201 protein-coding genes, 1 other RNA gene, 1 pseudogene and 1 riboswitch (2 of these 204 only partly in view) are annotated in these 228,281 nt (G+C 68.3%); of the genes and pseudogenes, 101 read left to right on the plus strand and 102 right to left on the minus strand.

Translation table 11 applies throughout. The features are described 5' to 3' along the window. The 5 genes in view from GDJ08_RS08805 to GDJ08_RS08825 are tightly spaced (at most 20 nt apart) and all read right to left on the minus strand, a layout consistent with a single transcriptional unit that may run on beyond the window. A protein-coding gene (locus GDJ08_RS08805) for a type IV pilus secretin PilQ (protein WP_017357630.1) crosses the window boundary here: on the minus strand, positions 1-97 show its 5' end (the start). 1,886 nt of this gene lie to the left of the window's left edge; 97 of the gene's 1,983 nt are visible here — the first part of the coding sequence; the start codon lies at positions 95-97; its stop codon lies off the left edge, out of view. Between the two features lie 20 nt (positions 98-117). After that, complete coding sequence (locus GDJ08_RS08810; protein WP_037591971.1) at positions 118-651, minus strand: pilus assembly protein PilP; 534 nt, start codon at positions 649-651, stop codon at positions 118-120. Next, entirely contained in the window at positions 648-1,325 is a 678-nt protein-coding gene (locus GDJ08_RS08815; protein ID WP_136002982.1) for a type IV pilus inner membrane component PilO, read from the minus strand. Before GDJ08_RS08815 ends, GDJ08_RS08810 begins: the two co-directional genes overlap by 4 nt. Beyond that, positions 1,322-2,146 carry a PilN domain-containing protein gene (locus GDJ08_RS08820; RefSeq protein ID WP_153164716.1) on the minus strand — a complete coding sequence of 275 codons (825 nt, stop codon included), beginning with the start codon at positions 2,144-2,146 and terminating at the stop codon, positions 1,322-1,324. Before GDJ08_RS08820 ends, GDJ08_RS08815 begins: the two co-directional genes overlap by 4 nt. Beyond that, entirely contained in the window at positions 2,146-3,204 is a 1,059-nt protein-coding gene (locus tag GDJ08_RS08825; RefSeq protein ID WP_017356727.1) for a pilus assembly protein PilM, read from the minus strand. The genes GDJ08_RS08820 and GDJ08_RS08825 overlap by 1 nt, the downstream gene beginning before the upstream one ends. 223 nt (positions 3,205-3,427) lie before the next feature. On the opposite strand from GDJ08_RS08825, the gene GDJ08_RS08830 reads away from it, so the two are divergent. Both GDJ08_RS08830 and GDJ08_RS08835 read left to right on the plus strand, forming a co-directional pair. Then, positions 3,428-5,848: a penicillin-binding protein 1A gene (locus GDJ08_RS08830; RefSeq protein WP_153164717.1), complete on the plus strand. Its 2,421-nt coding sequence runs from the start codon at positions 3,428-3,430 to the stop codon at positions 5,846-5,848. A gap of 113 nt (positions 5,849-5,961) precedes the next feature. Continuing rightward, positions 5,962-6,609 (plus strand): hypothetical protein, encoded by a 648-nt coding sequence (locus GDJ08_RS08835; protein WP_017356725.1) that lies wholly within the window; start codon positions 5,962-5,964, stop codon positions 6,607-6,609. A gap of 106 nt (positions 6,610-6,715) precedes the next feature. On the opposite strand, the gene GDJ08_RS20195 is transcribed toward GDJ08_RS08835, so the two are convergent. The 12 genes and pseudogenes from GDJ08_RS20195 to GDJ08_RS08890 form a co-directional block, all read right to left on the minus strand. Further along, entirely contained in the window at positions 6,716-9,877 is a 3,162-nt protein-coding gene (locus GDJ08_RS20195) for a YadA-like family protein (RefSeq protein ID WP_229296482.1), read from the minus strand. A 133-nt stretch (positions 9,878-10,010) separates the two neighbouring features. Beyond that, a pseudogene (locus GDJ08_RS08845) lies at positions 10,011-12,353 on the minus strand (ESPR-type extended signal peptide-containing protein); the annotation flags it as partial. Between the two features lie 57 nt (positions 12,354-12,410). After that, a complete protein-coding gene (locus tag GDJ08_RS08850) occupies positions 12,411-13,118 on the minus strand; it encodes a fimbria/pilus periplasmic chaperone (protein WP_153164719.1) in 708 nt (235 codons plus the stop codon). Positions 13,119-13,140: 22 nt separating this feature from the next. Beyond that, positions 13,141-14,271, minus strand: a complete 1,131-nt coding sequence (locus GDJ08_RS20360) for a CfaE/CblD family pilus tip adhesin (RefSeq protein ID WP_026070871.1) — start codon at positions 14,269-14,271, stop codon at positions 13,141-13,143. Continuing rightward, positions 14,268-14,669: a CS1-pili formation C-terminal domain-containing protein gene (locus GDJ08_RS20365; protein ID WP_324616677.1), complete on the minus strand. Its 402-nt coding sequence runs from the start codon at positions 14,667-14,669 to the stop codon at positions 14,268-14,270. Before GDJ08_RS20365 ends, GDJ08_RS20360 begins: the two co-directional genes overlap by 4 nt. Before the next feature lie 9 nt (positions 14,670-14,678). After that, a complete protein-coding gene (locus GDJ08_RS08860) occupies positions 14,679-17,018 on the minus strand; it encodes a TcfC E-set like domain-containing protein (RefSeq protein WP_324616667.1) in 2,340 nt (779 codons plus the stop codon). A gap of 53 nt (positions 17,019-17,071) precedes the next feature. After that, on the minus strand, positions 17,072-17,590 hold the full coding sequence (locus tag GDJ08_RS08865) for a CS1 type fimbrial major subunit (RefSeq protein ID WP_017356720.1): 519 nt from the start codon (positions 17,588-17,590) through the stop codon (positions 17,072-17,074). A gap of 614 nt (positions 17,591-18,204) precedes the next feature. Beyond that, entirely contained in the window at positions 18,205-19,482 is a 1,278-nt protein-coding gene (locus GDJ08_RS08870) for a citrate synthase (RefSeq protein ID WP_017356719.1), read from the minus strand. A gap of 319 nt (positions 19,483-19,801) precedes the next feature. After that, positions 19,802-20,068 carry a type B 50S ribosomal protein L31 gene (locus tag GDJ08_RS08875; RefSeq protein ID WP_017356718.1) on the minus strand — a complete coding sequence of 89 codons (267 nt, stop codon included), beginning with the start codon at positions 20,066-20,068 and terminating at the stop codon, positions 19,802-19,804. Positions 20,069-20,176: 108 nt separating this feature from the next. Then, entirely contained in the window at positions 20,177-21,115 is a 939-nt protein-coding gene (locus tag GDJ08_RS08880; protein WP_017356717.1) for a nucleoside hydrolase, read from the minus strand. Between the two features lie 75 nt (positions 21,116-21,190). After that, the gene (gene recG, locus GDJ08_RS08885; RefSeq protein ID WP_136002974.1) at positions 21,191-23,302 is read right to left on the minus strand and encodes an ATP-dependent DNA helicase RecG; all 2,112 of its coding nucleotides are present in this window, start codon (positions 23,300-23,302) and stop codon (positions 21,191-21,193) included. A 7-nt stretch (positions 23,303-23,309) separates the two neighbouring features. Further along, positions 23,310-23,696: a RidA family protein gene (locus tag GDJ08_RS08890; protein ID WP_017357262.1), complete on the minus strand. Its 387-nt coding sequence runs from the start codon at positions 23,694-23,696 to the stop codon at positions 23,310-23,312. Between the two features lie 196 nt (positions 23,697-23,892). On the opposite strand from GDJ08_RS08890, the gene catB reads away from it, so the two are divergent. After that, on the plus strand, positions 23,893-24,525 hold the full coding sequence (catB, locus tag GDJ08_RS08895) for a type B chloramphenicol O-acetyltransferase (RefSeq protein WP_136002972.1): 633 nt from the start codon (positions 23,893-23,895) through the stop codon (positions 24,523-24,525). Positions 24,526-24,580: 55 nt separating this feature from the next. On the opposite strand, the gene GDJ08_RS08900 is transcribed toward catB, so the two are convergent. From GDJ08_RS08900 to GDJ08_RS08915, 4 genes are all read right to left on the minus strand, one after another. Beyond that, on the minus strand, positions 24,581-26,740 hold the full coding sequence (locus GDJ08_RS08900) for a RelA/SpoT family protein (RefSeq protein ID WP_017357260.1): 2,160 nt from the start codon (positions 26,738-26,740) through the stop codon (positions 24,581-24,583). A gap of 129 nt (positions 26,741-26,869) precedes the next feature. Then, positions 26,870-27,169: a DNA-directed RNA polymerase subunit omega gene (gene rpoZ, locus GDJ08_RS08905; RefSeq protein ID WP_017357259.1), complete on the minus strand. Its 300-nt coding sequence runs from the start codon at positions 27,167-27,169 to the stop codon at positions 26,870-26,872. Positions 27,170-27,281: 112 nt separating this feature from the next. Then, positions 27,282-27,947, minus strand: a complete 666-nt coding sequence (gmk, locus tag GDJ08_RS08910; RefSeq protein WP_153164720.1) for a guanylate kinase — start codon at positions 27,945-27,947, stop codon at positions 27,282-27,284. Further along, positions 27,944-28,804 carry a YicC/YloC family endoribonuclease gene (locus GDJ08_RS08915; protein WP_153164721.1) on the minus strand — a complete coding sequence of 287 codons (861 nt, stop codon included), beginning with the start codon at positions 28,802-28,804 and terminating at the stop codon, positions 27,944-27,946. The genes gmk and GDJ08_RS08915 overlap by 4 nt, the downstream gene beginning before the upstream one ends. A 121-nt stretch (positions 28,805-28,925) precedes the next feature. On the opposite strand from GDJ08_RS08915, the gene rph reads away from it, so the two are divergent. From rph to pepQ, 8 genes are all read left to right on the plus strand, one after another. Beyond that, a complete protein-coding gene (gene rph / locus GDJ08_RS08920) occupies positions 28,926-29,654 on the plus strand; it encodes a ribonuclease PH (protein WP_017357240.1) in 729 nt (242 codons plus the stop codon). Beyond that, positions 29,651-30,037: a VOC family protein gene (locus tag GDJ08_RS08925; protein WP_017357241.1), complete on the plus strand. Its 387-nt coding sequence runs from the start codon at positions 29,651-29,653 to the stop codon at positions 30,035-30,037. Before rph ends, GDJ08_RS08925 begins: the two co-directional genes overlap by 4 nt. Next, complete coding sequence (rdgB, locus tag GDJ08_RS08930) at positions 30,034-30,627, plus strand: RdgB/HAM1 family non-canonical purine NTP pyrophosphatase (protein WP_165699781.1); 594 nt, start codon at positions 30,034-30,036, stop codon at positions 30,625-30,627. Before GDJ08_RS08925 ends, rdgB begins: the two co-directional genes overlap by 4 nt. Beyond that, positions 30,624-31,196 (plus strand): hypothetical protein, encoded by a 573-nt coding sequence (locus GDJ08_RS08935; protein WP_153164722.1) that lies wholly within the window; start codon positions 30,624-30,626, stop codon positions 31,194-31,196. The genes rdgB and GDJ08_RS08935 overlap by 4 nt, the downstream gene beginning before the upstream one ends. After that, on the plus strand, positions 31,193-32,416 hold the full coding sequence (gene hemW, locus GDJ08_RS08940) for a radical SAM family heme chaperone HemW (protein WP_229296483.1): 1,224 nt from the start codon (positions 31,193-31,195) through the stop codon (positions 32,414-32,416). The genes GDJ08_RS08935 and hemW overlap by 4 nt, the downstream gene beginning before the upstream one ends. Positions 32,417-32,585: 169 nt before the next feature. Next, positions 32,586-35,048: a DUF1631 domain-containing protein gene (locus tag GDJ08_RS08945; RefSeq protein WP_136002969.1), complete on the plus strand. Its 2,463-nt coding sequence runs from the start codon at positions 32,586-32,588 to the stop codon at positions 35,046-35,048. Further along, on the plus strand, positions 35,045-35,395 hold the full coding sequence (locus GDJ08_RS08950; protein WP_153164723.1) for a PilZ domain-containing protein: 351 nt from the start codon (positions 35,045-35,047) through the stop codon (positions 35,393-35,395). Before GDJ08_RS08945 ends, GDJ08_RS08950 begins: the two co-directional genes overlap by 4 nt. Positions 35,396-35,477: 82 nt before the next feature. Then, positions 35,478-36,806 (plus strand): Xaa-Pro dipeptidase, encoded by a 1,329-nt coding sequence (gene pepQ, locus GDJ08_RS08955; protein ID WP_153164724.1) that lies wholly within the window; start codon positions 35,478-35,480, stop codon positions 36,804-36,806. A gap of 142 nt (positions 36,807-36,948) precedes the next feature. On the opposite strand, the gene GDJ08_RS08960 is transcribed toward pepQ, so the two are convergent. Next, positions 36,949-38,274 carry an aminopeptidase P N-terminal domain-containing protein gene (locus tag GDJ08_RS08960; protein WP_165699792.1) on the minus strand — a complete coding sequence of 442 codons (1,326 nt, stop codon included), beginning with the start codon at positions 38,272-38,274 and terminating at the stop codon, positions 36,949-36,951. Between the two features lie 7 nt (positions 38,275-38,281). After that, entirely contained in the window at positions 38,282-38,830 is a 549-nt protein-coding gene (locus GDJ08_RS08965) for a UPF0149 family protein (protein ID WP_017355836.1), read from the minus strand. A 199-nt stretch (positions 38,831-39,029) separates the two neighbouring features. On the opposite strand from GDJ08_RS08965, the gene GDJ08_RS08970 reads away from it, so the two are divergent. The 8 genes from GDJ08_RS08970 (at position 39,030) to GDJ08_RS09005 (ending at position 43,132) form a co-directional block, all read left to right on the plus strand. Continuing rightward, positions 39,030-39,251 (plus strand): TIGR02449 family protein, encoded by a 222-nt coding sequence (locus GDJ08_RS08970; RefSeq protein ID WP_017355837.1) that lies wholly within the window; start codon positions 39,030-39,032, stop codon positions 39,249-39,251. Further along, positions 39,248-39,544 carry a cell division protein ZapA gene (locus GDJ08_RS08975; RefSeq protein WP_017355838.1) on the plus strand — a complete coding sequence of 99 codons (297 nt, stop codon included), beginning with the start codon at positions 39,248-39,250 and terminating at the stop codon, positions 39,542-39,544. Before GDJ08_RS08970 ends, GDJ08_RS08975 begins: the two co-directional genes overlap by 4 nt. Before the next feature lie 123 nt (positions 39,545-39,667). After that, positions 39,668-39,852: non-coding RNA, 6S RNA (ssrS, locus tag GDJ08_RS08980), on the plus strand. A gap of 82 nt (positions 39,853-39,934) precedes the next feature. Next, complete coding sequence (locus GDJ08_RS08985) at positions 39,935-40,537, plus strand: 5-formyltetrahydrofolate cyclo-ligase (RefSeq protein WP_136003180.1); 603 nt, start codon at positions 39,935-39,937, stop codon at positions 40,535-40,537. A 7-nt stretch (positions 40,538-40,544) separates the two neighbouring features. Continuing rightward, positions 40,545-41,021, plus strand: a complete 477-nt coding sequence (locus GDJ08_RS08990) for an EVE domain-containing protein (RefSeq protein WP_017355840.1) — start codon at positions 40,545-40,547, stop codon at positions 41,019-41,021. Positions 41,022-41,059: 38 nt separating this feature from the next. Then, positions 41,060-41,707: a ribose-5-phosphate isomerase RpiA gene (gene rpiA, locus GDJ08_RS08995; RefSeq protein ID WP_017355841.1), complete on the plus strand. Its 648-nt coding sequence runs from the start codon at positions 41,060-41,062 to the stop codon at positions 41,705-41,707. A 45-nt stretch (positions 41,708-41,752) separates the two neighbouring features. Further along, positions 41,753-42,205: a DUF192 domain-containing protein gene (locus GDJ08_RS09000; RefSeq protein ID WP_136002966.1), complete on the plus strand. Its 453-nt coding sequence runs from the start codon at positions 41,753-41,755 to the stop codon at positions 42,203-42,205. Positions 42,206-42,286: 81 nt separating this feature from the next. Further along, the gene (locus GDJ08_RS09005) at positions 42,287-43,132 is read left to right on the plus strand and encodes a SirB1 family protein (protein WP_136002965.1); all 846 of its coding nucleotides are present in this window, start codon (positions 42,287-42,289) and stop codon (positions 43,130-43,132) included. A 33-nt stretch (positions 43,133-43,165) separates the two neighbouring features. On the opposite strand, the gene GDJ08_RS09010 is transcribed toward GDJ08_RS09005, so the two are convergent. Then, complete coding sequence (locus GDJ08_RS09010) at positions 43,166-43,357, minus strand: rubredoxin (RefSeq protein ID WP_136002964.1); 192 nt, start codon at positions 43,355-43,357, stop codon at positions 43,166-43,168. 72 nt (positions 43,358-43,429) lie between these two features. Here GDJ08_RS09010 and thiE point away from each other — a divergent pair, with 72 nt between their 5' ends. Together thiE and hemL are read left to right on the plus strand one after the other, a co-directional pair. Continuing rightward, complete coding sequence (gene thiE / locus GDJ08_RS09015; RefSeq protein WP_153164726.1) at positions 43,430-44,083, plus strand: thiamine phosphate synthase; 654 nt, start codon at positions 43,430-43,432, stop codon at positions 44,081-44,083. After that, complete coding sequence (gene hemL / locus GDJ08_RS09020) at positions 44,080-45,369, plus strand: glutamate-1-semialdehyde 2,1-aminomutase (protein ID WP_017356525.1); 1,290 nt, start codon at positions 44,080-44,082, stop codon at positions 45,367-45,369. Before thiE ends, hemL begins: the two co-directional genes overlap by 4 nt. Before the next feature lie 67 nt (positions 45,370-45,436). On the opposite strand, the gene azu is transcribed toward hemL, so the two are convergent. Further along, positions 45,437-45,883 (minus strand): azurin, encoded by a 447-nt coding sequence (azu, locus tag GDJ08_RS09025; protein WP_136002962.1) that lies wholly within the window; start codon positions 45,881-45,883, stop codon positions 45,437-45,439. A 131-nt stretch (positions 45,884-46,014) separates the two neighbouring features. Between azu and GDJ08_RS09030 the strand changes: the two genes are divergently transcribed. Beyond that, positions 46,015-46,623: an HAD-IA family hydrolase gene (locus tag GDJ08_RS09030; protein WP_153164865.1), complete on the plus strand. Its 609-nt coding sequence runs from the start codon at positions 46,015-46,017 to the stop codon at positions 46,621-46,623. Between the two features lie 60 nt (positions 46,624-46,683). Here the strand turns inward: GDJ08_RS09030 and GDJ08_RS09035 are convergent, their stop codons facing one another. Continuing rightward, positions 46,684-47,913 carry an acetylornithine transaminase gene (locus GDJ08_RS09035; RefSeq protein ID WP_153164866.1) on the minus strand — a complete coding sequence of 410 codons (1,230 nt, stop codon included), beginning with the start codon at positions 47,911-47,913 and terminating at the stop codon, positions 46,684-46,686. 65 nt (positions 47,914-47,978) lie between these two features. On the opposite strand from GDJ08_RS09035, the gene GDJ08_RS09040 reads away from it, so the two are divergent. After that, the gene (locus GDJ08_RS09040; RefSeq protein ID WP_017356529.1) at positions 47,979-48,851 is read left to right on the plus strand and encodes an ion transporter; all 873 of its coding nucleotides are present in this window, start codon (positions 47,979-47,981) and stop codon (positions 48,849-48,851) included. Between the two features lie 3 nt (positions 48,852-48,854). Here the strand turns inward: GDJ08_RS09040 and GDJ08_RS09045 are convergent, their stop codons facing one another. Then, the gene (locus GDJ08_RS09045) at positions 48,855-49,673 is read right to left on the minus strand and encodes an SDR family oxidoreductase (protein WP_017356530.1); all 819 of its coding nucleotides are present in this window, start codon (positions 49,671-49,673) and stop codon (positions 48,855-48,857) included. A gap of 75 nt (positions 49,674-49,748) precedes the next feature. Next, positions 49,749-50,405, minus strand: coding sequence for a phosphotransferase (locus GDJ08_RS09050; protein WP_153164727.1), 657 nt, complete (start codon positions 50,403-50,405; stop codon positions 49,749-49,751). Positions 50,406-50,516: 111 nt separating this feature from the next. On the opposite strand from GDJ08_RS09050, the gene GDJ08_RS09055 reads away from it, so the two are divergent. Next, positions 50,517-52,511, plus strand: a complete 1,995-nt coding sequence (locus tag GDJ08_RS09055; protein ID WP_136002960.1) for a bifunctional DedA family/phosphatase PAP2 family protein — start codon at positions 50,517-50,519, stop codon at positions 52,509-52,511. Positions 52,512-52,543: 32 nt separating this feature from the next. Here the strand turns inward: GDJ08_RS09055 and GDJ08_RS09060 are convergent, their stop codons facing one another. The 3 genes from GDJ08_RS09060 to GDJ08_RS09070 all read right to left on the minus strand — a co-directional run bounded on the left by GDJ08_RS09060 (position 52,544) and on the right by GDJ08_RS09070 (position 55,398). After that, positions 52,544-53,125 (minus strand): LON peptidase substrate-binding domain-containing protein, encoded by a 582-nt coding sequence (locus GDJ08_RS09060; protein WP_017357030.1) that lies wholly within the window; start codon positions 53,123-53,125, stop codon positions 52,544-52,546. A gap of 5 nt (positions 53,126-53,130) precedes the next feature. Further along, entirely contained in the window at positions 53,131-54,495 is a 1,365-nt protein-coding gene (mpl, locus tag GDJ08_RS09065) for a UDP-N-acetylmuramate:L-alanyl-gamma-D-glutamyl-meso-diaminopimelate ligase (protein WP_017357029.1), read from the minus strand. 339 nt (positions 54,496-54,834) lie between these two features. Further along, a complete protein-coding gene (locus tag GDJ08_RS09070) occupies positions 54,835-55,398 on the minus strand; it encodes an adenylate kinase (RefSeq protein ID WP_136002959.1) in 564 nt (187 codons plus the stop codon). A 141-nt stretch (positions 55,399-55,539) separates the two neighbouring features. Here GDJ08_RS09070 and GDJ08_RS09075 point away from each other — a divergent pair, with 141 nt between their 5' ends. Then, the gene (locus tag GDJ08_RS09075) at positions 55,540-56,799 is read left to right on the plus strand and encodes a 6-phosphofructokinase (protein ID WP_153164728.1); all 1,260 of its coding nucleotides are present in this window, start codon (positions 55,540-55,542) and stop codon (positions 56,797-56,799) included. Between the two features lie 139 nt (positions 56,800-56,938). Next, on the plus strand, positions 56,939-57,736 hold the full coding sequence (locus GDJ08_RS09080) for an OB-fold protein (protein WP_017357026.1): 798 nt from the start codon (positions 56,939-56,941) through the stop codon (positions 57,734-57,736). Positions 57,737-57,830: 94 nt separating this feature from the next. Here the strand turns inward: GDJ08_RS09080 and GDJ08_RS09085 are convergent, their stop codons facing one another. Beyond that, positions 57,831-58,334: a hypothetical protein gene (locus tag GDJ08_RS09085; protein ID WP_136002957.1), complete on the minus strand. Its 504-nt coding sequence runs from the start codon at positions 58,332-58,334 to the stop codon at positions 57,831-57,833. A 328-nt stretch (positions 58,335-58,662) separates the two neighbouring features. Here GDJ08_RS09085 and GDJ08_RS09090 point away from each other — a divergent pair, with 328 nt between their 5' ends. Then, positions 58,663-60,690, plus strand: a complete 2,028-nt coding sequence (locus tag GDJ08_RS09090) for a sodium-translocating pyrophosphatase (protein WP_136002956.1) — start codon at positions 58,663-58,665, stop codon at positions 60,688-60,690. Here the strand turns inward: GDJ08_RS09090 and GDJ08_RS09095 are convergent, their stop codons facing one another. Genes GDJ08_RS09095 through GDJ08_RS09115 form a run of 5 tightly spaced genes read right to left on the minus strand, consistent with a single transcriptional unit; the run spans position 60,691 to position 63,665 of the window. Next, on the minus strand, positions 60,691-61,428 hold the full coding sequence (locus tag GDJ08_RS09095; protein ID WP_153164729.1) for an energy transducer TonB: 738 nt from the start codon (positions 61,426-61,428) through the stop codon (positions 60,691-60,693). Beyond that, positions 61,425-61,850, minus strand: a complete 426-nt coding sequence (gene exbD / locus GDJ08_RS09100; protein ID WP_153164730.1) for a TonB system transport protein ExbD — start codon at positions 61,848-61,850, stop codon at positions 61,425-61,427. Before exbD ends, GDJ08_RS09095 begins: the two co-directional genes overlap by 4 nt. A 10-nt stretch (positions 61,851-61,860) precedes the next feature. Continuing rightward, on the minus strand, positions 61,861-62,589 hold the full coding sequence (gene exbB / locus GDJ08_RS09105) for a tonB-system energizer ExbB (protein ID WP_229296484.1): 729 nt from the start codon (positions 62,587-62,589) through the stop codon (positions 61,861-61,863). Then, positions 62,573-63,037, minus strand: a complete 465-nt coding sequence (locus GDJ08_RS09110; protein ID WP_017354296.1) for a YbaN family protein — start codon at positions 63,035-63,037, stop codon at positions 62,573-62,575. The genes exbB and GDJ08_RS09110 overlap by 17 nt, the downstream gene beginning before the upstream one ends. 40 nt (positions 63,038-63,077) lie before the next feature. Next, complete coding sequence (locus tag GDJ08_RS09115) at positions 63,078-63,665, minus strand: biliverdin-producing heme oxygenase (RefSeq protein ID WP_017354295.1); 588 nt, start codon at positions 63,663-63,665, stop codon at positions 63,078-63,080. Positions 63,666-63,804: 139 nt separating this feature from the next. Between GDJ08_RS09115 and GDJ08_RS09120 the strand changes: the two genes are divergently transcribed. Then, positions 63,805-64,062 (plus strand): DUF2789 domain-containing protein, encoded by a 258-nt coding sequence (locus GDJ08_RS09120; RefSeq protein ID WP_153164731.1) that lies wholly within the window; start codon positions 63,805-63,807, stop codon positions 64,060-64,062. A 50-nt stretch (positions 64,063-64,112) separates the two neighbouring features. Here the strand turns inward: GDJ08_RS09120 and GDJ08_RS09125 are convergent, their stop codons facing one another. From GDJ08_RS09125 to GDJ08_RS09155, 7 genes are all read right to left on the minus strand, one after another. Beyond that, complete coding sequence (locus GDJ08_RS09125) at positions 64,113-67,031, minus strand: TonB-dependent receptor (protein ID WP_153164732.1); 2,919 nt, start codon at positions 67,029-67,031, stop codon at positions 64,113-64,115. 171 nt (positions 67,032-67,202) lie between these two features. Then, positions 67,203-68,177: a FecR family protein gene (locus tag GDJ08_RS09130; RefSeq protein WP_153164733.1), complete on the minus strand. Its 975-nt coding sequence runs from the start codon at positions 68,175-68,177 to the stop codon at positions 67,203-67,205. 112 nt (positions 68,178-68,289) lie between these two features. Continuing rightward, entirely contained in the window at positions 68,290-68,790 is a 501-nt protein-coding gene (locus tag GDJ08_RS09135; RefSeq protein WP_017354291.1) for an RNA polymerase sigma factor, read from the minus strand. Between the two features lie 136 nt (positions 68,791-68,926). Continuing rightward, positions 68,927-69,598 carry a Vgb family protein gene (locus GDJ08_RS09140; RefSeq protein WP_153164734.1) on the minus strand — a complete coding sequence of 224 codons (672 nt, stop codon included), beginning with the start codon at positions 69,596-69,598 and terminating at the stop codon, positions 68,927-68,929. Between the two features lie 43 nt (positions 69,599-69,641). Further along, positions 69,642-70,862 (minus strand): helix-turn-helix domain-containing protein, encoded by a 1,221-nt coding sequence (locus GDJ08_RS09145; protein ID WP_153164735.1) that lies wholly within the window; start codon positions 70,860-70,862, stop codon positions 69,642-69,644. 56 nt (positions 70,863-70,918) lie between these two features. Further along, positions 70,919-71,401 (minus strand): hypothetical protein, encoded by a 483-nt coding sequence (locus tag GDJ08_RS09150; RefSeq protein ID WP_153164736.1) that lies wholly within the window; start codon positions 71,399-71,401, stop codon positions 70,919-70,921. A 52-nt stretch (positions 71,402-71,453) separates the two neighbouring features. Then, positions 71,454-71,972, minus strand: a complete 519-nt coding sequence (locus tag GDJ08_RS09155; RefSeq protein WP_136002947.1) for a hypothetical protein — start codon at positions 71,970-71,972, stop codon at positions 71,454-71,456. 187 nt (positions 71,973-72,159) lie between these two features. Here GDJ08_RS09155 and ppa point away from each other — a divergent pair, with 187 nt between their 5' ends. Continuing rightward, on the plus strand, positions 72,160-72,696 hold the full coding sequence (gene ppa, locus GDJ08_RS09160; protein WP_017355116.1) for an inorganic diphosphatase: 537 nt from the start codon (positions 72,160-72,162) through the stop codon (positions 72,694-72,696). Positions 72,697-72,849: 153 nt separating this feature from the next. Next, complete coding sequence (locus GDJ08_RS09165) at positions 72,850-73,968, plus strand: HDOD domain-containing protein (protein ID WP_153164737.1); 1,119 nt, start codon at positions 72,850-72,852, stop codon at positions 73,966-73,968. Positions 73,969-74,130: 162 nt separating this feature from the next. Here the strand turns inward: GDJ08_RS09165 and GDJ08_RS09170 are convergent, their stop codons facing one another. From GDJ08_RS09170 to thiC, 5 genes are all read right to left on the minus strand, one after another. Then, positions 74,131-76,989, minus strand: coding sequence for a TonB-dependent receptor domain-containing protein (locus tag GDJ08_RS09170; protein WP_026070634.1), 2,859 nt, complete (start codon positions 76,987-76,989; stop codon positions 74,131-74,133). A 47-nt stretch (positions 76,990-77,036) separates the two neighbouring features. Beyond that, positions 77,037-77,939 carry a helix-turn-helix transcriptional regulator gene (locus GDJ08_RS09175; protein ID WP_136002945.1) on the minus strand — a complete coding sequence of 301 codons (903 nt, stop codon included), beginning with the start codon at positions 77,937-77,939 and terminating at the stop codon, positions 77,037-77,039. A 112-nt stretch (positions 77,940-78,051) separates the two neighbouring features. Further along, positions 78,052-80,388, minus strand: a complete 2,337-nt coding sequence (locus GDJ08_RS09180) for a winged helix-turn-helix domain-containing protein (RefSeq protein WP_017355112.1) — start codon at positions 80,386-80,388, stop codon at positions 78,052-78,054. 251 nt (positions 80,389-80,639) lie between these two features. Further along, positions 80,640-81,317 (minus strand): ion channel, encoded by a 678-nt coding sequence (locus GDJ08_RS09185; protein WP_017355111.1) that lies wholly within the window; start codon positions 81,315-81,317, stop codon positions 80,640-80,642. Positions 81,318-81,417: 100 nt separating this feature from the next. Continuing rightward, on the minus strand, positions 81,418-83,295 hold the full coding sequence (gene thiC / locus GDJ08_RS09190) for a phosphomethylpyrimidine synthase ThiC (RefSeq protein WP_153164738.1): 1,878 nt from the start codon (positions 83,293-83,295) through the stop codon (positions 81,418-81,420). A 138-nt stretch (positions 83,296-83,433) separates the two neighbouring features. Then, positions 83,434-83,535: riboswitch (TPP riboswitch) on the minus strand. A 279-nt stretch (positions 83,536-83,814) separates the two neighbouring features. Between thiC and GDJ08_RS09195 the strand changes: the two genes are divergently transcribed. Next, positions 83,815-85,383: a BCCT family transporter gene (locus GDJ08_RS09195; protein WP_153164739.1), complete on the plus strand. Its 1,569-nt coding sequence runs from the start codon at positions 83,815-83,817 to the stop codon at positions 85,381-85,383. Between the two features lie 121 nt (positions 85,384-85,504). Here the strand turns inward: GDJ08_RS09195 and ggt are convergent, their stop codons facing one another. Further along, complete coding sequence (gene ggt / locus GDJ08_RS09200; protein ID WP_017356278.1) at positions 85,505-87,223, minus strand: gamma-glutamyltransferase; 1,719 nt, start codon at positions 87,221-87,223, stop codon at positions 85,505-85,507. A 671-nt stretch (positions 87,224-87,894) separates the two neighbouring features. Between ggt and ilvC the strand changes: the two genes are divergently transcribed. From ilvC to leuB, 9 genes are all read left to right on the plus strand, one after another. Further along, the gene (ilvC, locus tag GDJ08_RS09205) at positions 87,895-88,869 is read left to right on the plus strand and encodes a ketol-acid reductoisomerase (protein ID WP_017356279.1); all 975 of its coding nucleotides are present in this window, start codon (positions 87,895-87,897) and stop codon (positions 88,867-88,869) included. 38 nt (positions 88,870-88,907) lie between these two features. After that, a complete protein-coding gene (gene ilvG, locus GDJ08_RS09210) occupies positions 88,908-90,644 on the plus strand; it encodes an acetolactate synthase 2 catalytic subunit (protein WP_136002940.1) in 1,737 nt (578 codons plus the stop codon). Then, positions 90,628-90,888, plus strand: coding sequence for an ACT domain-containing protein (locus GDJ08_RS09215; RefSeq protein ID WP_153164740.1), 261 nt, complete (start codon positions 90,628-90,630; stop codon positions 90,886-90,888). The genes ilvG and GDJ08_RS09215 overlap by 17 nt, the downstream gene beginning before the upstream one ends. Before the next feature lie 171 nt (positions 90,889-91,059). After that, positions 91,060-92,157, plus strand: a complete 1,098-nt coding sequence (locus tag GDJ08_RS09220) for a threonine dehydratase (protein WP_153164741.1) — start codon at positions 91,060-91,062, stop codon at positions 92,155-92,157. After that, a complete protein-coding gene (locus GDJ08_RS09225; RefSeq protein WP_017355388.1) occupies positions 92,154-93,707 on the plus strand; it encodes a 2-isopropylmalate synthase in 1,554 nt (517 codons plus the stop codon). Before GDJ08_RS09220 ends, GDJ08_RS09225 begins: the two co-directional genes overlap by 4 nt. A 10-nt stretch (positions 93,708-93,717) precedes the next feature. Beyond that, the gene (locus GDJ08_RS09230) at positions 93,718-94,500 is read left to right on the plus strand and encodes a class I SAM-dependent methyltransferase (protein ID WP_017355389.1); all 783 of its coding nucleotides are present in this window, start codon (positions 93,718-93,720) and stop codon (positions 94,498-94,500) included. A 34-nt stretch (positions 94,501-94,534) separates the two neighbouring features. Beyond that, positions 94,535-95,956, plus strand: coding sequence for a 3-isopropylmalate dehydratase large subunit (gene leuC, locus GDJ08_RS09235; RefSeq protein WP_017355390.1), 1,422 nt, complete (start codon positions 94,535-94,537; stop codon positions 95,954-95,956). Further along, positions 95,956-96,534, plus strand: coding sequence for a 3-isopropylmalate dehydratase small subunit (gene leuD / locus GDJ08_RS09240; protein ID WP_136002936.1), 579 nt, complete (start codon positions 95,956-95,958; stop codon positions 96,532-96,534). The genes leuC and leuD overlap by 1 nt, the downstream gene beginning before the upstream one ends. Beyond that, positions 96,524-97,588, plus strand: a complete 1,065-nt coding sequence (gene leuB / locus GDJ08_RS09245; protein ID WP_017355392.1) for a 3-isopropylmalate dehydrogenase — start codon at positions 96,524-96,526, stop codon at positions 97,586-97,588. The genes leuD and leuB overlap by 11 nt, the downstream gene beginning before the upstream one ends. 133 nt (positions 97,589-97,721) lie before the next feature. Here leuB and GDJ08_RS09250 read toward each other — a convergent pair whose 3' ends face one another. Then, a complete protein-coding gene (locus GDJ08_RS09250; RefSeq protein ID WP_136002935.1) occupies positions 97,722-100,892 on the minus strand; it encodes an efflux RND transporter permease subunit in 3,171 nt (1,056 codons plus the stop codon). Positions 100,893-100,896: 4 nt separating this feature from the next. Beyond that, on the minus strand, positions 100,897-102,033 hold the full coding sequence (locus GDJ08_RS09255) for an efflux RND transporter periplasmic adaptor subunit (protein WP_153164742.1): 1,137 nt from the start codon (positions 102,031-102,033) through the stop codon (positions 100,897-100,899). A 121-nt stretch (positions 102,034-102,154) separates the two neighbouring features. On the opposite strand from GDJ08_RS09255, the gene GDJ08_RS09260 reads away from it, so the two are divergent. The 6 genes from GDJ08_RS09260 to GDJ08_RS20325 all read left to right on the plus strand — a co-directional run bounded on the left by GDJ08_RS09260 (position 102,155) and on the right by GDJ08_RS20325 (position 108,596). Continuing rightward, positions 102,155-102,826, plus strand: a complete 672-nt coding sequence (locus tag GDJ08_RS09260; protein WP_017355395.1) for a TetR/AcrR family transcriptional regulator — start codon at positions 102,155-102,157, stop codon at positions 102,824-102,826. A 136-nt stretch (positions 102,827-102,962) separates the two neighbouring features. Continuing rightward, complete coding sequence (locus GDJ08_RS09265) at positions 102,963-103,610, plus strand: protein-L-isoaspartate O-methyltransferase family protein (RefSeq protein ID WP_017355396.1); 648 nt, start codon at positions 102,963-102,965, stop codon at positions 103,608-103,610. Positions 103,611-103,626: 16 nt separating this feature from the next. Then, the gene (locus GDJ08_RS09270; protein WP_017355397.1) at positions 103,627-104,988 is read left to right on the plus strand and encodes a TolC family outer membrane protein; all 1,362 of its coding nucleotides are present in this window, start codon (positions 103,627-103,629) and stop codon (positions 104,986-104,988) included. A gap of 211 nt (positions 104,989-105,199) precedes the next feature. Next, positions 105,200-107,335 (plus strand): TonB-dependent siderophore receptor, encoded by a 2,136-nt coding sequence (locus GDJ08_RS09275; RefSeq protein ID WP_017355398.1) that lies wholly within the window; start codon positions 105,200-105,202, stop codon positions 107,333-107,335. Between the two features lie 8 nt (positions 107,336-107,343). Then, positions 107,344-108,474: a PepSY-associated TM helix domain-containing protein gene (locus GDJ08_RS09280; RefSeq protein ID WP_153164743.1), complete on the plus strand. Its 1,131-nt coding sequence runs from the start codon at positions 107,344-107,346 to the stop codon at positions 108,472-108,474. Further along, positions 108,471-108,596, plus strand: coding sequence for a hypothetical protein (locus tag GDJ08_RS20325; protein ID WP_262071234.1), 126 nt, complete (start codon positions 108,471-108,473; stop codon positions 108,594-108,596). The genes GDJ08_RS09280 and GDJ08_RS20325 overlap by 4 nt, the downstream gene beginning before the upstream one ends. Before the next feature lie 40 nt (positions 108,597-108,636). Here GDJ08_RS20325 and waaA read toward each other — a convergent pair whose 3' ends face one another. Continuing rightward, entirely contained in the window at positions 108,637-109,935 is a 1,299-nt protein-coding gene (gene waaA, locus GDJ08_RS09285; RefSeq protein WP_017355401.1) for a lipid IV(A) 3-deoxy-D-manno-octulosonic acid transferase, read from the minus strand. Between the two features lie 88 nt (positions 109,936-110,023). Between waaA and GDJ08_RS09290 the strand changes: the two genes are divergently transcribed. Continuing rightward, positions 110,024-110,944, plus strand: a complete 921-nt coding sequence (locus GDJ08_RS09290; RefSeq protein WP_017355402.1) for an LpxL/LpxP family Kdo(2)-lipid IV(A) lauroyl/palmitoleoyl acyltransferase — start codon at positions 110,024-110,026, stop codon at positions 110,942-110,944. Between the two features lie 19 nt (positions 110,945-110,963). On the opposite strand, the gene GDJ08_RS09295 is transcribed toward GDJ08_RS09290, so the two are convergent. Genes GDJ08_RS09295 through GDJ08_RS09305 form a run of 3 tightly spaced genes read right to left on the minus strand, consistent with a single transcriptional unit; the run spans position 110,964 to position 113,607 of the window. Continuing rightward, a complete protein-coding gene (locus GDJ08_RS09295) occupies positions 110,964-112,301 on the minus strand; it encodes an O-antigen ligase family protein (RefSeq protein ID WP_153164868.1) in 1,338 nt (445 codons plus the stop codon). Beyond that, complete coding sequence (locus GDJ08_RS09300) at positions 112,282-113,385, minus strand: glycosyltransferase (protein WP_423666444.1); 1,104 nt, start codon at positions 113,383-113,385, stop codon at positions 112,282-112,284. Before GDJ08_RS09300 ends, GDJ08_RS09295 begins: the two co-directional genes overlap by 20 nt. A 24-nt stretch (positions 113,386-113,409) precedes the next feature. Then, entirely contained in the window at positions 113,410-113,607 is a 198-nt protein-coding gene (locus GDJ08_RS09305; protein WP_136002930.1) for a zinc-finger domain-containing protein, read from the minus strand. Positions 113,608-113,982: 375 nt separating this feature from the next. Here GDJ08_RS09305 and GDJ08_RS09310 point away from each other — a divergent pair, with 375 nt between their 5' ends. After that, positions 113,983-117,330 (plus strand): GH92 family glycosyl hydrolase, encoded by a 3,348-nt coding sequence (locus GDJ08_RS09310; protein WP_153164745.1) that lies wholly within the window; start codon positions 113,983-113,985, stop codon positions 117,328-117,330. Positions 117,331-117,332: 2 nt separating this feature from the next. Then, positions 117,333-118,037 carry a basic secretory protein-like protein gene (locus GDJ08_RS09315; protein WP_017357307.1) on the plus strand — a complete coding sequence of 235 codons (705 nt, stop codon included), beginning with the start codon at positions 117,333-117,335 and terminating at the stop codon, positions 118,035-118,037. Between the two features lie 396 nt (positions 118,038-118,433). On the opposite strand, the gene GDJ08_RS09320 is transcribed toward GDJ08_RS09315, so the two are convergent. Both GDJ08_RS09320 and GDJ08_RS09325 read right to left on the minus strand, forming a co-directional pair. Next, positions 118,434-120,725 carry an NADP-dependent malic enzyme gene (locus tag GDJ08_RS09320; RefSeq protein ID WP_136002927.1) on the minus strand — a complete coding sequence of 764 codons (2,292 nt, stop codon included), beginning with the start codon at positions 120,723-120,725 and terminating at the stop codon, positions 118,434-118,436. 255 nt (positions 120,726-120,980) lie between these two features. Next, positions 120,981-122,330, minus strand: a complete 1,350-nt coding sequence (locus tag GDJ08_RS09325) for a dicarboxylate/amino acid:cation symporter (RefSeq protein ID WP_017357310.1) — start codon at positions 122,328-122,330, stop codon at positions 120,981-120,983. 257 nt (positions 122,331-122,587) lie between these two features. Here GDJ08_RS09325 and GDJ08_RS09330 point away from each other — a divergent pair, with 257 nt between their 5' ends. Then, positions 122,588-123,757, plus strand: a complete 1,170-nt coding sequence (locus GDJ08_RS09330; RefSeq protein WP_017357311.1) for an OprO/OprP family phosphate-selective porin — start codon at positions 122,588-122,590, stop codon at positions 123,755-123,757. A gap of 59 nt (positions 123,758-123,816) precedes the next feature. Continuing rightward, positions 123,817-126,468, plus strand: coding sequence for a hybrid sensor histidine kinase/response regulator (locus GDJ08_RS09335; RefSeq protein ID WP_153164747.1), 2,652 nt, complete (start codon positions 123,817-123,819; stop codon positions 126,466-126,468). Positions 126,469-126,795: 327 nt separating this feature from the next. Here GDJ08_RS09335 and GDJ08_RS09340 read toward each other — a convergent pair whose 3' ends face one another. From GDJ08_RS09340 to GDJ08_RS09355, 4 genes are all read right to left on the minus strand, one after another. Next, the gene (locus GDJ08_RS09340) at positions 126,796-127,443 is read right to left on the minus strand and encodes a LuxR C-terminal-related transcriptional regulator (protein WP_153164748.1); all 648 of its coding nucleotides are present in this window, start codon (positions 127,441-127,443) and stop codon (positions 126,796-126,798) included. A gap of 75 nt (positions 127,444-127,518) precedes the next feature. Continuing rightward, on the minus strand, positions 127,519-128,577 hold the full coding sequence (locus GDJ08_RS09345) for an ABC transporter substrate-binding protein (protein ID WP_017357357.1): 1,059 nt from the start codon (positions 128,575-128,577) through the stop codon (positions 127,519-127,521). Then, positions 128,574-129,962 (minus strand): sensor histidine kinase, encoded by a 1,389-nt coding sequence (locus tag GDJ08_RS09350; RefSeq protein ID WP_017357356.1) that lies wholly within the window; start codon positions 129,960-129,962, stop codon positions 128,574-128,576. The genes GDJ08_RS09345 and GDJ08_RS09350 overlap by 4 nt, the downstream gene beginning before the upstream one ends. Further along, a complete protein-coding gene (locus GDJ08_RS09355) occupies positions 129,952-130,650 on the minus strand; it encodes a response regulator transcription factor (protein WP_017357355.1) in 699 nt (232 codons plus the stop codon). Before GDJ08_RS09355 ends, GDJ08_RS09350 begins: the two co-directional genes overlap by 11 nt. 182 nt (positions 130,651-130,832) lie before the next feature. Here GDJ08_RS09355 and GDJ08_RS09360 point away from each other — a divergent pair, with 182 nt between their 5' ends. The 11 genes from GDJ08_RS09360 (at position 130,833) to GDJ08_RS09410 (ending at position 144,048) form a co-directional block, all read left to right on the plus strand. Continuing rightward, complete coding sequence (locus tag GDJ08_RS09360) at positions 130,833-132,014, plus strand: OprO/OprP family phosphate-selective porin (protein ID WP_153164749.1); 1,182 nt, start codon at positions 130,833-130,835, stop codon at positions 132,012-132,014. Positions 132,015-132,047: 33 nt separating this feature from the next. Further along, entirely contained in the window at positions 132,048-133,373 is a 1,326-nt protein-coding gene (locus GDJ08_RS09365) for a CitMHS family transporter (RefSeq protein WP_026070985.1), read from the plus strand. A 21-nt stretch (positions 133,374-133,394) separates the two neighbouring features. Then, entirely contained in the window at positions 133,395-134,135 is a 741-nt protein-coding gene (gene phbB / locus GDJ08_RS09370; protein WP_017357352.1) for an acetoacetyl-CoA reductase, read from the plus strand. Between the two features lie 249 nt (positions 134,136-134,384). Continuing rightward, positions 134,385-136,916 (plus strand): type VI secretion system Vgr family protein, encoded by a 2,532-nt coding sequence (locus tag GDJ08_RS09375; protein ID WP_153164750.1) that lies wholly within the window; start codon positions 134,385-134,387, stop codon positions 136,914-136,916. Further along, positions 136,913-137,803 (plus strand): DUF4123 domain-containing protein, encoded by an 891-nt coding sequence (locus GDJ08_RS09380; RefSeq protein ID WP_165699782.1) that lies wholly within the window; start codon positions 136,913-136,915, stop codon positions 137,801-137,803. The genes GDJ08_RS09375 and GDJ08_RS09380 overlap by 4 nt, the downstream gene beginning before the upstream one ends. Next, a complete protein-coding gene (locus GDJ08_RS09385) occupies positions 137,793-139,010 on the plus strand; it encodes a DUF3304 domain-containing protein (protein ID WP_165699783.1) in 1,218 nt (405 codons plus the stop codon). The genes GDJ08_RS09380 and GDJ08_RS09385 overlap by 11 nt, the downstream gene beginning before the upstream one ends. 126 nt (positions 139,011-139,136) lie before the next feature. Then, the gene (locus GDJ08_RS09390) at positions 139,137-139,721 is read left to right on the plus strand and encodes a DUF3304 domain-containing protein (protein WP_153164753.1); all 585 of its coding nucleotides are present in this window, start codon (positions 139,137-139,139) and stop codon (positions 139,719-139,721) included. Further along, positions 139,714-141,714 (plus strand): T6SS phospholipase effector Tle1-like catalytic domain-containing protein, encoded by a 2,001-nt coding sequence (locus GDJ08_RS09395; protein ID WP_165699784.1) that lies wholly within the window; start codon positions 139,714-139,716, stop codon positions 141,712-141,714. The genes GDJ08_RS09390 and GDJ08_RS09395 overlap by 8 nt, the downstream gene beginning before the upstream one ends. Next, positions 141,711-143,270: a DUF2875 family protein gene (locus tag GDJ08_RS09400; protein ID WP_153164754.1), complete on the plus strand. Its 1,560-nt coding sequence runs from the start codon at positions 141,711-141,713 to the stop codon at positions 143,268-143,270. Before GDJ08_RS09395 ends, GDJ08_RS09400 begins: the two co-directional genes overlap by 4 nt. Continuing rightward, positions 143,267-143,770: an META domain-containing protein gene (locus tag GDJ08_RS09405; RefSeq protein ID WP_153164755.1), complete on the plus strand. Its 504-nt coding sequence runs from the start codon at positions 143,267-143,269 to the stop codon at positions 143,768-143,770. The genes GDJ08_RS09400 and GDJ08_RS09405 overlap by 4 nt, the downstream gene beginning before the upstream one ends. 17 nt (positions 143,771-143,787) lie before the next feature. Next, entirely contained in the window at positions 143,788-144,048 is a 261-nt protein-coding gene (locus GDJ08_RS09410; RefSeq protein ID WP_136007175.1) for a PAAR domain-containing protein, read from the plus strand. Positions 144,049-144,139: 91 nt separating this feature from the next. Here GDJ08_RS09410 and GDJ08_RS09415 read toward each other — a convergent pair whose 3' ends face one another. The 3 genes from GDJ08_RS09415 to rsgA all read right to left on the minus strand — a co-directional run bounded on the left by GDJ08_RS09415 (position 144,140) and on the right by rsgA (position 149,695). Further along, complete coding sequence (locus GDJ08_RS09415; RefSeq protein WP_136007177.1) at positions 144,140-146,431, minus strand: TonB-dependent receptor; 2,292 nt, start codon at positions 146,429-146,431, stop codon at positions 144,140-144,142. Positions 146,432-146,568: 137 nt separating this feature from the next. After that, positions 146,569-147,810, minus strand: a complete 1,242-nt coding sequence (locus tag GDJ08_RS09420; RefSeq protein WP_136007179.1) for a flavohemoglobin expression-modulating QEGLA motif protein — start codon at positions 147,808-147,810, stop codon at positions 146,569-146,571. Between the two features lie 793 nt (positions 147,811-148,603). Then, positions 148,604-149,695: a ribosome small subunit-dependent GTPase A gene (rsgA, locus tag GDJ08_RS09425; RefSeq protein ID WP_017356955.1), complete on the minus strand. Its 1,092-nt coding sequence runs from the start codon at positions 149,693-149,695 to the stop codon at positions 148,604-148,606. A gap of 183 nt (positions 149,696-149,878) precedes the next feature. On the opposite strand from rsgA, the gene GDJ08_RS09430 reads away from it, so the two are divergent. The 5 genes from GDJ08_RS09430 (at position 149,879) to grxD (ending at position 153,761) form a co-directional block, all read left to right on the plus strand. After that, positions 149,879-151,153, plus strand: coding sequence for a pyridoxal phosphate-dependent aminotransferase (locus GDJ08_RS09430; RefSeq protein WP_017356954.1), 1,275 nt, complete (start codon positions 149,879-149,881; stop codon positions 151,151-151,153). A 3-nt stretch (positions 151,154-151,156) separates the two neighbouring features. After that, on the plus strand, positions 151,157-151,780 hold the full coding sequence (locus GDJ08_RS09435; RefSeq protein ID WP_136005015.1) for an SGNH/GDSL hydrolase family protein: 624 nt from the start codon (positions 151,157-151,159) through the stop codon (positions 151,778-151,780). A gap of 193 nt (positions 151,781-151,973) precedes the next feature. After that, the gene (locus GDJ08_RS09440; protein WP_136005017.1) at positions 151,974-152,354 is read left to right on the plus strand and encodes a hypothetical protein; all 381 of its coding nucleotides are present in this window, start codon (positions 151,974-151,976) and stop codon (positions 152,352-152,354) included. 27 nt (positions 152,355-152,381) lie between these two features. Beyond that, positions 152,382-152,705: a hypothetical protein gene (locus tag GDJ08_RS09445; RefSeq protein ID WP_017355291.1), complete on the plus strand. Its 324-nt coding sequence runs from the start codon at positions 152,382-152,384 to the stop codon at positions 152,703-152,705. A gap of 129 nt (positions 152,706-152,834) precedes the next feature. Next, entirely contained in the window at positions 152,835-153,761 is a 927-nt protein-coding gene (gene grxD, locus GDJ08_RS09450; protein ID WP_017355290.1) for a Grx4 family monothiol glutaredoxin, read from the plus strand. A 91-nt stretch (positions 153,762-153,852) separates the two neighbouring features. On the opposite strand, the gene GDJ08_RS09455 is transcribed toward grxD, so the two are convergent. Then, a complete protein-coding gene (locus tag GDJ08_RS09455; RefSeq protein WP_017355289.1) occupies positions 153,853-154,392 on the minus strand; it encodes a DUF924 family protein in 540 nt (179 codons plus the stop codon). A 53-nt stretch (positions 154,393-154,445) separates the two neighbouring features. Then, positions 154,446-155,189, minus strand: a complete 744-nt coding sequence (locus GDJ08_RS09460) for an AMP nucleosidase (RefSeq protein ID WP_229296501.1) — start codon at positions 155,187-155,189, stop codon at positions 154,446-154,448. Positions 155,190-155,367: 178 nt separating this feature from the next. Here GDJ08_RS09460 and GDJ08_RS09465 point away from each other — a divergent pair, with 178 nt between their 5' ends. The 5 genes from GDJ08_RS09465 to GDJ08_RS09485 all read left to right on the plus strand — a co-directional run bounded on the left by GDJ08_RS09465 (position 155,368) and on the right by GDJ08_RS09485 (position 160,158). Then, complete coding sequence (locus GDJ08_RS09465) at positions 155,368-156,777, plus strand: amidohydrolase (RefSeq protein WP_026070653.1); 1,410 nt, start codon at positions 155,368-155,370, stop codon at positions 156,775-156,777. A 5-nt stretch (positions 156,778-156,782) separates the two neighbouring features. Beyond that, on the plus strand, positions 156,783-158,075 hold the full coding sequence (locus GDJ08_RS09470) for an amidohydrolase family protein (RefSeq protein WP_136005310.1): 1,293 nt from the start codon (positions 156,783-156,785) through the stop codon (positions 158,073-158,075). Between the two features lie 18 nt (positions 158,076-158,093). Continuing rightward, positions 158,094-158,723 (plus strand): 2-hydroxychromene-2-carboxylate isomerase, encoded by a 630-nt coding sequence (locus GDJ08_RS09475; RefSeq protein WP_136005023.1) that lies wholly within the window; start codon positions 158,094-158,096, stop codon positions 158,721-158,723. Positions 158,724-158,814: 91 nt separating this feature from the next. Next, entirely contained in the window at positions 158,815-159,759 is a 945-nt protein-coding gene (locus GDJ08_RS09480; RefSeq protein WP_136005026.1) for a DegV family protein, read from the plus strand. A gap of 60 nt (positions 159,760-159,819) precedes the next feature. Next, positions 159,820-160,158 (plus strand): hypothetical protein, encoded by a 339-nt coding sequence (locus tag GDJ08_RS09485; RefSeq protein WP_136005029.1) that lies wholly within the window; start codon positions 159,820-159,822, stop codon positions 160,156-160,158. A gap of 57 nt (positions 160,159-160,215) precedes the next feature. Here the strand turns inward: GDJ08_RS09485 and GDJ08_RS09490 are convergent, their stop codons facing one another. Continuing rightward, positions 160,216-161,667, minus strand: coding sequence for a GGDEF domain-containing protein (locus GDJ08_RS09490; RefSeq protein ID WP_153164756.1), 1,452 nt, complete (start codon positions 161,665-161,667; stop codon positions 160,216-160,218). Positions 161,668-161,824: 157 nt separating this feature from the next. Further along, on the minus strand, positions 161,825-163,168 hold the full coding sequence (locus GDJ08_RS09495; RefSeq protein WP_153164757.1) for an OmpA family protein: 1,344 nt from the start codon (positions 163,166-163,168) through the stop codon (positions 161,825-161,827). A 347-nt stretch (positions 163,169-163,515) separates the two neighbouring features. Between GDJ08_RS09495 and GDJ08_RS09500 the strand changes: the two genes are divergently transcribed. Further along, a complete protein-coding gene (locus GDJ08_RS09500; RefSeq protein ID WP_026070784.1) occupies positions 163,516-164,376 on the plus strand; it encodes a PA4780 family RIO1-like protein kinase in 861 nt (286 codons plus the stop codon). A gap of 15 nt (positions 164,377-164,391) precedes the next feature. Here GDJ08_RS09500 and fghA read toward each other — a convergent pair whose 3' ends face one another. The 4 genes from fghA to GDJ08_RS09520 are packed head-to-tail and all read right to left on the minus strand — an operon-like array spanning position 164,392 to position 167,296. Further along, entirely contained in the window at positions 164,392-165,222 is an 831-nt protein-coding gene (fghA, locus tag GDJ08_RS09505; protein WP_017356131.1) for an S-formylglutathione hydrolase, read from the minus strand. Positions 165,223-165,270: 48 nt separating this feature from the next. Further along, on the minus strand, positions 165,271-166,380 hold the full coding sequence (locus tag GDJ08_RS09510; protein WP_153164758.1) for an S-(hydroxymethyl)glutathione dehydrogenase/class III alcohol dehydrogenase: 1,110 nt from the start codon (positions 166,378-166,380) through the stop codon (positions 165,271-165,273). 53 nt (positions 166,381-166,433) lie between these two features. Continuing rightward, positions 166,434-166,709 (minus strand): metal/formaldehyde-sensitive transcriptional repressor, encoded by a 276-nt coding sequence (locus GDJ08_RS09515; RefSeq protein ID WP_017356129.1) that lies wholly within the window; start codon positions 166,707-166,709, stop codon positions 166,434-166,436. 50 nt (positions 166,710-166,759) lie between these two features. Then, positions 166,760-167,296, minus strand: a complete 537-nt coding sequence (locus GDJ08_RS09520; RefSeq protein WP_206147319.1) for a DUF411 domain-containing protein — start codon at positions 167,294-167,296, stop codon at positions 166,760-166,762. Positions 167,297-167,490: 194 nt separating this feature from the next. On the opposite strand from GDJ08_RS09520, the gene GDJ08_RS09525 reads away from it, so the two are divergent. The 3 genes from GDJ08_RS09525 to GDJ08_RS09535 all read left to right on the plus strand — a co-directional run bounded on the left by GDJ08_RS09525 (position 167,491) and on the right by GDJ08_RS09535 (position 170,002). Then, positions 167,491-168,183 carry a heavy metal response regulator transcription factor gene (locus GDJ08_RS09525; protein WP_153164759.1) on the plus strand — a complete coding sequence of 231 codons (693 nt, stop codon included), beginning with the start codon at positions 167,491-167,493 and terminating at the stop codon, positions 168,181-168,183. Next, on the plus strand, positions 168,180-169,526 hold the full coding sequence (locus GDJ08_RS09530; protein WP_153164760.1) for a heavy metal sensor histidine kinase: 1,347 nt from the start codon (positions 168,180-168,182) through the stop codon (positions 169,524-169,526). The genes GDJ08_RS09525 and GDJ08_RS09530 overlap by 4 nt, the downstream gene beginning before the upstream one ends. 68 nt (positions 169,527-169,594) lie before the next feature. Beyond that, positions 169,595-170,002, plus strand: a complete 408-nt coding sequence (locus GDJ08_RS09535) for a VOC family protein (protein ID WP_153164761.1) — start codon at positions 169,595-169,597, stop codon at positions 170,000-170,002. A gap of 16 nt (positions 170,003-170,018) precedes the next feature. Here GDJ08_RS09535 and GDJ08_RS09540 read toward each other — a convergent pair whose 3' ends face one another. From GDJ08_RS09540 to GDJ08_RS09560, 5 genes are all read right to left on the minus strand, one after another. Further along, the gene (locus tag GDJ08_RS09540; protein ID WP_153164762.1) at positions 170,019-170,459 is read right to left on the minus strand and encodes a hypothetical protein; all 441 of its coding nucleotides are present in this window, start codon (positions 170,457-170,459) and stop codon (positions 170,019-170,021) included. A 152-nt stretch (positions 170,460-170,611) separates the two neighbouring features. Next, positions 170,612-171,961, minus strand: coding sequence for a PQQ-dependent sugar dehydrogenase (locus tag GDJ08_RS09545; RefSeq protein WP_153164763.1), 1,350 nt, complete (start codon positions 171,959-171,961; stop codon positions 170,612-170,614). Then, positions 171,958-172,374 (minus strand): DUF2231 domain-containing protein, encoded by a 417-nt coding sequence (locus tag GDJ08_RS09550; protein WP_136005048.1) that lies wholly within the window; start codon positions 172,372-172,374, stop codon positions 171,958-171,960. Before GDJ08_RS09550 ends, GDJ08_RS09545 begins: the two co-directional genes overlap by 4 nt. Before the next feature lie 78 nt (positions 172,375-172,452). After that, positions 172,453-173,034: a hypothetical protein gene (locus tag GDJ08_RS09555; RefSeq protein ID WP_153164764.1), complete on the minus strand. Its 582-nt coding sequence runs from the start codon at positions 173,032-173,034 to the stop codon at positions 172,453-172,455. A 157-nt stretch (positions 173,035-173,191) separates the two neighbouring features. Beyond that, complete coding sequence (locus tag GDJ08_RS09560) at positions 173,192-174,082, minus strand: LysR family transcriptional regulator (RefSeq protein ID WP_153164765.1); 891 nt, start codon at positions 174,080-174,082, stop codon at positions 173,192-173,194. Between the two features lie 106 nt (positions 174,083-174,188). On the opposite strand from GDJ08_RS09560, the gene GDJ08_RS09565 reads away from it, so the two are divergent. Further along, positions 174,189-175,250, plus strand: coding sequence for an NAD(P)-dependent alcohol dehydrogenase (locus GDJ08_RS09565; protein ID WP_017356680.1), 1,062 nt, complete (start codon positions 174,189-174,191; stop codon positions 175,248-175,250). Between the two features lie 89 nt (positions 175,251-175,339). Next, positions 175,340-175,672 (plus strand): EmrE family multidrug efflux SMR transporter, encoded by a 333-nt coding sequence (locus GDJ08_RS09570; RefSeq protein ID WP_017356679.1) that lies wholly within the window; start codon positions 175,340-175,342, stop codon positions 175,670-175,672. A gap of 45 nt (positions 175,673-175,717) precedes the next feature. Here the strand turns inward: GDJ08_RS09570 and GDJ08_RS09575 are convergent, their stop codons facing one another. Further along, positions 175,718-177,082, minus strand: coding sequence for a glutamate--cysteine ligase (locus GDJ08_RS09575; RefSeq protein ID WP_136005054.1), 1,365 nt, complete (start codon positions 177,080-177,082; stop codon positions 175,718-175,720). A 190-nt stretch (positions 177,083-177,272) separates the two neighbouring features. On the opposite strand from GDJ08_RS09575, the gene GDJ08_RS09580 reads away from it, so the two are divergent. The 3 genes from GDJ08_RS09580 (at position 177,273) to GDJ08_RS09590 (ending at position 179,888) form a co-directional block, all read left to right on the plus strand. Further along, positions 177,273-177,971, plus strand: a complete 699-nt coding sequence (locus GDJ08_RS09580) for a VIT1/CCC1 transporter family protein (RefSeq protein ID WP_153164766.1) — start codon at positions 177,273-177,275, stop codon at positions 177,969-177,971. Next, on the plus strand, positions 177,971-178,801 hold the full coding sequence (locus GDJ08_RS09585; protein WP_153164767.1) for a helix-turn-helix transcriptional regulator: 831 nt from the start codon (positions 177,971-177,973) through the stop codon (positions 178,799-178,801). Before GDJ08_RS09580 ends, GDJ08_RS09585 begins: the two co-directional genes overlap by 1 nt. A 100-nt stretch (positions 178,802-178,901) precedes the next feature. Then, positions 178,902-179,888: an MBL fold metallo-hydrolase gene (locus GDJ08_RS09590; protein WP_136005064.1), complete on the plus strand. Its 987-nt coding sequence runs from the start codon at positions 178,902-178,904 to the stop codon at positions 179,886-179,888. 46 nt (positions 179,889-179,934) lie between these two features. On the opposite strand, the gene yihA is transcribed toward GDJ08_RS09590, so the two are convergent. Then, complete coding sequence (yihA, locus tag GDJ08_RS09595) at positions 179,935-180,558, minus strand: ribosome biogenesis GTP-binding protein YihA/YsxC (protein WP_017354770.1); 624 nt, start codon at positions 180,556-180,558, stop codon at positions 179,935-179,937. 155 nt (positions 180,559-180,713) lie between these two features. On the opposite strand from yihA, the gene GDJ08_RS09600 reads away from it, so the two are divergent. From GDJ08_RS09600 to betA, 7 genes are all read left to right on the plus strand, one after another. Then, on the plus strand, positions 180,714-181,511 hold the full coding sequence (locus tag GDJ08_RS09600) for a c-type cytochrome (protein WP_017354771.1): 798 nt from the start codon (positions 180,714-180,716) through the stop codon (positions 181,509-181,511). Between the two features lie 150 nt (positions 181,512-181,661). Further along, entirely contained in the window at positions 181,662-182,306 is a 645-nt protein-coding gene (locus GDJ08_RS09605; RefSeq protein ID WP_136005070.1) for a thiol:disulfide interchange protein DsbA/DsbL, read from the plus strand. Between the two features lie 121 nt (positions 182,307-182,427). After that, positions 182,428-183,246, plus strand: a complete 819-nt coding sequence (locus GDJ08_RS09610; RefSeq protein WP_153164768.1) for a thiol:disulfide interchange protein DsbA/DsbL — start codon at positions 182,428-182,430, stop codon at positions 183,244-183,246. 23 nt (positions 183,247-183,269) lie between these two features. After that, on the plus strand, positions 183,270-184,037 hold the full coding sequence (locus tag GDJ08_RS09615) for an endonuclease/exonuclease/phosphatase family protein (RefSeq protein WP_017354773.1): 768 nt from the start codon (positions 183,270-183,272) through the stop codon (positions 184,035-184,037). Positions 184,038-184,144: 107 nt separating this feature from the next. After that, positions 184,145-186,124: a choline BCCT transporter BetT gene (gene betT, locus GDJ08_RS09620; RefSeq protein ID WP_153164769.1), complete on the plus strand. Its 1,980-nt coding sequence runs from the start codon at positions 184,145-184,147 to the stop codon at positions 186,122-186,124. Positions 186,125-186,160: 36 nt separating this feature from the next. Further along, on the plus strand, positions 186,161-187,633 hold the full coding sequence (gene betB / locus GDJ08_RS09625; RefSeq protein WP_153164770.1) for a betaine-aldehyde dehydrogenase: 1,473 nt from the start codon (positions 186,161-186,163) through the stop codon (positions 187,631-187,633). 25 nt (positions 187,634-187,658) lie between these two features. Next, entirely contained in the window at positions 187,659-189,332 is a 1,674-nt protein-coding gene (gene betA / locus GDJ08_RS09630; RefSeq protein WP_017354776.1) for a choline dehydrogenase, read from the plus strand. A gap of 10 nt (positions 189,333-189,342) precedes the next feature. On the opposite strand, the gene GDJ08_RS09635 is transcribed toward betA, so the two are convergent. Continuing rightward, positions 189,343-190,221, minus strand: a complete 879-nt coding sequence (locus tag GDJ08_RS09635) for an EamA family transporter (protein WP_017354777.1) — start codon at positions 190,219-190,221, stop codon at positions 189,343-189,345. Positions 190,222-190,294: 73 nt separating this feature from the next. Here GDJ08_RS09635 and GDJ08_RS20440 point away from each other — a divergent pair, with 73 nt between their 5' ends. Beyond that, the gene (locus tag GDJ08_RS20440; RefSeq protein WP_153164771.1) at positions 190,295-190,600 is read left to right on the plus strand and encodes an AsnC family transcriptional regulator; all 306 of its coding nucleotides are present in this window, start codon (positions 190,295-190,297) and stop codon (positions 190,598-190,600) included. Here GDJ08_RS20440 and GDJ08_RS09645 read toward each other — a convergent pair. Further along, positions 190,495-190,983, minus strand: a complete 489-nt coding sequence (locus GDJ08_RS09645; protein ID WP_136005081.1) for a LuxR family transcriptional regulator — start codon at positions 190,981-190,983, stop codon at positions 190,495-190,497. The two genes, GDJ08_RS20440 and GDJ08_RS09645, sit on opposite strands and share 106 nt — an antisense overlap. A gap of 57 nt (positions 190,984-191,040) precedes the next feature. After that, positions 191,041-191,520, minus strand: coding sequence for a VOC family protein (locus tag GDJ08_RS09650; RefSeq protein ID WP_026070565.1), 480 nt, complete (start codon positions 191,518-191,520; stop codon positions 191,041-191,043). 276 nt (positions 191,521-191,796) lie between these two features. Here GDJ08_RS09650 and fhuE point away from each other — a divergent pair, with 276 nt between their 5' ends. Beyond that, on the plus strand, positions 191,797-193,968 hold the full coding sequence (gene fhuE, locus GDJ08_RS09655) for a ferric-rhodotorulic acid/ferric-coprogen receptor FhuE (protein ID WP_017354780.1): 2,172 nt from the start codon (positions 191,797-191,799) through the stop codon (positions 193,966-193,968). 135 nt (positions 193,969-194,103) lie between these two features. Then, positions 194,104-194,721: a M23 family metallopeptidase gene (locus GDJ08_RS09660; protein ID WP_153164772.1), complete on the plus strand. Its 618-nt coding sequence runs from the start codon at positions 194,104-194,106 to the stop codon at positions 194,719-194,721. Positions 194,722-194,767: 46 nt separating this feature from the next. Here the strand turns inward: GDJ08_RS09660 and GDJ08_RS09665 are convergent, their stop codons facing one another. The 3 genes from GDJ08_RS09665 to GDJ08_RS20030 all read right to left on the minus strand — a co-directional run bounded on the left by GDJ08_RS09665 (position 194,768) and on the right by GDJ08_RS20030 (position 198,708). Next, positions 194,768-195,394 (minus strand): LysE family translocator, encoded by a 627-nt coding sequence (locus GDJ08_RS09665; protein ID WP_136005085.1) that lies wholly within the window; start codon positions 195,392-195,394, stop codon positions 194,768-194,770. Between the two features lie 177 nt (positions 195,395-195,571). Next, positions 195,572-198,445 (minus strand): TonB-dependent receptor, encoded by a 2,874-nt coding sequence (locus GDJ08_RS09670; RefSeq protein WP_153164773.1) that lies wholly within the window; start codon positions 198,443-198,445, stop codon positions 195,572-195,574. Then, positions 198,442-198,708 carry a hypothetical protein gene (locus tag GDJ08_RS20030; protein WP_165699785.1) on the minus strand — a complete coding sequence of 89 codons (267 nt, stop codon included), beginning with the start codon at positions 198,706-198,708 and terminating at the stop codon, positions 198,442-198,444. Before GDJ08_RS20030 ends, GDJ08_RS09670 begins: the two co-directional genes overlap by 4 nt. Positions 198,709-198,762: 54 nt before the next feature. On the opposite strand from GDJ08_RS20030, the gene GDJ08_RS09675 reads away from it, so the two are divergent. The 4 genes from GDJ08_RS09675 (at position 198,763) to GDJ08_RS09690 (ending at position 203,761) form a co-directional block, all read left to right on the plus strand. Next, positions 198,763-200,727 carry a transglycosylase SLT domain-containing protein gene (locus GDJ08_RS09675; RefSeq protein WP_153164774.1) on the plus strand — a complete coding sequence of 655 codons (1,965 nt, stop codon included), beginning with the start codon at positions 198,763-198,765 and terminating at the stop codon, positions 200,725-200,727. A gap of 100 nt (positions 200,728-200,827) precedes the next feature. Then, a complete protein-coding gene (locus tag GDJ08_RS09680) occupies positions 200,828-202,048 on the plus strand; it encodes a multifunctional CCA addition/repair protein (RefSeq protein ID WP_136005093.1) in 1,221 nt (406 codons plus the stop codon). A gap of 84 nt (positions 202,049-202,132) precedes the next feature. Beyond that, positions 202,133-203,098, plus strand: coding sequence for a L,D-transpeptidase family protein (locus tag GDJ08_RS09685; protein WP_153164775.1), 966 nt, complete (start codon positions 202,133-202,135; stop codon positions 203,096-203,098). 3 nt (positions 203,099-203,101) lie between these two features. Beyond that, a complete protein-coding gene (locus GDJ08_RS09690) occupies positions 203,102-203,761 on the plus strand; it encodes a M23 family metallopeptidase (protein WP_153164776.1) in 660 nt (219 codons plus the stop codon). 9 nt (positions 203,762-203,770) lie between these two features. Here GDJ08_RS09690 and GDJ08_RS09695 read toward each other — a convergent pair whose 3' ends face one another. The 6 genes from GDJ08_RS09695 to GDJ08_RS09720 are packed head-to-tail and all read right to left on the minus strand — an operon-like array spanning position 203,771 to position 209,861. Beyond that, positions 203,771-204,154 (minus strand): hypothetical protein, encoded by a 384-nt coding sequence (locus GDJ08_RS09695; RefSeq protein ID WP_153164777.1) that lies wholly within the window; start codon positions 204,152-204,154, stop codon positions 203,771-203,773. Between the two features lie 60 nt (positions 204,155-204,214). Further along, complete coding sequence (locus GDJ08_RS09700) at positions 204,215-205,279, minus strand: acyltransferase family protein (RefSeq protein WP_153164778.1); 1,065 nt, start codon at positions 205,277-205,279, stop codon at positions 204,215-204,217. After that, the gene (nagA, locus tag GDJ08_RS09705) at positions 205,276-206,424 is read right to left on the minus strand and encodes an N-acetylglucosamine-6-phosphate deacetylase (protein WP_017354396.1); all 1,149 of its coding nucleotides are present in this window, start codon (positions 206,422-206,424) and stop codon (positions 205,276-205,278) included. Before nagA ends, GDJ08_RS09700 begins: the two co-directional genes overlap by 4 nt. Next, on the minus strand, positions 206,424-207,452 hold the full coding sequence (locus tag GDJ08_RS09710; protein WP_153164779.1) for an SIS domain-containing protein: 1,029 nt from the start codon (positions 207,450-207,452) through the stop codon (positions 206,424-206,426). The genes nagA and GDJ08_RS09710 overlap by 1 nt, the downstream gene beginning before the upstream one ends. A gap of 6 nt (positions 207,453-207,458) precedes the next feature. Beyond that, positions 207,459-208,526: a LacI family DNA-binding transcriptional regulator gene (locus GDJ08_RS09715; protein WP_026070492.1), complete on the minus strand. Its 1,068-nt coding sequence runs from the start codon at positions 208,524-208,526 to the stop codon at positions 207,459-207,461. A gap of 42 nt (positions 208,527-208,568) precedes the next feature. Next, positions 208,569-209,861 (minus strand): sugar MFS transporter, encoded by a 1,293-nt coding sequence (locus tag GDJ08_RS09720; protein ID WP_017354399.1) that lies wholly within the window; start codon positions 209,859-209,861, stop codon positions 208,569-208,571. A gap of 369 nt (positions 209,862-210,230) precedes the next feature. Here GDJ08_RS09720 and GDJ08_RS09725 point away from each other — a divergent pair, with 369 nt between their 5' ends. The 3 genes from GDJ08_RS09725 to GDJ08_RS09735 all read left to right on the plus strand — a co-directional run bounded on the left by GDJ08_RS09725 (position 210,231) and on the right by GDJ08_RS09735 (position 216,436). Continuing rightward, positions 210,231-211,250: a glucokinase family protein gene (locus GDJ08_RS09725; protein WP_026070493.1), complete on the plus strand. Its 1,020-nt coding sequence runs from the start codon at positions 210,231-210,233 to the stop codon at positions 211,248-211,250. A gap of 131 nt (positions 211,251-211,381) precedes the next feature. Then, complete coding sequence (locus GDJ08_RS09730; RefSeq protein WP_017354401.1) at positions 211,382-214,003, plus strand: TonB-dependent receptor; 2,622 nt, start codon at positions 211,382-211,384, stop codon at positions 214,001-214,003. A gap of 96 nt (positions 214,004-214,099) precedes the next feature. After that, complete coding sequence (locus GDJ08_RS09735) at positions 214,100-216,436, plus strand: beta-N-acetylhexosaminidase (protein WP_153164780.1); 2,337 nt, start codon at positions 214,100-214,102, stop codon at positions 216,434-216,436. Positions 216,437-216,498: 62 nt separating this feature from the next. On the opposite strand, the gene GDJ08_RS09740 is transcribed toward GDJ08_RS09735, so the two are convergent. Continuing rightward, complete coding sequence (locus GDJ08_RS09740; protein ID WP_229296503.1) at positions 216,499-216,879, minus strand: VanZ family protein; 381 nt, start codon at positions 216,877-216,879, stop codon at positions 216,499-216,501. A 10-nt stretch (positions 216,880-216,889) separates the two neighbouring features. After that, positions 216,890-218,074 (minus strand): class I SAM-dependent methyltransferase, encoded by a 1,185-nt coding sequence (locus GDJ08_RS09745; RefSeq protein ID WP_153164782.1) that lies wholly within the window; start codon positions 218,072-218,074, stop codon positions 216,890-216,892. Positions 218,075-218,130: 56 nt separating this feature from the next. Here GDJ08_RS09745 and GDJ08_RS09750 point away from each other — a divergent pair, with 56 nt between their 5' ends. After that, on the plus strand, positions 218,131-218,868 hold the full coding sequence (locus tag GDJ08_RS09750; protein ID WP_017354405.1) for a pteridine reductase: 738 nt from the start codon (positions 218,131-218,133) through the stop codon (positions 218,866-218,868). Between the two features lie 25 nt (positions 218,869-218,893). Here the strand turns inward: GDJ08_RS09750 and folK are convergent, their stop codons facing one another. Further along, on the minus strand, positions 218,894-219,376 hold the full coding sequence (gene folK / locus GDJ08_RS09755; protein WP_153164783.1) for a 2-amino-4-hydroxy-6-hydroxymethyldihydropteridine diphosphokinase: 483 nt from the start codon (positions 219,374-219,376) through the stop codon (positions 218,894-218,896). Positions 219,377-219,460: 84 nt separating this feature from the next. Between folK and GDJ08_RS09760 the strand changes: the two genes are divergently transcribed. Continuing rightward, the gene (locus GDJ08_RS09760; protein ID WP_017354407.1) at positions 219,461-220,195 is read left to right on the plus strand and encodes a proteasome-type protease; all 735 of its coding nucleotides are present in this window, start codon (positions 219,461-219,463) and stop codon (positions 220,193-220,195) included. 42 nt (positions 220,196-220,237) lie between these two features. Here the strand turns inward: GDJ08_RS09760 and GDJ08_RS09765 are convergent, their stop codons facing one another. From GDJ08_RS09765 to GDJ08_RS09780, 4 genes are all read right to left on the minus strand, one after another. After that, entirely contained in the window at positions 220,238-221,755 is a 1,518-nt protein-coding gene (locus GDJ08_RS09765; RefSeq protein WP_017354408.1) for an ATP-binding response regulator, read from the minus strand. A 4-nt stretch (positions 221,756-221,759) separates the two neighbouring features. Further along, positions 221,760-222,200, minus strand: coding sequence for a response regulator (locus GDJ08_RS09770; protein WP_153164784.1), 441 nt, complete (start codon positions 222,198-222,200; stop codon positions 221,760-221,762). Further along, positions 222,197-224,017 carry a sensor histidine kinase gene (locus GDJ08_RS09775; protein WP_017354410.1) on the minus strand — a complete coding sequence of 607 codons (1,821 nt, stop codon included), beginning with the start codon at positions 224,015-224,017 and terminating at the stop codon, positions 222,197-222,199. The genes GDJ08_RS09770 and GDJ08_RS09775 overlap by 4 nt, the downstream gene beginning before the upstream one ends. A 198-nt stretch (positions 224,018-224,215) precedes the next feature. After that, positions 224,216-224,584 carry a BON domain-containing protein gene (locus GDJ08_RS09780; RefSeq protein WP_017354411.1) on the minus strand — a complete coding sequence of 123 codons (369 nt, stop codon included), beginning with the start codon at positions 224,582-224,584 and terminating at the stop codon, positions 224,216-224,218. Between the two features lie 174 nt (positions 224,585-224,758). Between GDJ08_RS09780 and GDJ08_RS09785 the strand changes: the two genes are divergently transcribed. After that, positions 224,759-225,802 carry an oxidoreductase gene (locus GDJ08_RS09785; RefSeq protein ID WP_017354412.1) on the plus strand — a complete coding sequence of 348 codons (1,044 nt, stop codon included), beginning with the start codon at positions 224,759-224,761 and terminating at the stop codon, positions 225,800-225,802. 9 nt (positions 225,803-225,811) lie between these two features. On the opposite strand, the gene gnd is transcribed toward GDJ08_RS09785, so the two are convergent. The 3 genes in view from gnd to GDJ08_RS09800 are tightly spaced (at most 25 nt apart) and all read right to left on the minus strand, a layout consistent with a single transcriptional unit that may run on beyond the window. Next, positions 225,812-226,720 (minus strand): phosphogluconate dehydrogenase (NAD(+)-dependent, decarboxylating), encoded by a 909-nt coding sequence (gene gnd / locus GDJ08_RS09790; RefSeq protein ID WP_153164785.1) that lies wholly within the window; start codon positions 226,718-226,720, stop codon positions 225,812-225,814. A 3-nt stretch (positions 226,721-226,723) separates the two neighbouring features. Beyond that, entirely contained in the window at positions 226,724-227,992 is a 1,269-nt protein-coding gene (locus GDJ08_RS09795; protein WP_229296504.1) for a hypothetical protein, read from the minus strand. A gap of 25 nt (positions 227,993-228,017) precedes the next feature. Continuing rightward, positions 228,018-228,281, minus strand: the 3' portion of a protein-coding gene (locus GDJ08_RS09800) for a DUF2242 domain-containing protein (RefSeq protein WP_136005120.1). 375 nt of this gene lie beyond the right edge of the window; the window shows 264 of its 639 coding nt (coding positions 376-639); the start codon falls outside the window, past its right edge — the gene reads right to left on this strand; it ends in the stop codon at positions 228,018-228,020.

Genomic DNA, 228,281 nt, shown 5'->3' on the forward strand with positions numbered 1-228,281 from the left:
TGCCATTGGCCACCATGAGCGCGACTCCCAGCGCGCACAGGTGGATACGCTTCTGGCGCCGGACCGGACGCAGCCGCATGGCATTGGAAAAGGTCATCGTGCTATCCCCGTAAGCAATCATTGATCTTCAAGTGCGAGCGTTGCCGGCCGTTCCAGCCAGCCGCCTGCACCATCGGGCACAAGTTCAATCAGTTCGATCCGGTCCTCGTAGACCCCGGTCACCCGTCCGTCGCTCTGCCCCAGATACACGCCCGGACGCACCCGATAGGTGACCTTGTCCGGGGCCATCACCAGCGCGACGAGCCCGCCATCGCGACCGATCGAACCGACCATGTCCAGGCTGTCCAGCGGGAACGCTTCCAGCGGCTCCTTGCGGCGGTTCGGATCCGGACGCAGGCCCGATCCGCCCTGTGGATTGGTCCAGGCATCGGTGAACGGATCGCGCATCCCCTGCGCGGAGTACTCGAACGTTTCAAACTGCTGCATCACCGGCAGCGGCTCCAGCGGCGGTGCCGGCCGGGCGCGCACATCGGCCACCCACTTTTCCAGGTTCGGCGCATCGCCCGGCGTGCTGGTCACGCCGCGTGCGCAGCCCCCCAGCAACACCGCCAGCAATACCACGCAGACCCGTGCGGTCGTCCCCAGGCTCATCGCTTGCCTCCGGCCTTGGCTGCCTTGTCTTTTTCGGTGGCGGCCTTTTCCTGGGCTTCCATCTCCACGTCATCCAGGTAACGGTAAGTCTTGACCGTACCGGACAGTTCCAGCGCACCGCTGCGGGCGGTGATGCCGGTCTTGGGGTCCTTGGGCTTCAGGTTGATGTCGTGCATGGTCAGGATGACCACGCGCGGCAACGAGGCCACGCCGCTGACGAAGGCGCCGAACTGGTGGTAGCTGCCCACCATGCGCAGTGCGATCGGCTTCTCGGCGTAGAACTCCTTGGGTGCCTCCGCTCCGGGCTGGAACAGCTCGTTGGACAGGCCGCTGGACAGCGCGGTCTGCGAGATGTCGATGATCAGGTCCGGCATCTCGGTCTTGCTCGGCAACTGGCGCAGCATCTGCTGCAGCACCTGCTCCATCTGGGTCAGCTGCTGCTTGAGCGGCTCCAGGTTCACCGCGCGGCCCTGCTCCTTCTCGAACTCGGCACGCAGCTCGGACTCGCGCTGCTCCAGCGTTCCCAGTTCCTCGCGCTTGCCGCTGATCAGGACGAACCACGCCATGATCACGATGAACAGCGCCAGCAGCGCGCAGAACACCACCTTGGCCTTCTGCGGCCAATTGCCGATGTTGTTGAAGTCCAGCTCTTTCAGATTGACTTTCTGGCTCATGCGGCCCCCTTCTGTGCCGGGGACGGCGCAGCCGGTTGTGCGTGTGGGGCGGGCGGCGCGATGCGGCTGCCGGACGGCTTGGCCGGGGGGGCGGCATCGGCCGGGGTCGATGCAGGCGCTGCCGGCGCGGCAGCAGGCGTCGGTGCCGGCGACAGCGGCGCAACCGGCGGCGCGGCCGGATCGACCGCCGGGTCAGGGGCGCCCGGGACCGCAGGCACCGCCGCGTTCGGATCGGTCTGCGCTGGCAGCGTGACCTTGACCACGAACATGTAGGGCAATGCCTTGATGTCCGCAACCGGGCCGACCGACGGTGCGCCTTCCTTTTCCTTGTCCGGCGCCTTGGCCTCGATGATCGACAGCTCCGGATTGGTCATCCAGCCCGAGCTTTCCAGATTGCGCATGTAGGCGCTGACACGCGCATTGGACTGCGTGCGGCCTTCCAGGGTGAGGATGTCGCCTTCCTGCTTCAGCGCGGTGAGCACCACGCCGTCGGGGATGGTCCGGACCAGCGCATCGAACAGGTGCACCATCTGCGAGCGCTTGGCCTGCAGCTCCTCGATCACCTTCTTCCGCGCCAGCAGGCGGTCCTTCTGGCGATCCAGGCGCTCGATCTCCTTGTTCTGTTCCTTGACCTTCTCGATCTCGGCCTGCAGGAAAGTATTGCGATCCCCCTGCCCGCTGACCTGACGGTCGTAGTAGAACCAGATCAGCAACGACAGCAGCATGCCGCCAATGGCGGCAAAACCCAGCATGGTGTAGAAGTCGCGCTGGCGTTGCTTGCGCCGTTCGGCGCGCCAGGGCAATAGATTGATGCGTGCCATCAGTCGAAGCTCCTCAGGGCCAGACCCGTGGCGATCATCAGCGCCGGGGCATCCTGGGCAAGCGCGTGCGCCTGCACCTTCGGGCCCAGCGTCATCTGTGCCAGCGGGTTGGCCACGATGGTGGCCACGCCCAGCTGTTCTTCCACCATCTCCGGCAGACCGGCCAGCGCCGCGCATCCGCCGGCCAGCACGATGTGGTCGACGCGGTTGAACTCGCTGCCGGCATAGAAGAACTGCAGCAGGCGGCTGATCTGCTGGACCGTGGCTTCCTTGAACGGCTCCAGCACTTCCATCTCGTAGCTTTCCGGCAACCCGCCCTGACGCTTGGCCAGGCCGGCTTCCTCGTAGGTGAGGCCGTAGCGGCGCATCACTTCGTCGGTGAGCTGCTTGCCGCCGAACACCTGTTCGCGGCTGTACAGGCTGCGCCCGCCGCGCAGGACATTGAGCGTGGTCATGGTGGCACCGATGTCCACCAGCGCCACGACGCCGTCACTGGCCACCGGCAGCTCGCTGGCGACCAGGGCGAAGGCGTTCTCGACCGCGAAGGCCTCCACGTCCATCACCCGCGCGGTCAGCCCGCCCAGCTCCAGCGCCGACTGGCGCAGCTCGACGTTCTCCGACCGCGACGCCGCCAACAGCACCTGGACCATTTCCGGGTTGTTGGGAATCGGGCCCAGCACTTCGAAATCGAGGTTCACTTCCTCGATCGGGTACGGGATGTAGTTGACCGCCTCGAGCTCGACCTGGGCTTCCATGTCGTTCTCATCCAGGTCGGCCGGCATCGGAATCAGCTTGGTGATCACCGCCGAGCCCGCCACGGCGGCGGCGGCATGCCGGGCCTTGGTCCCCGATCGGTTCACCGCGCGTCGAATGGCCTCCCCGACCGCTTCGACCTCGACGATGTTCTTTTCCACCACCGCATTCGGCGGAAGTGGTTCCACGGCGTAATGTTCCACGCGAAAACGATTGCCACTGCGTGAAAGCTGCAACAGCTTTACCGCAGTCGAACTGATGTCGACGCCAATAAGCGGCGACTGGCTCTTTGGGATAAGCCCCACGGTTTCTCCCCTGCCGACGGGCACTTGGACGCATAACCTGCGCCCGCGCATTAATAACGTTTTTTTTGCAAACCGCAACCGCCACGCTGTGAAACGAGCACTACGGCACGTTTCACGCATCCCCAGACGGTGAACGAATTGCGCTCCCCGGGAACAACCCCAGCCGTTCCCTTGCGTAATCTATACTCTGCGACCACGAAATTCGCAATCGGAATCTGTCCTGATGACACGCTTACGCCGTTGGCTGCGCTGGATGCTGGTGGCGTTCCTGGTTCTGGCATTGATTGGCGCGGCGGTTGCCGGCGGCCTCTACTACGCCGTGTCCTCCAAGCTCCCCGACGTGCAGACCCTGCGCGACATCGAGCTCCAGGAACCCATGTATGTGTATGCCAGCGATGGCAAATTGATGGCCGTGTTCGGCGAGACCCGCCGCCGCCCCGTCGAGATGAAGGACGTCCCGCTACGCTTGAAGCAGGCCTTCCTGGCCACCGAGGACGCCCGCTTCTACGAGCATGGCGGCGTGGACTACAAGGGCATCGCCCGCGCGGTGTGGCTGCTGGCCACCACCAACGACAAGCGCGTGCCCGGCGGGTCCACCATCACCCAGCAGGTCGCCCGCCAGTTCTTCCTCAGCTCGGAGTACAGCTACACCCGCAAGATCTCGGAGATCCTGCTGGCGCGCAAGATCGAGCAGGAGCTGAGCAAGGACGAGATCTTCGAGCTGTACCTGAACAAGAGTTTCTTCGGCAACCGCGCCTACGGCGTGGCCGCTGCGGCCGAGTTCTATTACGGCAAGACGCTGGCCGAGCTGGACCTGGATGAAATGGCCTCGCTGGCCGGCATCCCCAAGTTCCCCTCCAGCGGCAACCCGCTGAGCAACCCCGAGCGCGCCCGTGAGCGTCGCGACTATTACGTGCTGCAGCGCATGGCCACGCTGGGCTTCATCACCCAGGCCGAGGCCGATGCCGCCAAGGCGGTGCCGATGCACGCCAGCGCGCACGAGCCGCCGGTGCAGGTCGAGGCCCCCTATGTCGCCGAACTGGTGCGCCAGGAAATGATCGCCCGCTTCGGCGGCGACGCGGTCAACAAGGGCTACCACGTCACCACCACGATCAATTCCGACCTGCAGACCGCCGCCAACATCTCGGTGCGCGATGGGCTGTTCGCCTACGACCACCGTCACGGCTGGCGTGCGCCGGAGAAGCATATCGAGCTCGGTGCCGGCGACGATGCCGCAGCCCTGGCCGAACACGTGCGCAGGATCCCGGTGCAGTCGGTCCTGCTGCCGGCCATCGTGGCCGGCACGGCCGCCGATGGCAGCGCCACGGTGGTGCTGGCCAACCGCCGCGAGATCGTGCTGCCGGCCTCGGCCGCCAAGTGGACCGGCAAAACGCCGGCCAAGCTGGTCCAGCGCGGCGACATCGTGCGCGTGCGGCCTGGGGCGAAGGACGGCGAGTGGCTGCTGGACCAGGTCCCCCGCGGCCAGTCCGCGCTGGTCTCGCTGGATGCCGAAAGTGGTGCGCTGAAGGCACTGGTCGGCGGATTCAGCTTCTCCGGCAACAGCTTCAACCGCGCCACCCAGGCCCGTCGCCAGCCCGGGTCCAGCTTCAAGCCCTTCATCTATGCCGCCGCGTTCGACAAGGGCTTCAACCCGGCCTCGATCGTGCTCGACGCGCCGGTCGTGTTCCGTGACCGCCGCGGCAAGACCTGGTCGCCGCAGAACGACGGCGGCGGCTTCCGTGGCCCGATGCGCCTGCGCGAAGCGCTGGTGCAGTCGCGCAACCTGGTCTCGGTACGCCTGCTCGACGGCATGGGGGTGGATTACGCGCGCAAGTACATCAGCGAGTTCGGCTTTGCCGAAGCCGAGCTGCCGCCGAACCTGTCGATGTCGCTGGGTACCGCCTCGCTGACCCCGCTGTCGGTGGCCCGCGGCTATGCCGTGTTCGCCAACGGCGGCTCGCGCGTGGACACCTGGCTGATCGACCAGGTCACCGACCGCGACGGCAACGTGGTGTTCAAGGAAAACCCCGCCCTGGCCTGCCGCGACTGCGCCGGCACCAGCGGCGGTGCGCCGGCCAGCCAGATCGTGGACGGCTTCAACTTCGGCGCCGCGCCGGCCCCGAACGCCGCCCCGGCCAAGCCGCAGCAGGCCGTGGCCGAGGCACCGCGCCCGGCCAACCCGGATGCCAAGGTTGCCCCGCGCGCCATCGATGCGCGGACCGCTTACCAGCTGGTCTCGATGATGCGTGACGTGGTCCAGCGCGGCACCGGCACGGCGGCCAAGGTACTGGGCCGGGAGGATGTCGGTGGCAAGACCGGATCCACCAATGATCACCGCGATGCGTGGTTCTCCGGTTTCGGCGGCCCGTATGCGACCACCGTGTGGGTGGGCCGCGATGACTTCCGCTCGCTGGGCTACCGCGAGTACGGTGGCCGCGCCGCCCTGCCGATCTGGATCGAGTACATGCGCGCCGCGCTGAAGGACACCCCGATCGCACAGAACGAGCCGCCGTCCGGCATGGTCCAGGCCACGCTCAACGGCGCCACCGAGTGGGTCAAGGTCGAGGACATGGACAAGATCGAGGAATACAGCTTCGACACCCATGCACCGCAGGCCGACGACGCCGCGTTCGACATCTTCTGATCCACCGCGATGCCCGGGGCCGCAGCAGGCCCCGGGAGTCCCTGTTGCCGCTGCCTACCCCGTTGTCACATCGCGGGTGTACAGTCGCGTGCAGGTCGCCCAGGAGCACGGTCATGCATCGAGCCCGTCAGCATGCAGCCACCCAGACCCGCGAGCGCCGCCACCGGCTTGCCCATGAAGCCGCCCGCCTGATGGCCGAGGGCGGCATCCGCGACTACCATCAGGCCAAGCTCAAGGCCGCCGCACGGCTGGACATCCACGACGACGCGTCGTTGCCACGCAACGCCGAGATCGAGGATGCGCTGCGCCAATACCAGCGCCTGTTCGCCGGGGCCGACCACGGCACCCAGCTGCGCCAGCGCCGCGAAGCCGCGTTGCGCGCGATGGACTTCCTGCACGCGTTCGCGCCGCGTCTGTGCGGCCCGGTGTTGGATGGCACCGCCGACACCAACAGCCCCGTGCAGGTGCAGGTCCACAGCGACGATGCCGACGCGGTGCAACGCTTTCTGGAGGAACACGGCATCCCGGCCGAATCGCGCATGCGACGGCTGCGGCTGGACCGCGAGCGCAGCCTCGACGTGCCGGTGTGGGTGTTCAGCGCCGAAGACCTGACCTTCGACATCGCGGTGCTGCCCTACGACGCGCTGCGGCAGCCGCCGCTGTCGGCCATCGACGAGAAGCCGATGCGCCGCGCCTCGCAGGCCCAGCTGCGCGATCTGCTCAGCCAGGACGAGATCGACAGTTACCTCGGCGGCGCCTGAGCGCCCGCCGAGACCGGTGACGCGCAAACGAAAACGCCCCGTGCGGCGAACCGCACGGGGCGTTGATCAACCGGGCGGCCGGACGGCGCCGCCCCTGCTGCAGGACTTACCAACCCACGCCGAAGCCCACGCCCAGTGTGCGTTCACCGCTGTTGGTGAACGCACCGTTGAGGCTGAAGGTGGCCGAGCCGCGCTCGTTGAGCACGCGCTGGTAACCCACTGCCAGCGCCGACTCGCCTTCGGCATGGCCCACACCTGCACCCAGGCGGTTGTAGGTCTGCAGGCCGGCGGTGTTCATCGCCATCGCCGCCTGCGCGCTGCCCATCGCGGCCATCCGGTTCAGGCGCTTGTCCATCCGGTCCAGCCGGCGGTCCACGCTGGCCATCGCCTGATCGGTATACGCGTTGGCCTGGTTGACTGCCTCATCCACCGCACGCGAGTCCACCGCCGGCAGCGGATCATCGGCCTTCGGGCCCGGCTTGGGCACGTCGGCCGAGGCCACGGCCGGCGCATCCTTGGCCGGCGTCTGCGGTACCTGCGGATCGGCCGGTGCCTCGCCCGTCGCCGTGTCGTCCACCGATGCCTGCCGGTTGTCGGCCGCCGTCGGACCGTCGATCTGCGACTGCAGGCCGTCGATGCGGCCGTTGATCTGCTCCTGCACCGCATGCAGCTGCCCGCCGTTGACCGCATCACGGCTGCCCGGCGCGATCATGCCGTTGGCCACGTTGCCGAGCACCATGCCGTACTCGCCGCCCAGGCGCAGTTGGCCGGCGCCATCGTCACGCATGCCGGTGTCGTCGAACAGGCGATTGAAGCGCGCGTCGATGCTGGCCAGATCGCGGCGATTGTCGATGACCGCGCCGTCGAGCGACTTCAGCGCATCGCCCACCGTTGCCAGACGCTGGCCCTGGACATGGAACTCTGGCGCGATGATGTTGCCGTTGGCATCCATCGCCATGTTGCCACCGAGCGCGGCGAAGGCGCTGCGGAGCTGGGAGACGGTGGTGAGGTCGCTGGCATCGCGGCCGTTGGCGGCATTGGTTACGCGACGCTTGAGGTTGACATGGCCAAGTGAGACTTCGTACGCGCCGCTGGCAAGCGAACCATGTCCAAGTGCGACGCTGTTTTCGGCGTCCGGCAGAACCTGGCTGGCGCCGCCGAGCGCGACACCATTGCGAACATGTACTTGCGAACGCGCGCCTAGTGCAAATCCGTCCTCAGCCCCCACGTGCACCAACGCAGCGCGGCCCAACGAGACAGAGTTCTTTCCCCTCGCTTGCGCATAACTACCAATCGCAGTTGCCCCCTCCGCCAACGCCTTGGTGTCACTACCCAAAGCAGTGCCCAGGAGCGCCGCTTCCGCTGGCTTGCTCAGCTCGTCATAGCCCACGACCGCATACAGGTGCTTCTCCTCCAGACCAGCGATCCGCTGGTTGCTGGCATGAAGCTGGCCGCCCGTGACTACTTCGCGGCTGCCCGCATGGCTGATATCGCCTTCGCCGACGTTGATGAGGCGCGCGCCACCGAAATCGACGGCGGAACGGTCGGCGCCGAAACGCACGGCACTGGCATCCGCCATCGCCCGCGCCTGATCCAGCGTATCGAGGCGCGCGTCCATCGCATCCAATCCGCCGCGATTGCTGTCCACGCCCGCATCCAGCGCGGCCAGTGCATCGGCTACCGTGCGGTGTACAGCGCCCTGCACGCCATAGGAGGGAGCAATCACGCTATCATCCGTGGCAAAGCCCGCGCCGCCGCCGAGAGCGTTCACCACCCCGGAAAGCTGGTCGACGGTGGTGAGGTCATAAGCGTGGATACCGTTCATCGCATTGGTGACTCGCCTCCTGAGACCTTGACCGCCTAGCGATACCTCACCCGCCTCAGTAGCGACAGATCCGTAGCCTAGTGCGACACTGTTGGTTGCTCCTTCCCAAACCTGGGTAGAGCCACCGATCGCCAACCCGTTTTCGGCACTGACACGTGAACGTGCGCCCAGTGCGAATCCATCATCGGCACCCGCCAATACCTGAGCCGCACGTCCCAGCGCAACTGAATTGGTTGCTTGCGCATCGGCGAAGCTGCCAATTGCGGTAGATCCGGAGCCAAGAGCCTTTGTATCACTGCCCATCGAGGTAGCCAGATGGCCGGCGCGCGCCGCGAGGCTCTCTCCATCGGCACCAACGACCGCATACTTCTGCGCGTCCTCCAGCACCGATACCCGCTCATTCGTCACGAACAGCTGCCCGCCCGTGACCGCCTCCCGGCTGCCTGCCGCGATCTCGCCATCAGCCAGAGCGACCAGACGCGCAGCCTTCAGGTCCACCGTGCCGTCCTCGCCGAACTGCACGACGCTGCCCAGGTCAGGCGCGTAGTTGTCGAAGTCAACGCGCAACGCGTCCAGGTCTTCCCGGGCGGATGCGATCTGTGCGCCCTGCTCGGCCACCTTCGTGTTGGTGGCGAACAACTGTGCGCCATTGACCGCCTCGCGGCTGTCGGCACTGAGTTGCCCCTCGCCCACGGCGAGCAGGCGGCCACCCTCGAGATCGACATTGCCGTCGGCGTCGAAACGCACCACATCGGACAGGTCCGGATCGAAGTCCTGGAAGTCCTCGCGCAGGCGGTCGATGTCCGTGCGGTTGCGTGCGATCTGCGTGTTGCTGTCGAACAGCTGGCGACCGCTGACTGCATCGTCGCTGGTGGCCGACAGTTGACCGGCGGCAACGCCCTGCACACGACGTGCCTGGTTGCCCTGGTTGCGCACATCCAGCACGCCGCCGCTGTTGGCGGCACCCAGACGCATATCGCCATCGGCGGCTGCCTGGCTGAGCAGGCCGCCCAGCACAGTGGCCTTGGTCTGTGCTTCATTGGCCGTGGTCTGCGCGCTGTTGGCGACGGTGTGCGCGGTATTGGCCAGCGTGGTTGCCGCCGTGACATTCTGGTTGGTGGTGTTGAGCTGACGCCCGCTTACCGCGTCGGCACTGCTGGCACTCACCACACCATCGGCCACACCACTGATGCGCCGGTTGGCGTTGGCCTGGTTGCGCACGTCCAGCGTGGTGCCGGTGTTCTGCGCGCCCAGGCGTACATTGCCGTTGGCCGCGGCCTGGCCGACCAGCCCACCGAGCGTGGCGGCGGTGGCCGTCACTGTGGCGACATTCTGGTTGGTGGCATGCAGCTGCCGGCCGCTGACGGCATCGGTGCTGCCGGTGCCGAGTGCCGCATCGGCCACGCCGGTCACCCGCCGACTGGCGTTGGATTGGTTGCGCATGTCCACCGCACCGCCGGTGTTGCTGGCACCCACGCGGACATCGCCATTGCCGGCGCTCTGGCTGAGCAGCCCCCCCCAGCGCGTTGGCCTTGGTCTGTGCGTCGTTGGCGATGCTGTGCGCAGTGTTGGCCAGGGTCGTCACCGCGCTCACACTCTGATTGGTGGCATGCAGCTGCCGGCCGGTGACCGCTTCGCTGCTGGTGGTGCTCAAGGTACCGTCGCCCACGTTGACGATGCGGCGCTGGAGCGACGCGTTGCCGACCGACACCTGATTCGCGTCCTGGGTGGTTGAACCGTTGCCGAGCGCCACCGACCCTTCATGATTGGCGGCAGCGCGGTCGCCGATCGCGGTTGCGCTTCTGGCCGATGCGGTCGAGAGATTGCCAACGGCCGTTGTCAATTGCGCGCTGGCGACGCTCCCCCGCCCGAGTGCCGTCGATTGGGCTGCCGTTGCCTGTGCACCAAAGCCCAGTGCCGACGCGTGGGTGCTGTCCGCCACGGCGTCATTGCCGATCGCGATCGCGCGGTCGCCGACCGCTGCGGCGCGCAGACCGCTGGCGACGGCGCCGTTGCCACTGCGCGCCTTCGAGCCGATGGCCACGCCACCATTGAAGGTGGACACGCGTGCGCCGTTGGCGTCGACCCCGGCACGTGCATCGTCACCCAGTGCCACGCTGCCGGTGTTGAAGCTCTGCGCGCCGTTGCCGACAGCGAGGTTGCCGACGCCGCCTTCGGATCGCGCCTGCCTGCCCAGCGCCACGGCCCCATCGCCACTGGCAGCCGCATCGATGCCGAGCTTGAGGGTCGCCGCTGCCAGGCTGACCGCGAGCGCATCGGCCTGGGTCTTGGCAGCGTTGGCCGTGGTGGCAACACCGGCCACACTCTGGTTGGTGGCGTGCAGCTGCCTGCCCGTTACCGCTTCGGTACTGCTGGTGCTCAGAGCGCCATCGGCCACGCCGGTGATGCGGCGGTTGGCATTGGACTGGTTGCGCACATCGAGTGCGCTGCCGGTGTTGTTGCCGCCGAGGCGGACGTTGCCGTTGGCAGCGGTCTGGCTGATCAGGCCGCTGGCCGCATTGGCCTTGGCCAGTGCGTCGTTGGCGGTGGTACGCGCGCTGTTGGCGGTGTTGGTGGCCGTGGTGACGTTCTGGTTGGTGGCGTGCAGCTGCCTGCCCGTTACCGCTTCGGTACTGCCGGTGCTCAAGGCGCCATCGGCTACGCCGGTGATGCGCCGGTTGGCATTGGACTGGTTGCGCACGTCCAGCGCGGTGCCGGTGTTGCTGCCACCGAGGCGGAGGTTGCCGTTGGCGGCGGTCTGGCTGATCAGGCCGCTGGCCGCATTGGCCTTGGCCAGTGCATCGTTGGCGGTGGTACGCGCGCTGTTGGCGGTGTTGGTCGCCGTGGTGACGTTCTGGTTGGTGGCGTGCAGCTGCTTGCCCGTCACCGCGTCGGTACTGGTGGAGCCCAATGTGGCATCGGCCACGTTGACGATCTTTCGCTGGGTGGTGGCATCGCCCACCGAGATCTGGTGATTTGCGGTGGTGACCGATCCCGCACCCAACGCCACCGAATTGCTGTGACTGGCATTGGCGTTGGCGCCCAGTGCAACGGCCTTGCCGTGGCCGTCGGTCACTGCATTCTGGCCGATGGCGATGCCCGCATCGTAGCCGCCGGAGCGCGCACCGCTGCCGATCACGATGGCGTGGTGTGCGTTGGCGTTGGCGAGCTTGCTGCCGTCGCCGATGACGATGGACCCCTGCGCCTGTGCCTGTGCGTTGTTGCCCAGTGCCAGAGCCCGGACACCACTGGCCTGCGCGCCTGAGCCCACGGCGATCGCATGGGTACCGCCGGCCTGGGCACTCGCACCCACTGCCATGCCGTTGCTGCCATCCACACGTGCATTGGCACCAATAGCCACGGCGGTATTACCGGTCGTGGCAATGTAGCTGTTGTGACCGATCACCACCGCGCCGGACCCACCCAGGGCGTCGGAGCGTGCGTTCTTGCCGAGCGCCGTACCACCTGCCGCAATGCTGGTGGAAGCGCCGATGCCCAGCGCGACGCCTCCTGCATAGGCCTTGGCATTGTTGCCGATACCGATGCCGTCGAACGCCGTGACCGAACCCACGCCGATGGCCACGCCCTTGGTGCTGTTGCTGGTGGAACCGCCGCCGATGAGCACGTTCTGGTAGCTGGTGAGACCCGCGCCGCGCATGCTGGCATCAGGTGCGCTGAAGGCCCGCATCAACGCCTCGGGGTGATTCCAGACCGCTTCGCCCTCGACGGTGGATTCGGGTCCGGCCGGTGGATCAACCTGCGTGTCGTTGGCCAGCGCCGGACCGGCCAGCAGCACGCACAGTGCGGCCGCCAGTGGTCGGGCCGCCGAGGACGGCTTGCCGCGCGAGCGGGTGTGCTCGCTGGCCACCGCCCAGCATCGCAGCGTTGTGTTCCAGATCAAACGGTAGATACGGTTCATCAAAGACTCCGTGGTTGGAAAACGGGATGCAGGCGGCGCGGCGCGATGCCGCGGCGCTCAGGGCAACAGGGTCTGGTGGTGGTCGCGGTAGCCGGCATGGCTGAGCCGGTAGTCGATCTCCACGCGCCCACCGGGGCGCGGCACGAACGGCAGGGTCATTGCCGCGCCCGGGTAGAGGCTGCGTTTGACCTCGTGGGACGTGCAGACGCCGCTGGCATCGCAGTCCTGGACATGATTGACGCCCAGTCGCAACGTGCCGCGGTTGACCAGGCGGTCGCCTTCCAGCTGCATCTCCACGCGCCCATCTGCAGGCAGCACGTTGACCAGCACTCCCCAGACCAGGCTCACACCCAAGGTGGCGCCAGTGCCCTGGACCTGCACTGCCGGCTCGCTGTCGTCGGGACCGAGCACGCCTTCGAAATACACGCGGAACGCGGTTTCCTCCTGGACCGGCTGCAGCGGAATGATCCGCACCAGGCGGTTGCCGCCGCCGGCGAGGCCGAACTTGCCCGGGGTGACCGCCATCACCGTGGCGCTGCCGATGGCTTCGTCGACTTCCTGCTCGTCTTCGGTCGCCGGATGCAGGATGCGTTTCACCGTGGCCTGCACGTACTGCGGCTGCGGCGATTGCGAATGCACGCGCACGGTGGCGGTCTTGCCGGCTTCGGCATGCACGCGCATGGGATGGACGTTGAGATTGGCCAGCACCGGTGCCGCTGGCAGGAGGGCCAGCAGCAGCGCGCCGGCCAGGGGAATCTTGCTCATGGGATCGGGTTCCAGGGGAAGGTCAGAGGCGGTCGGTCGGCAGGCGCATTTCGAGCTTGAGACGGCCGTCGTAGTAGCCCTCGCGTTTCTCGGACGCCGGCACACGGGGGGTTTCCAGGGTCAGCGGCGTGGGCACGCAGTACACCCACTGGTTCATGTCGGGCAGCATCACCAGCCGCAGCTCGGCGGTATCGATGCCGCGCAGCAGCACTTCCTCGTTGTTGCGCAGGGCGATCTTCTGGCCGCTGTGGTCCAGGGTGAGCTGGTAGTCCAAGCGGTCCTGCGCCTCGCGCCCACCGTCGCGGTGCCAGACCGAGTACTGCGATGCCGGCCGCCCGGGCGCGGAGGGCCCCATGTCGCGCGCGGTGATGGCCAGATACTCGCTCTGCGAGCCCATGCCGTCGTACAGGCACATGTCCAGCACGGCGGTACCACCGATCGTGCCGGGTGAGGGAATCGGCCGGTAGTCCAGCTGCAGGCCCACCAGCGGCTCGGCCATGCCGAACTCGGGCAGGTAGATCATGGTGCGGTCGCGATCGGTGATGGTCAGATCGAACCGGAACACATGGGTGGCGATGATCGGGCCGTCAGGATCGACGCGCAGGTTGAGGCGGAGTTCTGCAGTCCAGCGGCCGGCAACGAGGTTCCCGACGTCTTCACTCTGAATGATGAGCCGCGCAGCTGTACCACCTGGAGGTATCTGGCAATCGCGAGTCGTGGAACTCCAGAGCGGATATCTGTTCTTATCCCAGAAATCATCGCTGCAAGTGCGCTGCCACTCGGCCCGCTCTACCCACCCTACAACGTCGATGCCGATGTCCTGACCGCTTCTCAGTTCGCGAAACTGAAGTGGGAAGGATGCGTGGGACACAGGCCCCTCCTGCGTATCACGCGTCGGACAACGCCCATACGCAGGGTCTTCATCACACGTCAGATGGATCCTCCCGTACCCCAGCTCCACCTCCCCATACCCGAGCACGGTCCTTGGCGCCCACAGCTCCAGCGCTTCGGGCGCGGAACGGTCGAAGGTGCGGACGATGTCCGTGGTGATCACGCCGGTTGCCGGGGTCGTCGCCGGTGGGCGCTGTGCCAGTGCCTGTGCACTGCCGAGCAGGCAGACCCCCGCCAGTACCAGCCGCCATGCGGTCCTCATCGCGCACCTCCACGCATCACGTTGCGTTCGTTGCGCCCCGCCACCGGGGCCAGTTCGTTCAACAGCCGCTGCACGCGGGCCTGGTAGCGGATCGGGGCCGGCAGGCGGTCCAGCGCCAGCGGTTCGCACCGCACCTGGCCGACCAGCAGCACCACGCTGCGGCGCTCACGCACGGTCAGCGGGCACTGCAGCAGGTCGCCCGCGCGCAGCAGGTAGAGCATCGGCTCGCGCTGCGGGAACTCGGCGATGAAGCCGCCATCGCGGCCCAGCGATGGCACCGGCGCATTGAGGATGCGGGCGCCTTCGAGCGGGGTACCGGCGATGTCGCGCGCGTTGCCGATGAAGGTGTAGGTCACGTCCAGCGTGATCGGCAGCGCGATCACCTTGCCGGGCAGCAGGAAGGCATGCTAGGCCGCACCCAGGCGCGCGACGCGCACCGCGGCGTCGCTGTCGTGCGCGCTGGCGTCCTGCACGTCCACGCGATGGCGCTGGTAGCCGCCCAGCGGCAGCAGGCGCCGCTCGCCGAAGTGCAGGATCCGGCGGCGGTTGCTCCCGGCGCGGATGTCCGCCGCGGCCCCGTCCAGTTCCAGATCGCGGGCGTCGTCCACGCTGACCACCACACCGGCATCGGCGCCGTGCGCGCCGCCCCAGTGCAGCCCTCCTGCGGACAGCGACAACCCCGAGGTGTGGCTGCCGCTGTAGGAAACCTCACCACCGCCGTCGTGCCGGTAGTACGACAGGGCCACGCCGCTCTGGCCGATCCGGTTGTCGATGCGGGCGCTGGCCAGCGCGCTGTAGCGGTCGTCGTTGTACGCGCCCAGCTCGGCGCCCAGGTCGCGTGCGTCGCCATCATGCTCCTGGCGCAGCGAGTGCGACAGCCCCAGGCGGGTATCGGGGCGGCGGTGCTGCGGCTGACGCATGTCCAGCGCTACACGCTGCTGCACGCTGCCGTGCTCGACGCGCCGCAGCCGCGATACCGCAATGTTGAGAGAGACACCGCGATCACGGACATGCGCCTGGCCGGTGCCGCTGTCGGTGTTCTGCTGCCACACGCCCAGCCGGCTGCCGATGCTCACGCCACGCCATTGCCGGGTGAAGCTGTAACTTGCCTGCAGGCTGCGCGCGGTCTGCGCCGGGCGCAACGTCGGCACATGCGATGGCGGCAGGCCCGGTGGCAGGCCAGTCCAGGCGCCGTCGTCATCGCCAGGCAGGCGCCATTCCGGGGTGAAGCTGCGCCGGCGCGTGTATCCCAGGTACAGGCTGCCGCCGAACAGCGGCGCCGACACCGAGGCGCTGAGCGCATCCACGCAGCCGAAGCGGTCGTGCCGGACCGGCGTGCCGGCCTGGCACGCGCCGCCACGCAGACGTTGCCGATAGACGTTCCAGGACGCGTAGTGGCGGTAGCTCAGCTGCTGTTGCAGACCGTGGCTGCCATCGCCGCCGCTCAGCACGCCGACCATTGCCTGCAGGTCATGACCGCCAACCTGCTGCCGGCCTTCCAGCCGCAGCTCGCCGTAGCCGGTGTCGGCGACCCGGGCCACGCCTGCCGTCAAGCCGTAATTGCGGGCAAACGGCACGCGCAACCCTGCCTGCACCGCGGTGCCGGAGACGTCACGGCTATCGCCGGTACGTGCGCCGTAGGCGCGGCGGCGACCGCCCTGCACGAACCACTGCAGGCTGCGGTCGGACCAGTCGCCACCGCGGCTGAAGGGGGCCTCCTCGCTGCGCACGAAGCGGCCATCCTCGTAGATGCGCAGGGTGACGGCGTAGCTGCCGAGCGGAAAGCGGCGGGTATCCAGCTCGTTGACGCCGGCCTGCAGATAGAAGGTCTGCAGCAGGCGCTCGCCGTCGAAGGCATCCACGCGCGCGTCGCGCCCCAGCAGCACGGTCAGCGGGGTGGAGGCGATGCTCGCCTCCGTATCGACGTAGGCCTGGGTGGTGCCCAGGCGCAGGCCCTCGAAGCGGTCCAGCGGCAGCATGCCGAAGCTGAAGGTGCCCCCCTGCTGGCTGGACAGGTTGCGCCGGTCCATACGGCCCAGCTGCAGGTAATGTCGCTGGGCGAAATCGTGGCGGTAGTAGAGATCGTCCAGCTGGAATCGATCGTGCGCGCGGTAGCCCTGCCGCGCCTGCCGGCTGTAGTTCCAGCCGCTGGCAACGTGGCCGTTGCGCAGCACGCCGAGCACGCTGCTGCCCTGCACGCTCAGCGCCTGGTAGCCGTCCCCACCGCTGACGTTGACGGTCTGCTGCTGCAGCAGCGCGTTCTGCGCCTGCTCGGATACCTGGTGGAAGGGGGAGCGCTCGGCGCTCTGCCGCGGCAGCCATTGGCGCGCCGGAAACAGCAGCAGTACGCCTTCGCTTTCATCGAAAATGGCATGCACCTGCGTGGGATCGTCGGGACTGTCGATCCAGCCGCACCCCGGATTGGGCTGGCCATAGGGACAGGCCAGATGACTGTTGCGCGGCAGTGGCGCGGCCAGTGCCGCCTGCAGCGCGTCGCGCGCATCGGCGGCCAGCCCCAGTGCATCCAGAATCCGCGCAGGCTGGTCCAGCTGCACCGTGTCCAGCGTGACCCACGCCGACCAGAGACCGGCGGAGTGCCCGAACAGGCGTACATCGACCCGTTCGGACTGCCCGCTGGCGAGATCTTCGAATCCGGCCGGCACCGGCCGTGCGTGAACGACCGGAACAGCCAATGTCAGGGCGAGCGCCATCGCCAGCCGGGTGAGGGCAGGTGCAGGTATCAACATAGGGGAGACAACCGATAGCCGGCCGGCCCGCGAACGGGCCGGCACGGTGGGGATTACGGCGCGGCGGTGTTCTGCGCGACGACCAGCGCGACGGTGCCGCTGTACAGGCCCGCGAAGTTGATTTCGCCGGACACGGTCTGCTGCACACGCAGCGGCATGGCGATCGAGGCCCCCGGGATCGCGCTGTCGAACAGATCATCCGCAGCGAAGTCGATCGCGGTGGTGTCCAGCTCGCGGCCGTTGAGGCTGACGGTCAGCGGCACGTTGATGGCACCCGGTGCAGCCAGGTCCGGACGCAGCACGGCCTCGGCGGCGAGGCGCACGCTGACGTCCTTCTCGATGTCATTGGTGAAGATGCGCACGTCTTCGCTCCACGACGACAGGCCAGCACCACCGGCGCGGTAGACCAGCTGCACCGCGTCGGGCAGCGCGGTGCCGTCGGCCTTGAGCAGGGACAGCGTCGGATCGACGTTGGCCCACACGGTGATGTTGGCTTCCACTGCAGCGTTTGCCGACAGCGAAGCGCCGACGAGTGCCACGGCCAGCGCGGCCTTCTTGAAGATATGCGACATGGTTTCTCTCTCTGATGGTTTAAGGAGCCTCCGTAGTGGAAGCACTGCGGTACGAACGGGGCGTACCAGCAGCGCGGTCACGTTAGTCAATGAAATGTGATTTGGACATGCAACGATTCTTAAAACGAATGGATAATCCGTGCATCTGCGACAGCGCGCACGCGACGCGCGAATCACGCCAATTCCTACGCGGGGTTTTCACCACAGCGTCGTCATGCATGACTATCATTCCTACGCAAAAAAGCCTGTTTTTCCAGACTGTCGAACACGACATCGCGCAGGCGCGATTGCCCCACCTGCGCAGGCGGAATCCGCCATGACCTGGGCGTTCGATGTTCTCTGCCATGACGCACGGCGATAATGTCGGGACGCATGCGACCCTTGGCGACGCGAATGCACGTCGACACCCGACATCAACGGGACGGAGCGGTGAAACGCCAGGGGTCTCGACACGTAAATCGCGATGCCCGTGTGGATGGAAACGAAGGCGGAGGTGACGGCCGCAGGCCGACGCGCGGAGCATGCGTCGGCACGGGCATCGCAGCCCAGCGCGTGACGCGCAAAAAAAAACGCCTCCTTGCGGAGGCGTTTTCTGCGTTGCAACGTCGGGGCGATCAGCCCTGGTAGTCGCGCACGTCGTGGCCGGTGTAGACCTGGCGCGGACGGCCGATCTTCATTTCCGGATCGACCTGCTGCTCCAGCCAATGTGCAACCCAGCCGGACGTGCGGCCGAGGGCGAACATGACGGTGAACATTTCGGTCGGGATCTGCAGCGCCTTGTAGATGATGCCGCTGTAGAAGTCGACGTTCGGGTACAGCTTGCGGGCGACAAAGTAGTCGTCCTGCAGCGCGGCCTGCTCCAGCTTGACGGCCACGTCGAGCAGCGGGTCCTGCACGCCAAGCTGCTTGAGCACCTTGCCGGTCATTTCACCGATGACCTTGGCGCGCGGGTCGAAGTTCTTGTAAACGCGGTGGCCGAAGCCCATCAGGCGGAAGCCGGAGGTCTTGTCCTTGGCCTTGAGCACAGCGCTTTCGACGTTGTCGGCCGAGCCGATCTCTTCCAGCATCTTCAGCACGGCTTCGTTGGCACCGCCGTGGGCCGGACCCCACAGCGCGGTGACGCCGGCAGCTACCGAAGCGTACGGGTTGGCACCGGTCGAACCGACCAGGCGCACGGTCGAGGTCGAGGCGTTCTGCTCGTGGTCGGCATGCAGGATGAACAGCAGGTCCAGCGCCTTGACCACGTCCGGGTTCAGGTCGTACTGGCCATCGGCGGACTCGAAGGTCTGCTTCAGGAAGCGGCTGACGTAATCCAGCGAGGTGTCCGGCGTGTTGGCCGGCAGGCCCTTGCCGTGGCGGTAGATCAGCGCGGACAGCGTCGGCACCTTGGCGATCAGGCGCACGGCGGCCTGGCGGCGCTGTGCTGCGTCGGACAGGTCCAGCGACGCGTGGTAGATGCCCGACAGCTGCGCGATCGCGGCCGCCAGGATGGCCATCGGGTGGGCATCCTTGGCGAAGCTGGCGATCAGCGTGTTGATCGACGCATCGACGTTGGCCTCGGCGGCCAGCTCATCGGTGAAGGCCTTCAGCTGCGCGGCGTCCGGACGCTCGCCGTTGATCAGCAGGTAGACCACTTCGACGTAGCTGGACTTTTCCGAGAGCTGCTCGATGGGGTAGCCGCGATACAGCAGCACGCCCTTGTCGCCGTCAATGTAGGTGATGGCGGACTTGCAGCTGGCGGTGGCGGTGTAGCCGGAGTCGTAGGTGAAGAGACCGGTTTCCTTGGTCAGCTTGGAGATATCGACGCAATCGTTGCCAAGCGTGGGTTTGATGACCGGCAGAACAACCGACGTATCGCCGGCGTTGAGCGTGACCTGATCAAGATCGGACACTGTGTGCGCTCCTCAGGGGAAGGCGCCCACCCAAGCGCATGGGGCAGGCACGTGAAGGAAGTCCACAGCCTCTGCTGTGGATCACGTCATTATCGCACAGCACCATTTGCCACGCCCTAGGACGGAAGTCGTAGACGCAGGGCGTGCGCGCCCCGCTCCAGCAGGCATTGGCGGCTGCCGGGCCGACCGGCATGGACACTGCGTTGCTGCTGCGGCAACAATTTATGAACTGCCGTTCATTCGCCAGCAGGGTTCAAACAGGCAAAAAAAAACAACGGCCGCCTGGCGACCGTTGTTTTCATGCAGCAGCGTGGACCGCTTATTCGGCAGCAGCAGCCGGAGCCGGCTTGCCGAAACGCTTCTGGAACTTGTCGATACGGCCGCTGGTGTCGATCACCTTGTGCTTGCCCGTGTAGAACGGGTGCGAAGCGGACGAGATTTCGATCTTGACGAGCGGGTACTCCTTGCCGTCTTCCCACTGCACGGTTTCTTTCGTCGCCATGGTGGAGCGGGTCAGGATCTTGAAATCAGAGGTAACGTCCTGAAAAACGACGTCACGGTAGTTCGGATGGATATCGGCCTTCATGGACACACCGTAGAGAATATGAAAAACGTAAGCGCGGCATTATAGTCCCGGCGCCCTTCCAGGGCAAGCCGGGACCTCCGCTACATGAACAGGCCCGCCGTGGCGGCCTTACCGGACCCCGAGGGCGGCCCGGACCTGGGCTTCAAAGCGCCCCTGGTCGTAGGCCATCAGCAGCTGGGTATTGTCCGGCTGCCCCGTCTGGCGGTTCCAGTCGACAATGGTAGCACCCCGACTGTGGACACCGGCCAGTTCCACGTTCAACGGACGCGATTCAACCCGGATCGCCCCCTCCGGCTGCAGCGCCCAGGCCATCGCCAGGGCGTCGGCCGCAAACCAGCGCTCGCCGCGGCTGTCTTCGGACCACAGGCGGGTCTGGCGCGAGATCAGTTCGTAGAAGCGCGCCTTGTCGCTGTCGGCGGCCAGCCATTGCTCGACGTCCTTGTGCAGCAGGCCGTGGGCCACGGTGGCTTCCCAGTCCGCCACTTCGATCTGCGGGAAGCCGGTGAACACCACGTGCGCCGCTTCCGGATCGAAGGCGATGTTGAACTCGGCAGCCGGGGTGATGTTGCCGTGGCAGGTCACCGCCCCGCCCATCACCAGGAAGCGCTTCACGCGCTGCGGCAAGGTGGGGTCGAGCTTCAGCGCCAGCGCCACGTTGGTCAGCGGGCCCAGCGCGACCAGGAACAGCTCACCGGCGTACTGGTGCGACAGACGCAGGATCGCCAGCGCGGCATGCTCGGCCTCGGCGGTGCGGGCAGCGGGCGGAAGGTTGACGTCGCCGAAGCCATCGGCGCCATGCACGTGGGCGGCATCCACCGAGGGGTGCAGCAGCGGGTCGGCGCAACCGGCGAACACCGGCACATCGTCGCGGCCAGCCACTTCGCACAGTTTCAGGGCGTTGCGGACCGTGTGGTCCAGGCCGACATTGCCGGCGGCGATGGTCAGGCCAACGATCGCGTGGCGTTCATCGGCGAAGGCCATCAACAGGGCGAGGGCGTCGTCGACACCCGGATCGGTGTCGATCAGCAGCGGAATCTTCTTGGTCATCTTTGCCGTCTTGATAATCGGCAAGGGACTTTCGCACCCTGTCATGACAAATACAAGGCGGGGGCTGACGCCCTGTCAGGCCGCCGCGTAGCGCACCGCCGAGCCGATCCAGCGCCGCACCACGGTGTCGGCCACCGCAGGCGCTTCGGCGAGCAGGCGCTCGGCCAGTGCGTGCACGCCGGGCAGCAGGTCGGCGTCTCGCGCCAGGTCGGCCATGCGGAATGCGGCCAGACCGGTCTGCCGGGTGCCGAGCAGTTCACCGGGACCGCGCAGCTCCAGGTCCTTCTCGGCGATCAGGAAGCCATCGTTGGTCTGGCGCATGGTCTCCAGCCGCGCACGCGCCATGTTCGACAGCGGCGCCTGGTACAGCAGCACGCAACGCGACACCGCCGATCCGCGCCCGACCCGCCCGCGCAGCTGGTGCAGCTGCGCCAGGCCGAGCCGCTCGGCGTTTTCGATGATCATCAACGATGCATTGGGAACGTCCACGCCGACCTCGATGACCGTGGTGGCCACCAGCAGGTCGATCTCACCGGCCTTGAACGCAACCATCGTGGCCAGTTTTTCGCTGGCCTTCAGCCGCCCGTGCACCAGCCCCACGCGCACGCCCGGCAGCAGCGCCTGCAGCGATTCGAACGTGGCCTGTGCAGGCGTGGCATCGAGCTCCTCGCTCTCTTCGATCAGCGTGCACACCCAGTACACCTGCTGCCCTTCGGCACAGGCCACCGCGATGCGCTGGATCAGGTCCGGGCGCCGGTCGTTGTTGAGCGCGACGGTCTGCACCGGCGTTCGCCCCGGCGGCAGCTCGTCGATCGCCGAGACATCCAGGTCCGCGTACTCGGACATCGCCAGCGTCCGCGGAATCGGCGTGGCGGTCATCACCAGCTGATGCGGCACGCTGCGCCCGTCGGCGCCCTTGTCGCGCAGTGCCAGCCGCTGATGCACGCCGAAGCGGTGCTGCTCGTCGACGATGGCCAGCGCCAGATCCTTGAACACCACGCTGTCCTGCATCAGCGCATGGGTGCCGACCACGACCTGCGCCTCGCCCGAGGCCACTTCGGCCAGCACCTTGGCGCGCGCCTTGCCCGTGACCTTGCCGGCCAGCCAGGCCGTGCGCACGCCCAGGGGGTCGAGCCAGCCGCGCAGGTTGTTCAGATGCTGCTCGGCGAGCAGTTCGGTCGGCGCAGCCAGCGCCACCTGCTTGCCCCGCTCCACCGCCAGCATCGCCGCCATCGCCGCGACCACGGTCTTGCCCGAGCCGACGTCGCCCTGCACCAGCCGCAGCATCGGATGCGCCTTGGCCAGGTCCTTGCGGATCTGCTCGTACACGCGCTGCTGCGCACCGGTCAGCCGGAACGGCAGGCTCTCGCGCAGCCGCTCGACCAGGGCACCCTGCCCGCGCAGCGAGGGGGCGTGGTGCGCCTGCAGCGCCATGCGCTGGCGGCGCAGACTGAGGTGGTGCGCCAGCAGTTCCTCGATGGCCAGTCGACGTTGCGCCGGGTGGCGGCCGGCGGCCAACGCAGCCAGGTCCGCATCCGGCGGGGGACGGTGCACGGTCAGCAGCGCGGCGCGCAGTGACGGCAGCCCCAGCCCGGACAACCAGTCGGGCGGGAGCAGTTCCAGCGCGGCCTCGTCGGGCAGGCGATCCAGTGCCAGCCCGATGAACCGGCGCATCGTGGCCGGCCCGACGCCCTCGACGGCCGGATAGACCGGGTCGAGGCGGTCACCCAGTTCGTCATCCTCGTGGCTGCCCAGCACGCGGTAACTGGGATGCACGATCTCCAGGCCAAGCTGGCCCGGTTTGGCCGTGCCATAGCAGCGCACCCGCGCGCCCACCGCGAACTGCGCCACCTGCTGGGCGCGGAAGTGGAAAAAGCGCAGCAGCAGCGTGCCGTACGAGTCGTCCTCGATGGCCACCTTCAGCATCGGTCGCCCGCGGAACCCGCGCTCCACCGCGCTGACCCGGCCCTCCACCTGCGCGGCCATGCCGGGCTGGAGCTGGGCGATGGTGGTCAGCCGGGTGCGGTCTTCATAGCGCAGCGGCAGATGCAGCCACAGGTCCTGCAGCGAGGACAGGCCGCGCGCCGCCAGCTTGGCGGCCACGGCCGGGCCGACACCGGCCAGCATCGCCAGAGAGGCGTCGCCGGAAGGCGTCAGGGCCGGGGTGACCGCCGACTTGCGTGCCACGTGGGGGTCAGTCGATGACCATCACCGCGTCGACCTCGAAGTTGGCGCCCTTCGGCAGGCCGGACACTTCGATGGTGGAACGGGCCGGGAACGGGGCCTTGAAGTAGTCCTGCATCACCGCATTGACCTTGGCGAACTCGGCCAGATCGGTCAGGTACAGGCCCAGGCGGACCACCTTGTCCAGCGAGCCGCCGGCTTCTTCGGCCACGGCCTTGAGGTTGTCGAAGGCGCGGCGCGCCTGTGCTTCGATGTCGCCCGCGCCGACGATGTCGCCGGTCGCCGGATCCAGCGGGATCTGGCCGGAGAAGTACACGGTGTTGCCGGCGCGCACGGCCTGCGAGTAAGGGCCGATGGCGGCAGGCGCCTTTTCGGTGTTGATGATCTGGCGGGACATGGTCGCTCCGGTACTTGGGAAAACAGAGCGGTGATTGTAGCAACCCGGTAGCGCCGGGCCATGCCCGGCGACGTTTGGTTCATGCCGCGCTGCGCGCTCGCCGGGCATGGCCCGGCGCTACCGGTGCACCATCCACTCATGGCCTCCGGGCCGGGCGCATCCGTAGACTGGCTGCTGATTCCTGTGGGACCAAGCCATGGCAAACGTGTTCGACTCCCCCTTCAAGGGCAAGCTGCTGACCGAAATGGTCACCAACCCCAACATCCTCGTCGGCCGCTACAGCTACTACTCCGGCTATTACCACGGGCACGGCTTCGACGACTGCGCGCGCTACCTGCTGCCTGATCGCGACGACGTGGACAAGCTGATCATCGGCAGCTTCTGCTCGATCGGAAGTGGCGTCAGCTTCATCATGGCTGGCAACCAAGGCCACCGGCACGATTGGGCATCGACGTTTCCGTTCTTCTACATGCAGGAAGAGTCGGCCTTTGCCGCGGCCAATGACGCCTTCAGGCCGGCCGGTGACACCGTGATCGGCAACGATGTGTGGATCGGCGCCGAGGCGATGATCCTGCCGGGACTGCGCATTGGCGATGGTGCCGTGATCGGTAGCCGGGCACTGGTGACCCGTGACGTAGCGCCCTACGCCATCGTGGGTGGCAACCCGGCCAAGGTGCTGCGCAGCCGGTTCGAAGCGGAGGACATCGCGCGGTTGCTGGAAATGGCCTGGTGGGAGTGGCCGCTGGCGCAGATCAAGGCGGCGATGCCGTTGCTGACCGCTGGGGATATCGGCGCGCTGCATGCCTACTGGCGCAAACACGTCGCGTGATGTTGCGGGGGTCAGAGCCCTCTCCGTTGGAGAGGCATCCGACCCCGGGTTCGCGTTACTGGCGGCGCACCGACTGCACGACCGACAGGCGGCGCAGGCGCCGCATCACTTCGGCCAGGTGGTTGCGGTCGCGCACCTGCACGTTGAAGCACAGCACGGCCGCGTTGAAGTCGCGGTCCAGGTAGTCCACCCGCTCGATGTTGGAATGGCTCTGGGCGATCGCGGCGGCCAGCTGCGCCAGCACGCCGGTCCCGTTCTCGACCTCGACCACCAGCGAGGTGTCGTAGTCGCCGGACACCGTGGTGTCCCAGCCGATCGGCACCCAGCGTTCGGGCGACTTGCGCAGCTCGGCCAGGTTCGGACAGTCCATGCGGTGGACCACGATGCCCTTGCCGGCGGTGTGGTAGCCCATGATGTCGTCGCCCGGGATCGGCTGGCAGCAGTTGGCGAAGGTGACCACACCGCGCTCGCTGCCGTTGATCAGGATCTTCTCCTGCGAATGCCGGGAATGCGCGCCGCCGCGCAGCTCGGCATAGGCCATCAGCGCCTGCGCGGCCTGGTTGGGCATCCAGTTGCCCAGCGCCACTTCGGCCAGCAATGCCTCCAGGCGCGGATAGCGGTGCTCGGCCAGGAAGGCATCGAGGCGGCCCTTGGGCAGCCGCTCCAGCGAGCTGTCCATCGCCTCCAGCGCGCGGTCCAGCATGCGATGGCCCAGCTGCACGGCGTCTTCGTGTTCGAGCTGTTTGAGCTGGTGGCGGATCGCGGTACGCGCCTTGGAACTGACCACGAACTCCAGCCACTGCGGCTTGGGCGTGGCCGAACGTGCGGTGATCACCTCCACGGTCTGGCCGCTGACCAGCTTGGTGCGCAGGGGAACCAGCTTCTTGTCCACGCGCGAGGCCACCGCCATGTTGCCCACGTCGGTGTGCACGGCATAGGCGAAATCGAGGGCGGTGGAGTTGCGCGGCAAGGCGAGGATCTTGCCCTTCGGGGTGAACAGGTACACCTCGTCCGGGAACAGGTCCACCTTCACGTTGTCGAGGAACTCCAGCGAGGAGCCGGCGGCCCGCTGCGAATCGATCAGCTCCACGATCCATGCATGCGCACGGCTCTGCGCGCTGTTGGGCGAGTCACCGCCGAACTTGTAGGTCCAGTGCGCGGCCACGCCGCGCTCGGCGATCAGATCCATTTCCTCGGTGCGGATCTGCACCTCGATCGGCGAACCATACGGCCCGAACAGCACCGTGTGCAGCGACTGATAGCCGTTGGCCTTGGGGATCGCGATGAAGTCGCGGAAGCGCCCGTCCAGCGGTTTGAAGGTGGCGTGCACCGCGCCCAGCGCGTGATAGCACTGCGGCACGCCGCGCACCACCAGGCGGAAGCCGAACACGTCCATCACCTGGTCGAAGGATTTGTTCTCGTCGCGCATCTTGTTGTAGATGCTCCACGGGGTCTTGATGCGGCTGACCAGGCGGTGCTCCAGCCCTTCCTTGGCCAGGCGCTGGCTCAGCTGCACTTCCACCTGCGCCATCGCCTCGCGGCGGACCACCGGCTGGCTGCGGATGTGCTTTTCCAGGATGGCATGGCGCCACGGATACAGCGCCTTGAAACCCAGGTTCTGCAGCTCGCTCTTGACCAGGCTCATGCCCAGGCGCTGTGCGATCGGGGCGTAGATCTCCAGTGTCTCGCGCGCGATGCGGCCACGCGCTTCGCGGCTCTGCGCGCCCAGTGTGCGCATGTTGTGCAGGCGGTCGGCCAGCTTGATCATGATCACGCGCAGGTCGCGCGACATCGCCAGCAGCATCTTGCGGAAGCTCTCGGCGGCCGCTTCCTGGCGGTCGCGGAACTTCAGCTTGTCCAGCTTGGTGACACCATCCACCAGTTCGGCCACGGCCTCGCCGAATTCGGCGGCCAGTTCTTCGCGGGTGAGCGGGGTGTCTTCGATGGTGTCATGCAGGATCGCGGCGATCAGCGCTTCCACGTCCAGGCCCAGCTCGGCCAGCACCTGCGCCACCGCCACCGGATGGGTGATGTAGGGCTCACCGGATTTACGGGTCTGGCCGGCGTGCGCCGAGGCCCCCACTTCCCAGGCACGGCGCAGCAACGGCAACTGCTCCGGCGGCAGGTAGTGCGCCGCGCGTTCGAGCTGGAGGACATAGTCGGGTACGGCCGCGCCGGGGGGCGAGGCGACCTTGGCAGTGGGGCCTGGATTCATGGTCAGAAGACTATTCCAGCCACGTGATAACGGCAAATTATTGCGTCATGGCCGAACCCTGCCCCTCACATGCAGACAGCCCGCCAAGGGCGGGCTGTCTGGGGCAACAACGATGCATCGCGCGGGCGATCAGTCGTCGTTCTTGGACATGTCTTCGTCGGCAACGACTTCGGCAGCAGCCCATTCCAGTGCTTCACGCTCGGCACGCTCGCGCTCGGCCTTCTCGACTTCGTCGATCAGGGCGTTGTCGATCTTGCGGGCGGCAATCTCGCGCAGCGCCAGCACGGTCGGCTTGTCGTCGGTTTCGCTGTTGTCCAGGGTGGCCTGGACGCCATTGGCCAGCTGACGGGCGCGCTTGGACGCCATCATGACCAGCTCGAAACGGTTGTTCACGACTTCCAGACAATCTTCTACGGTGATGCGGGCCATGCGGGCTCCCGGCAGCCGGCGAGGGCTGCTCAATCGAATGAGGGAAAGGGGACGGATTGTACCGGCGGGGGCTGGACAAAATCAAGCCAACCCGCTACCCGCCCCTTGTGAATCAGTCAGTTGTGGCCGCATCCTGGGTCAGGAGGGCCTGAATCAGGCCCGCATGGCGGACCTTCTGGGCCTCCCGCCGCAGCCGGCTGGCGGTGAAGATGGCACACAGCTCGTCCACGGCGGTCTCGAACACCTCGTTGACGATCACGTAGTCGAAGTCATTGAAATGCAGCATTTCCTCGCGTGCGGCCGCCAGGCGCTGGGCGATCACCGCCTCGCTGTCCTGCCCACGCTTGCGCATGCGGTCTTCCAGGGCCTGCCGGGACGGCGGCAGGATGAATACCGTGACCGTACCGGGCACCAGCTGGCGCACCTGCTGGGCGCCCTGCCAGTCGATCTCCAGCAGCACGTCCTGGCCGGCGGCCAGCTGCGGTTCCACCGACTGCCGGGCAGTGCCCTTCCAGTCGCCGTGCACCCAGGCATGTTCGAAGAAATCGCCGGCGGCGATCATGCGCTCGAACTCCGCGGCACTGACAAAGTGGTAGTGCTCGCCGTTGATCTCGCCGGGGCGGGTCGCACGCGAGGTGAACGAGATCGACAGGGCGATCTGCGGGTCGCGCGCCAGGGTGGCATTGACGATGCTGCTCTTGCCGGCCCCGGAGGGCGCGGCCACGATGTACAGGGTGCCGCGTGCGGGCTCGGCGGTCTGCGTGGGCTGGCTGCTCATTCGATGTTCTGCACCTGTTCGCGGATCTGGTCGATCAGCACCTTCAGTTCGACAGCCGCGTTGGACGTGCGGCTGTCCACGGACTTGGAGCCCAGCGTATTGGCTTCGCGGTTGAACTCCTGCAGCAGGAAGTCCAGGCGGCGGCCGACCGGCTCGCGCTGCGTCAGCACGCGGCGGATCTCCACGATATGGCTGCCGAGGCGGTCCAGCTCCTCGTCCACGTCCAGCTTCTGCAGCCACAGCACCAGTTCCTGCTCGGCGCGACCGGGATCGACCGGATGCGGCAGATCGGCCAGGCGGGCCGACAGCTTGGCGCGCTGGCCCTCGCGGATCAGCGGAATCAGCGTGGTGACCTCGGCGGCGATGCGCTCCACGCCGTCCACGCGCTCCTGGATGGCCGTGGCCAGCTTGTCGCCTTCACGCTCACGCGCGGCCACGAAGCCGTCCAGCGCGGTATCCAGCAGCGCCAGCGCCTCGGCCTGCAGGGCCGCGGCATCGACCGCTTCGCCCTGCATCACGCCCGGCACCTGCAGCAGTTCGGTGAAGCTGACCTGCAGGCTGGGGAACCCGGGCGCCAGGCGCCGGGACAGCTCGCCCAGCTGGGCCAGCAGCGCGTCGTTGACCACCAGCGCACCGGTGACCTCCGGGGCACGCAGGCGCACCATCAGGTCGATCTTGCCGCGGCTGCAACGGGAAGCGACGCGCTCGCGCAGCTGCGGTTCCAACGCACGCAGTTCTTCAGGCAGGCGCACGCCCACCTCCAGGAACCGGTGGTTGACCGAGCGCAGCTCACAGGCCAGCGTGCCCCAGCGGGTGGCGCGCTCGCCGCCGGCATAGGCGGTCATGCTTCGAATCATGCGGGTTTCCGGTGCTCTCAAAGTGCAAATGGTACCCTAGCGGTCTTCTCACGGCCTCCTCGCCCGCCGGTCTCCGGCCCGGGCGCGGTTCCGCATCCCCCGTCCTACCCGGAAGCCAAGCATGTCCGATCCCCGTCCCAGTGGCCGCCAGGCCGACCAGCTGCGCGAAGTGCGCATCGAGCGCGCCTTCACCCGCCATGCCGAAGGCTCGGTGCTGGTCAGCTTCGGTGAGACCCGCGTGCTGTGCACCGCCAGCGTGGAAAACCGCGTGCCGGGTTTCCTGCGCGGCAAGGGCGAGGGCTGGGTGACGGCCGAGTACGGCATGCTGCCGCGTTCGACCCACACCCGTAACGACCGCGAAGCCGCCCGTGGCAAGCAGGGCGGCCGCACGCTGGAGATCCAGCGCCTGATCGGCCGCACCCTGCGCGCCTGCATCGACCGCGGCGCGCTCGGCGAACGCACCATCACCCTGGACTGCGACGTGCTGCAGGCCGACGGCGGCACCCGTACCGCGGCCATCACCGGCGCCTACGTGGCCCTGGTGGACGCGGTGAACTTCCTGCTCAAGCGCGGCGACATCAAGCGCAACCCGATCGTCGGCGCGGTCGCGGCGGTCTCCGTCGGCGTCTACCGCGGCACCCCGGTGCTGGACCTGGACTACGCCGAGGACAGTGACTGCGATACCGACATGAACGTGGTGATGAACGACGGTGGCGGCTTCATCGAGCTGCAGGGCACCGCCGAAGGCCATGCCTTCCGCCGCGACGAACTGGACGCGCTGCTGGCACTGGCCGAGACGGGCATCCAGGCGCTGTTCGCGGCACAGCAGGCCGCCCTGGCGTCGGCATGAACCGGCGCATCGCCCTGACCACGCTGGTGGTGGCCGATTACGATGAGGCCATTGCCTGGTACACCGGCAAGCTCGGCTTCACCCTGATTGACGACATCGACCAGGGCGACAAGCGCTGGGTGGTGGTCGGCCCGACCGACGGCAGCGCCGCCGCCCTGCTGCTGGCCCGCGCCAGCAATGACGAGCAGCGCGCACGCATCGGCAACCAGACCGGGGGCCGCGTCGGTTTCTTCCTGAACACCGATGACTTCCACCGCGATCATGCCGCCATGACCGCGCAGGGCGTGGTGTTCCTCGAACCCCCGCGCGAAGAGGCCTACGCCACCGTCGCGGTGTTCGCCGACCTGTACGGCAACACCTGGGACCTGCTGGAGCCGAAATGAAGACACTGGTACTGGCCAGCGGCAACGCCGGCAAGCTGAAGGAACTGCAGGCCATGCTCGGCGACCTGCCGCTGCAGATCGTGGCGCAGGGCGAGCTGGGCGTGGAGGATGTGCCCGAAACCGGCCTGACCTTCGTCGAGAACGCGCTGATCAAGGCCCGCCATGCGTGCGCCAGCACCGGCCTGCCGGCCCTGGCCGACGACTCCGGCCTGATCGTGGACGCGCTGGATGGCGCGCCCGGCCTGTACAGCGCGCGCTATGCCGGCAGCCCGACCAACGATGCCGCCAACAACGCCAAGCTGCTCGAGGCGATGCGCGATGTACCGGCCGAACGCCGTACCGCGCGCTTCTACGCGGTGATCGTACTGCTGCGCCACGCCAACGACCCGCAACCCGTGATCTGCGAAGGCAGCTGGGAAGGAACCATCATCGATGCGCCACGCGGCAGCAACGGGTTTGGTTACAACCCGGTGTTCCTGGACCCGGTCCGCGGCCTGACCGCGGCGGAGATGGACCCGGCACAGAAGAACGCCATCAGCCATCGGGCCATCGCACTGGCCAGGCTGCGCGGATTCCTCGCCAGCGCATGAGCGACGGGGCGCGCCGCGAGTTCCATGCGAACGGACGCAGCTTCCAGGTGCTGCTCGCCCTGCTGATGCTGGGCGTCCTGGTCGTGATGGGCGGTACGTCCCTGCTCGGATCGGACAGCAGCGACCCGGCGCATCGGACCCCGTGGGGCTTCCTGTTCGGCCTGGTCGGCAGCATGTGGCTCCTGCTCGGCGTCCTGTTCGCGGTAATGAGCCGGCAACGCGTGGTCATCGGGACCGATGGCCATATCGAGGTCAAAAGCGTGCTCAATGGCTTCCGCACGCGGCGCTTCCATGTCCGTGAGGTGGCCGCGCTGCACTATGGCAACTGGCAACACAGCACCCAGTCGGTGGTCAGCGAACTGGGCGTGGCCCTGCGCCCCGCTCCACACCGGCAGTGGCAGCATGTGCGGGTGATGAACACGCACGTGGCCGACGGGGGTGCGCTGGCACTGTTCCGCGCCATCGCCGCTGCGGTGCACGCCGCCCAGCCCGAGCTCTCCCTTCCCCGCGAACTGGCGCCTGACAACGGCGCCCTCTCCCCGAGCCACGCCGCACGGCAACGTCCATGAACACCCCCTGCAATCACCTCCCCGGCGAAGCCTGCACCGACCACGACCACGATCACGATCATGAGGCGCGGCTGGTCCCGCCGCCGCTGTCGCTGTACGTGCACCTGCCCTGGTGCGTGCGCAAATGTCCGTACTGCGATTTCAACTCGCATGCGGCCAAGGGCGAACTGCCGTTCGACGCCTATATCGATGCGCTGATCCGCGACCTGGACCAGGACCTGCCACTGGTCTGGGGCCGGGTGGTCAACAGCGTGTTCTTCGGTGGCGGCACGCCCAGCCTGTTTCCACCGGACGCGATCGACCGCTTCCTGCAGGCAGCGGCTGCGCGGCTGCGCTTCGCACCGAATCTGGAAGTCACCCTGGAAACCAATCCGGGCACCGCCGAGCACGGCCGTTTCGACCGCTACCGCGCGGCCGGCGTGAACCGCATCAGCTTCGGCATCCAGACCTTCAACGACGAGGCGCTCAAGCGCCTGGGCCGCATCCACGACAGCGGCGAGGCCGAGCGCGCGGTCAAGCTGGCGCAGGACGCCGGCTACGACAACTTCAACATCGACCTGATGTACGCGTTGCCGCAGCAGACTCTGGGCCAGGCCGAGCACGACCTGGAACGCGCGTTCGCGCTGCAGCCCACGCATCTGTCGCATTACCAGCTCACCCTGGAGCCCAATACGGTGTTCTTCGCCCGGCCGCCGCAGGGCATCCCGGACGAGGATTCGGCGTGGGACATCCAGGAGCACTGTCAGCGTCTGCTGGCCGACGCCGGCTATGCGCAGTACGAGGTCAGCGCCTATGCGCGGCCGGGACGGCAGAGTGCGCACAACCTGAACTACTGGCGTTTCGGCGATTACCTGGGCATCGGCGCCGGCGCGCACGGCAAGATCAGCAGCGGCGCCGGGCAGAACGTGCTGCGCCGCTGGAAGCACAAGCATCCGCAGACGTTCATGGAGACCGCCGGCACGGCCGCATCGATCGGCGGCGACGACATCATCGATGCCGACCGCCTGCCCTTCGAATACATGCTCAACCTGTTGCGCCTGCACGAAGGGTTTGGCCTGCGCGATTTCGAATCGCGCACCGGGTTGGCGCGGGCACAGATAGCCGCACCGTTGCAGACTGCAGTGGCGCGCGGGTGGATGACCATGACAGGCGACCATGCGCAGCCCACCGAACTGGGCCGGCGCTTCACCAACGACGTCGTCGAACTGTTCCTCCCCTGACGCCGGGTTCTTCCCGGTTTGTTGCAGGTGGCATGGACCACACGGAACGCAGCCGGGCAGCACCCGGCTCCGTGGCGGCCCGCGGCCGGGGCGCCTTCACGCACCGTGTGGCGGCAAACCGGGGAAACCGTTAGATTCCGGGTACTCAGGGGAGCCGGAACCACCACGGATGTCTGCGTCCGCACCTTCATCGTTTCAGGCCGACAGCGCGCGCTTTGCCAGCGTCGATGCGCCGCCGCGCGTGCGCCGGCTGCTGGCCGCCCTGCACGCGCAGGCGGTACAGACGCTGAGCAACCCGCTCAAGCTGACCATCGTCGAGCTGGAGCGTGAGTTGTTCCGCGATGCGGAACGCGCACGCAACAGCCAGATCCAGGCCGACATCTACGCCCAGGCGCGGCAGCTGCACGAGGTGAACGCCCTGTTCGCGCCGCGCTTCCTGGCCGCCCTGGCCGACGCGCTGGCGCAGCTGCGCCAGCCGCGACAGGCACACCGCCCGGTGGCCGCCGCCACGCCGGTGTCGGCCAATACCCTCACCCTGGTCACCGATACCGACATCGACCGCGATATCGTGCTGGCCGACATCACCCGGCGCGAAGCCCAGCGGTCGGCCAGCGCGCTGCAGCTGCTGGGCCAGCGCTTCGGCGTCCTCGCGGCCGGCCCGGCGTTCGACGTGGAAGATCTGCCCTTCGGCCCGTACGTGCTGTGCCGGATCGCGCGCGAGCTGGGCGAACAGTTCTCGCTGGGGCTGGAGACCCAGCTGGCCTTGTTCCGTGTGTTCGACCGCCAGCTGATCGAGCGTCTCGGCGAGCTGCTGGAGCGCGCCAACATCCTGCTCGGCCACGAAGGCGTGCTCCCCGGCCTGGTCTATACCCCGTATCTGGCCCGTTCGGCGACCACCCGCCGCATTGTCACCGGCGCCGAGCGTGGGTCGCCCGCCCGTGCCGGCGGCGCCGGCGCGCGGCCGCTGACCGGCTGGGGCGGTGCCACGCCCGCCGGTGCCTGGGCGGCCATGACCAGCGAAGCGATGGCGGCCCTGCCACGTTCGCTGCAGAACGCCACGCTCGCACCGATGACCGCCGCAGGGGCCGGTGCAGCGGTACCGGCATCCGCTGGCACCGGTGCGGCCGGTCCGGATCTCACGGCACCGGCGATGGCGGCCCTGCACCAGTTGCTGGGCGCCGCGCGCCAGGCCAACGCCGGGGCAGCACCTGCGGACGGCGGCGGTGCCGCGACGCCGGGCGGACCGGCCACGGCGGGTGCGCCCGGTTCCGCCTCCCAGCTTCCCGCGCAACCGGCGCCAGCCAGCACCGCCGTTCCGATTCCGGACGAGGCCCTGCAGGCCACCCTGGCACGCCTGCAGGGCCAGACCGCACACGCGGCGGGCACCCGCCGCAGCATGGCCGACCTGCACAACGCGCTGCTGGCCCAGGTACGCGCCGACCACGGGCCGCAGGCAGCGCTGACCATCAAGGACAACGACACCTTCGACCTGCTGGACATGCTCTACGGGCAGATCCAGCGCGAAGTCCGCCATGACGCGGCCGCCGCCGACCTGCTGACCCGTCTGCAGGTGCCGGTGGCGCGCGCAGCGCTGTCCGACCCCGCCTTCTTCGTGCGCGACCAGCACCCGGCCCGCGAACTGCTCAATGCCGTGGCCGAAGCAGGGGCCACCTGGCTGGGCGAGGAGGATGTCGATCCGCAGCTGGTGGCCAAGCTCAGCCACGCCGTCGACCAGGTGGTACAGAACTACAAGGGCGACACGGCGGTATTCGACGCTGCCAACGACGACATCCAGCAGCATTTCCGCGCACTGGCGCACAAAGCCGAACTGGCCGAACGCCGGCACGTGGAGGCGGCACGCGGCAAAGAGCGCCTGGAATCGGCCAAGCAGCAGGCCAGCGCCAGCATCGAGCAGCTGTGCGCGCAGGCCGCGCCGCCGCGCTTCGTGCAGTCCCTGCTCAAGCAGGCCTGGTCGGACACCCTGACCCTGACCCTGCTGCGCCACGGCGAGGAGTCGCCACAGTGGCAGCAGCGCCAGGAGGAAACAGCCCGCATCGCCGCCATCACCTGCCAGCCGCCGGGCGCTGCGGACAGCGACACCGCGCTGGGTGAGCAGGTCGAAGCCGCGCTGCTGCAGGTGGGGTACCACCAGGACGAGGCCGCCGCGATCGCCCGCCGGCTGTCCACGCCCGGTGGCGAGGATGACAGCACGTCGCGGACCGAACTGACCGCGCGCCTGAAAGCGCGCACCCGCCTCGGCGAACAGGCCGACAGCGCCGACCCGCGCAAGGTCGCACCGCTGGCGCGCAGCACGGCCGAGGAAGACTGCTACCGCCAGCTGCGCACGCTGCCGTTCGGCACCTGGTTCGAGTTCACCACCAACCAGCAAGGTGACGTGCGCCGCCAGCGCCTGTCCTGGTACAGCCTGGTCACCGACAACGCATTGTTCGTCACGCCGCGTGGGCAGAAGGCCGGCGAGCACTCGCTCGACGCCCTTGCCCGCCTGATGGCGCACGGCCAGGCGCGCATCGTCACCGAAGACAAGGGCCGGCTTATCGACCGCGCCTGGCAGGCCACCCTGCGCACCCTGCGCTCGCTGGCAGGCGCCGGCACCCCGGAGGCATCGGCATGAATACCCCCGACACGCGACGCGCGCCCCGCCGCCAGGTGGCCGAGCTGGTGCCGGTCACCGACTGCATGGCCGAGACCATTATCGGCCGCCTCGGCAACGTCTCCGAAACCGGCATGCTGATGCTGGCCTCCGTGCCGATGCACGAGGATGCCCTGTACCAGCTGCAGTTCGCCATTCCCGGGCCGCACGGCCAGCCGCGCGTGCTCGATGTGGGCGCGCACCTGCTGTGGAGCGAACAGACCCATGCGCCCGGCCAGGCCTGGGTGGGCTTCCGCTTCCTGACACTGAGCCGCGAACACCGCGAACAGCTGCGCGACTGGATCGCGCAGGAATCTTCGGCAGTGTGAGTGCCGGTTCCGGCACAGCGCCGCCGGCGCGATTGCGGCAGAATCAGGGGCTGCACTCCGCACTGTCGAACGAGCCCCCGTGATGAACCAGCCAGACCTCGGCGCCCTGTATTCCCACCACATCGGCGTGCTGTGCCGGCGCGCGGATGAAGCGCTGGCGCGCGGCGGTTTCGACCACCTGGTGATTCCCAGCGGCACCCAGCACTACCAGGCGTTCGACGACCGCGACTATCCGTATGCGGTCAACCCGAACTTCAAAGCCTGGCTGCCGCTGACCAAGGTCCCCAACAGCTGGCTGGTGTACACCCCGGGCAAGCGCCCCACGGTGATTTTCCACCAGCCGTTCGACTACTGGCACGTGGTGCCCGACGCGCCCAACGGCTGGTGGGTGGAGCATGTGGACATCGCGATCATCCGCACCCCCGAGGAAGCGCTGACGCTGCTGCCCAGGGACATCGCGCGCTGCGCGATCCTCGGTGAGCCGCAGAGCGCGCTGGGTACCGTGGTGCCGAACAACCCCGAGCCGGTATTGAGCTACCTGGACTGGCACCGCGCCAGCAAGACGCCGTATGAAATCGCGTTGATGCGCCAGGCCCAGCGCCTCGGCGTGCGCGGCCACCGCGCTGCCGAAGCCGCCTTCCGCGCCGGCGCCAGCGAGTTCGAGATCCACATGGCGTACTGCCGTGCGGTAGGCCAGGACGCCAATGAACTGCCCTACGGCAACATCATCGGTCTCAACGAACACGCCGCGGTACTGCATTACACCGACCTGGGGCGCACCGCACCGCAGCCGCTGCGCAGCTTCCTGATCGATGCCGGCGCCAGCGCGCACGGTTATGCCAGCGACATCACCCGCACCTATGCGGCCGCCGGCCACGACGAGTTCCAGGCGATGATCGACGCGGTCGACACCGCGCAGCAGGTCATGTGCGCCGGGGTGCGTGCGGGCGTGGACTACAAGCAGCTGCACATCGACGCGCACCTGTCGCTGATGGGCATCCTCAAGGACGTCGGCGTGCTCAAGGTGTCTGCCGAGGCCGCCCTGGCCACCGGCGTCAGCGCCGCGTTCTTCCCGCACGGCCTGGGTCATCTGATCGGCCTGCAGGTGCACGATGTCGCCGGCTTCGCCGCCAGCGACCGCGGCGGCCGCGTCGAACGCCCGCAGGGCCACCCCTACCTGCGCCTGACCCGCGTGCTGGAGCCGGGCATGGTGGTCACCATCGAGCCGGGCCTCTACTTCATCGACATGCTGCTGGACGAAGTGAAGCAGGCCGGCAACGCCGACAGCATCGACTGGGGCCGCGTGGACTTCTTCCGCCCGTATGGCGGCATCCGTATCGAAGACGAGGTGCTGTGCACCGACGGCGACGCCGACAACCTCACCCGCCCTGCCTTCGCCGCCGCGGATTGACCAGCCGCGGGTAGAGCCGACCGCTGGTCGGCTATCGCGCGCAACGCGGGGTGTCGCGATGCCGGCGCGGAGAGCAGCCGACCAGAGGTCGGCTGTGCGGGGCGATGCGGCGTTGATCGGCAACGCCGCGCCCCGGGCCGGCTCAGCGCGCGGCCATCTCCGCTTCGATCTCGTCCGCGCTGCGCGCCAAGGCGGCGGTCAGCACCTGGTGGCCGTTGTCGGTGATCAGCACATCGTCCTCGGTGCGGATGCCGATGCCACGCCAGCGCGCCTCCACGGTGCGATCATCGACCGAGACATACAGACCCGGCTCGATGGTGAACACCATGCCCGGTTCCAGCATCCGCGAGTCGCCAGCCAGGCGGTAATCGCCGACATCATGTACATCCAGCCCCAGCCAATGGCCGGTCTTGTGCCGGTAAAAGCGCTGGTAATGACCCTCGGCGATGTTCTCTTCCAGGCTGCCCTTCAGCAGTCCCAGCCGCAGCAGGCCTTCGGTGAGCGTTTCCACCGCCGCCAGGTGCCCGGCCTCGTACGCCTGGCCCGGGCGCGCCTGGGCCAACGCGGCCGCCTGCGCCGCGCCCACCAGATCGTGCAGCGCACGCTGTTCGGGCGTGAAACGGCCGTTGACCGGGAAAGTCCGCGTGATGTCGCTGGCATACCCGCGGTACTCGGCGCCGGCGTCGATCAGGACCAGATCACCGTCGCGGCTGCAGGCAGTGTTGTCGCGGTAATGCAGGATGCAGGCGTTGGCGCCGGCCCCGACAATGCTGCCGTACGCGGCCCAGGCATCGTTGGCGCGGAACTGGCGTTCCAGGTCGGCCTGCAGCTCGTACTCGTGGATGCCTGGCCGCGCCACCCGCATCGCGACGCGATGCGCCTGCACGCTGATGTCCGCCGCGCGCTGCATCAAGGCGATCTCGGCCGCAGACTTGAACAGGCGCTGCTCATGCAGCAGGTGGCCCAGCTCCAGGAACTCGTGCGGCGGCTGGGCGCCATGACGGACCTGGGAGCGCACGCGGTTGACCCAGCCGATCAGCTTGAGGTCGAACTCCGCATCACGGCCGAAGTGGTAATACACCCGCGAACGGCCCTCGAGCAGGCCCGGCAGGATGTCGTCCAGATCGTCGATCGGGTACGCATCGTCCATGCCGTAGCGCGACACCGCGCCCTCCTGACCGGCGCGTGCGCCATCCCAGGCCTCGCGGTCGGCATCGCGCTCGCGGCAGAACAGGATCACCTCGCCGTGGCGGCGCCCGGGGATCAGCACCAGCACCGCCTCCGGCTCGGGAAAGCCGGACAGGTACCAGAAATCCGAGTCTTGGCGGAACGGATAGTGGGTATCCAGGCTGCGCACGCGCTCGGCGGCGGCCGGCAGCACCAGGATCGCGTCGTCGCCGGCCATTTCCATCAACTGGCGGCGGCGACGGGTGTATTCGGCGGCGGAGATGCCGGTCAGCTGCCGGATATCCATCTCAGTTCAGGCGCTGCCGATGGCGCGCGGCCATGACGCAGTCCCCGTGCAGCAGCAGCACCGCCACGCGGATGAACTCCTCGATTTCGGCCAGCGCATCGTCGTCATCGTCGTTGCCGCTTTCAAAATCCTCGCTCGACGCCTGGGCCAGCTTGGCCAGGTCGTTGAGCGCCTCTTCGCCTTCCTCGGACAGCGTCGGGCGGCGACCACCCGCGCCCAGCCCGAAGCCGCCCAGGAACGCGCGCGCCCAGGTGAACAGGGCGTCGGCCTGCGCGGCAGTGTCGCCGGCATCGGACAGCAGCAGCTCGAAGGCGAAATCACGGTCTTCCAGCTGGGCCACACTGGCCTCCAGCAGACGCGACAGCGCGTCGCCCTCTGCCGGCACCGGCAGGGCGTCGTCGGCCAGCACCCGCGCCGGCCATTCGCGCACCGGCGCACCACCGGCGGACAGCCAACCGCACAGGCCGCCGTGGAGTTCAGCGGCGCTGGCGCCCAGGCCCAGGGCCTGGCTGGCCTGGTTTACGTCGTCGACACTCGGAAGTTCGGTCATCTTGGGGCTCGATCAGAAAAAGGTGCCACCGCAGCCGATCACCACGGTTTGTGAGCGCGACAGTGTAGCAATCCGGCCGTCTTCCCCGGGTCGTTGCCGTGCGTCCGGGCTGCCCGCGACAGACCCCGGCCCGGACCGCCGCACGCCCCCGTCATTATTCGCTTGACCGCCCTGTACGCCCTTGCCTATCGTGCCGCTCATGGAACCCGCCGACGCCATCGCCCAGTTGCAGGCCTTCGCCGCACGCGTGGAGGCGTTGCTTGAGCGCAACCAGCGCCTGGCCGAGGAGAACCGCAGTCTCCGCCACCAGCAGGAACAGCTGGTGGCCGAGCGGTCCCAGCTTCTGGCCAAGAACGAGCAGGCCCGCTCCCGGGTCGAAGCGATGATCACCCGCCTCAAGTCCCTGGAGCAGCACACATGAGCCAGACCGAACCGGTCAGTGTCCGCATCCTGGACCGCGAGTACACGGTGGGCGTGGGCGCCGAGGAACGCGAAAGCCTCACGGCGGCGGCCAGGCTGCTGGACGCCAAGATGCGCGAGATCCGCGGCAGCAACCGCATGGCTGCGGTGGACCGGGTGGCGGTGCTGGCCGCGCTCAACCTCGCCCATGAGCTGCAGCAGCTGCGCGACGACCATGCCCGCCAGGCGGTGGCGCTGCAGCAGACGCTGGCCGACCTGAACCGGCGTCTGGACCGCGCCATCGACGGCGCCTGACCGCGCGTGGAACATCGCCACGCGTGCGGCGATGAACACGCGCCTGTCATCGATCTGAATTCTCCTGCAATCCAACCGACGAACGGCCTATCCCCCGGCGCGCGCTTGGCTATAATGGCGACGCGTTCTCTGCTGTGAACGACGGCGTGTGCAAACATTCGCCTTGTCCCTTAATTACGACCACGGGTGCGCGACGGCGCCGGGAGTGCAGGTCCGCCTTGTAGCGGGAAGCCCGAAGGAACCCCAGCGTACCCACTTGAACCCCGGGTTCAAGGTCGTTTCGCACGCATCGTCACCGCGGAGAATGCAATATTCCGGCAAGAGCGACGTTCCCCTGGAGCGTCGCTCTTGTTTTATCCGCCGCTCTCCTTCCATGACCTGGACCCCGGCATGACCGACCCGCGCCTGGCCCTGCGCCAGCAGTTGCGCCACGCCCGTCGAGACCTCCCCGCCGCGCACCGCCTGGCCGCTGCCGACACCCTGGCCGATGCGCTGCTGTCGTTGCCGTTCGCCCCCACCGCAGGCCATGTCGCCGGTTACTGGGCGATGGATGGCGAGATCGCCCTGCACCGCTGGCAGATGCAGTTGCCCGACAACGTGGTCTATTGCCTGCCGGTACTGCATGCGCAGACGCTGCGCTTCGCGCCTTGGCGTCCCGGGCAGCCGCTGACCGCCAACCGGTTCGGCATTCCCGAGCCGGACATGCCGATCGCGCAGACCCTGGCGCCCGAGGAGATGGCGCTGGTGGTGGCACCGCTGGTCGGATTCGACAGCCAGTGCCGGCGACTGGGCATGGGAGGCGGCTGGTATGATCGCAGCTTCGCATTCCGGCAGGCGCGCCAGGCCCCGCCGTGGCTGGTCGGCGTCGGATTCTCGATCCAGCAGGTGGACGCCCTTCCGGTCGCGCCCTGGGATGTCCCGGTCGATGCGATCTGCACCGAACTGTCCACCCTTGTTCCCGCGCCGGTCCACGATCGGCACCCACCGCGATAGAGATGGCATGACCGCACGCAAGCGCTACTGGCTGATGAAGTCCGAACCGGACGCCTTTTCCATCGACGATCTGCAGCGCGTCGGTCGCGAGCCTTGGAACGGCGTGCGCAACTACCAGGCGCGCAACTTCATGCGCGATGGCATGAAGGTCGGCGATGGCGTGCTGTTCTACCACTCCAACACCAAGGTCCCCGGCATCGTCGGGCTGGCCACCGTGGCCAGCGACGCCTACCCGGACGAGACCCAGTTCGACGCCGGGTCGGACTATTACGATCCCAAGGCCACCCGCGAAGAACCGCGCTGGCTGCTGGTGGACGTGGCCTTCGAGCGCAAACTGCGCAACACGATTTCGCTGGACGAGATCAAGCTGCATGCCGATGCGCTGGGCGAGGGGTTCCCGCTCATCGCGCGCGGCAACCGCCTGTCTATCCTGCCGGTGACAGCAGCGCAATGGAAAACGCTGCTGTCGCTGGAAAAGCACTGACCCTTTTCTTTCCTCCTCGTCACCAAGAGTTCTCCGCCATGTCCGAAGCCAAGCGCCTGGCCGCCGAAAAAGCCCTGGAATACGTCGAAGACGGCATGATCGTCGGTGTCGGCACCGGGTCCACCGTTGCCTACTTCATCGACGGTCTGGCCCGCATCAAGCACCGCATCAAGGGCACCGTGTCCAGCTCCGAGCAGAGCACCGCGCGCCTGCGCGAGCACGGCATCGAGGTGATGGAACTGAACCACACCGGCACGCTCTCGCTGTACGTGGACGGCGCCGACGAATGCGACGGCAACAAGTGCCTGATCAAGGGCGGTGGCGCTGCCCTGACCCGCGAAAAGATCATTGCCGAGGCCAGCGAGCGCTTCGTCTGCATCGTCGACCCGAGCAAGCAGGTCAAGGTGCTGGGCCGCTTCCCGCTGCCGGTGGAAGTCATCCCGATGGCGCGCAGCCTCGTGGCGCGCCGGATCCTGGAAATGACCGGCGGCCAGCCGGCGTGGCGCGAAGGCGTGATCACCGACAACGGCAACGTCATTCTGGACATCCACCATCTGGAAATCACCGACCCGGTGAAGCTGGAGCGCGAGCTCAACCAGCTGCCCGGCGTGGTCTGCGTGGGCCTGTTCGCGCGGCGCCCGGCCGACGTGGTGATCGTCGGTGGCGAACCGCCGCAGGTGTTCTGATCCCCTGGCCGGCGCCCGGCGCCGGCCCTACCGTCGAGGTGAACGATGATTCTCAAGCGTCTGCTGCCGCTGCTGTTGCTGCTCGCCCTGACCGGGTGCGCCAGCACCGGCGCCCGCCACTGGGTCGAACTGGGCGGTACGCGGTACAAGGTCGAACTGGCGACCAGCGATGAAACCCGCGCACGCGGGCTGATGTTCCGCGACCACATGCCCGACGACCACGGCATGCTGTTCATCCACGAACGCGAGGAGCTGCAGGCGTACTGGATGAAGAACACCAAGATCGCGCTGGACATCCTGTACTTCGATGCGCAGCGCCGGCTGGTCAGCCAGTCGCGCGACGTTCCGCCGTGCTCGGCCGGCGACCGTTGCCCGCCCTACCCCAGCAGCGGCCCGGCACGGTATGTGCTCGAGCTCAACGCCGGCCAGGCCGAAAAACTGGGCCTGGCCGATGGCACCGAGCTGGTGTTCGGCCCCGGCATCGACGACGCCCGATAAGGGAGTGACCGCCGGCCACGGCTGGCGGTCTTTCACATGGCCCCGCTTGAATCGCGAGGCATTTGTCGCCAGTCTTGTCCCATGCAGGGGCAGATGACATTACCGGAGTGGGATTCGCTGGCCGACCTGGACGACGAGGCGCTGCCCCTGTTGCCCACCGCGCTGCTGATCGCCCGCGATGAGTACCCCGACCTGGACCCGAAGGTCTACGACGCGCTCATCCAGAGCCATGTCGAGCACCTGCGCACGGAGGTCGGCACGATCGAGATGTGGCCGATGAAGATCGCGGCCGTCAACCGCCACCTGTTCGACGAACTGGGCTACAGCGGCGACCACGGCGAGTACTACGACCCGCGCAACAGCTACCTCAACCAGGTGTTCGAACGCCGCCTGGGCAACCCGATCTCGCTGGCCCTGGTGCAGATGGAAGTCTCGCGCCGGCTGGGCATTCCGCTGGACGGAGTGTCCTTCCCCGGCCATTTCCTGGTGCGCCTGCCGGTCAACGACGGCGTCCTGGTGATGGACCCCTTCAACGGCGGTCGCCCACTGGACGTGGAAGAACTGCGCGAGCGCGCCCGCTCGCACCTGGGCGGCGAGGTTCCCGATGACGACGTGCTGGCGCAGATCCTCGATCCGGCGCCGGCACGCGCGATCCTGATGCGCATGCTGCGCAATCTGCACGGGGTGTATGCCGAGCGCGGCGAATGGGACCGCGCCGCACGCTGTGCGGACCGCCTGCTGAAACTGGCCCCCGAGCAGGACGACGCATTGCGCGACCGCGGACTGGCCTACCTGCAGCTGGATTACCAGGCCGGCGCGCACCGCGACCTGGCCCAGTACCTGCAGCGCAATGGCCAGGCCAGCGACGCCCAGTGGGTGCGCGAGAAACTGGTGGCGCTGGGCGGACGCACGCCGCGGCTGCACTGAACACCGCAAGCCGCGATTGACCCGCCAGGCGGATCAGTCCACCTCGACCATCTCGAAATCGTCCTTGGTCACGCCGCAGTCCGGGCACGTCCAGGTATCGGGAATGTCTTCCCAGCGGGTGCCCGGCGCGATCCCCTCTTCCGGCAGACCGTCTTCTTCCTTGTACAGAAAGCCGCAGACAACGCACATCCAGGTGCGGAAAGTGGTGGCGGTGGCATCGGTCATTGGATAATCACGGCGGGACAGGAACGGGCAGCGCCCATTGTCCCACTCCCGTCGTGCTACCGGTAGCCACCGATGACTTCTGCGTCCCGCCTTTCCCCACGCCCCCGTGGCGTTTACCTGATCACCCCCGACGAGGCCGATACCGCCCGCCTGCTGGCGCGCACCGCGCCGCTGCTGGCTGGCGGCGCCACCTGGCTGCAGTACCGCAACAAGACCGCCGACGCCGCCCTGAAGGAGACGCAGGCCACCGGGCTGCAGGCACTGTGCGCGCAGCACGGGGTGCCGCTGATCATCAACGACGACCCGCACCTCGCCCACCGCGTGGGCGCCGCCGGCGTCCACCTGGGCGGCACCGATGGGGACATCGGCGCCGCGCGCGCCCTGCTGGGCGCGGCGGCCATCATCGGCGCGTCCTGCTACGACCAGCTGGCCAACGCCGAGCATGCGGTCGCCGCCGGCGCCAGCTATGTGGCCTTCGGTGCGTTCTTCCCCACCACCACCAAGGTCACCCGCAGCCGCGCCACCCCCGACCTGCTGCGGCAAAGCGCCGCACTGGGCGTGCCGCGGGTGGCGATCGGCGGGCTGACCCCGGACAATGTCGGTCCCGTCATCGCGGCCGGCGCCGATCTGGTGGCCGTGGTCAGCAGCGTATTCGCCGCCGACGATCCGGTCGCCATCCAGCGCGCCTTCCTCGCCCAGTTCCCGCCTCACCAGGACACCCCATGAACCACGACCAGTCCCACGCCCTGTTCACCCGCGCACAGGCGCTGCTGCCCGGCGGCGTCAACTCGCCGGTGCGCGCGTTCAAGTCGGTTGGCGGTGAACCGTTCTTCGTGCAGCGCGCCGATGGCCCGTACCTGTACGACGTGGACGGCAACCGCTACATCGACTACGTCGGGTCGTGGGGCCCGATGATCGTCGGCCACAACCACCCGGCCGTGCGCCAGGCGGTCAAGCGCGCCATCGACAACGGCCTGTCCTTCGGCGCACCGTGCGAGGCCGAAGTAGTGATGGCCGAGACGCTCACCCGGCTGGTGCCGTCGTGCGAGATGGTGCGCATGGTCAACTCCGGTACCGAAGCCACGCTGTCGGCGATCCGCCTGGCGCGGGGTGCCACCGGCCGAAGCCGCATCGTCAAGTTCGAAGGCTGCTACCACGGTCACGGCGATTCGTTCCTGGTCAAGGCCGGCAGCGGCATGCTGACGCTGGGCGTGCCCACCTCGCCGGGCGTGCCGGCGGGCCTGAGCGAACTGACACTGACCCTGCCCTACAACGATTTCGACGCGGCCACCGCGCTGTTCGCCGAACAGGGCGAGCACATCGCCGGCCTGATCATCGAACCGGTGGTGGGCAACGCCAACTGCATTCCGCCGCGCGAAGGCTACTTGCAGCACCTGCGTGCGCTGTGCACGCAGTACGGCACGCTGCTGATCTTCGACGAAGTGATGACCGGCTTCCGCGTCGCCCTCGGCGGCGCGCAGGCGCACTACGGCATCACCCCCGATCTGACCACGTTCGGCAAGATCATCGGAGGCGGCATGCCGGTAGGGGCCTACGGCGGGCGTCGCGAGCTGATGTCGCAGATCGCGCCCGCCGGCCCGATCTACCAGGCGGGCACCCTGAGCGGCAACCCGGTGGCGATGGCCGCTGGCCTGGCGATGCTCGAGCTGGTGCAGGAACCGGGCTTCCACGACCGCCTGAGCGCTGCGAGCGCCCGCCTGTGCGCCGGCCTCGAGGATGCGGCCGCGGCGGCCGGCGTGGCCGTTACCACCACGCAGGTGGGGGCGATGTTCGGCCTGTTCTTCACCGACCAGAAAGTGGACACCTATGCGCAGGCCGTTGCCTGCGACATCGGCGCGTTCAACCGCTTCTTCCACGCCATGCTCGAGCGCGGCGTGTTCCTGGCACCCTCGGCCTACGAGGCCGGCTTCCTGTCCAGCGCCCACGACGACAGCGTGATCGACGCAACGATCGCCGCAGCGCGCGACGCGTTCAAGGTCGTCAACGGTTGATCCAGCGGGAAGGGTACGGGGCTACCGACCCGCGGTCGGTAGCTGCCGGCCGGTTGGTGTTCGGGACTCACCCGAATACAAACCGGCCTTTCATCATCGCGAAGTGGCCCGGGAACGAGCAGAAGAAAGTGTAGTCGCCGCCCTTGGTGAGCCTGGCGGTGGAGAAGGTGACGCTGGTGCTCTGTCCCCCCCCGATCACCGGCGTGTGCGCCAGCACGCGCGCGTCGCCCTTCGGCAGATAGCTGTCGGCCAGCTTCATGCGCATGCCGGCCATCGCCACCGGCTGGTAGTCCGCACTGCGGGTCAGCACCCAGTTGTGGCCCATCGTGGTGGCGGCCAGCTTACCGGTGTGGCGCAGGGTCAGCTTGACCTGGCTGCAGTCCGCCGCGACCTTGATCTCCTTCTGGCTGAAGCTCATCTGATCGGTGCTGTCCAGAGCGACCGCGCAGACGCGGGCGTGGGCAGACGGGGCCAGCACCAGGCCGGCGAGCAACACGGGAACAAGCAGTTTCAAGACAATCTCCAGTCAACGGTCCCCGCGATTCTAGGGGCCGCGTACGCGCACGACCTGCGACGCGATGTCGCAGCGCGCCCCGTCGCTGGGGTACGGTCAGCATTGGACCTGGACGAGAGTGCCCGATGCCGATGGCCGTGGACTGCCTGCTGCTGGATGTCGATGGCGTGCTGGTGCGCTATGCGCGGCACCTGCGCGTACGCCACCTCGCCGCCGCCTGCGGTTGCAGCGCGGCGGCGGTGCACGCCGCCCTGTTCGACAGCGGACTCGACCGCGAGCATGACAGCGGGCTGGACAGCGCCGTGTATCTGGCACGCCTGGGCCAGGCGTTGGGCACGCCGGTCAGCGCGGCGCAGTGGCAGGCCGCGCGCATTGCCGCCTCCATGCCACAGGCCGGGGTGATCGAGCGCGTGCAGCGCATCGCGCGGCATCTGCCGATCGCGGTGCTGACCAACAACGGGGCCATGATGGCCGATACGATTCCGCGCCTGCTGCCGACCCTGGCCGACGCACTGCGCGGACGTATCCTGTGCAGCGGCGCATTGGGCGGGCGCAAACCCGATCCGGCGGTGTTCCTGCAGGCCACGGCGCTGCTCGGCCTGCGACCGGAACGGACGCTGTTCGTGGACGATCTGTTCACCAACGTGCGCGGCGCGCGCGTGGCCGGCCTGCAGGCCGAAACCGCGGCCGACAGCCGTACCTTCGGCAAGGTCATGAAGCGCTACGGGCTGAGCGGCTGAGCGGCTGAGCGGGACCGCGTACGCGCCCCCGGGCAGGCCGGGGGCACGAAGGATGGCGGCTCAGTGCGAGGCGATGTACGACTGGATGGCCGCCCGCAGGCGCTTGAGGCCTTCGGCGATTTCCTCATCGGTGATGTTCAGCGACGGCACGAAGCGCAGTACGTCCGGGCCGGCCTGCAGCGTCAGCAGCCCCTTGTCGGCGGCATGGTCCAGAATCGCGCCGGCCTGGCCGGCAAAGTCGCGGTCCAGCACCGCGCCCAGCATCAGGCCCCGGCCACGCACCTGGCTGAACACCTTGAACTCGTCGTTGATCCGGCCCAGGCCGTCGCGCAGCGCCTGCGACTGGCGGCTCACGTTGTGGCCGATCTCCGGCGAGGACAGCTTGCGCAACGCCACGCGTGCGACCGCCGCCGCCAGCGGGTTGCCGCCGAAGGTGGTGCCGTGCGCGCCGAACTGCATGACCTCGGCAACTTTCGGGCCGGCCAGCATCGCACCGATCGGGAACCCGCCGCCCAGCGCCTTGGCCAGGGTCACGATGTCCGGCTTGATGCCGTCCTGCCAGTGCGCGAACAGCGTCCCGGTGCGGCCCATGCCGACCTGGATCTCGTCCAGCACCATCAGCGCGCCATGCTGGTCGCAGAGATCACGGATGCGCTGCATGAAGCCCGGCTTGGCCGGCATCACACCGCCCTCGCCCTGGATCGGCTCCAGCATCACCGCCGCCACGTCACCGGCGGCCATCGCGGTCTCCAGCTGCACCTCGTCGTTGAAATCGACATAGCGGAAGCCACCCGGCAACGGCTCGTAGCCTTCCTGGTACTTCGGCTGGGCGGTGGCGGTCACCGCCGCCAGGGTGCGGCCGTGGAAGCTGCCGCGGAAAGTGACGATGACGCGCTGGTGAGCCGGGCGGCCCTGCGAGGACGCCCACTTGCGCACCAGCTTGATCGCCACTTCATTGGCTTCGGCGCCGGAATTGCACAGGAACACGCGCTCGGCGAAACGCGAGGCGGTGACCAGTTCCTCGGCCAGGCGCAGCGGCGGTTCGCTGTAGAACACGTTGCTGGTGTGCCAGAGCTTGCCGGCCTGCTCGATCAGCGCTGCGGTCAGGTCCGGGTCGTTGTGGCCCAGCCCGCACACGGCGATGCCGGCGGCCAGGTCGATGAACTCGCGCCCCTGGGTATCCCACACGCGCGCGCCCTGGCCGCGCTCGAGCACCACCTGGCGCGGCTTGTACACCGGCAGGTAGTAATGCGACAGGGACAACAGCGGATCGGGGGCGGCGGCGGTCATGGCAGTCAGGGGCATCGGGAAAGTCCCATTCTCGCGCTTCCGCCGGCTCAGGCACAATGCGGCCCATGCGACCGTTCAGCGCCCCCCAGCTCAATCCCGCCACCGAGACCGGCTGGCGCCGTCGCTGGTTCGACATCATCTACCGCCACGACACCCGGCCGTCGCGCAACTTCGACCTGCTGCTGGTCTACGCCATCATCGCCAGCGTACTGGTGGTGATGTTCGACAGCGTGCAGCGCTTCCACGTTGCCCACGCCGACTGGCTGTACGTGGTCGAATGGGGCTTCACCCTCCTGTTCACCGCCGAGTACGTACTGCGGCTGGTGGTGGTGAAACGACCGCTGCGCTATGCGGTGAGCGTCTGGGGCGTCATCGACCTGGCCTCGATCCTGCCCACCTATCTGTCGCTGTTCATCCCCGGCGCGCAGAGCCTGCTGGTGGTGCGCGCGCTGCGCATTCTGCGGGTGTTCCGCATCCTCAAGCTGACCCGCTACATCGAGGAAAGCGGCATCCTGATGCAGTCGCTGTGGCGCAGCCGGCGCAAGATCCTGCTGTTTCTGTTCACGGTGGTGACCATCACCATCATCGCCGGCACCCTGATGTACGTGATCGAAGGGCCCAACCACGGCTTCACCAGCATCCCCAGCAGCATGTACTGGGCGGTGGTGACGATGGCCACGGTGGGCTTTGGCGACATCGTGCCGCAGACCGTGCTCGGCCGCTTCGTCACCTCGGTACTGATCCTCATCGGCTACAGCATCATCGCCGTGCCCACCGGCATCTACACCGCCGAACTGGCCAGCACCATGCGCGACGCAGAGCTGGCCGCACGCCGTGACGCGCGTGGCTGCCCGCAGTGCGGGCTGGAAGGACACGAGCCCGATGCGCGGCATTGCCGGCGTTGCGGGCACGTGTTGCCGGAGACGTTCAACCAGTAGCGGTCAGTCCAGGAACAGGTCCGGCAGCAGCGGCCGTGAGGGGTCCACCGCGTAACGGCCCAGGTCGGTGATGCCGGCCTGGGCCAGCACCTCGTCATCGAGCAGGAACTGCCCGCTGAATCCGGCCGCCTGGCGGGTCAGCACGGCGTGCGCGGCGTCGGCCAGGATCTCCGGCGTGCGGCAGCCGGCACTGTCCACGCCGGGAATCATGTTGATCGCATCGGTGGCAATGATCGTGCGCGGCCACAGTGCATTCACCGCCACGCCCTGCGGCCCGAACTCGGCGGCCAGTCCCAGCGTGACGAAGCTCATGCCCATCTTGGCCAGCGTGTAACCGGTATGCGGTCCCCACCATTTCGGGTCGAGGCTGGGCGGCGGGGCCAGGGTCAGGATGTGCGGATTGGGTGCCTGCAGCAGGTGCGGCAGGCAGGCCTGCGCGCACAGGAAGCTGCCGCGCGAATTGACCTGCTGCATCAGGTCGAACCGCTTCATCGGTGTCTCCAGCGTGCCGCGCAGCCAGATCGCGCTGGCATTGTTGACGAGGATGTCGATGCCGCCGAACGTGTCGACGGTGGCGGCCACGGCTGCGCGCACCTGGTCTTCCTCGCGGATGTCGCACTGCAGGGCCAGGGCCTGGCCGCCGGCAGCGGTCACGGCGTCAGCGGCGCTGTGGATGGTGCCGGGCAGTTTCGGATTGGGCACCGCCGACTTGGCTGCGATGGCCACGTTGGCGCCGTCGCGCGCTGCGCGCAGGGCGATGGCCAGGCCGATGCCGCGCGAGGCGCCGGTGATGAACAGGGTCTTGCCTTGCAGACTGGCCATGCGGACGTCCTCGAAGCGGTTGCGTGGACCGGCATTATGCCGCGCGCGCCGCCTGGCGACGTGCGGAAGGCCGCGTCAGGGTTTGGGGCCCTGCCCTTCGTTGTCTTCCCAGTGCAGGATCCGGCGGGTGACGAAGCGGTACACCGGCTTGCCGGTGCGGAACCACAGATCGCGTACCCACGAGGGTCGCGCGAGCACGCGTCGTTCCACCGGCGTCAGCGACGTGCCGCAGTACATGCGCTTGTGCTTGAGCAGGTGGCGCAGGTCTTCGCGCGCCAGCAGCCGCATACAGCGCGAGCGCGGATTGCCGATCACCGCCAGCTGGAAGTCGATGACCGCCGGCGAGCCGTCCTCGCGCACCAGCCAGTTGGCTTCCTTGGCCAGGTCGTTGTGTGCGACGCCACGCCGATGGACCTGCTGCAGCAGCGCGCGCGCCGCACGGAAGTACGCCAGGTCGCCGCGCGGCGGACGCTGGTACATCGCCTGGCCCGGCATGTAGCTGCGGTCCAGCTGCTGGCGGTTGGACGCCAGCAGCTGCGGCGTCGCCGCCAGCCCGTCCAGCTGCCGCAGCGCGCGCGCTTCGCGCCGCGCCAGGCCGCGTGCGATCCCGCGCAGCCACCACGGGCCGGCACGCAGATCACGACGGATGAAACGGTGCCCGCCCTGCTCGACCAGCAGGATACGGCCGAAGGTGTCGGACTTGAGCGCCTGCTGGGAAGGGGACGTATTCACTGCGTCATTCTAGGCATGCCAGCGACCCATTCACCTCGATACGCGGCAGATCACGGCATTTCCCTGCTGCTGGCCGGCAATCAGTCACTTTCACAGCCCTATAATCCCCGCATGGACTCGTCATGGATCGATGCCACGCTTGCGTGGATCGCAGCTCACCCCGTGCTTGCCGGCGCGGTCATTTTCCTTATCGCCTTCTGCGATGCGGTCATCGTGCTGGGCGCGATCGTGCCCGCCCTCCCGCTGCTGTTCGCCGTGGGCGTCTTCATCGGCCTGGGGCAGATTTCCGGACCGTATGCGGTGGCGTGCGCGGCCCTCGGTGCGTTTGCCGGTGACGGGATCAGCTACTGGATCGGGCGTCGCTGGGGCGATCGCCTGCGCGGCTTCTGGCCGTTCAGCAAATACCCGCAGCTGCTGGACCGTGGCGAGACGATGTTCCGCCGCAATGCCTTCAAGAGCATCCTGGTGGCACGCTACGTCGGCGCGATCCGCCCGTTCGTGCCCGCCATCGCCGGCATGTTGAAGATGCCGCTGTCGCGCTACATCCAGGCCAGCGGCATTGCCAGTCTGTCCTGGGCGGTGCTGTTCCTGGCGCCGGGTTGGGTGCTTGGCGAAGCCTATGATGCCGTCGCTGCGGTCGCCGGGCGGCTGGTGATGGTGCTTGCCCTGCTGGGCGTGATCCTGGGCCTGGTATGGGCGATCGTGCTGTACGGCTACCGCTGGTCGGCCGCGCGCATGGACAGCTGGCTGGCCGCCCTGCTGCGCTGGTCGCAGCGCCACCCCACGCTGGGCCGCTATTCGGTGTCGGTGCTGGACCCGCAGCGCCGCGAATCGGTGCCGCTGGCGATGCTGGCACTGATGCTGCTGCTGCTGGGCTGGTGCTGGTTCGCGCTGCTGATGGCAGTGGTCGCGCATGGCGAGCCGCTCGCGCTGGACCTGGCCGTGCACCAGGCCATGCTGGCCCTGCGCAATCCGCTGGCCGACTACCCGATGGCCGCACTCGCCTCGCTGGGCGCCTGGCCGGTACTGGCACCGGCCACGGCCGCCGGCATGGGGTATCTGATCTGGCGCCGGCGCTGGATGGCCGCCGGCCACTGGCTGGCGGCACTGGCCTTCGGCCTGGCCCTGACCAAGCTGCTCGGCGCCACCGTGCACGTGGTACGCCCGCCCGATGCCAGCAGCGGGTTCGGCTTCCCGTCGGTGTCGGTGACGATGGCCACCATCACTTTCGGCTTCTTCGCGGTGCTGATCGCGCGCGAGCTGCCCGGTCGCACCCGCGTGTGGCCGTACCTGCTGTCCGGTGTCATCGTCAGCGTGATCGGCTTTGCCCGCCTGTACCTCGGCGCGCATTGGCTCAGCGACGTGATCGGCGGGATGCTGTTCGGCATTTTCTGGCTGCTGGTGCTGGGCATCGCCTACCGCCGCCGCTTCAACCGCTCGTTCTGGGTCAAGCCGGTGGCATGGCTGTTCTACGGCACCTTCGCGGTGGCCGCGCTGTGGTACGCGCCGCGCAACATCCCGGTGAAGCTGGCACGGTTCGAGCCGGCGCAGCCGGCACCGGTGGATATCGCCTCGGCCGCGTGGTGGCAGCAGGCGTGGCAGCAGCTGCCGGCGCGGCGCAACGAGTTCGACGACGACCAGCGCTGGCCGCTGGACGTGCAGGTGGCCGGGCCGCTGGCACCGTTGCAGAAGCGCCTGGAAAGCCAGGGCTGGCGCGTGCAGCCGCAGGCCGGCTGGGAACAGGCGCTGCTGATGCTGGACAAGTCGGCCGGCCAGGACGAAATCCCGGTGCTGCCGGCCACGCTGGACACCCAGGTGGAATCGCTGCTGATGCTGCGCGCGGGCAATGCGCCCGACGAGGTCTTCGCGCTCCGCCTGTGGCCGGCGCCGGCCCGCCTGCAGCCCGGCGACCAGCCGCTGTGGCTGGGCAGCGCGCAGACCCTGCACTACCAGCGGCATTTCAGCCTGATTGGCATGTGGCGGCCGATGCGCGGCATCGACCCGTCGCTGAACGCCGTGCGTGAGGCGCTGGACGGCCTGCCGCAGCAGGTCTCCACCCATCCGGACACACAGATGCCGGTACTGCGGGTCAAGACCACCCCGTAACGCCGGGCTCTACCCGGCGGCGGAGCCCACGCTCACGCGGGTATCCAGCGCAGCAGGTCCTGCAGCCGCTGGTGCGGATCATCCTGCTGCAGCAGCTGCAGCCGCTGCGGTTCCTCCAGCGGCAGCAGCTCGGCGAGCCGCCAGCCCACCCATGCGGCCTGGTCGAGCTGCCCCGGGTGCACCGGGGCGAATGCCGCGCCCGCCTGTTCGATGATGTGTTCCAGCACGGTGGCCAGCAGCGCGTGTTCGGGGCGCAGCTCGTCATCGTGATCGGGTGGACTCCACTGCACGTCGGCCAGCACCAGGCCATTGTCACGCACGCGCGTGCGCAGCACATGGAAGCGGCGCTGGCCGCGCAGGCGCAGCACCAGCACGCCATCGGCACCGACGTCGAAATCCTCGATGCGCGCTTCCACGCCGTAGGCCGCCGGCAGGGCCGGGCCACCGACCTCGTCGCCGTCCAGGATCAGGCACACGCCAAAGGTGGAATCCTGCCGGCCGCACTCGCGCAGCATGTCCAGGTAGCGGCGCTCGAACACCCGCAGGCCGAGCGCGGCGCCGGGCAGCAGCACGGCGTGCAGGGGAAACAGCGGCAGGGACGCAGTCTCGGTCATGGCCGTTACGATGCCTGCAACTGCGCCAGAAAGCGGCGCGGCGCGCCGTCGAAACCGCCGTTGGACATGAACACCACGTGGTCGCCCGGTGCCACCACACGACCCAGCTGGGCCAGCAGCGCATCGGTATCGGGCACTGCGTACGCATCGCCGCGTACCGCAGCGATCACCGCCGACGCATCCCAGGCCAGCTCGGGACGGTGCAGGAACACCACTGCATCGGCCAGGTCCAGCGACGGCGCCAGCGCCTGCGCGTGCGCGCCCAGGCGCATCGAATTGCTGCGCGGCTCCATCGCCACCACGATGCGGGCATCGCCCACCTTGGCGCGCAGGCCGTCGAGGGTGGTGTGGATGGCGGTGGGATGGTGCGCGAAATCATCGTAGATGGTCACGCCATCGGCGCTGCCGATGACTTCCATGCGGCGCTTGACGCTGCGGAAGCTCGCCAGCGCCGGGATCACCTGCGCCGGGTCGACGCCCACCGCATGCGCGGCGGCCAGTGCGGCCAGCCCGTTGAGCACGTTGTGGCGACCCAGCAGCGACCACTGCACCTCACCCACGTCCACGCCCCGATGGGAGACGCGGAAGCGGCTGCCGTCGGCGTGCACCAGCGCGGCGCTCCACTCCAGCGCCGGATCGAAGCCGAACCGCTCCACCGGCGTCCAGCAGCCCATCGCCAGCACCTCGGCCAGACGGGCGTCCTCGCCGTTGACGATCAGCCGCCCGCGCGCCGGCACCGTGCGCACCAGATGGTGGAACTGGCGCTGGATCGCGGCGACGTCGGGGAAGATGTCGGCATGGTCGAATTCAAGGTTGTTGAGGATCGCCACCAGCGGCCGGTAGTGGACGAATTTGCTGCGCTTGTCGAAAAAGGCGGTGTCGTATTCGTCGGCTTCCACCACGAACTCACGACCACTGCCCAGCCGCGCGGACACGCCGAAGTCTTCGGCCACGCCCCCGATCAGGAACCCCGGCTCACGGCCGGCGGCCTGCAGCAGCCAGGTCAGGATGGTGGTGGTGGTGGTCTTGCCGTGGGTACCGGCCACGGCCAGCGTGTCGCGGCCCGGCAGCACCTGCTCGGCCAGCCACTGCGCCCCGGAGATATAGCGCTGGCCGGCGTCGAGGACCGCTTCCACCGCCGGATTGCCGCGCGACAGGGCGTTGCCGACCACCACCGCGTCGCAGTCGGGGCCGACGCTGTCGGCGCGATAGCCGGGGTCGAGGGTGATACCCAGCTGTTCGAGCTGGGTGGACATCGGCGGATAGATCGCCTGGTCACTGCCACGGACCGTCAGGCCCTGTTCGCGTGCCAACGCGGCTACGCCGCCCATGAAAGTGCCTGCAATGCCCAGGATATGTATCGTGCTCATGCGCTCGATTGTCGCCGATCACTGTCGATGCGTGTGCGCGTCGTCAGACAAGTCCTACAAAGACTGTGAGAAAAATCCACACCCATGTCGGGGAATTCCCGATAGCCAACTAGTGTGAACACGGACACAATTCAGGTTGCCAGCCGTAGCACCCCATTGGTCCTACTCCCCAAGAGGCCATCCCCAGGGGGGCTCATGCTGCGGGGCCCTGAGCAAGCCCGCCAGCTGGCGCCTTAAGAACAGACACGCCTGGTCCCTTCGGGGACCGGGCGTGCCTGTTTTCGGGGCCGGCTGCACCGATCCCCGACCGCAGGCGCTGCCGAAGCAGCGCCCGGGAGGTCAGCGCTGGATCGCCGCGCGGATGCGCGCTTCCACGTCGTCCAGCTCACCCACGCCATCGACGCGGGCCAGCGTGCCGCGGCCGGCATAGAAATCCACCACCGGCGCGGTCTGGTCGTTGTAGACCTGCAGGCGCTGGCGCACCGACTCGGGATTGTCGTCGGCGCGGCCCTGTTCGGCGGCACGGCCGGCAATGCGCTCGACCAGCAGTTCGGTCGGCACGTCCAGCTGCACCACCGCGTCCAGCGGCTGGCCGATCTTGGCCAGCAGGGTATCCAGCGCGTTGGCCTGGGCCACATTGCGCGGGTAGCCGTCCAGGATGAATCCGTTGGCGACGTCGGCCTGGCCCAGGCGCGATTCCAGCATGCCCAGCAGGATGTCGTCGGACACCAGGTTGCCGGCGTCCATCACGGCCTTGGCCTGCCTGCCCAGCTCGGTACCGGCGGCCACTTCGGCACGCAGCAGATCGCCGGTGGAAATGTGCGCAATCGCCAGCTGTTCCTTCAGGCGCGTCGCCTGTGTCCCCTTGCCCGAACCGGGCGGTCCCAACAGAACCAATCGCATCAACCTGACTCCAACTTGGTAAGAAATAGGAAGGGCGCGCGCCCCGGGAATGTCCACAATCACGCTGCACCGCAATACGCGCACTTTACCCCATCCGGGTAATGTCCCTGCAATGTCCTTCCCCCAGACCAAGGTCGACCCATGTCAAAAGGTACCCTGCTGTATGCCCAGTCGGGCGGCGTCACCGCCGTCATCAACGCGACCGCCTCGGCGGTCATCAGCACCGCCCGGGCCAAGGGAATCAAGGTGTTGGCCGCGCGCAACGGCATCCTTGGCGCACTGCGCGAGGAACTGATCGACACCTCGAAGGAAACCGCCGCCGCCATCGCCGCGCTGGCCCATACCCCGGGCGGGGCCTTTGGCTCGTGCCGCTACAAGCTGAAGTCGCTGGAGGCCGACCGGGCCCGGTACGAACGCCTGCTCGAGGTCCTGCGCGCCCACGACGTGCGCTGGTTCCTCTACAACGGCGGCAACGATTCGGCCGACACCGCCTGGAAGGTGTCCCAGCTGGCCAAGGCATTCGACTACGACCTGACCTGCATCGGGGTGCCCAAGACCATCGACAACGATCTGGCGGTGACCGACACCTGCCCCGGCTTCGGGTCGGCCGCCAAGTACACCGCGGTGTCGGTGCGCGAGGCCGCGTTGGACGTCGCGGCGATGGCCGAGACCTCCACCAAGGTATTCGTCTACGAGGCGATGGGCCGTCATGCCGGCTGGCTTGCCGCCGCTGCGGGATTGGCCGGCGAGGGCCCCGACGATGCCCCGCACATCATCCTGCTGCCCGAGCGCGCCTATGACGAGGCCGCGTTCCTGGCCAAGGTCAAGGCGGTGGTCGAACGCGTGGGCCACTGCGTGGTGGTGGCCTCCGAAGGCATCCAGACCGCCGATGGCCGCTTCGTGGCCGATGCCGGCGGCGGCAAGGATTCCTTCGGGCACACTCAGCTCGGTGGCGTGGCCTCGCAGCTGGCCGGGCGGGTCAAGGATGCACTGGGCTACAAGGTGCACTGGACCCTGCCCGACTACCTGCAGCGTTCGGCCCGCCATATCGCCTCCAGAACCGACTGGGAACAGGCGCAGGCGGTCGGCAAGGCCGCCGTGCAGTTCGCACTGAAACGCCAGAACGCGGTGATGCCGGTGATCGTGCGCAGCAGTGACAGCCCCTACCGCTGGAAAATCGAGGCGGCCCCGCTGCACAAGGTGGCCAACCACGAGAAGAAGATGCCGGCCAGCTTCATCCGCAGGGACGGCTTCGGCATCACCGCCAAGGCGCGCGCCTACCTGTCGCCCCTGATCAGGGGCGAGGCCCCCCTGCCCTATGGTGCCGATGGCCTGCCGAAGTACGTGACGCTGAAAAACGTGGCGGTCCGGAAGAAGCTGGCGCGCTGGCAGGAAGGCTGATCCTGCCGCCCGGCGCCGACCGGGCATTTGCGACACCGGGGGGGCGGACCCTACAATCCGCCCCGCCAGCAAGGTCTGCTGGATCTCGCCCTAGCGACCCACCCTCCGCGCACCGCGGACGATGACAAGGACTGTACCGATGATGCGCCATCCCCTGTTTGCCGTACTGCTGCTCGCCGTGGCAGCCCCTGCGTTCGCCGACACCTGCGAAAGCAGCTTCCAGAAGAAGGGCAACCCGCTTTCCGGCACCACCTACACCGCCTCGGTGACCGTGCCCGACCTGACCGTCAAGAGCGCGATCGGTCAGATGAACGTGATCGCCAAGGGCAACAACATGGACGTGCTGAGCGCGGACGCAGAGAACGGCGCGATGCTGATCGAAGATCCGCAGTCGGCCATGCACAAGACCATTCCGATCATCATCAGCGCCACCAGCGAAGGCCGCACCGGCACGGTGGCGATGACGGTCAAGCTCAACCCGGGCGCCTTTGCCAAGGCCGACGCGATCCGCGCCGAGATGTGCAAGATGCTGACCCAGGTCAAGCCCGGCAAGGCCGGCGAACAGTTCGCCGCGTCCACCCCGAAGGCCTCGACGGTGAACATTTCCGCTTCCGATTTCGGCTTCCAGCTGCGTACCCAGCACAAGGACAACCCGGCCGCGATCGAACCGCGCTACCAGGGCAAGATCTATTCGATCACCGGCCGCGTCAACGGCGTGCTCAAGAGCGGTGGCACCTACAACACCGGCTTCGACATTCCCAGCAGCACCTCGGGCATCGACTTCGAAAGCGTGGCCATCACCTGCGCGTTTGCCCCGAGCCAGGCAGCCTTCGCGCTGGCGCTCCGCCCGCGGGAAAAGGTCACGCTGGTCGGCGTGGTCGACCGCTACGACCAGATCGGCCGCGTGCTGTGGCTGAAGGACTGCAAGGGCAACTGAGCCCGCGCAGCCCGGCGTGATACCCGAGCCCGGACCGGCCCTGCCGTCCGGGCTTTTTCATGGCCTGTAACCGGCACCCCGCCACGTCACGCCATCAACGGCAGGCGTTACCTTCCACCGTCATCTGCGCGGCGAACATCGGCACCGGCGCGATCCTGCCGGCCGCCGCCTGCTTCCTGGCCTCCTCCAAGTAGATCCGCGACTGCCCCTGGCCATCGAGTTCGGGCTTCTGCGCGACCGGCATGCGCCACACGCGTACCACCGCCTGCTGCGCCGGGCATGCCGCGCTCGGCACGCGGATGACGTCATTGAGTTTCCATCCCTTGGCCTCGCTCGGCTGCGCCTTGTCGAAATCGACGAAACGCGCGCGCGGCTGGCATTGCTCGCTGGTGCGCACCACGCTGAACCGGTAGGGCTGCGCGACGTCACCGGTGAACACGCCTTCCAGCCGCGCGCAGGCTTCGGGAATCTGGCGCAGCGTGTGGGCGGCATTCACCGCCTGTGGGGCACCGGCGGCGCGCTGCAGTTCCGGGGTCTCGGCGGCGGACGCAGCCACCGCAGGCAGCAGGGCCAGCCAGAACAGGTGACGGGGGGACATGGCGATGCCTCGTTGGGAATGGGAAGAGGGTCGCTTGGCGCAGATGAATGGTGTGGCAAGGCGGCACCGACCACGGGACCGGGCAGTGCCTGCCGTGATGGCCCTTCCGCGCCACCGGATGCGACCTGGAGCGCATACCGGCATCCACATCTGGCGGTTTCCGCGCTTTTCCCGGCATACTCGGGGGGCACCAGGATTGCTGAACAAAGCCACACGCTTGATGACCGGGCACGGTCTGAACGGGTTGGTCCTTAGCTTGCAGCCCGTTGTGCCCCGCGTGGTGAGGTTCATCCGTCGACTGGATGCCATCCATCACCCGGGAGGGGACATGCTGGAACGATACGGGCTTACCCTGGCGCTGATCTGCGCCATCCTCGCGATTCTCTACGGCATCGTGTCGGCACGCTGGATCCTCCGGCAACCGGCTGGCAATGCCCGCATGCAGGAGATCGCCGCCGCCATCCAGGAAGGCGCGCGCGCCTATCTCAACCGTCAGTACCTCACCATCGGTGTCGCCGGCATCGTGCTGTTCGTGCTGGTCGGGTTCTTCCTCAGCTGGTACACCGCGACCGGCTTCGCGATCGGTGCGGTGCTGTCCGGTGCGGCCGGCTACATCGGCATGAACGTGTCGGTGCGGGCCAATGTGCGCACCGCGGAAGCGGCACGCAAGGGTCTCGGCGCGGCGATGGACGTGGCGTTCCGCGGCGGCGCGATCACCGGCATGCTGGTGGTCGGACTGGGGCTGCTGGGCGTGGCCGGCTATTACGCCCTGCTGCTGCGGCTGGGGCTGGATACCGCGCAGGCGCTGCACGCACTGGTCGGGTTGGCGTTCGGCTCGTCGCTGATCTCGATCTTCGCGCGGCTCGGCGGCGGCATCTTCACCAAGGGCGCCGACGTCGGTGCCGACCTGGTCGGCAAGGTCGAAGCCGGCATCCCCGAAGACGATCCCCGCAACCCTGCGGTCATCGCCGACAACGTCGGCGACAACGTCGGCGACTGCGCGGGCATGGCCGCCGACCTGTTCGAGACCTACGCGGTGACGGTGATCGCCACCATGCTGCTGGGCAGCCTGATGATCGCCGAAGCCGGACGCAACGCGATCCTGTACCCGCTGGTGCTGGGCGGGGTCTCGATCATCGCCTCGATCATCGGCGCGCTGTTCGTCAAGGTGAAGCCGGGCGGTTCGATCATGGGCGCGCTGTACAAGGGCGTGATCGTCTCGGCGGTGCTGGCGGCGATCGCCTTCTATCCGATCACGCTGCAACTGATGCCGGACAACGCGCACGGTGCATTGAACCTGTACTTCTGCGCGTTGATCGGGCTGGTGCTGACCGGGCTGATCGTGTGGATCACAGAGTACTACACCGGCACCCAGTACACGCCGGTGCAGCATGTCGCGCAGGCCTCCACCACCGGCCACGGCACCAACATCATCGCCGGGCTCGGTGTGTCGATGAAATCGACCGCGCTGCCGGTGATCGCCGTGTGCGTGGCGATCTGGCTGGCGCACTACTTCGGTGGCCTGTACGGCATCGCCATCGCCGCCACCGCGATGCTGTCGATGGCCGGCATGATCGTGGCGCTGGATGCGTATGGGCCGATCACCGACAACGCCGGCGGCATCGCCGAGATGGCCGAGCTGCCACCGGAGATCCGCAGCATCACCGACCCGCTCGACGCGGTGGGCAACACCACCAAGGCGGTGACCAAGGGCTATGCGATCGGCTCGGCGGCGCTGGCCGCGCTGGTACTGTTTGCCGACTACACGCACAACCTGCAGGCGGCCCATCCCGGCGAGGTGTTCGCCTTCGACCTGTCCGACCACACCGTGATCATCGGCCTGCTGATCGGCGGCCTGATCCCCTACCTGTTCGGTGCGATGGCGATGGAGGCGGTCGGCCGTGCGGCCGGGGCGGTGGTGGAGGAAGTGCGCCGCCAGTTCCGCGACATCCCCGGCATCATGCAGGGCACCGGCAAGCCGCAGTACGACAAGGCAGTGGACATGCTGACCCGCTCGGCGATCCGCGAAATGATCGTTCCCTCGCTGTTGCCGGTCGCCGTGCCGGTGGTGGTCGGCCTGCTGCTGGGGCCGCGTGCGCTGGGCGGCCTGCTGATCGGCACGATCGTGACCGGCCTGTTCGTGGCGATCTCGATGACCACCGGCGGCGGCGCCTGGGACAACGCCAAGAAGTACATCGAGGATGGCCACTTCGGCGGCAAGGGCAGCGAAGCGCACAAGGCCGCGGTCACCGGCGATACCGTCGGCGATCCGTACAAGGACACCGCCGGCCCGGCGATCAATCCGCTGATCAAGATCATCAACATCGTCGCCCTGCTGCTCGTGCCCCTGCTGTAGTCAGCGCCCGCGCAGGGAAAACGCCACCGGCACCATGACCTCCACCGGATCGCCGGGGAGGTCCGCCGGTGGCGGCGGCATCGGGTTGCCACGGCGCACGGTGTCCAGCGTCTCGGCATCCAGCAGCGCGTGGCCGCTGCTGGTGCCCAGTCGGATGTTGCTCGCATGCCCCTGCCTGTCCACCGAGAAGCGCACGTAGGCCACGCCCTGCTGGCGCAGACGTTCGGCCTGGCGCGGATAGCGGCGGTGCTGCTCCAGGTGGCCCAGCAGCAGCCCCTGCCAGGTCACCTGCGCGGGACTGCGTTGACCGGACACGGTCTGCTGCCCGGCATAGCGCTGCGATGCCTGCGCCTGCACGTCCGGCGGGGCCAGCGTCTGGTCCACTTCGGCAAGGTCGGAGGGGTCCTCACGCTCGCGAGGTTTCTGCGGCTGCGGTGCCTGGCTGAGCGCGGCGTCCGGGTCGGACGGCAGTACCAGCCGTGGCGGCGGTGTCGGGGTGGGCTGCGGGCGGTGCTGCTCCTGCTGTGCCGGCCCCGGCGGAATCTCGGTGGCCGGCGCCGGCGGCGCTTCGGCGGTGGCTGCCAGCTCGATCGCGATCGCCTCCTGCGGCAGCGCAACGGGCGGCGCGGCGGTCCGCGCGTGCCACCACACCACCGCACCGATCACCGCCGCATACAGTGCCACCACGATGCCCAGGCTGGCCGCCCAGGGCACCTGCGCCTCGTTGCGCAGGCTCATGATGCCGTCTGTTCCAGGCCAACCAGCGCCACCTTGGTGTAACCGGCGCTGCGCAGCGCGTTGAGCGCCTGCATCACCGCGTCATACGGCACGCCCTTGTCGGCGCGCACGAAGATGCGCTGCGCTGGCGTGCCGTCGCCGGCCCGGTCCAGGACCGCCTTCAGCGCCCCGGCGTCCACCGCCGTGTCGTTGACGCTCCAGCGCAGGTCGGCCTGCACGGTCAGGTACACCGGCTCGCTGTCGCGTGGCTGCGGGCGTGCATTGCTGGCCGGCAGGTCCACTGGCAGATCCACCGTCGCCAGCGGTGCGGCCACCATGAAGATGATCAGCAGCACCAGCATGACGTCGATGAACGGGGTGACGTTGATCGCGTGGGTCTCCTCCAGCGCGTCCTCGTCGTGGCGGGCGGTACACAGGGCCATGCGGGCCGCCTCAGCGCGCCGCCACGGCGATGCCGCGGCGGTCGAGGTCGCGTGACACCAGCTGCTGCACGCCTGCGGAGACATCGCCGGCCAGCGCACGCAGCCCGGCCAGCACCCGCGCGAAGTGGTTGTAGATCACCACGGCGGGAATCGCCGCCACCAGACCGAGTGCGGTGGCCAGCAGCGCCTCGGCGATGCCCGGGGCGACCACCGCCAGATGGGTGGTGTTGGCATCAGCGATGCCGATGAAGCTGTTCATGATGCCCCACACGGTGCCGAACAGCCCCACGAACGGAGCGATCGCGCCAATGCTCGCGAGCACCCCCACGCCGCTGCGCATGTCCCGTGCATACGCCAGTTCGATACGTTCCAGCCGCGAGCCGATGCGCTCCTTGATGCCGGCAGCATCGGCGCCGTCGCCGGACAGGCGCAGCTCGGTGCGCGCGCCATCGAGCAGCGCATGCGCCACGCCCTGCCCCAGCACCGCGCCGGCAGCGCCGTCCGCGGCCGGCAGGTGTGCGGCGTCGAGCAGCAGGGCCCGCGCGGCACGCAGCGCGCGCGACTGCCGCGACAGGGCCCAGCCCTTGGCCAGCAGCACCGTCCAGGTGGCCACCGATGCGGCCGCCAGGGCCAGCATCACCGCCTTGACCACCGTATCGGCCGCCAGGTACATGCCCCACGGCGTGAGGTCGTGCGACAGCGCCGCGACAGCGGCGGGAACATCAACAGGAAGCGTCATCGTCTGGATCTTTGTAGGGAGAAGGTGCATCAGTGGCGCGCGCATCCTGCGCGACGGCGACCGGGGGAACCGACAGGGGGGCGGCATCCAGCCGAGGGGCCGGGCGCGACAGGACATAGGCCGCGCTCGCAGCGAAGAACAGTCCCACGCCGAGCAGCAGCCGCCACGACGGTTGCGCTCCCCAGCAGAACAGCGCAAAGCCCAGCGCCATGCCGCCGGCGGCGAACGCCTTGCCCTTGCCACTGACCGCGCCCTGCTCGCGCCACAGCCGCAGTGCCGGACCGTAGCGCGGGTGGTCGAGCAGGCGGCGCTCGAAACGTGGCGAACTGCGTGCGAAACAGCCGACCGCCAGGATCAGGAAAATGGTGGTGGGCATCACCGGCAGCAGCGCGCCGATCACCCCCAGCGCCACCATCAGCCATCCCAGGCAGAACCAGAGCCAGCGCATCAGGCCTGTCCGGCACGGCCCCGCACGGCGCGCGTGCGGCTCATGCGAATTCCAGCTCGACGTGGCCGTGCACGCTGCGGAAGGCAGCGTCGGCGGCGTCGATGACCTGCTGTTCCTGCGCATCGTCCAGGGTCACGCCATCCAGTGCAGCGGTGAACTCGCGCCAGTGGCGCGCAGCTCCGTCCGGATGGGCGGCCAGGTGACGCGCGCCGAAACCGGCGTCCAGCCCGAGTTTGGCGGCCATTTTGTACAGGATGGTGCCGCCGAGGTTGGAGCCTTCGGCCACGTACAGCCAGCCGAGCGCGGCCGGCAGCGGCAGGTCCGGGTCCAGGCGCATCGGTACCGGGCCCGGCAGGGTCTGTTCCAGGTCGCCGAGGTCACGCGCGATCAGCGGCAGACGGCGGCGGGTGTCCAGGTCGGGCAGCAGCGCGTCCAGCGCGATGTTGGCGTACAGCGCATCGATATCGCGGTGGAAGCGGTACTGCACACGCAGGAAGCGGGCGAACTGCGCACGGCTGGCGAAGATGTCGCCGGCCATGATGCGTTTGTCGAGGGCACCGTGGCTGTCGCGGGTGGCCGCTTTCAGGCGTTGGCTGCGGGTGGCGGGAAGAAGGTCGGTGGCGATCATGGGGCTCGGCGTGTACGGGGTCCCTGCTTGGACGACTGGCACGACCGCTTCCCCAACCCCGATTGTCGTGCGGGCCGCGATGACGGCTTCACCGGCCTGCGTCGATAATGCGGATCACGTACTTCGCCAAGGCTTTTCGATGATCACCACCGAACCCCGCATGACCAACCTGTTCCTGCAGCTGGGCCTGGACGCCAGCCCGGCGGCGATCGCCGCGTTCATCGCCAGCCATCAACTGCCCACCGAGGTGGCTCTGGTCGATGCGCCGTTCTGGAACGACGGCCAGCGCCAGTTCCTCGCCGAGCAGCTCAAGTCCGATGCCGACTGGGCCATCGTCGTCGACGAGTTGGGCGATGCCCTGCACGAACAGGCGGTCAAACGCGCTACCGGCCTCTGAGCCGGTGACGCGGTGGGGCCGGCCGTGGCCGGCCCCTGTCCTGCACGGACTCAGTAGCGGTAGGTCAGCGCCAGCCGCACGGTGCGGCCCGGGGCCGGCATGATGCCCAGCGCCAGCGGGTCCAGGTAGTAACGGTCGGTCAGGTTGTCCACGTTGACGTCCACCGCCAGCTGCTCGGTGGCACGCCAGCTGGCGAACAGATCCACCAGCGTGTTGGGACGGTACAGCTGCTGGATGGCCGACAGGCCCACGTTCCATTCCTTGTCCAGCTTGCTGATCGGGCCGGCGTTGTGGATCACGCGCGTACCGAAGGTCAGCCGTTCGTCGAACAGACGCGAACCCAGCGTCATGTTGACCGTATAGCGCGGCGGGTTCTGGGTATTGCTGTAGGAGCCTTCGAAGCCGCCATCAACGCAGTCCGGCGTGTTCTTCAGTTCCTCGATCCTGCGCTGCACACCGTAGGCACGACGCTCGGCAGCGATGTCCGGGGCGCAGGTCTTGGCCTGGAAGTAATAGTGCGCCGACAGATCGGCAAACACCTTGCCGGCATCGTAGTTGGACTGGAACTCCATGCCCGAGACCTTGAAGCGGTCGATGTTGCGGATGTAGCCGGCCGACAGGGTGCGGTAGTCGCGGGTGATCAGGTCGTCGATGCGGGTATCGAAGTAGGCCAGCTTGAACGCCGCACGGTCGCCGTCAACGAACAGGTCGTGCTGCACGGTGCTCGCGCCCACTTCCCAGGTGCCGGCACGCTCGGGCTTGAGCTCGCCGACCGGCTTGGCCGCAGTGAACAGGCCCAGCGTGGACTCGAACAGGCTCGGCAGCTTCACGCCTTCGGCATACTTCACGTACACCATCGTGTCTTCGGTGAAGCGGTAGGCCACGCTGGCCGACGGCATGAACGCGCTGTCGCGGCGACGGATCGGCTTGGACCAGGTCCAGCTGACCGGCACGCTCAGGTCCTCGGCATCGTCGGCGTCGTAGAAGTTCCAGCCGGCGATGTCCGCCACCGTGCCCTGCTTGTACGGCGATGCCAGCAGCGAGGCCTGGGTGAACTGGCCGTTGGCATCCGGATACCAGTTCAGCATCGCGATGCGCGTGGCCCGCCACGACGGCAGGTTCGGGTTGCCGTTGAGCAGCTGCGTGTAGCGGTACTGGCCGATCACGCCGTAGGTTTCCGGCGTGGCCAGGCGGTTGCGGTCATGCACGTCCACGCGGTTGTAGCGCCCGCCCAGCATCAGCTCCCAGTGCTCGTCAGGCTCCCACTTCACCGATGCGACGGCGCTGTATTCCTTGCGTCCGGCATTGCGCAGGAAACGGTTGTTGACCAGATCATCGTGCATGATCGGCGCGTTGCGACCCGGGCCGACGTCCTCATCGCTGTAGGACAGGCCATAGTTGAGCGTGAACAGGCCCGCATCGTTGGCCAGGAGCGTGGTGTTGCCCACGTCCAGGCCCAGCCGCGTCTGCTGCATGCTGTTGCGGTAGGCGCTCTTGTAGCCCGGGTCGGTGTTGAAGGTCGGGCCGTCATACCACTCGGTGCGGCGGTCGAAGTACCACGGCGTGATGCCGGTCAGGCCGTTGTACATCAGGCTGTGCGCGTCGGTGTACCAGAGGTTGGCCTTCAGATCGACCAGGTCGTTGTCCGGATTGAAACGGTACCGCAGGTTGTACGCGTCCAGGTCGATGCGGCCCGGTTCCCACTGCGGCACGCGGTCGCGGTCCACGCGGATGATCTGCGAGGCCATGATCTCGCCCTGCTCGCCTTCATAGCGGCGGTAGCCGCCTTCCAGCGTCTGGTTCTCGTCGATGCGCCAGGTGCCCTTGATCAGGAACGACTCGGACTCGGAGGACGTGTTGAACACCTCGGTGCGCGGCGGATTCAGCGGCGCCAGCGTGCGGCGGGTCTGCGGAAAGTCGTCGTAGCCGTGCTTGCCCGCGAAGTAGTTGCCCTGGTCGCGGCGCGCGTAGGCGGCCACCAGGTCCACGCTGTCCCAGTGCCTGGCTGCGGCGATGTTGAAGAACCGGCTGCCGGTGGCGTTGCGGTCGGTACGCGGCACGCCGCTGTAGGCCGGTACATTGTTGGCGCTGTTGTTGGCCAGGCCGCCGCGGATGCGTACACCGCTGTCGCGGCCGTCGCGCAGCACGTCGTCGACCTTCAGCGTCTCCATCTCCACCACGCCGCCGATGCCGCCGGACGCGTTCACGCCCAGACTGGGGCCCTTGGTGATGGTCAGGCTGGAAATCAGGTCCGGGTCCAGGTAGGTGCGCTGGGACTGGCCGGCATAGCCGCGGTAGGTGTCCATCGTCGACTGCCCGCCGTCGATGATCACCGGAATGCGGCTCTGCCCCTGGATGCCGCGGATGTTGAGGTCCAGTGCGTTGGCGGTGCGCGGGTCGCCTGCCGTGACACCGGCCACGCCCTTGACGATGTCCGCCGTGGACGTGCCGCGGAAGCGCTCGAGGGTCGCGCGCGGGACGTACACGCTGGACCCCGCGGTGCGGTAGGCATCCAGCGTGTGGTCGCCGCCGCTGCCGCCGGTGTCGGTGCGGTCGCCGGCCACGCGCAGGGCGTCGGTGACGATGACACCGTCTTCGCGTGCGGTGGTCGCGCTCCGCTCCAGCGTTACCGCGTCCGGGCCGACCCGGCGCATCACCAGGCCACTGCCCTGCAGCAGGCGTGCCAGTGCCGAGGACGCATCCAGTTCACCGCTCACTGCGGTAGAGGTGACGCCGTTGGCCAACGCGGCCGGATAGGCGACCTGCATGCCGGACTGGCGCATGAAGCTGCGCAGTGCCTCACCCAGCGGCTGGGCCGGAATGTCGAAGCGGTGCGTGGCGGCGGCCGCATCGCCAGCGGACTGGGCCAGGGCCGGCAGTGCGGTGAGGGATGCCAGGCCGGCGGCCAGCAGGGCGACGCACAGGCGGGACGGACGCGGGCGAAGACCCGGACGGGAGGGAGTACGCATGAAGGAACCTGTCGGAATGCAATGCCACGAAGGCGGATGACCCGCGCAAGGTGCGGGCACGGCGGACGTACGTGGCGGCGGCGGGTACGTTCGGGGTGTTAGACGCGCGGCGCGGCGCCAGCCCCAAGGGAAAATGCAGGACGGATCGGATCGGCCTGGCGCGGTGTGCGGTCAGTCCGGCGTTGGCGCCGCGCCGGCACGCACGATCGCCACGCCCAGCGGCAGGCGGGTCACGCGCAGACCGGCCGTGCCTGCCAGCGCATCCAGCGCCTGCTCGGGCCGATCGATGTGGAACGCCGCGCTCACCGCCGGCAGGTGCGATACATCGCCCCGCACAAAGGTCGGGCCGGACCGGTAACGCCCGATGCCGGCGACGGCGTCGCGCACGTTGACCGCGTCCAGCAGCAGTTCGCCCTGGCGCCACGGGGCAATGCGGTCCAGCGCGATGTCCGGCCCGCGCTCGACGCGACCGTCGCGCACGAACGTCGCGCGCTGCCCGGCCTGCAGATAGGTCCAGCCGCCGCCCTCGCGGGCTGCCACACGCACGCGTCCCTGTTCGACCCGGGCTTCCACGCGCGCGCGCGCGGTGTCGACCACGAACGCGGTGGAGATGTCTTCGACCACCCCACCCTGCGCGTTCACCAGAAAACGCCGCTGCGGATCCGGCGCCACCTCGAACCAGGCCCGCCCGCGCAACAGATCGATCGTGCGGGTGCTGCCATCGAAGTGGACCGCGATCGCCGAATCGGCGTCGAGTACCGCGCGGCTGCCATCGGGCAGCGCCACGGTTTCGGTGGCGATGCCGGTGCGGTGGTCCGAGCGCAGCTGCAACCAGGCTTCCGGCGCGCACCAGGCCAGCGCCAGCACGGCCGCTGCGGCCACGCCCAGACGCAGCCCACGGGAACGGCGCGGTGCGCGCGTTGTGATCGGTGCCGTTGCCACGGGACGTGGGCCAACGCTGCGCCAGAGCTGGCGCTCGTACTCGAACGCGTGGCGGTGGCCCGGCTCGGCCAGCCAATCCTCGAAGGCCTGCATGCGCACAGGGTCGTCAGCCGCCCCCGAGGCCAACCACGTGATCCAGGCGCGCGCCTGCTCCGCCACGGGCGCGGGCGGGGAAAACGGCGGGGTGGGCTGCTGCGGGCTCATGGCTGGCGGTCTGCGCGATCGGGGGCGGATGAAGCGACGACACCGTCGGGCATCATCAGGAACAAGACGAACGGGGGCGGCGCGTCCCCAAGACAGGGTACAGGTCCCGGTGTCAGCGCCCGGCGCGGGCCCAGGCAAGACGCTGGAGCGCCGTGCGCACATGGTTCTCCACGGTCGTCACCGAGACCCCCTGCCGGCGCGCCACATCGGCCTGGGTCATGCCCTGCAGCCGATGCAGGCGGAAGATGGTGCGGGTCGGCTCGGGCAGATGCTCGGCGGCCTGCAGCACCCGCTGCAGTTCGTCCTGGGCCATCGCCTGCTCTTCGGTGGACAGCACCTCATCGGGCCCCCACAGATAGTGCTCGGCCAGCAGCCGGGTACGGCGGGTCCGCTCGCGCCCGTGGTCGGTGGCCAGGTTGGTGGCCAATCGGTAGAGGTAGGCCCGGGGGTTGTCGATCTGCTGCGCGCTGTCCACACCGCGCGCCTTGAACCATACCGACTGGATCACGTCTTCGGCGGTCCCGTCGCTGCCCAGGATGCGTTGCACCAGGCGCAGCAGCGCCGGGCGTTCGCGGATCAGCAGCTCGGTGAGGGTGGAGGCGTTGGTGGACATGGCGGCGGACACGGCAACGATCGGACGGCAGGAACATGGCAGCCACCGGCCGCCATGAGGCGCGGCATGTTACCCCGCAAATGAGAATGCGTCACGTTTGTGGCGGGCCGCCCGATCGCTGCCCGCCCGCCCCGCCTCAGCTGCGGCCGGGGACCCGCACCGCGCGCACCACCCCGGTATTGCCGCCACCGCAGTAGAAGCGCCCGGCGCCGTCCCATTCCAGCCCGCTGACCTCCTTGCCAGCCGGCATGTCCAGACGCTCAAGCATCGCGCCGGTCGCCGGATCGACCCGCCGCAGATCGCTGCGGCCATCTTCCCAGGTGCCATGCCACAGCGCATCGTCCACCCAGGTGACCCCAGTAACGAAGCGGTCCGACGGGATCGTGCGCAGGATCGCCCCCGTGTGCGGGTCGATCTGGTGGATGCGACGTTCGCGGTACTGCCCCACCCACAGGCTGCCCTCGGCCCAGGCCATGCCCGAATCGGTGCCATCGCCGGGGGCGGGAATGGAGCCGAGCACGGTGCCGGTCGCCGGGTCGATGCGGTCGATACGCGCGCCGGCGATCTGGTACAGGTGGGTGCCGTCGAACGCGGTGCCGGCATCGCAGGTCAGCGGCCACTGCCGGACCGCCGCGCCGGTGTCAGGATCGAAGGCCACCAGCGCTTCGCCGGTGGCCGCCCAGACATGCCGCCCGTCGTGGCTCACGCCGTTGATGGTGGACGCGCCGGCAAATGGTCCGTATTCGGCCAGTACCTCGGCCACGGGAACGGTCTGCGTGTCAGAGGACAGCGTGGTGTGCGTGTTCATGGTGTTCTCCTGGCCCGCACGGGAGGGGGACCTGACCACGACCCTAGTCAATCGGCAGCGTGGCAGGGAGTAACAAGATCGTCGTGAATCCGGTCAGCGGCGGCGCCAGCCAGCGCTGGGTGCGGCCCTGCCCGACCGCCCGCACGCGTCCGGCGCCCTCCAGCTCCGCCAGGGCGCGCTGCACGCTGCGCTGGCTGGTGCCCAGCGCCAGCGCCAGCGCCGAACTGGCCCAACCCGCCCCGTCGGAGAGCAACGCCAGCAGGGCGTCCTGCGCATCGTCGCGCGGTGGTGCCAGCACCACCACCTCGCGCGCCGCCGCCGGCAGCAGCACGAAGCCGGCCGCCGTTGCATCCACGCGTGCCCACGGCTGCAACAGCGCGCGCAACCTGCCGATCTCCACGCGCAACCGCGCGCGGTGGGTGTCATCGGGATGGCGCATGCCGAACGCACGGCCGATGAGCGCGTCACGCCCGGCATCGCCCGGCCACGCCTCGGCCAGCGCCCGCAGCAGCGCGAACAGCACCGGCCGGCGTGCCAGCGAGCGGCCCGTCGCACCGGCATGCACCCCGCGCCGGCACGCATCCACCACCAGCGCATCGGCGTCCCACAGCGCTGCTACGCCGTCCAGGGTCAACGCCTGCCACTGGCCGCCGCGCCGGCAGCGCGCGGCCGGCGTGTCCGGGGTGTGCCACGCGCGTTCGACCTCGCCCTGCAAGGCCGCGATGCGCGCATGCGCGGCCGCTTCGCCGGCGCGCTGAAGGGCCGCGCGTGCCGCTGCGACCTGAAGCGTGCGCAGCGCCACTTCGGCGTGGGTCAGCTCGGCCATCGCGGCCAGGGGAGCCGGCAAGGGCTGCCCGTCCAGGTGGTCCAGCGCGGCACGTGCATCGGCCAACCGGCCGAGCAGCACCTCGCGCCGCGCGAGCACCAGCCAGGCCTGCAGTGCGTTGGTGCCGTCGCCGCGTGCCGCCAGCGTGGCGGCCGCCGCGCGCAGCGGCCGCGACGATCCGCCGAGCTCGCGCAGGGCCAGCGCCACCTCCGCATCGGCCACCACGCAACGGGCCTGCGCCAGCGCTTCCTGCGGACCGAACGCGCGAGCGGCCCGTTGCAGCAGCTCGCGCGCCCGAGGCCAGTCCTGCAGCTGCGCCAGCGCCACCCCGCGCAACGCCAGCGCAGGCGGGTCCTCCCGCAGGGCGACGTGCCTGAGGGCGGCAAGCGCGTCGCCGCTGGCAAGGGCACGCGCGGCGGCAGCAGTGAGCGAATCCATGACGACAGGCTACCTGCCCTGCAACCAGGACGCATGGGCGCTGCACCCCGGCACGGTCAGCGCAGGCAGTCACCCAGCGACTCGAAGATGGACATCTGCGCACCCGGCAGCCTGCGGAAGATCGCCCTCGGGCCTTCGAGTGCCGCAAAGAAGGTCTCCACCGTGGTACCCGGCGGAATGGGCAGGCTGCACAGCCAGGTGGGTTGATCGGCCAGGATGGCGCCGGTGGCGCCGTCCACCTCCAGTTGGCTGGCCGCGAAGGCCCAGCGGCAGTCACTGACGGTGCCGGTGCCGGCCGCCACGGAGCACCGCAGCTGGAAGGCTTCGTAATCGCTGTACGCTCCCTCGCAGAACGTGTCGGCGCAGACATCGTCGAAGCCGGCCATCAACCGCCGGCGCAGGTCGTGGAACGCGTCCCAATTCGCCTGGGAGTGTGGGTAGTCGACCAGGTCGACATGGGTTGGCGGTGCGGCAGCAGCGGCCGGCGCGACAGGGGCGGCCATCAGGACGGACAACAGCAGCAGGGGCTTGGCGATCATCGAACGACTCCGTGGATGGCGATGCCCGGGACGTGGCACCGCAGGACAGGCATCAAGGCAGGCAGTCCCGCAGGAACTCGAACATCGAGCGACCTGTGCCTGGCAGGGGGTTGAACAGGTGGCCGGAGCTGTCGGGTTGCCAGTCCATCGCGGCCAGGAAGGTCGCCACCGGCAGCCGCCGCGGCAGGGGGAGCGGACAGAGCCAGTGCAGTACCTCGGTCCGCAGCGCGCCGGTGTCCGGGTCGATGTGGTCGCGGCTGGCCGATACCGGGAAGCGGCACTGCGTCAGGGTGTCGTCGCGGGTATCCACCACGCAGGCCAGGCGCAACGGCCGGTAGTTGTCATGGGCGCCCTCGCAGAAGAAGTCCTCGCAGAGATCGTTGAACTCCAGCATCAGCCAGCGGTTGAGCTCGTGGTAGGCGGTGTCGTCGGCGGATTCATCCGGTCCGACCCGCGCGGCCAGGTCGATGAAGCGCGGGCCCGCGGCCTGCAGGGGCGCGGCCAGGCACAGCCCGAGCAGGACAACAAGGCAGAGGCGCGGCCAGCGGAGGCGGAAGCAGGCAATGACCATCGGGGTCTCCAGAGGGGGATGGCCCTACCCTGCGCCTTCAGCCTCATCCCGCCGATAAGCACGCTCCGCGCGCCAGCGTCGGAATGCCCCGCCACGTCCGGTGGGTACCGTCCGACCTGCACGCGGCCCGCCAAAGGCATAAAATGGGGGGCTGTACGCCAACATCCCCCTCTCGGAGCACACCTCAATGGGTCTGGAACTCGTCTCGCCCGGCAAGAACCCGCCGGAAGAAATCAACGTCATCATCGAGATCCCGAAGGACTCGGAGCCGGTGAAGTACGAAGTGGACAAGGAAACCGGCGCGATCTTCGTCGACCGCATCCTGTCCACCCCGATGCGCTACCCCTGCAACTACGGCTACGTGCCAAGCACCCTGTGCGGCGACGGCGATCCGGCCGACGTGCTGGTGGTGCTGCCGCTGCCGCTGGTGCCGGGTTCGGTGGTGCGTTGCCGTCCGGTCGGCGTGCTCAAGATGAGCGATGAGGCCGGCAGCGACGAAAAGATCCTGGCCGTGCCGATCGCCAAGATCTTCAGCGGCTACGCCCATGTCGAGGATATCGGGCAGGTGTCCAGCCACTGGCTGGAGCGCATCGGCCACTTCTTCGAGCACTACAAGGACCTGGAGAAGGGCAAGTGGGTCAAGCTGGATGGCTGGGGCGGCGCCGCCGAGGCCAAGCAGATCCTGATCGACGCCCATCAGCGTTACCTCAACGGCAACGCCTGAGGCTGAACGACATCGCTCCGGCGCTCGCCGCCGGAGCGATGTGCATCACGTTTTTTGAATGCGGCACATCACTATTTGTGCCGGATTGGGTACATTGCGTCTCTTCACACCGTCCACGGTGCGCTTCACCGTGGTCAGCCAGGGGACAGTGTCGTGCGCATTCTGCTTGTTGGGGACCAGGCCAGCCTGTCGGCTGAGCTGCTGGAGTTCATTGCCGATCTTGGGGAAGAATGGCAACCGTTGACCGCCGCCGATGGCCAGGGCGCGATGAGCATCGTGGCCGGCTCGCCCGTGGATGCGGTGATTGTCTGCCCGGTTCTGCCGGATCTCACCGCGACCACGCTGCTGGGGCAGATCCGTACGCTTCGTCCGGAAACCATCCGTATCGCGCTGGTGGAAGCCAGCGTGGGCACCCGTCCGCCGCCGGCCCGCCTGATCGGGGTGGCGCACCGCTTCCTGCCGATGCCGCTGGCGCCGGAAGTGCTGCTGGAAGCCCTGACCAGCCTGGAAGAACTGCGCGAGCTGCTTGACAGCGAACGCCTGCGCAGTGCCATCGGCCGGATCGAGAAGCTGCCTTCGCCGCCGCATCTGTACCTGAGCCTGACCCAGGCGCTGGAACACGATGACGACACCGACACCGCCGACGTCGCCAAGCTGGTCGCCGCCGACCCGGCAATCGCGGCCAAGGTGCTGCAGCTGTCCAACTCAGCCTTCTTCAACAGTGGCCGGATCATCTCCGACCTGCGTACCGCAGTGACCCGGCTGGGGTTGTCGACGCTGCGCGACCTGGTCCTGGCCAGCGAAGTTTTCTCGGCCCAGCCGCTGTCCGGTGCCGAGCGCAACTCGCTGCAGCAGCGCGCGCTGCTGGCCTCGCGCCTGGCCGCCAAGCTGCTGCCGGACTCCAGCGCCGAACTGGGCGCCACGGCCGCCCTGCTCGCCGACATCGGCCTGCTGCTGCCGGGCGTGCGCAACGAGCGGGTGGACGCGGCCGACGGCGACGACCGCCCGGGCCACGCCGAAGCCGGTGCATATCTGCTGGGCCTGTGGGGCCTGCCGATGCCGATCATCGAAGCGGTCGCCTTCCACCTGCAGCCGCAGCGCTCCAACACCCGGAGCTTCTGGGTGACCGGCGCGCTGCACGTCGCACTGGCGCTGATCAACGGCGATCCGGTCGACGAGGAATACCTGCAGCGCGCCGGCGTACTCAACAAGCTGCCGCAGTGGCGCGATCATGCCAACGCTCTGATGGGGCTGGTGGCCGCCGACGCCTGAGGCGCCGCCGCACGCAGGCACCCGAAGGCGCGTCCGCAGGGGCGCGCTTTTTTTGTCTGCGGCGCGCTCAGTGGGTCACCCTCAAGCGGATGAGGCGATCAAAAAGAAAGAGGGCGGACCTTGCGGTCCGCCCTCCCTGTGCTGCACCAGTGCGTCGATGGATCAGAAGCGCTGGGTGTACTTCAGGTAGTAGAAGCGACCGATATCGAAGCCGCCGTAGTAGGCGAAGCTCGAGTTCGGCTGGCTGTACATCAGCGGACCTTCGTGGTTGAACACGTTGTTCGCACCGGCCGAAACGGTGGCATTCCACGGGGTCGTGTAACGCACCTGCAGGTCGTGGAACGTGTTCGAACCGGTGTTGCGCACCGGGATGGCCAGCGTGTAATCCGACGAGTACGTCGGGTTGTTGCACTCCGGACCGCCATCGCGGTCATAGGAGCACTCTTCCTTCAGGCCGGAGTAGTAACGCACGCCCCAGTTGACGCCGAAGTTGCCGTAGCTCCAATCGACGTTCAGGTTCGAACGCACGCGGAAGTTGGCACCCCAGTCGCCGGTGCCCCAGCCGTTGTGCTGCTCGACGGCGGTTTCAGCTTCGTTGTCGCGCTTGTACTCGAGGTAGTCCACATAGGTGGTCTTCCAGTCGATGACGAAGTTGCCGATCGCCAGTTCCGGCAGACGGTAACGGACGCCCAGGTCGTAACCTGCGGTTTCCTGGTAGCCGGCGTTGATCAGGCTGCGGGTCACATCGACCACCTGGCCCGAATCCGCATCACGGGTGACGCGGCCACAGGCGTTGGCGTTGTTCAGCACGTAGCACTGGTTGAGGATCGAGGTGACCGACTCCGCCGCGATGACGTTGTCGATGCGGATCTTCCACCAGTCCAGGCTGACGTCCAGGCCCTGCACGAAGTTCGGGCTGTAGACCAGGCCGAGCGTCCAGGTCTTGGAGGTTTCCGGCAGCAGCGCGTCATTGGAACCGGACAGGTACGCGTAGTTCGACTGCGAGCCGGGGCCGGTCGCATCGATGCCGCCCGACGCTTCCTGACGGAAGTTGGCCGGTACTGCGCCGCCGCAGCGTGCAGCCACTTCCGGGTTGCGCACGGCCGCACCGAACAGGGTGTCGCACGGGTCGGTGTACTTGTCGAAGGTCTGCGAGGTACCGCCGTACAGGTCGGCCACGGTCGGCGCACGGAAGCCCGTGGCGTAGGTGCCGCGCACCAGCAGGTCGTCGGTCGGCTTCCACTTCAGGCCGAACTTGCTGTTCACGGTGTCGCCGAAGGTGTTGTAGTCCGAGTAACGGCCGGCCATGTCGACCGACAGTTCCTTGGCGAACGGCAGATCGGCGAGGATCGGCACGTTCAGTTCCAGGTAGAACTCGTCCAGCTTGTAGCCGCCGGCGGTCGGCGCACCCGACAGGTCGGTGCTCAGGCCCGACTGCAGCAGCGCGTCCGGGTTGTACTCGGCGTCTTCTTCGCGGTGCTCGTAACCGGCGGCGAAGGACAGGTCGCCGGCCGGCAGGGTCGCGATGGCGCCGCTCAGGTTGGCGCTGTAGACCTTGCTGGTGGTGACCGAGGTGTCGTGGGTCGGCAGGAACAGGTACTTCTGCAGATCCGGGTTCGACAGCGAGCCATCGGCGGTGGAGCCGTACGGCAGCAGCGGGTTCCACGGGGTGCAGCCGGCAATCGGGGCCGCCGCGGTGCCGCACTGGGCCACGCCGTTGGCATCGATGTACGACGCGCCGACGGCATTGCGCACGTTCGGGATGAACAGGTTGCCGGTGCCGGTCTTGACGCCCTTGTTGCGGTTGTAGACGTAGCCCACATCCCAGTCGAAGTACTTGTCGGCAAACTCGAACGAGCCTTCCAGACCGCCGCTGAAGCGGAAGGTGTTCAGCTCGGACTTGGTCTGACGCGGCACTTCCCAGGTACGACGCATGAAGTCGACGTCGGTATCCAGCGGGTTGAAGACGCTGTTGGCCGACATCGCGGTGTCGTACGCGCCGGAACGGTACGGGTAGCCGGCGATCTGCTGCAGCGCTTCGCGTTCGGTGTACAGGACGCTGGCGGTACCGCGGATGTTGTCGGTGAAATCGAACTGGCCGTTGGTGAACACCGAACGACGCTTGATGCCGGTCGACAGGAACATCTGCTGCGACGGGTTGGACAGGTCGTCGTTGGTCAGCGCGTGGTAGTCGCCGAAGTCGCTCGAGTCGCCACCCGGGTTGAGCACGTAGTTGCCACCCGGGGTGACCAGCACGCCCTTCTCGGTGATCGCGCTCCAGCCATTGCTGTCATCGGCGGTCGGGCTCGGATGACGGTAGCCGTTGGCGTAGGCGCTGAAGCGACGGTCCTTGGCAAGCACCGGCTCTTCTTCGCTGTACTCGGCGCCGAAGGTGACCGAACCGCGTTCACCGGTCTGGCCGTAGACGAAGTTGTAGGTGGTCTTGTCGCCGTCGCCCTGGCCGTACTGGCCCTTGTAGACGCTGGCTTCGAGGCCGTCGAAGTTCTTGCGGGTGATGATGTTGATCACGCCGGCGATGGCATCCGAACCGTAGATCGCCGAAGCGCCGTCGGTCAGGACTTCGATGCGCTCCACGACCGAGGTCGGGATCGAGGCGAGATCGGTGTAGCCGCCCGAGCTGACGCCCATGCGCTTGCCGTCCAGCAGCACCAGGGTGCGCTCCGGGCCGAGGTTGCGCAGATTGACGTACTGGCCGCCCACTTCTTCGCCCGAGGACAGCGCGTCGGCGCGGCTGATCGCCGGGGAGCCGGTGGCGGACAGGTTCTGGACGATGTCGGCAACGCTGGTGAAGCCCTGCTTCTCGATGTCGGCGCGCTGCAGCGCGATCACCGGCTGGGCGGTTTCCATGCTGGCCTGGCGGATACGCGAGCCGGTGACCGAGATGCGGTCAAGATCGGTCGTGCCACCCGCTTCCTGCGCCGATGCAAAGGTCGGCGTCAGGGCAAGCGCAATGCCGGCGGGCAGAAGGCCCAGCCGCACTGCGGGAGTACGAAAATTCATTAATCTCTCCAAGGTACGTTAGTAGCGTGTTAAAACGCCTCGGAAAGTTACGATTGCGTTGCAGCGAATTTTTTGCGTGAGACAACCGATGACTTTGCCGATTCTGGCGGCAAGGTCGCAATGGCTTCGCGGTAGCGCGACGCAGACTGGCCGTAACGCGCGCGGAAGGCCCGTGCGAAGCTGCAGCAGTTGTCGAATCCGCTGGCGGCCGCGACTTCACCCACCATCATGTCGGTATCGCGCAGCAGATCAGCGGCGCGCTCCAGACGCAGACGGGCCGACAGCGACTGCGGGCTTTCCTCGTAGAGGCTCTGGAAGGTCTTGGACAGGTACCAGCTGGAAAAATTGGTCAGCTCGGCCAGTTCACCGATGCGCACCACGCGGTGGCTGTTGCCCTCCAGATACAGCCGCGCGCGCTGCATGCGCCCGAACACCTGGCGTTTGCGCGAGCGCGAACGTCCCGGGCAGCGCTGCACCCCGGTGGCCATGCCGTGCTGAAGCGAGGCCAGGTGCAGCAGGACCGGGCGCAGCGCCTGCGCGGGCTGCCCGCTGGCCAGCGCATCGCGCCACAACCGCAACGCCACGCGCACTTCGCTGCGGCTCATGCTGCCGCGGCCGGCGTACAGGCCGCAGTCGGCCAGCTCGCCGAGCGCGCGCAGCGCTTCCGGCGCCAGGCTCAGGCCGATGCACAGGCCATCGCGACCGGCCTGCACCATCGGTCGCGATTCCTTCTCGAAGGCGATCCACTCGCGCTGGCGAAGACGGAACCGGCCTTCCTTGGATTCGACCCAGGCGCTGCCGCGCAGCTGCATCCATACGGTGAACGTGTTGCCCGCGGTCTGCAGGCTGCCCAGCCGCGCCACGCCGAGGCAGGTCGGGAGCGGGCCGTCGTCGACGATCTTGTCCAGGGAGAGCGATTGACCACGATCGGCCAAGGAGAGCTGACGCATGACTGCACCGGAGTTTGCCTTGATTGGCCACCAGTTTTGCCAAGTCGGGCGGCGTTCTCAGGAATTCCCGGCGAGATTCATCCGAATTCGCGACGACGTTGCCACGAAGAAATCACGAAGGGTCATTTCCCTTTAAAAACAGCAACCTGGAGAACCCCGGGAACAGCGACGGGGTCTGTCTGGGCAGGGGCATGACGCCGATATCGGCCCCATCGGCCACCGCCAACGCGACGTAAACGGCATCGCCCCCGGCATTGGCGCTGAAACCGTTGCCCGCGCTCAGGCGTGCACGGTCGAGACAGTGCTCGACCCCGGCACTTCCGGCACTCAACCGCGCGAACAGCGTGGCGCAGTCACGATGACTGGACAGGTAATCGATGCTGCCATTGCCGGCCACACTCCAGGTGCGGTAGCGCCAGCGCGTGGGCCGGTCTTCGCTGACCTGCCGGATGCTGCCGGCCGACAACCGCGCATCGGCCGACCAGAGTCCGCCGGCCGACAGGCGGGTGAACAGCACGCGCCGACCGCTGCGGTCGAAGCGCGCCTGCGACACGCCTTCAATGCTGCCCAGCAGGCGCCAGTCGGTGGTGCTGCGATCAAACAGCAGCAGGCGCATCCGCTCCTGGCCGTCGCGCTCGATCACCAGCACATGCTGATCGTCTTCGCCGTACAACGCCTGCAGCGGCTGCGTGACCGGCAACGGCAGGCGCAGTGCCTGTTCATCGCGCGGACTGACTTCATAGACCGAGGGATTGGCATGGTCGTCGCGCCCCAGCACCAGCAGGCGATGGCTGTCGCCGGACCAGTCCGGTGCCTGGCGTGCCTCGGGGCGCAGACCCTCGATCGGGCGCAGCGAATCGGGACGCTCCAGGTCTGCCCACCACAGCGCGAAGCTGCCGGAACGGTCCGAGGAGAACACCAGCTGGCGGCCATCCGGCGACACCATCGGCTGCGCATCCCGCCCACCGGAGGGGAACAGGCGCTCGGGCGTACCCGGGCCGTTGGCACCCACCGGCACGCGGAACACCCCGAACTGGGCGCGCCGGTGCACAAACGCGAGCATGCGATTGTTGCGCGACACCGCCGGCGTCTGCGCGTCATCCAGGCCGACATCCCGCAACAGCCGGCTCTCGGTATCCAGTTCGTACAGGCGCGCCTCGCTGTCCACGCGTCGGCCGAACACGATGTGGCGGCTGTCGCCGCGCCAGCTCCAGCCACGGATCTCGGCCGAATCGTCAGTAAGCTGCTCGGGCGTGCCGCCGCTGGCTGGCATCCGCCACAGGTCGCCTACCTGCGGATTGCGGACGAACGCGATCCAGCGGCCATCCGGCGAGTAACGCGGGGCATAGTCGAAGTCGTCTTCGCCGGTGTCGTAGGCCAGCGGGGTCCAGCGGCCGCTGGCAATGTCCAGCACCCGGATGCCACGGTGGGCGTGCGCGCCGGAGAGCGCGCCGAAGATCAGGCCGCGACCGTCCGGCGTCCAGTCGAAACTGAGCAGTTCGGTGCCGTCACAGCGGGTCACATGGCGCAGCGCACCACCGGTCGCGCTGGCGATGAGCACCTCGCAGCTGCCTTCCGCACCGAAGCGCGCAAAGGCGATGTCGCGCCCGTCCGGCGACCAGTTCGGGAAGCGGTCGGACTGGCCCGTCGGGGTCTCGACCAGCGCGCGCGCCGGCGTGTTGCCGGCGGTCTGTACCTTGATGGTGCTGCCCTCACGCACGCCCATGTCGGCTTCATACGCCACCTGGGAACCGTCCGGCGACAGCGTTGGATAGGTCTCAAACCCTGCGGTTGCAGTGATCAGGCGATAGGGGCGCTGTGGGCTGCCGGTAATGCGCGTGCCGTCCTCGACGGCGGCGTCCAGTGCCGAGGGGGGCTGCTCGCGCTGCACCAGCAGCGCGGCCATCACCAGCAGCGCCACCAGCATGGCGATACCGACGGCCAGCAGCACGTAGCGCCGTACGCGTCGGCTGCGGCGCGGTGGCAACGCAATGGGAGCCGGCGCGGCCAGCGTTCCCCCGGCGTCGGTCGCGGCGGCCGACGCCGGCATGGCCTGGCTGTCCTCGGCCTCTACGGGCGGGGGCGGCAACGGGGTCTCGACCACGCTCACCGGCACCAGCAGGCGATAGCCGGTCTTGGCGATGGTTTCGATGTAGGCGGTGCCGCTGTCGTCGTCGCTGGCAAAGGCCTTGCGCAGCTGTGTCACCGCCTGGGTGAGCACATCGTTGGTGGGCAGCGTATCGGGCCACACCTCGGCAAACAGTTCATCACGGGTGACCACCGCGCCCGGAGCGCGCATGAGCGCCTTGAGCACCCCCAGTGCCTTGGGAGTCAGGCGTCGTGGCCGACGTGCGCCTGCCACCATGACTTCCCGCGAAGAGAGAATGACGGTGCAGTCGCCGATCTTCATCACGTCGGCGGAAGGTGGCTCACTTTCGTTGTTGATCATTCCAGGCGACACAGGTGAATGCCGGCTCGACGGCAGCGTTGCATTCATCTCCACAGGAAAGATCGAACGAACCGCCAGATTCCGCACAAGGCATCAGCGCAAACAGCAAAAAAACCGAAGCGCGCGAATACTAGCCTATGCCGGTTAACCGCGCCTACGCGCGTGGCCGACAACAGGCTCTCTCTCGCCGACGAATTCCCATAAATTGATTCAGCATTCGCGCCTTCGGGCGCGATATTTTTAGGTGGGATTCAGTTTCGTGCATGCCTGAGCATGGTCAGTCCCACCAGCCGCGACACCACCAGCGCCACGTACATGACGCCTGAAAACTGCTCCAGCATGACCAGCGCGCGTGCCTGCGGGTGCACCGGCACGACATCGCTCAACCCTACCCCGGACAGCAAGCTGAAGCTGAGATAAAGCAGCTCCATCCACGTGCGCAGTTCGCTCTCGCTGGTGGCGAGAAAACTCCCCGGAAACCACTGCTGGCACACCGCGAAGGCGAACGCGAACGCCCACGCCAGCAATGTGAATGTCGCACCGGCCGCGAACAGTTCGTCGCGGGTCACCTTGTGATCCTGCAGCATGTAGGCGGTCAGGCTGCCGGCGGTATAGAAGTACAGCAGGCATTCGAGCAGCTGCGCTGTCGTAATCAGCCCGGGGCGCTCCAGCAGCGCGCCGGCGATGGAAAACACCACCGAGGGGATCGCCAGTACCAGCGCCAGCCACATGCCGAGCGGGCTGCGCCGCACCACCCACAGGGAAAGGCCGAGCACCGCAATGCCGAAGGCGCCGAACAGCGCGCGGCTGGCGCCGGCCTCGTCCATCGCCGGGTACAGCAGCACGCCGAGCAGCTGCACGCCCAGCAACCACGCCGAGGGGTGCCGGCGTGCCATCGCCAGCCATTTGGTCCTGCGCGCAATCGCCATCGTGTTTCCCGCCCCTGGCCGTCCGGCGCCGAGCTTAGCGCGGTTGCCGGGGCGAACGCATGAGGATGCCGGGGGGGCAGCTGCCCCCCCGGCCGCCGCGTCATTGCGGGCGGTAGACCTCGGCGCCCTGGTCGCGGAACTGCAGCGACTTCTCGGCCATGCCGGCGTCGAGCGCCGCCTGGGCGTCCAGCCCCTGCCCCGCCGCGTAGTCGCGTACGTCCTGGGTGATCTTCATCGAACAGAAGTGCGGGCCGCACATCGAGCAGAAATGGGCCAGCTTGTGCGCGTCCTTCGGCAGGGTTTCGTCATGGAATTCCTTGGCCTTCTCCGGATCCAGGCCCAGGTGGAACTGGTCTTCCCAGCGGAATTCGAAGCGCGCCTTGCTCAGCGCGTTGTCGCGCACCTGCGCACCCGGGTGGCCCTTGGCCAGGTCCGATGCATGCGCCGCGATCCGGTAGGCCATGATGCCGTCGCGCACATCCTGGCGGTTGGGCAGGCCCAGGTGCTCCTTGGGGGTGACGTAGCAGAGCATCGCAGTGCCGTACCAGCCGATCATCGCCGCACCGATCGCGCTGGTGATGTGGTCGTAACCGGGGGCGATGTCGGTGGTCAGCGGCCCCAGCGTGTAGAAAGGCGCCTCACCGCATTCGCGCAGCTGCTTGTCCATGTTCTCCTTGATCAGCTGCATCGGCACGTGGCCGGGGCCTTCGATCATGGTCTGCACGTCGTGTTTCCACGCGATCCTGGTCAACTCGCCCAGCGTCTCCAGCTCACCGAACTGTGCGGCATCGTTGGCATCGGCGATGCAGCCCGGGCGCAGTCCGTCGCCCAGCGAGAAGGTCACGTCGTAGGCCTTCATGATCTCGCAGATGTCGTCGAAATGCGTGTAGAGGAAGTTCTCCTTGTGATGGGCCAGACACCACTTGGCCATGATCGAGCCTCCCCGCGAGACAATGCCGGTGACGCGCCCGGCGGTCAGCGGCACGTAGCGCAGCAGGACGCCGGCATGGATGGTGAAATAGTCCACGCCCTGCTCTGCCTGCTCGATCAGCGTGTCACGGAAGATCTCCCAGGTGAGTTCCTCGGCGCGCCCGTCCACCTTCTCCAGCGCCTGGTAGATCGGCACGGTACCGATCGCCACGGGCGAGTTGCGGATGATCCACTCGCGCGTTTCATGGATGTGCTTGCCGGTAGACAGGTCCATCACGGTGTCACCGCCCCAGCGGATCGCCCACACCAGCTTCTCCACTTCCTCGGCGATGCCGGAGGACACCGCGCTGTTGCCGATGTTGGCGTTGATCTTGGTCAGGAAGTTGCGGCCGATGATCATCGGCTCGCTTTCCGGATGGTTGATGTTGTTGGGCAGCACGGCCCGGCCACGCGCGATCTCGTCGCGCACGAACTCGGGGGTGATGATGGCCGGGATCGACGCGCCGAACGATTGCCCAGGATGCTGCCGCCGCAGCGTCGCATCGGCGATCGCCTCCAGGCGCTGGTTTTCGCGGATCGCCACGAACTCCATCTCCGGGGTGATGATGCCGCGGCGCGCGTAGTGCATCTGAGTGACGTTGGCGCCGGCGACGGCGCGGCGCGGCAGCGTGCGCGACGGAAAGCGCACCGCATCCAGGCGCGCATCGGTGTCGCGCGACCGGCCGAACGCCGAACTCAGGGCTGCCAGCGTTTCGGTATCGCCCCGCTCGGCCACCCACGCCGCGCGCAGTGCCGGCAGGCCGGTCGACAGGTCGATGCTGGCGGCCGGATCGGTGTACGGGCCGGAGGTGTCGTAGACGGTGACCGGCGCGTTCTCTTCGCCGCCGAACAACGTCGGCGTGCGGGTCAGCACGATCTCGCGCATGGGAACCTGCAGGTCGCTGCGCGAGCCCTGCACGTGGATCTTGCGCGAACCGGGGATCGGTCGCGTAACCGAACCGGAAAGCTGCTGGGCCTGCTGCTGCAGGGTGGAAAGCGGTGCGTTCATCGGGCATCGTCCTGTTTGGACCCCGAGCGCGGACCGGCGGTCCGTGACGGGAAATCCGTGTTGAAAGGGACGAAACGGCGGCGCACGACGGGCGCACTGCGGGCGGTCTGCGGGCGTGGGGACCCTACGGCGCAATGCATCAGCGGATGCGAAGCTTCCCTACGCCGGTATCAACCGGATCAGGTTCGAAGGGACTGTCTCAACCTCGGCCACATGGCCTCGGTACCCCCGCTTCGAGGCGAATTAGACCACAAAGACCCGTGCATCGACACCGCCGTTGCCACCGCTGTGAACGGGTTCATTACGTCAGCGCGGTTAGTATCGCCCCGCGAGGATCTCCACCCCCGTGACGTGCTGCCTGGCGCCTGGCGCTGCGCCCACGCAGGGGACCATCGGGCTGAACCCGATGCCGTGGCATCCCGCCGACCGGCCTTCGTCCGGCTTCGCCCCAGTTGTCGCCGTCGTGCCGCTGGAGACTGCAAGCATCCGCTCGCGCCCTTTTCCTGGAGAAGCCCCTGCATGGTGTTTCGCATTTCCATCGCGCTGGTCGCGCTGCTCGTCCTGACTGCCGGCATCGCGCCCGGCCCGTTCAACGACGTGGTGCAGCTTGGCCTGTCCAACATCGTGCGCAGCACCGGCTGGCTGTACCTGCTGGTGGTGTTCATCACGCTATCGTTCCTGATGTATCTGGCGTTCGGCCGCTTCGGGTCGCTGCGCATCGGCGGCGAAGATGCCGAGCCGGACTTCTCCAATGCGAGCTGGATGTCGATGCTGTTCGCGGCCGGCATGGGCATCGGGCTGGTGTTCTGGGGCGCGGCCGAGCCGATCTCGCACTTCGTCAAGCCACCAGAGGGGCTGGCGCCGCAGAGCATGGAAGCGGCGCGTGCGTCGATGCGCTATGCGTTCTTCCATTGGGGCCTGCATCCGTGGGCGATCTATGCGCTGATCGGCCTGGCGATGGCCTGGTTCCAGTTCAACCGTAATGGACGTGGCCAGATCAGCGACCTGCTGCAACCGCTGATCGGCGCACGCCACCGTGGCTGGATGGGGACCGTGGTGAACGTGGCCGCCGTGGTCGCCACCGCGATCGGCGTGGCCACCACGCTGGGCTTCGGCACCATCCAGATCGCCGCCGGGATGGAACGCGTATTCGGTCTGCGCGCCTCGATTCCGCTGCAGTTGACCATCATCGCGGTGGCCTTCGTGATGTACATGGCCTCCACCACCAGCGGCGTGCACCGTGGCATCAAGTGGCTGTCCAACATCAACCTGGCCCTTGCGGCGCTGCTGCTGGCGCTGGTGCTGGTGCTGGGGCCGACCGGCTTCATCTTCGACACCTTCACCACCACGATCGGCTCCTACCTCAACCAGCTGGTGACGATGAGCCTGCGCATGTCGCCGTTCTCGGGCAGCACCTGGGTGGCCGACTGGACGATTTTCTACTGGGCGTGGTGGATCGCCTGGGCACCGTTCGTGGGCTCGTTCATCGCCCGCGTGTCGCGCGGACGCAGCATCCGCGAGTTCGTGCTGGGCGTGGTGATCGCGCCGAGCGTGCTGGGCTTCCTGTGGTTCTCGGTGTTCGGCGGCACCGCGCTGTGGTCGCAGATCTTCGGCCACGTCGATCTGGCGCAGGCGTTGGGCAATGGCTACGAGACCGTGCTGTTCACCATGTTCGACAGCCTGCCGCTGCCCACGGTGCTGTCGGTGATGGCACTGGTGCTGCTGATCATCTTCTTCGTGACCTCGGCCGATTCGGCGGTGCTGGTGCTGGCCAGCATGTCCACCGATGAGGCCGGCGACCCGCCGCTGTCGCGGCGCATGACCTGGGGCGTGGCCATCGCGCTGATTGCCGGGGTGCTGCTGCTGGCCGGCGGCCTGGAGGCGCTGCAGGGCATGATCACCATCGCCGCGTTGCCATTCGCGTTGTTGATGCTGCTGGTGATGTGGTCGCTCTACCGTGTGCTGGACATGGAGTACGCGTTGCAGCGCCGTCGTGCCCAACGGGCGCGACGGATGATGGACGCGTGGATCGAACGCGAGATCGCCGCGCAGGAAGAAACCCGCGACGAAGCTGTCCGCGCGCCGTAGAGCCGGGTTCTACCCGGCTGCATCGCCCGTAGAGCCGGGTTCTACCCGGCTGCAGAACGATGGCTGTATCAGCGCCGCGACCGGGAGCCGCCGACCAACAGTCGGCGCCACCTGCGGGGACTCAGTACCCCGCCGCCTGCCCGTCCTTTCGGCTTTCCGACGCGCCGTAATACACGCCCGTTTCCGGGTCGCGCAGGATCGCCTGGTAGCCACCGTAAGGGCCATCGGCGAACACCACACGGTGGCCCTTGCGCATCAGCGCGCGCACAGTCTCGTACGGGAAGCCCGTCTCCAGGTTGACCTCGCCGCCATCGCTCATCGCCGTGGCCTGGCCGGTCGGCTCGGTCGACCCGTCATGCTGGATGCGCGGCGCGTCGCCGGCTTCCTGCAGGTTCATGCCGAAATCAACCATGTTCATGACGATCTGTGCGTGGCCCTGCGGCTGCATCGCCCCGCCCATCACCCCGAAGCTCATCCACGGCTTGCCGTCCTTGGTGACGAACGCCGGAATGATGGTCTGGAAGGGGCGCTTGCCCGGCGCGTAGCCATTGGGGTGGTCCTTCTGCAGCACGAACATCTCGCCGCGGTCCTGCAGGATGAAGCCCAGTCCCGGCGGCGCCATGCCGCTGCCCATGCCACGGTAGTTGGACTGGATCAGCGACACCATCATGCCGTCGGCGTCGGCCACGGTCAGGTAGATCGTGTCGCCCTCCTCCAGTTGCTTCGGCGTGCCCGGTTGCACTTCACGCGACGCTTTGTCCATGGAGATGAGCGTGCGCCGCCCGGCCGCGTAGCCCTTGGAGATCAGCCGGTCCACCGGCGCGGGATGGAACGCCGGATCGGTATAGAAGCGCGCGCGATCGGCGAACGCCAGCTTCTTGGCCTCCACGAACAGGTGCACATGCTCGGGCGAGCCGAAGGCGATCTTCGAGAAATCGTAGCCTTCCAGCACATTGAGAATCTGCAGCGCCGCGATGCCCTGGCTGTTGGGCGGCAGCTCCCATACGTCGTAGCCCCGGTAATTGCTGCTGACCGGCTCTACCCACTCGCCGTGATGGCTGGCCAGGTCGTCGTAGCTGAGGTACCCACCGTTGGCCTTGAAGTAGTCGCCGACAGTCCGCGCGATCTCGCCCTTGTAGAAGGCATCGCGACCGCCCTGCGCGATCTTCTCCAGCGTGTTGGCCAGGTTCGGGTTCCGCCACATCTGACCCTTGCGCGGCGCGTGGCCGTCGATGGTGAACTGCTCGCTGAAGCCAGGATACCTGGACAGGCGGGGCACCGAGCGGTCCCAGTAGTAGGCGATCACCTCGGCCACCGGGTGGCCCTCACGCGCGTAGCGGATGGCCGGCGCCAGGTTCTCGGCCATCGGCTTGCGCCCGAAGCGCGCGTGCAGCGCGAACCAGCCGTCCACCGCCCCCGGGACCGACACCGGCAGCGGCCCGGTCGCCGGAATCTCCTTCAGTCCCCGGCGCTGGAACTCGGCCAGGGTCAGCGACTTCGGCGACCGTCCCGAGCCGTTGTAGCCGTACAGCTTCTGCGTCTTCGGGTCCCAGACGATGGCGAACAGGTCGCCGCCGATGCCGTTGCCCGTGGGCTCCATCAGCCCCAGCGCGGCATTGGCGGCGATGGCGGCATCCACCGCCGAACCACCGGACTTCATCACATCCAGCGCCACCTGGGTGGCCAGTGGCTGCGAGGTGGCCGCCATCGCGTGCGGGGCGATCACTTCCGAGCGGGTGGCAAAGGGATGGCCGGTGACACGGTCGGCCGCCGGGGACAGCGCCGGCAGGGCGCACAGGAGGGCGGCAGTGAGCACGCCGCGGGCAAGGGCTGAAGGCACGGGAGTTCCTGGTGGATGGCAGCGGCCTCGATACTCGCCGCAGATGCCCGGCGCGGACATCCGACAATGGTCATGCACGACAGTGGAAAGCGGGGCGAATCCGCGCAGATCCGCATCGCAAAATAGTGAATTCCGGTTCACCAGAACGCTTTCAACCGCAACCATCCTTGCGCGGCGGGGCTTTGCACTGGATACAGCCGAAACCGTTGGAAATGTTGCCGCAAAGGTTGACAGTGCCAAAACCGCTGTGGTTTTCTCGATCACATGTTGCAGCGCCACACGCCCATTCGCGAATCCATCCAGCACGCCGATCCCGGCGCGGCCTCGATCCGTTCGCTCCTTGTCCTCGTACTTATTACCCAGCCAACAGGTGCGGGACGGACCGGCGTGTAAGCAAGACTGCCAGGTATCCATCAAAAACCCGCACCCGCCCAGGTGCGGGTTTTTTCGTTTCAGAGCCCCTCGATTCCCTCCTCCTCCTCCTCCCCCTCCCCCTTCCGAGCCGCCTTCCGCCATGACCCGCCATCCCGCCGCCGCCCGATTCACGCCCACCGCCTGCGCGGCGGGCACGTGTGGGCGGTGCGATGCGCGTGCCGCCGCTTCCCCTGACCGGCCGGCGTGTCCCTGAGACCGCCGGCCGTCTTTTTTCTTACCTCCAAGGAACCTCTCCCATGAGCACCAACGACCTGCCCCAGATCAAGATCGCTGTTGTCGGCTACGGCAGCCAGGGCCGCGCGCACGCGCTGAACCTGCGCGAATCCGGTTTCGATGTCGTCATCGGGCTGCGTCCGGGTGGCCCGACCGAGGTCAAGGCACAGGCCGACGGCTTTACCGTGAAAGCGCCCGCCGATGCGGTGAAAGACGCCGACCTGGTGGCGGTGCTGACCCCGGACATGGTGCAGAAGAAGCTCTACGAGGACGTGCTCGCGCCGAACATGAAACAGGGCGCGGTGCTGTTGTTCGCGCACGGCCTGAACGTGCACTTCAACATGATCACCCCGCGCGAGGATCTGGATGTGGTGCTGGTCGCACCGAAGGGTCCTGGCGCGCTGGTGCGCCGCGAGTATGAAATCGGCCGTGGTGTGCCGTGCATCTGGGCGGTGTACCAGGACCGCAGCGGCAAGGCCGCCGAGTACGCGCTCGCCTATGCGGCCGGTCTGGGCGGTGCACGTGCCAACCTGATCCAGACCACGTTCAAGGAAGAGACCGAGACCGACCTGTTCGGCGAGCAGGCCGTGCTGTGCGGCGGTGCCTCGGCGCTGGTGCAGGCCGGCTTCGAAACACTGGTGGAAGCCGGCTACCAGCCGGAAATCGCCTACTACGAAGTGCTGCACGAACTGAAGCTGATCGTGGACCTGTTCTACGAAGGGGGCATCACCCGCATGCTGGAATTCATCTCCGAGACCGCGCAGTACGGCGACTACGTCAGCGGCCCGCGGGTGATCGATGCCGGCACCAAGGCGCGCATGAAGGACGTACTGACCGACATCCAGAACGGCACCTTCACCAAGAACTGGGTCGCCGAGTACGAAGCAGGCCTGCCGAACTACACCCGGTTCAAGCAGGCCGACCTGGAGCACCCGATTGAGAAGGTAGGCAAGGAACTGCGCGCCAAGATGGTCTGGCTGCAAAGTCAAGCCGCGTAACCGCGCGGCTCTCCCACCGCTTTCGCAAAGGTCACCGCATGAACACCTCCGCACACAGCACCGCGCCCCGCAACGGCGCACGCTGGTTGACGCAGGCCCTGGAAGCCGAGGGCGTGCACACGCTGTTCGGCTATCCGGGCGGCACCATCATGCCGTTCTACGACGCCCTGGTGGATTCCGGGCTGAAGCACATCCTGGTACGCCACGAGCAGGGCGCCGCCCTGGCGGCCAATGGCTACGCGCGCGCCAGCGGCCAGGTCGGCGTCTGCGTCGCCACGTCCGGCCCGGGCGCCTCCAATCTGGTTACCGGCATTGCCGATGCGATGCTGGACTCGGTACCAATGGTCTGCATCACCGGCCAGGTCGCCACGCCGCTGCTGGGCACCGACGCATTCCAGGAACTGGACGTGTTCGGGCTGACCCTGCCGATCGTCAAGCACAGCTGGCTGGTGCGCCGGGTCGAGGACCTGCCGCAGGTCGTCCGCGACGCGTTCCGGATCGCCCGTGAGGGGCGTCCCGGCCCGGTCCTGATCGACCTGCCGAAGGATGTCCAGGTCGCCGATGCATCGCACCTGCCCGCCCACGTGCCGGCCACCGTGCCGGCGCTGCCGGCACCGCAGGACGATGTGATCGCACAGGCCATCGCCGCCATCGCCTCGGCCGAAAAGCCGGTGATCTATGCCGGCGGTGGCGTGGCGCTGGGCGATGCCGTCGAGGACTTCCGTGCCTTTGTCGACGCCACCGCGATTCCCACCGTGCTGACCCTGCGCGGCCTGGGTGCCCTGCCGCCACAGCATCCACATTACCTGGGCATGCTGGGCATGCACGGTACCCGCGCCGCCAACATGGCGGTACAGGAGAGCGACCTGCTGGTGGTGGTGGGCGCGCGCTTCGATGACCGCGCCACCGGCAAGTTGAACGAGTTCGCGCCGTTCGCGCGGGTCGTCCACATCGATGCCGACGCCTACGAGATCTCCAAGCTGCGCACCGCCGATGTCGCCGTGCCCGGCAACGTCGGCACTGCCATGCGCGCCCTGACCGCCGCCCTGACTGCACCCGTGCCGGCCCAGGAGGCGTGGCGCCGGCGCTGTGCCGGCCATCGCGAACGCTTCGCGCCGCGCTATGACGCACCCGGCAGGCACATCTACGCACCGGCGCTGTTGAAGCGGTTGAGCGAGCTGGCCCCGGCGGACGCGATCATCGCCTGCGATGTCGGCCAGCACCAGATGTGGGTCGCCCAGCACTGCCGCTTCAATCACCCGCGCAACCATCTGACCAGCGGCGCGCTGGGCACGATGGGCTTCGGCCTGCCGGCCGCGATGGGCGCGCAGTTCGCCTGCCCCGACCGCACCGTCGTGCTGGTTTCAGGCGATGGCAGTTTCATGATGAACGTGCAGGAGCTGGCCACCATCGGGCGCTGCCGCCTGCCGGTGAAGATCGTGCTGCTGGACAACAGTTCGCTGGGCATGGTTCGCCAGTGGCAGGAACTGTTCTTCGCCGAGCGGTACAGCGAGATCGACCTGTCCGACAACCCCGATTTCGCGGCCCTGGCGCAGGTGTTCGGCATTCCGGCCACGCGCATCGATGCCCGCGATGACGTCGAGGGCGGCCTGGCCGCACTGCTGGCCCAGCCGGGCCCGGCGCTGCTGCACGTGGCCATCGACGCGCGCGCCAACGTATGGCCGCTGGTGCCGCCCAACAACGCCAACAGCACGATGCTGGAAAGCAACCCGGCCCACCAGACCCAGGAGACCCCCAATGCAATACCGGCTTGACCTGGTGCTGACGCCGGCCGAGGGCGCGCTGCTGCGCGTGATCGGCATGGCCGAACGGCGCGGCTTCGCGCCCCGCGCGATCGCCGGTGCGCCCAATGCCGCCGACGATGGCCGCTGGCACCTGCAGCTGGTGGTGGACAGCACCCGACCGCCGGAAACACTGCGTCGCCAGATCGAGAAGATCTACGACTGCGTGTCGGTGCGCATCAGCGCGCTGGACCCGACGCCGGGAGTATCCGCATGACTGCCCGCACCGCCATGCCGGTGCCGGTACGGAGGCGTCTTCTCGCAGGGTGCCTGCAGAGCCGCGCCGCCACGCCGGCAGCCCGCCACGCCCCGGCGGCAGGCGCTGCACGCCGGGCGATGCGTTCCCCCTGCGGGCGCCCGCCTGTCATGGGGCGCAGCCGGAGCCGGCATGCCCGCTAGCCGCGCCCCGCAGGAACCGGATGTAGGCGATGTAAGCGTCGCCGACGTGCTGGCCGCGCAGGCGCGGCTGCGCCGCTTCCTGCCGCCCACCCCGCTGCATTACGCCGAGCGCTTCGGCACCTGGCTGAAGCTGGAAAACCTGCAGCGCACCGGGTCCTACAAAGTGCGCGGCGCGTTGAATGCTCTGCTGGCCGGACGCGAGCGTGGCGACGAGCGCCCGGTGATCTGCGCGTCGGCCGGCAACCACGCCCAGGGCGTGGCGTGGTCCGCCTACCGCCTGAACATCCCGGCCATCACCGTGATGCCGCACGGTGCACCGGCCACCAAGATCGCCGGCGTCGCCCACTGGGGCGCCACCGTGCGCCAGCACGGCAGCAGCTACGACGAGGCCTACGCCTTTGCCCGCGCACTGGCCGACCAGCATGGCTACCGGTTCCTGTCCGCGTTCGACGATCCGGACGTGATCGCCGGCCAGGGCACGTTGGGCATCGAACTGGCCCCGCATGCACCGGATGTGGTGATCGTGCCGATCGGCGGCGGCGGCCTGGCCTCCGGCGTGGCGCTGGCGCTGAAGTCGCAGGGCGTGCGCATCGTCGGCGCGCAGGTGGAAGGCGTCGATTCGATGGCGCGTGCCATACGCGGCGACGTCCGCGAGATCACCCCGGTCGCCACGCTCGCCGACGGCGTCAAGGTCAAGATTCCCGGCCTGCTGACCCGGCGCCTGTGCGCTGCATTGCTCGACGATGTGGTGATCGTGCGCGAAGCCGAGCTGCGCGAAACCCTGGTGCGGCTGGCGCTGGAGGAACACGTGATCGCCGAAGGCGCCGGTGCGCTGGCCCTGGCGGCAGGCCGGCGCGTAGCCGGCAAGCGCAAGTGCGCGGTGGTCTCCGGCGGCAACATCGATGCGCTGGTCCTGGCCCAGCTGCTCGCCGACATCCGCCCGCGCCCGCCGCGCAAACCCCGCCGCCGCGCCAGCGAGCGCACGCGTCCACCGCTGCCGACCGTGCTCGCACCGTCCCCGACATCCCCCGCTTCCCCTTCCTTTGCCACCCCATCCGACCTTGTTGTCGAGGAGACCTCCTGGTGACCACGCCCGACTCCCCCCGCATCCGAATTTTCGACACCACCCTGCGTGACGGCGAGCAGTCGCCGGGCTGCAGCATGAGCCCGCAGCAGAAGCTGGTGATGGCCCGCGCACTCGACGAGCTGGGCGTGGACATCATCGAGACCGGCTTCCCGGCCAGCTCGCAGTCCGACCGTGAGGCGATGGCGATGATCGCCCGCGAAGTCCGCCGCCCGACCCTGGCGGTGCTGTCGCGCTGCCTGGCCGCCGATATCGAAACCTCCGCCAAGGCGCTGGACGCGGCCGCCAACGCGCGCCTGCACGTGTTCCTGTCGACCAGCCCGCTGCACCGCGAGCACAAGCTGCGGATGAGCCGCGAGCAGGTGCTGGAATCGGTCCACAGGCATGTCAGCCTGGCCCGCAGCTACGTGGATGATGTGGAGTTCTCCGCCGAGGACGCCACGCGCACCGAGGAAGACTTCCTGATCGAGGTGACGCGCGTGGCCGTAGCGGCTGGTGCGACCACCATCAACCTGCCCGACACCGTGGGCTTCACCACGCCCGAAGAAATCCGCGGCATGTTCCAGCGGGTCATCGCCGGTGTTCCCGACAGCGACCGCATCGTCTTCAGTACCCACTGCCACAACGACCTGGGCCTGGCCGTGGCCAACTCGCTGGCCGCCATCGAGGGCGGCGCGCGCCAGGTGGAGTGCACCATCAACGGCATCGGCGAACGCGCCGGCAACTGCTCGCTGGAGGAACTGGCGATGGTGCTGAAGGTACGCAACGCGTTCTACGAGGAAGACACCCGCATCAACACACCGCGCATCGTGGCCACCTCGCAGCTGCTGCAGCGCCTGGTCGGCATGCCGGTCCAGCGCAACAAGGCCATCGTGGGTGCCAATGCGTTCGCGCATGAGTCGGGCATCCACCAGCACGGCATGCTGCGCCATCGCGGCACCTACGAAATCATGCGTCCTGAAGACGTGGGCTGGGAGAACTCGCAGATGGTGCTGGGCCGCCACAGCGGTCGTGCTGCCGTCGAGGCCCGCCTGCGTGCGCTGGGCTTCTGGCTGGAGGAGGAAGAACTGAAGCTGGTATTCGAGCAGTTCAAGGCGCTGTGCGAGCAGCAGCGCGTGGTCACCGACGCCGACCTGCAGGTGCTGATGCAGGGCAGCTCCACCCAGAACGGCTACCGCCTGGCCTCGATGACCATCAGCGACGTCGGCAGCCGCGCCAACGCACTGGTCGAACTGTCCGACCCGGACGGCAACCGTGTGGCCGAGACCGCGCAGGGCGATGGTCCGGTCGACGCGCTGTTCGGCGCGCTGTCCTCGGCCACCGGCGTGCAGCTGATGCTGGACAGCTACCACGTCCACAGCGTGGGCATCGGCGCCGATGCCCGCGGCGAAGCCAACCTGAGCGTGCGCCACGACGGCGTGGAGTACGAAGGCACCGGCACCAGCCGCGACATCATCGAGGCGTCCGCACTGGCCTGGCTGGATGTGGCCAACCGCCTGCTGCGCCAGCGCAATGCCGTCACCGAACATCCCGCGGCCAGCGCCGCCGCCTGAAGGAGTTGCCATGAGTGCCTTCGACAGCTACGACATCCCCGCCGCCGGCCAGTGCTGGAACGCCCACGACTACGCCATCGACGCCGGCTTCGTACCGCTTCTCGGCGGCGCGGTGGCGCGGCTGCTTGATCCGCAACGCGGTGAGCGCATCCTCGATCTGGGCTGCGGCGACGGGGTGTTGAGCTTCGACCTGGCCCTGAGCGGTGCGCATGTCACCGGCGTGGATGCCGCGCCGGAGCTGGTCGGCGCCGCGCGCGCGCGCGGCGTCGCCGCGCAGATCATGGATGCCCATGCCCTGACCTTCGACCGCCAGTTCGATGCGGTGTTCAGCAATGCCGCCCTGCACTGGATGCGCGAGCCGGACCGCGTCATCGAGGGCGTGCGCCGCGCGCTGGCACCCGGCGGCCGCTTCGTCGCCGAGATGGGCGGACACGGCAATGTGGCCGCCATCACCAGCGCCCTGCAGGCCGCGCTGGCCAGCAACGGCCACGTCGTACCGGCGTTCCCCTGGTATTTCCCGACCGCCGATGCATACGCGGACCGCCTGCGCGCGCACGGCTTCAGGGTGCGCTACATCGAGTGCCTGCCACGCCCGACCGTCCTGCCGACCGGCATGCAGGGCTGGCTGCGCACCTTCGCCTCCCCCTTCCTGGTCGGGTTGGCAGCCGACCAGCGACAGCGCGTGCTCGACGATGCCGTGGCGCTGCTGGCGCCCACCCGGCGCGATGCACGCGGCCAGTGGAGCGCAGACTATGTGCGCCTGCGCTTCGACGCGCGCCTGCCGATCCGATGAATTTCCGTATCACGAACCACAGCAAGGCCATTCCATGACCCCAGCTCCCCGCACCCTGTACGACAAACTGTGGGACGCCCACGTCGTCGTACCCGAATCGGACAGCGCGCCTGCCGTGCTGTACATCGACCTGCACCTGATCCACGAAGTCACCTCGCCACAGGCGTTCACCGAACTGCGCGAGCGCGGCCTGTCGCCGCGCCGGCCGGACCGGACCAAGGCGACAATGGACCACTCCACCCCGACCCTGCCGGCCAGCCCGGATGGCAGGCTGCCCTACGCCAGCGCCGCCTCCGAAGCCCAGGTGGCGATGCTGGCGCGCAACTGCGGCGAGCACGGCATCGAACTGTTCGACATGCAGTCGGCCAACCGCGGCATCGTGCACGTGATCGCTCCGGAACAGGGGTTCACCCAGCCGGGCATGACCATCGTCTGCGGCGACAGCCACACCTCCACCCACGGTGCGTTCGGCGCGCTGGCCTTCGGCATCGGCACCAGCGAAGTCGGCCATGTGCTGGCGACCCAGTGCCTGCTGCAGCGCAAGGCCAGGACGATGGCGATCACCGTCGATGGCATCCTGCCGCAGGGCGTGGGCGCCAAGGACGTGGTGCTGCACATCATCGGCGTGATCGGGGTCAACGGTGGCACCGGCCATGTACTGGAATTCCGTGGCAGCGCCATCGAGGCAATGGACATGGAACAGCGCATGACGTTGTGCAACATGTCCATCGAGGCCGGCGCCCGCGCCGGCATGGTCGCGCCCGACCAGGTCACGTTCGACTGGGTCGCCAACACCCCGCGCGGCCCCAAGGGGGCGGCGTTCGATGCCGCCGTGGCCGCCTGGACGCAGCTGCGCAGCGATCCGGGCGCGCGCTTCGACGCGGAGGTGCATATCGATGCCGGCGACATCCGTCCGACCCTGACCTGGGGCACCCACCCTGGCACGGCCATCGCGGTGGACCGGCCCATCCCGGCCGCCAACGACGCCGCCGACCAGAAGGGACTGGACTACATGCAGTTCCAGGCAGGCCAGACGCTGGCCGGCACGCCGGTGGACGTGGTGTTCGTCGGCTCGTGCACCAACGGGCGGCTGAGCGACATGCGCGAGGTGGCGCACGTGCTGCGTGGCCGCCGTGTCGCGGCAGGCGTACGCATGCTGGTGGTGCCCGGTTCGGAGATCGTCAAGCGCCAGGCCGAGGCAGAAGGCATCCACGAGGTTGTGCGCGGCGCGGGTGCCGAGTGGCGCGAGCCGGGCTGCTCGATGTGCATCGCCATGAACGGCGATCTCGTCGCCCCCGGCCAGCTGGCGGTGAGCACCAGCAACCGCAACTTCGAAGGCCGCCAGGGCCCGGGCTCGCGCACGCTGCTGGCCTCGCCGATGACCGCGGCCTGGGCTGCGGTGAACGGACGGGTGTCCGACCCGCGCGACCTGTATGCCGCCCAGGAGGTGGCCTGATGAGCGGCTTCCGTACCCTGACCTCGACCAGCGTGGTGCTGCGCGAAACCAACATCGACACCGACCAGATCATCCCGGCGCGGTTCCTGTCCACCACCGAACGCGCCGGCCTGGGCAAGCATGCCTTCAACGACTGGCGCTGGCGGGCCGATGGCACACCCAATCCGGACTTTGCATTCAATCAGGCGCACAACGCCGGGCGCAGCCTCCTGCTGGCCGGCCGCAACTTCGGCTGCGGTTCCTCGCGCGAGCATGCGCCGTGGGCGCTGACCGACCTGGGCCTGCGCGCCATCGTCAGCAGCGAGATCGCCGACATCTTCCGCGGCAATGCGCTGAAGAACGGGCTGCTGCCGATCGTGCTGGACGAGGCCGACGTGCAGACGCTGATGCAGCGTCCTGACGACACCCTGACCATCGACATCGCCGCGCGCGAGCTGCGCACGCCCGATGGTCGCGTCTACCCCTTCCCGCTGGACGGCTTCTCGCAGACCTGCCTGCTGGAAGGCGTGGACCAGTTGGGGTATCTGTTGGGCCGTACCTCTGAAATCGAACGTTACGAGAGTGAACATGCACGCTGAGATTGTCGTACTGCCGGGTGACGGCATTGGTCCGGAAGTCGCCGCTGCCGCCCTGGCGGTGCTGGACACGGTAGCCGAACGCTTTGGCCACACCTTCCGTTTCACCGAACACGACATCGGCGGCATCGCCATCGACCGTCATGGCGAGCCGTTGCCGGCCGTCACGCTGGAGGCCTGCCGCACCGCCCACGCGATTCTGCTTGGCGCCGTGGGCGGCCCGAAGTGGTCCGACCCGAATGCCACGGTACGCCCGGAGCAGGGCCTGCTGGCGATCCGCAAGGCGCTGGGGCTGTACGCCAACCTGCGCCCGGTGCGCCCCCATCCGGCCGCGCTCGGTGCTTCGCCGATCAAGGCCGAGCTGCTCGAGGGGGTGGACGTCGTGGTGGTGCGCGAGCTGACCGGGGGCATCTACTTCGGCGAGAAGACCCGCACTGCCGACAGCGCCAGCGACCTGTGCAGCTACAGCGTGGGCGAGATCGAGCGCGTGCTGCGCACCGCCTTCCGGCTGGCGCGGACCCGTCGCGGCAAGGTCACCTCGGTGGACAAGGCCAACGTGCTGGAAACCTCACGTCTGTGGCGCGATGTAGCCGCGCGGATCGGCCGCGAGGAATTCCCGGACGTGGCGCTGGAACACCAGCTGGTCGATTCGATGGCCATGCACCTGCTGGCCAAGCCGCGCGAGTACGACGTGATCGTGACCGAGAACATGTTCGGCGACATCCTCACCGACGAAGCCTCGATGCTGGCCGGTTCACTCGGCCTGTTGCCGTCGGCGTCACTGGGTGAACCCGGCGCGGTAGGCATCTACGAGCCCATCCACGGCTCGGCCCCGGACATCGCCGGCAAGGGCATCGCCAATCCTTACGCCACGATCTTCAGCGCGGCGATGCTGCTGCGCCATTCACTGGGGCTGGAAGCGGAAGCAGCGGCCGTGGAAGCGGCCGTGCATGCGGCGCTGGACGCCGGCGTGTTCACCGCCGACCTGGCGGCCGGGGGCGCGGCGGTGAGCACCCCCCAGGCCACCGAGGCGGTGCTGGCGCACCTGCGCACCTGATTCCGTCCCCCTTCCTTGCCAGCCGTGTCTGGCAAGGTGCCGGTCCGGAGAGCAGCCGACCCACGGTCGGCTCTATTGATGCCGGTGAAGGCGTTCTGAGGCTCCCACCGGTTCGGTTGCGCGCCGCCGCCTGTTACTCCCCGGTGCTCTTCGCCTCATCCGGCTTCACCCGGAACCACGCGGCATACAGCGCCGGCAGGAACACCAGGGTCAGCACGGTGCCGACGATCAGGCCGCCCATGATCGAAATTGCCATCGAGCCGTAGAACGCGCTGCGCGACAGCGGAATCATCGCCAGCACCGCGGCCAGCGCGGTCAGGACGATCGGGCGGAAGCGGCGCACGGTGGCGTCGATGATGGCGTGCCAGCGATCGTGGCCGGCGTCGATGTCCTGCTGGATCTGGTCGATCAGGATCACCGAGTTGCGCATGATCATGCCGGCCAGGGCGATGGTGCCGAGCAGAGCGACAAAGCCGAACGGCGCGCGGAACAGCAGCAGGAACAAGGTAGCGCCGATGATGCCCAGCGGCGCGGTGACCAGCACCATCGCCGCACGCGAGAAGCTGCGCAGCTGCAGCATCAGCAATGTGGCCACCACGATCAGGAACAGCGGCATGCCGGCCTTGATCGAGTCCTGCCCACGTGCCGAGTCCTCCACGGTGCCGCCGGTTTCCAGCAGATAGCCGCTGGGCAGATCCGCACGGATGCCGTCCAGCGTCGGCAGGATCTGCTGCACCACGTCCAGTGCCTGCATGCCATCGCCGATGTCGGCGCGCACGGTCACCGTCGGCAGACGGTTGCGGTGCCAGATGATGCCGTCCTCGAAGGCGTACTCCAGGCGGGCCACCTGCGACAGCGTCACCGGCGTGCCGCTGCTGGTCGGAATGGCCAGGCTGGCCAGCAGGTCCAGCTGGGCGCGTTCATTGTCCGGCCCGCGCAGCAGCATCTCGATCTGGCGATTGCCTTCGCGATACGTGCTCACCCGCATGCCCGACAACGAGCTGCTCAGGAACTGGCCCACCTGGGCGCTGCTCACGCCCAGCGCGCGTGCGCGGTCCTGGTCGATCACCAGCCGCACCACCTTGCTCGGTTCGCTCCAGTCCAGATTGACATTGATCACGTGCGGGTTTTCGCGGACCTTGGCTTCGACCTGCCGTGCGATCGCCTGCACCTGTGCGATGTGCTCGCCCGAGACGCGCATCTGCACCGGGTAGCCGACCGGGGGGCCGTTCTCCAGGCGGGTCACGCGCATCTGCACGTCCGGGAACTGCTTGATCACGTCCTTGATCAACCAGTCACGGGTCGCCTCACGGGCCTTGGCATCGGCAGTGAGCACCACGAACTGCGAGAAGTTGGTGGCCGGCAACTGCTGATCCAGCGGCAGGTAGAAGCGCGGCGAACCGGTACCGACATAGGCGACGTAGTTGGTGATGCCATCGCGGCCCTTCAGCAGTTTCTCCAGCTTGGTCGCCTGTGCCTGGGTGGCGGCCAGCGACGCGCCTTCGGCCAGTTCGATGTCCACCATCAGTTCGGGCCGGGTCGAATCCGGGAAGAACTGCTGCGGCACGAAGCGGAACAGCATCAGCGAGGACACGAACAGCGCGATGGTCGCCGCAATCACCCACCAGCGATGACGCAGGCAGGCATCCAGGAAGCGGCGGAAGCGCGTGTAGAACGGGCGCTGGTACGGGTCGTGGTCGTGCGCGTGCTCTTTCGGCGCGATCCAGCGCGCGAAGGCAGGGTGGCGGTCCGCCCACTGCACGCGCCGCGCGCGCCAGCGTCCGGCCAGGCTGGTCGGCTTGGGCGGCTGCGGGTTGAACAGGTCCGGCAGCATCTTGTCGCCGAGATAGGGAATGAACAGCACCGCGGCGATCCACGACACCACCAGCGCGATGGTCACCACCTGGAACAGCGAGCGGGTGTACTCGCCGGTACTGGAGGCGGCCGTGGCGATCGGCAGGAAGCCGGCGGCGGTGATCAGCGTACCGGTCAGCATCGGGAAGGCGGTCGATTCCCAGGCGAAACTGGCCGCGCGCAGGCGGTCGTAGCCCTGCTCCATCTTGGTGGCCATCATCTCCACCGCGATGATCGCATCGTCCACCAGCAGGCCCAGCGCCAGCACCAGCGCGCCGAGCGAGATCTTGTGCAGGCCGATGCCGAAGTAATGCATGACGAAGAATGTCATCGCCAGCACCAGCGGGATGGTCACGCCGACCACCAGGCCGGTGCGCAGGCCCAGCGAGAAGAAGCTCACCAGCAGCACGATGACCACCGCTTCGGTGAGCACCTGCACGAACTCGCCGACCGATTCCTCCACCGCGTGCGGCTGGTCGGAGACCTTGCGCAGCTGCATGCCGGCCGGCAGCGTCTTCTGCAGGCGCTCGAACTCGGCATCGAGCGTACCGCCGAGCTTGAGGATGTCGCCGCCGTCCTTCATCGCCACCGCCAGGCCGATCGCATCCTCGCCCATGAAGCGCATTTTGGGCGACGCCGGGTCGGCGAAGCCGCGCTTGACCTCGGCGATGTCGCCCAGGTGCAGCGTGCGGTCGCCGGCCTGGATCGGGAACTGGCGGATGTCCTCGATGCTGTTGAACTGCCCGGTCACGCGCAGCTGCACGCGGTCGGTCGGGGTTTCGAAGAAGCTGGTCCCGGTCACCGCGTTCTGGTCGGCGAGCGCCTGCTGCACCTGCTGCAGCGACACGCCCAGCGTGGCCAGCTTGGTGTTGGACAGTTCGATCCAGACCTTCTCGTCCTGCAGGCCGACCAGATCGACCTTGCCCACGTCCGGTACCCGCTGCAGTTCCAGCTGGATGCGGTCGGCGTAATCGCGCATCACCGCATAGTCGAAGCCTTCGCCCGTCAGCGCGTAGATGTTGCCGAAGGTGTCGCCGAACTCATCGTTGTAGAACGGCCCGACGATCTCCTGCGGCAGCGTGGCGCGGACATCGCCCACGCGCTTGCGCACCTGGTACCACAGGTCCGGAATCTGCTTGGAGCGCAGGCTGTCGCGGGCCATGAAGATCACCTGCGATTCGCCCGGACGCGAGTACGACCGGATGAACTCGTACTCGCCGGTGTTCATCAGCGCCTTCTCGATCGGCTCGGTGACCTGGCGCGAGACCTGCTCGGCGGTGGCGCCGGGCCACAGCGTGCGCACCACCATTGCCTTGAAGGTGAACGGCGGGTCCTCGGACTGACCCAGATGCTTGTAGGACCAGGCACCGATGACGGCGAAGGCGAGCATGGCAAACAGCACCAGCGGGCGGTTGCCCAGCGCCCACTCGGAGAGATTGAAACGGCGCACGGGGTCAGTGCCCCTTGGCCGGGGCGGCCGGCGCGGCGGCCTTGGCCGGCGCCAGCACCGGTCGGTTCTGGCGATCCACCGCCGTCACCGCCTGGCCCTCGCGGAGCAGATGGCCGCCGGCGGCGACCACCCAGTCGTTCGGACCCACCCCCGACAGCACCGGCACCGACTCGGCACCGTAGGCGCCGACGGTCACCGGCACCGCCTTCAGCGTACCCTTGGCCGCATCCACCACCCACACGCTGCCCTTGCCGTCGGCACCGCGCTGCACGGCCGCCAGCGGCAACTGCAGGGCGCCGCTGCGACCGGCGCTGGCAAATACGCGCGCGCTCTGGCCCAGTTCCACTTCGCCCAGCGCTTCGGGCGCCAGGCTCACGCGGGTGGCATAGGTACGCGCCTGGGCATCGGCGGCCGGGGCGATTTCGCGAAGGGTGCCTGGCAGCAGTTGACCCGGGCGGTTCCACAGCTCGACCTGGACCGGCTGGCCGACCTTGTAGTCGCGGATGCTGCTTTCCGGCAGCGCGATCAGTACCTCACGGCCACCGTCAGCCGCCAGGGTGAACACAGTCTGCCCCGCGCTGACGACCTGCCCTGCCTCGGCCTGGCGGCTGGCGATCACGCCATCGGCCGGCGCGCGGAGCTGCGCGTAGCCGGCCTGATTGCGCGACACGGCGAGGTTGGCGCGGGCGGCGTTGACCTGGCCCTGCGCGGCCTTGAAAGCAGCGGTCTGCGCATCCAATGCGGAGCGGCTGACCAGTTGCTGCTCGGCCAGCGCCGCATAGCGCTTCTGATCGTCGCGGGCGCGCACCAGATCGGCCTCGGCGGCCGCGAGCTGGGCCTGCGAAGCGGCTGCCTGGGACGCGTAGTCGGCCGCGTCCAGCTCGGCCAGCACCTCGCCCTTGCGCACGCGCTGGCCGGCATCGACATGGCGCTTGATCAGATTGCCGCCGACCCGGAACGACAGCGGGCTTTCCTCGCGCGCACGCACCTCGCCCGGATAGGCCGCCACCCCCTGGCCATCGACCGTGCCCGGATGCACCACCAGCACCGGGATCGGTGCCACCGGCTCGGCATCCTGTTTGCCACACGCCGCCAGCATCACCGCCAGCAGCCCACCGCCCATCCATCGCAAGTTGTTCATGAGGTCCTGGACCTTGAATACCGGGGAAGCCGCACGGAAGAGACACTCTATTCCATGACGGCCAATAGTGAACCAGCCGGTATAGTATAAATATCGAACCGATTGGTCTAGTATTGTTTGCATGATCGATCCGACGTCCTCCGCCCCCCCGCCCAAGCTCCCTGCCAAGGCCGCCGGACCCGGCCGCCCGAAGGATCTGGGCAAGCGTGCGGCCATCCTGGATGCGGCCAAGGCATTGTTCGTCGAGCAGGGCTACGGCGGCGTCAGCATGGACAGCATCGCCAGTCAGGCAGGCGTTTCGAAGCTGACCGTTTACAGTCATTTCGGCGATAAAGAAACGCTTTTCGCCGAAGCTGTGAAGTCCACCTGCAACGAGATGCTGCCCGATGCACTGTTTGTCACCGATGCCGATGGCGCGCTGCGCGAGCAGCTGGTGGGCATCGGACGGGCCTTCTTCACCATGATCACCTCGCCGGCTGCCGTGGCCGTACAGCGGGTGATGATGGCGCCGGACACCGACGACCGGATCCGCGAGATGTTCTGGCTGGCCGGCCCGCAGCGCACCAGCGACGCGCTGGCCGAGTTCCTGCGCGCCCGCACCGAACGGGGCGAACTGGAGATCACCGACTTCCAGACGGCGGCGCTGCAGTTCTTCACCCTCATCAAAGGCGAGCTGCATACGCATATGATGTGCGGGCTGCGGCCGGCCCCGGCCGAGTGCGACGCCGACGCCCATGTGGACGCCAGTGTCGCCTTTTTCCTGAGGGCGTACGCCACCCGCCACGGGCGGTGACAACAACATGAATGGACCGGAGGTCGCGGTGACTTCCGGCACTGCGACCCCGGCGCGACGGCAGCGATGCTCTCAGCGCGCCGCCGGCTCCCGGCACCGGTAAAATGGCCGGCCCACTGCGCTGGATTAGAACCTCATGATGATCGATTACGCCCACGCCCGCGAACTGATGGTTGAACAACAGATCCGTCCCTGGGACGTACTGGACATTCGCGTGCTCGATGTACTGGCACGTCTGCCGCGGGAGGCGTTTGTCGCTGAATCGCACAAAGCCCTGGCCTATGCCGACATCGAGCTGCCGCTGGGTTTCGGGCAGAAGATGATGAAGCCGGTCATCGAAGGCCGTACCCTGCAGGCCCTGGATCTGCAGCCGGGCGATGAAGTGCTGGAAATCGGCACCGGCAGCGGCTACCTGAGCGCCTGCATGGGTGAACTGGCCCGCGAAGTGCTGAGCCTGGAAATCGAACCGGACCTGGCCGCCACCGCCCGTGCACGCCTGGATGCCGCCGGCCTGGGCAACAACGTCCGTATTGAAACCGCCGACGCCCTGGCGTGGGAGACCGAGCGCCGTTTCGACGCGATCTGCATCACCGCCGCGGTGGAGACCGTTCCGGCGCGCTTCACCCAGTGGCTGCGCCCCGGTGGCCGCCTGTTCGTGATCCGCGGCCATTCGCCGGTCATGGAAGCGGTGCTGGTCAAGTCCGATGGCAGCATTGATTCGCTGTTCGAAACCGATATCGACTACCTGCGCGGTGCCGCCCCGGCGCCCCAGTTCCAACTCTGAGTCCAAGGAAGCCGCAATGATCCGCCGATCCCTCGCTATTGCGCTGGCCGCCGCCCTGCTGCCGATGACCGCCTCTGCCGCCGACCTGCTGCAGGTCTACGAAATGGCGCGCAACGGCGATCCGCAGCTCTCCGCGGCTGAATCGACCCGTCTGTACGACAAGGAAGGCGCCGTGCAGGCGCGCGCGGCACTGCTGCCGCAGATCAATGGCGAGGCCGCGCTCAACCGCACCCGCACCGACGACCAGGGCTTCAATACCGGCAGCACCACCAGCAAGCGCCGCACTTACACCGTCACGGGCAGCCAGACGCTGTTCAACTGGTCGCAGTTCGCCAACCTGCGGTCGCAGCGCGAACTGAGCAAGGCGGCGGATTTCACCCTGGATTCGGCCAACGACGACCTGATCGTGCGCACCTCGGCGGCGTACTTCAACGTGCTGGTGGGCATCGAATCGCTGTCGGCTGCACAGACCAACGAAGCGGCCGCCAAGAAGCAGTTCGACTTCGCCGACAAGCGCCTGGAAGTGGGCCTGGCGCCCATCACCGACGTGCATGAAGCGCGCGCCCAGTACGACCAGGCCCGCGCCAACACGATCATCGCGCAGAACACCCTGGCCGACGCCTACCAGGCACTGACCGAACTGACCGGCCAGCCGGTCACCGACCTGCGCGCGCTGCCGGCCGACTTCCGTCCGGAACTGCCGGCCAAGTACGCCACCGTGGACCAGCTGGTGAGCGAAGCCGTCGCGCAGAACCCCGCGCTGAAGGCACAGGAGCTGAAGGTCAGCGCCGCCGAATCCGGCGTGTCGGCCGCACGCGGCGGTCACTACCCGACCCTGTCGCTGGGCGGCAACTACGGCAAGAGCGCCACCTGGGGCGATGCCGGCGTTGGCAGCGGCAGTTCCTATAACCCGGACCTGCGCACCAACAGCGTCGGCCTGACCCTGAGCGTGCCGATCTTCGCCGGCGGCGCCACCCAGTCCGGCGTGCGCCAGGCCCTGGCCCAGCGCGACATCGCCCAGGATGGCTACGAGCAGCAGAAGCGCGCCCTGGACCGCAACACCCGCAACGCGTACCAGACCCTGGTGGCCGGCATCAGCGAAGTGGAAGCACGCCGCCTGGCCGTGGTCTCGGCACAGAGCGCGTACGACGCCTCGCAGGTTGGCCTGGAAGTGGGTACGCGTACGGTGCTGGACGTGATCCAGAACCAGCGCATCCTGTTCTCGGCCCAGCTGGATTACGCCAACGCCCGCTACACCTTCCTGCAGAACCGCCTGCAGCTGGGCCAGGCGATCGGCACGCTGGACATCGCCGAACTGCAGGACATCAACCGCCTGCTGACGCTGAAGGCCGCCACGCCGAGCACCACCGTCAACTGATCGACGGCGGGCGCGGCTCCGGAATGGCCGCCCTGGCAATCCATCGCACGTCCCGAGCGCCGACGGTAACGTCGGCGCTTTTTCTTGGGAACACAGTGCCGACAGTCCGTGCTTCGGGCTGAAGCACGCCGGATCAACGCGCGAGCGGCAAACAACTGGCCGCTACATGTTAATCTTTCTCATTCGCACCAATTCCCCCATTCACCGTGCAATGAATCGTCCGTCGCTTCGTTTCTCTACGCTGGGCCTCGCCCTGACCCTGGCCAGCCTCCCGGCCCACGCCGCCCCCCCGTCCTCCGATGCGGTGCAGCTGGACACGGTGCAGGTGCTCGGCCGCGCCCAGACCCTTTACCGGGTGGATGACGCGGCGGTGGGGACGCGTACGGACACGCCGCTGGCACTGGTACCGCAGTCCATCCAGGTGGTACCGCGAGAGCTGATTGAAGACCAGGCCGCCCGCTATGTCACCGACCTGTATCGCAGCATCAGCGGCATCAGCTTCTTCAGCTATGCGGGCGTGACCATGCGCGGTTTCCGCCAGGAAAACGTGCTGTATGACGGTCTGCGCGGCGATCCTTATGCCGGCTTTTCGGTCCCGCAGCTGTTCAATATCGAGCGCGTGGAGGTCCTGAAGGGGCCGGCCGGCGCGCTCTACGGCGGCGGGGACGCCGGAGGCGTCATCAACTACGTGACACGCAAGCCCAAAGCCACGCCCGAGCGCCGCATCGAACTGCAGGCCGGCAACAACGATTTCAGCGCGGCATCGATCGACGCCACCGGGCCAATGAACGCTGCGGGCAGCGTGCGCTATCGCGCCGGGCTGTATAGCGACGCCGAACAGGGCGTGCGGTGGAATGCAGACAGCGAAAGCGTGATCGGTGACGCCTCGCTCGCCGTCGACGTGGGCGACACCGGCGAGCTGACCCTGCAGTTCACCGACATCACCCAGAACCTGGGCGGCAACCGCCTGCGCGGCGTGCCGGTGGACGATGCCGGGAATTTCCTCACCGACCGCCGCTGGAACCACAACGAGGCCAGCGACTTCCTCGACATGCGTGCCAGGGTGGCGCTGGCGCAGTACCGTTTCGCGCCGCGCGACAACCTGGACGTGGACGTCGCCGCACGCTGGTTCAGCAACAACGAACACCAGATGTACCACGAGCCGATGGGACTGATTGATCGTGACCGCGATGGTGTGGCCGCGTGGATGACGCGCCAGCTGCGCAACCAGATCCGCGACAACGAGGCGTTCACCGCCAACGCCAACGCGGTCTGGCGGATCAACACCGGCAGCATCGGACACACAATGCTGTTCGGTGCCGATGTGTATCAGCTCGACGCCGACTTCACCGCGCAGACCGCCAACAGCGCCGACCTTGCACGCGGTGCCGGGCCGGTACACGGCATCGATCTGTTCAATCCGGTCTATGGGGCCAGCACCTGGCATGACTACACCTTGGCCGCCCTGCCCTGGCGAAGCACATCGACCCGCAGTAAACGCTACGGCGCTTACCTGCAGGACGAACTGGCGCTCACCGCGCGCTGGCATGTGCTGGCCGGGTTGCGCTGGGATGGCTTCAAGGATGACGACCGCATTGGCGGCAGCCGTGTCGATGGCAACGACCTCAGCTGGCGGCTGGGCAGCACCGTTACCGTCCGCGAAGGTCTGAACTTCTACGCCAACGTGGCCAGCGGTTTCGTGCCCCAAAGCGCGGCCAACCAGAACCCCGCCGCGGGCGGCCCGTTCGACGCCGAGCGCAGCAGGCAGTGGGAGGTCGGCATGAAATCCCTGCTGGCCGATCGCGTGACCTTGAACATGGCCGCTTACCGCATCGACCGCAGCAACATCGTGCAGGCCACCGGTGACGTGGTGGACGGGGTGAACCAGCTGGCGGCACTTGGGCTGGTGCGCAGCACCGGCATGGAGCTGGACCTGCTGGCCGACGTCACCGAGCGCTGGGTGGTGAATCTGACCTATGCGTACAACGACGCGCGTGTGAAGGACATGGGCCCGACCGGCATCACCAATGCCTCCGGCGACCGCTTCGCCAACGCACCGCAGAACAAGCTGGGCCTGTGGACCCGCTACGACCTGCCGGCGATCAACTCCGCCATCGGCTTTGGTGCCGATCATGTGGGCGAGCGCGTCAGCCTGGATGGACAGGCGGTAAAGGCCTATACCGTGTTCGATATGAGCTGGAAGACCACGTGGAAGCAGTGGCAGTACCAGGCGAACGTCAAGAACCTCTTCGACAGGGTCTATGCCGCCAGCGGGTTCACCGAGCGCACCGGCCACTTCCCGGGTGAGCCTCGCCGCGTGTACGTGCAAGCCGCCTACGCCTTCTGAGACTGCCCATGCCTCCGCCTGCGCCAGCGCATCCCGATCGCCCTGCGCGCAGTGGCAGCGGGCGCCGACTGTGGTTCGACCTGCACAGCTGGCTCGGCCTGAAGCTCTGCCTGTTCATGGGATTTGTCTGCCTCACCGGCACGCTGGCGGTGTTCTCGCAGGAGATCGACTGGCTGCTGCACGCGCCCATCCGCGTGGCCGACAGCGGTGAGCAAGCTGGATGGGGGCCCATCATCCATGCCGCACAGACGGCACACCCGGACTGGGAACTGGAGAGCATCTCCGCCGGCCACACGCGCCTGTTCGCTGCGCGGGCGCAGATGCGCCTCCCCGATGGCAGGCGACGCTTTGTCTGGATCAACCCCTACACCGCGCAGGTAACCGGCGACACGGGCTGGCTCAATACACAACGGCTGCTGCGCAACACCCATCGCCACCTGATGCTGCCGGTGGCGTGGGGCGTGCCACTGGTGGCGGCGCTGTCCATCCCGTTGCTGCTCTCGCTGCTGAGCAGCCTGTACATCTACAAGAAGTGGTGGCGCGGGTTCTTCAAACGGCCCGACGCCTCGCGACCGCGCCGCCTGTGGGGCGATGTCCATCGATTGGCCGGGGTCTGGTCACTCTGGTTTCTGCTGCTGATCGGTCTGACCGGAGCGTGGTATCTGATCGAGTCACTCGGCGGCGATGCGCCGGCCGCGCCGACCGTGCGGCTGGCCAACGGCGTTGACCGCCTTGCCGCCGTCGACCCAACCGCCGTCGATGCCGCGATGGAGATCGTCCACCAGCACTGGCCCCGCCTTGAGATCCTCGGCGCCATCCCCGCGCGCGATGGCGGGAGCATCCTGTTCCTGGGGGAGGCCGATGCCTGGCTGGTGCGCGAGCGGGCCAACAACATCGCCGTGGACCTGCACACCGGGCAAGTGATCGGCAGGCATGACGGCCGGGCGCTGGGGGTCCATCAGCGCATCGCCGAAATGGCGGATCCCCTGCACTTCGGCAGCTTCGGTGGCTGGCCCATCCGGCTGCTCTGGTTGCTGGCCGGCACGCTGCTGACAGGGCTGTGCTTCACCGGCGTGTATCTCTACGGACTTCGCACCGTGGATTCTCTGCGATCAGCGGCCAGAAGGCGGCCGACATGAGCCCGGAAAAACTGCCCGGCGCCTGGCGCGCGGCGTGGCGCGGCATGGGTCGCTGGCGCTGGCTGTGGCTGGCACTGCTGCTCGTGTGGGTATCGCTGGTGCCGCTCGAAGCCATGAAGTAGCGGCAATGACCGGCCTGGAACAGCCGCCGCAGCGCCGCGTTCACTCCAGCGGCGGCGGCAGTGCCGGCCCGATCAGGGCCACCGTGCGCTTCAACGCGCCGCGGCCGTTGCTGACCAGCGCACACCCGGCCCGCGCCATGTCCTCGCGCGCATCCGGATCGCGCAGCAGCGTCAGCAGCGCATCGCCGACGCCCTGCGCATCCTCGGCGATCACCACCGCCCCGGCTTCACGCATGCGCCGGGAAATCTCGGCGAAGTTGTGCAGGTGCGGGCCGGTCACCGTGGCCGTGCCCATCGCAGCGGGCTCGAGCAGGTTGTGCCCGCCGATCGCCTGCAGGCTGCCACCGACGAAGGCCACCTGGGCACACCCGTAGAACGACATCAGCTCGCCCAGGGTATCGATCACGAACACATCGGTGTCGGCCTGCGGCCACTGCTGCTGGCGCCGCGTGGCGACCTTCCAGCCCTGCTCGCGGGCCAGCGCCTCCACCCGTGGAAAACGCTCCGGATGCCGCGGCGCCCACAACAGCAGCAGGCCCGGCACCGCCTCGCGCAGGCGGCGATGCAGGTCGATGGTGGCCTGTTCTTCGCCCTCATGGGTGCTGGCGGCAATCCATACCGGGCGTTCTGCCGGCACCAGGTCGTGGAAACGCGCGATGAAGTCCTGCACGTTCGGCGTGGCGATGTCGAATTTCAGGTTGCCCAGCGCCTGCACCTGCTCCGGCGTGGCCCCCAGCTGCAGGAAGCGCTCGGCGTCGTCGGCCGACTGCGCGGCCACGCAGGTCACGGTGCGCAGCGCGCGCCCGATCAACGGCCGCAGCAGGCGATAGCCGCGCAGCGAGCGCGCCGACAGGCGGGCATTGAGGATGTACACCGGAATGCGGCGGTCACGGCAGCCGAACAGCAGGTTCGGCCACAGCTCGGTTTCCAGGATCAGCGCCAGGCTGGGTTTGAAGTGGCCCAGAAAGCGCCCCACGCTGCCCGGCACGTCGTACGGCAGGTACACGTGGTCCACTGCATCACCCCACAGCGCGCGCACGCGCTCGGAGCCGGTCGGGGTGATGGTGGTGATGACCCAGCGGATGTCCGGGCGCTGCGCGCGCAGCGCATTGACCAGCGGCGCGGCGGCATTCACCTCGCCCACCGAGACCGCGTGCAGCCACACCCGCGGCTGGCCACTGGAGTGCGGGTAGGACGCGTAGCGCTCGTCCCAGCGCTGGAAATACTCACGCACCCGGAAGCCGCGCCACACCAGGTGGTACACAGTGATGGGCAGCAGCAGGTACAGCACGACCGAGTACAGGCCGCGCAGGATCCATTCGACAGGGCTTTTACGCATGCGCAGAGGATACGGGAGCCCCCCGCGAAAGACACGCGCAGCGGCCGCGTGGACGCACCCGCCAGGGCGTATCCATTAGAATCGGTGCATGTCCGATAACGCGTCCACCGCCACCCGCCCGTCCCTGCGCAATCCGCGCCACTGGCCGATGTTTGCCGTGATGCTGGGCGCCTTCGCCGTCGCGCGGCTGCCGTGGTGGCTGCAGCGCGCGTTGGGCCGCGGCGTCGGCACGGTGGCGTACCGGGTGGCTGGCAGCCGCCGCCGCGCGGCCGAGGTCAACCTGAAGCTGTGCTTCCCCGAAAAGGACGACGCCTGGCGCCAGCGCCTGCTGCGCGACAGCTTCGATGCGCTCGGCGTGGGCATCTTCGAGTTTGCCCGTGCCTGGTGGGGCAGCATCGACAGCATCCGGCCGCAGGTGCAGATCGAAGGCCTGGAGCACCTCCAGCGCATGCAGGCCGAGGGCCGTGGCGTGCTGCTGGTCTCGGGCCACTTCATGACCCTGGAGATGTGCGGGCGCCTGCTGTGCGACCACGTGGACCTGTCAGGCATGTACCGCAGGCACCGCAACCCGGTGTACGAATGGGCGGTGAAGTTCGGCCGCCTGCGCTACGCCAAGGCGATGTATGCCAACGAAGACATCCGTGCCACTGTGCGTCACCTGAAGAAGGGTGGCTTCCTGTGGTACGCGCCCGACCAGGACATGCGTGGCAAGGACACCGTGTTCGTGCCGTTCTTCGGCCACACCGCGTCCACCATCACCGCAACCCACCAGTTGGCGCGGATGACCGGCTGCGCGGTCATTCCGTATTTCCATCGCCGTGAAGGCGGAAAGTACTTCCTGAAGATCGGCGCACCGCTGGAGAACTTCCCCAGCGACGACGTGGAAGCCGATACCGCCCGCGTGAACCAGGCCATCGAGGCGATGGTGCGCGAGGCACCGGACCAGTACCTGTGGATCCACCGCCGCTTCAAGCGCCAGCCGGGCGGCCGCAGCGACTACTACCGGTAGAGCCGACCAACGGTCGTCTCTACCGTGATCCGGCGTCCGTCTCATCCCGCGCCAGCAGGCTTCCGGCGTACAGCGCCGCCAGCAGCAGCGTCAGGCCACCCCAGAAGGTGGAATAGAACGCCAGGTGGGTGTTGAACGGAAACACCGTGACCGCCAGCGCCAGCATGGCCGGGCGCGCGCGTTCGCGTGCGGCCTGCGGCGCGAAGCGCCAGGCACGCCAGGCCTGGGCGACCGCAGCGAGCCACAGCAGCAGGCCCAGCACGCCGGTTTCGGCGAGGATTTCCAGCACGATCTGGTGCGCGTGCAGCGCCGGGCCATCGCCCCACACTTCCGGTCGCTCCGGGGTGGGATTGCAGTCCGGATAGGCATCGCGGAACCCGCGCGCGCCCACGCCGTTGAAGGGATGCTGCTGGATCATGCAGCCGGCGGCGCTCCATATCTGTTCGCGGCCGGACAGCGCCTGGTTGATGCCATCGCCCTCGCCTTCCCAGGCCATCGCCGTGCGCGCGACCCGCTCGCGCACCTGGGTCGATCCCAGGCCCAGCGCCACCGCCGCCACCAGCCCGACCGCCAGGCATGCCACCAGCGCGCGGGCGCCGAGCAGGCGCCAACCGGAGAACACCAGCACCAGGCCGTAGGTCACCCAGGCCGCGCGCGAACCGGCCAGTACCAGCACCGCGCCAACGGCAGCGGCGGCCAGCGCCCAGCCCCACACCCCCGCTCGCCGGGCGGCGGAGAACAGCAGGAAGGGGGACAGGCTGGCCAGTACCTGGCCGAATTTCAGATTGCACGGACCCAGCACGCCACTGAGCCGGTCCGCCGCCGCCATTTCCTGCGGCGAGCACAGACCGTGCCCACTGACCGCCCACTTGAGCTGGTCCAGCGACCAGAACAGCGGACTGGTGCCGAGCGCGGCCTGCGCCAGCGCATCGACAGTCCACACCGCCGTGATGGTGGCGATGCCGCCCAGGGTCAGCGCACGGCGCTGCGGCGAGGCAACCGCGATCGCGACGAGCCACATGAACGGCAGATAGCGCAGCCCGGCTGCGGTTTTGCGCCAGGCCGTGCCCGGATCGATGGCATCGAATGCCGAAAAAGCCTGCGGCAGCCAGTACCCCAGGAACAGGATGCTGGTCAGCGCCCACGCCGGGCTGCTGAGCAGGCGCTGCTTGCCGGCCAGCCGCAGCTGCACCATGCGCACGGCTGCATACAGCGCGCCGAGCACCAGCACGCCTTCGGCGACGCCGGGCAGCGGCCACATCGCCACAAAGGCGATCACCCACCACGGCGCCCAACGGCCTGCGCGGGAGGCCGGCGAACCGGGCATCAGGGCCGGCTCAACCGGCGAGGGAGGCATAGAGCTGGAGCGTGTCACGCTGCATCGCCTGCAAGGTAAACGGAATGCGCGACGGCAGCGTGGGCGGTTGCGCCAACAGGTGGCGGGCCTGCGCCAGCAATGCGTCGCTGTCGTGCAAGGGTACCGCGCCGGACGGCTGCAGGTGCTGCAGCAGCTCGCCCACGCCGCCGTGGTTCCAGCCCAGTACAGGTCGGCCCACCGACAACGCCTCGACCACGGTGCGGCCGAACGCTTCGGGTTTGTCGGAGAGCTGCAGCACCAGGTCGCTGGCCGCATACGCCTGCGCGATCTTCGCGGTGGGCGCGGTGATCAGCACGGCGTCGGCCACGCCGAGGCTGCGCGCCTGCTGTTCCAGCTCGGCCACGTACGCCTCACGCCCCGGTTCGCGGGTGCCGGGCATCCACAGCCGCGCCGGTACGCCGCCGGCGTGCAGGCCCGCCAGCAGCTGCAGCGCATGGCGGTGCCCCTTGAGACGGGTACCACGCCCGGGCAGCAGCAGCAGCGGCGCCTCGCCCGCCAGGGCGGGATGTGCCTGCGCCACGGCCAGCCGCGCGCGGCGGTCCTGGCGCGGCACACGCGGGAACTGCGCCGGGTCCACGCCACGCGGGATCACCTGCAGGCGCTGCGGGTCCACGTCCGGGTAATGCTGGCGGACGAAGTCGCGGACGCACCGGGAAACGCAGATCACCCGTTCGCCGCTGGTCATCACCGCGCTGTAGCGGCCCGGTGAGTTGAGCCCATGCACCGTGGTGACCCAGTGCGGGCGGCGCGCGGCCGGCAGGTTGCGCACCGCATACAGGCCCAGCCAGGCAGGCAGGCGGGAGCGCGCGTGCACGATGTCCGCGCCGACCTCGTTGAACAGATTGCGCAGGGTCAGGACGTGTCGGAGGGTCAGCAGCGATTTGCGGCCGATGTCCAGCGTAAGGTGCTCGGCACCGCTGGCCAGCAGCGGCTCGACCAGACGCCCCCCCGCAGACACGACGATGGCCCGGTGGCCAGCGGCAACCAGGGCGGAGGCGATCTCAAGGGTGGAGCGTTCGACCCCGCCGGAGTGCAGCGCCGGCAGCAGCTGCACCACGGTCATGGGGCGCACGGATGCTGGCGCCGGTCAGTCGGCGAGCACGAACACCGAGCCGCAGTACGGGCACGCGGCCTCGCCCTTGGGCTCGTCTTCGATCGGCAGGTACACGCGCGGGTGCGAGTTCCACAGGGCCATTTCCGGCGTCGGGCAGCTCAGCGGCAGGTCGCTGCGGTGCACGGTGTAACGCTTCTCGGCGTTGGCGGGCGCGGTGGCGGTATGGCTCATGGCGTGGACACACAAAGGAATTGCGAGGCCCGCGATTCTAGCACCTGGAGCGCCGCGGGGCCGCTGCCGGTGACGCGGCGGTGATGTCGGCCCGACCCATCCGACCGACCTTTTTAAATCGATCCAAATCGACTGTCAACCAGGCACCGATTTCAGCCGAAATCCGGATTTAGATCGAACTAATTTCACTTGTCAGGGTGGGTCCGCCTGTTGCAGCATCGGACCGGTTCCGATCCACCACCCGATCGCATGGCCCGTCCCCCGCCGGACATGCATCGCCTCTTCGGCCGCCCCCGTGGCGGCCGGTGCGATGCTGTCTGACGTGGTCGCCGATGCGGGCCCTGCCTGCCGCCTGCCCTTTCGGGAGACCCTTGCATGACCCTGTCCGCCCCCCGCCACGCCCTCCTCCCCCTGGCCCTCGCCGTGGCCTGCGCCGCTGCGGCGTTCCCCGCCGCCGGCCAGGGCCTGCAGACCTCGTTCGAAGCCGGGCAGCCGTCGCCGACGGCCACTGCCGCTGCGGGCACGCTGCGGGTTGCGGTGGGCAACGGACCACGCGCGCCGTACGCGGCCAAGGCCGGGGTGGGCTACAGCGGCCTGCGGGCGCTGCACTACACCAGTGCGGGCGGTACCGCACGCACGCGGCTGTTCGCCACCGACCTGACCATCGATGCCGATACCACGCTGTCGTGGCTGGTGCTGCCGGAAATCGTCGCCAAGGACACCGTCGCCTCCACGTATGTGTCGTTGGACCTGGTGCTGGACAATGGCCAACGCGTCTCGGCGAGCGCCGCGCGCGACCAGCATGGCGTGGCGCTGGGCGCCCGCGCGCAGGGCGACTCGAAGACCCTGTATCCGCAGCAGTGGGCGCGCAAGGCGGTCCGGCTGGGCGATGTGGCCGGATTGCGCGGGCGCCGCGTGGTGGCACTGGAGCTGGAGGTGGCCGCCGCGGACGGCGCGCCGGTGTCGGGCTGGATCGATGACATCGTGCTGGACGCGCAGCCGCGCACAGTGCCGCAGCGACCGTCGGACTGGGTGCTGACCACCCGCGGGACGCAGGCCAACGGCACGTTCTCGCGCGGCAACAATTTCCCGGCCACGGCGGTACCGCACGGCTTCAACTTCTGGACCCCGGTGACCGACGCCGGCGCGTTGAACTGGCTGTACCGCTGGAACGAGCAGAACGATGCGTCCAACCGCCCGCAGTTGCAGGCGCTGGCCCTGAGCCATCAGCCCAGCCCGTGGATGGGCGACCGCCAGACCTTCCAGGTGATGCCCTCCACCGCGCGTGGCGTGCCCGTCGCCGACCGCGCCAAACGGGCGCTGACCTTCTCCCACGACAACGAGCGCGCGCGGCCGTACCGGTACGACGTGCGTTTCGACAACGGCCTGTCCGCTGCGATCGCGCCGACCGACCATGCCGCGCTGTTCCGCTTCGAGTTCCCGGCCGAGGGCGATGCCAACCTGCTGTTCGACAATGTCGACGCGCGTGGCGGTCTGACGCTGGACGCCGCCAGCCAGACCCTGTCCGGCTACACCGACACGCGCAGCGGGCTGTCCAACGGTGCCACCCGCATGTACGTGGTGGCCCGCTTCGACCGCCCGTGGCGCAGCAGCGGCCGCATCGAGACCGGGCGCCCCACCGGCTACATCAAGTTCGACGTCGACCACGACCGGCGCGTCACCATGCGCATCGCCACCTCGCTGATCTCGCTGGACCAGGCGCGCCACAATCTTGCGCTGGAGCTGGCCGCCGACGATGACCTGGAGCGGGTGGCCGCGCGCGCGCAGGACGCCTGGGACGCGCGCCTGGCACCTTTCGACATCGGCGATGCCAGCGACGACCAGAAGACCACGCTGTATTCCAGCCTCTATCGTCTGTATCTGTACCCCAACTCGGGGCATGAAAACGCCGGCACCGCCGCCGCGCCGGACTGGCGCTATGCCAGCCAGGCCAGCGCCGCCGACGACAACACCGACGGCAGCGCTGTGCGCAGCTTCGCGCCGGTGCGCGACGGCAAGGTGTACGTCAACAACGGCTTCTGGGACACCTTCCGCACCACCTGGCCGGCGTACGCGCTGTTCACCCCCGACGATGCCGGTGCGCTGGTGCAGGGCTTCCTGGAGCAGTACCGCGCCGGCGGCTGGGTCGCGCGCTGGTCTTCGCCCGGCTATGCCGACCTGATGGTGGGCACCAGTTCGGACGTGGCGTTTGCCGATGCGTGGCTGAAGGGCATCGGCGGCTTCGATCCCGAAGAGGCCTACGCGGCTGCGTTGAAGAACGCCACCGTGGTGCCACCGGACCGCCATGTCGGCCGCAAGGGCATGGACCGCTCCACGTTCCGCGGCTATGCCAGTGCCGACGTGCACGAGGGCATGTCGTGGACGATGGAAGGGGCGCTCAACGACTTCGGCATCGCCAACATGGCCGAGGCACTGTCCCGTCGCGCGGGCAGCGCTGCCGCGCGCGCACGCTACGCCACCGAAGCCGACTACTTCCGCCACCGGGCCGGCACCTACGCCACCCTGTTCGATCCGGCGGCGGGCTTCTTCCAGGGCCGCACCGCAGACGGTGCGTGGCGCGTGGACGCCAAGGACTACGACCCGCGCGTGTGGGGCCACGACTACACCGAATCCAATGGCTGGACCTTCGCCTTCACCGCCGCGCACGACGGCGAGGGCCTGGCCGCGCTGTACGGCGGACGCGACGGGCTCGCCGCCAAACTGGATGCCTTCTTCGCCACCCCCGAAACCGCCGACCCGGCCTTCGCCGGCTCCTACGGCGGGACCATCCACGAAATGACCGAGGCGCGCGATGTGCGCATGGGCATGTACGCACACAGCAACCAGCCGGCGCACCACATTCCGTGGATGTACCTGTACGCCGGACAGCCGTGGAAAACCCAGAAGCACGTGCGCGAGATCCTGTCGCGGCTGTACGTGGGCAGCGAGATCGGCCAGGGCTACCCGGGCGACGAGGACAACGGTGAAACCTCGGCGTGGTACGTGCTGGCCTCGCTGGGTCTGTACCCGCTGCGCATGGGCGCGCCGGAGTACGTGATCGGTTCGCCCCTGTTCCGCCACGCCAAGGTGACGCTGCAGGGCGGCGCGGTGCTGACCGTGAACGCGCCGGAGAATTCGCGCGACAACGTGTACGTGCAGTCACTGAAGATCAACGGTCGGCCGTGGGCGAAGACCTGGGTGCCGCACGAGGTGATCGCCAAGGGGGCCACCCTCGACTTCGTGATGGGCCCGGCGCCGTCGACATGGGGAACCGGCCCGGACGACGCGCCGCGCTCGCTCACCGCGCGTGGCCAGCGCCCTGCCCTGCTGCATGACCTGCTGGGCGCCGGCGCACAGGCGCAGACCGCCGATGGCGCGGCATTGCCGGCCCTGATCGATGACGATGCCGCCACCACCGTGCCGGTGGGCACCGGGACGATCGTGCTCACCGGACTGGCCGATGGCGCTGCCACGATGTACACGCTGACCAGCGGCACCGGCCCGGTCCGCGGCGGCGCATGGACGCTGGAAGCGCGTCGCAGCGGCGGCCGCTGGACCACGCTGGACGAGCGACGCGGCGAAGCCTTCGACTGGGCGCAGCAGACCCGGCCGTTCGCCATCGGCAGACCCGGCCGCTACGCCGAGTACCGCCTGCGCATCGCCGCGCCGGGACGGATGCAGCTGGCCGAGATCGAGCTTCTGGCACCGATGGGGGAGCACTGAGCATGGGCATGACCGGTTTTCTGAAGCACGCGGCCGGCACGACCCTGCTGCTGGGGGCGCTGGGGGCGTTCGATGCGGCCGCGTTCGACGCCACCGAGCACCGGGAGGGTGTGACCCTGACCTACAGCGATCCATCAGATGCGCTGGCCGCCCCGGTGCGGTCACGCATCATCGAGACGTTCTTCGCGGCCTACGTGCGCGAACGGGCCGACTTCCATCCCGGCGCACCGGCGCAGGTGCGCATCGTGATCGATCCGGGCTACGACGGCATCGCGTACGTTGGCGAGAAGGAAAAGGCGGCCACCATCACCATCAACCCGGCCTGGCTGGCCAAACACCCCGACGACATCGACCTGGTCACGCATGAGGCGATGCATATCGTGCAGGGCTATCCGGAGTACGCCAACGAACGCGTGCCGGGCTGGCTGGTGGAGGGCATCGCCGACTACGCGCGCGACCGCTATGGCAGCGACAATGCCGCCGCTGGCTGGGCGCTGCCGACGACGGTGAAGGATGGGCAGAACGTCGAGACCGGCTACCGGGTGACCGGCGCGTTTCTGAAGTGGGGCGAGGCGCGACACCCGGGCCTGGTGAAGGCCCTGGACGGCGCATTGCGCGACGGGCGGTATACACCGGCCCTGTGGGAGCAGCAGACCGGCCTGGCGTTGCCTGCGCTGTGGGCGCAGTACGCCCGGATCGACAGATGAGGCCGGGATGGCAGCGCCCACCGCCGGTCGACGGGGCGCATCCGCGCGCCAGGGCATCGGTGGCAGTGCGGAGGGCCGCCGACCAACGGCCGGCCCTGCCGGGTCAGCGTGCGCGGACCAGGCCGGCGTACAGCGCGAACAGCTGTTTGAAGTACCGCTTGGTTTCTCGATGACGCATGACACCGCTCCGCAGGCTGGCCAATGATGATCTGGTCGGGCCCAGGGTGGGGGCGGCCGCGTGGACCGTCCCCACGGCCGGGCCGCGTGGGGGTATTGGGCCCTTGGGAGGTTGCAGGCGGGTGACGCCTGTGCGGCGCGCGTATGGCAGAGGCACTGCGCGAAACCAGAACGCGCCCCGAAGGGCGCGCGCTGGCAACCGGTCGTGGGAAGAACGCCTTAGGCGTTCTTCTCCGCCTCCAGCTGCTTGCGGATCTGCGCATCCACGGCCGCGATGGCGGTCATGTTGAGCACACGGCGCGAGGTCGCGCTGGTGGTCAGGATGTGCACCGGCTTGGCCACGCCCATCAGGATCGGGCCGATCGCCACGCCATCGGTGAACACGCGCACCAGGTTGTAGGCGATGTTGGCCGCCTCCAGGTTGGGCAGCACGAACAGGTTGGCACGGCCCTTCAGCGTGCTGTCCGGCAGCAGCTTGTGGCGCAGCGCCTCGTCCCACGCGGTATCGCCCTGCATTTCGCCATCCACGTTCAGGCGCGGATTGCGCTTGAGCAGCAGCGAACGCACGGTGCGCATCTTCAGCGCATCCCTGGAATCGTGGCTGCCGAAGTTGGAGTGCGACAGCAGCGCCACCTTCGGTTCGATCCCGAACAGCTTCATGCGGTAGGCCGCCTGCAGGGTCGCTTCGCAGATCTGCTCGGCGGTCGGATCCTCCTGCACGTGGGTGTCCACGAAGAAGAACACGCCCTGCTGGTTGATCACACCGGTCATGGCCGAGGTCGACGTCACCTTCGACTCCAGCGGCAGCACGCTGCGCACATAGCCCAGCTTCTTGTGGAAGCGGCCGACCACGCCGGTCAGCATCGCGTCGGCTTCGCCGCGCGCGACCATCACCGCCGCGATCAGCGTCGGGCGCGACCGCATCAGGTTCTTGGCGGCCGCCACGGTCACACCGCGACGGCCGGTGAGGTTGTGGTAGTACTGCCAGTAATCGTTGAAGCGCGGGTCGTCGTTGATGTTGGTGATGTCAAAGTCGACACCGGCCTTCATGCGCAGGCCCATGCGCTCGATGCGCGATTCGATCACGTCGGGGCGGCCGATCAGGATCGGCTGCGCCAGGCCTTCGTCGACCACGTTCTGCACCGCACGCAGCACCACTTCCTCTTCGCCCTCGGCATACACCACGCGCTGCTTGTCCGAACGCGCGCGGTCGTACACCGGCTTCATCATCAGGCTGGTGCGGTAGACGAACTGGGCCAGCTTCTCGCGGTAGGCGCCCATGTCGGCCACCGGACGGGTCGCCACGCCCGAATCCATCGCGGCCTGTGCCACGGCGGCCGACAGCTCGACCAGCAGGCGGCGATCGAACGGGCGCGGAATCAGGTAGTCGCGGCCGAAACTCGGGGTCTCATCGCCATAGGCCGACCCCAGGTCGCTGGCCTCGCGGCGTGCCATCGCGGCGATCGCGTGCACGCAGGCGATCTTCATGTCTTCGTTGATCGCGGTGGCGCCCACGTCCAGCGCCCCGCGGAACAGGTACGGGAAGCACAGCACGTTGTTGATCTGGTTCGGGTAGTCCGAACGACCGGTGCCGATGATCGCGTCCGGGCGTACCGAACGGGCCACTTCCGGCATGATTTCCGGGGTCGGGTTGGCCAGCGCGAAGATCACCGGGTCCTTGGCCATCGTCCTGACCATGTCCGCGGTCAGGATGCCCGGGGCCGAAAGGCCCAGGAAGATGTCCGCACCGTCGACGATCTCGGCCAGCGTGCGCTTGTCGGTATCGCGCGCGTAGCGCGCCTTCTCCGGGTCCAGGTCGCTGCGGCCGGTGTGGATCACGCCGTCGCGGTCGAAGGCGAGGATGTTCTCCTTCTTCAGACCCAGCGACACCAGCATGTTGACGCAGGAAATACCCGCCGCGCCCATGCCGGTGGTGGCCAGCTTCACGTCTTCGATCTTCTTGCCGGTGACGACCATCGCGTTGAGCACTGCGGCGCCGACGATGATCGCGGTGCCGTGCTGGTCGTCATGGAACACCGGGATGTTCATCCGCTCGCGCAGCTTGCGCTCGACGATGAAGCACTCCGGGGCCTTGATGTCTTCCAGGTTGATGCCCCCGAAGGTCGGCTCGAGCGAGGCGATGATGTCAACCAGCTTGTCCGGGTCGTTCTCATCGATCTCGATGTCGAACACATCGATGCCGGCGAACTTCTGGAAGAGCACGCCCTTGCCTTCCATCACCGGCTTGCCGGCCAGCGGGCCGATGTTGCCCAGGCCCAGCACGGCGGTGCCGTTGGAGATCACCGCAACCAGGTTGCCGCGGGCGGTGAGTTCGCTGGCCTGCTGAGGGTCGGCCATGATGGCCTCGCAGGCGTGTGCCACGCCCGGCGAGTACGCCAACGACAGATCACGCTGGGTCAGCATCGGCTTGGTCGCTGCGACGCGGATTTTGCCCGGCGGCGACATGCGGTGGTAATCGAGGGCAGCCTGTTTGAAATCTTCGTTGGACATCGCTTTCTGCAGATGAATGGGCGAGAGGAACAGGGGATCATACCCCCGTTGGCGTGGCCGGACCTGTCGCTACGCTGTCGCGGTCATGCTGCAACCGCACATAATCCAGCGCAGCGCGGCGGCCGTTCGCCGGCGTATGCAGGCCAGCCTGCCGCGCGCAGATGACAGCGCGCATCCGACGTTGGGAACAAAACATGGCCGTGCCGCCCCGGCAGGAACGACACGACCATGCACCACACAATCAGATCACCGGGCTCAGTGGGCCGCGGCCGGCAGCGGCGCCGGCAGGTCGTCCACGACCAGCGGCGGCAGCTCCGACTCGCGGCCATCGAGCACCATCGCCAGACGGTCGCGGTCCAGCGCGTTCTCCCAGCGCGAGACCACCACAGTGGCCACGGCATTGCCGATGAAGTTGGTCAGCGAGCGGCATTCGCTCATGAAACGGTCCACGCCGAGAATCAGCGCCATGCCGGCCACCGGCACCTCCGGCACCACGGCCAGGGTGGCGGCCAGGGTGATGAAGCCGGCGCCGGTGACGCCGGCAGCGCCCTTGGAGCTGAGCATCGCCACCAGCAGCAGGGCGATCTGGTGGCCCAGGGTCAGTTCGGTGTTGGTGGCCTGGGCAATGAACAGCGCGGCCAGGGTCATGTAGATGTTGGTGCCGTCCAGGTTGAACGAGTAGCCGGTCGGGACCACCAGGCCCACCACGGACTTGCTGCAGCCGGCCTTCTCCATCTTCTCCATCAGCGAGGGCAGTGCCGATTCCGACGAAGACGTGCCCAGCACCAGCAGCAGCTCGGCCTTCAGGTAGCGGGCCAGCTTGAACACCGAGAACCCGCACAGGCGGCAGACCACGCCCAGGATCACGGCCACGAACAGGAAGGCGGTCAGGTAGAACGACCCCACCAGCCAGGCCAGGTTGACCAGCGACCCGACCCCGTACTTGCCGATGGTGAAGGCGATCGCGCCAAAGGCGCCGATCGGGGCGGCCTTCATCAGGATATGGACCAGGCGGAACACCGGGGCGGTCAGCGCCTCCAGGAAGGTCAGTACGGGGCGGCCCTTCTCGCCGGTCAGGGCCAGCGCGATGCCGAACAGTACGGCCACGAACAGTACCTGCAGGATGTTGCCCTCGACGAAGGCGCTGACCAGGGTGGACGGAATGATGTCCATCGCGAACCCGACCAGGGTCAGTTCGTGCGACTTCTCCACGTAGGTGTGGACCGCGGTCTGGTCCAGGTCGGCCGGGTTGATGTTCATGCCGGCACCGGGCTGCACCACGTGCGCCACCACCATGCCCACCACCAGCGCCAGGGTGGAGAAGAACAGGAAGTAGGCCATCGACTTGGCGAACACCCGGCCCACGGTGCGCAGGTGGGTCATGCCGGCGATGCCGGTGACGATGGTCAGGAAGATCACCGGGGCGATGATCATCTTGACCAGCTTGATGAAGGCATCGCCGAGCGGCTTGAGCGATTCGGCAAACGCCGGCTCGTAGTGGCCGAGGATGGCACCCAGCACGATCGCCACCACCACCTGGAAGTACAGCTGGCGGTAGAACGGCAACGGCTTGGCCGCGAGCGGCGTGGAAGTGGGAACGTGCATGGGAAGCTCCGGCTGTATCACGAAGGAGGCCGGCCGCAGCGGGCGGCATCGGGCGTGGCCTTTTTACGCCGCCGTCCGCGCCACGCAGATAACCTATTGGTACTAGCCCCCCGGTTCAGCTCCCGCCGCTGCCTACACTGCACCGGCACCGCGCCCCCACGGCGACGGGTGGCCGTACCGGCCGGGGCCCTCCCCCACAGTTTTCCGGTCTGCGGCCGTTGTTGTTCTGCCCCATTCCTTTCAGATTGCCGATGCCCATGCGCCCGACCCCCCTGTTCCTCGCCCTGACCTGCCTGACCGCCGCGCCCGTGGCCGCCACTGCGGCGGACTGGGACAACTGGCCGACCAAAGTGGCCTTCAGCGACGGCACCGAGCTGGCCGCCACCGCGAACATTGCCTACGACCTCAACGACTTCTCCAACGGCAGCGGCATCGAGGATGCCGATGCGGTGCGGCGCAAGGAGTTCGGCGCCACCCTGAAGAAGAAGGGCGTCTACGACGCGATGGTCTATTACGACTTCCAGGCCGATACCTGGCTGGACGTGTTCGTGCGCGTTGAGAGCAAGGCGTTCATCGGCCGCGACATCGGCCGTTTCCGCGTCGGCTACATGAAGACCCCGGTTGGCCTGGATGCGGGCACCTCCTCGCGCGCCGGCAGCTTCCTGGAGACCGCTCTGCCCGTGCAGGCGTTCTACGAAGGCCGCCGCACCGGTGCCGAATGGGTGCTGGAACGCCCGCAGTACCTGCTCCAGGCCGGCGCCTACGGCGGCAAGGACCTGCAGGGCGACAACCCCGGCACCACCCAGGCAGTGCGCGCGGTGTGGACCCCGTTCAAGGCGGCTGGCGACGTGGTCCACCTGGGCCTGGCGTATTCGCAGGAGAACCCGCGCGGCTACCGCGATGGCCGCGACGTGCACCATGCGGCCAGCGCACGCCTGCGCGCGCGCCCGGAAGCCGGCCTGACCGACATCCGCCTGGTCGACTCCGGCGCCCTGACCACCGCCGATCAGATCCGCCGCACCGGCCTGGAAGGCATCTGGATCCGGGGCCCGTTCTCGGTGCAGGGCGAAGCCCTGCAGACCACCGTTACCCGTGAGGGCAAGCCGGACTACACCGGCCACGGCCAGTATGCGATGGCCAGCTGGGTGCTCACCGGTGAATCCCGCCCGTACAGTGCCGGCGCCGTGGCCAACATCAAGCCGGCCCACAATTACGGCGCGGTCGAACTGGTGGCGCGCTACAGCCGCCTGGACCTGGACGACGCCGATGTCTTCGGTGGCCGCCAGCACGACTGGACGCTGGGCGCCAACTGGTACCTCACCAGCCACTTCAAGTTCCAGGCCAACTACGTGAAGGCCGACGCCAGCCGTCGCGGCGTGCGCACCCGGCCGGAGATCGTCGAGCTGCGCGCACAGATGCACTTCTGATCGACCTGCGCAGGGCGGACGTGCACGCCGCGCCCGCCCTGCGACCGTAGACTGCCGCCATGTACTGGCTCGGCCGCCACCGCACCCTGTTGCTGACCCTGCTGCTGATGATCGGCGGCACGTTGCTGTGCGCGGCCGCGGCCGGTCACTACGCCTGGCGGCGCGCGCTGAACGATGAAAGCGGCCAGGTGCAGCGCCAGCTCGCACTGTACGGCCAGGGCCTGCAGCAGCGCGTCGACCGTTTCGGCACCCTGCCGCAGGTGCTTGCGCTGGACCCGGACCTGCGCCGCGCACTGCTGCAACGCCCGGATGCCGCCGGCGCGCAGCGCCTCAACCTCAAGCTGCAGCAGGCCAACCAGGTCACCCGCGCTTCCACACTGACCCTGGTCGGGCACGACGGCGTGGCCGTGGCCGCCAGCAACTGGGACCAGGCCAGCAGCAACGTGGGCGAGGACTACAGCTACCGCCCCTACTACCGCCAGGCACTGGCCACCGGCCACGGCCGTTTCTACGGCATCGGCATGACCACCGGCGTACCCGGCTACTACCTGTCGCAGGCAATCGAGGACAACGGTCGTCGCATCGGCGTGGTGGTGATCAAGATCGAACTGGCGGCGCTGGAGCAGGAATGGCTGTCCAGCCCCGACGTGGTGCTGGTCAGCGACGAACACGACGTGGTGTTCCTGGCCAACCGCGATGCGTGGCGCTATCGCCTGCTGCGCCCGCTGGGCGCGGCCGAGCGGCGCGAGATGCTCGACAGCCGCCAGTACGCCGACCGCTCGCTGCAGCCACTGCGCGCGCGCACCGGCAGCGTGCTGGACGATGGCGGGCGGATGGTGCGCCTGCTCGACCCCGTGCTCCCCGGCGAGATGCTCTGGCAGACCCTGGCGCTGCCGGAAGAGCAGTGGAACCTGCACCTGCTGCACGATGCCGGCGCGGCCACCAGCGCCGGGCGCAGTGCCGCCATCGGCGGTGGCGCGGCGTGGCTGGCACTGGGCTTCCTTGTGCTGTTCGTGCAGCAACGGCGGCGCCTGGCCGCGCATCGCCAGCGCAGCCGGCGCGAGCTGGAGAGCGTGCTCAAGCAGCATGCACAGGAGCTGCGTACCGCGCAGGACGGGGTGCTGCAGGCCGCCCAGCAGGCCGACAGTGGTCTCAGCCGCAGCCTGGCGCACCTGCCGCAGGGCGTGGTGGTGATCGACAACGAACAGAAGCTGGTGGCATGGAATGCGCGCTATCTGGAGCTGTTCCGGTTTCCGTCCGGCCTGATCCAGGTGGGACGGCCGATCGAAGAGATTTTCCGCTTCAACGCACGCCGCGGCCTGCTCGGCCCGGGGCCGATCGAAGAAGCAATCGAGCGTCGCCTCAACCATCTGCGCAGCGGCCGCCCGCACATGCGCGAGAGCGAGAAGGACGACGGCACCGTGCTGGAGATCCGCGGCAATCCGCTGCCCGATGGTGGCTTCGTGACCAGCTATGCGGACATCACCAGCTACAAGAACACCGCGCGCGAGCTGCGCTCGCTCGCCGATGCGCTGGAGCATCGCGTGGCCGAGCGCACCCGCGATCTCGACGAGGCGCGGCGTGAGGCCGAGCGCGCCAACCGCTATAAATCGCGTTTCGTGGCCTCGGCCGTGCACGACCTGCTGCAGCCGCTCAACGCAGCGCGCATGTTCGTCTCGGTGCTGCGCGGCAAGCTGCAGGGCGATCCGCGCGCACTGAGCGAGCATGTCGATGCGGCACTGGCCGCGCAGGACGCCATCCTCAACAGCCTGCTGGACATTTCGCGGCTGGAATCGGGCACGCTGCAGACCCGCGTGCAGCCGTTCGCGCTGTCGCCGCTGCTGGAAACGCTGGCCCGCGAGTTCGGTATCGCCGCCGACGCGCGCGGGCTGCAGCTGCGCTGGGTGGATACACGCGCGGTGGTGGTCAGCGATGAGGCGCTGCTGCGGCGCATCCTGCAGAACTTCCTGTCCAATGCGCTGCGCTATACCCCGCGCGGCCGCGTGCTGCTCGGGTGCCGCAGGGGGGGCGAACAGCTGCGCATCGAGGTGCACGACCAGGGCCCGGGCATTCCGGAGAGCCTGCAGGGCGAGATCTTCGAGGAATTCCGCCGGTTGGATGACGGCGTGGACCAGGAGCGCGGGGCGGGCCTGGGACTGGCCATCGTGGAGCGCATCGGGCGCCTGCTCGGCCATCGCATCGCGCTGCGCTCCACGCTGGGACGCGGCAGCGTGTTCAGTGTGGAGGTACCGCTTGGCGAGGCCAGCGACGTGGCACCGGCGATGTCCGCCGCAGCATCGCCAGCGTCGCCCGACCCCGGCGACGACAGCCCGCTGCGCGGTTGCCGGGTCTGGAGCATCGACGACGACCCGCGCGTCTGCACCGCCACCCGCACGCTGCTGGAGCGATGGGGCTGCCGCGTTGATCTCGCCGACGGCCCGCAGGCTGCGCTGGACGCAGCCACGCCCGACAGCGTGCCGCAGCTGGTGCTGCTGGACGTACGCATGGGCGACTTCGCCGGCCCGGCACTGTACGAAGACCTTGCCGGGCGCTGGAAGAGCCGTCCCCCGGTGATCCTGGTAACCGCCGAGCGCGATGAGGCACTCAGGGCCAGCGCCGCTGACAAGGGCTGGGGGTTCCTCGCCAAGCCGGTCCGCCCGCCAGCGCTGCGCGCATTGATGACGCAGCTGCTGGTGCGCCACCGCGGATAGAACCATTGCTTCTGTAGAGCCGACGTCCAGTCGGCTATCGCGCGAAGCGCGGGGGTTCAAGGGGTCGGAAGCCGGCCCATCGCGCGCGGTGCAGAGTTGTCGGTGGCGGAGCGGAAAGCAGCCGGCCAGAGGCCGGCTCTACGGGGATCGGAGGCCGGCTGCCGCGCGCAACACCGGATGTTCGGGTATCGGACGCCGCCGTTGTAGAGCCGACGTCCAGTCGGCTATCGCGCGAAGCGCGGGGGTTTAAAGGTCGGAAGCCGCCCTGTCGCGCGCGGCGCAGGGTTGTCGATGGCGGAGCGGAAAGCAGCCGGCCAGAGGCCGGCGCTACAGGTCGGTGGCGCTGCCTTCCGGTTCCAGGGCTTTGACGAGCACGGCCGCCTGGGTGCGGCTGTGGCATTCGAGTTTCTTCAGGATCGCAGTGACGTGCACCTTGACGGTGTTCTCGGCCAGGCCGAGTTCGTAGGCGATCTGCTTGTTGAGCAGGCCGTCGGCCAGGTACAGCAGCACACGGAACTGCTGCGGCGTGAGCTGGGCCAGACGCGCGGCCAGCAGGGCATCGGATTCGGAACGTTCGGCGGCCATTGCCGGGAACCACACACCGCCCTCGAGCACGGCCGACACGGCCTGGCCGACGGTCTCGGCGGGCGCCGACTTGGGAATGAAACCGGCCGCGCCGAACTGCTGCGCACGGCGGATCACCCGCGGGTGGTCATTGGAGGAGACGATCACGACCGGGATGTCCGGGTGCGCACCGCGTACATGCAACAGCGAGGAAAACCCGCGTGCGCCGGGCATGGTGAGGTCCAGCAGCACCAGTTCGATCTCCGGGTGCTGGTCCAGCGCGGCTTCCAGCGTGGCGGCGCTGGCCACTTCGATCACCTGCGCCAGCGGCAGCGCCTGGCGCAGGGAATGAACGACCGCCGCGCGCAGCAGCGGGTGGTCGTCGGCGATCAGGACGGTCAATGCACTCATGCGGTCATTGTAGTGACGTTGGCGGTTCGCGGCGGTGGTCAGCGACGCATGCCGGCACTGCGGTGGCGCCCGGCGTTACCGGTCCTGCTGGAGCATGCTGCCACGCCAGGCGTCGAGGAACTGGCGGCGCTTGAGCCCGTCCAGGTACACCAGCAGCCCCGGCCCCAGCTGGATCGGCCGGTAACTACGCTCGGGCGAGCGCCCGCGCTGCTGCCCCTGCGCCGGCAGGATCGGCATCAACCGCGCCTCGCGCGACAGCACCTGCTGCCCACGCGGCGAGAGCAGGTAATCGAGGAAGCGGCGTGCCTCTTCGGCGTGGCGTGCGCTGCGCGGAATCACCGCCGTGCGCAGCACCACCAGCGTGTAGTCCTCCGGCTCGACAATGCCCAGCGGCGCGCCCGCATCGATGCGCGCCTGCGCATACGAGCCCAGCACGTTGTAGACGAGCGACAGTTCACCCCGGCTGACCTTGTCCAGCAGCACGCCGGTGCGCTCTTCCAGCTGCACCTGGTTGTCGCCCAGCGCGCCCAGCAGCGCGCCGGCCATGCTGCCGCGCTGCCCATCCTGGGTGGCAAGCAGGTAGCCCACGCTGCTGCGTTCCACGTCGTAAGTGCCGACCCGGCGCAACAGGGGCGCGTCCGGCGCGCGCAGCAGTTCCAGCAGCTGCCGGCGCGTGCGCGGAACCCGGGCCGCCGGCAGCGCGCGGGTGTTGTAGACGATCGCCACGGGCTCGTAGCTGATCCCGAAGGCCTCGTGCCGCCATTGCGCCCAGCCGGGCAGCGCATCGGTCTGCGGCGAGCGGTGCGCCAGCGCGTGGCCGTCATTGACCAGCTTGGTCTGCAGGTCCATGCCCGAACTGATCAACATGTCCGGGGCGGCCGGCCCCGTGCGGTCGCGCAGGTAGCGCGCATACATGTCCTGGGTGATCACGTCTTCGTAGACGATCTCCGTGCCCGGGTGCAGCCGCTGGTAATCGGCGATCACGGTGGCGAACACTTCAATGTCGGTCGAGCCGTGGATGCGCAGGTGGGCCGTGGGCACGCCCTGCGCGGGGAAGCGCTGGACATCGCCCGGCGCGGCAACGGCAGGACCGCAGGCCAGGCAAAGCAGGAGCAGCAGGCAGCGCAGCGTCATGGGTGCATCCTCGGCAGGCGGATGGTGGCGATGAGGCCACCGCCGCCCACGCGGTTGGACAGATCGATGTGTCCGCCGTGGCTGTCCACCACGCGCTTGACGATGGCCAGCCCCAGGCCGGCGCCCCCTGCGGGCGCGCCCTCGCCGCGGGCGAAACGCTCGAACACACGCTCGGCATCGGCCGCGGCGATGCCCGGGCCGTGGTCGGCCACGGTCAGCACGCAGAACCCGGCGGCTTCGGTGAGCGCGATCTGCAGCGGGCCGTCGCCACCGTACTTGAGCGCGTTGTCGATCAGGTTCTTGATCGCTTCGCGCAGCAGCAGGGCGTCGCCGTTGACCCAGGCCGGCGCCGGGCTTGCCGCCAGCTGCACGCGCGGGGCGGGCAACGCCTGCGGCAGCGCCTCGTGCAGCGCCTGGTGCACGATCTCGGCCAGGTCCACCGCAGCGAAGCGTTGCAGATTGGCGCGGTGGATCACGCTGGCGTCGCTCAGCAGCTGGTTGAGCAGCCGGCTCATGTGGGTGGCATTGCGCTCGATCGCCTGCAGGCTGCGCCGCATGTCGTCCGGGTCTTCATCGTCCAGCGCCAGCTGCGCCTGGGCGCGGAGTGCGGCCAGCGGCGTGCGCATCTGGTGCGCAGCCTCGGCCATGAAGGCGCGCAGGGTCTCGTTGCTGCTCGACAGCCGCCCCATGAAGTGATTCAACGCCCCCACCATCCTGTCCATTTCGCGCGGGACCACCGCATCCAGCGGCCGCAGGTCGGACGGTTCGCGGCGGGCCAGTTCACGCTCCACCCGCACCAGCGGACGCAGTGCGCGGTGCACGCCGATGCCCACCAGTGCCAGCGACATCAGCGACAGCACCACGATCGCCACCAGCGCGCGGGTCACCATGTCCTGGGCCAGCACTTCACGGGCGCGGCGGGTCTGCCCGACCTGCACGCGCACCTCGCCCTGCGCCGACGGCGAGGACACCCGCCGCGACACCACCACAAAGCGCACCGTCTCGCCGCTGTAGGGTGCATCGAACAACTGTGGCCGGTCGCTGGGCGTGCGCGGCGCGGCCGGCAGATCGTCGTAGCCGGTAACGGTGCGATCATGGGCATCGGACACCCGATAGAACACGCGGTCCTCCGGTGCCATCGCCAGCAGGTCCAGCGCCGCGTACGGCAGATCGACCTGCCATTGCGCCTCCACCAGCGCCACCGAATCGATGATCGACAGCGCCGAGGACACCAGCAGGTGATCGTAGGAGCGGTTGGCCGCGCGCTGGCCGTAGTCACGCGCGCCGAACAGCAGCGCCACCGCGAACAGCGCCATCAGCCCGCCCAGATACAGCCACAGGGTGTGCCGGATCGAGCGTGGCGTGGCGGCAGCCTCAGCGGCCATCGTCCGGCTCCGCAGTCCCGGGGTCCACCACTTCCAGCAGGTAGCCGCTGCCGCGCACGGTCACGATCCGCAGCGGCGCGCCGGCGAGCTTGCGGCGCAGGCGCCCCACATACAGCTCGATGGCGTTGGGGCCGGCGTCGTCATCGAAGCCGAACAGCCCGTTGCCGATCTCGTCCTTGCCCACCACCTGCCCCAGCCGCCCCATCAGGATCTCCAGCAGGCGGAACTCGCGGTTGGGCAGATCGATCGGCTGTCCGTCCAGGCTGACCCGGTGCGCGGCGTTGTCGAACTGGAAGCCACCGACCTGCACCACCTCGCTGGCCTGGCCGCGCGCGCGGCGCAGCAGCACACGGCAGCGGGCCTCCAACTCGCGGAAATCAAACGGCTTGCCCAGGTAGTCGTCGGCGCCTACGTCCAGCGCCTGCACCCGGTCTTCGATGCCGTCGCGCGCGGTGAGCATCAGCACCGGGGTGCTGTCGCCGCGCTCGCGCATGCCCGCCAGCACCCGCAGACCGTCCAGCTTGGGCAGGCCGATATCCAGCACCACCAGATCGAAACGCTGGTAGCGCAGCACGCTGGCAGCAGCCAGCCCGTCGTTCTGCCAGTCCACGGCATGGCCGCTGCGGCGCATACGACGGACGATCGCATCGGCCAGGTCCGGGTTGTCTTCCACCAGCAGGATGCGCATCGGTCGGGATCGGGAACGGTGCGCGAATGCTAGCGCGTACGGCCGCCGTCGTGCGATGCGCTGCGGTGCAGCAAGCGCTGACAGGTGGATGACAGCTTCCCGGCACTAGGCTGCGCGCTCGCATCGCCCCGTGCCGATGTGCTTGCCGTCACCCCATCGACAACGTGTACCTGGGAGGGTCCGTGGAACTGAATTCGCTGCGCTGGCGCGCGCCTGTTGCCTGCACCCTGCTGTTGCTGGGCGCCCCCGGTTGGGCCGCCGACGGCAGTGACGACGACCGCCCGGTCACCGCCAGCGTCGGCGGCCGCCTGCACCTGGACTTCGCCGACTTCGACAACGACAGCCGCGGCACCCCGAACAAGGACGACACCGAAATCCGCCGCGCGTGGATGGACGTGTCCGGTCGCTTCTTCGCTGTGGACTACAAACTGGAAGCGGATTTCTCCGGTGACCGTGTCGAGGCCAAGGACGTCTATGTCAGCCGCGACTTCAGCGGCGGCAAGCTGACCGTCGGCCAGTTCAAGCAGTTCTTCTCGCTGGATGACCGCACCAGTTCCAATTACGGCTCCTTCCTGGAGCGCGGCAACGCCGGCACCACCTTGGCCCCGCTGTACCGGCTGGGTGCTTCCTGGCAGGCCGCCAAAGGCGATATGACCTGGGCCGCCAGCGCCTACAGCCTGGAGAGCATCGACACTTGGCAGGCCAAGGGCCGCGCCGCCGGCGGCCGGGTCACGTGGGCGCCCGGCGCCACCGCCGGCGACGTGCTGCACCTGGGCCTGTCGCTGGCCCACGAGCGCTACGACAACCCCGGCGCGAACGGCGCGCCCGGGCTGAAGATCCGTCCGCGCCCGGCCGGCCACCTGTCCGACAACAGCCGCCTGACGCTGGTCGACTTCTCGGCCGGCCGCGATACCGACGTCAACAAGTGGTCGATGGAGTATGCGCAGGTGCGCGGGCCGCTGTCCTGGCAGGGCGAATTCAGCGGCGCCACCTTCGACGATGGCAGCCAGCGCGCCACGGTGATGGCCGGCTATGGCCTGGTGAGCTGGTTCGTCACCGGCGAATCGCGGGCGTATGACCGCAAGACCGGTCGCTTCGCACGGGTCAAGGACCTGCGCCACAAGGCAGGTGCCTTCGAGCTGGCGCTGCGCTACGACCAGATGCGCGGCGACCAGCACCTGATCGGCCAGCCGGACCTGATCGATGCGCGTACCGACGCCTGGACGCTCGGCGGCAACTGGTACATGCGCCCGAACCTGCGCTTCATGCTCAACCTGATCGAAAGCCGCAACCGTGACCGCCTCGCCGACGCCACCGTGGACCGCACCCGCGCGGTCACCGGCCGCCTGCAGTTCGATTTCTAACCCCACCCCCACGTTGCAAGGAGTCCGCAGATGATGCTGAGCATCCTCGGCTTTGGCATGGTCATTACGTTCATGTATCTGATCATGAGCAAACGACTGTCGCCGCTGGTCGCCCTGATCACCATCCCGATCGTGTTCGCCATCATCGGCGGCTTCGGGGCGGGCATCGACGAGATGATGCTGGAAGGCATCAAGAAGATCGCGCCCACCGGCGTGATGTTGATGTTCGCCATCCTGTACTTCGGGGTGATGATCGATGCCGGGCTGTTCGACCCGCTGGTGCGGGTGATCCTGCGCATGGTCAAGGGCGATCCGATGAAGATCGTGCTGGGCACCGCCGCGCTGGCGATGCTGATCTCGCTGGATGGCGATGGCTCCACCACCTACATGATCACCGTCTCGGCAATGTTGCCGCTGTACCAGCGGCTGGGCATGAACGCGTTGAACATGACCTGCGTGACCATCCTCGCCGGTGGCGTGATGAACCTGACCCCGTGGGGCGGCCCTACCGCGCGTGCCGCCACCGCGCTGCACGTGGACCCGGCCGATGTGTTCGTGCCGCTGATCCCGGCGATGGTGCTGGCGTGCGCGTCGGTGCTGCTGCTGGCCTGGTATCTGGGCCTGAAGGAGCGCCGCCGGCTCGGCGTGGTCAGCCTGCCTACGGGCGGCTCGTGGATGGACGCCAGCGTTTCCGACGATGGCGCCCTGCCCACTCTGGACGACGCCGAAGACACCAAGCGCCCCAAACTGCTGTGGGTGAATCTGGGGCTGACCCTGGCGCTGATGACCGCGCTGGTGCTGGGCGTGCTGCCGATGCCGGTACTGTTCATGGTCGGCTTCGCCATCGCGCTGGTGATCAACTACCCGAACCTGGCCGAGCAGCGCCGCCGCGTGGTCAACCATGCCGGCAACGTGCTGTCGGTGGTGTCGCTGATCTTCGCCGCCGGCATCTTCACCGGCATCCTCAACAACACCGGCATGGTCGAAGCGATGTCGCACAGCTTCCTGGCGGTCATCCCGGATGCCTGGGGTCCGTACCTGGCGGTGATCACCGCGCTGGCATCGATGCCGTTCACCTTCTTCATGTCCAACGACGCGTTCTATTTCGGCGTGCTGCCGATCCTTTCCGAGGCCGCCGGCAACTACGGCATCACCCCGGTGGAAATGGCGCGCGCCTCGCTCGCCGGCCAGCCGGTGCACCTGCTCAGTCCGCTGGTGCCGTCCACCTATCTGCTGGTGGGCCTGGCCAAGGTCGAGTTCGCCGACCACCAGAAGTTCACGCTCAAGTGGGCCGTGATGGTCTCGCTGGTGCTGATGGCCGGCAGCCTGCTGTGCGCCCTCTACCCCTTCGCCGCCTGACCCTCATCCAGGAGATTCGCCATGACCCTTCGCATCGCGTACGTGACCAGTGGCATGGGCAGCGTCGGCACCGCCATCTGCCAGAAGCTTGCCCGCAACGGCCACACCGTGGTGGCCGGCTGCGCCCCGAACTCGCCTCGCAAGTCGGCCTGGCTGCGCGAGCAGCGTGAGCTGGGCTTTGATTTCATCGCCTCCGAGGGCGACGCCACCGACTGGGCGTCGACCGTGGCCGCCTTCGCCAAGGTCAAGGCCGAAGTCGGCGAGATCGATGTTCTGGTCAACAACGCCGGCGGCAGCCGCGACGTCCTGTTCCGGCAGATGACCCAGGACGACTGGAACGCGGTGATGGGCTCCAACCTGCACGCGCTGTTCAACATCACCAAGCAGGTGATCGACGGCATGAGCACGCGGGGCTGGGGACGCATCGTCAACATCGGCTCGGTGAGCGCGCACAAGGGCCAGATCGGCCAGGTCAACTTCGCTACCGCCAAGGCCGCCATGCATGGCTTCAGCCGCGCGCTGGCCAACGAAGTGGCTACCCGCGGCGTCACCGTCAACACCATTTCGCCGGGCTACATCGCCAGCCAGGCCATCAGCAGCTTCCCGCCGGACGTGCTGGACCGGCTGGCGGCGTCCGTGCCGATCCGCCGCCTCGGCAAGCCGGAGGAAGTGGCCAGCCTGTGCGCTTGGCTGGCCTCGGATGACGCGGCGTATGTGACCGGCGCCGACTATGCCGTCAACGGCGGCCTGCACATGTTCTGAGTCCGCACGAACGTCACCGTGGGCGGCACGGTGACGTTGGTTGTCCCTGCGGCAGTGCATCACGCGGAATGATGCAAACCGCTGACGCTGACACGTGCGTTTCCCATCGGTGTTGATCGCACACACCTATCGGAATCTACGCCATCTTTTGAATCTCCCCTGCGTATCGACGCTATTGCCTCTGTCGGCGGCGGCGGTACGTTCATAGACTCGTTGCACGGCCTTCAACGGCGTAACAACGAGTCACCGATGTCGCAATGGAACGCACCGTCCGCGCAGTGGACGTCCCTGCATCGTCTGATTGATCTGCACTGGGGCACCGCAGGCGCACCGCTCCCTCTGCTCGCACAACGCATCGATTTCCGCGATGCGCTCAATACCGATTTCTCCCTCACCGTGCACGGCCTTGTGCCTGGTCCCGAGAGCGACATCAGCGCACTGCCCGGTCGGGTGGTGGGTGTGGGCGTCACCACGGCGGGTGGCGGACGGCGTTGGCTCAACGGCATCATCCATGCCGTCCGCCGCACCGGCATGCACGCGGGCCACACCCGCATGGTGCTGCAGATCGGCTCGGCGCTGGCGCTGCTCCAGCAACGTCGCGCCTGCCGGATCTTCCAGGACCTGAGCGTACCGGAGATCGTGACCACGCTGCTGGATGAGCATCGGCAGCGCAACGCCTGCCTGGCGACCGCCTTCGACTGCGTACAGCACCTGCTGCGGTCGCATCCGGTGCGTTCGTACTGCGTGCAGTTCAACGAGAGCGACCACGCCTTCATCGACCGGCTGCTGGCCGAGGAAGGCATCAGCTATCGCTTCCGGTTCGACATCGCAGACGGCCAGCCGCGCCACGTACTGTGCCTGACCGACACCCCCCTGTTCGACCCGGACCGCACCGTCGCCCTGCCCTACCGGGCCGGTCGCCACGATGACGACCGCGACACCCTGCAGCACTGGCAGGCCTGCCAGCGCCTGGCACCTGCCGCCGTGGCCCTGTCCAGCTACGACTATGCCCGCGCACAACCGCTGCACGGCAGTGACGACAACGCACAGCCGCTCCATGATCCGGCGCGCACCGCCACAGCTGGTCTGGAAGACCATCGTGCCGAGACGCTGTACTACGCCGGCAGCTCGCAGGAACTGGCGCGCTACAGCCAGTTGCGCATGCAGGCGCGCGAACTGCGCTCGCGCACCTGGCGTGGTGAAGGTGGACTGCGCGGCCTGGCCACCGGCGACGCAGTGGTCATCGAGGGCCATCCCGCGCATGCGACCCTGGACGTGAACGCGCGCAGCTTCCTGGTCAGCGGCGTGCACCTGCAGGCCTGCAACAACCTTCCCGCACGGGTGGAGGTTGATTCAGATGCATCGCCCGACGACCGTCTGCAGCCCGGCCAGTGCCGCACCCGCTTCCGGGCGCTGCCGCACGACCAGCCGCTGGTGCCCGAGTATGCCGACCGCCTGCACCGCCCGACGGCCAACGGGCCGCAGAGCGCCACCGTGGTGGGCCCGCCGGGCGAGACCGTGCATACCGATCCGCTCGGCCGCATCCGCATCCGCTTCCATTGGCAGCGGGCCGAGGATCGCGCCGATGGCGATGACGCCGATCTGGCGCATGCCTCCACCTGGATACGGGTCGCCCTACCGAGCGCGGGCGACGGGTTCGGCCACCAGTTCCTGCCGCGCATCGGCCAGGAAGTGCTGGTGGACTTTCTCCACGGCGACATGGACCGCCCGGTGGTCGTCGGCGTGCTGCACAACGGCCGGCATGCGCCGCCGCGGTTCTCCGGTGCCGGCCAGCTGCCGGGCAACCGTGCGCTGTCGGGTATCCAGTCGCGCGAGCATGGCGGCAACGCCCATGCCGAGCTCGTGTTCGACGACAGCCCTGGTGAGGTCGGTGCGCATCTGCGCGCCAGCCCGCATGACAGCGCGCTGCACCTGGGCCAGCTCACCACACCGCGCCGGGACGGCCAGGCGCAGCCGCGCGGCAGCGGTGCCGAACTGCGCACGGATGCCGCGCTGGCCCTGCGTTCGGCGCACGGCCTGCTGCTGAGCAGCCACGGCCGCACGCAGGCGCGCGGCCATCAGCTGGACCAGCAGGAGCTGCTGGGGCTGCTGGACGAGTGCCGCCAGGTGTTCGCGCAGCTGGCCACCCTGGCCACTGAACAGCAGGCCGGCACCGCCAGCGCAACGCCGCAGCACGCCCTCGCAGAAGCGCTGAAGGCGTGGACCGGCGAGGGAGACGGCGGCCACGCCCCGGTTGTTGCCGTGTCCGCCGCTGCCGGGCTGGTCACCGCCACGCCGGCATCGCAGCTGCATGTCAGCCGTGGCCAGCACGATGTCGTGGCCGGCACCCATCTGCAGCAGACCAGTGGCGAACGCATGCACCTGCAGGCCGGCCAGGGCCTGTCCCTGTATGCCGGCGACGGTGGCATCAGCGCTGTCGCCAACGCCGGCCCATTGCAGCTGCAGTCACGCGGCGACCAGATCCAGGCGCACGCATTGCAGGGCATGCAGCTCAGCGCCGAGAACGGTGAGATCGTCATTGCCGCGCCAGTCATCCGCCTGGTCGCCGCCGACGGCAGCTTCCTGCGCATCGGCGGCGGCGTCACCGGCGGCAGCGATGGGGCCATCCGCCTCCAAGGTGCCCGTCATGACTGGGACGGACCGCGGACCGAGCAATGGTCGCGCGCCCTGCCCCAGGCAACGCCCCCGATCTGCCTGCCTTGCCTGGCCCAGGCCGCACTGCTCGGCACCTACCGCGTCAACCTGACGGAGGCCGCATGAACCCGTTGCCCCCGGCCTGCCACGCGCTGGTCGTGAATCCCTCCCTGCACGCGTACGTCCTGATCGACGGCGCGGTGCAGCGCGGTCTTGCCGGGCGGCTGGCACGGGGCGCGCCGCAGGCCATCGCCCTGTTCGCCGACCTGTCGGCCGATGCACAGTCGATGGGCCCGTGGCTGTTGCCTGCCAGGGACGCCGGCGCGCACGGGATCGACGGCAGTGCGCCGGGCGTGAACTGGCTGGCCAGCGAGGCTGCCGCAGACGCGATTGCCGAGCACCTGTGCTACTGGATGCGTGATGGGGATCGCAGTGGCCTGCATTACACGCGGCTGGGCGACGGACGCGTGCTGCGGGCGGCGATGGACGTGTGGACGCCCGACCAGCGCGCAGCGTTCTGCGCCCCGTGGCGCGGCTGGTGGCTGGCCGACCGCGACGGCCGTGCGATGGCGTTGGACCTGCCTGCCGCATCGCCGCCACGGGCACCCGCCGTTGCCGGCCGCCCCGGCTGGAGCGTCACGCAGCATCACGCGATGCGGCAGCACGGCCTGGCCGACGCGCTGATCCAGCCGCTGAAAGGCGTGATCCGCCTCGCCCCAACCCTGCGCGGCCGGGAAGCCCGCCACGTGCTCGCCGCGCACACCCTGGCGCTGGCCGTCGCGCAGGGCTATACCGACGCAACCGACCAGAGCAGTTGGATCGCCTGGGCGCTACAGCGCGGCCATTGCTCCGGCGGGATCGCCGCACACCCGGTGCACGCGCAGGGACTGCGCGGAGCAGCGCTGTGGGAGGCGTTGACCGGCGACGCGGACGCCGCTGGCCCTCCGTCGCCGGATGGCGCTGGCCATGCTGCGGCAGCGACACCTGCCGAGGAGGCTCGCGATGACGCATGACGCCGGTCCGGATAGGCCGGGTGGAGCCGGGAACGGCAATCTGCGCGCGCTGCTGTGGTTCGTCGTCGACGGCGTGGTGACCGTGCTGTTCACTGCTGCGCTGTGGCAGGCAAGCTATGCGGAGGGGGACGACGGCATGGGACCATCCTGGTTCGTGGTGGTCATGCCCCCGATGCTGCTGCTCTTCGTCAATGGCTTCCGACGCGTCGTTTGCAACTACCATCGCATGACGTTCCAGGGCGTTCCCCTGGTCCAGTGCGTCGTTGCCCTCTGGGTCGCTGTGATGTTCTACCTGCTCGCCTGGAGTGTCGACTCGACGGGTTGGGGCGCCACGATCGTCCCCATTTTTGTCTATGTCGCTGCCTACCCGCTGGCGGTATGCACAGGCCTTCTCTATGCGTTGCTTGACGCACTGCTGCGGCGCGCCGTCAGGATGACACCCGTGATCGCTGTCGAGGCATCTGACGATCCACATGCCTCGGTAGCGCAGCGCGTATCGTCATCTATGACAGCCGGTCCATCCTTCCAGCGGTACTCGCTGACCCGACGCGCGAGACGTCGGGATTCGATCCAGCATATTCCCGCACAGCAGGAGACCGATCTGCACGCGCACGCGTCCGGGGAACCCGGTTCGTCGGCGGAGAAAACAACCAGTGCGAGCCAGTCAAACGGCCGTGGCGCATCCCTTCAAGGCTACCTCTGGACAGGTGCCGTACTGCTCCTTATCGCTGCAACTGCGATGTACGACCGTCCCAGTACCGTTGCTGTAGACGACAAGGTCGCATCAAGGCGGTTCAGCACCAGCCTGACATCGATGGACTACGAGCCCACGGACACCTTCGTGCAACCGGTGTATGTGGACGGGGGTGGGGGCGATAGCGCGGGCACCGGGGGCAGCACGGTACTGAGTGCCTTTGCCTTGCCGGTTCGCTGGCACCCGGGGCTGACCGTGCGGGTCAAGTGGCGGCGGTGCAACGCGTTCTATGCAGACAGGCCTCAGACAGAGGAACAGGCGTGCCGTTGGGTGGAGAAGGACGTTCCCGTCCATCCCTATACCGACGTCGGATCAACAATCGTCCACCTGTTTGCCGACGACCAGGTACTGGTGATTCCGGGGATGCTCGGTCCGCGTCACGAGGACTACCCCGGAGCTCCCCCCCCTTACAAGAACTTCTACAAAAAACGAGGTATTGGCCACGATGAGTGAATTCGCGTCGCGCACAGGGTCCCGATTCGCAATGCATCCTCTCAAGGCGGGTTTCTCGATGCCACTCACAGGATTGATCCGTGCAAAGCAATCAAGCAAAAGCCGACACAGGGGTGGCACCGGACCATGACCAACGAACCAAAGGCCGACAGCGAAAGTGCCTCCGCTGACGATGACCTGCGCACGTCCCAGCGCGCCCGCATCGGGTTTGGCGTCCTGCTTTTCGTCGTTACGGTAGTTGTACTGTCCAGCCGTGATCGACCCGCTGCTCTAGACGGCAAACACACGTCAGCACGATTCGTCACCAGCCTGACCGCGATGGACTACGAGCCCACAGACACCTTCGTGCAGCCGGTGTATGTCGACGGGGGTGGCGGCGATAGCGCGGGCACCGGTGGCAGCACGGTACTGAGTGCCCTCAGCCTGCCGGTGCGCTGGCACCCGGGGCTCACCGTACGTGTCAAGTGGCGCCGCTGCAAGGCTTTTTACGCGGACAACCCTCAGACAGAGGAACAGGCGTGCCGTTGGGTGGAGAAGGACGTACCCGTTCATCCCTATACCGACGTCAGCTCAACGAACGTTCACCTGTTTGCCGACGACCAGGTTCTGGTGATTCCCGCAATCATGAGTCCGCGCCACGAGGACTATGCAGGCGCTCCGCATCCTTACAAGAACTTCTACAAAAAACGAGGTATTGGCCACGATGAATGAGTTCGCCTGGCTTCCAGGATGCGCGCCTGCGACGCGCCTTTTCAATCCCTGCGCTTCTGGCGCGGGAAAGACTGGCGCGTCCTGTTCGCTCCCTGTTCGATTCTCGATCTTCTTCGACGGAACACGGAATCACAGCACGGAAGACCGTCCCTCTGGCTCTCACAGCAACGTTGCAAGGCTCTACGACGCATGCACGGAGCAGGTTGAGATCGGGGAGTTTCGCCTTTACATACAGGGCGTCGGAACGCCCTTCCCGGAAATTGGCGAACACGAGCCACACGAACATGGCGCGCGGGACGGCGAGTATGGCGATCGACGCTTGCGGTATGCATTCATGTTCATGGCCAACAAGATTTCCGAACTGCTTTGCGGCAAGCGTGTGGTTTCAGACAACGCAGATGCCATCATCAAGGCCGTTGAGAGCGACCATCAGATCAGACGCGTGCGCCGAACGCTTGACGAGGTGCTGGCCAACCCGAAAGCAGCTGCCCCCGTGATCTCGACGATCACGCTGGACCTGTTCGGCTTTTCGCGCGGCGCCACTGCAGCACGCGCGTTCCTCAACCACCTGATCGAGTGGGCGGGAGAGTATAGACCACAGGTCTGCGGCATCCCGTTGAGGGTACGCTTCATGGGGCTGTTCGATACGGTGGCATCGGTCGAGATTGCTGATTCCATGCCGCGCACAGGGGACGGCCATCTGTCATGGGCGAGTCCACGGTACATGGTAATTCCTTCATTTGTAGAGCAGTGCGTCCATATGGTTGCCGGGCATGAGGCACGCAACTCGTTCCCACTGACGAGTATTTCCGCTTCACGCGAGCAAGCTCCGCATCGTCTGGAAATCATCTACCCCGGTGTGCATGCCGACGTTGGCGGCGGCTACGGACCACATTCCCAAGGCAAGGGTACCCTGGAGGGCGGGCAGCGTATCCGCCAGCAACAGGGCGACCTTCTGTCGCAGGTCTCCCTCAATGATATGTATGCACGTGCCCGAGCCGCTGCAGTACCCCTCAGGCCGCTCACTGAACTCTACCAGACCAAAGTCGGCCCATTCTTCGCCATATCACCGGAGTTGCAGCGCAGCTACGACGCTTATCAGAAGACGCTTGAGCAGCACCGCGCCGGCGCCCCGCTGCTTCGCCTACTACACGCGCACTATCTCGCCTACCTGGGCTGGCGGCGACAAGTTCTGCCGCGCGAGACATTCATCGCACAGCCATTCATGACCCACTGCAAGCAGACACAGACGCAGGACCACATCAATCTCGACCAGGCAAATGCCGAATTGATGGTCTATCTCGCTGTGTTCAACGATCCGGCGCAGCGTGCCCGAGTGCATGGCAGGCGCGCGCTTGGCTTACCTGGCTTTGTTCACCGTGAGCACGCCTGCATGGAGATGTACGACCGCTACTGGGGAGCGTCTCCAGAGCCCGGCGACGCCTTGCGAAACATTCTCATGCAGTACGTCCATGACTCGCGTGCTGGCTTCGTACTGACAGACCCGCAATGCGAGCGTGACTACAGGAACATGCATGCCCACCTCGAAGCCTGTGACGCGCAGTATCGAGAGAGCCTTCGTATACATGCTGTGGACACCAAGGACCGACAAGAGGCATATCAGCGCGCTGTGGAGGCCCATACGCACTTTGTTCCCACCGGCTGGCGGGAAACCCGGCCGCCCATGCCAAAACCCCCTCTCGTCCGCGCGATCCCCGAAGATCCACTCAATGCGGAAGACCGCAAGGCGCTTGCCACTTTTCGGGCCGGCAGGACGCCCATTTTCACCGATGCCAAACCCGCGTCAGCAATGGATGGCAAGGAGAATGTGCTGGATTACATTGCCAAGGTCTCCCGCCGCGAAGTGCGCTGGAGTTATCTACGCCGGCGTCAGGTATTCCGACCATACGTCACCACTACCGGGCATCCACGGATCGGCATCAGGACAGTGGACCCCTCTGAACGCCTCCGCTACGAGGACGGTCTCACATGATCCCGCACGCGTTCCTGCGACCGGCCTTCTTCCTGCTGTGGGCACTCTGGTCGCTGCTGATGGGCTGGTACGCCGTCGATGATGACCAACTCGCTTCGCCTGCACAGGCCGTGGGCCCGTGGCTCGCGGGCAGCATCGCGCTGGGCGCGCTGTTCCTGCTGGTGGCCGCGCTGATCAAGGTGCTTCAGGAGATGCGCGCCGGCGCGCGCGGCATCACACCGCTGCGCGCTGCGGGTTCGCCGGTGCTGCCCCTGCCCGCCACGGGCGCGGCGGCTGCGCCCACCGCCCCGGTGCTTCAGATCCGCGCGTGCTACGCGCGCCTTGCGCGGCAGGCACCCGACGCTCTTGTGGCCCTGCTGGACAACCCGCAGGCCACCCGCCCGGTACTGGCTGCGCACGCCGAGGACCCGGCGGCGCGTCTGGCCGAGCGCGGCATGGCGATGCAGGTGCAGTTGGCGCAGGGAATGGAGATGCTGGTCGCCGCCCTGCCCGATGCCGCGCCGGTGGCGATGTTCACGCTGGCCCCCACGCTCACCCGCCACAGCCGTTACGCCGCAATGGAGTGGCCGGGCTTGATGGCCAGCCAGTCCGACGCGCCCGGCGCGCTGCTGCTGCGCGAGCTGGACCTCAACGGCCCGTCGCTGGCGCCGGTGCTGCAGGCGCTGTTCGCCCGCTTCACGGCGTCGCCACGGTTGTGCAGTGCCGTGCTGCTGAGCCTGGAGGGCCGGCTGATCCGAGGGCGGTACCAGCGCCCCTGGGATGACGAGCCCGAGGATCCGGTGGACGAGAGCATGGTGCTGATGTGGATCACCCGCACCGGGGTACCCGACGCGATACGGCGCGAGGCGGTGGAGGCGGACACCCCGGCGGCGCAGCATGCGCGGCAGCCGTACGCGTGGTTCCGCGAAGAACTGGCCGCTTACACGGCGCTGGCCCCGCACGAGCCCGAAGCGCAGGTGCACGCCGCGGCGTTCATCACATCGCTGTTGCCGGTACTCCGCGAAGAGGGGACCGCGCAGGCCCAGCGACTGGGCGACGATGCGTGGTATCCGGTGCCGTGGACCCGACAGCAGATCACCCTTCAGGAGGCCGCGCCCGTGCTGGGCACGCTGTATCCGCCCCGCTGTGTTGCCCTGCGCGGTGATGATGGCGAGGCGTTGTCGCCGCGCGCGCAGGAGGCCGCCATTTCCGAGGCGTGGCAGACGCTGCACATCGCGCTGCCCGAGGCCGCCCGCCCGCGCTGCGTCTGGTACGACAGCCGTGCCGATGTCGATGCGGCCATCGCGCTACGCATGGCATTGCGCGTGCTCGCGGATCCGCTCGATCTGGACGATCCACGCGTGGGCATCGACCTGGCCACGCGCGTGGGTGCATTGGGCGGTGGCAGCGGTGCCGCCGCCCTGGCGTTGGCGCTGGCCAGCGGCAAGGCCGGTACCGCCGTCATCGTCGACGATGACGGCCGTCTGCTGCTGCAGCCCATCGTGCCCGCGCCGCAGCCCGATGCCACGGACACCGCGTCCGCCCTGTCCCGCCAGCCCGATCTGGAGCACCCATGACCGCTCGCCTCGCCCTGCCCCTCCTGCTGTTCTCGGTGGCCGCACTGACAGCCTGCCAGGAACGCTACGCACTGACGAACGGGTGGGAGACCTGGCCCACCACGCCCGAACCGCCGCAGCCACTGCTGGGCACGGTGTGGAAGCTGCATGACCTGCCCGCCACCGCCGACAAGGCGGCGACCGTGGTGCCGCCGGATTCGCACGTGGGCTTCATCATTCTCGAAGCCGACGGCCGGCACCTCACCGGCTATGCCGGCTGCCAGCCGATGACCGCGCTGTACCGCCAGCAGGGCACGCGGTTGACGGTGGAGGGGCTGGCACGCATCGGCTCGCGCTGCCACAAAGAGCGGTTCGATGACATCGGCGACCGCTTCGCCGCTGCGCTGAGCGGGGCCACCGGCTACCGGATGGCCGAGGACGACGCCCTGCTGCACATCCTGCACGGGGACACGGTGACCGCGACACTGATCTATCGCACGCCGCCCAAGCACTCCTGGTGACACAGGCGATGGCGAGCATGAGGCCTCCTGTCTGCCTGGGGGATCCCACCAGCGGCGGCGGCGAAGTGGTGCAGTGCCAGGGCAGCGGCCGCATCGACGGCGCGACGATCGCAGTGATGGGCGACCTGGCCACCTGCATGCTGCACCCGGGCCGGCATGCCTTCGTGGAAGGCTGCGCGCGGGTGCGGCTGAACGGGGCGCCGGTGGTGCGCGACGGTGACCGGCTCGCCTGCGGCTGCCGCGGTGTGGCCCGCCATGCGCGGCACGTGCGGGCCTGAACGCAGCAGGGCCGCACGGCGGGATGCCGTGCGGCCCTGGGGTGCCCGCCGCCTTCGCGAGGTGGCGGCGGCTATCGTGGTGGCGCGGCGGTCAGAACTCGGCGCCGAGGGTCAGGAACACCTGGCGCGGCGCGCTGGCGTGGATCGCGTAGCGGGTGCCGTTCGGGTCGGCCGGGGCGAACGAACTGAGCTGCCCGGCGTAGCGCTTGTTGGTCAGGTTGGTCGCGTTGAGCGAGACCTTGACGTCGCGCAGGCCCATGCCCGGACCGAACGAATAGCCCATGCCGGCATCGAAGGTGGTTACGCCCGGCACCGACTGGTCGTTGGTGTAGGTGTAGTAGCGCTTGCCGGTGTACTTGGCGCGCAGGCTGGCGAAGAAGCCGTCGCGGTTCCAGCTGATCTCACTGGACGCCATGCGTTGCGGGGTATCGACGGTGATCTTGCCGGCCACCGGTACGATCGCGCCACCGGAGGTGTAGTTGTCTTCGTAGGTGGTCTTGTTCCAGGAGAGGGCGTTGTACCACTGCAGGCCATCGACCGGCTTGAGGATGAAGGTCAGCTCGGCGCCACGGCTCTTGACCGACCCGACGTTGATGAAGCGCGTGATGCACTCCGGACGCGTGCCCACTTCGATGCTGGTGCACGGGTTGAGCGAGAGCAGACGGTTGTCGAACATCACGTGGTAGGCGGCGATGGAGGCCTGGTACTTCTCGCCGAAGGTGCGGAAGCCGGCTTCCAGGGTCTTGGACTTCTCCGGATCCAGCCCGGCGCTGGCCGCGAAGGACTCCGGCGATACCTGCAGCGGGCCGCCGCTGCCACCGCCGACGAAGGCGGCGATGTTCTCCGAGTAGGACGCGAACAGCTCCTGGTTGGGCGTGAGCTTGAAGCCGATGCCGGCCTGCGGCAGCACCGATTCCTTGGCGGTCAGCGTACCGGAGGCATAGCTGGCCTCGGTGCCGGGCTTCGCATTGGCGGTCATGCGCGTGTTCGGGCTCTTGACGCCCACGTCCACGGTCAGGCGGTTGTCCAGGAAGCGCATGCGGTCCTGCACGTAGAACTGGCGCGTGCGGATGTCGAAATCCTGGTCGAACAGGCGACGGTCGGGATGGTTGAGGTAGCCGTCATCCAGGAACGGGCCGGTGATGTAGTAGAAGTTGCGCTCGACGTTGTGGTCGTTGCGTTCGTACCACAGGCCGGCTTCCAGTTCGTGCAGACCCCACTGCCAGCTCAGCGCGGCGGTGATGCCCTGGCGGTTGATGGTGTAGTTGGTGCTGCGGATGGAGATCGGCAGCGCCTGCGGTGTGCCCGGGTTGGACGGCTGGCCCGGTGCCCACCAGTGGCCCTGGCCACGGTTCTCATGGTGGTAGCCGAGCAGCTTCAGACGGGCTGTGTCTCCCAGCGCCAGGTCCGCATCAAGCGAGTAGAGATTGTCATCGCGCAGCGCACGGCTCTGGTAGTACGCGTCGTCGATGCTGTTGACGCCGCCGCTGAAGGCGCATTTCTGCGCGTTGTAGGTACCCGGCGCGCAGTACGCTGCGGCCACCGCGCGGTCCCAGTCCGGTGCGTAGATGTTCCAGTCCCAGCCCAGGCCGCGCGCGAGCATGCTCTTGGACAGGTAGGCGTAGTTGGCCTGGCTCGCCCGCGACGTGGCGACGAAGGCGCCGAAGCGGTTGTCGCCGACATTCCACACCGCCTTGGCATTGAACTGGCGGGTGGTCTGGTTCTGGTTCGGCTCGGCCCACATGTCCGCATCCTGGTGGACGCCGGACACGTAGGCGGAGAAGCCGTTGATGTCGCCGGTATCCACGCGCAGGTAGCCGCGTCGCTGGTTGTCGTCGCCGACCGTCACGCTGGCGCGGCCGCCGAATTCGGTGGACGGGTCCTGCGAGAAGTACTGGATGGTGCCGCCCAGGTTGCTGGTGGAGGCCACGCCCAGCGAGCCGATGCCCTGCGACAGCTCGGCACCGGCCAGGTTCTCGGCAATGAGCGCACGGGCGATGCTCAGGCCGTTGTAGTTGCCGTAGCTGTTGTCGCCCAGCGGAATGCCATCCAGCGTGTAGCCCAGGCGGCTCTTGTCGAAGCCGCGCAGGCTGATCGTCTGCGATTCCTCGTTGGCGCCGAAGGCATCGTTGGACTGCACGGATACGCCGGGCAGGCGGTCGAGGATCTTCTGGCCGCTGGTGCCCGGCGGCAGCACTTCCTTGTCGACGGCGGTGATGCGCTGCACCTGGCGGGTTTCGCCCTGGCCGATCACCGACACGGTGTCGAGGGTCTGCGCGCTGAGCGCAACGTTGGCGTCGGTGTTGGCGTCTACATCGGCGGCGTGGGCATTGGCAGCGCACAGCGCGATCGCAACCGCGATCGTCAGGGGTCGGGTAAGCATGGTGATCCGTAGCATGTGGGATGGTGACCTGCGCAGTGCAGGTGCGCGACCATCATGCGAGCGGAAGATGAAAGCATTCTTACGCGGCGCACCTCGGTTGACGACGTGCGACGAAATCCGGGAAATCGTGGCACGCGCTATTCGGTTGCCAATTGATCCATGCGGATGCGGTTGGCGAACAGCGAGAAAGCCAGCATGCCCGCCAGTCCGTTGGCGCGGCTGACCCAGTGCGGCAGCCAGCGCGGCGGGCGCAGGATGCCCTCTTCGAACAACGGCGCGAACGCGATGGCGTCGGTGAGCGACATCTTGCCGGCGAACAGCCAGCGGCACACCTGCAGGCGGTCTTCGGCCAGCATGTGGCGGAAGAAGGTATGCACCGACACCAGCCCGCGCAGGTACACGGTGTCCTTGGTGAAGGCCGCACCGCCGCTGGGCGGCACGCCGCGGAACACGCGCTGGGCCGAGGCGAAGCTCTCTTCGCTGTTCTGCCCGGCGTCGCAGAAGTAGCGGAATACCTGGATGAAATCGGCGCCCTCGCGCGCCATCGCGATCGCCTCGGTGCGCAGGCTGATGCGTTTGAGCCGTTCGATGTCGATGCTGCCGGTGATCTGCTCGGCGAACGTGGCCAGGCCTTCCTGGGTGGCGGTGACGCGCGGCGACGACAGCGCCAGACTGGGCAGGTGCGGTTGTTCGCGGCCGTTGAGCGCGGTGAGCGAGTGCACCAGGGCTTCGTGGTGGAACAGCTGTGCGCGGTCGTAGGCACTGAAGCGCGCACTGGTGCGCAGGCGGATGCGGGTGGGGCCGGCGGCCGCCTTGGAAATCAGCTCCGGATCGAGCTGCACGGTGATGATGCGCGATTCGAAGAAGGCATCCAGGTCGCTCTGCAGCTGCAGTTGCAGCGCGGTGGCCGAGACCGGCACCTGTTCTTCCGGGGCGAGCAGTTCGTGGTCCAGTTCCTGGGCGATCTGGATGAAGTGGCGGGCTGCCTCGCGGGTGCTGGGGCCGCGACCGGGCAGCGGCTGCTCGGGCGCGCCGAACAGTTCGACGGAGTAGCGGTCGACGCCTGCGGTTCCCAGTGACTCGAGCAGACCGGCGGCCTGGTCCCAGCTGTGCGCCGAGCGCTGCACGTACAGACCGATGGGGTGGCTGGGATCGCACTGGGCGCTGATCGCGGCGAGCGCGCGTCGAGTGTCGCCGAAATCCAGGCGGGGGTAGTCCACCTGCGGCAGCACCGGCTGCCCACGTGCCACGCTGGCCAGGAACGGCGCCTGCAGCGCCGCCGGCCAACTGGTCAGGCCGAGCAGCTTGATGCCGGCCACGGCCTCCACCAGCTGCGCGTCGAGCGCCGTGTGGTGGGCCACATCACGATCCACGGTCATGGGGGTGTCCATGAGGCGGACATTAGCAGGGTCCGGAACGGGGGGGGCCGGTTGGCTGGTCACGTGGAGCCGGCTGTCGCGCGCAGCGCGGGGGGTCGGTGGCCGCACGGAAAGCAGCCGACTGGAAGTCGGCTCTACGAGGATGCGACGCGCGGGGACTTTGTAGAGCCGGCTTCCAGCCGGCTGTCGCGCGCAGCGCGGGGGTTCGGTGGCCGCACGGAAAGCAGCCGACTGGAAGTCGGCTCTACGAGGATGCGACGCGCGGGGCCCTTGTAGAGCCGGCTTCCAGCCGGCTGTCGCGCGCAGCGCGGGGGGGCGGTGGCCGCACGGAAAGCAGCCGACTGGAAGTCGGCTCTACGGGATGCAACGCGCGGGGCCCTTGTAGAGCCGGCTTCCAGCCGGCTGACGCGCGCAGCGCGGGGGGGCGGTGGCCGCACGGAAAGCAGCCGACTGGAAGTCGGCTCTACGGGATGCAACGCGCGGGGCCTTTGTAGAGCCGGCTTCCAGCCGGCTGTCGCGCGCAGCGCGGGGGGTCGGTGGCCGCACGGAAAGCAGCCGACTGGAAGTCGGCTCTACGAGGATGCGACGCGCGGGGCCTTTGTAGAGCCGGCTTCCAGCCGGCTGTCGCGCGCAGCGCGGGGGGTTCGGTGGCCGCACGGAAAGCAGCCGACTGGAAGTCGGCTCTACGGGATGCAACGCGCGGGGCCCTTGTAGAGCCGGCTTCCAGCCGGCTGACGCGCGCAGCGCGGGGGGTTCGATGGCCGCACGGAAAGCAGCCGACTGGAAGTCGGCTCTACCGCTTCCTGCCGGGGGGGCGCCACTGCGCGCCCTTGCCGACGTGCTTGCGCTCGATCGCCTGCTGGGCCTGGCGTACGGCCAGCTTGGCGGCGGCAGCGGCGACTTCGTCCTTCAGTTTGAAGTAGTTGAGCAGGCGCTCTTCGTCCAGGTCACCCGCGTCGATGGCAGCACGCACGGCACACCCTGGTTCGCGCTGGTGCGCGCAATCGCGGAAGCGGCACTGTGCGGCCAGGGCTTCCACGTCGGCGAAACCGCTTTCGCTGAGTGCTTCTTCGCCGGTCGGCTTGAGCTCGCGCATGCCGGGGGTGTCGATCAGGCAGGCGCCGGCCGGCAGCGGGATGAGCGCGCGGTGGGTGGTGGTGTGGCGGCCGCGCGAATCGTTGACGCGCACATCGGCGGTCTTCATCCGCTCCTCGCCCAGCAGCGTGTTGGTCAGGGTGGACTTGCCGGCTCCCGAAGAACCCACCAGCACCACGGTGCGGCCCGCGCCAAGCCACGGCAGCAGCGCCGCCGCACTGGCCGGGTCCTTGCCGTTGATCGCCAGCAGCGGAATGTCCTGCGCCGCCAGTTCCTCCAGCACGGCCAGCGCATCGTCGCTGTACTCGGTCTGGTCGGCCTTGGTCAGCACCACCACCGGCTGCGCACCGCCACCGCCGACGAGCAGCAGATAGCGCTCGATCCGGCGTGGATTGAAGTCCGCGTCCAGGCCGCAGACGATGAAGACCGTATCGATGTTGGCGGCGATCACCTGCTGGTGGTAATGCTCGCCCGCCGCACCGCGCTTGATCGCAGTACGGCGCGGCAGCAGGGCGACGATCCTGATGCCCTCCAGCAGCACCCAGTCGCCGACGGCGGCACGCTCGTGGCTGGGGAAGCGTGGGCGCTGCCACTCGGCCGGAGATTCGGTGCGGATCGCCGCATCAGGCGCATCGGCAACGACGTAGCCGGTGCGGTGCTGCTCGATCACCCGGCCCGGGCGGGCCTGCGGATGCTGGTCGAACAGGGCCTGCCAGGCGGGCAGCTCGGGGGCGCCGGCCCAGGGCCAGCCCATCGTCTGCAGGGCGCGGTAATCGGTGGTGTGGGTCATCGGGCCCATTCTAGAGGGTGCGGCCCGCCGCCGTCGCCGCCGTGGCCCCGGGCGGCGCCGGCATGGCCGTCGCATGGGCCGGCAACTGCCTGCCAGCATTGGAAAACCGGCCCTGGAACGCCCGCCCTGCAACGCAACATTTCCGCTACCATGCGATTTCCAAGCCCGAACGACGGCCCAGTCATGTCCACACCTCCGCTGAAGCCGCTCGCCACCCGCGAGCGCCTGTCCGAAGTCCGCTACGAGATCCGGGGCGAACTGGCGCGGCGAGCGCGGGAGCTGGAGGCACAGGGCCGCAGGCTGATCAAGCTCAACATCGGCAACCCCGGCAACTTCGGTTTCCGCGCGCCCGAGCACCTGCAGCGGGCCATTGCCGACGACATGGGCCGTACCGATCCCTACACCCACCAGCAGGGGCTGCCCGAAGCCCGCGAGGCCATCGCCGCCGCGTACGCCCGGCGGGGCGCGCCCGATGCGCATCCGGACCGGGTGTTCGTCGGCAACGGGGTCAGCGAGCTGATCGACCTGTCGCTGCGCGCCCTGCTCAATCCCGGCGATGAAGTGCTGGTGCCCTCGCCCGACTACCCGCTGTGGTCGGCGGCCACCATCCTCAACGACGGCCGCCCGGTGTACTACCGCTGCGCGCCGGAGAACGGCTTCCAGCCGGACCCGGTGGAGATCGAATCGCTGGTGTCCTCGCGCACCCGCGCGATCGTGCTGATCAACCCCAACAATCCCAGCGGTGCCAGCTACTCCAAAGCGCTGCTGGAACGTATCGTGGCCATCGCGGCCAAACACAACCTGCTGCTGATGGTCGATGAGATCTACGACCAGATCCTGTACGACGGCGCCGAGTTCCACGCGGTGGCGCCGCTGGCCGGCGAGCATCCGTGCATCACCTTCAGTGGCCTGAGCAAGGTGCACCGCGCCTGCGGCTGGCGGGTGGGCTGGGCGATGCTGTCCGGCGCCGCCGAGCGGCTGGGCGAGTTCCGCGCGGCGATGGACCTGCTCAGTGCGCTGCGCCTGTGCGCCAATGTTCCCGGCCAGTACGCGATCGACGCGGCGGTCAACGGGCCGGACACCATCTCGGCGCTGTGCGCGCCGGGCGGCCGCCTGTATGAAACCCGCCGCGCGGTGATCGAGGCCTGCCACGCCAGCGAGCACCTGTCGCTGGTGGCCCCGGCCGGGGCGCTGTACGCCTTCCCGGCGGTGGTCGGGCCGGCCGCGCGCAGCTTCGACGACCACGATTTCGCATTGGAACTGATGAACGAGGAAGGCGTGCTGGTGGTGCCGGGCTCCAGCTTCAACGTGCCCTACCGCCACCACTTCCGCGTGACCCTGCTGCCCGAGCCGGAGGTCATGCGTGACGTCTTTGGCCGCATCGACCGTGCACTGGCGCGCCGCGCAGAGGCCAACACCAAAGTGGTGCCCCTCAAGCCACGCAGCGCGGTGGCCTGACACATGGCGATGCGTTACCTGGCGCTGGGCGATTCCTACACGATCGGCGAAGACGTTGCGGCCAGCGGCCGCTGGCCGGTACAGCTGGCCGCCGCACTGCGCGACAGCGGCATCGCGCTGGACGACCCACACATCATCGCCACCACCGGCTGGACCACCGACGAGCTTGATGCCGGCATCGATGCCGACGCGCCGCAGGGGCCGTTCGACCTGGTGAGCCTGCTGATCGGGGTCAACGACCAGTACCGCGGGCGCAGCGTGGACGACTATCGCCCGCGCTTCACCGCGCTGCTGGAGCGCGCGCTGGGCTTTGCCGGCGGCCGCCCGTCACGTGTGCTGGTGTTGTCGATCCCGGACTGGGGGGTGACCCCGTATGCCGTCGCATCCGGCCGCGACCGCGTGCAGATCGGGCAGGAACTGGACGCCTACAACACGGCGGCGGCGGCGATCTGCGCCGGGCATGGGGTGACCTTCATCGACATCACCGACCTCAGCCGCGACTTCGGTGGCGAAGCGGTGATGCTGGCCGCCGATGGCCTGCACCCGTCGGCGGCGATGTACGCGCTCTGGCACCAGCGTGCCTACCCGGTCGCACGGGTGCAGCTGGCCGACGAGGGCACCCACTGAGCACGGACGCCGCGCCACTGGCCAGGGAACAGGCCCGCCACATTGCCACCACCGCCCTGCCCGCCCCGCGCGCCGGCACCCGACCCGGGCGCTGCGCCTGCCGTCCGCCGAGCCCGGTCGTGGCCGCCAGCTGGCCGCTCGGCGCGCGCGCGCGCATACTCGCGCCCCTGACCTGTCCCGGCACGGAGCCGCCATGACCTCGCCTTCCCGGCATTCCGCGCTGGGCATCGTGGCGTTCATCACCAGCCTTTGCGGGGTGGCGTTGTTCTCCATCGCCCTTGGGCTGGGCTATCTGTTCGTGCAACGCCATGCCGAGGTCGAAGGGCTGGCGCTGGCACCCACGCTGGGCGTGCTGGGGCTGATCAGCATCGGCCTGAACGGCCTGGCTGGCCTGCTGGGCGTGGGCAGCGTGCTGCAGCACCGGCGCCGCCGCCTGTTCGGGGTGCTGGCGCTGATCCTCTCGCTGGCGGTGCTGTGCGTCTACCTCACGCTGGGCGTCTGGACCCACCACCGGTGGCAGCAACGCCCCCCGCCCGCCGTGCCGGCCGCGCATGTTCCGGCACTGCCCACCTGATACCCCTCCACCACTGAAAAGGACCTCATGGAACTCAAGCACTCCGGCCTCGGCATCGCCGCCTTCTGCCTCGCGCTGGGCTGCGCCCTGATCATGCTGCTGAGCGTGATCGGCGCCAGCGTGGCGGCAATCAACGGTGTCGAGATGAACGAGGACTCTCCGCTGTCGCTGATGGTCGGCCTGGTGATCATCTGCGCCGGTTTCGGCCAGTTGATCGCACTGGCACTGGGCGTGGCGGCGGCGTTCATGCCGGCCACCAAGAAGGTGTTCGGCATCCTGGCGATCGTGATCTCGATCGGCAGTGTGATCGGCATGGGGATGCTGGTCATTGCCGGCCTGATGATGGGCTGAGCCGGCCACCGGCAGGGGCGGCCCGCGCCAGGGCCGGCGGGGAATGCGATGCAACGTTTCCGGTACGGTCATGCCCCACGCTGCCATGCCGCGTAGAATAGGGGGTTCGCATATCCGGACCCGAACCCCATGTCCCTCGATCCCGCCCTGCGTTCGCGCATCGAATCCATTCTCAACGCCAACCGCGTCGTGCTGTTCATGAAGGGCCAGCCGACCATGCCGCAGTGCGGCTTCTCGGCCAAGGCCGTGGGCGCGCTGCAGGACCTGGGCGTGGAGTTCGCCCACGTCAACGTGCTGGCCGACGCCGAGATCCGTGAAGGGATCAAGGCCTACGGCGACTGGCCGACCATCCCGCAGCTGTACATCGACGGTGAACTGGTCGGCGGCAGCGACATCATCCTGCAGATGGCCGGCAGCGGCGAGCTGAGCAGCGTGCTCGGCCTGGCCGCCCCGGACCGCACCCCGCCGCGCATCACCGTCACCCCGGCGGCGGTGGAGATGCTGCGCGGTGCGCTGGCCGACGCCCCGGGTGCGTCCCTGCAGCTGGGCATCGACGCGCGCTTCCAGCCGAACTTCCAGCTGGCCCCGCACGATGACAACGCGATCGCCGCCGAGTCCAACGGCCTGCGCGTGCAGTTCGACCTGGCCAGCGCGCGCCGTGCCGACGGCATCACCATCGACTGGGTCGACGACATCCGGGGCCAGGGTCTGGCCATCGACAACCCCAATGCGCCCAAGCCGGTGCAGGAACTGGGCGTGCGCGACGCCGACGACCGGCTGCGTGCCGGCACTGTGACCGTGGTGGACGTGCGTCCGGCCGACGAGCGTGCGATCGCCGCGATCAACGGGCCGTTCGAAACCTTCGACGGCGACAACCGCGCCCGCCTGGAAGCCCTGCCCAAGGACACTGCGCTGGCCTTCCTGTGCCACCACGGCGGCCGCAGTGCCCAGGCCGCCGAGCAGTTCCGCGCCCTGGGGTTCACCACGGTGTACAACATCACCGGCGGCATCGACGCCTGGTCCAAGGACGTGGACAACAGCGTGCCGACCTACTGATCGGGTGCGGATCCACGCAGAAGAAAAACGCCGGCAATGCCGGCGTTTTTTTATCCGCGGCCGTGGCACCGACCGCGTCGTGAGCGGCCCCTCAGCCGGCGAAGCCGCCTTCGGCGAGGTAATCCAGCTCCGCGGCGGTCGGCATCCGGCCCAGCACGGCGTTGCGATGCGGGAACCGGCCGAAGCGGCGGATGATGTCGCGATGCAGCTCGGCGTACTGCAGGTACTCCTTGTCACCCAGCGCATCGAACATGGCCACCGAGCGCTCCTGGTCCTGCGGATCTTCGGAGTGCTCGAACGGCAGGTAGATGAAGGCACGCAGCTTGGGGACCAGCTGCAGGTCCAGGCCTTCCTCCACCGCGCGCATGGCGTAGTGGCGGGCCAGTCCGTCGGTGGCGTACGAGTGGGCAGTGTCGCGGAAGCAGTTCCGGGGGAACTGGTCGAGCAGGATCATCAGTGCCAGCGCGCCCTCGGCGGTACCCAGCCAGTGCTCGCGGGCGCGGCGGGCAGCGGCGAAGTGTTCCTCCAGGAATGCCTGGCGGAAACGCGCGTCGAACGCGTCATCGCGCGCGAACCACTGCTGCGGCCCCGCGTCGCGCCAGAATTCCACCACTTGTGCCGCCACGTCCATTTACTGCCCCTGTAGGCGGCGCGTCCGCCGGACGCCCGCCTGTGCCATTGCCATCACTCGTCAAAGCGCAGGTGGCGGACCGACTTGCCGTTGCGCCGTATAAGCTTAAGCGCCTCGATACCGATCTGGATATGGTTTTCGACGAACTGGGAGCTCACCTTGGCGTCGGAGGCCTCGGTTTTGACCCCGTCGGGGATCATCGGCTGGTCGGACACCAGCAGCAGCGCCCCGATCGGGATGTGGTTGGCGAAGCCGGCCGCGAACAGGGTGGCAGTCTCCATGTCGATGGCCATGCAGCGCATCAGGCGCAGTTTTTCCTTGAAGGCTTCATCGTGCTCCCAGACCCGGCGGTTGGTGGTGTACACCGTCCCGGTCCAGTAGTCGTGGCCCAGGTCGCGGATCATGGTGGATACCGCACGCTGCAGGGCGAAGGCCGGCAGCGCCGGCACTTCCGGTGGCAGGTAGTCGCTGGACGTGCCCTCGCCCCGGATCGCGGCGATCGGCAGGACCAGGTCGCCGAGCTGGTTCTTGCGTTTGAGCCCGCCGCATTTGCCCAGGAACAGCACCGCCTTGGGCATCACGGCTGACAGCAGATCCATGATGATCGCGGCATTGGGGCTGCCCATGCCGAAGTTGATCAGCGTGATGCCGTCGCTGGTGACGCTGGCCATCGGCCGGTCCAGGCCCTGCACCGGCGCGCCGGTGAGCTGGGAGAACGTGTGCAGGTAGCCGGCAAAATTGGTCAGCAGCACATGCGGGCCGAACTGCTCCAGCGGGACGCCGGTGTAGCGCGGCAGTCAGTTTTCCACGATTTCCTGCTTGTTCTTCATCGAGCGCGTCCGGTCGTGCATGAGGTGCACTCGGTAATTCTCGGTGAGATCGGCCAATAAGCAAGCAACATGCGTTTGGTCACTTGGCAACGCCCCCGCCCAACGGCTAGCGTCACCCCTACGTTCACGCCGCATCGGGGATCACATGCGCACACGATTGACCGCCGGGCTGGGCCTGGCGCTGTTCTCACTGGCCGCGCCGTCGGCGCCGGCCGCCTCGCGCTTCGTGCAGGACCCGTATCCCAGCACCTACGCCCCGATCGCCTCGGCCCCGGTGCTGATCCACAACGCCACCGTGCTGACCGGCACCGGCACGCGCCTGGACAATGCCGACGTGCTGCTGCGTGATGGCCGCATTGCCGCCGTCGGCCCCGCGCTGCCGGTGCCGGCCGACGCCGTGCGCGTGGACGGCCAGGGCAAGTGGGTGACGCCGGGCATCATCGACGTGCACTCGCACCTGGGCGTGTACCCCAGCCCGGGCGTGAGCGCGCACAGTGACGGCAACGAGATGACCGCACCGGTCACCGCCAATGTGTGGGCCGAACACTCGGTCTGGCCGCAGGACCCCGGATTCGCCGCAGCGCTGGCCGGTGGCGTGACCGCGATGCAGGTGCTGCCCGGCTCGGCCAACCTGGTCGGCGGGCGCGGCGTGACCCTGAAGAATGTTCCAGCCACCACCTACCAGGCGATGAAATTCCCGGGGGCACCGTGGGGACTGAAGATGGCCTGCGGCGAGAATCCCAAGCGGGTGTACGGCGGCGGCAAGGGCGTCGCCCCGGGCACGCGCATGGGCAATGTGGCCGGCTACCGCGCGGCGTTCATCGATGCCAGCGAGTACATCGCCAAGAACACCCCGAAGAAGCCGAAGAAGAAGCGCTGGTTCAGCGGAGGGGACAAAGGGGACAGCGCCGGCGATGCCGGCGGCAAGCGCGACCTGAAACTGGATACGCTGGCCGGCGCGATCCAGGGTGACATCCGCGTGCACATCCACTGCTACCGCGCCGACGAGATGGCGACGATGCTGGATCTGTCGCACGAGTTCGGCTTCAGGATCGCGGCATTCCACCACGCGGTGGAAGCCTACAAACTATCCGACCGGCTCGCCGCCGAAGGCGTGTGCGGCGCGCTGTGGGCCGACTGGTGGGGCTTCAAGATGGAGGCCTTCGACGGCATCCAGGACAACATCGCGCTGGTGGACCGCCCGGCCAACAGTTGCGCGATCGTGCACTCCGATTCTCCCGAGGGCATCCAGCGGCTCAACCAGGAAGCGGCCAAGGCGATCGCCAACGCGCGTCGCGCAGGCATCGAGATCGCGCCCGAGCGCGCGATGATGTGGCTCACCCTCAATGCCGCGCGCTCGCTGGGCGTGGAGAAGCAGACGGGCAGTCTGGAGCCGGGCAAGATGGGCGACGTGGTGATCTGGAACGGCAGCCCCTTCAGTTCCTACGCGCTTGCAGAAAAGGTGTACATCGACGGCCACGCCGTCTACGACCGCCAGGACACGCGCCGGCAGCCGCTGTCGGACTTCATGCTCGGCCAGGAGGCACGCCCGTGAGCGCCATGAACCGCGTTGCCGCCCAGCCCCTGGGATCGCGTTGCCGGGCATGGCTCGGCACCACCGCGCTGCTGATGCTGACAGCGTTGCCGCTGCAGGCGCAGGACCTGCTCATCCGCAACGCCACGGTGCACACCGCCACTGCGCGCGGCAGCCTGACCAACACCGACGTGCTGGTCCAGGGCGGCGTGATCCGTGCGGTCGGCACCGGGCTGTCGGCACCGGCCGGGGTGCCCGTTGTCGAGGCCGGCGGCAAGCCGCTGACCCCTGCGTTGTTCGGTGGCATCACCGACATCGGCATTGACGAGGTGTCCGGCGAGTCAACCACGGTCGACAGTGCGCTCAAGCTGCCCGACCAGCCGCTGCGGCCGGAGTTCGATGTCAGCCTGGCCTACAACCCGGCCTCGGTGCTGATCCCGGTGGCGCGCCTGGACGGCATCGGCTTCACCGCACTGGGCGCCAACAGCGGTGGCGGCTTCATCGCCGGCCAGGGAGGCGTGGTCCGGCTGGATGGCAGTGCCGATCCGATCGGCCCGCTGGCCCTGTATGTCCGCCTGGGCGCCCCCGGTGCCGAGCTGACCGGCAGTTCCCGCGCCGCGCAGTGGATGCTGCTGGAACAGATGGTCAGCGAGGCGCGCGGGCGGGTCCCGGCCGACTCGCCGCATGCCCTGCTCACCCCGGCTGGCCGCGCCACGCTGGCCCGCTACCTGGCCGGCCAGGGCCGGATCGTGGTGCAGGTGGACCGTGCCGCCGACATCCGCCAACTGCTGCGCTGGGCGGCCCGCGAGAAGGTCCGGATCGCCATCGCCGGCGGCGCCGAAGCCTGGCGCCTGGCACCGCAGCTTGCCCAGGCCCGGGTGCCGGTGTTCGTCGATGCGCTGGGCAACCTGCCGACCAGCTTCGACCAGCTCGGGGCGACCCTGGACAACGCCGCACGCCTGCACGCGGCCGGCGTCGCGGTGAGCTTTGCGCAGCGCGACGACGCCTCGCACAACGCCCGTAAAATGCGCCAGCTGGCCGGCAATGCGGTCGCCAACGGCCTGCCGTGGGCCGACGGGCTGGCCGGGCTGACCCGGGTGCCGGCCCAGGTGCTGGGCGTGGGCGACCGCATCGGCACCCTCGAGCCGGGCAAGCTGGCCGACCTGGTGCTGTGGGACGGCGACCCGCTGGATGTGGGCCACTACGCCGAACAGGTCTGGCTGGGCGGCCGCGCGATGCCGATGCGCTCGCGGCAGACCGAGCTGCGCGACCGCTATCTGGCCCCGCCCACCACCGAACCGCGCGCATACTCGCGCTGACCCTGCAAGGATGTTCCGATGACCCTGCGCTGGTACTTCGATTTCGTCTCGCCGTTCTCTTACCTGCACTGGCAGAAGCTGAAAGCCCTGCCGCAGTTCGAGAAGATCACCCCGGTACCGATCGCCTTCGGGGCGGTGCTGCACCACCTGGGCAATCTGGGCCCGGCGGAGATCCCGGCCAAGCGTCGTGCCATGTACCGGCACCTGCTCTGGCAGGCCCGGCGCGAGGGAGTGACGCTGCGCTTCCCGCCCGGCCACCCGTTCAATCCGCTGGCCGCGCTGCGCCTGTGCCTGGCCGCAGGCGCCACCCCGGCGTCGATCGACATCCTGTTCAACTGGATCTGGCGCGACGGGCATGCCGGTGACAGCGCCGCCGCGCTGGCCCTGCCCGGCGCGATGCTGGACGTGGCGGACGTGGCCGCCGCCATCGGCGCGCCGGACGTGAAGGAACAGCTGCGCCGCAACACTGACGCGGCCATCGCCGCCGGAGTGTTTGGCGTGCCGACCCTGTCCATCGATGGCGAGCTGTACTGGGGCAACGACGCCCACGACCTGATGCAGGCCGTGCTGGCCGACCCGGACACGGTCCGCGGCGGTGAATGGGACCGGCTGGCCTCGCTGCCGGTGGCGGTGGAACGCAGCCGCTGAGCGGCCCCCGCACGATGGACCGGGCAAACCGGCGAAAATTGAGATAGCTTTCACAGTTCCGAACCAATACCGGCCTTGAGGGGGGCACAGGATGCGCATCGGAATCGTGGTCGACTCGGCGTGCGACCTGCCACCAGACTTCATCCAGCAGCACAACATCGTGCTGCTGCCCATCACCGTACGTATCGGCGAAGCGGTGCTGGCCGACCACCGCGACGAACAGGCGACCCTGAGTTTCCTGCATGCGCATGTGGCCGAGAACGGCGCGGAAGCGGAAACCATTCCGTTCAGCGTCAACCAGATCCGCGACCTGTTCCTGGGCAAGCTGGTGATCGACTACGACCATGTCTTCTGCATGACGATCACCAAGACGCGCAGCCCGATCCACGACAACGCGATGCAGGCCAGCTTCGCGATCCTCAACGACTACAAACCGGTGCGCCAGGCAGCCGGCTACAACTCGCCGTTCGCGCTGCGCGTGCTGGACACCCAGAACCTGTTCGCCGCCCAGGGCGTAACCGCGGTGGAAGCAGTGCGCCTGCGCGACAGCGGTGCCGGCGTGCAGCAGATCCGCGAGCGGCTCGAGCTGCTGGCCCACAACGTGCACGGCTACATGGTCACCCGCGACCTGTACTACATGCGTGCCCGCGCACGCCACAAGGGCGACCGCAGCGTGGGCCTGCTGAGCGCTGCGCTGGGCAGCGCGCTGGACATCAAGCCGGTGCTGCACGGATACCGCGGCGAAACCGGCCCGGTCGCCAAGATCAAGGGCTTCGACAACGCGGTGCAGAAGCTGTTCGACTTCGTCGGCCAACGGGTCAGGGCCGGGCTGATGACCCCCACCGTCTGCGTCAGCTACGGCGGCGAGCTGGCCGACCTGCAGGCCCTGCCCGGCTACGCCACGCTGCGCCAGACCTGCGAGGCGCACGGGGTGCAGTTGTTCGAGGCGGTGATGAGCCTGACCGGGATGGTCAACGTCGGCAAGGGCGCGGTCACGGTCGGCTTTGCCGATGAACCGCATACCTTCCGCGCCTGAGTCCTGCACACCGAATCCACCGGCGATCTGCGAGCCTTGGATCATTCAATGGAGGCAATCATGTCAGCGCAGTACCACATCAGCCTGCCGGACCCGTCCAAGGCCCGCGGCAACGATCCCGATCTTTCCTTCCACTCGCAGAGCGCCGCCGGCTTCGCCGAGGAGCTTCAGGACGCTTTGCGCAGCACCACGCTGTTCGAGAAGTGGCGCGCCAAGCAGCCCGACCCGGACGCCGTCGAGTCGCAATGGGGCGCCACCGATCCGGCGGCAACCGTGACCGGCTCGCAGGACGACCTGCGGATCAACCTGGTCGCCACCACCCGCATCGACAGTGACGTGTTCAAACAGCGCCTGCGCCTGCTCGCCGGGCATCACTGGGAACTGCGCGACGTGCGATGAGTCCCGCGGCGGAGGCCCGCGTGTGACCGCACCCGGAGTGCCGGCCAGCGTCCGGCGCTACCGGTCCAGGTCCTCGTCCAGCCCCGCCGCCACCTGCCCCTCCACCACCCGGTTGCGGCCCTGTCGCTTGGCTTCGTACAGCGCCGCGTCGGTGGCAGCCACCAGCTCGCCCGGGGCCGCCGTGGTGACCTTGTCCAGCTGCGCCACCCCGATGCTGATGGTCACCCCGATCTGGCAGACCGAGGCCGGCGAGTTCAGCCGCAGCCGCTCGACCGCGATGCGCATGGTCTCGGCCAAGGCCAGCACGCCCTCGCGGGATGCCGCCGGCAGCACCACCGCGAACTCCTCGCCGCCGTAGCGCGCCACCACATCGGTCGCGCGCGTGGCGCAGCCGGCCAGTGCGGCCGCCACCGCGCGCAGGCAGGCATCGCCGAGCGGATGCCCGTAGCGGTCGTTGAACACCTTGAAGTGGTCGATGTCCACCATCAGCAGCGCTATGCCCTGCCCGCTGCGCCGCGACCGGTTCCATTCGGCCTGCAGCACCTGATCGAACTGGCGGCGGTTGGCCACGCCGGTCAGGCCATCGACCCGCGCCAGCACATCCAGCCGATCCTGCTGCTCCAGTGAGCGCACCTGCATCAGCACACTGCGCAGGCCCGAGCCGAGCGTGGCGAAGGCAAAGCCGGCTACCGCCAGCATCGGGTGCGCGCGCACCAGCAGGGCCGACATCACCAGCAGCGAGATCGCCAGAATCAATGGACTGCCCGCCCGCACGCCCAACGCCAGCCGCCGCGACACCTCGACCGGGCGGACCGGCGAACGCCGCCAGGCGACCACGGCCAGCACCAGGAACGGCACGTCGATCAGCAGGTCCACCAGGCTGCCGTAACTGGTCTCGGAACCGAAGTGGTTGATGTAGGCCGCCACCACCAGATAGACGCAGGCAAACAGACTCAACGCGCCGAAAAAGGCGCGGCGCGAACGGTCTTCACTGGCCAGCCAACGCAGCAGCGCGAAGCCGGCGATGAACAGGTTCTCGATATCGAACATCCGCCGCAGGCTGTCCACCCCGGCATCGGAAGCGTCGGTGATCGTGACAAAGGAGAAGGTGTAGACGAAGAACAGATAGCCCAGGAGCAGGGCCATCGCACCATCGATCACGCTGAGAAACCACGGCGCGTGCCGCGGATGGGCCATCGCGAAGGTCAACGGCACGCCGTACAGCACGTACAGCAGCATGCTGATGCCCGGGGTGGAGTCGGCATTGCCCAGCCCCACCTCCTGGTACATGTTCATCGCCATGCCGCCGGCCCACAGCACCATGCCCACGGCCAGCGCCACCCAGCCCACCACCGCCTCGCTGCCGAGACTGCGCCGCATGCAGGCCGCCGCCGCCAGCAGGGGGGCGCCGATCAGGAACGAATATGACAGGGTCTGGGCATGCGCGGGCAGGAGCACCAGCGCCACCCCGTGGGCAACCACATATGCCGCAGACAGCCACCATGCCATGCCTGTTTCTCCCTTTGCGGCGCGGCGACCGGCGCGCCCCGGCTGTTCCGGCCATCCCCGTTGGCCGCAGTATTGCCGATGCAAAGTGAAGACACCTCCTGCCGGCATCGGCAAGGAGGTGTCGGCAGGCAACGGACGGGAGAGACGCCCGCGCCGCCTACTTCACGGTGTAGGCGATGCGCCGGTTGGCTGCGCGACCCTCCCCGGTACGGTTGTCGGCAATCGGCTGGTTCGAGCCGTGCCCCCGCGCACTCAGGCGCCCGGCCGGCACCCCCAGGGCCACCAGCGCATCCACCACGGCCTGGGCACGTTGCCGGCTCAACGCCAGGTTGGCGACCGGATCACCCTGGCTGTCGGTGTGCCCGCCCACGACAACGTGCGTACCGTCCGGTGCGCCTGCAAGCGCCTTGGCCGCGATCCGCAGGATCTCCCGGCTGCTGGGCGAGAGGGTCGCCGAATTGGACTCGAAGGTCATGGTGGTCTGGTTGAGCGCCGCCGTCAGATCCGCGGCGCCGTAGCCGGAGGCCAGTCCATCGAGCGCCGCCACTCCCGGATCGAACAGACCCGACAGCTCGAAACGGCTCAGTTCCCCCTGCAACAGCCGGCTCACTTCGAACCGTTGCGCCTGCTGCATCGCCGAGGTGTCCAGATCGATTCTGTCACCGCTGAAGGCCATTCGCAGGCCGTTGGCCTTCAGCCGGGGCAGCAGCTTGATCAGCGTGTCCATCCATCCCGCCGGCTGGGCGGCCGGATCGACCTGGATGTCGCCGACAACATTGCCGGTGCCGAAGGTGGTGCCGAGCGCCTCCAGCAGCCGGTGCTTCTCACTTGCGCTGGGCAGCCGGCCGGACACGTTCACCTTGCCGTCGGCCGTGCGCAGATCCAGCTGCGGCTGGGCCCGCGATGGCGTCGCCGCCACTGGCGTGGCCGCAGCGTCCGGCGTGGCCGCCGGACGCTCCTGCATCCGGCCGTTCTTTGCCTGCCAGCCGCAGTACGCCAGCCCAAGCAGGGCCAGCAAGGGCAGCAGCCATTTCCACGGGCCGGCGCGACGGGGAGGCGAAGCGTGGTGGATGGCATCCACGCGATGGACCTGCCCCGCACCGGTCACGCCGTTGATGAGCTGCTGCAGGTCGCTGGGCAAAGCGGTGGGCAGCGTACCGCCGGGCGTCACCCTGCGTACCAGCATCGGCAGCACCGTGGCCAGCGTCGCGCCGATGGCCCCGCTGCCCACGCCGGCCTTGTCGGCAAGGGCGATCATGTCGCGGTTGCCGATCACATGCTGCACCTGGCCTGCACTGACACTGCGGGGATGCAGCGCATGACCCATCCAGGAATCGAACACCTCCCCCAGACCGGCCTTGGCGAACTTGTCGCGGAACCCCTTGAGCCCACCCGGCACGGTGAATATGTAGCCGGCCACGACCGCGACCAGTTTCCGCGCGTCGCCGCCCAGTCCGGTTGCACGCGCGGCTTCGTCGATCAGACCATCGAGTAGTGACATCAATACGCCCCATGAATATGCAGAGTGATGACCTGGTCGACAGTGGATTCAGGCCGTAAACCCACCATAGAAAGCACCGCCGTGGAGAGCGCATGAATTATCTCCACCCAAATCCATCAAATAATCAATTGAGTTTATATCTTCGATAGCCCACTTAATATAAACAGCCAAAAACGTCATTGAACGTCATATTCGACCGCCCTGCTGCACAGTGGCACGACGACCGCCCCGTCCTCACACCCTCGGCGCGTGGCTGAACGCCACGATGGCCGGCCCGGCCCGAAGATGCGAAAATCCCGGGCCCTCCCCGGCGGGCGCACTGGCGCCGGCCCCATCCGCGAGATTCCGTGAAGACCCCCCAAGGCTTGCAGGCGCTGATCGACGACGGCGTGATCGATGAAGTGCTGCGTCCGCTCAAGAGCGGCAAGGAAGCAGCCGTGTACGTGGTCCGCAGTGGCGACGATGTGCGCTGCGCGAAGGTCTACAAGGACATGGCGCAACGCAGTTTCCAGCAGCGCGTGCAGTACCAGGAAGGCCGCAAGGTGCGCGGCAGCCGCGAGGCCCGTGCGGTCGGCAAGGCCAGCAGGTACGGCCGCAAGCAGCAGGAAACCGCCTGGAAGAACACCGAGGTGGACGCGCTTTACCAGCTGCGCGATGCCGGCGTGCGCGTGCCCGAGCCGCATGGCTATTTCCACGGCGTGCTGGTAATGGAACTGGTCACCGATGCCGACGGCTTCTCCGCGGCCCGCCTGGGCGAGGTGGAGCTGGAAGCCGACCAGGCCCGCGAGTTCCATCGCGTGCTGGTACGCCAGGTGGTGCGGATGCTGTGCTGCGGCCTCATCCACGGCGATCTGTCGCCGTACAACGTGCTGGTCGGGCCGGATGGCCCGGTGGTGATCGACTTCCCGCAGGTGGTCAACGCCGGTGGCAACAATGCCGCGCGCAGCATGCTGCTGCGTGACGTCAACAACCTTACCGCGTACCTCGGCCGCTTCGCTCCGGAACTGCTCGATACCTGGTACGGCGAGGAGATGTGGGCGCTGTTCGAGGCCGGTGACCTGCTGCCGGACAGCGAACTGACCGGCACCTTCGTCCACGACGAATCCACCATCGACCTGGACAGCGTCCGCCACGCGATCAACGATGCGCGCGAGGAAGCCCTGATCCGCCAGCAGGGCCGCGAGGCGGCGGAAGAAGACGACCTGTGATCCTGCCGCCGATCCTCAGGCGTGCAGTGCCTGGGCGTGATGCGCGATGTGCTCGCCGATGAAACTGGCGATGAAGTAGTAGCTGTGGTCGTAGCCGGGCTGCAGGCGCAACTGCAGCGGATGGCCTGCCGCCGTGCAGGCCGCCTGCAGCCACTGCGGCTGCAACTGGGTGTCGAGGAACTCGTCGCCGCCGCCCTGGTCGACCAGCAGCGGCAGGCGTTCGCTGGCCGTGGCCACCAGTTCGCTGGCATCCCAGGCCGCCCAGCCCGCACGGTCTTCGCCCAGGTACGCGGCGAAGGCCTTCTGCCCCCACGGCACCCGTGTGGGCGCGACGATCGGCGAGAAGGCCGACACGCTGCGGTAGCGGCCCGGATTGCGCAGCGCGATCACCAGCGCGCCGTGGCCACCCATCGAATGCCCGCTGATCCCGCGCGCCGCCGTCGCTGGCAGGTGCGCCTCGACCAGCGCCGGCAGCTCGTCCACGATGTAGTCGTACATCCGGTAGTGCGTGGCCCACGGCTGCTCGGTGGCATTGAGGTAGAAACCGGCGCCCTTGCCCAGGTCGTAGCCGTCCGCATCGGGGACGTCATCGCCGCGCGGGCTCGTGTCCGGCGCCACCAGGATCACCCCGTGTTCGGCGGCATAGCGCTGCGCACCGGCCTTGGTGATGAAGTTCTGCTCGGTGCAGGTCAACCCGCTCAGCCAGTACAGCACCGGCAGCCGACGCGAGGCGGCCTGCGGCGGCAGATAGACCGCGAATGTCATCTCGCAGCCCAGCACCTGCGAGCGGTGCCGGTACACGTCCTGCCAACCGCCGGAAGCGGCGCGGTGTTCAATGCGTTCCATGATGTTTCCCCCGCGGGCGGCGCGCGGTTGCCACGCCGCCCGGCATGATCAGTAGTGGACCACCGAGCGGATCGACTTGCCTTCGTGCATCAGGTCGAATGCCTCGTTGATCTGCTCCAGGCCCATCGTGTGGGTAACGAACGGCGCCAGTTCGATGTCGCCCTTCATGGCATCTTCGACCATGCCCGGCAGCTGGCTGCGGCCCTTGACGCCGCCGAAGGCGGTGCCCTTCCAGGAACGGCCGGTGACCAGCTGGAACGGACGGGTGGAGATCTCCTGGCCCGACCCGGCCACGCCGATGATCACCGACTGGCCCCAGCCGCGGTGCGCGCATTCCAGCGCGGCGCGCATCACGTTGACGTTGCCGATGCACTCGAAGGTGTGGTCCACGCCCCACGTGGTCATCTCGACGATGACCTGCTGGATCGGCTTGTCGTGATCCTTCGGGTTGACGCAGTCGGTGGCACCAAACTGCCGCGCCAATGCGAACTTGGACGGGTTGGTGTCGATCGCGAAGATGCGACCGGCCTTGGCCTGGCGCGCCCCCTGGATCACCGCCAGGCCGATGCCGCCGAGGCCGAACACGGCCACGCTGTCGCCTTCCTGGACCTTGGCGGTGTTGTGCACCGCGCCGATGCCGGTGGTGACGCCGCACCCGAGCAGGCACACATGTTCCGGGTTGGCGTCCGGGTTGATCCTGGCCAGCGAGACTTCGGCCACCACGGTGTACTCGCTGAAGGTCGAGCAGCCCATGTAGTGATAGATCGGCTCGCCGTTGTACGAGAAGCGGGTGGTGCCGTCGGGCATCACGCCCTTGCCCTGGGTGGCGCGCACGGCGACGCACAGATTGGTCTTGCCCGACGTGCAGAACAGGCACTGGCCGCACTCGGCGGTGTACAGCGGAATCACGTGGTCGCCCGGCTTGACGCTGGTGACGCCCTCGCCCACTTCCACCACGATGCCGGCGCCTTCGTGGCCGAGCACGGCCGGGAACAGGCCTTCCGGATCATCACCGGACAGCGTGAAGGCGTCAGTGTGGCAGACGCCGGTGTGGGTGATCCGCACCAGCACTTCGCCCTTCTGCGGCGGAGCGACATCGATCTCGACGATCTTGAGCGGTTCGCCAACGGCGAAGGCAACGGCAGCACGGGATTTCATCGGGAACTCTCCAGGACGGGAAACGGATCGGGACAGCGCGCGGTCGCCCGCGCTTACTTCAGGTAGGACCGGATCAGCACGCTCATTTCGCGCACGCGTGCCTCGCGCTGCGCGTCGGACTGCGCCGGCTGACCAAACTCTTCACGCAGGTGCGCCTCCATCACTTCGGACATCAGCCCGTTGACGGCGCCGCGGATGGACGCGATCTGCTGCAGCACCGGGCTGCAGTCCGCGCCGCCCTCCAGCGCGCGCTCCAGCGCATCGCACTGGCCGCGGATGCGGCGCACGCGGGCCAGGACGCGCTTCTTCTCCTGTGGCGAATGCGGCATGGACGCGACCTCGGAACTATAGTGGGGGTGAGTATACACGAGCGATCTCCTCAGGTTTCGTCCGGGGCCCTTCCGTGCCGGCTGAACGGGGTTGTCCGGCCATCCCTGCCCAGCAGTTCCACCGTATAGCCGGGCACCGGCATGCCGGGCACCTCCATCCCGGGCGATCCGGCCGGCATGCCCGGCAGCAGCAGGCCACGCGCGAGCGGGCGTTCGCGCAGCAGGCGCTGGATATCGGTGGCGGGGATATGCCCCTCGACGATATAGGGCCCCACTTCCGCGGTGTGGCAGGCGGCCTTGTCCAGCGGCACGCCCAGGCGCTGCTTGACCGTCATCAGGTCGTCGGTATCGCGCACCTCCACGCTGAAGCCGGCGCGCCGCACATGGTCGACCCAGATGCCGCAGCACCCGCAACTGGGACTCTTGTGCACCACCATGTGCCCCGCCGGGGATACCGGCGCCGCAGCGGACTGCGCATCGGCAGCGGCGGGTGCTGCGGTGGTCGGCGCGGGCGGCTGCGCGCATGCGGCCAGGGCCAGGCTGGCGCCAGCGAAGGCAACAAGACGAAGAAGGCGGAGGTGCTGCATGCGAAGAGTCCTTGCGGTATCCGTGGGCCACGGCGGTTCCGCAATCTAGGAAGCGGCGCCCGTCGCGGCGATGACGCGCGCATTACATCCTCGTAATGCGCGGGTCATCCTGCCGTGCGGTCGCTGTCATACAGTAGCCGGCGCAGGTGTACACGACGCGGTCGTGCCCAGGAAGGATGCAGGCGGGCCAACGAATGAAACTGCTGGTGGTCGAGGACGAACCCAAGACCGGCGAGTACCTGCGCCAGGGGCTGAGCGAAGCGGGCTTCGTGGTGGACCACGCGCGCAACGGGCTGGATGGACATCATCTGGCGATGACCGGAGCGTACGATCTGATCGTGCTCGATGTGATGCTGCCGGACGTGAGCGGCTGGCACATCGTGCAGGCGCTGCGTGCTGCCGGGCGCACCACGCCGGTGCTGTTCCTGACCGCGCGCGACAGCGTCGGCGACCGGGTCAAGGGCCTGGAGCTGGGCGCGGACGACTACCTGGTCAAACCGTTCGCCTTCGTTGAACTGCTGGCGCGGCTGCGCACGCTGCTGCGCCGTGGCCACCTGCACCCGCAGCAGGACCGCCTGCAGGTTGCCGATCTGGTGCTCGACCTGCCGCGCCGTCGCGCCACCCGCGCCGGCCAGCGGCTGGTGCTCACCCACAAGGAATTCACCCTGCTGGAACTGCTGGTGCGCCGGCGCAACGAGGTACTGCCCCGCTCGCTGATCGCCTCGCAGGTATGGGACATGAATTTCGACAGCGACACCAACGTCATCGACGTGGCCATCCGCCGGTTGCGCGCCAAGATGGATGACGGTTTCGAACGCAAGCTGATCGTCACCGTGCGCGGCATGGGGTATGTGCTCGATGCCGGCGACGCCGACCCACCGGCATGAGGCCGCTATCGCTTACCGCGCGCCTGACCGTGCTGTTCGCCGCGGTCTCCACCGTGGTGCTGGCCGGCCTGGGCGCGCTGATCCTCTCCACCGTGCAGCAGCATTTCGTGCAGCAGGACGACCGTTACCTGGACAACAAGGTGCGGCTGATCGCGTCCATCGTCGCCGATGCCCCGCCCGACCAGGCCGGGGTGCGCCTGGCCGAGGCGCTGGACCACCAGGCCGGCTTCAGCGCCGAGGTGCTGCGCGGCGATGGCAGCCTGCTGTACCGCTCGGCCGGCGCCGCACTGCCGGCTCCCACCAGCGTCGCGCGGGCCTGGCACCGCGACGCGCAGGGACGCGACCACCGGCTGCGCCATGTGCGCACCACCGCCGATCCCGCACACGGCCCGCTGCAGATCACCGTGCTGCTGGACACCGCACCGCATACCCGCTTCCTGCAGGACTTCACCGGCCGCCTGGCGCTGTACGTGGCGGCCTCGGCGCTGCTGATCGGCCTGCTCGGCTGGCTTGCGGCACGGCGTGGCCTGGCGCCCCTGCGCGCGATGGCCGCGCGTGCCCGCGAGGTCACCGCCGAGCGCCTGGACCAGCGCATGCCGCTGCAGCCGGCGCCGCCGGAGATCGCCGAACTGGCTGCCCATCTCGATGCGATGCTGGCGCGTCTGCAGGCCGACTTCCAGCGCCTGAGCGAGCTGTCCTCGGACATCGCGCACGAACTGCGCACGCCGATCACCAACCTGCTCACCCAGACCGAAGTGGCGCTGGCGCGGCCACGCAGCGCGGCCGAGTACCAGGATGTGCTGCTGTCCAACGCGGAAGAACTGCAGCGCCTGAGCCGGATGATCGGCGACATGCTGTTCCTGGCGCGCACCGAGCACGGCGGCGGGCTGCCCGAGGCCGGCACGGTGGTGCTGGAGCGGGAGGTGACCGAACTGTTCGATTTCTACGACGCGCTCGCCGAGGAACGCGGCATCACGCTGGCGCTGCACGGCCAGGGCAAGGTGCGCGGCGACCGGCTGATGCTGCGCCGCGCGCTCGGCAACCTGCTGTCCAATGCACTGCGCCATACCCCGCGCGGCGCCACCATCGCGGTGACGGTGGCAGACACGGCGGGGGCCACCGAGGTGACCGTGCGCAATCCCGGCCCGCCCATTCCGGCCGATGCCCTGCCCCATCTGTTCGAACGCTTCTTCCGTGCCGAGCGTTCGCGCACCCGCGGCGACGCCGATGGCGCCGGGCTTGGGCTGGCGATCACACGCGCGATCATGCTGGCCCACGGCGGCACCCTGTGCGTGGCCTCCGGGCCGGCGGCGACCTGTTTCACGCTGCGCTTTGGCGCGTGACACAATCGATCCGGACCACCTCCGTCCAGGCCGGGCGCATCGCCCGCACTCGCCGCCAAGGACACCGCATGCGCTTTCTGGTCAACATCGACGTGGACAACCTCGAACACGGCATCGCCTTCTACACCCGCGCATTCGGCCTGCACCCGGGCCGCCGCTTCGGCGCCGATGGCGTGGAGCTGCTGGGCGGCCCCGCGCCGGTCTACCTGCTGGCCAAGCCCGCCGGCAGCGCGTCCACGCCGCAGGTGCGCGACCGCCGGGACTATCGCCGGCACTGGACGCCGCTGCACCTGGACTGGGTCGTGGATGACGTGGACGCCGCGCTCACACGCGCCGTACAGGCGGGCGCGCGCGTCGAGCAGGCACCGGCCACGCATGCATGGGGCCGGATCGCGCTGCTGGCCGATCCCTTCGGGCACGGCTTCTGCCTGCTGCAGTTCCTGGGCGACGGTTACGACGCGATCAGCACCGGCTGACGCCGCGCTGCGGTGATTACAGCCCGATGCGGTGAACGTGGAGCGCGGTGATCGCGCCGTTGCGGCTCTGCAGGCTGATCCGCAGCTGCACCTGCAGCGGCGTGCGCTCGCCACCGCGCTTGACCAGCAGGCCGTGCAGCGTGGCCTGGTAACGGCAGTCCAGTTGATGCTCGCCGCCGTTGCACTGGTGGAAGCCCAACCCACGCAGACAGGCGTCGGACGCCAGACAGGCGGTACTGTCCGGCCGGGTGTGAAGCCATTCCCGGAGATCCCCGGCCAGCGCGGCTTCTGGATTCATCCACTGCCGCGACAGGTGCCGCGCCAGGGGCGAGTCGCCCAGCGCCTTGACGTCCACGCTGATGCCCGGGCCATCGGAGCAGCCCGCAGCCGCCAGCAGACCGATGGTGATCAGCACGCCGGCCAGCACGCTGCCAGGCCGTTGCCGGAGGCGGCCCATCCGTGGCGCTGCACGCGTCTGTCGCATCACGTCCCTGCCCTGCTGTTGGCCCGGCCCCGGGCGCCCTGGCGGATCATGTCGAGTGCCCGCGGGAGACGTCAACACGGCCTGCCGCACGCGCATCGGCGCGCGGCAGGCCCGGACCGCACCGCTTATGGGGTCGCGGCGGGAGCAGCGGGCACGGGCGGTGCAGCCGGTGCTGCAGCGGTCGCGTCCGGGGTGATCCGCCAGATCGTGTTGGCCAGGTCATCGGCCACGATCAGCGCGCCGCGCGGGTCCAGTGTGACGCCGACGGGACGCCCGCGAGTCAGCCCATCGTCGCCGTGGAAGCCGGTCGCAACGTCGATCGGATCGCCTGCCGGACGACCCTCGCGGAACGGCACGAACACCACCTTGTAGCCGACCGGTGGGTTGCGGTTCCAGCTGCCGTGCTCGCCCACGAACACGCCGTCGGCGAAGCGCGCGCCCATTGCCGGCGACGAGAACGCCACGCCGAGCGCGGCCACATGCGAGCCCAGCGCGTAATCGGGCACCAGCGCCGAGGCAACCTTGGCCGGGTCCTGCGGCATCACCCGCCGATCCGGGTGTTTGCCCCAGTAACTGTAGGGCCACCCGTAGAAGCCGCCATCGCGCACCGAGGTAAGGTAGTCCGGCACCAGGTTCGGGCCGATCTCGTCGCGCTCGTTGACCACCGCCCACAGCGCACCGGTACCAGGCTGGATGGCCAACGCGGTTGGATTGCGCAGGCCGGTAGCGTAGTCGCGATGCGCGCCGGTGGCGACGTCCACCTGCCAGACGCGGGCACGGTCCACCTCCACTGCCATGCCGCGCTCGGTGATGTTGCTGTTGGAGCCGATGCCCACGTACAGGTAACGGCCGTCGGCACTGGCGGCCAGCGACTTGGTCCAGTGATGGTTGATCGCCGACGGCAGTGTGGTCAGCGTGACCGGCGCGCCGCTCGCGCGGGTCTGGCCCGGCTGGTAGTCGAAGCGCACCAGCGCATCCTGGTTGGCCACGTACAGCGCATTGCCGATCAGCGCCAACCCGTAGGGCGCATTGAGCGTGTCGGCAAACACGGTCTTCAGTTCATAGATGCCGTCGCCATCGGCATCGCGCAGCAGGGTCAGGCGGTTGCCGCCCTTGACCGCCGTGTTGCCCTTGGCCTTGATGCGGCCGGCGATCACGTCCTTGGGCTTGAGATTGGGTGCGCTGCCACCGCGTCCCTCGGCCACCAGAATGTCGCCGTTGGGCAGGACCAGGGTCTGCCGCGGGATCGCCAGGTCGGTGGCGATCGCGGTGATGCGATACCCGTCCGGCACGGCTGGCACCCGGTCGCCCCAGGTCGCCGGCTTGGCGATGGTCATGTCCGGCATCAGCCCCCGGTGCGGTGCCGGCAGCTCGGGCGCGTTGCCGTACTGGTGCATCTGCGGTGCCTGGCCGCAGGCGGCCAGCGTGGCGGCCAGGACCGATACCGCGATGACGCGGGCGACAGGACGGTTCATCGCACACCTCCCACGCGCAGGCTGGCAAACCCGATCCAGGCTGCCACCAGTGCCAGCACGGTCGCCACGGCCGACAGCAGCAGTGCGGTCGGCATGATGGCCCACGCGTCGCGTGCGTGATGCAGGGCGTTGATGAACCCCACGATCCACGTGGCGACCAGTACCAGCAGGTAACCCAGCCGGCGGCGGCCACGGGCCAGGCCGACAACCGCACACAACAGTGCGAGGGTGGCCATCACCATCGCGCCGATCAGCAGCCAGGACGCGAAGTTGCTCCACTGGATCTCGTAGGTGCTCCAGTAGGCGTAGTCGGCCAGCAGCGCACCGAGAAACAGCGGCAGCACGCCGCCGAGCACGGCGGCGTGGAGCGGATGGATGGACCAGACAGGGGTCCGGATGGCAGACGATGCCATGACACTCTCCTCAACGACGGGGGCAGGAATGTCGCCATGCTGCCACCCGCCTGTGTGGAGCTTGTGAGCGTCGGTGCGCTACTGCAGCTTGCCATACCTGGAGGTATCGCCGCCTTGCGTGATCACCCGCGTCGTGACCTGGTCGGCGGCCGCATCGCTGCGCGACAGCTCCAGGCGGCCTTCCTCGCCCTTGGAGAACAGGCCGGCAGAGAACTGCCCGGCGTTGGAGATGGTGACGATCATCGCCGACCCGTCCGGCCCCACTTTGATGCCCGCACGATCGCGCATCCTGTGGCCTACGCCATGCGGCGCATCCAGGGCAACGGCGGCACTGCCATCGGCCATCGTACCGATGCCGCCGCGCTCGTGACCGGTGATGTCGTAGATGGTCAGGCCCGCCGCGCGCGCATTGCGCTTGTGGTCGGCGGGGTCTTCGGCGATCTGCACGCGGGTGCGTCCCTCGCTGTCCACCACGGTGAGCTTGTGCGTGCGGATTTCCGGCACGATCGGCGCCTCCGGCTGCGCCACCGTGGTACCGATCAGCGCCAGTGATGCGCCCAGCGCGAACATGGTCGCGGCCATCATGCGTCCGCGGCGGGCGTTGCGTTCCAACGTCGCCACACGCTGGCGAAGGTCCTGGTCGGGGTTCTGGTTCTGCATCGTATCCTCCTTGTCATGGCGTGTTGCCGATCCATGCGGCGCACTGCGTCACGGCGACGCTGCACGGGGTTCGATCGCAGCGTAGTACCGCGCGCCGGGCACGGCCCAGTGACGTAAGTCGCCATGAAGAAGGTCACGCCGCCGCGCGGCGCGCGCCTCACACCGGCCCGCGCAGCATGTCCACGAACGCGCGCAACGCCGAGGACATCTGCCGCTGGCGCGGGTAATACAGCACGAAGCCGGGAAACGGCTCGCTCCAGTCTTCCAGTACGGCCACCAGCCGGCCGTCGTCCAGATACGGCCGGGCGGCGTCTTCTAGCACGTAGGCCAAGCCCAGTCCGTCCAGCACCGCCTGCAGCACCGTGTGCTGGTCACCGAGCGTGAGCCGGCCCGGCACGTCGATCTCCAGCGCCTGGCCATCGCGATCGAACTGCCACTTGTACAGATGGCCACTGGCGAAGCGGAAGCGCACGCATTCGTGGTTGGCCAGATCACGCGGATGCTGCGGCGTCGGGCGGTCCTGCAGATACGCGGGTGCGCCGACGATCAGGCCACGCAGCGGCGGCCCGAGCGGCACCGCCACCATGTCTTCGGGAACGAACTCGTGCAGCCGCACGCCGGCGTCGAAGCCGCTGGCGACGATATCGACCAGCCCGTCGTCCTGCGCCAGCTCGATGCGCACGTCCGGATGGCCAAGCAGGAAGCGGGCCAGACGCGGGCCCAGCTGGGTATGCACGGCAGCGCGGGTGGCGTTGATGCGCAGCAGGCCCGCCGGTGCGGCGCGGAAGTGGTTCATCTCCTCCAGCGCGTCATGAACCTGACCGAGCGCGGGCTGCAGGCGCTCGAGCAGGCGTTGGCCGGCCTCGGTGAGGGCCACGCTGCGGGTCGTGCGATGGAACAGACCGACCCCCAGGCGCTCTTCCAGCGCGCGGATCGCATAGCTGACCGCCGAGGTGGACAGGGCCAGTTCGGCCCCCGCACGGCGGAAGCTGCGGTGCCGCGCCACGGCGGCGAACGCGGCCAGGTGGGTGAGGTTGTCAGTGACCATGATTATCCAGTCTGACTTGATGAATCATGCCGATATCCTGACTGCCTGTGCACTGCGTCGGGGCGTATTGTAAAGCGCCTTTCTACAAACCTGCCAAGGATTCCCCATGTCCCTCGCCCACGGTTATGCCGTTCACGACCAGACTGCCCCGCTGGTCCCGTTCTCGTTCGAGCGCCGCGCGGTCGGCCCGGACGATGTCCGCATCCAGATCCTGTACAGCGGCATCTGCCACTCCGACCTGCACCAGGCGCGTGACGATTGGGGTGGCTCGATTTTCCCGATGGTGCCGGGCCACGAGATCATCGGCCGGGTCACCGAGGTCGGTGCCAACGTCACCCGCTTCAAGGTCGGCGACCACGCCGGCGTGGGCTGCATGGTCGATTCGTGCCGCCACTGCGATGCCTGCGACCAGGACCTGGAGCAGTACTGCCAGAAGGGTGCCACGTTCACCTACAACAGCACCGAGCGCGACAGCGGCCAGCCGACGTTCGGCGGCTACTCCGACCACATCGTGGTCGAGCAGCGCTTCGTGGTGAAGGTGTCCGACAGGCTGGACCTGAAGGCCGCCGCGCCGCTGCTGTGCGCCGGTATCACCACGTATTCGCCGCTGCGCCATTGGAAGGTCGGCCCCGGCCAGAAGGTCGGCGTGATCGGCCTGGGTGGGCTGGGCCACATGGGCGTGAAGTTCGCCAAGGCGATGGGCGCCACCGTGGTGATGATCACCACCACGCCGGAAAAGGGCGCCGACGCCAAGCGCCTCGGTGCCGATGAGGTGCTGGTGTCGCGCGATCCGGCGCAGATGAAGGCGCATGCCGGCAGCTTCGACTTCCTGCTCAACACCATTCCGGTGAGCCACGACACCAACCCGTACATGTCCCTGCTCAAGCGCGATGCGACCATGTGCCTGGTCGGCGTGCTGACCGAACTGGATCCGCCGCTGATGGGCGCGTCCATGATGTTCGGTCGCAAGCACATCACCGGCTCGGCGATCGGCGGCATGGCCGAGACGCAGGAAATGATGGACTTCTGCGCCGAGCACGGCATCGTCAGCGACGTGGAAGTGATCGACATCAAGACCGTCAACGAGGCGTGGGAGCGCATGGCGCGCAACGATGTGCGCTACCGCTTCGTGATCGACATGGCCACGCTTGGCGCACAGGCCGCCTGAACACGGTCTGCGCCGGACGCTCCTGCAGCGTCCGGCGCGGCACGGGCGCGCCCGTACAATGCGCGCATCGTCCAAGCGGTGCGCGCGCCATGAATGTGTATGTTCTGCTGGGCCTGGCGATTGTGTTCGAAGTGATCGCCACCAGCCTGCTCAAGGCCTCCGATGGCTTCACCCGGGTGTGGCCCTCGCTGGGCACCGTGGTCGGCTATGCCGCCGCGTTCTATCTGCTCGCACTCACGCTCAAATCCATTCCCACCGGGATCGCCTACGCGATCTGGTCCGGTGCGGGCATCGTGCTGATCTCGCTGATCGGCTGGGCGGTGTTCAAGCAGAAACTGGATGCACCGGCGCTGATCGGCATGGGTCTGATCGTGGCCGGCGTGGCGGTGATCAATCTGTTCTCGAAAGCGTCCGCCCATTGAGACAGGCGTACCGACCCACGGTCGGTACCCCTGCCCTGACGGTGGTCAGTAAGCGAACTGTTTGAAGACCGGGTCGATGCTGCCCTTCCACGCGCCGTGGAACAGCGCCAGCTTGCGGTCGGCCGGCGTCAGGCCGGTATCGACGATTTCCTGCAGTACGTCCAGGAAGTGGCTTTCGTCCTGGCCATCGGCGTTGCGTGCGGCACGGCGCTGCAGCCCGGCCACGGCGATCTTCACCGCTTCGCGCGCCAGGTCGCGCACGGTACCGCCGCGGAACGGCAGCTTCAACGCATGGCGCGGCACGCCGTCGCGCAGCGCGTGGCGCTCGGCCAGGCTGAAATCGCGCACCAGATCCCAGGCTGCATCCAGTGCGGCATCGTCGTAGAGCAGCCCGACCCAGAACGCCGGCAGCGCGCACAGGCGGTTCCACGGGCCGCCATCGGCACCCCGCATTTCCAGGTACTTCTTCAGGCGCACTTCCGGGAAAGCGGTGGTCATGTGATCGGACCAGTCGCGCAGCGTCGGCAGCTGGCCCGGCAGCACCGGCAGCTTGCCGACCATGAAATCGCGGAAGCTCTGGCCGCTGGCGTCGTGGTACGTGCCATCGCGGTAGGAGAAGTACATCGGCACGTCGAGCAGGTAGTCCACATACCGCTCGTAGCCGAAACCGTCTTCGAATACGAAGTCGAGCATGCCGGTGCGGTCGGCATCGGTATCGGTCCAGATGTGCGAGCGGTAGCTCTGGTAGCCGTTCGGCTGGCCTTCGGTAAACGGCGAGTCGGCGAACAGGGCGGTGGCGATCGGCTGCAGTGCCAGCGACACGCGGAACTTCTTCACCATGTCCGCTTCGGTGGCGTAGTCCAGATTGACCTGCACCGTGCAGGTGCGGGTCATCATGTCCAGGCCGAGCGAGCCGACCTTGGGCATGTAGTCGCGCATGATCCGGTAGCGCCCCTTGGGCATCCACGGCATCTCGTCACGCCGCCATTTCGGCTGGAAGCCCATGCCCAGGAAACCCAGCTGCAGCTCGCCGGCCACCTGGGCCACTTCGTTGAGGTGGGTGCCGGTTTCCACGCACGTCTGGTGGATGGTCTCCAGCGCCGCGCCGGACAACTCCAGCTGGCCGGCCGGTTCCAGCGTCACCGAGGCGTTGTCGCGCAGCAGTGCAATGGTGCGGCCGCCTTCCTGCACCGGTGCCCAGCCGAAGCGGGTCAAGCCGTTGAGCAGGGCCTCGATGCCGCGGTCGCCGTCAAAGGTCGGCGGGCGCAGGTCGTCCAGGCGGAAGCCGAACTTCTCGTGTTCGGTGCCGATGCGCCACTGCGCCTTGGGCTTCTCGCCGGAGGCCAGCGTGGCGACCAGTTCATTTCGGTCGGTAATCGGCGTCTCGGCGACGTGGCTGGGGCTCGACAAGGGGAGGCTCGCAGTATTCTGGTCAGGGCGGGGATGTGGGGACCACGCCCCGGCATCGCAAGGGCGCACTATATCGTGGCGTTCCCCACCGTCGTGTCACCGTGACGGTTTTCAGCATCCCACCGGGAAGGACTTGACGCTGCTGCGAGTCATTCCGCCATCCCCGTCCTGCCCGCCCTAGACTGTGGGCATGAACAGAGCCCGCCATCAGGAAGTTCACCGCTCCGACCGCGCCGGTTGGCTGCGCGCAGCCGTGCTGGGCGCCAACGACGGCATCGTCTCGGTGGCCGGGCTGGTGGTCGGTATCGCCGCCAGCGGCGCATCGGCCACCACCGTGCTGGCCACCGGCATCGCCGGCACCGTGGCCGGAGCGATGTCGATGGCGGCTGGCGAGTATGTGTCGGTGCAGTCCCAAGCCGATACCGAACAGGCCGACCTGCTGGTGGAGAAGCGCGAACTGCGTGACGACCCGCACAGCGAACTGCAGGAGCTGGCCGCGATCTACCGGCATCGTGGACTCACTGCCGAGCTGGCCCACGAGGTCGCGGTGCAGCTCACCGCGCACGACGCACTGGGTGCGCACGCGCGCGACGAGCTGGGCATCACCGAGGAACTGCGCGCCCGGCCGATACAGGCGGCACTGGCATCGGCCGGCGCGTTCGCCGTTGGCGCCGCGCTGCCGGTGGTGACCGCGCTGCTCGCCCCGCACGCGCTGGTGGCCCAGATCACCACCGCCGTCACCTTGGTCGGCCTGGGCCTGACCGGTGCCATCGCCGCACGCGTTGGTGGCGCACGCCCCCTGCGCGGCGCGCTGCGCGTGATGTTCTGGGGCGCGCTGGCAATGGCGGCGGCCGCAGCGATCGGCCAGTTGTTCGATACTGCACTGTAATGGACACCCGCACGCCCCCCGCTTCCCTGCTGGCCGAGATGGCAAGCCTGGCCGACTGCCAACGCGCCGGCGGCTATGCCTGCATCACCGCGCGCCGCGAACATGGGGCCTCGTCGGTGGACATTCCGCAGCCGCAGTTCGCGATTCTGCTGCAGGGGCGCAAACAGGTATCCACCGCGCAGCAGTCGCTGGTGCTGGCACCGGGCGATCTGTTCCTGATCACCCGGCGCTGCCGCATCGACGTGGTGAACATCCCCGATCCGGCGTCCGGCCTGTACCTCAGCGCGATCGTGCCGCTGTGCGGTGAAGCACTGTCGGCCGCGCGGGTGCTGTGGAACGAGCCGCTGCCGGAGGCCGGCGACGCGCTGGCGCGCCTGCCGCTCGACGCGCATGCCGACCACCTGCGGCAGTGGCGCCACGCGCTGGAACAGGGGCGGTACACCGAGGCGCGGCTGGCCCTGGCATCGCTGGTGGTGGCCTTCTGCCGCCGCGGACATGGCAGCCTGCTGGTGCCACCCGAGCCGAGCCTGGGCGAGCGCATCCGCGACCTGATTGCCGCACAGCCCGAACGCGACTGGCAATCACGCGATTTCGAGCAGCAGCTTGGACTGAGCGGCGCCACGCTGCGCCGGCGTCTGGCCAGCGAACGCGCCAGCGTGCGCGAGCTGATCACCGACGCACGCCTGGCCCACGCGATGAACCTGCTCTACACCACGCGCCTGCCATTGAAGACCGTGGCGGCACGCGTCGGCTACCGCTCGCTGGGCAGCTTCAGCAGGCGCTTCGCCGCGCGTTACGGCCTGGAGCCGGCCGCGATCGGCAACAGCTGAGCGATCGCGAGCGGATCGCGCCGCATTCTGAGCGGAACGCGGAGCGGCCGGCGCGCAGCATGGACGTCCCGCGGCGCTGCCGCTCTGTCTGGACACCTGCATGCCCTTCCTCCGCGTTCGCCCGCTCGTCGCCGCACTGGTGCTGGCCGCCGTTGCCGGTCCCGCCTTCGCCACCACATCCCACCTGCCGCGCACCCAGGTGCCGGGCGTCTATCACCAGCAGATCGGGACGCTGCAGGTCACCGCGCTGTTCGACGGCACTGTCGCACTGGGCCGCGAAGAACTGGTGGGCATCGCCCCCGGCGCGGTCACCCGCCTGCTCGACCATCGGTATGTGCCCGAGGATGGCAAGGGCCTGCAGACGGCGGTCAACGCCTACCTGGTCCAGCGCGGCAACCACCTCACTCTGGTCGACACCGGCACCGCGCAGTGCTTCGGCCCCGGGCTGGGCCAGGTGCTGGGCAACCTGCGCGCCGCCGGCTACGACCCGGCCGAGGTGGACGACGTCCTGCTCACCCACGCCCACCCGGACCATCTATGCGGCCTGCTGGATGCGCAGGGCGGCACTGCCTATCCCAACGCCACGGTCTGGCTGTCGGCCGCCGATGCCGGCTACTGGCTGGACCCGGCCAGCGAAGCCAGCGCACCGCAGGGCGTCCGCTTCGCCTTCGCACTGGCACGCAAGGCGGCAGCACCGTATGAGGCAGCGGGAAAACTGCGTCGTTTCCGGGCCGGGCAGGCGCTGCCGGCCGGGGTCAGCGCGCTGGACAGCCACGGCCATACCCCCGGACATGTGTCCTGGAAGATCGACGCCGCGCCCGGCCAGGCGTTGCTGGTCTGGGGCGACATCGTGCATTTCCATGCGGTGCAGTTCGCACAGCCAGCGGCCGCGTACGAAGCGGACAGCGACCGCGACGCCGCCATCGCCAGCCGCCGCCGCATGATGGCCGAGGCGGCCGACCAGGGCTGGTGGGTCGCCGGTGCGCACCTGCCGTTCCCGGGCCTGGGCCACGTACGCCGCGAAGGCGACGCATTCGCCTGGGTCCCGGGCGAGTTCACCCCCCTGCCCGCGCCCGGCGCGGAGTAACCCCGCGTCGGTGGCGCCGACCCGCGGTCGGGCCGGCACGCGCCGGTCAGGCGGTTTCCGGGGCCGGCTTGTTCAGGCCGAGCCAGCCGCCGATGATGCCGCGGGCCTCGTCCACGCCCTGGCGGGCGGGGCCGGAGAAGGTCTGCACGCTGACAGTGTCGCCGAACGAGGACTGCAGTTCCTTGCGCACCTTCTGCAGGGCGATGCCCTGCTGGCCCCGGCCGAGCTTGTCGGCCTTGGTCAGCAGCGCGTGCGCCGGCAGGCCGCGCTGGACCGCGTAGGCCAGCATCTGCCGGTCGTAGTCCTTCAGCGGGTGGCGGATGTCCATCACCACCACCAGGCCACGCAGGGCCTCGCGGGTGCGGAAATACTGGTCGATGAAGGCCTGCCAGTGCGCCTGGAGATCCAGCGGCACCTTGGCGTAGCCGTACCCGGGCAGATCGACCAGCTTGGCGTCCGGGGTGACCTCGAAGAACACCAGCTGCTGGGTGCGGCCGGGGGTCTTGGAGACCCGGGCCAGGCTGTTCTGGCGGGTCAAGGCGTTGAGGGCGCTGGATTTGCCGGCGTTGGAGCGCCCGGCAAAGGCGACTTCGGCCCCGACATCCTCCGGCAATTGCCGGGTGTTGTGGGCCGAAAGCAGGTAATGGGCACGTTCGAGGAGCAATGACATGGGCATAGGATCGCATGTCCGGGGCACCAACGCGCTGCCGCGGCCCGGTTTTGCTGCACTGCTGCGTTGACCGTGGCGTGAAACGGCATGGATAATCGGGCGATCCCCGCGACTGCACCCTGCAGCCGCCAGGCCGGTCCACACGGAGCTTCCGCATGCGCCACGCTCGCGTTCTTGCCGTTTCCGCTGTTGCTGTATCGCTGCTGGCCGCCGTTGCGGTCGCCCAGACCTCGTTGACCCCGTTGCCCGACAACGGGCCGATCAAGACCGCGTCGCTGGAGGTCGATTTCAGCAAGACCACCTGGGGCGATGCCAAGGCCGGGCAGACCAAGGCCGCCGCCTGCGCGGCCTGCCACTCCGCCGACGGCAATTCCACGGTGGAGATGTACCCCAGCATCGCCGGCCAGAGCGAGCGCTACGTCGCCCAGCAGATGGCCCTGATCGCCAACGGCCAGCGCACCTCCGGTGCCTCGGCGGCGATGGTGCCGTTCGTGCAGGACCTCACCCCGCAGGACATGCGCGACATCGGTGCGTATTTCGCAACGCAGAAAGCCAGTGCCGGGCTTGCCGACGACGGTCTCGTCAGCGAAGGTCCCTACGCCGGCAGAAAGTTCTACGAGATCGGCCAGCAGCTCTACCGCGGTGGCGATGCCGACCGCGGCATTCCGGCGTGCATGGCCTGCCACGGCCCCACCGGCGCCGGCAACCCGGGCCCGGCCTACCCGCACATCGGTGGCCAGCACGCGGCGTATGTCGCACGCCGGTTGCAGGAGTACCAGGCCGGGGTCACCCACGAAACCGACAAGGCGCATTTCCAGATCATGGCCACCATCGCCCGGCAGCTCACCGAACAGGAGATCCAGGCGCTGGGCAGTTATCTGCAGGGCCTGCACAACCGCGCCGACGATGTCGCGGCGGCCCCCACGCGCACCGGTGCCGCACAGGCACCCTGAGCCCTGTCGCCGGCAGGTCGCGGCCGCTCGAGGCTCCCGGGCGACCGCCGGGACCGATGGCGGATGCGCCGCGCGCACGCGGCACGGTATGTTCACCAGCACGCCGGCGATAGGGCCGGCGTCGTTTTTTCCCGATGGAGATGGATGTAGATGAGTGTGATGCCCCGCCTGATGCTGCTGCTGCTTGCCCTGAGCCCGTTGAGTGCCCTCGCCGCCCCGGCCGCGCCGCTGGAAGAAGGCCGGGACTATGAACTGATCGAGGACGCCGGTCCGTTCGCGCCGCTGGCCGGCAAGGTCGAAGTAGTGGAGATGTTCGGCTACACCTGCCCGCACTGCGCCCACTTCGAACCGCAACTGGAAGCCTGGGCCGCCAAGCTGCCCAAGGATGTGCGCTTCACCCCGGTGCCCGCCGCGTTCGGTGGCGTGTGGGATTCGTTCGCGCGCGCGTATTACGCCGCCGACCAGCTCGGCGTCGCCAAGCGCAGCCACCGCGCCATGTTCGATGCGCTGCACGAACAGCGTTCGCTGCCGATGCAGAACATCTCGGCCGATGAACTGGCTGGCTTCTACAAGGGCTACGGCGTGACCCCGGACCGTTACATCGCCGCGCTCAAGAGCGAGGCGGTGGATGCCAAGGTCAAAGGCGCGCGCGCCTTCGCCCTGCGCGCCAAGGTGACGGGCACCCCGACCCTGATCGTCAACGGCAAGTACCGCGTCAAGGGCGATTCGTTCGAATCGATGCTGCGCAATGCCGATGCCCTGATCGCCCGCGCCCGTAGCGAAAAAGCGCGCTGAGTCGACGCTCGCTGAACCGTCACGCACCGTGCACGCGGGGGCCTGGCCACCGCATGTCATCATGTTCCCCTGGCCGTCGCTGCGCGTCGGCCCACCCTGTTCATCCGCTGGAGATGCTTCGATGAAAACCCGTTTCGCTATGACGTTGATGGCCCTGCTGCCGATCCTGGCCGCGTGCAAGGCCCAGGATGGCACCGCCAACACCGCCGCCCCGACCGAGCCGGCCACCCCGGCGACGGCCCCGGCCAGCGAACCGGCCGCGCCGGCCACCCCGGCTGCCGCCGGCGAGACTGCGGCGGCGGCCGCGGCCACCGAGAACGCAGCGGCGCCGTCGCCGTCCGCCTCGGCACGCCCGACCGGCCCGGAACCGGTTGCCGGGACCGACTACGTGGTGATCGAGAACGGCCAGCCGTTCCAGCCGGCTACCGGCAAGATCGAAGTGGCCGAAGTGTTCGGCTACGTGTGCCCGGCCTGTGCCGCGTTCCAGCCGCTGATCGGGCCGTGGAAGGCCGGCCTGCCGAGCGACGTGAGCTTCGTCTACGTGCCGGCCATGTTCGGCAACACCTGGGATGACTACGGCCGTGCGTTCTACGCCGCGCAGAGCATGGGCCTGCAGGACAAGACCCACGAAGCGCTGTATGCCGCCATCCACGCCCAGCAGACCCTGAAGGGCGAGCGCGGCCGCGATTCGGTCGAGGACATCGCCAAGTTCTATTCCACCTTCGGCGCCGATCCGAAGCAGTTCGCCGCCACCATGAGCAGCTTCGCGGTCAACGCCAAGACCAATGCCGCCAAGCAGTTCGCGCAGCGCAGCGGCGTGACCGGCACCCCGTCGGTGATCGTCAACGGCAAGTACCTGGTCAAGGGCAAGAGCTTCCCGGACATGCTGCGCATCGCCGACCACCTGGTCGCGCGCGAACGCGCCGCCAAGGGCAACTGAGCACGGCTGCCAGCGAACCCGTCGTGACTTCCCCCGACACGCGGACCCTGCGCCTGCTCACGGCCAACATCCAGGCCGGCTCCAGCACCCGCCGCTACAGCGACTATGTGACCCGCAGCTGGTCGCATGCGCTGCCGGCGGGGCGCAAGCGGAGCAGCCTGGATGCCATCGCCCGGCTCGCCAGCGGCCATGACATCGTGGGCCTGCAGGAGGCCGATCCGGGCAGCCTGCGTTCGGGCTTCACCAACCAGACCCACTATCTGGCCGAGCGCGCCGGCTTCAACTACTGGAGCCACCAGCCGAACCGCCGCATGGGCGGGGTCGCCTCCAGCGCCAACGGCCTGCTCAGCCGGCTCGAGCCGGTGGAAGTCCAGGACCACGCCCTGCCCGGCCGCATCGGCGGGCGCGGCGTGCTGCTGGCCAAATTCGGTGATGGCCCTCACGGCCTCGCGGTGGCGGTGGCGCACCTGTCGCTGGGCACCAACTCGCGCATGGCGCAGTTGGCCTTCATCGCCGAACTGCTGTCCGACCATCCCAACGCGGTGCTGATGGGCGATTTCAACTGCGTGGCCGATCGACCGGAAATGCAGGCGCTCTACCGCCACACGCGACTGCAGCCGCCGGGCTGCGTGGTGCCGACTTTCCCGAGCTGGCGCCCCGAGCGTGCGATCGACCACATCCTGGTCAGCGATGGCCTGACCATCCAGCGTACCGAAGCAGTGGCGGCCGCGTTTTCCGACCACCTGGCAGTGGGCATGGACCTGCAGGTTCCGACCAGCGCCCTGCGCTGACGCTCATGCCCGGCCACGCGCCGGGCCGATGCGCTGACGCAGCATCCACACCCGGTGTGCGATAAATCGCCCCTCCGCCGTCCAGGCATCGGAGCGTCCCCCGCCTCATGAGTACCCTGGAGCCGCATCCGCCCGAGGTGCGCACGCTTCGTCCCGTTTTCCTGCTTGCCGCCACCCTCGTGGCGGCATTCGCCATTCTGGTTGCCGCATTTCCCATCGATGCAGGCGTGGCGCTGCTGGACGCGCAGACCTGGGCCTCGCGCAACGTCGGCTGGTACTACCTGCTGGCGATGACGGTGTACCTGGTGTTCGTGGTCGGCGTGGCCCTGTCCGGCTACGGCAACGTCAAACTCGGTGCCGATCACGACGAGCCGGAGTTCAGCTATCTGTCCTGGGCCGGCATGCTGTTCGCCGCCGGCATCAGCATCACCTTGTTCTTTTTCTGCGTGTCCGAGCCGCTCACCCACTACCTGGTCCCGCCGCAGGGCGGTGTGGGCAGCGGCGAGGCCAGCGCGCGCCAGGCCATGCAGCTGCTGTTCCTGCACTGGGGCCTGCACGGCTGGGGCGTATTCGCGCTCGCCGCGATGGCACTGGCCTACTTCGCCTACCGCCACAACCTGCCGCTGGCCTTGCGTTCGGCGCTGTATCCGCTGATCGGCAAGCGCATCAATGGCCCGATCGGCTACACCGTGGATGCGCTGGGCATCGTGGCCACCGTGTTCGGGCTCGGCGCGGACATGGGCTTCGGCGTACTGCACCTCAATGCCGGGCTCAACACGCTGCTGCCGGTGCCGCATGCCGCCTGGGTGCAGGTCGGGCTGATCGTGCTGATGATGGGCGCGGCGATCACCGTGGCAGTCTCCGGCGTGGAGAAGGGCGTGCGCTGGATGTCGGACATCAACATGCTGCTGGCGATCGGGCTGCTGCTGTTCATGCTGTTCGCCGGCCCCACCCAGTACCTGCTCAATGCGCTGATGCAGAATCTGGGCGACTACCTGGGCAACGTGGTCGGCAAGAGCTTCGATGTCTACGCCTACGGCGGCCGGCCGGACTGGCTGGGCAACTGGACGGTGTTCTACTGGGCGTGGTGGATCGGCTGGGCGCCGTTCGTGGGCCTGTTCATCGCCCGCATTTCGCGCGGCCGCACCATCCGCGAGTTCGTGTTCGGCGTGCTGCTGATTCCGCTTGGCTTCACCCTGGCGTGGCTGTCCATCTTCGGCAACAGCGCGCTGGACCAGATCCTGCACCACGACCAGTTACAGCTGGCGCAGATGGCCGTGGACACCCCACCGACCGTGCTCTACGCGCTGCTCGACAACTATCCCTGGAGCCGCACCGTCATCACCGTCACGGTGATCGTCAGCTTCATCTTCTTCGTCACCTCCGCCGATTCGGGCACGGTGGTGTTGTCCACCCTGTCCTCCCACGGCGGTGCCCCCGAAGACGATGGCCCGCGCTGGCTGCGGGTGTTCTGGGGGGAGATGACCGGTCTGGTCACCGCCGGGCTGCTGCTGGCCGGCAGCATGGACGCGCTCAAATCGGCAGTGGTGCTGGCCTCACTGCCGTTCTCGGTGGTGCTGCTGCTGATGCTGTGGGGCCTGACCCGCGCGCTGGGCGAGGAATCCCAGCGCAGGAAGGCCTCGCAGTACTCGCCCACCCCGCTGATCGGGCAGTCCCGGCACCAGCGCGGCTGGCGCCAGCGCCTGACCCAGGCCGTGCATTTCCCGGTGCGCGACGAGGTCTACCGGTTCATGGACACCGACGTGCGCCCGGCCATCGAAGCGGTGGCCGCGCAGTTGCGCGAGCAGGGCCTGAATGTGCAGACCAGCTTCGAGCCAGGCCAGATGGAACTGGTGGTGGACCACGGCGAACAGCAGGTGTTCCGCTACCAGGTGGTGATGCGCGGCTACCTCACCCCGTCCTTCGCCGCGCAGCGCTTCCGCAACCAGCGCTACTACCGCGCCGAAGTCCACCTCTATGAGGGGGGACAGGACTACGAGCTGGTCGGCTACAGCCGCCAGCAGATCATCAACGACATCATCGACCAGTACGAGCGCCATCTGCAGTTCCTGCACCTCACGCGCTGACCTCGGCTGGTCTCCCGCTGCAAAGGAGTCATCGACATGCCCACCTTCCCCGATCAACTGCTGTACATCGGCGGCCGCTACGTTCCGTCACAGGGCGGAACGACCTTCGAGGTCATCGACCCGGCCAACGGCGAGGTGCTCGCCAACGTGCACAGCGCCAACCGCGACGATCTCGACGCCGCCGTGGCGAGTGCACGGACCGGCCAGAAAGCATGGGCCGCACTGACCACCGTGGAGCGCTCGCGCATCCTGCTGCGCGCGGTGGCCCTGCTGCGCGAGCGCAACGATGCATTGGCCGCGCTGGAGAGCCGCAACACCGGCAAGCCACTGAGCGAAACCACCGCCGTGGACATCGTCACCGGCGCAGATGTACTGGAGTACTACGCCGGCGTGATGCACGGCCTGGAAGGCAGCCAGGTGCCGCTGCGCGACAGCAGCTTCTTCTACACCCGGCAGGAACCACTGGGCGTGGTCGGCGCGATCGGCGCGTGGAACTACCCGATCCAGATCGCTCTGTGGAAGGCCGCCCCGGCGCTGGCCGCCGGCAACGCGATGATCTTCAAGCCCAGCGAAGTCACGCCGCTGACCGCACTGAAGCTGGCCGAGATCTTCACTGAAGCCGGACTGCCCGACGGTGTGTTCAACGTACTGCCCGGCGATGGTGCCGGCGTGGGTTCGGCGCTGACCGAACATCCCGGCATCGAGAAGATCTCCTTCACCGGCGGCACCAGCACCGGCCGCAAGGTGATGGCCAGCGCCTCCAGCTCCACGCTCAAGGAAGTGACGATGGAGCTCGGCGGAAAGTCGCCGCTGATCGTCTGCGCCGACGCCGATCTGGACCTGGCTGCCGACGTGGCGATGATGGCGAACTTCTACAGCGCCGGTCAGGTGTGCACCAACGGCACCCGCGTGTTCGTGCCCAGGACCCGCCTTGCCGCTTTTGAAGGCAAGCTGCTGGACCGTGTCGCGCGCATCCGCATCGGCGATCCGCTGGCCAGCGACACCACCTTCGGCCCGCTCGTCAGCGCCGCACACATGCACCGCGTGCTCGAGCACATCGCCAGCGGCAGGGCCGAGGGCGCACGGCTGGTCTGCGGCGGCGAGCGCCTCACCGACGGCGCGCTGGCCAAGGGCTGCTATGTGGCGCCGACCATCTTCAGCGACTGCCGCGATGACATGCGCATCGTGCGCGAAGAGATCTTCGGCCCGGTCATGAGCCTGCTGGCCTACGACGATGAGGAGGAGGCCGTGCGCCGCGCCAACGACACCGATTACGGGCTGGCGGCCGGCGTGGTGACCCCCGACCTCGCGCGCGCCCATCGCCTCATCCACCAGCTCGAGGCCGGCATCTGCTGGATCAACTGCTGGGGCGAATCGCCGGCACAGATGCCGGTGGGCGGCTACAAGCAGTCCGGCGTCGGCCGCGAGAACGGGCTGGCGACGCTGCGCGCCTACACCCGCACCAAATCCATCCAGATCGAGCTGGACCGCTACGCGTCGGTGTTCTGAACCGACCCGACAAGGAGACGCTGCCATGAAGCGCGAGTACGACTACATCATCATCGGCGCCGGGTCGGCCGGCAACACACTGGCTGCGCGCCTGACCGAGGACGCCGGCATCAGCGTGCTGCTGCTGGAGGCCGGCGGTCCCGACTACCGGCTGGATTTCCGCACCCAGATGCCGGCTGCACTGGCCTATCCGCTGCAGGGCCGCCGCTACAACTGGGCCTATGAAACCGAGCCGGAGCCGCACATGGACAACCGGCGCATGGAATGCGGGCGCGGCAAGGGGCTGGGCGGCTCCTCGCTGATCAACGGCATGTGCTACATCCGCGGCAACGCGCTGGACTTCGACCAGTGGGCCTCGTTCGATGGCCTGGAGGACTGGAGCTACCACGACGTGCTGCCGTATTTCCGCAAGGCCGAAACCCGCGACATCGGCGCCAACGACTATCACGGCGGCGACGGCCCGGTCAGCGTGGCCACGCCGAAGAACGGCAACAACGTACTGTTCCATGCGATGGTCGAGGCCGGCGTACAGGCGGGCTATCCGCGCACCGACGACCTCAACGGCTACCAGCAGGAGGGCTTCGGCCCGATGGACCGGACCGTGACTCCGCGCGGCCGCCGTTCCAGCACCGCACGCGGCTACCTGGACATGGCCAAGGACCGCGATGGCCTGGAGATCGTGGTGCACGCCACCACCGACCGCATCCTGTTCGACGGCAAGCGCGCGGTGGGCGTGCGCTACCTGGCCGGCGGCAGCGCCACGCCGATCGATGCCCACGCACGACGTGAAGTGCTGCTGTGCGCCGGTGCGATCGCCTCGCCGCAGATCCTGCAGCGTTCCGGCGTGGGCGCGCCGGCGCTGCTGGCATCGCTCGGCGTGCCGGTGGTGCACGATCTGCCCGGGGTCGGCGAGAACCTGCAGGATCACCTGGAGGTGTACATGCAGTACGCCTGCAAAAAGCCGGTGTCGCTGTACCCCGCCCTTCAGTGGTGGAACCAGCCGGCGATCGGTGCGGAGTGGCTGTTTGCCGGGACCGGCATCGGTGCCAGCAACCAGTTCGAGGCGGGCGGCTTCATCCGCACGCGCGAGGACTTCGAGTGGCCCAACATCCAGTACCACTTCCTGCCGGTGGCGATCAATTACAACGGTACCAATGCCGTCAAGGAGCATGGCTTCCAGGCGCACGTAGGCTCGATGCGCACGCCCAGCCGTGGCCGCGTGCACGCGCGTTCGCTGGACCCGCACGCGCATCCGTCGATCCTGTTCAACTACCAGTCCACCGACCAGGACTGGCAGGAGTTCCGCGACGCGATCCGGATCACGCGCGAGATCATCGCCCAACCGGCCCTGGACGCGTACCGCGGGCGCGAGATCAGCCCCAGTGCCGACTGCAGGACCGACGCCGAGCTGGACGCCTTCGTGCGCGCCCGCGCCGAGACCGCATACCACCCGTCGTGCTCCTGCGCGATGGGCACCGACGCGATGAGTGTGGTGGATGGCCAGGGCCGCGTGCATGGCATGCAGGGCCTGCGCGTGGTGGACGCCTCGATCATGCCGCGCATCATCACCGGCAACCTCAATGCCACCACCATCATGATTGCCGAGAAGATCGCCGACCGCATCCGTGGCCGCGCCCCGCTGCCGCGCAGCACCGCCCCCTATCACGTCGCAGGTGACACCCCCGCACGACAGCGCTGACGCGCCGCTGCTACGCCGGGGCGCCCGGCACCTGCGGGGAGGGCCGCCGGGCGGTCACCGTGCTGCCCACCGACGCCACCACTGTGCAGCCGATCGCGGTCCACTGCAGCGGGGTCAGGTGTTCGGCCAGCAGTCCCATCGCCAGCAGCGCGGCTACCGCCGGCTCCATGCTGATCAGGATGCCGAAGGTCTCCTTCGGCAGCCGCTTGAGCGCCATCATCTCCAGCGACATCGGGATGGCGCTCGACACGATCGCCACGCCCAGCCCGAACAGCAGGATCGCCGGGTCCAGCAGCGCCATGCCGGCATGCGCCACGCCCACCGGCACCACCACAAGCGCGGCCACGCACAGCCCCAGCGACACGGTGTGCCCGGCATGCAGATGGCCCGCGCGCTTGCCGAAGATGATGTACATCGCCCAGCATGCCGCCGCCCCGAGCGCGAACAGCACGCCGACCGGGTCCAGCGGCGCGCCATGCCCCAGCGGCAGAAGCAGCAGCAGCCCGATCAGCGCGCATCCCACCCAGACGAAATCCACCGGCCGGCGCGACGACCACATCGCCACCGCCAGCGGTCCGCAGAACTCGATGGCCACTGCGATCCCGAACGGGATCGTGCGCAGCGCCATGTAGAACATCAGGTTCATCGCGCCCAGGGTGATCCCGTAGCGGACGATCGCGCCGGCATCGGCGCGCGTGGTGGTCCACCGCCACGGCCGGAACACCGCCAGCAGCACCAGCGCCGAGAAGCCCACGCGCAGCGCGCTGGTGCCCTGCGCGCCGATCAGCGGAAACAGCTGTTTGGCAAAGGAGGTGCCCACCGACAGGGCGGTGACCGAGCCGAGGACGGCCAGGACGGGAATCAGCGAAGCATGGCGTGAGGTCGACATCGCGCCATCATAGTGCGCGCGGCCCGAAGCAAGGACTCGATGGCAGACGCCTCCCTGCATGTTTCGCGCATCCATGACCGCCGCCCACCGCCCCGACGGCTTCGACCGCGCCATCCCGGCCATCCTGCAGCGCGACAACGCCACGCCGCCGCGCAGGACCACCGACGTCGTGCACCTGTCCGCCCCGGCCGCGCAGCGCCGCATCAAACGCCTGCAGGAGACCGGCATCCTCCGTGCCAGGCGAGGGCAGGACGTGCTGCTCCGGCGGCGTCGTCAGGGTACCCGCGTGAAGTGGATGGTCATCAGGATCGGCTTGCCATCCTGGCTGAAGAACGCCTTGGATTCGGTCATCCGGTCGCGATCCGCGGCCACAGTGTAGATGCGTGTCGAGGCCGGGGTACCGTGGTCGACCAGCTGCATCACCAGCACGTTTGGCGCCGGCATGCTCAGCGAGGCCACGTCCGCGCCGTAGTTGCCGGTGATCGGGCCGGGCGTGCCATCCAGCGGCAGCGTGCTGTCGGCCGTCATCGTGGCGCCCCTGGGGTCGACGATCTCGGCGCGGGTGGACCACCGGCCGTTGCCGGCGTCCTTGAATTCCAGCACCACGCGCCGGGGCCGCTGCGCCACCGGCATCGGCAGCGTGGCCACGTCGATCGCCCAGCGGCCGGCCAGCGGCGATACGGCCGGCGTGGCCGCCGTGACCGGCGCGGGACTGGCCTGCAACGCGATGGCGGCCAGGCACGCAATGAACATCCTCTTCATGGATTCTCCTTCTCGGGTGGGCAGGGTGGATCCGTTGCCGCAGTGCGGCCGCTGGGCCTAGCCGCGCACGGCGGCCTCGATGCGGGCCACATCGATTCTGCGCATGGTCATCATCGCCTCGAAGGCGCGCCTGGCCACTGCCGGGTCCTTGCTGGTGACGGCCTCGCTGAGCACGCGTGGCGTGATCTGCCAGGACAGCCCCCACTTGTCGCGGCACCAGCCGCAGGCGCTTTCCTCGCCGCCGTTGCCGACGATGGCCTCCCACAGGCGGTCGGTCTCGGCCTGGTCGTCGGTGGCGATCTGGAACGAGAAGGCCTCGCTGTGCCGGAATGCCGGCCCGCCGTTGAGGCCGATGCAGGGAATGCCGGCCACCGTGAAGTCCACCGTCAGCACGTCGCCCTGCCTGCCGGACGGAAAGTCCGCAGGGGCATGGTGGACAGCGGTGACCGCGCTGTCCGGAAAGGTCCGGGCGTAGAAGGTGGCAGCGTCCAGGGCGGTGCCGTCGAACCACAGGCAGATCGTGTTGCGCGCAATCATGGCGGTCATCCGGGAAGAACCGCGCCCACGCTACGGCGGACGATGTTAAGCCGATGCCGTGGCTGACCGCCCCCGGCGTACCTGAATTGGCAATAGTAATGCTTCCCATTACCATATCCTAACCCCGTCGGTGCCAGGGAGGCACGGCGATCATCGGTCGCGCAGCCACGGTCCTGCTCCGCAGGGCCTCGCCAGCGTCGCACCGTCCCCCACCCACTAGGCAGCGCCTGGCCCTCGAGGACATCGGCCGCGCGTGCCCGCGCCCTGGAACCGCCGATGCCCCGTACGTCCGTTGTGATGCCCCGCCCCCTGCCCCAGCGCCGCCTGTCGCAGGCCCTGTTCGCCGCGCTGTGCGCGCTGTCCACCGCACCCGCCCTGGCCCAGGTCGCCGCCGATGCCACCACGCTGGACAAGGTGGTGGTCAAGGGCGAGCGTGCCGAAGGCTATTCGGTCCGCAGGACCTCCGCCGGCACCCGCTTCGACCTGGCTCCCCGCGAGATTCCGCAGTCGATCAGCATCATCAGCCACCAGCGCATCGAGGACCAGAACCTCGATGACATCATCGACGTGCTGGCCAACACCACCGGCGTGAGCAGCACCCAGTCCGATACCGAGCGGACCGAGTTCTACGCGCGCGGCTTCTATATCGACAGCTACCAGTTCGACAACCTGCCCACGCAGATGGTGCAGAACTGGAGCTACGGTGATTCCGGCCTGGACCTGGCGCTGTATGACCGCGTGGAAGTGGTGCGCGGCGCGACCGGCCTGTTGAGCGGCGCAGGCAACCCGTCGGCCTCGGTCAACCTGATCCGCAAGCACGCCGACAGCGCCGAGCTGACCGGCAGCGTGTCGGTGAACGTAGGCAGCTGGGGGCGCACCCGCTCCACCGTGGACGTGACCACTCCGCTCAACGCCAGCGGCTCGGTGCGCGCGCGCGTCATCGGCAGTTACCTGGACACCGAATCGCAGATGGACCGCTACAACCAGCACAAGACGCTGGGCTATGCGGTGATCGATGCCGACCTGACCCCGGATACCCAGTTGAGCGTGGGCTACGATTACCAGCAGAAGCGCGCCAACGGGGCGACGTGGGGCGGGTTCCCGATGCTGTTCGCCGACGGCAGCCCCACCGGCTACGACGAGGCGTTCAATGCCGCCGCGAAGTGGACCTACTGGGACACCACCAGCAAACGCGCGTTCGCCACGCTGGAGCATGGCTTCGCCAACGACTGGAAGGTCCGCGTCGGCGCCACCCACGATGAGACCCGGGCCGACGACAAGCTGTTCTACCCGGCCTACAACGACTGGACCACGGGCGCGTCGCTGCTGGATCCGGTGACCGGTGCGGGGGTTTCGCCGTCGGCCGGGTTCTACAACACCGAGCGCAAGGTCGACGCGATCGACGGCTTCGTGGAGGGCCCGTTCCAGCTGTTCGGCCGCGAGCACCAGTTCATGGCCGGGCTGAGCTACAACAAGCGCAGGTACGCCAACTATGGCGATTACCAGGTCGGGGGCGAGGGCCGCCCCTGGGACCCGTTCCGCAGCTACCTGGACTGGACCGGCAACATCGCCGAACCCAACTGGAACGCGCTGGCGCTGGCCAGCAAAGGCACCATCACCCAGAAGGCCGGCTACGCCGCCACCCGTCTGTCGCTGGCCGATCCGCTGAAGCTGATTCTCGGCGCGCGCTACACCGACTGGAAGAGCGAAGGCGAAGACGCCGACCGTTCGCACACGGTCACGACCCCGTACGCCGGTCTGGTCTTTGACCTCAGCGACACCTGGAGCACCTACGCCGCCTACACCGAGATCTTCCAGCCACAGACGCTCAAGAAGCAGAACGGCAGCTACCTCGACCCGGTCGACGGCAAGAGCTACGAAGTCGGCGTCAAGGGGGCCTGGTTCGACAACCGTCTCAATGCGTCGCTGGCGGTGTTCCGCATCGAACAGGACAACGTGGGTCAGGCCACCACCCTTCCGGTGGACGGCAGCCTCAACGAGTTTGCCTACATCGCCGCGCGCGGCACGGTGAGCCGGGGTGTCGAACTGGAACTCAACGGCGAGCTGGCCCCGGGCTGGAATGCCACCGTTGGCGCGTCGCGCTACGTGGCCAAGGACATCAACGATGCGGACATCAACACCAACCTGCCGCAGACCACGATCAAGCTGTTCACCAGCTACACCCCGCAGTCGATGACCGATCTCACCGTCGGCGGCGGCGCGAACTGGCAGAACCGCATCTACTACCCGGTGCCGGCCTACGGTCGCATCGAGCAGGATGCCTACGCGCTGGTCAGTGCGTTCGTGCGCTACCGCATCTCGCCGGCGTTCAGTGTGCAGGCCAACCTCGACAACCTGCTGGACAGGAAATACCTGTCGCAGATCAACGGCTACGGCGCGTACGGCGACGGCCGCAACGGCTCGATCACGTTCACCTGGTCGTTCTGACCGGGCACGCAATGCGCCACGCAGCACACAGAGAGCCGGGCATTGCCCGGCTCTTTGCACAGGGGCATCACGCGTGCGTTGTGTGCACACGCGGCCTGCTAGTCTGTTCCCCGTTCCCGCCGGACACCGACGTCGATGCCCGTGGACCCGCACGCTCCGTCCTTCCCGCCGCCAGGCCCCCACCGCTCGGCCGCCTGGCGCGTGCGCCGCTGGCTGGTGCGGCTGCTGGTGCTGGCCGTCCTTGCCGTGCTGGCGGGTGTGCTGTGGAACAGTCCGTGGGCACAAGCCCCACGCGCGCTGTGGGCGCTGTCGCGGATGGCGCCACCGGAGGCGCTGCCGGTGCCGGTGGACGGTGTCGCGGCCCGGCGCATCGCCGACACCTTCGGCGCACCGCGCGGACGCGACCGCACCCATGCCGGGCTCGACATCTTCGCTCCCCGCGGTACCGCCGTGACCAGCGCCACGCCGGGCATCGTGGCGGACATCCGTGACGGGGGACTCGGCGGTCGCCAGGTCTGGATACTGGGACCGGCGCGCGAGCGCTACTACTACGCGCACCTGGACGGCTGGCGCGAGGGGCTGTCCCGCGGCGAGGTGGTGGAGGCCGGCACCGTGCTCGGCTACGTCGGCGACAGCGGCAACGCCAAAGGCACCCCGCCGCACCTGCACTGGGGCATCTACGGCAGCACGGGAGCCTACGATCCGCTGCCGTTGCTGCGGGCGTGGACCGCACCGGATCGATCCGGTCGTTGATCGACCCACGACATCGCCGTAATACCGGCCGCTGGCCGGCACCTGCTCAGGGCCGCGCGCGCAGCAGCGCCAGCCCGAACCCGATGAAGATCGTGCCGACCACGCGGTCGAACACCTTGCGCAGACCCGGACGGGCCAGGTAGCCGGCCAGGCTGTGGCCACCGGCGGCGTAGACGGCGTACCAGAACACTTCCATCACCGCGAAGGTACTCACCAGCACCACGAACTGCGGCAGCTGCGGCTGGCCGAGGTCGACGAACTGCGGCAGGAATGCCGAGGCGAACAGCAGCAGCTTGGGGTTGCTGATGCCAATGATGAAGCCGTCGCGGAACAGGATGCGGCGCGACGTGGGGGCGATCGCGGCCGGGTTGCCCACGTCCAGCGGCGCGTCGCCGCCGCGCCAGGCGTTGATGCCCAGGTAGACCAGATAGGCCACGCCGGCATAGCGCAGCACATCAAAGACCAGCGGCGAGGCCTTGAGGACCGCGCCCAGGCCCGCTGCGGAAATCGACAGCGCCAGCACCAGCGCGCTCAGGCAGCCGGCCATCGCGGCGATGCTGCGGCGGAAGCCGACGCGCACGCTGCGGGTCATCACGTGCAGCATGTTCGGCCCCGGCGTGCCGCACAGCACGAACACGGTAACGGCGAAGATCCACCAGGTATGCAGGCTCATGACGACCGTCGGTGACAAAGGGGTGCAGTGCGCGCGTGCACGGCACCGCCATGATAGGGCGATGGTCGTCCGCCTGCGCGGCGTGGCCGGAATACGCCATGCGCTTGGCCCGTGGCGGAAACGCACCGGGGCGCCCTGACGGCGCCCCGATGGGTCATTGCCGGGTACGGCTCTGGATCAGAACCGCAGGTCCGCGCGCAGGTACCAGTAGCGGCCACGCGGGATGTCGTAGGTGGACGCGTCGTAGCCGTTGAGCGAGCAGGACAGGCAGATCGGCGGGTCCTTGTCGAACGCATTGTTCAACCCGGCGCTCAGCTGCAGGCCCTTCAGCCAGTCCACTTTGTAGCCCAGCTGCAGGTCGTGGTAAGTGATCGCCGCCAGCTCGTTGGTGCCGGCCACCTGGTTGCTGCACACCGGGAACGCCGACGCATCGCCGCATTCCTCGGTCAGCTTGGAGATGTGGCGCACCGTCCACGACGCATTCCAGCGGCCCAGCGACCAGAGCAGGCTGGCGTTGCTGGTCCACTCGGGAATGGAGCTGTCCACCACTTCCACGCCCGGTTCCTGCGGCTGCCGTTGGCCGGCGGCGCCCAGTGCCTCGTAGCGGCCGACGAAGGTGTTCTTCCAGGCCAGCTTGAACTGGCCGATGTCGCTCTGCGGCAGCGTCCAGAACAGGTCCACGTCCCAGCCGTCGGTCTTGATCGAGCCCAGGTTGGTGAGGCGGTTGTTGAAGCCGCTCACCGCGCCGGTGGAAGCGCGGGTGATGCCATCGCAGTACAGCGGGTCCAGGGTGTCCACGCACAGGTCGAGCTGGGTCTGGGCGTTGATCGCCTGGATCGCCCCTTCGATGGTGTGGCGGTAGAACGTCACCTCCACATCGAAGCGTTCGGACCACGATGCATTGCTGCCGAACCACGGGCTCCACACGAAACCGGCACTGAAGCTGCGCGAAGTTTCCGGATCGAGCGCGGGATTGCCGCCGGTGGTCACCGAGATCTGCGAGTTGGCCTGCTGGAAGCCGGCCGGCACCCCCAGCGCGGCGCAGTTGGCGGCGCTGCCGCGCGGCGGCGTACCGCCCAGGCCAACCGAGCACGGGTCGAACAGCTGCAGGTCCGCTCGCGCTGCGGAGCCGTACAGCTCACCGATCGAGGGCGCACGGAAGCCTTCGGCATAGGTGGTACGCAGCACGAAGTCGTTGGTCACCTGCCAGCGCAGGCCGTACTTGGGCGTGAACTCGCCACCGAAGGTGGAGTAGTCCGAGTAGCGTCCGGCCAGGCTGAGGTCGAGCTTCTCGCCGATGGCGCTCTTGGCGAAGATCGGGATGCTCAGCTCCAGGTAGGCCTCGTTGACGTCATAGGAGCCGGACGTGGGCAGCGACGGGACGCCGTTGTAGTACCCGGCCACGGTCAGCGGATCGGGCTGGTACCAGCCTTCGTACTTGCGGTACTCCACGCCGGCCGCGAATGACACCGGGCCGGCCGGCAGGGTGAACAGGTCGCTGCTCAGGTTGGCGGTGAACAGGCTCAGTTCGTTCTGGCTGCGGTCGCGTACCACCGGCTGGATCCAGCGCAGCATGTCCGGCGTGATGGTGCCGGGACCGCCGAAGATGTTCAGCGGCACGCAGCCGGCGGTGGCTGCGCAGAGGGCCGGATCGCCCAGCGCCAGGTTGATGTTGTAGATGTTGTAGCTGCCGTAGTTGGTCTGCTCGGCCTTGTTCTTGCTGTACATGCCGTTGACGTCCCAGAACCAGCTGCGGTCGGCCGCCTCGAACTGGCCGACCAGGCCGGTGGCGAAGTACTGGGTCGTCACCTTCTGCTCGAACACGCGCGCGCCGCCCTCCACCGGGCGGCGGCCGATCACCAGCAGATTGTTGGACGAGTCCAGGTCGAACCCGAACGGGTTGTACGGGTTCTGCGCCGAGATCACGATGTTGTCGGCCAGCGGATTGCCGGTAGCGCCGTCGGGGCCGAAGAACAGCGGCTCGGGTGCGGCCTGGTTGGTCGATTCGCGGCGGTTGCCCAGCGCCTTGATGTACCACTGCACGTTGTCGGTGATGTCGAAGCGGAACTGGCCGAAGAGGCCTTTGCGCTCGGACGGCGTCAGCACCATGTTGTACTCGGCGAAGTTGAACCGGTCCGGCGTGCCGAAGCAGTGATAGTCGTCCGTACGATCACAGCCTCCGGCGCCATTGAAGACCGGAGACGTAACGCCGTTGTTGGGCGTGAGATTGTGTTCAATGCCCGTGTTTGGATCGATGAAACGGAAACGCCCGGTCGGCGTGGCCGAGCTGCCGAACGACAGGCCGGTGCCAGGAATCGGGAAGCGAGACTGCTCGCGGTCGATCGCATATACGGGGTCCTGCTTGGTCCAGCTGGCGCCGAGGAACAATGTGTAGCGGTCACCGCTGGTGCCCCAGGCCAGGTCCACGCCCTTCTGGGTGCCGTCGCCCTTGCTGTACTCGCCGTAGTTCATCGTCACCTGCGCGCCATCGAACTGGCGGCGCGTGATGATGTTGACCACGCCGGCGATGGCGTCGGACCCGTACAGCGACGATGCGCCATCCTCGAGCACTTCGATGCGCTCCACGATCGCCAGTGGAATGGTGTTGAGGTCGGTGGCCGCGCCCACGCCCGAGGCGGAGGATTCATTGACCCAGCGGATGCCGTCGACCAGCACCAGCACGCGCTTGGCGCCCAGGTGGCGCAGATCGACCTGCGCCGAGCCGGCACCGACACCGCTGCCGTCCGGCGGGAAGCCGAAGTTGCCCGAGGAGTTGAACTTGGCGTTGAGCGCCGAGCCCGAGCCGGTGAGCTGCTGCAGCACTTCGCCGATCGAGTTGAAGCCGGTGCGTTCGATGTCGTCGCGGGTCAGCGTCTGCACCGGCACCTGGCCTTCCACCTCGGCGCGTTTGATGCGCGTCCCGGTGACTTCGATCCGATCCAGATCCGTGGTGGCGCGGGGTGCATCCTGCGCGGCGACGAGCGCCGGAGCAGCCAACAACAGGCACAGCGATACAGCGACCGCCAACGGGCGGCGATGCAGGTCGTTCATTCGCTCTCTCTCCAAAGGAATGTTGGGCTGGACTGCCGTCGCCCCCTGCTGACGGCAGTGTCTCCTTTGTAAACAACCTGTAAATGTCGCGACGTGACGACGACCCCGCTTTCACGTCGTTTCGACAAATCCGAACAGGCGCCGTCGCGCAGCACCGTTCCCTGCAGGCCCACCGGACCGGTCCCGATGCGCAGCCTGTGCAGGTGGCCGGCATCCCCGCGCAGGTGGATCGGACGCGGCGCCGAAGGGCGGCGTTCGTTCATGTTCGAGTCGGCTGGCGCGCACCGCCCTTCACGCCGCGCCGTTATGCTTTGACGATGAATGCACTCCCCCTCTTTTTCCTCGGCACGCTTGCCATCGCCGCAGCCGCAGACGCCGGCGCGCAGTCGCTTGATGCCCAGCGCGCGCAGCTCAAGGCCGCCATCGACAACGCCGAGCGCGGTCAGTACGACCCGGCCCAGGCCGCCGCACTGAGCCGCCACCCGCTGTACGGCTGGCTCGAATACGCCAATCTGCGCCGCACCATCGATACGGTGGGCAATGCCCAGGCGCAGGACTTCCTCAAGCGGTACAACGGCCAGGCCGTGGCATCGAGTTTCCGCAGCGTATGGCTGCCCGCCGTGGCGCGGCGCCAGGACTGGCCGACCCTGCTGGCCAACTGGGTGCCCACCGAGAACGTCGGCCTGCGCTGTGCCCAGCTCAACGCGCGCCAGGCCACCGGCAAGGCCGACGCCCAGTGGACCAGTGAGGCCCAGGCGATCTGGCGCAGCACCGGCAAGTCCCTGCCCGACGCCTGCGATGCGGTGTTTGCCGTGCTCGATGCCAAGGGCGGGCTGAGCGCCGAACTGCGCTGGGCGCGCATCGACGCGGCCGCCGACGAGGGCCAGCCGGCGGTGATGCGCAGTGCCGCACGCGGGTTGCCGGCCGCCGATCTGGCGCTGGCCAACACCTACGCCGCGTTCGTCGACAAGCCCAATGCCAGCGCGTTGAACTGGCCGCGCACGGCGCGCAGCCAGCGCATCGCCACCGATGGCCTGGCCAAGCTGGCCAAGGCCGATCCGGGCGCCACCGAGCAGCAATTGCCGCAGTACGCCAGCGCGCTGCAGCTCAGCGCTGCCCAGCAGGCGCAGGTGCTGTACCAGATCGCGCTGTGGACCGTGGCGTCGTACGGGCCCGAGTCCGCCCGACGCCTGAATGCCGTGCCCGAATCGGCGTATGACGAACGGCTGCACGAATGGCGCGTGCGCGAAGCGCTGTCGCGCGGTGACTGGCCGCAGGCGCTCACCGCGATCCGCAAGATGGGCAGCACCCAGCGCAACGACTCGCGCTGGCGCTATTTCGAAGCGCGCATGCTGGAGAAGACCGGCAGACGCAGCGAGGCCCAGGCGGTGTACCGTGAGGCCGCACGCGCCGCCACCTTCCACGGCTTCCTCGCCGCCGACCAGCTCGGCCAGCCCTACACGCTGTGCCCGTGGGAGCCCAACGACAGCAGGCAGGCGCAGGCGGCGGTCGCACGCGACCCGGCCATCGTGCGCGCGATGGAGCTGTTCAAGATCGAACGCAGCGGCTGGGCCGTGGCCGAGTGGAACGATGCGCTGAGCCGCTACGACACCACCCAGCGCCGCATCGCGGTGGAGGTGGCGCGCGACAACGGCTGGTTCGACCGCGCGGTGTTCTCGCTCGGCAAGACCCCGGACGAGCAGCGCCTGTACGCGCTGCGCTTCCCGCTCCACCACGACGACACCATCCGCCGCGAGTCGCTGCGCAACGCCATCGACCCGGCCTGGGTGGCGGCGGAAATCCGCGCGGAGAGCATCTTCAACCCGAAGGCGCGCTCGCCGGCCAACGCGATGGGCCTGATGCAGGTCCTGCCCGCGACCGGCGCCAGCGTGGCCAAGTCGATCGGCCTGGCCAACTACGGCGGTGCGGCCAGCCTGTACGACCCGGACACCAACATCGCCATCGGCACCGCCTACCTGCGCCAGCTGATGGACAAGTATCAGGGCCTGCCCTACGTCACCATCGCCGCCTACAACGCCGGTCCCACGCCGACCGCGCGCTGGCAGACGCAGCGGCCGGGCTTTGATCCGGACATCTGGATCGAGACCATCAGCTACAAGGAAACCCGCGAGTACGTGGCGCGCATCCTGGCCTTCAGCGTGATCTACGACTGGCGCCTCAACGGCGACGCGCTGCCGGTCAGCGACCGCATGAACGGGCGTCTGCAGGCCAGGCGCAAGAGCTTCACGTGCGCGGCCAACGCCGACAAGGGCGGCGACTGATCCTCGCCGCGCAGGTGACGCCGACCGCGCGGGCGAGCCTGCCGAGCGCGGGTTGAGCCGCGGCGACCGCGTCCGGGAAGGCCGTGGCATCATTGCCCGCATGAAGATCTATCTTGTCGGCGGCGCGGTACGCGACCGCCTGCTGCAGCGTCCGCCCGGCGACCGCGACTGGGTGGTGGTCGGTGCTACCCAGCCGGACATGGAAGCGCTCGGTTACAAGGCCGTGGGCAAGGACTTTCCGGTATTCCTGCACCCGGACACAGGTGAGGAATATGCGCTGGCGCGTACCGAACGCAAGTCCGGTCGTGGTTATCGTGGCTTCGTGGTGGATGCCGATCCGTCGGTGACACTGGAAGACGACCTGCTGCGGCGCGATTTCACCATCAACGCGATCGCCTGCAACGAGGCGACCGGCGAGCTGGTCGATCCCTATGGCGGCCTGCGCGACATCGAGCAGCGCGTGCTGCGCCACGTCGGGCCCGCATTCGTCGAAGACCCTGTGCGTGTGCTGCGCGCGGCACGCTTCATGGCGCGTTTCGCCCCCCTGGGATTCACCGTGGCCGACGAGACGATGGCGCTGATGCGGCAGATCGCCGAGAGCGGCGAGCTCGACATGCTGGTGCCCGAGCGGGTCTGGCAGGAGCTGCGCCGGGTGCTGGCCTCGAACCGCCCCTCGGCGTTCCTGCGCACCCTGCACGATGCGCACGCACTCGGCCCGATCCTGCCCGAACTGGAGGCGCTGTACGGGGTTCCGCAACGCGCCGAGTTCCATCCCGAGGTGGATACCGGCGTGCACCAGGAGATGGTGAGCGACATGGCCGCACGGCTGGCGCCGGGAGATGATCTGGTCGGCTTTGCCGCGCTGACCCACGACCTCGGCAAAGGCCTGACGCCACCGGAGGAATGGCCGCGCCATATCATGCACGAGCAGCGCGGGCTGGCCCCGCTGCGGGCGCTGTGCGACCGGCTGAAGATCCCGCTGGAGCACCGCCAGCTCGCCGAAGCGGTATGCCGCGACCATCTCAACGTGCACCGCATCGACGAGCTGCGCGACGCCACCGTGCTCGAGCTGCTGGCGCGCTGCGACGCCTTCCGCCGCCCCGAGCGCATCGCGCGGATCGCGGTGTGCTGCGAGGCCGACAAGCGCGGGCGGCTGGGCTTCGAGGAGAGCGACTACCCGCAGGGCGCCACGCTCACGCGGCTGCACCAGGCTGCCCTGGCTGTGCAGGCGCGCGACCTGGATACACAGGGGCTCGCCGGCCCCGCCATTGGCGAGGCGCTGGCACGGGCCCGCATCAAGGCGATCAGCGCGGCACGCTGACCGCTCATCCGGCAGTCAGCCGTTTCACGCCGGGTGCGCAGCGCAGTGGGGCATGGTGAGACCCTGTTCCCGCTGGAGTTGCCGATGATCCGATGCCTGCCTGCCCTGCTTCCGATGGCGCTGTGCGCGGCGCTGGCGAGCGCCGCACCGGCCATCGCGCAGCCCCCCGCCCTGCCCACGCCGATTGCTGAAACCGCGTCGGTGCCGACCGGGCCGCGGTCGGACCTGCATGCGCAGGTGCTGCTCGACCGTGCGCACTTTTCCCCCGGCCAGATCGATGGCCTGCTCGGCTCCAACCAGAAGCGCGCAGTGTCCGGCTTTCAGGCCGCCCACGACCTGAAGGTGACCGGCGAGCTGGATGACGCCACGTGGCAGGCACTGCAGGCCGACCGCGTGGACGTGCTGGCGCGCTACACCTTGACCGCCGAGGATGTCGCCGGCCCCTTCCAGCCGGTACCGGACACCCCGGCCGCGCAGGCCAAGCTGAAAGCCCTGGGCTTCGCCTCCGTGGAAGAGGCCCTTGGCGAGCGCTTCCATGCCGATCCGGTGCTGTTGCGCACGCTCAATCCCGGTGTCGATTTCAGCAAGGCCGGCACGGCGATCCAGGTACCGAACATCGCGCCGTCCACCCTGCCCAAGGCGGCCAGGCTGGTGATCGACAAATCCGAGTCGACGCTGCGCCTGTTCGACGCGCAGGGCAAGGTGTACGCGCAGTTCCCGGTGTCGTCAGGCAGCCGGCACGATCCACTGCCGATCGGCACCTGGAAGATCCTCGGCATCTCGCGCGATCCGACCTTCCACTACAACCCCAAACTGTTCTGGGATGCGCGCAAGGGCGAAGGCAAGGCCACCCTGCCGCCGGGTCCGAACAATCCGGTCGGCCGCGTCTGGATCGACCTCTCCAAACCGCACTACGGCCTGCACGGCACGCCCGAGCCGGGCCACGTGGGCAAAACCGAATCACACGGCTGCGTGCGCATGACCAACTGGGATGCGCTGCAGGTTGCCGACGCGGTGGATGCGTCGGTGCCGGTGGTGATGCAGGAGTAGACGATGAAGACCGGACTGCTGCTGGCGGTGGGACTGGTGACCGGCGTGCTCGGCGTATGGGTGCTGGCGCCGCCGGCCGCCCCACGGGCATCGACTTCACCCGCAGAGGTGGCGCATTCCGCTTCCGCACCGGCCGTGGCGGCGGCAACGGCATCCGCTGCCGCGCCACCGATCGCGCCTGCCGCGCCTGCCGTCTCCGCGCCGGCAGCGTCCGCACCCGCCGGCAGCCTGCTGCTGCCGGTGCAGGGCATCGCCGCCACCCAACTGCAGGACACCTTCACCGATGCGCGCAGCGAAGGCCGCGTGCACGATGCCATCGACATCCTTGCCCCCGCCGGTACGCCGGTGCTGGCGGTGGCCGATGGCACGGTGGAAAAGCTGTTCGACAGCGAACGCGGCGGACTCACGCTGTACCAGTTCGAGCCGAGCGGACGCTACTGCTACTACTACGCGCACCTGCAGCGTTATGCCGATGGCATTGCGGAGAAAAAAGCGATCCGGCGCGGCGAGGTGATCGGCTATGTCGGCAGCACCGGCAATGCGTCACCTGACGCGCCGCACCTGCATTTCGAGATCCACCGTCTGGGCGCGGAACGGCAATGGTGGAAGGGCGAGTCGCTCAATCCCTATCCCGTGCTGCGCGGTGACGTCACGCTGGACTGAGCCGTGCGCTCAGGCCTGCGCGTCGAGTGCGGCCTGCAGTTCGAGCACATGCTGCGAGCGCGCCAGCCCTTCAGCCCCCGACGTTGCACAACCTGCGCACCATTGCGCCCGCGCGAGCGCGCTGCGCAGCATCAGCCGCGCCACCTCGGGAACCGCAGTGGGGGCGGCCGCCTGCAACGCCAGCGCCGCATAGTCGCGGTCACGCGGCCAATCCAGTGCATCGGCGTCGGTCTCCAACACCGCCAGCAGGCGCTGTGCCTCTGCGACGGAGGCAACGCCACACAGGTCGGCCACGTGCGCATCGATGGCGTCGGTGCGGCTGCCCCGCCGGCGCAGCGCCTCGGCGGTGTGCTGCAGCGGCGTCATGATCGGGCGTTCCGGTTCTGCATCCACGTGTTCCTTGTGTCGATCCGTGCCGAGCATAGCCGGCACGGCGTGCAGGCCGCCACGGATTCAGATCTTGAGGTAGATCCGCCGCCGGTCCAGCGCCCACATCACGCCCCACCACAGCGCCACGAAGGCCAGCGCGCAGCATAGCGATGCCAGCGATGCCGACGGCAGCCGGGCCGCCAGCCAGGCGTATGCCGTGGCCCACACGCCGCTGGCCACCAGCACCAGCGACATCGCCGACGACCCGAGGTAGGCCGCAATCGCGTTGACGCCGAAGCGCCGCCCCAGCGCCGGCGCGCCCCAGCGATCCACCAGCAGATGCGCGGCCAGCAGCGCGAGCACCGACAGGCCACCGGCCCACAGCACGAAGCTGGGCGTCCACAGGTGCTTGTTGAGCGGCAGCCACAGGGTCGCCAGCGCGCCAAGGGCCACGCACGCCAGGGCCAGGCCGCCCAGCCGGGCAAGCTGTCCGGTACGCAGCCACGCACCGGCGCGCAGGCCCAGCAGCGTGGTCGCAATGGCGCCGGCAGTGCTCAGCAGTCCTTCCGGATCGTGGCCCAGGCCGGTTTCGGTGGTGTACGTGTAGAGCATCGGGGCGAACAGTGCGGTATCCAGGCGGCTGGCCACATTCACCCACGGGTCGAGCGATGCGCCGCTCAGCAGCATGAGGCCGTAACCGGACAGCAGCACGCCCATCACCCCCCATTGCGTGCGCGCACGGGTGTGAATCGCCAACAGGCCCACTACCGCCACGCACACGGCGATCCGCTGCAGCACGCCCCACAGGCGATACGCCGGCAGCTCGAACAACCACCACGCCAGCAGTTGCAGCAATGCGCCAGCGACCAGAATGCGCAACGCGCGCTGCAGCAGCCCGCGACGCAGCGCCGGCCGCGCCGCCGGGTCGTGCGCACGCGGCACCAGGCTGAAGGCCATCGACACGCCGGCGATGAACAGGAACAGCGGGAAGATCAGGTCGGTCGGGGTGAAGCCATGCCAGTCCGCGTGCAGCAACGGGGCATATACATGGCCCCAGTCGCCCGGATTGTTGACCAGCAGCATCGCCGCAACGGTCAGCCCGCGCAGTGCATCGATCGAGCCCATGCGCGGGGATGAAGCGACGCTCATGCGTCTTCGCGCTGGCCACCGATCCACGTGCTGCGCACCTGCAACGCATCGTCCAGCAGCACCAGGTCGGCGCGATGGCCTTCGGCAATGTGGCCGTAGCGATCATCCAGGTTGAGGAACTCCGCCGGATAGGTCGACGCCATGCGCGCCGCCTCGGCCAGCGGCAGCCCCAGCAGCTGCACCGCGTTGCGGACGGCCGTGGCCATGTCCAGCGCTGAGCCGGCCAGCGAGCCGGCCGCGTTGCGCACCACACCATCCACCGCAGTGATGACCTCGCCATACAGCACGTAGCTGGGGTCCTCCGCACCCACCGGCGGCATCGCATCGGTGACCAGCATGACCTTGCCGCGCGGCTTGGCCGCCAGCGCCACGCGCAGACTGGCCGGATGCACGTGCACGCCATCGGCGATGATGCCCACCCAGCTGTCGCGGTCTTCCAGTGCCGCGCCGACCGCGCCCGGCTCGCGACCGGTCAGGGGCGACATCGCGTTGTACAGGTGGGTGAAACCGCGGATGCCCGCCTCCAGGCCGGCACGGGCCTCTTCGTAGCTGGCGGCGGTATGGCCGGCGGCCACCACCACGCCCCGCTCGACCAGCGCGCGGATGCTGTCCAGCGGCACCCGTTCCGGGGCCAGCGTCAGCAGCGTGACGCCGTTGTCCAGCGACGCCGCCAGCGCGATCTCGGCCGCATCGGGCACGCGGAACTTGCTGGCATCGTGCGTGCCCTTGCGCGCCGGCGCGATGTACGGCCCTTCCAGATGGATGCCGAGCACGCCCGGCACGCCATCGATGATGGCCTGGCGGGTGGCGGCGATGGCGCTGCGCATCACCTGCAGGTCATCGCTGATCAGCGTGGGCAGCAGGCCGGTGGTGCCAAAACGCCGGTGCGCCTGGGCCAGCGTGCGCAGCGTGGCCACATCCGGCGTGTTGTTGAACAGCACGCCGCCGCCGCCATTGACCTGCGCATCGATGAAGCCCGGCAGCAGCCAGCCGCCGCCAAGATCCACCTGTTCGTCGGCCTGGCCGAGCGTGGGCGCGGCATCGGACACCAGCGCGGTGATGCGGCCACTTTCGATCACGACGGCGAGGTCGTCGCGGAAGTCATCGCCAGCCAGGATGCGGGCATTGCGCAGCACGGTTTTCATCAGACGGTTTCCGTCACCTTGTTCAGATGCGGCGGCAGGTCAGGGTTGTGCCCACGACGCAGTGCCAGCGCGTTGATCGCGCGGTAAAAGGCCTGCACGGCCAGCAGCGGGGCGCACGCCGGATGCGGCGCAGCCGGCAGCGCCAGGTCGCCGCCCACAGCGGCCAGCCACACCTGCGCATCACGCGCGGCAAACTCCTCCACCACGGCACGGGTGCCTGCGCCGGTTTCGTCGGGCTGGGCAAAGGCCAGCACCGGGAAGCCCGGGCCGACCAGCGCCATCGGGCCGTGCTTGACCTCGGCCGAGCTGTAGGCCTCGGCATGCAGGCCGCAGGTTTCCTTGAACTTCAGTGCTGCTTCCTGCGCCGCGCCGAGGCCAAGACCGCGGCCGAGCACGAACAGGTTGTGCGCCGGCACCAGACCCTCGGTGAGCGACGACCAGTCGCTGTTCCAGGCCTGGCGGAGCGCGTCGGGCAGCATCCGCAGCGCGGCGATCAGTGCCGCGTCCTGGCTCCAGTACGCCACCAGCTGCAGGATCGCCGACAGCGAGGCGAGATAGCTTTTGGTCGCCGCCACGCTGCGCTCGGCACCTGCGCCAAGCGCAATCACGGTCTCGGCCAGCTGCGCCAGTGGCGAATCCTCCACGTTGACCAGTGCCACCACGCGCGCGCCGGCCGCCCGCGCGGCCTCCGCGTTGCGCAGCAGGTCAGGACTCCTGCCGGACTGCGAAATCACGATGTACAGCGCCCCGCGCAACTGCAGTGGTGCCTCATAGACCGAGCCCACCGACGGCGACGCCGACGCGGTCACCAGCCCGAGCCGGGTTTCCAGCAGGTACTTGGCATAGGTGGCGGCATGGTCCGAGCTGCCCCGCGCGCAGGTCACCACGAACGGCGGCGGCGCGGCGCGCAGGCTCGCCGCCAGCGTTTCCACCGCGACCTGATTGCGCGCGAACTGCGCGGCGATCACGTCGGCGGCTTCCGCAGCTTCGCGGTACATCAGGGTCTCGTGGGGAGCAGGCAGGGACATGGGGACTCAGGTCGTTTCAGGAGAGGGAGGGCGTGCACCCTGCGGGCGCATCGGGGCGGTGGAACCGCGCACCACCAGTTGCGGCACGAAGCCCTGGTTCTGCAGCTGCAGCGGCGCATCGTCGTAGGCATCGCTGCGCAGCTGCGCGATCAACAGGCGCGCGGCGTGCCGTGCGATGTCTTCGGTGGCCTGCTTGGCGGTGGTCAGCGGCGGCCACGACTGGCGCGAGAACGGGCTGTCCTCGAAGCCGGCAATGGACAGGTCGTAGGGCACGTTCATGCCGGCCGACTTGGCCGCCGCCAGCACGCCGGCAGCAATTTCGTCGTTGGAGCCGAAGATCGCGGTGGGCGGCTCGCGCAGCGCCAGCAGACGGCGGGCGCCGCGGAAGCCGTCATCGAAGGTGTAGTCGCCCTGCACCACCAGGTGCTTGTCGATGGTCATGCCGTAATCGCGCAGCGCCGCCTCGTAACCGGCATGGCGCTCGCCGCTGGAGCGGTGCGAGCTGCCGCCCCACAGGAAGCCGATGCGCTGGTGGCCAAGCTGGATCAGATGCTCGGTGATCTCGTAGGCGGCCTCGCGATCGTCGACGAACACGCAGGCACCGTCTTCCGGGTCGGCGGTGGCGGCAATGATGCGCACCAGCTTGATGCCGCGCGCGGTCAGCGCCGCGACCAGGTCGCGGCGTTCGGACATCGGCGCGGTCAGCACCAGCCCGGCCAGACGCGAACGCTGCACCCAGTCGGCCAGTTCCTCGGCCAGCATCGGCGAGCTGGAGTCGCACGGATGGATCTGCAGCCCGAAGCCGGTCTCGCGGCAAGCGGCCAGCACGCCGTTCTGCACGCCGATGATGTGGTACGGGTTGGGGTTGTCGTAGACCAGCCCGACCACCAGCGTGGTGCCGGTGCGCAGGTTGCGCGCGGCGGGATCGGGCTCGTAGTCCAGTTCGGCGATCGCGCGCAGCACGCGTGCCCGCGTGGCCTGCATCACCGAGGGCTCATTGTTGATGACGCGCGAAACGGTCTTCAACGACACCTTGGCCCGTTCGGCGACATCCTTGATGGTCGCTCTGCGCATGCTCTTGTCCTGCAGGTTCCGTGGAGCGTCCATGATCGCCGATCACTGGCCGTCGCGGGACAGGCCGACCCGGTGACCCCGGACCGAGTAGAACAGGATGTACAGGTAGCACGGGATCATCAGGCCGGCGAACACCCACTGGAAGTCGATATGCTGCTTCAGCACGGCGAACGCCTGCGGGATGATCGCGCCACCGGCGATGGCCATCACCAGCAGCGCCGAGCCGGTTTCGGTGAAGCGGCCCAGGCCCCGGATGGCCAGCGGGAAGATCGCCGGCCACATCATCGCGTTGGCAAAGCCGAGCGCGGCCACGAAGCCCACCGACACATAGCCGTGGGTGAGCAGCGCACCGGCGCAGAACACCACGCCCAGCACGGCCGAGATGCTCAGGTAGCGCGACTGCGAAACCAGGTGCGGAATCAGCGCCAAGCCGACCAGATAGCCCACCAGCATCGCGCCCAGGGTGATCGAGGTGAACATCTTGGTCTGGTCCAGCGGCAGGTCGAAGCCGTGGCCGTAGGTTCCGATCGCGTCGCCGGCCATCACTTCCACGCCGACATACACGAACAGGCACAGCACACCCAGCCACAGGTGCGGGAACTGGAAGATGCTGGTGCGCTCGGCCACGCCGGCCGCGCGTGCCGGGGTGGCGTTGGCCTCGGCGGTCTTCAGCTCCGGCAGCGGCGAGAACAGCACACCCACCGCCAGCACCACCAGCAGCCCGGCCATCGCCATGTACGGCAGCTGGATCTTGGCCGCGAAGTCATTGAGCAGCACCGTTTTGGCTGCCGCATCGGCCACTTTCACCTGCGCATCCAGGTCGCCGATACCGTGCAGCACCAGGGTGCCGATCAGTACCGGGGCCAGCATGCCGGCGATCTTGTTGCAGATGCCCATCAGGGCGATGCGCCGCGCGGCCGTCTCGATCGGGCCGAGGATGCTGATGTACGGGTTGACGGCCGTCTGCAGCAGGGCCAGGCCGCTGCCGATGACGAACAGGCCACTGAGCGCGCCGGGATACCAGCGCTGCTGCGCGTAGTGGGCAAACACCACCGCGCCGGCCGCCATCACCAGCAGGCTCAGGCTGAGGCCCTTTTTCATGCCGGTGCGCTTGAGGATCCACGATGCCGGCAGCGCAAGGAAGAAATAGGACAGGTAGAACACCATCAGCACCAGGAACGCGCCGACTTCGTCCAGCTCGAAGGCCAGTTTGACGAAGGTGATCAGCGGGCCGTTGAGCCAGGTGAAGAAGCCGATCAGGAAGAACAGCACGCCGATGATCAGGATCGAGGTGACCACGCTGGAACGCGCGGAAGCAGCAGGCACTGCAGACATCTGGAAGGCTCCTGCATCGACGGCGCGCAGAGCGGCGTCGGACAAATGGCTGGGAACAACGTTGTCACATTTATTCGACGTGCCCGCTGTCTTTGTCAACAACTTGCTGCGGCCCCGCGCTGCCATCCGGTCATGCTGCACCTGCGCAAACCGCTGCGCTGCGCCTGCAGCACCGGCGTGCAGCGCCGGTTTTCAGCGCGTTTGCGAAAACATGACGGCAGTGCGGTGAAAACGTTTTCGCGCGCAACCGCCCGTTGCAGCGCACCATCGAAAGTCGGAGGTTATCGTTGACATCGTTGTCAGAACGATTACAGACTCCGCCTCAATCGCCGGGCAGCAGCCTGGCCGTGCGCACCCAAGGGAGTCCGTGTGACCGCAGCTGCCCACTCTGTCCAGGCCCATGCCGCCTCCCCGGCGGTGCCGCCGTTCCTGGCCGCCGACGTGGGCGGGACGCATGTGCGGGTGGCCCGGGTCCAGGCCAGCCAGGATCCGGACCATCCGGTGCAGCTGCTGGAGTACCGCAAGTTCCGCAACGCCGATTACCCCGGGCTGAGCGCGATCCTGGCCGAGTTCCTGGCCGACAGCCCGCGCCCGGCCCACTGCGTGGTCGCCACGGCCGGCTATGCGCGCGACGACGGCACGGTCATCACCGCCAACGTGCCGTGGCCGCTGTCGGCCCGGCAGATCGAACGTGAGGTCGGCCTGGACCAGGTCTACATCGTCAACGACTTCGAAGCCGTGGCCTATGCCGCCGCACAGGTCGATGCCAGCGGTGTGCTGCAGCTGACCGGACCGGCCACGGCGCCGCGCGGCCCGACCCTGGTGGTCGGCCCCGGCACGGGACTCGGCGCGGCCGTGTGGATTCCCACCCCGCACGGGGCAGTGGTGCTGGCGACCGAAGCCGGCCAACCGACCCTGGCCACCACCACCGAACTGGAAATGGCGATCGTGCGGCAGATGCTGCGCGACCGGTCGCACGTGTCGGTCGAGCAGGCACTGTCCGGCCCGGGTCTGATGAATCTGTACCGCGCGCTGTGCGCGATCAACGGCCAGGCCCCCACGCTGGCCAGTCCGGATGCGATCACCGCTGCGGCGATGGCCGGCCAGGACGCGCAGGCGCGCCAGGCGCTGGAGGTGTTCTGCGGGCTGCTCGGCAGCACGATCGGCGACATGGCCCTGCAATACGGCGTCACCGGTGGGGTGTACCTGGCCGGCGGCATCCTGCCGCAGATCCGCGAATTCCTGTTGAACAGCAGTTTCGTCGAGCGCTACCTCAACAAGGGGCCGATGCGCGAAGCGCTGGAACGCATTCCCGTGAAGGTGGTCGAGCACGGGCAGCTGGGCGTCATAGGCGCTGCCAGCTGGTACCTGGGCCGTCAGGACGCCTGAGCGGGCGCACCGGACAACGCAACACGCAGTACGTGGCAGAGAAAGACGCGCACCGGCAACGGGCGCCCGGCAAGGTCGAACCAACCGCACGCCGTCGCTGGCGAACCATCGGATTGATGAGGAGAGACATCATGAACCACCGCAAGAGTCTGCTTTCGGCAGCCATTTTCAGCTGTCTTGCCTTCAGCGCCCACGCGCAGCAGACGCCCCAGGACCTGGACACCGTGCAGGTCGTGGGCATCCGCGCCAGCCTGGAGAAGTCGCTGGACACCAAGCGCAACAACGTCGGTGTCTCCGAAGCGATCACCGCCGAGGACATCGGCAAGTTCCCGAGCACCAACGTCGCCGAGGCGCTGTCGCAGATCCCCGGCGTCACCCTCGACCGTCGTTTCGGCCAGGGTGAGCGCGTCAGCATCGACGGCACCGATCCCAGCCTCAATCTGACCTTCCTGGACAACCACCCGGTCGCCCAGGCGATCTGGCTGTACGGCGAGCAGCCCAACCGTGGCTTCGACTACACCCTGCTCTCGCCGCAGATCCTGGGCCGTGCGGAAATCATCAAGTCGTCCGAAGCGCGCCTGACCGAAGGCAGCCTGGGCGGCACGGTGCTGATGCACAGCCGCAAGCCGCTGGACCTCAAGCAGAACGAAGTGGCTGCCTCGATCGGCTACAGCTACAGCCAGCAGGCCAGCGAAGGCAAGCCGAATGCGTCGGCGCTGTACAGCTGGAAGAACGATGAGGAAACCTTCGGCATCGCCGTGTCGGCCCAGCACTACGAAGAAGCCGTGGACCGCCAGGGCATCGAAGTGTTCGGTTATGCCAAGGCCTCCACTTTCACCAATGCCACCGGCGTGGCCGGTGACGTGGACGTGCCCAACTCGATCAACGCCGCGTGGTTCCAGCAGGAACGCAAGCGCGACAGCGCCGTGGTCAACCTGCAGTTCAAGCCGACCGATGCGCTCGAGTTCAATCTGAGCGGCCTGTACATCAAGGAGAGCTTCGACAACTACAACCAGTCGATGTACTCGTTCCTGACCTGGAATCCGGGCACCGTCGGTGCGGTGGACCAGCTTGGCGGCGTGCGCAACGGCGTGGCCACCAGCGGCCACTCCAACGCCAGCGCCACCGCCAACAGCGGCACGGTGATCTACGACAACAACGTGCGCGAATCGGAAGTCACCACCAAGGGCCTTGACCTGCGTGGCGCCTGGAAGGGCGAGCGCTGGGGCGTGAGTGGCCAGGCCGGCCAGAGCAAGTCGGAAAACAAGGATCTGGCACAGTACTTCATCGAGCCGTTCTACAACGGTGCGTACAGCTGGAACATCAACGACGGCCTGAAGTTCGACAACCCGACCGACGCGCGCGATCCGGCCAAGTGGAACTCCGCCGGTGGCTGGTTCGGCAACAACGGCGTCTTCTCCACCGAGAGCAAGGACAGCTACGCCCAGCTGGATTTCAACGTCCAGTTCGACAGCATCTTCAACCAGCTGCAGTTCGGCGTGCGTCACGGCAAGCATGACGAAGACTTCAAGCTCAACGTCTACGGCGGCGTCCGTCCGGGCAGCCTGGCCGACGTCGGCACCATCGGGCTGACCGACATCCAGGGCTTCGGCGACGACCAGTCGCGCCACATCCAGGCCGGCCGCAACAACGTGCTGAACTGGGTCAAGGGCAGCCCGCTGGACTTTGCCAACCCGGATCCGTCCAGCTACCTCAACAACAGCTGGGCCCTGCAGCAGACCAACAACGCCGCCTATGCACAGTTGAACTTCTCCAACGGCCCGCTGCGCGGCAACGTCGGCGTGCGCTACGTCGATTCCAAGACCAAGGGCAGCGGCTTCGTCTACGGCGGCACACCGACCCTGGACGACCTGGACAGCAAGTGGCAGACCCGGACCAAGTCCGAAGACTTCATCCTGCCGTCGCTGAGCCTGGCCTGGGATACCGACAGCGACTGGGTGTTCCGCTTCGCTGCCGCCAAGGTGATCGCCTGGGCGCCGTACAACCAGATGGTCAACAACACCTTCCTCAACGACACCCAGCTCACCGGCAGCGGCGGCAACGCCAATCTGTCGCCGTATGAGTCGTGGAACTACAACCTGTCGGCCGAGTATTACTTCGCCCCGCAGTCGGTGGTCGCATGGTCGGTGTTCTACAAGAAGATCGACAACTACATCGACACCTCGGCCACCATCGAGCGTCAGTACAACTCGATCCGCGATACCTCGCCGGCCAACTGGGCCAACATCGTGGGCACCAACGGCTGCGCGGCTGATGGCTACTGCGACTACAGCATCCAGCGTCCGCGCAACGCCGGCAGCGGCCACGTCAAGGGCTTCAATATCAGCTTCCAGCAGCCCTTCGGTGAAAGCGGCTTCGGCCTGACCGCCAATTACACCTACGCCAACGGTGAGAACAACACCGGTGATCCGCTGCCGTACCAGTCGCGCAATGCGGTGGCCTTCAGCCCGTACTACGAGAAGGGCCCGATCAACGCGCGCCTGACCTACAACTGGCGCTCGCATTACCTGGCCGGCGGCTACGTGGCCGGTGCCGCCCCCGCCAGCGTGGACGACTACGCCGAACTGGGTGCGAGCGTCGGCTACACCTTCAACGAGAACTGGTCGCTCAACATCGACGCACAGAACCTGCTGGATGAAACCTACTTCCAGTACCTGGGCGACAAGGAGCATCTGGCCGGCAAGTACAAGAGCGGCCGCCGCTACATGGCCACCCTGCACTTCAAGTTCTGATTCCCGACGCAGTACGCTGAACGCCTGAACGACGGGCCCGGACCTCCGGGCCCGTTTTTACAGGTGGACCCCGATTCGCTACAAAGGAATGACCCGATGCTCACCCGCACCCGTCGTACCTCGCTGTCGCTGCTGACGTTCGCGCTGGCTGCTTCCCTCGCACCGCTGGCCCAGGCCGCCGATGCCCTGGCACCCGATGGCCCGCGCGCTCTGCCCGGTTCGCTGCCGCTGATGCCCGTGCCAGCCAGGGTCGAACGCATCGACGGTGCCGGTTACACCGTCACCGCCACGACGCCGGTCCATGCCGAGGGCGATGCCGCGCGGCGCGTCGCGGGGCAGTTCACCACCCTGCTGCGCGACAGCGGTGGCCCGGCGCTGCAGGTGCAGGCGGGCCGCGGCAAGGAGGGCGTGCGCTTCGTGCTCGACAAGGCGCTCAAGACCGGCGCGGAAGGCTATCAGCTGCGCACCGGCAGCACCGGCGTGACCGTGCAGGCCGCCACCGAAGCAGGCCTGTTCTACGGTGCGGCGACCCTGTCACAGCTGGCTACCACGGGCGCGGGTGGCACTGTGCCGGCGCTGCGCATCGACGATGCCCCGCGCTTCAGCTGGCGCGGGCTGATGCTCGATTCGGCACGCCACTTCCAGAGCCTGGACGAGATCAAGCGCGTGCTCGACGCGATGGCCGAACAGAAGCTCAACACCTTCCACTGGCATCTCACCGACGACCAGGGCTGGCGCATGGAAATCAAGCGCTACCCGAAGCTGACCGGGGTCGGCAGTTGCCGCATTCCTGCCGGCGACGGCGGCCGCGATCCGGCCACCGGCGCGCCGCGCCCGTACTGCGGGTTCTACACCCAGGACCAGATCCGCGAGGTCATCGCCTATGCGGCCGCGCGCCACATCCAGGTGATTCCGGAAATCGACGTGCCCGGCCATGCCACCGCCGCGATTGCCGCGTACCCCGAACTGGGCACGCTGGATACCCCGCTCACGCCACTGAGCGAATGGGGCGTGTTCCCGAACCTGTTCAACACCGAGGAAAGCACGTTCCGATTCCTGGAGAACGTGCTGGAGGAAGTGATCGCGCTTTTCCCCGCCAAGTACGTGCATGTGGGCGGCGATGAAGCGGTCAAGGACCAGTGGAAAGCCTCGGCCCGGGTGCAGGCCCGCATGCGCGCGCTTGGCGTGGGCGACGAGATGGAGATGCAGAGCCATCTGATCAAGCGCCTGGAGAAGTACCTGGAACAGCACGACCGCCGCCTGATCGGCTGGGACGAGATCCTCGAAGGCGGCCTGCCGCCGGAGGCCACGGTGATGTCGTGGCGCGGCACCGAGGGGGGCCTGAAGGCCGCCAGCGAAGGGCATGACGTGATCATGTCGCCGGTCACCGACATGTACATGGACTACCTGCAGACCACCTCGGACAACGAACCGCCGGGCCGCCCGCTGACCACGCCGCTGGCGCGCGTGTACGGCTTCGAGCCGGTCCCCGACGCGCTGGCGCGCGACAAGCAGCAGCACATCCTCGGCCTGCAGGCCAACATGTTCACCGAGCACACGCGCAGCTACGCGCGCCTGCAGCACAACCTGTTCCCGCGGTTGGCCGCCGTGGCCGAAACCGGCTGGTCGCCGCGTGAACGCCGCGACTACGGCGACTTCCTCGCACGTCTGCCGACCCAGCTGCAACGCTGGCAGGCGATGGGGATCGCCTACGCGCAGACCCCGTTCGAGGTGGAACTGGACACCCGCGACGACCGCAAGGCCGGCACCGCCACACTCACGCTGCGCAATCCGCTGGGCTACGAGATCCGCTACAGCACCGATGGCAGCGCGGTCACGCCACAGTCGCCGCGCTACAGCACGCCCCTGCAGCAGCCGCTGCCGGTCGCGCTGCAGGCGGCCGCCTTCTTCGACGGCAAGGCGCTGGCCCGTGCGGCCAGCCGCTTCGATATCACCGCCGCCTCGCTGCTCAGCCGCACCGATGAGCACCTGGCGCTGTGCCCGGGCGAAGGCAAGCTGCTGCTGCGGCTGGAAGACGACGGCCCGGCCGACGGCGCGCGGGCGATCTTCAACGTCAACATCTTCAATCCCTGCTGGTTCTGGCAGGACGCGGACCTGGACGGCATCGCGCGCCTGCGCGTGCGTGCCGGCCAGATTCCGTACTACTTCCAGCTTGCCCACGACGAGCCGCAGCGCCGATTCAGCCCTGCACGCAGCGCGCACGGCGAGATGGACATCCTCAACGGCCAGTGCGATGGCGCCCCGCTGGCGACCGTGCCGCTGCCCGCCGTACCGGGCAAGGACGGCTTCATCACTCTGGAGGCCGCGCTGCCGCGTTCGCTCAAGGGCACGCAGAACCTGTGCGTGCGCTTCGCCGGCGACACCCGGCCGACGATGTGGGTACTGGACGAACTGACCCTGCTGCCGAAGTAGGGTTCACCCCAAAGGGGCCGTGCCGGCCGCTGGCCGGCACGACCTGCGATGGGTGCGGTGGCTTACCCGCGCAGGCGGACCAGCAGATCGCGCAGCGGGGTGAACGCGAGCGACATACCGGCCAACACGCCAAGACTGTTGGCCAGCGCATCCATCGGGTCGGCCATGCGGTCGCGGGTCAATGCACCCTGCGCGACTTCAATGCCGCTGCCCAGGCCAACCAGGCCCACCGCTGCCCATGCCAGTGGCGCACGTGGCCGGTAGATCTGGACCGCCGCCGAAGCCAGCAGGAAATACGCCAGGAAGTGCTCGACCTTGTCGCTGTTCTCCGGCAACGCCAACGGCGGTGGCGGGATCAGGCAGACAGTGACCGTGACCAGGATCGCCAGCCACCACAGCGCCAGCCACACCCGCGGCCAGCGCAATGGCTTCAACACGACGATGCCTGCCACCTCACAGGCGCCAGGTCAGGTCGCCGAGCAGGAATGCGGCCTCGAACGTCACATCGCGCTGGAAGCCCATCACCTGGAAGCGCTCACCCATTTCTGTGGGCAGGGTGAGTTTCTTGACCTGGTCGCGCAGGCGCACGCGCCCGATCTCGTCGGTGCGCGCCTCCGCCTTCTCCAGCAGCCCGTCCAGGCCGTTGCCGAGCAGGAAACTGGCCTGCGTGCAGTAGCCGGCAAGCTCGAACCCCGCCCCGGTGCCGGCCTCGGCCAGCGCGGTGAAATCCACCGACGCGGTCAGGTCCTGCAGGCCCGGCCAGCGGTAGACATCGTTGTGGACGTGGTGGCGGTAGAACGCGCGCATCGTGCCGTCGTCGCGCTCGTCCTGGTAGAACTCGTTGCGCGGATAGCCGTAATCCACGAACAGCATCGCGCCACGCTTGAGGCCGCCGGCCACCGCCTGGATCCAGTACGGCAGCTGCGGCAGCAGCTCGGACCGGTAACCGTCGGCGAAGGGCTTTTCGCGGTAGGCCTCCACGTGCCGCACGGCCGCACCGAGCAGCGCGTCGGCTGGCTGCGCACCGCGCACGAACGCGCCCTGCGCGTCCAGCTCCACGGTTTCCTCGTAAATCATGCCGTCCTTGGCCAGGAAACGCGGCGTGGGCAGCGCATCGATCACCTCGTTGGCGAACACCATGCCTTCCCAGTCGTCGTCGAACGGCCCGTCCAGCCATTCCACCAGCGCGAACAGCGGCGGTACCAGCGCCTTTTCCAGGCGTTCGCGCTGGCGCTCGCGCAGGTCCGCGCTGGGCTCCAGGATCGCGTAGCGGTCCGGCAGCGCATCCAGCTCCAGCATGCGCTTGAGCAGGATCTCGGCGAACGCGCCGCTGCCGCCGCCCAGTTCCAGGAACCGCGCCTGCGGGCCGAGCTGCTGCATCACCGGCGCGACCGCGTTGGCCACGGTGGCGGCGAACAACGAGCCGATTTCCGGCGAGGTGGTGAAATCGCCGGCGCTGCCGAACTTGCTGGCGCCGGCGCTGTAGTAGCCCCACCCGGGGGCGTACAGGCTCAGCTCCATGAAGCGCGCGAACGGCATGGCACCGCCATTGGCGAGGATTTCCTCACGCAGGGCGGCGGCCAGCGTCTCGCTGTGGGCCAGGGCGTCGGACTCGGGAAGGGGCAGTGGGGAATGCATGGCGCGGGCGATTGCGGTGACAATGCACAGCATAGCCGAGCAGGGAGTTACCCCCGATGACCGACACCGCGCCCGTGGCGCTGATCACCGGCAGTGCGCGCCGGATCGGCGCGGCTATCGCCCGCCAGTTCCATGCCTGCGGCTGGTCGGTGGTGCTGCACGCCCATACCTCCACCGCCGAGCTGCAGCAGATGGCCTTCGACCTTGACATGCTGCGCCCCGGCAGCGTGCTGGCCCTGCAGGCCGACCTGCGCGATGCCGACGCCCTGCCCGACCTGGTCGAGCAGACCGTGGCGCAGTTCGGGCGGCTCGACGCGCTGGTCAACAACGCCTCCAACTTCTACCCCACCCTGCTCGGCCAGATCACCGCCGAGCACTGGGACGACCTGTTCGCGGTCAACGCGCGCGCGCCGCTGCTGCTGGCCCAGGCCGCCGCGCCGCAGCTGCGCCGCCACCAGGGCAGCATCGTCAACCTGACCGATCTGCACGGTACCCAGCCGATGCGCGACCATCCGGTCTACAGCGCGGCCAAGGCGGCACTGGAAATGGTCACCCGGTCACTGGCGCTGGAACTGGCCCCCAAGGTCCGGGTCAACGCGGTGGCGCCCGGCGCGATCCTCTGGCCCGAGCAGGGCAAGGACGATTTCGCGCAGCAGGCGCTGCTGGCCCGCACGCCACTGGCCCGCACCGGCACCGTGGAGGAGATCGCCGAAGCCGTGTACTGGCTGGTCAGCGACGCCCCGTTCATCACCGGCCACACCCTGCGTGTGGATGGCGGCCGCCAGCTCACCTGACATGGGTGCCGGTCAGCGGCCGGCCCTACAGCGCCACTTCCTCGAAGCGGTCGTGGTGCTGCCCATGTGCCCGCCACAGCGTCGCCAGGTCCAGCCCGCTGACCGGGTCGATGAAGTCCGGGGCGATGTCGGCCAGCGGCTTGAGCACGAACGCGTGCTTGAGCTCGGGGCGCGGAATGCGCAGGTGGCCGGGCCCTTCCACGATCAGGTCGCCATAGAACACCACGTCGATGTCCAGGGTCCGGTCGCTGAAACGGGGGCCGCTGCGATCACGCCCGTGGGCGTCTTCCAGCGCGTGCAGCCAGGCATCCAGCGCGTCCAGCGGCAGGTCGGTCTCGATCACCACCGCGTTGTTGAGGAATGCCGGACCGTCGAAGCCGACGGCCGCCGTCCGGTAGGCCGGGGAGACGCGGATGTCGCCGAAGCGCGCGCGCAGGGCCTCCACCGCGGCGTGAAGATGCTGTTGCGGCTGCAGGTTGCTGCCCAGGCTCAGGAGCGCAGTGGTCATGGTATTCAGCGTGCGTGGGGCGAATCCACATGGTGCCGTCACGGCCACCGCATAGAATCGGGGTGCACATCATAGGACACCGACATGACCTATTGCGTCGGCATCGAGGTGAACGAAGGCCTGGTCTTCGCCGCCGATACCCGCACCAACGCCTCGCTGGATGATGTCCGCGTCCACCGCAAGCTGCATGAGTTCGAGTTTCCGGGCGAAGCGGCCCTGGTGATCATGGCCGCCGGCAACCTGGCCACCACCCAGCTGCTGATCTCGCGGCTGCGCCGGGACGTGGAGGAGCAGCGCGCGGAAAACCTGCGGGCGTACCGGCACCTGTTCGAGGTCGCCGAGTATGTTGGCCGCGTGCTGGTCGACAGCCAGGTCAATGCCACCTCGCAGGACGCCGGCCACGATGGCATCGTCACCCACGCCACCCTGATCCTGGGCGGACAGATCGCCGGCGAGCACCCGGGCCTGTACATGATCTACCCGCTGGGCAACGCCATCGCGGCCTCGCCAGAAACCCCGTTCCTGCAGATCGGCGAGTCCAAGTACGGCAAGCCGATTCTGGACCGCATCCTGCGCCCGCAGACCCGCCTGGAAGACGCGGCGCGCACCGCGATCGTGTCGCTGGATTCGACCATCCGCTCAAACCTGTCGGTGGGCCTGCCGATGGACCTGGTACTGATCCGCGACGGCGACCTGCGCATCAGCCAGCGCATGCGGCTGGCCGGCGATTCGCCGTTGTATGCCGAAATCCACGGCAGCTGGTCGCACAAACTCGAGCAGGCCGTTGCCAGCCTGCCGGCGTTTCCCTGGGAACACTGATGCAGGTACCGGCCGCTGGCCGGTACGCCCTTGCAGACGCCCTTACGCCGTCTCCAGCGCCTCGGCCACCGAGCGGAACACCTGCTGCATTTCCAGCGGCTTGCGCAGCACGTGCACGTTGATGGACGGCGGGAACACCGCCAGCGGCACGGTCACGTCGGCTTCTTCCAGCACCAGCGCCGGCCCTCGATAGCCAAGCGACGCCATCTCGCCGAGCAGATGGCTGGCCGAGAGCAGCTTGGAGCCGGCATCGGCGATCACCAGCGCCGGCATCGCCTCCTGCTGCATCCAGCGCAGCGCGGCCGCACCGTCGGAGGCCAACTGCAGGTGGTAGCCCTGGCTGGACAATGCGTTGCCGAGCAGGGACAGGCGCGTGGCCTCGCCGTCCACCACCAGAATCGACTGGCCGGCACCGGCAGCGATCGGCCCGTCGATGGCCTCGTGGGGGGCCGCCAGCTCCTGCATCGGCAGCAGCAGGTCGAAGCGGGTACCCACGCCGGGGACGCTGTCCACATGGATGCTGCCGTGCGCGCCTTCGACGATGCGCTTGCACGAAATCAGGCCCAGACCGGTGCCGTTGGCCTTGGTGGTGAAGAACGGATTGAACAGGTGCGACAGGGTGTCAGCGTCCATACCGGTGCCTTCGTCGGTCACCGAGATGCGCAGCCAGTCCTCGCCCTTCCCGTCCAGGTCCGCTGCCGCGCGCAGGGTCAGGCGTCCGCCGCCGGGCATGGCCTGGATCGCGTTCAACGACAGGTTCAACAGCACCTGCTGCAGTTCGGTGTAGTTGGCATCCACCGCCAGGCCTTCCTCGGCCACATCCAGCTGCAGGGTCACCTTGTCGGGGAGGTTGCTGCGCAGCAGCAGCTCGACCGCCTCGAACAGATGGGCGATGCAGATGTGCTCGCTCGGCTTGCGCGAGCCACGCACGAAGGAGAGCATCGACTCGGCCATCTCGTGGCCGCGCCGGCCGCACTCGGCGATCACGTCGGCCAGGTGGTGCAGCTGCGGGTCCTCGGTGCGGGCCTTGAGCAGGTCCGGCATGATCAGCAGCGGCTGCAGGATGTTGCGCAGGTCGTGGCTCAGCCCGGCCGCCAGCAGCGACAGGCTTTCCAGCCGCTGGGCGCGCATCAGCTCGGCTTCCACGCGCTGGCGTTCGATGCCGCTGCGCGCCTCGCGCACGGCGCGGGCCACCGCCGACGGCAGTCGCGCCGGATGGTGCTTGATGATGTAGTCGTTGGCGCCCTGGTGCAGGGCCGCCACCGCGTTTTCCTCACCCATCGTGCCGGACACGAAGATGAACGGTACATCCGGGCAGGTGGCGCGCACGATCTGCAGGGCCTCGTTGCCGGAGAAGCCGGGCATGCTCAGGTCCGAGAGCACGATGTCCGGCAGGAAGCGCTCCAGCGCCTCGCGCAGTTCATCGGCGCTCTCGACCCGCTCGAAACTGGCCTCAAGGCCGGCATCGAGCATCTGCTCGCACATCAGTTCAGCGTCTTCCGGCGAGTCTTCGATCAGCAGGACACGCAGTGCACCCAACGCAGGGCCGGTCAGCGGCATGGGATTACTCGAGTTCCGGAGCCTGGTTGATGACGGCCCAGAACTTGCCCAGGGTCTGCACTGCGCCGAAGAACTGATCCACGTCCACCGGCTTGACGACGTAGGCGTTCACGCCCATGTCCCAGCTGCGGGCCAGATCGCTCTCCTCGCGCGAGGAGGACAGGATCACCACCGGCAGGCGCTTGAGCTCGTCGGTGCTGCGGATTTCGCGCAGCACTTCCAGGCCGTCCATGCGCGGCATCTTGATGTCCAGCAGCAGCACCGCCGGCAGACCTTCCTCGCGGTTGGCGAAGGCGCCACGACGCAGCAGGTAGTCCATCGCTTCGACGCCGTCTTCGACGTGCACGATCGGATTGGCCAGGCGGGCTTCTTTCAGCGCGTCGACCGCCATCTCGGCGTCGGCAGGGCTGTCCTCGGCAAGGAGGATGGTACGGAGTGCGGTCATGCGGCAGAGCCCTTGTTGATTGCGTCGAGTGCAGGAGGAAGGAGGAAGTGGAACGTGGCGCCCTGGTCGACCACCGACTCGGCCCAGATGCGGCCACCGTGCCGGGTCAGCACGCGGCGCACGCTGGCCAGGCCGATGCCCGTGCCTGGGTAGTCGCTGGCCTTGTGGAGCCGCTGGAACACGCCAAACAGCTTGCCGGCGTAGGCCATGTCGAAGCCGGCGCCGTTGTCGCGTACCGAGAACAGGTGGCTGCCATCGGGCTGCAGCTTGTAGTCGATCTCGATCCGCGCCGGATCCCGGGTGGAAGAATACTTGATTGCGTTGCCCAACAGGTTCAGCCAGACCTGCCGCATCATGTTCTCGTCGGACACGATGATCGGCAGCGGGGCGATCGACCACTCAACCTGCCGCTGGACGCCGCTGGCCTCGGCTTCGCTCTGCAGGTTGGCGTCCAGCATCGAGCGGGTGTCGGCGACCAGCGACTGCATGTCCACCGCCTGCAGGCGCATCGCCGCCCGACCCAGGCGCGAGTAGACCAGCAGGTCGTCGATCAGCGCGGCCATGCGCCGCGCCGAGTTGGAAATCACCCCGAGGTAATGCTGGGTCTTCTCGTCGGCCTCCTCGCCCAGGTGGCGGGTGAGCTTGTCCGAGAAGCCGGCGACATGCCGCAACGGCGCGCGCAGATCATGCGAGACCGAATAGCTGAATGCTTCCAGTTCGCGATTGACCTCCGACACCTGCTCGACCTTGCCTTCCAGCTGGCGGTTCAGTTCCTCCACGCGCTGCTGTACCGCACGCTGCACGGTGACATCGCTGACGGTCATCAGGACGACTTCGTCGTCCTTGTCCGGCAGCGGCATGCGCCGCGCGTTGATCAGCATCGTGCGCGACACGTCGTCCGCCGTGCGCTGCTCGTGTTCGTAGTCCCACAGTTCGCGGCCACGCACCAGCACATCGGTCAGGCGCTGGCGCACCACCGCGTCCTTCCAGGCGCCATCGCCGACGGTGTCCAGCGCCATGCCGTCGGGCGAATCGGCCTCATCCAGACCGTACAGCTCGGCAAAGGCCGGGTTGTGCATCTGCACGCGCAGCTGGCGATCCAGCAGCACGATGGGTTCGCGCACCGTATGCAGCACCGAGGCCGCGCGTGCGGCCGAGCGCAGCGACTGCCGTTCGGCATTGAGGCGGTGGCCGATCTGCCGGTGCAGCAGCCACAGCACCAGGCCCAGCAGCAGCAGCTGCACGATCAGCGCGCTCCACGAGATAATGTCGCTCTGCCGCTGTTGCTTGACGAGGTTCGCGGTCCGCTGGGCGAGCAGATTCTCCTCGTGCTTCTGCAGGTCTTCGACCAGGTTGCGGATCGGGTAGCGGGTGGTCATGTCCTGAACCAGCTGGCGCTGGTCGGAGGTCGGCGAGGAGCGCGCCAACTGTTTGGCCAGCTCCATGCGCCGTTCCAGCATGGACTCGATGCGGCCGATGCGCACCAGCTGGTCGGGGTTGTCCTGGGTCAGCATCGCCAACTTGGACAACCGGGTGGGGATGTCGTTGGTCTGGGCCATGCGCTCGCGCAGCCCGGGCGCGTCGATGCCCTTGGACATCGTCAGCGCGGCCGATTCCACGTCGCGGACGTCGGCCTGCAGCTGGTACAGCGCAACGCCCACCTGCTGGGTATGACTCACCCACTCCATCGCATTGGCGTTTTCCTGTTGCAGCTTGCGCTGCGTCAGCCACGGCACCACGATGATGGCGATCGCCGCCAGTCCCAGTGCTGGCAAGCGCCAGCGATCCCAGATTTCATCACTGAAAACCAGTGCCATAGTCCCTCGTCAGCTCACTGTGCCGTGACTGGCCATGCGCACCCGCGGCAGGCCGTCAAGCGCGCCACACCTGCGGTGGCGGAATGGCCAATATACCGCAGCCCATGTGTGAATACGGTGGTGGACCGGGCTGATGAACGCATAAAAAAGGGCGCGCCGGATGGCGCGCCCCCTCGGGTGCGGGGATGTACCGGCCAATCAGCGGGCAGCGGCCACCTTCAGTGCGCTGGCATCGACGCGCTTGACGCCTTTGATGCCCTGGGTCACGCGGACGGCCTTGTCATGCTCGGCCTGGCTGGCCACGGTGCCACTGAGGGTGACAACACCGTTGACGGTCTCCACCTTCACTTCGGTGCCGGGGACGTTCTTGCTGGTCAGCAGGTCGGCCTTGACCTTGGTGGTGATCCAGCTGTCGGTCACCGGTTCGGCGGAGTCATGGGTGTCGGCATGGGTCATCGCCGCCGCGTCGGTGCTCTTGGGCGGGGTCTTGGCCATGACCGAGGACGTGCCCAGCACCATACCGAAGGCCAGCGAAGCAGCAAGCAGATTACGGGTAGTAAGGGTCATCTCGGATGTCTCCTGCGGGTTGGTGGGCCCAGTGTCGATGCAGCGCCGTGTGCAGCACGTCGCCGCGGCATAACGCTGCTGTGAACCGCTCAGCTTCCTGCACCGCCGTTCAGATTTCCGTGCGTCATGCGCAGCCGGTACGCTCTGCATTCCCCCTGCTTCGTGGAGTGCGACATGGCCACCGCGTTGAATATCGGGCTGATCGGCTACGGACTGGCCGGACGCGTGTTCCATGCGCCGTTGATCCGGCACACGCCCGGCCTGGTGCTGCACGGCATTGCCAGTTCGCGGCGCGACCAACTGCTGCGCGAGTTCACCGACGTGCGCATCTGCGCCGATCCGCAGCAGCTGTTCGATGATCCCGCGGTGGATGGCGTGGTGATCGCCACGCCGAACGACACCCACGCGCCGCTGGCCCATGCCGCGCTGGCCGCAGGCAAGCATGTACTGGTGGACAAGCCGTTCGCGCTGTCGGTGGCCGAGGCCGACGCCCTGCTGCAGGCGGGGCTCGCCGCCGAGCGCGTCATCACCGTATTCCACAACCGCCGCTACGACGCCGATTTCCTGACCCTGCGCCAGCAGGTGGCCGAAGGCTGTCTGGGCGAGATCGCCGAGTGCCACTCGCATTTCGACCGATACCGGCCGCAGGTACGCGACCGCTGGCGCGAAGGCGACGGCCCCGGTGCCGGGTTGTGGATGGACCTGGGCCCGCACCTGCTCGACCAGATGCTGCAGCTGTTCGGCTGGCCGCAGGCGATCAGCGTGGATCTGCTGGCGCAGCGCGCGCACGCGCGCAGCGACGACTACGTCCATGCCGTGCTGCATTACCCGCGACACCGCGCGATTCTGCACGCCGGCTCGCTGGTGGCCGCCGGCACGCCGCGCTTTGCCGTGCATGGCAGCGCCGGCAGCTGGGTCAAGGAAGGGCGCGATGTGCAGGAAGACCAGCTGCGCCGCGGCATCGCGCCCGGTGCCCCGGGCTGGGGCATCGACCCGGTGCATGGACACCGGGTGGTGGTCGATGCCGAAGGGCACGCGCACCGCAGCAGCGTGGACAACCTGCCGGGCGACTACCGCGCCTGCTACGCCGCCTTCCGCGACGCGATGCTGGGCCAGGGCGAACCGCCGGTCACCGCCGCGCAGGTGATGCAGGTGATGCGCCTGCTCGATGCCGGCCAGCGCAGCGCCGCGCACGGCGCGCGCATCGCCCTGGAGTGAACCGCCGGCTCACCCCTTCGGGTGGATGGCGTGGCCACCGAACTCGTTGCGCATCGCCGCCAGCAGGCGGTCGCTGAAGGAGTTCTTGTCACGCGAACGCAGGCGCTCCAGCAGCGACAGCGTGATCACCGGCGCCGGCACGTCCAGGTCGATCGCCTCGGCCACGGTCCAGCGGCCTTCACCGGAGTCCTCCACGTACGGCGCGATGCCGTCCAGCTGCGGGTTGCGGCCCAAGGCATCGGCGCTCAGGTCGAGCAGCCAGGAGCGCACCACGCTGCCGTGCTGCCAGGCCCTGGCGACCTCGGCCAGATCCAGGTTGAACTCGGACTTGTGCTGCATCAGCGCGAAGCCTTCGGCGTAGGCCTGCATCATGCCGTACTCGATGCCGTTGTGGACCATCTTGCAGAAGTGGCCGGCACCGCTGGGACCCACATGCGCCCAGCCGCGGTCGGCCGCCGGCGCGAGCGTGCGGAAGATCGCGCCGACGCGCTCCACGGCCGCCGCATCGCCGCCGATCATCAGGCTGTAGCCCTCCTGCAGGCCCCACACCCCCCCGCTGGTCCCGCAGTCCAGGTAGGTCACACCGTCGGCCAGCAGCTGCGTGGCGCGGCGCATGGAATCCTTGTAGTAAGAATTGCCGCCGTCGATGACTACATCGCCCTCGGCCAGGTGCGGGGCGAGCGACGCCAGCGTCTGGTCCACCACCTCGCCGGCCGGCACCATCAGCCACACCACGCGCGGCACCGGCAAGGCGGCCAGCGCATCGGCGACCGCCGCGGTGACCTCGATCCCGCGTGCGGCCGCGCTGGCACGCGCGCCTTCACCGGGGTCCACGCCGATCACGCGGTGCCCACCGCGCTGCAGCCGTTCGGCCATGTTGGCGCCCATGCGCCCCAGTCCAATCATTGCAATGTCCATCGATCACCTTTGCTCAGCTTGCGAATTCGTGTGGGGAGCCGGCACCCCGGCCGCGCACTGCCGCAGGCGTGCGTCGATCCAGCGCCGGTACAGCGTGGTATGCAGGTTGTGCAGCCCCAGCTCGATCGCGAACGGTGTGCGCGGATTGCGGTCGAGCAGGCGGGCCACGTGATACCCGATGGGACGTATACCGCGTGGGTGCACATAAATCAGGAACTCCCGGTAGAACGGATCGTCCAGCAGGGCGTCCAGTTCAGCCAGCAGCGCCCGCTTCTCCTCCGGCACCTCCCGCCGCGCGATCGGGTCACGCTCGATCAGCAGCCGCTCGAAGCGGCGTGGGCCAGGACCGGGCAACTGCGTGGCCAGCGTCCAGATGCGTCGGTTGACCGCGTCGTAGTGGGCAAAGCCGCCGTGCGTGCGCAGCGCGCGCGCCGCCGCATCGCCGACGTCCACCACCATGAAGTTCTCGGCCTGGTTGTTGATGTCGTCCAGATACTGGCGGTCGAACACGTGTTCGATGAATCCCGGTGCGCCAACGAATGCCTGCCGCCCGCGCTGCGCGGTCCGTCGCGCCTTGCCGTCGGCGAAGAACCGGCCGGCATGCCGGCCCAGCAGGATGCTGTCGGTCTGGTGCAGGGTCAGGAAGGTCCCGATCGACAGCTCACCCGGAGCGAACTCCGCATCGAAGGCGGCATCGCCGTACAGCTCGCGCTGGGTCGCCAATTGGGCAACCTGGCGCCCTACCCCGCATTCGGCGCGTACGCGGCCGGTGTAGAACGCGTCCAGCGCCGCGCTGTTGCCGGCCGCTGGCTGGTAGCCGCGGCCGAAGCTGCGGAAACCCGCCCATCCCTGCGCCTGCGCGCCACGCGCGCCGAAGCCGATCCAGCCGAGCTGCAGCGCGGAAAAGCGGAAGCCGTCGTTCGCCTCCAGGCGGGTGGCGGCACGTCTCGCGGCCTGGCCCAGCGGAAACGCATAGGCGCAGACCGTGGCCGGGTCCTCGAACAGGTCCTGCAGCACGCTGTCACGCTGGGCCTCGCTCCAGCGCGCGGGGATCTGCACGCGCAGGTCGCCGGCGGCCTGCGCCTGGGCGAGGTCGGCGCGCTCGCAGACCGGGCCACCGTGCACGACGGGCTCGGCAATATCGGCCACGTCGATGCGCCACCCCAGTTCGGTCAGGAGCGCCTGCGCGCACCCGCCAGACTGGCCCGAGGCCAAGGACGGCCCGAGCAGACCTGCCAGCAGCAGGGCCCGCAGCAGCGCGCACCTGGGCATCCGCACGTTCATCCGATGCGCCCGCTCAGCCCGCGTCCGCCGGACTCTCCGCTGCCGGCACCGGCGATGGCGCCGGTTCGGGGGTGGGGGGCGCCGCAGGGCGCGGTGCCGGCACCGGCTCGACCGGGGCCGGCGGGGGCGCGGCCGCTGCCGCAGGCAGGTACTGCTGCAGGCGGTCGAAGAAGCGCTTGTAGAAATCGGCGTCCTGCACGGTGCTGCTGGCCACCTTCACCAGCGAGTCGTCGTTGCTGCCGAACGGCAGCGACACCGAGCCGATGGCGCCGACGCC

Source organism: Stenotrophomonas nematodicola, from assembly GCF_009467805.1.
Lineage (GTDB): Bacteria > Pseudomonadota > Gammaproteobacteria > Xanthomonadales > Xanthomonadaceae > Stenotrophomonas > Stenotrophomonas nematodicola.

Bases quoted from the DNA above. Each gene is read 5' to 3' on its own strand.
- rdgB (WP_165699781.1), top strand. From the start codon at position 30,034: ATGAAGACACTGGTACTGGCCAGCGGCAACGCCGGCAAGCTGAAGGAA.
- GDJ08_RS09565 (WP_017356680.1), top strand. From the start codon at position 174,189: ATGTCCCTCGCCCACGGTTATGCCGTTCACGACCAGACTGCCCCGCTG.
- GDJ08_RS09040 (WP_017356529.1), top strand. From the start codon at position 47,979: ATGCGACCGTTCAGCGCCCCCCAGCTCAATCCCGCCACCGAGACCGGC.
- thiE (WP_153164726.1), top strand. From the start codon at position 43,430: ATGACTTCTGCGTCCCGCCTTTCCCCACGCCCCCGTGGCGTTTACCTG.
- GDJ08_RS08900 (WP_017357260.1), bottom strand. From the start codon at position 26,740: ATGAATCCAGGCCCCACTGCCAAGGTCGCCTCGCCCCCCGGCGCGGCC.
- GDJ08_RS09320 (WP_136002927.1), bottom strand. From the start codon at position 120,725: ATGTCCAACGAAGATTTCAAACAGGCTGCCCTCGATTACCACCGCATG.
- GDJ08_RS09045 (WP_017356530.1), bottom strand. From the start codon at position 49,673: ATGGCCAGTCTGCAAGGCAAGACCCTGTTCATCACCGGCGCCTCGCGC.
- GDJ08_RS09435 (WP_136005015.1), top strand. From the start codon at position 151,157: ATGGCGATGCGTTACCTGGCGCTGGGCGATTCCTACACGATCGGCGAA.
- GDJ08_RS09775 (WP_017354410.1), bottom strand. From the start codon at position 224,017: ATGGCACTGGTTTTCAGTGATGAAATCTGGGATCGCTGGCGCTTGCCA.
- GDJ08_RS09280 (WP_153164743.1), top strand. From the start codon at position 107,344: ATGCCTCCGCCTGCGCCAGCGCATCCCGATCGCCCTGCGCGCAGTGGC.
- GDJ08_RS08865 (WP_017356720.1), bottom strand. From the start codon at position 17,590: ATGTCGCATATCTTCAAGAAGGCCGCGCTGGCCGTGGCACTCGTCGGC.
- ilvC (WP_017356279.1), top strand. From the start codon at position 87,895: ATGAGCACCAACGACCTGCCCCAGATCAAGATCGCTGTTGTCGGCTAC.
- GDJ08_RS20195 (WP_229296482.1), bottom strand. From the start codon at position 9,877: ATGCGCAACCAATCCAACGCCAGTCGGCGGGTGACCGGCGTGGCCGAT.
- GDJ08_RS09350 (WP_017357356.1), bottom strand. From the start codon at position 129,962: ATGGCCGCTGAGGCTGCCGCCACGCCACGCTCGATCCGGCACACCCTG.
- GDJ08_RS09125 (WP_153164732.1), bottom strand. From the start codon at position 67,031: ATGCGTACTCCCTCCCGTCCGGGTCTTCGCCCGCGTCCGTCCCGCCTG.
- GDJ08_RS09365 (WP_026070985.1), top strand. From the start codon at position 132,048: ATGCTGAGCATCCTCGGCTTTGGCATGGTCATTACGTTCATGTATCTG.
- GDJ08_RS09090 (WP_136002956.1), top strand. From the start codon at position 58,663: ATGCTGGAACGATACGGGCTTACCCTGGCGCTGATCTGCGCCATCCTC.
- betA (WP_017354776.1), top strand. From the start codon at position 187,659: ATGAAGCGCGAGTACGACTACATCATCATCGGCGCCGGGTCGGCCGGC.
- GDJ08_RS09295 (WP_153164868.1), bottom strand. From the start codon at position 112,301: ATGCCTCCCTCGCCGGTTGAGCCGGCCCTGATGCCCGGTTCGCCGGCC.
- GDJ08_RS09390 (WP_153164753.1), top strand. From the start codon at position 139,137: ATGACCAACGAACCAAAGGCCGACAGCGAAAGTGCCTCCGCTGACGAT.
- exbB (WP_229296484.1), bottom strand. From the start codon at position 62,589: ATGACGCTTCCTGTTGATGTTCCCGCCGCTGTCGCGGCGCTGTCGCAC.
- fghA (WP_017356131.1), bottom strand. From the start codon at position 165,222: ATGGAACGCATTGAACACCGCGCCGCTTCCGGCGGTTGGCAGGACGTG.
- GDJ08_RS09095 (WP_153164729.1), bottom strand. From the start codon at position 61,428: ATGAGCCTGCGCAACGAGGCGCAGGTGCCCTGGGCGGCCAGCCTGGGC.
- GDJ08_RS20325 (WP_262071234.1), top strand. From the start codon at position 108,471: ATGAGCCCGGAAAAACTGCCCGGCGCCTGGCGCGCGGCGTGGCGCGGC.
- pepQ (WP_153164724.1), top strand. From the start codon at position 35,478: ATGAACCAGCCAGACCTCGGCGCCCTGTATTCCCACCACATCGGCGTG.
- GDJ08_RS09055 (WP_136002960.1), top strand. From the start codon at position 50,517: ATGGACTCGTCATGGATCGATGCCACGCTTGCGTGGATCGCAGCTCAC.
- GDJ08_RS09085 (WP_136002957.1), bottom strand. From the start codon at position 58,334: ATGTCCCCCCGTCACCTGTTCTGGCTGGCCCTGCTGCCTGCGGTGGCT.
- GDJ08_RS09300 (WP_423666444.1), bottom strand. From the start codon at position 113,385: ATGACCGTGGTGCAGCTGCTGCCGGCGCTGCACTCCGGCGGGGTCGAA.
- GDJ08_RS09560 (WP_153164765.1), bottom strand. From the start codon at position 174,082: ATGGTCACTGACAACCTCACCCACCTGGCCGCGTTCGCCGCCGTGGCG.
- GDJ08_RS09685 (WP_153164775.1), top strand. From the start codon at position 202,133: ATGATCCGATGCCTGCCTGCCCTGCTTCCGATGGCGCTGTGCGCGGCG.
- GDJ08_RS09265 (WP_017355396.1), top strand. From the start codon at position 102,963: ATGATGATCGATTACGCCCACGCCCGCGAACTGATGGTTGAACAACAG.
- GDJ08_RS09530 (WP_153164760.1), top strand. From the start codon at position 168,180: ATGAGGCCGCTATCGCTTACCGCGCGCCTGACCGTGCTGTTCGCCGCG.
- ilvG (WP_136002940.1), top strand. From the start codon at position 88,908: ATGAACACCTCCGCACACAGCACCGCGCCCCGCAACGGCGCACGCTGG.
- GDJ08_RS09665 (WP_136005085.1), bottom strand. From the start codon at position 195,394: ATGAGCCTGCATACCTGGTGGATCTTCGCCGTTACCGTGTTCGTGCTG.
- GDJ08_RS09720 (WP_017354399.1), bottom strand. From the start codon at position 209,861: ATGTCTGCAGTGCCTGCTGCTTCCGCGCGTTCCAGCGTGGTCACCTCG.
- GDJ08_RS09355 (WP_017357355.1), bottom strand. From the start codon at position 130,650: ATGCGCATCCTGCTGGTGGAAGACAACCCGGACCTGGCCGATGCGATC.
- nagA (WP_017354396.1), bottom strand. From the start codon at position 206,424: ATGAAAACCGTGCTGCGCAATGCCCGCATCCTGGCTGGCGATGACTTC.
- GDJ08_RS09345 (WP_017357357.1), bottom strand. From the start codon at position 128,577: ATGACGCTGCGCTGCCTGCTGCTCCTGCTTTGCCTGGCCTGCGGTCCT.
- GDJ08_RS08875 (WP_017356718.1), bottom strand. From the start codon at position 20,068: ATGAAGGCCGATATCCATCCGAACTACCGTGACGTCGTTTTTCAGGAC.
- GDJ08_RS09700 (WP_153164778.1), bottom strand. From the start codon at position 205,279: ATGAGCGTCGCTTCATCCCCGCGCATGGGCTCGATCGATGCACTGCGC.
- GDJ08_RS20030 (WP_165699785.1), bottom strand. From the start codon at position 198,708: ATGAACGAACGCCGCCCTTCGGCGCCGCGTCCGATCCACCTGCGCGGG.
- phbB (WP_017357352.1), top strand. From the start codon at position 133,395: ATGACCCTTCGCATCGCGTACGTGACCAGTGGCATGGGCAGCGTCGGC.
- GDJ08_RS08985 (WP_136003180.1), top strand. From the start codon at position 39,935: ATGACCGACCCGCGCCTGGCCCTGCGCCAGCAGTTGCGCCACGCCCGT.
- GDJ08_RS09290 (WP_017355402.1), top strand. From the start codon at position 110,024: ATGTCCGATAACGCGTCCACCGCCACCCGCCCGTCCCTGCGCAATCCG.
- rph (WP_017357240.1), top strand. From the start codon at position 28,926: ATGTCCGATCCCCGTCCCAGTGGCCGCCAGGCCGACCAGCTGCGCGAA.
- betT (WP_153164769.1), top strand. From the start codon at position 184,145: ATGAGTACCCTGGAGCCGCATCCGCCCGAGGTGCGCACGCTTCGTCCC.
- GDJ08_RS09730 (WP_017354401.1), top strand. From the start codon at position 211,382: ATGAACCACCGCAAGAGTCTGCTTTCGGCAGCCATTTTCAGCTGTCTT.
- GDJ08_RS09510 (WP_153164758.1), bottom strand. From the start codon at position 166,380: ATGAAATCCCGTGCTGCCGTTGCCTTCGCCGTTGGCGAACCGCTCAAG.
- GDJ08_RS09070 (WP_136002959.1), bottom strand. From the start codon at position 55,398: ATGCGATTGGTTCTGTTGGGACCGCCCGGTTCGGGCAAGGGGACACAG.
- GDJ08_RS09485 (WP_136005029.1), top strand. From the start codon at position 159,820: ATGTCAGCGCAGTACCACATCAGCCTGCCGGACCCGTCCAAGGCCCGC.
- GDJ08_RS09340 (WP_153164748.1), bottom strand. From the start codon at position 127,443: ATGAGTGCATTGACCGTCCTGATCGCCGACGACCACCCGCTGCTGCGC.
- GDJ08_RS09520 (WP_206147319.1), bottom strand. From the start codon at position 167,296: ATGCAGCACCTCCGCCTTCTTCGTCTTGTTGCCTTCGCTGGCGCCAGC.
- GDJ08_RS08965 (WP_017355836.1), bottom strand. From the start codon at position 38,830: ATGACCGAACTTCCGAGTGTCGACGACGTAAACCAGGCCAGCCAGGCC.
- GDJ08_RS09440 (WP_136005017.1), top strand. From the start codon at position 151,974: ATGACCTCGCCTTCCCGGCATTCCGCGCTGGGCATCGTGGCGTTCATC.
- hemW (WP_229296483.1), top strand. From the start codon at position 31,193: ATGAACACCCCCTGCAATCACCTCCCCGGCGAAGCCTGCACCGACCAC.
- GDJ08_RS09780 (WP_017354411.1), bottom strand. From the start codon at position 224,584: ATGACCCTTACTACCCGTAATCTGCTTGCTGCTTCGCTGGCCTTCGGT.
- GDJ08_RS08820 (WP_153164716.1), bottom strand. From the start codon at position 2,146: ATGGCACGCATCAATCTATTGCCCTGGCGCGCCGAACGGCGCAAGCAA.
- GDJ08_RS09305 (WP_136002930.1), bottom strand. From the start codon at position 113,607: ATGAGCCATACCGCCACCGCGCCCGCCAACGCCGAGAAGCGTTACACC.
- GDJ08_RS08850 (WP_153164719.1), bottom strand. From the start codon at position 13,118: ATGAGCAAGATTCCCCTGGCCGGCGCGCTGCTGCTGGCCCTCCTGCCA.
- GDJ08_RS09135 (WP_017354291.1), bottom strand. From the start codon at position 68,790: ATGTCCACCAACGCCTCCACCCTCACCGAGCTGCTGATCCGCGAACGC.
- leuD (WP_136002936.1), top strand. From the start codon at position 95,956: ATGAGCGGCTTCCGTACCCTGACCTCGACCAGCGTGGTGCTGCGCGAA.
- GDJ08_RS09735 (WP_153164780.1), top strand. From the start codon at position 214,100: ATGCTCACCCGCACCCGTCGTACCTCGCTGTCGCTGCTGACGTTCGCG.
- GDJ08_RS09315 (WP_017357307.1), top strand. From the start codon at position 117,333: ATGGGCATGACCGGTTTTCTGAAGCACGCGGCCGGCACGACCCTGCTG.
- GDJ08_RS09110 (WP_017354296.1), bottom strand. From the start codon at position 63,037: ATGCGCTGGCTCTGGTTCTGCCTGGGATGGCTGATGGTGGCGCTGGGG.
- GDJ08_RS09260 (WP_017355395.1), top strand. From the start codon at position 102,155: ATGATCGATCCGACGTCCTCCGCCCCCCCGCCCAAGCTCCCTGCCAAG.
- GDJ08_RS09480 (WP_136005026.1), top strand. From the start codon at position 158,815: ATGCGCATCGGAATCGTGGTCGACTCGGCGTGCGACCTGCCACCAGAC.
- GDJ08_RS09710 (WP_153164779.1), bottom strand. From the start codon at position 207,452: ATGTCCCTGCCTGCTCCCCACGAGACCCTGATGTACCGCGAAGCTGCG.
- rpiA (WP_017355841.1), top strand. From the start codon at position 41,060: ATGTCCGAAGCCAAGCGCCTGGCCGCCGAAAAAGCCCTGGAATACGTC.
- GDJ08_RS08835 (WP_017356725.1), top strand. From the start codon at position 5,962: ATGCATCGAGCCCGTCAGCATGCAGCCACCCAGACCCGCGAGCGCCGC.
- thiC (WP_153164738.1), bottom strand. From the start codon at position 83,295: ATGAACGCACCGCTTTCCACCCTGCAGCAGCAGGCCCAGCAGCTTTCC.
- GDJ08_RS08975 (WP_017355838.1), top strand. From the start codon at position 39,248: ATGAGCCAGACCGAACCGGTCAGTGTCCGCATCCTGGACCGCGAGTAC.
- GDJ08_RS09155 (WP_136002947.1), bottom strand. From the start codon at position 71,972: ATGGTCATTGCCTGCTTCCGCCTCCGCTGGCCGCGCCTCTGCCTTGTT.
- GDJ08_RS08950 (WP_153164723.1), top strand. From the start codon at position 35,045: ATGAATACCCCCGACACGCGACGCGCGCCCCGCCGCCAGGTGGCCGAG.
- GDJ08_RS09515 (WP_017356129.1), bottom strand. From the start codon at position 166,709: ATGCCGCATTCGCCACAGGAGAAGAAGCGCGTCCTGGCCCGCGTGCGC.
- GDJ08_RS09140 (WP_153164734.1), bottom strand. From the start codon at position 69,598: ATGAACACGCACACCACGCTGTCCTCTGACACGCAGACCGTTCCCGTG.
- GDJ08_RS09415 (WP_136007177.1), bottom strand. From the start codon at position 146,431: ATGCTTACCCGACCCCTGACGATCGCGGTTGCGATCGCGCTGTGCGCT.
- GDJ08_RS09310 (WP_153164745.1), top strand. From the start codon at position 113,983: ATGACCCTGTCCGCCCCCCGCCACGCCCTCCTCCCCCTGGCCCTCGCC.
- mpl (WP_017357029.1), bottom strand. From the start codon at position 54,495: ATGAGCACGATACATATCCTGGGCATTGCAGGCACTTTCATGGGCGGC.
- GDJ08_RS08830 (WP_153164717.1), top strand. From the start codon at position 3,428: ATGACACGCTTACGCCGTTGGCTGCGCTGGATGCTGGTGGCGTTCCTG.
- GDJ08_RS09525 (WP_153164759.1), top strand. From the start codon at position 167,491: ATGAAACTGCTGGTGGTCGAGGACGAACCCAAGACCGGCGAGTACCTG.
- GDJ08_RS09680 (WP_136005093.1), top strand. From the start codon at position 200,828: ATGAAGATCTATCTTGTCGGCGGCGCGGTACGCGACCGCCTGCTGCAG.
- GDJ08_RS09220 (WP_153164741.1), top strand. From the start codon at position 91,060: ATGCCCGCTAGCCGCGCCCCGCAGGAACCGGATGTAGGCGATGTAAGC.
- GDJ08_RS09170 (WP_026070634.1), bottom strand. From the start codon at position 76,989: ATGAATTTTCGTACTCCCGCAGTGCGGCTGGGCCTTCTGCCCGCCGGC.
- GDJ08_RS09475 (WP_136005023.1), top strand. From the start codon at position 158,094: ATGACCCTGCGCTGGTACTTCGATTTCGTCTCGCCGTTCTCTTACCTG.
- GDJ08_RS09660 (WP_153164772.1), top strand. From the start codon at position 194,104: ATGCCCGTGGACCCGCACGCTCCGTCCTTCCCGCCGCCAGGCCCCCAC.
- GDJ08_RS09410 (WP_136007175.1), top strand. From the start codon at position 143,788: ATGAGGCCTCCTGTCTGCCTGGGGGATCCCACCAGCGGCGGCGGCGAA.
- GDJ08_RS09590 (WP_136005064.1), top strand. From the start codon at position 178,902: ATGCCCTTCCTCCGCGTTCGCCCGCTCGTCGCCGCACTGGTGCTGGCC.
- GDJ08_RS09535 (WP_153164761.1), top strand. From the start codon at position 169,595: ATGCGCTTTCTGGTCAACATCGACGTGGACAACCTCGAACACGGCATC.
- GDJ08_RS09075 (WP_153164728.1), top strand. From the start codon at position 55,540: ATGTCAAAAGGTACCCTGCTGTATGCCCAGTCGGGCGGCGTCACCGCC.
- GDJ08_RS09490 (WP_153164756.1), bottom strand. From the start codon at position 161,667: ATGGCATGGTGGCTGTCTGCGGCATATGTGGTTGCCCACGGGGTGGCG.
- GDJ08_RS09330 (WP_017357311.1), top strand. From the start codon at position 122,588: ATGCGCCCGACCCCCCTGTTCCTCGCCCTGACCTGCCTGACCGCCGCG.
- GDJ08_RS09690 (WP_153164776.1), top strand. From the start codon at position 203,102: ATGAAGACCGGACTGCTGCTGGCGGTGGGACTGGTGACCGGCGTGCTC.
- GDJ08_RS09445 (WP_017355291.1), top strand. From the start codon at position 152,382: ATGGAACTCAAGCACTCCGGCCTCGGCATCGCCGCCTTCTGCCTCGCG.
- GDJ08_RS08880 (WP_017356717.1), bottom strand. From the start codon at position 21,115: ATGACCAAGAAGATTCCGCTGCTGATCGACACCGATCCGGGTGTCGAC.
- GDJ08_RS09765 (WP_017354408.1), bottom strand. From the start codon at position 221,755: ATGCCGCTGACCGGCCCTGCGTTGGGTGCACTGCGTGTCCTGCTGATC.
- GDJ08_RS09430 (WP_017356954.1), top strand. From the start codon at position 149,879: ATGTCCACACCTCCGCTGAAGCCGCTCGCCACCCGCGAGCGCCTGTCC.
- GDJ08_RS09180 (WP_017355112.1), bottom strand. From the start codon at position 80,388: ATGATCAACAACGAAAGTGAGCCACCTTCCGCCGACGTGATGAAGATC.
- fhuE (WP_017354780.1), top strand. From the start codon at position 191,797: ATGCCCCGTACGTCCGTTGTGATGCCCCGCCCCCTGCCCCAGCGCCGC.
- GDJ08_RS09750 (WP_017354405.1), top strand. From the start codon at position 218,131: ATGACCGACACCGCGCCCGTGGCGCTGATCACCGGCAGTGCGCGCCGG.
- exbD (WP_153164730.1), bottom strand. From the start codon at position 61,850: ATGGCCCTGTGTACCGCCCGCCACGACGAGGACGCGCTGGAGGAGACC.
- GDJ08_RS09120 (WP_153164731.1), top strand. From the start codon at position 63,805: ATGATCACCACCGAACCCCGCATGACCAACCTGTTCCTGCAGCTGGGC.
- GDJ08_RS09795 (WP_229296504.1), bottom strand. From the start codon at position 227,992: ATGCCCAGGTGCGCGCTGCTGCGGGCCCTGCTGCTGGCAGGTCTGCTC.
- GDJ08_RS09650 (WP_026070565.1), bottom strand. From the start codon at position 191,520: ATGATTGCGCGCAACACGATCTGCCTGTGGTTCGACGGCACCGCCCTG.
- rpoZ (WP_017357259.1), bottom strand. From the start codon at position 27,169: ATGGCCCGCATCACCGTAGAAGATTGTCTGGAAGTCGTGAACAACCGT.
- GDJ08_RS09010 (WP_136002964.1), bottom strand. From the start codon at position 43,357: ATGACCGATGCCACCGCCACCACTTTCCGCACCTGGATGTGCGTTGTC.
- GDJ08_RS09400 (WP_153164754.1), top strand. From the start codon at position 141,711: ATGATCCCGCACGCGTTCCTGCGACCGGCCTTCTTCCTGCTGTGGGCA.
- GDJ08_RS09270 (WP_017355397.1), top strand. From the start codon at position 103,627: ATGATCCGCCGATCCCTCGCTATTGCGCTGGCCGCCGCCCTGCTGCCG.
- gmk (WP_153164720.1), bottom strand. From the start codon at position 27,947: ATGAGCAGCCAGCCCACGCAGACCGCCGAGCCCGCACGCGGCACCCTG.
- GDJ08_RS09580 (WP_153164766.1), top strand. From the start codon at position 177,273: ATGAACAGAGCCCGCCATCAGGAAGTTCACCGCTCCGACCGCGCCGGT.
- catB (WP_136002972.1), top strand. From the start codon at position 23,893: ATGGCAAACGTGTTCGACTCCCCCTTCAAGGGCAAGCTGCTGACCGAA.
- GDJ08_RS09745 (WP_153164782.1), bottom strand. From the start codon at position 218,074: ATGCATTCCCCACTGCCCCTTCCCGAGTCCGACGCCCTGGCCCACAGC.
- ppa (WP_017355116.1), top strand. From the start codon at position 72,160: ATGGGTCTGGAACTCGTCTCGCCCGGCAAGAACCCGCCGGAAGAAATC.
- GDJ08_RS09770 (WP_153164784.1), bottom strand. From the start codon at position 222,200: ATGACCGCACTCCGTACCATCCTCCTTGCCGAGGACAGCCCTGCCGAC.
- leuB (WP_017355392.1), top strand. From the start codon at position 96,524: ATGCACGCTGAGATTGTCGTACTGCCGGGTGACGGCATTGGTCCGGAA.
- GDJ08_RS20440 (WP_153164771.1), top strand. From the start codon at position 190,295: ATGACCGCCGCCCACCGCCCCGACGGCTTCGACCGCGCCATCCCGGCC.
- GDJ08_RS09255 (WP_153164742.1), bottom strand. From the start codon at position 102,033: ATGAACAACTTGCGATGGATGGGCGGTGGGCTGCTGGCGGTGATGCTG.
- GDJ08_RS09465 (WP_026070653.1), top strand. From the start codon at position 155,368: ATGCGCACACGATTGACCGCCGGGCTGGGCCTGGCGCTGTTCTCACTG.
- GDJ08_RS09470 (WP_136005310.1), top strand. From the start codon at position 156,783: ATGAACCGCGTTGCCGCCCAGCCCCTGGGATCGCGTTGCCGGGCATGG.
- GDJ08_RS09030 (WP_153164865.1), top strand. From the start codon at position 46,015: ATGGCCGTGGACTGCCTGCTGCTGGATGTCGATGGCGTGCTGGTGCGC.
- GDJ08_RS09215 (WP_153164740.1), top strand. From the start codon at position 90,628: ATGCAATACCGGCTTGACCTGGTGCTGACGCCGGCCGAGGGCGCGCTG.
- GDJ08_RS09715 (WP_026070492.1), bottom strand. From the start codon at position 208,526: ATGCGCAGAGCGACCATCAAGGATGTCGCCGAACGGGCCAAGGTGTCG.
- GDJ08_RS09645 (WP_136005081.1), bottom strand. From the start codon at position 190,983: ATGAAGAGGATGTTCATTGCGTGCCTGGCCGCCATCGCGTTGCAGGCC.
- GDJ08_RS09375 (WP_153164750.1), top strand. From the start codon at position 134,385: ATGTCGCAATGGAACGCACCGTCCGCGCAGTGGACGTCCCTGCATCGT.
- GDJ08_RS09395 (WP_165699784.1), top strand. From the start codon at position 139,714: ATGAATGAGTTCGCCTGGCTTCCAGGATGCGCGCCTGCGACGCGCCTT.
- GDJ08_RS09540 (WP_153164762.1), bottom strand. From the start codon at position 170,459: ATGGGCCGCCTCCGGCAACGGCCTGGCAGCGTGCTGGCCGGCGTGCTG.
- GDJ08_RS08945 (WP_136002969.1), top strand. From the start codon at position 32,586: ATGTCTGCGTCCGCACCTTCATCGTTTCAGGCCGACAGCGCGCGCTTT.
- GDJ08_RS09455 (WP_017355289.1), bottom strand. From the start codon at position 154,392: ATGGACGTGGCGGCACAAGTGGTGGAATTCTGGCGCGACGCGGGGCCG.
- GDJ08_RS08810 (WP_037591971.1), bottom strand. From the start codon at position 651: ATGAGCCTGGGGACGACCGCACGGGTCTGCGTGGTATTGCTGGCGGTG.
- GDJ08_RS09545 (WP_153164763.1), bottom strand. From the start codon at position 171,961: ATGAACCGTCCTGTCGCCCGCGTCATCGCGGTATCGGTCCTGGCCGCC.
- GDJ08_RS09420 (WP_136007179.1), bottom strand. From the start codon at position 147,810: ATGACCGTGGATCGTGATGTGGCCCACCACACGGCGCTCGACGCGCAG.
- GDJ08_RS08815 (WP_136002982.1), bottom strand. From the start codon at position 1,325: ATGAGCCAGAAAGTCAATCTGAAAGAGCTGGACTTCAACAACATCGGC.
- GDJ08_RS09000 (WP_136002966.1), top strand. From the start codon at position 41,753: ATGATTCTCAAGCGTCTGCTGCCGCTGCTGTTGCTGCTCGCCCTGACC.
- GDJ08_RS09005 (WP_136002965.1), top strand. From the start codon at position 42,287: ATGCAGGGGCAGATGACATTACCGGAGTGGGATTCGCTGGCCGACCTG.
- GDJ08_RS09195 (WP_153164739.1), top strand. From the start codon at position 83,815: ATGGTGTTTCGCATTTCCATCGCGCTGGTCGCGCTGCTCGTCCTGACT.
- GDJ08_RS09570 (WP_017356679.1), top strand. From the start codon at position 175,340: ATGAATGTGTATGTTCTGCTGGGCCTGGCGATTGTGTTCGAAGTGATC.
- rsgA (WP_017356955.1), bottom strand. From the start codon at position 149,695: ATGACCCACACCACCGATTACCGCGCCCTGCAGACGATGGGCTGGCCC.
- GDJ08_RS08925 (WP_017357241.1), top strand. From the start codon at position 29,651: ATGAACCGGCGCATCGCCCTGACCACGCTGGTGGTGGCCGATTACGAT.
- GDJ08_RS09275 (WP_017355398.1), top strand. From the start codon at position 105,200: ATGAATCGTCCGTCGCTTCGTTTCTCTACGCTGGGCCTCGCCCTGACC.
- GDJ08_RS09495 (WP_153164757.1), bottom strand. From the start codon at position 163,168: ATGTCACTACTCGATGGTCTGATCGACGAAGCCGCGCGTGCAACCGGA.
- GDJ08_RS08935 (WP_153164722.1), top strand. From the start codon at position 30,624: ATGAGCGACGGGGCGCGCCGCGAGTTCCATGCGAACGGACGCAGCTTC.
- GDJ08_RS09060 (WP_017357030.1), bottom strand. From the start codon at position 53,125: ATGACCGAGACTGCGTCCCTGCCGCTGTTTCCCCTGCACGCCGTGCTG.
- GDJ08_RS09550 (WP_136005048.1), bottom strand. From the start codon at position 172,374: ATGGCATCGTCTGCCATCCGGACCCCTGTCTGGTCCATCCATCCGCTC.
- GDJ08_RS08890 (WP_017357262.1), bottom strand. From the start codon at position 23,696: ATGTCCCGCCAGATCATCAACACCGAAAAGGCGCCTGCCGCCATCGGC.
- GDJ08_RS09185 (WP_017355111.1), bottom strand. From the start codon at position 81,317: ATGGCGATTGCGCGCAGGACCAAATGGCTGGCGATGGCACGCCGGCAC.
- GDJ08_RS20360 (WP_026070871.1), bottom strand. From the start codon at position 14,271: ATGAGGACCGCATGGCGGCTGGTACTGGCGGGGGTCTGCCTGCTCGGC.
- GDJ08_RS09150 (WP_153164736.1), bottom strand. From the start codon at position 71,401: ATGATCGCCAAGCCCCTGCTGCTGTTGTCCGTCCTGATGGCCGCCCCT.
- GDJ08_RS09555 (WP_153164764.1), bottom strand. From the start codon at position 173,034: ATGCAGAACCAGAACCCCGACCAGGACCTTCGCCAGCGTGTGGCGACG.
- GDJ08_RS09610 (WP_153164768.1), top strand. From the start codon at position 182,428: ATGAAAACCCGTTTCGCTATGACGTTGATGGCCCTGCTGCCGATCCTG.
- hemL (WP_017356525.1), top strand. From the start codon at position 44,080: ATGAACCACGACCAGTCCCACGCCCTGTTCACCCGCGCACAGGCGCTG.
- betB (WP_153164770.1), top strand. From the start codon at position 186,161: ATGCCCACCTTCCCCGATCAACTGCTGTACATCGGCGGCCGCTACGTT.
- GDJ08_RS09605 (WP_136005070.1), top strand. From the start codon at position 181,662: ATGAGTGTGATGCCCCGCCTGATGCTGCTGCTGCTTGCCCTGAGCCCG.
- folK (WP_153164783.1), bottom strand. From the start codon at position 219,376: ATGACCACTGCGCTCCTGAGCCTGGGCAGCAACCTGCAGCCGCAACAG.
- GDJ08_RS09130 (WP_153164733.1), bottom strand. From the start codon at position 68,177: ATGAGCCCGCAGCAGCCCACCCCGCCGTTTTCCCCGCCCGCGCCCGTG.
- GDJ08_RS09405 (WP_153164755.1), top strand. From the start codon at position 143,267: ATGACCGCTCGCCTCGCCCTGCCCCTCCTGCTGTTCTCGGTGGCCGCA.
- yihA (WP_017354770.1), bottom strand. From the start codon at position 180,558: ATGTCATTGCTCCTCGAACGTGCCCATTACCTGCTTTCGGCCCACAAC.
- GDJ08_RS09035 (WP_153164866.1), bottom strand. From the start codon at position 47,913: ATGACCGCCGCCGCCCCCGATCCGCTGTTGTCCCTGTCGCATTACTAC.
- gnd (WP_153164785.1), bottom strand. From the start codon at position 226,720: ATGGACATTGCAATGATTGGACTGGGGCGCATGGGCGCCAACATGGCC.
- GDJ08_RS08970 (WP_017355837.1), top strand. From the start codon at position 39,030: ATGGAACCCGCCGACGCCATCGCCCAGTTGCAGGCCTTCGCCGCACGC.
- GDJ08_RS09080 (WP_017357026.1), top strand. From the start codon at position 56,939: ATGATGCGCCATCCCCTGTTTGCCGTACTGCTGCTCGCCGTGGCAGCC.
- GDJ08_RS09385 (WP_165699783.1), top strand. From the start codon at position 137,793: ATGACGCATGACGCCGGTCCGGATAGGCCGGGTGGAGCCGGGAACGGC.
- leuC (WP_017355390.1), top strand. From the start codon at position 94,535: ATGACCCCAGCTCCCCGCACCCTGTACGACAAACTGTGGGACGCCCAC.
- GDJ08_RS09785 (WP_017354412.1), top strand. From the start codon at position 224,759: ATGGCCACCGCGTTGAATATCGGGCTGATCGGCTACGGACTGGCCGGA.
- waaA (WP_017355401.1), bottom strand. From the start codon at position 109,935: ATGCGTAAAAGCCCTGTCGAATGGATCCTGCGCGGCCTGTACTCGGTC.
- GDJ08_RS09760 (WP_017354407.1), top strand. From the start codon at position 219,461: ATGACCTATTGCGTCGGCATCGAGGTGAACGAAGGCCTGGTCTTCGCC.
- GDJ08_RS09175 (WP_136002945.1), bottom strand. From the start codon at position 77,939: ATGCGTCAGCTCTCCTTGGCCGATCGTGGTCAATCGCTCTCCCTGGAC.
- GDJ08_RS08915 (WP_153164721.1), bottom strand. From the start codon at position 28,804: ATGATTCGAAGCATGACCGCCTATGCCGGCGGCGAGCGCGCCACCCGC.
- GDJ08_RS09585 (WP_153164767.1), top strand. From the start codon at position 177,971: ATGGACACCCGCACGCCCCCCGCTTCCCTGCTGGCCGAGATGGCAAGC.
- GDJ08_RS08990 (WP_017355840.1), top strand. From the start codon at position 40,545: ATGACCGCACGCAAGCGCTACTGGCTGATGAAGTCCGAACCGGACGCC.
- GDJ08_RS08860 (WP_324616667.1), bottom strand. From the start codon at position 17,018: ATGTTGATACCTGCACCTGCCCTCACCCGGCTGGCGATGGCGCTCGCC.
- GDJ08_RS09600 (WP_017354771.1), top strand. From the start codon at position 180,714: ATGCGCCACGCTCGCGTTCTTGCCGTTTCCGCTGTTGCTGTATCGCTG.
- GDJ08_RS09145 (WP_153164735.1), bottom strand. From the start codon at position 70,862: ATGGATTCGCTCACTGCTGCCGCCGCGCGTGCCCTTGCCAGCGGCGAC.
- GDJ08_RS09635 (WP_017354777.1), bottom strand. From the start codon at position 190,221: ATGTCGACCTCACGCCATGCTTCGCTGATTCCCGTCCTGGCCGTCCTC.
- GDJ08_RS09230 (WP_017355389.1), top strand. From the start codon at position 93,718: ATGAGTGCCTTCGACAGCTACGACATCCCCGCCGCCGGCCAGTGCTGG.
- GDJ08_RS09335 (WP_153164747.1), top strand. From the start codon at position 123,817: ATGTACTGGCTCGGCCGCCACCGCACCCTGTTGCTGACCCTGCTGCTG.
- GDJ08_RS09675 (WP_153164774.1), top strand. From the start codon at position 198,763: ATGAATGCACTCCCCCTCTTTTTCCTCGGCACGCTTGCCATCGCCGCA.
- GDJ08_RS09670 (WP_153164773.1), bottom strand. From the start codon at position 198,445: ATGAACGACCTGCATCGCCGCCCGTTGGCGGTCGCTGTATCGCTGTGC.
- grxD (WP_017355290.1), top strand. From the start codon at position 152,835: ATGTCCCTCGATCCCGCCCTGCGTTCGCGCATCGAATCCATTCTCAAC.
- GDJ08_RS09325 (WP_017357310.1), bottom strand. From the start codon at position 122,330: ATGCACGTTCCCACTTCCACGCCGCTCGCGGCCAAGCCGTTGCCGTTC.
- GDJ08_RS09380 (WP_165699782.1), top strand. From the start codon at position 136,913: ATGAACCCGTTGCCCCCGGCCTGCCACGCGCTGGTCGTGAATCCCTCC.
- GDJ08_RS09115 (WP_017354295.1), bottom strand. From the start codon at position 63,665: ATGATCGCCACCGACCTTCTTCCCGCCACCCGCAGCCAACGCCTGAAA.